This is a genomic window from Streptomyces sp. NPDC110618 (assembly GCF_055657065.1).
In genome coordinates, this window is record NZ_JBVKBN010000001.1 from 180,634 (window position 1) to 409,292 (window position 228,659).

The 228,659-nt window shown below is 72.0% G+C and carries 199 protein-coding genes, 1 tRNA gene and 3 pseudogenes (1 of these 203 running past the window's edge); 118 read left to right on the top strand and 85 right to left on the bottom strand.

What is annotated here, in order from left to right; translation table 11 throughout:
* Together ACZ7L7_RS00725 and fdxA are read right to left on the bottom strand one after the other, a co-directional pair.
* Positions 1–273, bottom strand: a pseudogene (locus tag ACZ7L7_RS00725) (hypothetical protein); the annotation flags it as partial.
* A gap of 125 nt (positions 274–398) precedes the next feature.
* Entirely contained in the window at positions 399–722 is a 324-nt protein-coding gene (fdxA, locus tag ACZ7L7_RS00730) for a ferredoxin (protein WP_285514754.1), read from the bottom strand.
* Between the two features lie 222 nt (positions 723–944).
* On the opposite strand from fdxA, the gene ACZ7L7_RS00735 reads away from it, so the two are divergent.
* The 3 genes from ACZ7L7_RS00735 (at position 945) to ACZ7L7_RS00745 (ending at position 2,528) form a co-directional block, all read left to right on the top strand.
* Complete coding sequence (locus ACZ7L7_RS00735; protein WP_285514753.1) at positions 945–1,892, top strand: DMT family protein; 948 nt, start codon at positions 945–947, stop codon at positions 1,890–1,892.
* A 166-nt stretch (positions 1,893–2,058) separates the two neighbouring features.
* Positions 2,059–2,220, top strand: coding sequence for a hypothetical protein (locus ACZ7L7_RS00740; RefSeq protein WP_285514752.1), 162 nt, complete (start codon positions 2,059–2,061; stop codon positions 2,218–2,220).
* A gap of 149 nt (positions 2,221–2,369) precedes the next feature.
* Entirely contained in the window at positions 2,370–2,528 is a 159-nt protein-coding gene (locus tag ACZ7L7_RS00745; protein ID WP_285514751.1) for a hypothetical protein, read from the top strand.
* A gap of 178 nt (positions 2,529–2,706) precedes the next feature.
* Here ACZ7L7_RS00745 and proB read toward each other — a convergent pair whose 3' ends face one another.
* Genes proB through ACZ7L7_RS00760 form a run of 3 tightly spaced genes read right to left on the bottom strand, consistent with a single transcriptional unit; the run spans position 2,707 to position 6,532 of the window.
* The gene (proB, locus tag ACZ7L7_RS00750) at positions 2,707–3,930 is read right to left on the bottom strand and encodes a glutamate 5-kinase (protein ID WP_285514750.1); all 1,224 of its coding nucleotides are present in this window, start codon (positions 3,928–3,930) and stop codon (positions 2,707–2,709) included.
* Positions 3,927–4,937, bottom strand: coding sequence for an alpha/beta fold hydrolase (locus ACZ7L7_RS00755; RefSeq protein WP_471591559.1), 1,011 nt, complete (start codon positions 4,935–4,937; stop codon positions 3,927–3,929). Before ACZ7L7_RS00755 ends, proB begins: the two co-directional genes overlap by 4 nt.
* Complete coding sequence (locus ACZ7L7_RS00760; RefSeq protein WP_471591560.1) at positions 4,934–6,532, bottom strand: WhiB family transcriptional regulator; 1,599 nt, start codon at positions 6,530–6,532, stop codon at positions 4,934–4,936. Before ACZ7L7_RS00760 ends, ACZ7L7_RS00755 begins: the two co-directional genes overlap by 4 nt.
* Before the next feature lie 413 nt (positions 6,533–6,945).
* Here ACZ7L7_RS00760 and ACZ7L7_RS00765 point away from each other — a divergent pair, with 413 nt between their 5' ends.
* Complete coding sequence (locus tag ACZ7L7_RS00765) at positions 6,946–8,007, top strand: type III polyketide synthase (RefSeq protein WP_472074294.1); 1,062 nt, start codon at positions 6,946–6,948, stop codon at positions 8,005–8,007.
* Between the two features lie 111 nt (positions 8,008–8,118).
* Here ACZ7L7_RS00765 and ACZ7L7_RS00770 read toward each other — a convergent pair whose 3' ends face one another.
* The 10 genes from ACZ7L7_RS00770 to ACZ7L7_RS00815 all read right to left on the bottom strand — a co-directional run bounded on the left by ACZ7L7_RS00770 (position 8,119) and on the right by ACZ7L7_RS00815 (position 18,427).
* Positions 8,119–8,841, bottom strand: a complete 723-nt coding sequence (locus tag ACZ7L7_RS00770) for a TetR/AcrR family transcriptional regulator (RefSeq protein ID WP_285514746.1) — start codon at positions 8,839–8,841, stop codon at positions 8,119–8,121.
* A gap of 136 nt (positions 8,842–8,977) precedes the next feature.
* Entirely contained in the window at positions 8,978–9,547 is a 570-nt protein-coding gene (locus ACZ7L7_RS00775) for a TetR/AcrR family transcriptional regulator (protein WP_285514745.1), read from the bottom strand.
* Positions 9,548–9,665: 118 nt separating this feature from the next.
* The gene (locus ACZ7L7_RS00780) at positions 9,666–11,294 is read right to left on the bottom strand and encodes an FAD-dependent oxidoreductase (protein WP_285514744.1); all 1,629 of its coding nucleotides are present in this window, start codon (positions 11,292–11,294) and stop codon (positions 9,666–9,668) included.
* On the bottom strand, positions 11,278–12,549 hold the full coding sequence (locus tag ACZ7L7_RS00785) for an MFS transporter (RefSeq protein WP_285514743.1): 1,272 nt from the start codon (positions 12,547–12,549) through the stop codon (positions 11,278–11,280). The genes ACZ7L7_RS00780 and ACZ7L7_RS00785 overlap by 17 nt, the downstream gene beginning before the upstream one ends.
* 22 nt (positions 12,550–12,571) lie before the next feature.
* Entirely contained in the window at positions 12,572–13,420 is an 849-nt protein-coding gene (locus ACZ7L7_RS00790) for an SAM-dependent methyltransferase (protein ID WP_472074295.1), read from the bottom strand.
* Between the two features lies 1 nt (position 13,421).
* Positions 13,422–14,219 (bottom strand): methyltransferase domain-containing protein, encoded by a 798-nt coding sequence (locus ACZ7L7_RS00795; protein WP_285514742.1) that lies wholly within the window; start codon positions 14,217–14,219, stop codon positions 13,422–13,424.
* 40 nt (positions 14,220–14,259) lie between these two features.
* Positions 14,260–14,976, bottom strand: a complete 717-nt coding sequence (locus tag ACZ7L7_RS00800; RefSeq protein WP_285514741.1) for an alpha/beta fold hydrolase — start codon at positions 14,974–14,976, stop codon at positions 14,260–14,262.
* Between the two features lie 4 nt (positions 14,977–14,980).
* A complete protein-coding gene (locus tag ACZ7L7_RS00805) occupies positions 14,981–16,453 on the bottom strand; it encodes a coproporphyrinogen-III oxidase family protein (protein WP_471591564.1) in 1,473 nt (490 codons plus the stop codon).
* Between the two features lie 361 nt (positions 16,454–16,814).
* Positions 16,815–16,976 (bottom strand): hypothetical protein, encoded by a 162-nt coding sequence (locus ACZ7L7_RS00810; RefSeq protein WP_176711692.1) that lies wholly within the window; start codon positions 16,974–16,976, stop codon positions 16,815–16,817.
* A 59-nt stretch (positions 16,977–17,035) separates the two neighbouring features.
* Positions 17,036–18,427, bottom strand: coding sequence for a radical SAM protein (locus tag ACZ7L7_RS00815; RefSeq protein WP_472074296.1), 1,392 nt, complete (start codon positions 18,425–18,427; stop codon positions 17,036–17,038).
* A 156-nt stretch (positions 18,428–18,583) separates the two neighbouring features.
* Here ACZ7L7_RS00815 and ACZ7L7_RS00820 point away from each other — a divergent pair, with 156 nt between their 5' ends.
* Together ACZ7L7_RS00820 and ACZ7L7_RS00825 are read left to right on the top strand one after the other, a co-directional pair.
* Positions 18,584–19,024: a DUF6278 family protein gene (locus tag ACZ7L7_RS00820; protein WP_285514738.1), complete on the top strand. Its 441-nt coding sequence runs from the start codon at positions 18,584–18,586 to the stop codon at positions 19,022–19,024.
* 126 nt (positions 19,025–19,150) lie between these two features.
* Entirely contained in the window at positions 19,151–19,894 is a 744-nt protein-coding gene (locus tag ACZ7L7_RS00825; protein ID WP_453607818.1) for an amino acid ABC transporter ATP-binding protein, read from the top strand.
* Between the two features lie 239 nt (positions 19,895–20,133).
* Here ACZ7L7_RS00825 and ACZ7L7_RS00830 read toward each other — a convergent pair whose 3' ends face one another.
* Both ACZ7L7_RS00830 and ACZ7L7_RS00835 read right to left on the bottom strand, forming a co-directional pair.
* Positions 20,134–21,699, bottom strand: a complete 1,566-nt coding sequence (locus ACZ7L7_RS00830; RefSeq protein ID WP_453607821.1) for a CocE/NonD family hydrolase — start codon at positions 21,697–21,699, stop codon at positions 20,134–20,136.
* A gap of 143 nt (positions 21,700–21,842) precedes the next feature.
* On the bottom strand, positions 21,843–22,601 hold the full coding sequence (locus ACZ7L7_RS00835) for a hypothetical protein (protein ID WP_285514735.1): 759 nt from the start codon (positions 22,599–22,601) through the stop codon (positions 21,843–21,845).
* Between the two features lie 82 nt (positions 22,602–22,683).
* On the opposite strand from ACZ7L7_RS00835, the gene ggt reads away from it, so the two are divergent.
* A complete protein-coding gene (ggt, locus tag ACZ7L7_RS00840) occupies positions 22,684–24,483 on the top strand; it encodes a gamma-glutamyltransferase (RefSeq protein WP_285514734.1) in 1,800 nt (599 codons plus the stop codon).
* Here the strand turns inward: ggt and ACZ7L7_RS00845 are convergent, their stop codons facing one another.
* The gene (locus ACZ7L7_RS00845; RefSeq protein WP_285514733.1) at positions 24,484–27,042 is read right to left on the bottom strand and encodes an ATP-dependent Clp protease ATP-binding subunit; all 2,559 of its coding nucleotides are present in this window, start codon (positions 27,040–27,042) and stop codon (positions 24,484–24,486) included.
* Between the two features lie 108 nt (positions 27,043–27,150).
* Positions 27,151–27,921, bottom strand: coding sequence for a type I methionyl aminopeptidase (map, locus tag ACZ7L7_RS00850; protein WP_453607825.1), 771 nt, complete (start codon positions 27,919–27,921; stop codon positions 27,151–27,153).
* 32 nt (positions 27,922–27,953) lie between these two features.
* Here map and ACZ7L7_RS00855 point away from each other — a divergent pair, with 32 nt between their 5' ends.
* The 9 genes from ACZ7L7_RS00855 to ACZ7L7_RS00895 all read left to right on the top strand — a co-directional run bounded on the left by ACZ7L7_RS00855 (position 27,954) and on the right by ACZ7L7_RS00895 (position 39,017).
* Complete coding sequence (locus ACZ7L7_RS00855; protein ID WP_453607828.1) at positions 27,954–28,205, top strand: helix-turn-helix domain-containing protein; 252 nt, start codon at positions 27,954–27,956, stop codon at positions 28,203–28,205.
* Between the two features lie 133 nt (positions 28,206–28,338).
* Positions 28,339–30,054, top strand: coding sequence for a hypothetical protein (locus ACZ7L7_RS00860; RefSeq protein ID WP_472074297.1), 1,716 nt, complete (start codon positions 28,339–28,341; stop codon positions 30,052–30,054).
* A 170-nt stretch (positions 30,055–30,224) separates the two neighbouring features.
* Positions 30,225–31,067 carry a nitrilase-related carbon-nitrogen hydrolase gene (locus ACZ7L7_RS00865; protein ID WP_471430250.1) on the top strand — a complete coding sequence of 281 codons (843 nt, stop codon included), beginning with the start codon at positions 30,225–30,227 and terminating at the stop codon, positions 31,065–31,067.
* Positions 31,064–32,350: an aspartate aminotransferase family protein gene (locus ACZ7L7_RS00870; RefSeq protein WP_285514728.1), complete on the top strand. Its 1,287-nt coding sequence runs from the start codon at positions 31,064–31,066 to the stop codon at positions 32,348–32,350. The genes ACZ7L7_RS00865 and ACZ7L7_RS00870 overlap by 4 nt, the downstream gene beginning before the upstream one ends.
* 13 nt (positions 32,351–32,363) lie before the next feature.
* Complete coding sequence (locus tag ACZ7L7_RS00875; RefSeq protein WP_472074298.1) at positions 32,364–33,905, top strand: PucR family transcriptional regulator; 1,542 nt, start codon at positions 32,364–32,366, stop codon at positions 33,903–33,905.
* A 156-nt stretch (positions 33,906–34,061) separates the two neighbouring features.
* The gene (locus ACZ7L7_RS00880) at positions 34,062–34,904 is read left to right on the top strand and encodes a nitrilase-related carbon-nitrogen hydrolase (protein WP_285514726.1); all 843 of its coding nucleotides are present in this window, start codon (positions 34,062–34,064) and stop codon (positions 34,902–34,904) included.
* Positions 34,905–34,934: 30 nt separating this feature from the next.
* Positions 34,935–36,329: a dihydropyrimidinase gene (hydA, locus tag ACZ7L7_RS00885; protein WP_471430256.1), complete on the top strand. Its 1,395-nt coding sequence runs from the start codon at positions 34,935–34,937 to the stop codon at positions 36,327–36,329.
* Between the two features lie 11 nt (positions 36,330–36,340).
* Positions 36,341–37,360 (top strand): TIGR03842 family LLM class F420-dependent oxidoreductase, encoded by a 1,020-nt coding sequence (locus ACZ7L7_RS00890; RefSeq protein ID WP_285514724.1) that lies wholly within the window; start codon positions 36,341–36,343, stop codon positions 37,358–37,360.
* A 130-nt stretch (positions 37,361–37,490) separates the two neighbouring features.
* Positions 37,491–39,017 carry an NCS1 family nucleobase:cation symporter-1 gene (locus ACZ7L7_RS00895; RefSeq protein ID WP_453606806.1) on the top strand — a complete coding sequence of 509 codons (1,527 nt, stop codon included), beginning with the start codon at positions 37,491–37,493 and terminating at the stop codon, positions 39,015–39,017.
* A gap of 26 nt (positions 39,018–39,043) precedes the next feature.
* Here ACZ7L7_RS00895 and ACZ7L7_RS00900 read toward each other — a convergent pair whose 3' ends face one another.
* A complete protein-coding gene (locus ACZ7L7_RS00900; RefSeq protein ID WP_472074299.1) occupies positions 39,044–39,718 on the bottom strand; it encodes a hypothetical protein in 675 nt (224 codons plus the stop codon).
* Positions 39,719–39,879: 161 nt separating this feature from the next.
* Entirely contained in the window at positions 39,880–40,881 is a 1,002-nt protein-coding gene (locus tag ACZ7L7_RS00905; protein WP_453606800.1) for a carboxymuconolactone decarboxylase family protein, read from the bottom strand.
* 167 nt (positions 40,882–41,048) lie between these two features.
* Between ACZ7L7_RS00905 and ACZ7L7_RS00910 the strand changes: the two genes are divergently transcribed.
* The 6 genes from ACZ7L7_RS00910 (at position 41,049) to ACZ7L7_RS00935 (ending at position 51,129) form a co-directional block, all read left to right on the top strand.
* Positions 41,049–42,152, top strand: a complete 1,104-nt coding sequence (locus ACZ7L7_RS00910; protein WP_472074300.1) for a sensor histidine kinase — start codon at positions 41,049–41,051, stop codon at positions 42,150–42,152.
* 16 nt (positions 42,153–42,168) lie between these two features.
* Positions 42,169–42,831 (top strand): response regulator, encoded by a 663-nt coding sequence (locus ACZ7L7_RS00915; protein WP_285514719.1) that lies wholly within the window; start codon positions 42,169–42,171, stop codon positions 42,829–42,831.
* A gap of 97 nt (positions 42,832–42,928) precedes the next feature.
* Positions 42,929–43,690, top strand: a complete 762-nt coding sequence (locus ACZ7L7_RS00920; RefSeq protein WP_285514718.1) for a hypothetical protein — start codon at positions 42,929–42,931, stop codon at positions 43,688–43,690.
* Between the two features lie 214 nt (positions 43,691–43,904).
* Positions 43,905–44,063 carry a hypothetical protein gene (locus tag ACZ7L7_RS00925; protein ID WP_285514717.1) on the top strand — a complete coding sequence of 53 codons (159 nt, stop codon included), beginning with the start codon at positions 43,905–43,907 and terminating at the stop codon, positions 44,061–44,063.
* 72 nt (positions 44,064–44,135) lie between these two features.
* A complete protein-coding gene (locus tag ACZ7L7_RS00930) occupies positions 44,136–46,169 on the top strand; it encodes a flotillin family protein (RefSeq protein ID WP_285514716.1) in 2,034 nt (677 codons plus the stop codon).
* Positions 46,170–46,248: 79 nt separating this feature from the next.
* Complete coding sequence (locus ACZ7L7_RS00935; RefSeq protein ID WP_472074301.1) at positions 46,249–51,129, top strand: DNA repair ATPase; 4,881 nt, start codon at positions 46,249–46,251, stop codon at positions 51,127–51,129.
* 100 nt (positions 51,130–51,229) lie between these two features.
* On the opposite strand, the gene ACZ7L7_RS00940 is transcribed toward ACZ7L7_RS00935, so the two are convergent.
* A complete protein-coding gene (locus tag ACZ7L7_RS00940) occupies positions 51,230–53,167 on the bottom strand; it encodes an NAD-binding protein (RefSeq protein ID WP_472074302.1) in 1,938 nt (645 codons plus the stop codon).
* Positions 53,168–53,453: 286 nt separating this feature from the next.
* Between ACZ7L7_RS00940 and ACZ7L7_RS00945 the strand changes: the two genes are divergently transcribed.
* Positions 53,454–53,891, top strand: coding sequence for an NfeD family protein (locus ACZ7L7_RS00945; RefSeq protein ID WP_285514713.1), 438 nt, complete (start codon positions 53,454–53,456; stop codon positions 53,889–53,891).
* 29 nt (positions 53,892–53,920) lie between these two features.
* Entirely contained in the window at positions 53,921–55,012 is a 1,092-nt protein-coding gene (locus tag ACZ7L7_RS00950) for an SPFH domain-containing protein (protein ID WP_285514712.1), read from the top strand.
* Positions 55,013–55,080: 68 nt separating this feature from the next.
* Here ACZ7L7_RS00950 and ACZ7L7_RS00955 read toward each other — a convergent pair whose 3' ends face one another.
* Positions 55,081–55,512 carry a hypothetical protein gene (locus ACZ7L7_RS00955; RefSeq protein WP_472074303.1) on the bottom strand — a complete coding sequence of 144 codons (432 nt, stop codon included), beginning with the start codon at positions 55,510–55,512 and terminating at the stop codon, positions 55,081–55,083.
* Between the two features lie 638 nt (positions 55,513–56,150).
* Between ACZ7L7_RS00955 and ACZ7L7_RS00960 the strand changes: the two genes are divergently transcribed.
* From ACZ7L7_RS00960 to ACZ7L7_RS00985, 6 genes are all read left to right on the top strand, one after another.
* Complete coding sequence (locus tag ACZ7L7_RS00960) at positions 56,151–56,999, top strand: inositol monophosphatase family protein (protein WP_472074304.1); 849 nt, start codon at positions 56,151–56,153, stop codon at positions 56,997–56,999.
* Between the two features lie 78 nt (positions 57,000–57,077).
* On the top strand, positions 57,078–58,487 hold the full coding sequence (locus ACZ7L7_RS00965; protein WP_472074555.1) for a phytoene desaturase family protein: 1,410 nt from the start codon (positions 57,078–57,080) through the stop codon (positions 58,485–58,487).
* Positions 58,484–58,993, top strand: coding sequence for an O-acetyl-ADP-ribose deacetylase (locus tag ACZ7L7_RS00970; protein ID WP_285514710.1), 510 nt, complete (start codon positions 58,484–58,486; stop codon positions 58,991–58,993). The genes ACZ7L7_RS00965 and ACZ7L7_RS00970 overlap by 4 nt, the downstream gene beginning before the upstream one ends.
* Positions 58,994–59,131: 138 nt before the next feature.
* Positions 59,132–60,433 (top strand): hypothetical protein, encoded by a 1,302-nt coding sequence (locus ACZ7L7_RS00975; RefSeq protein ID WP_471591580.1) that lies wholly within the window; start codon positions 59,132–59,134, stop codon positions 60,431–60,433.
* 130 nt (positions 60,434–60,563) lie between these two features.
* Positions 60,564–62,042, top strand: a complete 1,479-nt coding sequence (locus tag ACZ7L7_RS00980) for an AlkA N-terminal domain-containing protein (protein ID WP_285514708.1) — start codon at positions 60,564–60,566, stop codon at positions 62,040–62,042.
* Positions 62,043–62,051: 9 nt separating this feature from the next.
* Positions 62,052–62,540 carry a methylated-DNA--[protein]-cysteine S-methyltransferase gene (locus tag ACZ7L7_RS00985; protein WP_472074305.1) on the top strand — a complete coding sequence of 163 codons (489 nt, stop codon included), beginning with the start codon at positions 62,052–62,054 and terminating at the stop codon, positions 62,538–62,540.
* 7 nt (positions 62,541–62,547) lie between these two features.
* Here ACZ7L7_RS00985 and ACZ7L7_RS00990 read toward each other — a convergent pair whose 3' ends face one another.
* From ACZ7L7_RS00990 to ACZ7L7_RS01000, 3 genes are all read right to left on the bottom strand, one after another.
* On the bottom strand, positions 62,548–63,276 hold the full coding sequence (locus ACZ7L7_RS00990; RefSeq protein WP_472074306.1) for an SIR2 family NAD-dependent protein deacylase: 729 nt from the start codon (positions 63,274–63,276) through the stop codon (positions 62,548–62,550).
* A gap of 86 nt (positions 63,277–63,362) precedes the next feature.
* Complete coding sequence (locus tag ACZ7L7_RS00995; RefSeq protein ID WP_471591583.1) at positions 63,363–63,854, bottom strand: NUDIX domain-containing protein; 492 nt, start codon at positions 63,852–63,854, stop codon at positions 63,363–63,365.
* 20 nt (positions 63,855–63,874) lie between these two features.
* Positions 63,875–64,948 (bottom strand): ADP-ribosylglycohydrolase family protein, encoded by a 1,074-nt coding sequence (locus ACZ7L7_RS01000; protein WP_285514704.1) that lies wholly within the window; start codon positions 64,946–64,948, stop codon positions 63,875–63,877.
* Positions 64,949–65,158: 210 nt separating this feature from the next.
* On the opposite strand from ACZ7L7_RS01000, the gene ACZ7L7_RS01005 reads away from it, so the two are divergent.
* A complete protein-coding gene (locus ACZ7L7_RS01005; RefSeq protein WP_285514799.1) occupies positions 65,159–66,277 on the top strand; it encodes a glycerate kinase in 1,119 nt (372 codons plus the stop codon).
* A gap of 228 nt (positions 66,278–66,505) precedes the next feature.
* Here ACZ7L7_RS01005 and pssA read toward each other — a convergent pair whose 3' ends face one another.
* From pssA to ACZ7L7_RS01050, 9 genes are all read right to left on the bottom strand, one after another.
* Positions 66,506–67,324 carry a CDP-diacylglycerol--serine O-phosphatidyltransferase gene (gene pssA / locus ACZ7L7_RS01010; protein WP_285514798.1) on the bottom strand — a complete coding sequence of 273 codons (819 nt, stop codon included), beginning with the start codon at positions 67,322–67,324 and terminating at the stop codon, positions 66,506–66,508.
* Positions 67,325–67,346: 22 nt separating this feature from the next.
* Positions 67,347–68,003 carry a phosphatidylserine decarboxylase gene (locus ACZ7L7_RS01015; RefSeq protein ID WP_472074307.1) on the bottom strand — a complete coding sequence of 219 codons (657 nt, stop codon included), beginning with the start codon at positions 68,001–68,003 and terminating at the stop codon, positions 67,347–67,349.
* Between the two features lie 169 nt (positions 68,004–68,172).
* Positions 68,173–69,378, bottom strand: a complete 1,206-nt coding sequence (locus ACZ7L7_RS01020; RefSeq protein ID WP_472074308.1) for an acyl-CoA dehydrogenase family protein — start codon at positions 69,376–69,378, stop codon at positions 68,173–68,175.
* 3 nt (positions 69,379–69,381) lie between these two features.
* A complete protein-coding gene (locus tag ACZ7L7_RS01025; protein WP_093719644.1) occupies positions 69,382–69,906 on the bottom strand; it encodes a MaoC family dehydratase in 525 nt (174 codons plus the stop codon).
* Between the two features lie 5 nt (positions 69,907–69,911).
* The gene (locus ACZ7L7_RS01030) at positions 69,912–70,874 is read right to left on the bottom strand and encodes an HpcH/HpaI aldolase/citrate lyase family protein (protein ID WP_285514701.1); all 963 of its coding nucleotides are present in this window, start codon (positions 70,872–70,874) and stop codon (positions 69,912–69,914) included.
* On the bottom strand, positions 70,871–72,898 hold the full coding sequence (locus tag ACZ7L7_RS01035) for a protein meaA (RefSeq protein WP_285514700.1): 2,028 nt from the start codon (positions 72,896–72,898) through the stop codon (positions 70,871–70,873). Before ACZ7L7_RS01035 ends, ACZ7L7_RS01030 begins: the two co-directional genes overlap by 4 nt.
* A 13-nt stretch (positions 72,899–72,911) precedes the next feature.
* A complete protein-coding gene (ccrA, locus tag ACZ7L7_RS01040; protein WP_285514797.1) occupies positions 72,912–74,249 on the bottom strand; it encodes a crotonyl-CoA carboxylase/reductase in 1,338 nt (445 codons plus the stop codon).
* Between the two features lie 398 nt (positions 74,250–74,647).
* On the bottom strand, positions 74,648–75,460 hold the full coding sequence (locus ACZ7L7_RS01045; RefSeq protein ID WP_285514699.1) for a TetR family transcriptional regulator: 813 nt from the start codon (positions 75,458–75,460) through the stop codon (positions 74,648–74,650).
* 136 nt (positions 75,461–75,596) lie between these two features.
* The gene (locus ACZ7L7_RS01050; protein WP_471428141.1) at positions 75,597–77,402 is read right to left on the bottom strand and encodes a 3-hydroxyacyl-CoA dehydrogenase family protein; all 1,806 of its coding nucleotides are present in this window, start codon (positions 77,400–77,402) and stop codon (positions 75,597–75,599) included.
* A gap of 380 nt (positions 77,403–77,782) precedes the next feature.
* Here ACZ7L7_RS01050 and ACZ7L7_RS01055 point away from each other — a divergent pair, with 380 nt between their 5' ends.
* On the top strand, positions 77,783–78,358 hold the full coding sequence (locus tag ACZ7L7_RS01055) for an adenylosuccinate lyase (RefSeq protein ID WP_285514697.1): 576 nt from the start codon (positions 77,783–77,785) through the stop codon (positions 78,356–78,358).
* Between the two features lie 583 nt (positions 78,359–78,941).
* Here the strand turns inward: ACZ7L7_RS01055 and ACZ7L7_RS01060 are convergent.
* From ACZ7L7_RS01060 to ACZ7L7_RS01075, 4 genes are all read right to left on the bottom strand, one after another.
* Entirely contained in the window at positions 78,942–79,445 is a 504-nt protein-coding gene (locus tag ACZ7L7_RS01060; protein ID WP_472074558.1) for a GNAT family N-acetyltransferase, read from the bottom strand.
* A 20-nt stretch (positions 79,446–79,465) separates the two neighbouring features.
* Positions 79,466–79,864, bottom strand: coding sequence for a RidA family protein (locus ACZ7L7_RS01065; RefSeq protein WP_285514695.1), 399 nt, complete (start codon positions 79,862–79,864; stop codon positions 79,466–79,468).
* A 51-nt stretch (positions 79,865–79,915) separates the two neighbouring features.
* Positions 79,916–81,469: an alpha/beta hydrolase gene (locus tag ACZ7L7_RS01070; RefSeq protein ID WP_453603243.1), complete on the bottom strand. Its 1,554-nt coding sequence runs from the start codon at positions 81,467–81,469 to the stop codon at positions 79,916–79,918.
* Between the two features lie 134 nt (positions 81,470–81,603).
* Positions 81,604–82,656: an Rv2578c family radical SAM protein gene (locus ACZ7L7_RS01075; RefSeq protein WP_285514693.1), complete on the bottom strand. Its 1,053-nt coding sequence runs from the start codon at positions 82,654–82,656 to the stop codon at positions 81,604–81,606.
* Between the two features lie 135 nt (positions 82,657–82,791).
* On the opposite strand from ACZ7L7_RS01075, the gene ACZ7L7_RS01080 reads away from it, so the two are divergent.
* The 10 genes from ACZ7L7_RS01080 (at position 82,792) to ACZ7L7_RS01125 (ending at position 95,379) form a co-directional block, all read left to right on the top strand.
* Positions 82,792–83,235 carry an SRPBCC family protein gene (locus ACZ7L7_RS01080; protein ID WP_285514692.1) on the top strand — a complete coding sequence of 148 codons (444 nt, stop codon included), beginning with the start codon at positions 82,792–82,794 and terminating at the stop codon, positions 83,233–83,235.
* 166 nt (positions 83,236–83,401) lie between these two features.
* Positions 83,402–85,786, top strand: coding sequence for an MFS transporter (locus ACZ7L7_RS01085; protein ID WP_472074309.1), 2,385 nt, complete (start codon positions 83,402–83,404; stop codon positions 85,784–85,786).
* A 144-nt stretch (positions 85,787–85,930) separates the two neighbouring features.
* A complete protein-coding gene (locus ACZ7L7_RS01090) occupies positions 85,931–88,393 on the top strand; it encodes an ATP-binding SpoIIE family protein phosphatase (protein WP_453603248.1) in 2,463 nt (820 codons plus the stop codon).
* 155 nt (positions 88,394–88,548) lie between these two features.
* Entirely contained in the window at positions 88,549–89,271 is a 723-nt protein-coding gene (locus ACZ7L7_RS01095) for a class I SAM-dependent methyltransferase (protein WP_471428135.1), read from the top strand.
* Positions 89,272–89,441: 170 nt separating this feature from the next.
* Positions 89,442–90,275 (top strand): M55 family metallopeptidase, encoded by an 834-nt coding sequence (locus ACZ7L7_RS01100; RefSeq protein WP_471591586.1) that lies wholly within the window; start codon positions 89,442–89,444, stop codon positions 90,273–90,275.
* A complete protein-coding gene (locus tag ACZ7L7_RS01105) occupies positions 90,268–91,572 on the top strand; it encodes a M20/M25/M40 family metallo-hydrolase (protein WP_285514688.1) in 1,305 nt (434 codons plus the stop codon). The genes ACZ7L7_RS01100 and ACZ7L7_RS01105 overlap by 8 nt, the downstream gene beginning before the upstream one ends.
* 17 nt (positions 91,573–91,589) lie before the next feature.
* Positions 91,590–93,536, top strand: a complete 1,947-nt coding sequence (locus ACZ7L7_RS01110; protein WP_453603253.1) for a prolyl oligopeptidase family serine peptidase — start codon at positions 91,590–91,592, stop codon at positions 93,534–93,536.
* Entirely contained in the window at positions 93,533–94,459 is a 927-nt protein-coding gene (locus ACZ7L7_RS01115) for a S66 peptidase family protein (protein WP_471591587.1), read from the top strand. Before ACZ7L7_RS01110 ends, ACZ7L7_RS01115 begins: the two co-directional genes overlap by 4 nt.
* 67 nt (positions 94,460–94,526) lie before the next feature.
* Positions 94,527–94,781 (top strand): LapA family protein, encoded by a 255-nt coding sequence (locus tag ACZ7L7_RS01120; RefSeq protein ID WP_285514685.1) that lies wholly within the window; start codon positions 94,527–94,529, stop codon positions 94,779–94,781.
* 31 nt (positions 94,782–94,812) lie between these two features.
* On the top strand, positions 94,813–95,379 hold the full coding sequence (locus ACZ7L7_RS01125; RefSeq protein WP_472074310.1) for a GNAT family N-acetyltransferase: 567 nt from the start codon (positions 94,813–94,815) through the stop codon (positions 95,377–95,379).
* Here the strand turns inward: ACZ7L7_RS01125 and ACZ7L7_RS01130 are convergent.
* The gene (locus tag ACZ7L7_RS01130; protein ID WP_472074311.1) at positions 95,370–95,717 is read right to left on the bottom strand and encodes a VOC family protein; all 348 of its coding nucleotides are present in this window, start codon (positions 95,715–95,717) and stop codon (positions 95,370–95,372) included. The two genes, ACZ7L7_RS01125 and ACZ7L7_RS01130, sit on opposite strands and share 10 nt — an antisense overlap.
* Positions 95,718–95,829: 112 nt before the next feature.
* Here ACZ7L7_RS01130 and ACZ7L7_RS01135 point away from each other — a divergent pair, with 112 nt between their 5' ends.
* Positions 95,830–96,285, top strand: coding sequence for a phage holin family protein (locus tag ACZ7L7_RS01135; protein WP_472074312.1), 456 nt, complete (start codon positions 95,830–95,832; stop codon positions 96,283–96,285).
* Positions 96,286–96,307: 22 nt separating this feature from the next.
* Here the strand turns inward: ACZ7L7_RS01135 and ACZ7L7_RS01140 are convergent, their stop codons facing one another.
* Complete coding sequence (locus ACZ7L7_RS01140; protein ID WP_472074313.1) at positions 96,308–97,261, bottom strand: TIGR03557 family F420-dependent LLM class oxidoreductase; 954 nt, start codon at positions 97,259–97,261, stop codon at positions 96,308–96,310.
* A 189-nt stretch (positions 97,262–97,450) separates the two neighbouring features.
* Between ACZ7L7_RS01140 and ACZ7L7_RS01145 the strand changes: the two genes are divergently transcribed.
* The 13 genes from ACZ7L7_RS01145 to ACZ7L7_RS01205 all read left to right on the top strand — a co-directional run bounded on the left by ACZ7L7_RS01145 (position 97,451) and on the right by ACZ7L7_RS01205 (position 107,094).
* Entirely contained in the window at positions 97,451–99,064 is a 1,614-nt protein-coding gene (locus tag ACZ7L7_RS01145) for an NAD(P)/FAD-dependent oxidoreductase (protein ID WP_472074314.1), read from the top strand.
* Positions 99,061–100,908: a transketolase gene (locus tag ACZ7L7_RS01150; protein WP_472074315.1), complete on the top strand. Its 1,848-nt coding sequence runs from the start codon at positions 99,061–99,063 to the stop codon at positions 100,906–100,908. The genes ACZ7L7_RS01145 and ACZ7L7_RS01150 overlap by 4 nt, the downstream gene beginning before the upstream one ends.
* A complete protein-coding gene (ligD, locus tag ACZ7L7_RS01155) occupies positions 100,905–101,819 on the top strand; it encodes a non-homologous end-joining DNA ligase (protein WP_472074316.1) in 915 nt (304 codons plus the stop codon). The genes ACZ7L7_RS01150 and ligD overlap by 4 nt, the downstream gene beginning before the upstream one ends.
* 80 nt (positions 101,820–101,899) lie before the next feature.
* Positions 101,900–102,232 carry a gas vesicle protein GvpO gene (locus ACZ7L7_RS01160; RefSeq protein ID WP_453603265.1) on the top strand — a complete coding sequence of 111 codons (333 nt, stop codon included), beginning with the start codon at positions 101,900–101,902 and terminating at the stop codon, positions 102,230–102,232.
* A 49-nt stretch (positions 102,233–102,281) separates the two neighbouring features.
* Complete coding sequence (locus ACZ7L7_RS01165) at positions 102,282–102,716, top strand: gas vesicle structural protein GvpA (RefSeq protein ID WP_285514676.1); 435 nt, start codon at positions 102,282–102,284, stop codon at positions 102,714–102,716.
* Complete coding sequence (locus tag ACZ7L7_RS01170) at positions 102,713–103,480, top strand: GvpL/GvpF family gas vesicle protein (RefSeq protein WP_472074317.1); 768 nt, start codon at positions 102,713–102,715, stop codon at positions 103,478–103,480. Before ACZ7L7_RS01165 ends, ACZ7L7_RS01170 begins: the two co-directional genes overlap by 4 nt.
* Before the next feature lie 17 nt (positions 103,481–103,497).
* Entirely contained in the window at positions 103,498–103,725 is a 228-nt protein-coding gene (locus ACZ7L7_RS01175; RefSeq protein WP_285514674.1) for a gas vesicle protein GvpG, read from the top strand.
* Positions 103,722–104,363, top strand: a complete 642-nt coding sequence (locus ACZ7L7_RS01180) for a DNA primase (protein WP_472074319.1) — start codon at positions 103,722–103,724, stop codon at positions 104,361–104,363. Before ACZ7L7_RS01175 ends, ACZ7L7_RS01180 begins: the two co-directional genes overlap by 4 nt.
* Complete coding sequence (locus ACZ7L7_RS01185) at positions 104,360–105,517, top strand: SRPBCC family protein (protein WP_472074321.1); 1,158 nt, start codon at positions 104,360–104,362, stop codon at positions 105,515–105,517. Before ACZ7L7_RS01180 ends, ACZ7L7_RS01185 begins: the two co-directional genes overlap by 4 nt.
* Positions 105,514–105,840 (top strand): gas vesicle protein, encoded by a 327-nt coding sequence (locus ACZ7L7_RS01190; protein ID WP_453603272.1) that lies wholly within the window; start codon positions 105,514–105,516, stop codon positions 105,838–105,840. Before ACZ7L7_RS01185 ends, ACZ7L7_RS01190 begins: the two co-directional genes overlap by 4 nt.
* Positions 105,840–106,631, top strand: a complete 792-nt coding sequence (locus tag ACZ7L7_RS01195) for a GvpL/GvpF family gas vesicle protein (protein WP_285514670.1) — start codon at positions 105,840–105,842, stop codon at positions 106,629–106,631. The genes ACZ7L7_RS01190 and ACZ7L7_RS01195 overlap by 1 nt, the downstream gene beginning before the upstream one ends.
* The gene (locus ACZ7L7_RS01200) at positions 106,628–106,816 is read left to right on the top strand and encodes a gas vesicle protein (protein WP_093719683.1); all 189 of its coding nucleotides are present in this window, start codon (positions 106,628–106,630) and stop codon (positions 106,814–106,816) included. Before ACZ7L7_RS01195 ends, ACZ7L7_RS01200 begins: the two co-directional genes overlap by 4 nt.
* A complete protein-coding gene (locus ACZ7L7_RS01205; RefSeq protein WP_472074323.1) occupies positions 106,813–107,094 on the top strand; it encodes a gas vesicle protein K in 282 nt (93 codons plus the stop codon). The genes ACZ7L7_RS01200 and ACZ7L7_RS01205 overlap by 4 nt, the downstream gene beginning before the upstream one ends.
* A gap of 124 nt (positions 107,095–107,218) precedes the next feature.
* Here the strand turns inward: ACZ7L7_RS01205 and ACZ7L7_RS01210 are convergent, their stop codons facing one another.
* The 3 genes from ACZ7L7_RS01210 to ACZ7L7_RS01220 form a co-directional block, all read right to left on the bottom strand.
* On the bottom strand, positions 107,219–107,389 hold the full coding sequence (locus ACZ7L7_RS01210) for a hydrophobic protein (RefSeq protein ID WP_093719685.1): 171 nt from the start codon (positions 107,387–107,389) through the stop codon (positions 107,219–107,221).
* 43 nt (positions 107,390–107,432) lie between these two features.
* On the bottom strand, positions 107,433–108,254 hold the full coding sequence (locus ACZ7L7_RS01215; protein ID WP_453603275.1) for a class I SAM-dependent methyltransferase: 822 nt from the start codon (positions 108,252–108,254) through the stop codon (positions 107,433–107,435).
* Positions 108,255–108,345: 91 nt separating this feature from the next.
* Positions 108,346–109,839 carry a phosphatase PAP2 family protein gene (locus ACZ7L7_RS01220; protein ID WP_471428115.1) on the bottom strand — a complete coding sequence of 498 codons (1,494 nt, stop codon included), beginning with the start codon at positions 109,837–109,839 and terminating at the stop codon, positions 108,346–108,348.
* Positions 109,840–109,899: 60 nt separating this feature from the next.
* On the opposite strand from ACZ7L7_RS01220, the gene ACZ7L7_RS01225 reads away from it, so the two are divergent.
* From ACZ7L7_RS01225 to ACZ7L7_RS01235, 3 genes are all read left to right on the top strand, one after another.
* Positions 109,900–110,556, top strand: coding sequence for a histidine phosphatase family protein (locus ACZ7L7_RS01225; RefSeq protein WP_285514666.1), 657 nt, complete (start codon positions 109,900–109,902; stop codon positions 110,554–110,556).
* 41 nt (positions 110,557–110,597) lie between these two features.
* Entirely contained in the window at positions 110,598–112,217 is a 1,620-nt protein-coding gene (locus ACZ7L7_RS01230) for an ABC-F family ATP-binding cassette domain-containing protein (protein WP_471591595.1), read from the top strand.
* An 88-nt stretch (positions 112,218–112,305) separates the two neighbouring features.
* Positions 112,306–112,554 carry a DUF6158 family protein gene (locus ACZ7L7_RS01235; protein WP_093719690.1) on the top strand — a complete coding sequence of 83 codons (249 nt, stop codon included), beginning with the start codon at positions 112,306–112,308 and terminating at the stop codon, positions 112,552–112,554.
* Positions 112,555–112,581: 27 nt separating this feature from the next.
* Here ACZ7L7_RS01235 and ACZ7L7_RS01240 read toward each other — a convergent pair whose 3' ends face one another.
* The gene (locus ACZ7L7_RS01240; protein ID WP_285514664.1) at positions 112,582–113,124 is read right to left on the bottom strand and encodes a type 1 glutamine amidotransferase domain-containing protein; all 543 of its coding nucleotides are present in this window, start codon (positions 113,122–113,124) and stop codon (positions 112,582–112,584) included.
* A gap of 39 nt (positions 113,125–113,163) precedes the next feature.
* Positions 113,164–113,538 carry a DUF2795 domain-containing protein gene (locus ACZ7L7_RS01245; protein ID WP_285514663.1) on the bottom strand — a complete coding sequence of 125 codons (375 nt, stop codon included), beginning with the start codon at positions 113,536–113,538 and terminating at the stop codon, positions 113,164–113,166.
* A 279-nt stretch (positions 113,539–113,817) separates the two neighbouring features.
* On the opposite strand from ACZ7L7_RS01245, the gene ACZ7L7_RS01250 reads away from it, so the two are divergent.
* The 4 genes from ACZ7L7_RS01250 to ACZ7L7_RS01265 all read left to right on the top strand — a co-directional run bounded on the left by ACZ7L7_RS01250 (position 113,818) and on the right by ACZ7L7_RS01265 (position 117,817).
* Positions 113,818–114,606: an RNA polymerase sigma factor SigF gene (locus ACZ7L7_RS01250; protein WP_285514662.1), complete on the top strand. Its 789-nt coding sequence runs from the start codon at positions 113,818–113,820 to the stop codon at positions 114,604–114,606.
* Between the two features lie 197 nt (positions 114,607–114,803).
* Positions 114,804–115,493, top strand: coding sequence for a hypothetical protein (locus ACZ7L7_RS01255; protein WP_285514661.1), 690 nt, complete (start codon positions 114,804–114,806; stop codon positions 115,491–115,493).
* 48 nt (positions 115,494–115,541) lie between these two features.
* Positions 115,542–116,789 (top strand): aminotransferase class I/II-fold pyridoxal phosphate-dependent enzyme, encoded by a 1,248-nt coding sequence (locus ACZ7L7_RS01260; protein ID WP_471428108.1) that lies wholly within the window; start codon positions 115,542–115,544, stop codon positions 116,787–116,789.
* Complete coding sequence (locus tag ACZ7L7_RS01265) at positions 116,786–117,817, top strand: MBL fold metallo-hydrolase (protein WP_285514659.1); 1,032 nt, start codon at positions 116,786–116,788, stop codon at positions 117,815–117,817. The genes ACZ7L7_RS01260 and ACZ7L7_RS01265 overlap by 4 nt, the downstream gene beginning before the upstream one ends.
* An 80-nt stretch (positions 117,818–117,897) precedes the next feature.
* Here ACZ7L7_RS01265 and ACZ7L7_RS01270 read toward each other — a convergent pair whose 3' ends face one another.
* Genes ACZ7L7_RS01270 through ACZ7L7_RS01280 form a run of 3 tightly spaced genes read right to left on the bottom strand, consistent with a single transcriptional unit; the run spans position 117,898 to position 120,203 of the window.
* On the bottom strand, positions 117,898–118,761 hold the full coding sequence (locus ACZ7L7_RS01270) for a hypothetical protein (RefSeq protein WP_472074326.1): 864 nt from the start codon (positions 118,759–118,761) through the stop codon (positions 117,898–117,900).
* Positions 118,762–118,800: 39 nt separating this feature from the next.
* Complete coding sequence (locus tag ACZ7L7_RS01275; protein WP_472074328.1) at positions 118,801–119,433, bottom strand: DedA family protein; 633 nt, start codon at positions 119,431–119,433, stop codon at positions 118,801–118,803.
* Positions 119,430–120,203 carry an MBL fold metallo-hydrolase gene (locus ACZ7L7_RS01280; protein ID WP_472074330.1) on the bottom strand — a complete coding sequence of 258 codons (774 nt, stop codon included), beginning with the start codon at positions 120,201–120,203 and terminating at the stop codon, positions 119,430–119,432. The genes ACZ7L7_RS01275 and ACZ7L7_RS01280 overlap by 4 nt, the downstream gene beginning before the upstream one ends.
* A gap of 85 nt (positions 120,204–120,288) precedes the next feature.
* Here ACZ7L7_RS01280 and ACZ7L7_RS01285 point away from each other — a divergent pair, with 85 nt between their 5' ends.
* The 8 genes from ACZ7L7_RS01285 (at position 120,289) to dnaK (ending at position 130,505) form a co-directional block, all read left to right on the top strand.
* Positions 120,289–120,690, top strand: coding sequence for a hypothetical protein (locus tag ACZ7L7_RS01285; RefSeq protein ID WP_285514655.1), 402 nt, complete (start codon positions 120,289–120,291; stop codon positions 120,688–120,690).
* Positions 120,691–120,797: 107 nt separating this feature from the next.
* Positions 120,798–122,864 (top strand): alkaline phosphatase family protein, encoded by a 2,067-nt coding sequence (locus ACZ7L7_RS01290; protein ID WP_471591596.1) that lies wholly within the window; start codon positions 120,798–120,800, stop codon positions 122,862–122,864.
* An 86-nt stretch (positions 122,865–122,950) separates the two neighbouring features.
* Positions 122,951–124,012 (top strand): ATP-binding protein, encoded by a 1,062-nt coding sequence (locus tag ACZ7L7_RS01295; protein WP_285514653.1) that lies wholly within the window; start codon positions 122,951–122,953, stop codon positions 124,010–124,012.
* On the top strand, positions 124,009–125,805 hold the full coding sequence (locus ACZ7L7_RS01300; RefSeq protein WP_453603285.1) for a vWA domain-containing protein: 1,797 nt from the start codon (positions 124,009–124,011) through the stop codon (positions 125,803–125,805). Before ACZ7L7_RS01295 ends, ACZ7L7_RS01300 begins: the two co-directional genes overlap by 4 nt.
* Before the next feature lie 63 nt (positions 125,806–125,868).
* A complete protein-coding gene (locus ACZ7L7_RS01305; RefSeq protein ID WP_285514651.1) occupies positions 125,869–126,297 on the top strand; it encodes an OsmC family protein in 429 nt (142 codons plus the stop codon).
* A 99-nt stretch (positions 126,298–126,396) separates the two neighbouring features.
* The gene (locus ACZ7L7_RS01310) at positions 126,397–127,776 is read left to right on the top strand and encodes a CorA family divalent cation transporter (protein ID WP_472074332.1); all 1,380 of its coding nucleotides are present in this window, start codon (positions 126,397–126,399) and stop codon (positions 127,774–127,776) included.
* A 6-nt stretch (positions 127,777–127,782) separates the two neighbouring features.
* The gene (locus tag ACZ7L7_RS01315) at positions 127,783–128,532 is read left to right on the top strand and encodes a glycerophosphodiester phosphodiesterase family protein (protein WP_285514649.1); all 750 of its coding nucleotides are present in this window, start codon (positions 127,783–127,785) and stop codon (positions 128,530–128,532) included.
* Positions 128,533–128,633: 101 nt separating this feature from the next.
* Entirely contained in the window at positions 128,634–130,505 is a 1,872-nt protein-coding gene (gene dnaK / locus ACZ7L7_RS01320; RefSeq protein ID WP_472074334.1) for a molecular chaperone DnaK, read from the top strand.
* A 34-nt stretch (positions 130,506–130,539) separates the two neighbouring features.
* Here the strand turns inward: dnaK and narI are convergent, their stop codons facing one another.
* The 5 genes from narI to ACZ7L7_RS01345 all read right to left on the bottom strand — a co-directional run bounded on the left by narI (position 130,540) and on the right by ACZ7L7_RS01345 (position 137,991).
* Complete coding sequence (gene narI, locus ACZ7L7_RS01325) at positions 130,540–131,265, bottom strand: respiratory nitrate reductase subunit gamma (protein ID WP_285513751.1); 726 nt, start codon at positions 131,263–131,265, stop codon at positions 130,540–130,542.
* Positions 131,262–131,756, bottom strand: coding sequence for a nitrate reductase molybdenum cofactor assembly chaperone (gene narJ / locus ACZ7L7_RS01330; protein ID WP_285513752.1), 495 nt, complete (start codon positions 131,754–131,756; stop codon positions 131,262–131,264). Before narJ ends, narI begins: the two co-directional genes overlap by 4 nt.
* Positions 131,756–133,351: a nitrate reductase subunit beta gene (gene narH / locus ACZ7L7_RS01335; RefSeq protein ID WP_471591598.1), complete on the bottom strand. Its 1,596-nt coding sequence runs from the start codon at positions 133,349–133,351 to the stop codon at positions 131,756–131,758. Before narH ends, narJ begins: the two co-directional genes overlap by 1 nt.
* Positions 133,351–137,019, bottom strand: a complete 3,669-nt coding sequence (locus tag ACZ7L7_RS01340; RefSeq protein WP_472074336.1) for a nitrate reductase subunit alpha — start codon at positions 137,017–137,019, stop codon at positions 133,351–133,353. Before ACZ7L7_RS01340 ends, narH begins: the two co-directional genes overlap by 1 nt.
* A gap of 108 nt (positions 137,020–137,127) precedes the next feature.
* Positions 137,128–137,991, bottom strand: a complete 864-nt coding sequence (locus ACZ7L7_RS01345) for a helix-turn-helix domain-containing protein (protein WP_285513755.1) — start codon at positions 137,989–137,991, stop codon at positions 137,128–137,130.
* Between the two features lie 231 nt (positions 137,992–138,222).
* On the opposite strand from ACZ7L7_RS01345, the gene ACZ7L7_RS01350 reads away from it, so the two are divergent.
* Positions 138,223–138,648 carry a hypothetical protein gene (locus ACZ7L7_RS01350; protein WP_285513756.1) on the top strand — a complete coding sequence of 142 codons (426 nt, stop codon included), beginning with the start codon at positions 138,223–138,225 and terminating at the stop codon, positions 138,646–138,648.
* A 33-nt stretch (positions 138,649–138,681) separates the two neighbouring features.
* On the opposite strand, the gene ACZ7L7_RS01355 is transcribed toward ACZ7L7_RS01350, so the two are convergent.
* Positions 138,682–139,476 carry a helix-turn-helix domain-containing protein gene (locus tag ACZ7L7_RS01355; RefSeq protein ID WP_285513757.1) on the bottom strand — a complete coding sequence of 265 codons (795 nt, stop codon included), beginning with the start codon at positions 139,474–139,476 and terminating at the stop codon, positions 138,682–138,684.
* Positions 139,477–139,596: 120 nt separating this feature from the next.
* Between ACZ7L7_RS01355 and ACZ7L7_RS01360 the strand changes: the two genes are divergently transcribed.
* From ACZ7L7_RS01360 to ACZ7L7_RS01375, 4 genes are all read left to right on the top strand, one after another.
* The gene (locus ACZ7L7_RS01360) at positions 139,597–139,902 is read left to right on the top strand and encodes a 4a-hydroxytetrahydrobiopterin dehydratase (RefSeq protein ID WP_285513758.1); all 306 of its coding nucleotides are present in this window, start codon (positions 139,597–139,599) and stop codon (positions 139,900–139,902) included.
* A 7-nt stretch (positions 139,903–139,909) separates the two neighbouring features.
* A complete protein-coding gene (locus ACZ7L7_RS01365) occupies positions 139,910–140,647 on the top strand; it encodes a class I SAM-dependent methyltransferase (protein ID WP_472074338.1) in 738 nt (245 codons plus the stop codon).
* A 263-nt stretch (positions 140,648–140,910) separates the two neighbouring features.
* Positions 140,911–142,782 (top strand): rhamnogalacturonan lyase, encoded by a 1,872-nt coding sequence (locus tag ACZ7L7_RS01370; RefSeq protein ID WP_472074340.1) that lies wholly within the window; start codon positions 140,911–140,913, stop codon positions 142,780–142,782.
* A gap of 82 nt (positions 142,783–142,864) precedes the next feature.
* On the top strand, positions 142,865–143,536 hold the full coding sequence (locus tag ACZ7L7_RS01375) for a hypothetical protein (RefSeq protein WP_472074342.1): 672 nt from the start codon (positions 142,865–142,867) through the stop codon (positions 143,534–143,536).
* A 43-nt stretch (positions 143,537–143,579) separates the two neighbouring features.
* On the opposite strand, the gene ACZ7L7_RS01380 is transcribed toward ACZ7L7_RS01375, so the two are convergent.
* Together ACZ7L7_RS01380 and ACZ7L7_RS01385 are read right to left on the bottom strand one after the other, a co-directional pair.
* Positions 143,580–146,264 carry a cellulose binding domain-containing protein gene (locus tag ACZ7L7_RS01380; RefSeq protein ID WP_472074344.1) on the bottom strand — a complete coding sequence of 895 codons (2,685 nt, stop codon included), beginning with the start codon at positions 146,262–146,264 and terminating at the stop codon, positions 143,580–143,582.
* Between the two features lie 200 nt (positions 146,265–146,464).
* On the bottom strand, positions 146,465–149,383 hold the full coding sequence (locus tag ACZ7L7_RS01385) for a glycoside hydrolase family 48 protein (RefSeq protein WP_472074346.1): 2,919 nt from the start codon (positions 149,381–149,383) through the stop codon (positions 146,465–146,467).
* A gap of 355 nt (positions 149,384–149,738) precedes the next feature.
* Here ACZ7L7_RS01385 and ACZ7L7_RS01390 point away from each other — a divergent pair, with 355 nt between their 5' ends.
* From ACZ7L7_RS01390 to ACZ7L7_RS01400, 3 genes are all read left to right on the top strand, one after another.
* Positions 149,739–151,454, top strand: coding sequence for a glycoside hydrolase family 6 protein (locus ACZ7L7_RS01390; RefSeq protein WP_453603308.1), 1,716 nt, complete (start codon positions 149,739–149,741; stop codon positions 151,452–151,454).
* 365 nt (positions 151,455–151,819) lie between these two features.
* Positions 151,820–152,707, top strand: a complete 888-nt coding sequence (locus ACZ7L7_RS01395; protein ID WP_285513765.1) for a class I SAM-dependent methyltransferase — start codon at positions 151,820–151,822, stop codon at positions 152,705–152,707.
* Between the two features lie 156 nt (positions 152,708–152,863).
* Positions 152,864–153,565: an SDR family oxidoreductase gene (locus tag ACZ7L7_RS01400; protein WP_453608132.1), complete on the top strand. Its 702-nt coding sequence runs from the start codon at positions 152,864–152,866 to the stop codon at positions 153,563–153,565.
* Between the two features lie 47 nt (positions 153,566–153,612).
* On the opposite strand, the gene ACZ7L7_RS01405 is transcribed toward ACZ7L7_RS01400, so the two are convergent.
* The 3 genes from ACZ7L7_RS01405 to ACZ7L7_RS01415 form a co-directional block, all read right to left on the bottom strand.
* Positions 153,613–154,449, bottom strand: coding sequence for an aldo/keto reductase (locus ACZ7L7_RS01405; RefSeq protein WP_285513767.1), 837 nt, complete (start codon positions 154,447–154,449; stop codon positions 153,613–153,615).
* Positions 154,450–154,580: 131 nt separating this feature from the next.
* A complete protein-coding gene (locus ACZ7L7_RS01410) occupies positions 154,581–156,407 on the bottom strand; it encodes an AMP-dependent synthetase/ligase (protein ID WP_471428088.1) in 1,827 nt (608 codons plus the stop codon).
* 226 nt (positions 156,408–156,633) lie between these two features.
* Positions 156,634–157,497 (bottom strand): LysR substrate-binding domain-containing protein, encoded by an 864-nt coding sequence (locus ACZ7L7_RS01415; protein WP_285513769.1) that lies wholly within the window; start codon positions 157,495–157,497, stop codon positions 156,634–156,636.
* A 159-nt stretch (positions 157,498–157,656) separates the two neighbouring features.
* Here ACZ7L7_RS01415 and ACZ7L7_RS01420 point away from each other — a divergent pair, with 159 nt between their 5' ends.
* Positions 157,657–158,664, top strand: coding sequence for a bile acid:sodium symporter family protein (locus ACZ7L7_RS01420; RefSeq protein WP_285513770.1), 1,008 nt, complete (start codon positions 157,657–157,659; stop codon positions 158,662–158,664).
* Here ACZ7L7_RS01420 and ACZ7L7_RS01425 read toward each other — a convergent pair.
* From ACZ7L7_RS01425 to ACZ7L7_RS01435, 3 genes and pseudogenes are all read right to left on the bottom strand, one after another.
* Positions 158,600–159,814 (bottom strand): hypothetical protein, encoded by a 1,215-nt coding sequence (locus ACZ7L7_RS01425; RefSeq protein WP_471428086.1) that lies wholly within the window; start codon positions 159,812–159,814, stop codon positions 158,600–158,602. The two genes, ACZ7L7_RS01420 and ACZ7L7_RS01425, sit on opposite strands and share 65 nt — an antisense overlap.
* 188 nt (positions 159,815–160,002) lie before the next feature.
* A complete protein-coding gene (gene fdhD, locus ACZ7L7_RS01430) occupies positions 160,003–160,851 on the bottom strand; it encodes a formate dehydrogenase accessory sulfurtransferase FdhD (protein ID WP_285513772.1) in 849 nt (282 codons plus the stop codon).
* Between the two features lie 17 nt (positions 160,852–160,868).
* Positions 160,869–161,069: pseudogene (locus ACZ7L7_RS01435) on the bottom strand (2Fe-2S iron-sulfur cluster-binding protein); the annotation flags it as partial.
* 179 nt (positions 161,070–161,248) lie between these two features.
* Between ACZ7L7_RS01435 and ACZ7L7_RS01440 the strand changes: the two are divergent.
* The 19 genes from ACZ7L7_RS01440 (at position 161,249) to ACZ7L7_RS01530 (ending at position 183,378) form a co-directional block, all read left to right on the top strand.
* Positions 161,249–162,187, top strand: a complete 939-nt coding sequence (locus ACZ7L7_RS01440; protein ID WP_285513773.1) for a beta-ketoacyl-ACP synthase III — start codon at positions 161,249–161,251, stop codon at positions 162,185–162,187.
* Between the two features lie 172 nt (positions 162,188–162,359).
* A complete protein-coding gene (locus ACZ7L7_RS01445; RefSeq protein ID WP_453608123.1) occupies positions 162,360–163,037 on the top strand; it encodes a GntR family transcriptional regulator in 678 nt (225 codons plus the stop codon).
* 239 nt (positions 163,038–163,276) lie between these two features.
* Positions 163,277–164,458, top strand: coding sequence for an ROK family transcriptional regulator (locus ACZ7L7_RS01450; RefSeq protein WP_093721815.1), 1,182 nt, complete (start codon positions 163,277–163,279; stop codon positions 164,456–164,458).
* 112 nt (positions 164,459–164,570) lie between these two features.
* Positions 164,571–166,088 carry a sugar ABC transporter ATP-binding protein gene (locus ACZ7L7_RS01455; RefSeq protein ID WP_285513775.1) on the top strand — a complete coding sequence of 506 codons (1,518 nt, stop codon included), beginning with the start codon at positions 164,571–164,573 and terminating at the stop codon, positions 166,086–166,088.
* The gene (locus ACZ7L7_RS01460) at positions 166,085–167,104 is read left to right on the top strand and encodes an ABC transporter permease (protein ID WP_471591604.1); all 1,020 of its coding nucleotides are present in this window, start codon (positions 166,085–166,087) and stop codon (positions 167,102–167,104) included. The genes ACZ7L7_RS01455 and ACZ7L7_RS01460 overlap by 4 nt, the downstream gene beginning before the upstream one ends.
* A 17-nt stretch (positions 167,105–167,121) precedes the next feature.
* Positions 167,122–168,159 (top strand): substrate-binding domain-containing protein, encoded by a 1,038-nt coding sequence (locus ACZ7L7_RS01465; protein WP_472074350.1) that lies wholly within the window; start codon positions 167,122–167,124, stop codon positions 168,157–168,159.
* 85 nt (positions 168,160–168,244) lie between these two features.
* Positions 168,245–169,456 (top strand): Gfo/Idh/MocA family protein, encoded by a 1,212-nt coding sequence (locus ACZ7L7_RS01470; RefSeq protein ID WP_453608111.1) that lies wholly within the window; start codon positions 168,245–168,247, stop codon positions 169,454–169,456.
* 13 nt (positions 169,457–169,469) lie between these two features.
* Positions 169,470–170,468, top strand: coding sequence for a sugar phosphate isomerase/epimerase family protein (locus tag ACZ7L7_RS01475; protein WP_285513779.1), 999 nt, complete (start codon positions 169,470–169,472; stop codon positions 170,466–170,468).
* Positions 170,469–170,550: 82 nt separating this feature from the next.
* Positions 170,551–173,043, top strand: coding sequence for a PQQ-dependent sugar dehydrogenase (locus ACZ7L7_RS01480; protein WP_472074352.1), 2,493 nt, complete (start codon positions 170,551–170,553; stop codon positions 173,041–173,043).
* Positions 173,044–173,057: 14 nt separating this feature from the next.
* Positions 173,058–174,392 carry a ThuA domain-containing protein gene (locus tag ACZ7L7_RS01485; protein WP_472074354.1) on the top strand — a complete coding sequence of 445 codons (1,335 nt, stop codon included), beginning with the start codon at positions 173,058–173,060 and terminating at the stop codon, positions 174,390–174,392.
* A gap of 98 nt (positions 174,393–174,490) precedes the next feature.
* Positions 174,491–175,642, top strand: coding sequence for an inositol-3-phosphate synthase (locus ACZ7L7_RS01490; RefSeq protein ID WP_453601601.1), 1,152 nt, complete (start codon positions 174,491–174,493; stop codon positions 175,640–175,642).
* Complete coding sequence (locus ACZ7L7_RS01495; protein ID WP_472074356.1) at positions 175,636–176,967, top strand: SCO3242 family prenyltransferase; 1,332 nt, start codon at positions 175,636–175,638, stop codon at positions 176,965–176,967. Before ACZ7L7_RS01490 ends, ACZ7L7_RS01495 begins: the two co-directional genes overlap by 7 nt.
* On the top strand, positions 176,964–177,839 hold the full coding sequence (locus tag ACZ7L7_RS01500) for a sugar phosphate isomerase/epimerase family protein (RefSeq protein ID WP_471428079.1): 876 nt from the start codon (positions 176,964–176,966) through the stop codon (positions 177,837–177,839). The genes ACZ7L7_RS01495 and ACZ7L7_RS01500 overlap by 4 nt, the downstream gene beginning before the upstream one ends.
* Positions 177,836–178,534 (top strand): EboA domain-containing protein, encoded by a 699-nt coding sequence (locus tag ACZ7L7_RS01505; RefSeq protein ID WP_453601610.1) that lies wholly within the window; start codon positions 177,836–177,838, stop codon positions 178,532–178,534. The genes ACZ7L7_RS01500 and ACZ7L7_RS01505 overlap by 4 nt, the downstream gene beginning before the upstream one ends.
* The gene (locus ACZ7L7_RS01510) at positions 178,534–179,382 is read left to right on the top strand and encodes a TatD family hydrolase (protein ID WP_472074358.1); all 849 of its coding nucleotides are present in this window, start codon (positions 178,534–178,536) and stop codon (positions 179,380–179,382) included. Before ACZ7L7_RS01505 ends, ACZ7L7_RS01510 begins: the two co-directional genes overlap by 1 nt.
* Positions 179,383–179,385: 3 nt before the next feature.
* On the top strand, positions 179,386–180,543 hold the full coding sequence (gene eboE / locus ACZ7L7_RS01515; RefSeq protein ID WP_285513786.1) for a metabolite traffic protein EboE: 1,158 nt from the start codon (positions 179,386–179,388) through the stop codon (positions 180,541–180,543).
* Positions 180,540–181,952, top strand: coding sequence for an alkaline phosphatase family protein (locus ACZ7L7_RS01520; protein WP_285513787.1), 1,413 nt, complete (start codon positions 180,540–180,542; stop codon positions 181,950–181,952). Before eboE ends, ACZ7L7_RS01520 begins: the two co-directional genes overlap by 4 nt.
* An 80-nt stretch (positions 181,953–182,032) precedes the next feature.
* Positions 182,033–183,085: a sugar phosphate isomerase/epimerase family protein gene (locus tag ACZ7L7_RS01525; RefSeq protein WP_453601616.1), complete on the top strand. Its 1,053-nt coding sequence runs from the start codon at positions 182,033–182,035 to the stop codon at positions 183,083–183,085.
* 208 nt (positions 183,086–183,293) lie between these two features.
* A tRNA-Leu gene (locus ACZ7L7_RS01530) sits at positions 183,294–183,378 on the top strand.
* 64 nt (positions 183,379–183,442) lie between these two features.
* Here the strand turns inward: ACZ7L7_RS01530 and ACZ7L7_RS01535 are convergent.
* The 4 genes from ACZ7L7_RS01535 to ACZ7L7_RS01550 form a co-directional block, all read right to left on the bottom strand.
* A complete protein-coding gene (locus tag ACZ7L7_RS01535; RefSeq protein ID WP_453601619.1) occupies positions 183,443–184,696 on the bottom strand; it encodes a glycosyltransferase family protein in 1,254 nt (417 codons plus the stop codon).
* Positions 184,693–185,901, bottom strand: a complete 1,209-nt coding sequence (locus ACZ7L7_RS01540) for a bifunctional glycosyltransferase family 2/GtrA family protein (RefSeq protein ID WP_453601622.1) — start codon at positions 185,899–185,901, stop codon at positions 184,693–184,695. Before ACZ7L7_RS01540 ends, ACZ7L7_RS01535 begins: the two co-directional genes overlap by 4 nt.
* Before the next feature lie 80 nt (positions 185,902–185,981).
* A complete protein-coding gene (locus ACZ7L7_RS01545; RefSeq protein ID WP_453601625.1) occupies positions 185,982–186,503 on the bottom strand; it encodes a hypothetical protein in 522 nt (173 codons plus the stop codon).
* Between the two features lie 9 nt (positions 186,504–186,512).
* Entirely contained in the window at positions 186,513–187,019 is a 507-nt protein-coding gene (locus ACZ7L7_RS01550) for a SigE family RNA polymerase sigma factor (RefSeq protein ID WP_453601628.1), read from the bottom strand.
* A 149-nt stretch (positions 187,020–187,168) separates the two neighbouring features.
* On the opposite strand from ACZ7L7_RS01550, the gene ACZ7L7_RS01555 reads away from it, so the two are divergent.
* Genes ACZ7L7_RS01555 through ACZ7L7_RS01570 form a run of 4 tightly spaced genes read left to right on the top strand, consistent with a single transcriptional unit; the run spans position 187,169 to position 192,170 of the window.
* Positions 187,169–187,699, top strand: coding sequence for a GNAT family N-acetyltransferase (locus tag ACZ7L7_RS01555; protein WP_285513792.1), 531 nt, complete (start codon positions 187,169–187,171; stop codon positions 187,697–187,699).
* Between the two features lie 8 nt (positions 187,700–187,707).
* The gene (locus ACZ7L7_RS01560; RefSeq protein WP_471428074.1) at positions 187,708–189,195 is read left to right on the top strand and encodes an ABC transporter substrate-binding protein; all 1,488 of its coding nucleotides are present in this window, start codon (positions 187,708–187,710) and stop codon (positions 189,193–189,195) included.
* 3 nt (positions 189,196–189,198) lie between these two features.
* Positions 189,199–190,908: an ABC transporter permease subunit gene (locus ACZ7L7_RS01565; RefSeq protein WP_472074361.1), complete on the top strand. Its 1,710-nt coding sequence runs from the start codon at positions 189,199–189,201 to the stop codon at positions 190,906–190,908.
* Positions 190,905–192,170 carry an MDR family MFS transporter gene (locus ACZ7L7_RS01570; protein ID WP_472074363.1) on the top strand — a complete coding sequence of 422 codons (1,266 nt, stop codon included), beginning with the start codon at positions 190,905–190,907 and terminating at the stop codon, positions 192,168–192,170. Before ACZ7L7_RS01565 ends, ACZ7L7_RS01570 begins: the two co-directional genes overlap by 4 nt.
* 7 nt (positions 192,171–192,177) lie before the next feature.
* On the opposite strand, the gene ACZ7L7_RS01575 is transcribed toward ACZ7L7_RS01570, so the two are convergent.
* Positions 192,178–192,933, bottom strand: coding sequence for a CDP-alcohol phosphatidyltransferase family protein (locus ACZ7L7_RS01575; RefSeq protein WP_285513795.1), 756 nt, complete (start codon positions 192,931–192,933; stop codon positions 192,178–192,180).
* 107 nt (positions 192,934–193,040) lie between these two features.
* On the opposite strand from ACZ7L7_RS01575, the gene ACZ7L7_RS01580 reads away from it, so the two are divergent.
* The 5 genes and pseudogenes from ACZ7L7_RS01580 to ACZ7L7_RS01600 form a co-directional block, all read left to right on the top strand.
* Positions 193,041–194,027: a zinc-dependent alcohol dehydrogenase gene (locus ACZ7L7_RS01580; protein WP_453601639.1), complete on the top strand. Its 987-nt coding sequence runs from the start codon at positions 193,041–193,043 to the stop codon at positions 194,025–194,027.
* Between the two features lie 109 nt (positions 194,028–194,136).
* Positions 194,137–194,535: a 6-pyruvoyl trahydropterin synthase family protein gene (locus ACZ7L7_RS01585; protein ID WP_285513797.1), complete on the top strand. Its 399-nt coding sequence runs from the start codon at positions 194,137–194,139 to the stop codon at positions 194,533–194,535.
* Positions 194,532–195,713: a glycosyltransferase family 4 protein gene (locus ACZ7L7_RS01590; protein ID WP_453601642.1), complete on the top strand. Its 1,182-nt coding sequence runs from the start codon at positions 194,532–194,534 to the stop codon at positions 195,711–195,713. The genes ACZ7L7_RS01585 and ACZ7L7_RS01590 overlap by 4 nt, the downstream gene beginning before the upstream one ends.
* Positions 195,710–196,768: a class I SAM-dependent methyltransferase gene (locus tag ACZ7L7_RS01595; protein ID WP_453601649.1), complete on the top strand. Its 1,059-nt coding sequence runs from the start codon at positions 195,710–195,712 to the stop codon at positions 196,766–196,768. Before ACZ7L7_RS01590 ends, ACZ7L7_RS01595 begins: the two co-directional genes overlap by 4 nt.
* A gap of 74 nt (positions 196,769–196,842) precedes the next feature.
* A pseudogene (locus tag ACZ7L7_RS01600) lies at positions 196,843–197,799 on the top strand (lysylphosphatidylglycerol synthase transmembrane domain-containing protein); the annotation flags it as partial.
* 65 nt (positions 197,800–197,864) lie between these two features.
* On the opposite strand, the gene ACZ7L7_RS01605 reads toward ACZ7L7_RS01600, so the two are convergent.
* A complete protein-coding gene (locus ACZ7L7_RS01605; protein ID WP_472074366.1) occupies positions 197,865–198,614 on the bottom strand; it encodes a creatininase family protein in 750 nt (249 codons plus the stop codon).
* Between the two features lie 38 nt (positions 198,615–198,652).
* On the opposite strand from ACZ7L7_RS01605, the gene ribA reads away from it, so the two are divergent.
* The 5 genes from ribA to ACZ7L7_RS01630 are packed head-to-tail and all read left to right on the top strand — an operon-like array spanning position 198,653 to position 203,614.
* Entirely contained in the window at positions 198,653–199,312 is a 660-nt protein-coding gene (gene ribA, locus ACZ7L7_RS01610) for a GTP cyclohydrolase II (RefSeq protein WP_285513801.1), read from the top strand.
* Between the two features lie 33 nt (positions 199,313–199,345).
* Complete coding sequence (locus ACZ7L7_RS01615) at positions 199,346–200,305, top strand: ornithine cyclodeaminase family protein (RefSeq protein WP_472074368.1); 960 nt, start codon at positions 199,346–199,348, stop codon at positions 200,303–200,305.
* Positions 200,302–201,441 (top strand): NAD(P)/FAD-dependent oxidoreductase, encoded by a 1,140-nt coding sequence (locus ACZ7L7_RS01620; protein WP_472074370.1) that lies wholly within the window; start codon positions 200,302–200,304, stop codon positions 201,439–201,441. Before ACZ7L7_RS01615 ends, ACZ7L7_RS01620 begins: the two co-directional genes overlap by 4 nt.
* Positions 201,438–202,472, top strand: coding sequence for a saccharopine dehydrogenase (locus ACZ7L7_RS01625; RefSeq protein ID WP_472074372.1), 1,035 nt, complete (start codon positions 201,438–201,440; stop codon positions 202,470–202,472). The genes ACZ7L7_RS01620 and ACZ7L7_RS01625 overlap by 4 nt, the downstream gene beginning before the upstream one ends.
* The gene (locus ACZ7L7_RS01630; RefSeq protein ID WP_472074374.1) at positions 202,469–203,614 is read left to right on the top strand and encodes a saccharopine dehydrogenase family protein; all 1,146 of its coding nucleotides are present in this window, start codon (positions 202,469–202,471) and stop codon (positions 203,612–203,614) included. The genes ACZ7L7_RS01625 and ACZ7L7_RS01630 overlap by 4 nt, the downstream gene beginning before the upstream one ends.
* Here the strand turns inward: ACZ7L7_RS01630 and ACZ7L7_RS01635 are convergent.
* The 3 genes from ACZ7L7_RS01635 to ACZ7L7_RS01645 form a co-directional block, all read right to left on the bottom strand.
* Positions 203,604–204,833, bottom strand: coding sequence for a serine hydrolase domain-containing protein (locus tag ACZ7L7_RS01635; protein ID WP_285513805.1), 1,230 nt, complete (start codon positions 204,831–204,833; stop codon positions 203,604–203,606). The two genes, ACZ7L7_RS01630 and ACZ7L7_RS01635, sit on opposite strands and share 11 nt — an antisense overlap.
* A gap of 63 nt (positions 204,834–204,896) precedes the next feature.
* Positions 204,897–206,249 carry an MFS transporter gene (locus ACZ7L7_RS01640; RefSeq protein ID WP_453601670.1) on the bottom strand — a complete coding sequence of 451 codons (1,353 nt, stop codon included), beginning with the start codon at positions 206,247–206,249 and terminating at the stop codon, positions 204,897–204,899.
* The gene (locus tag ACZ7L7_RS01645) at positions 206,246–206,824 is read right to left on the bottom strand and encodes a TetR/AcrR family transcriptional regulator (protein ID WP_471591623.1); all 579 of its coding nucleotides are present in this window, start codon (positions 206,822–206,824) and stop codon (positions 206,246–206,248) included. The genes ACZ7L7_RS01640 and ACZ7L7_RS01645 overlap by 4 nt, the downstream gene beginning before the upstream one ends.
* A gap of 111 nt (positions 206,825–206,935) precedes the next feature.
* Here ACZ7L7_RS01645 and ACZ7L7_RS01650 point away from each other — a divergent pair, with 111 nt between their 5' ends.
* Positions 206,936–207,373: a PPOX class F420-dependent oxidoreductase gene (locus ACZ7L7_RS01650; RefSeq protein WP_471428063.1), complete on the top strand. Its 438-nt coding sequence runs from the start codon at positions 206,936–206,938 to the stop codon at positions 207,371–207,373.
* On the opposite strand, the gene ACZ7L7_RS01655 is transcribed toward ACZ7L7_RS01650, so the two are convergent.
* Genes ACZ7L7_RS01655 through tkt form a run of 7 tightly spaced genes read right to left on the bottom strand, consistent with a single transcriptional unit; the run spans position 207,374 to position 217,074 of the window.
* A complete protein-coding gene (locus ACZ7L7_RS01655; protein WP_453601679.1) occupies positions 207,374–208,804 on the bottom strand; it encodes a membrane-associated oxidoreductase in 1,431 nt (476 codons plus the stop codon).
* Positions 208,805–208,859: 55 nt separating this feature from the next.
* On the bottom strand, positions 208,860–209,735 hold the full coding sequence (gene gnd / locus ACZ7L7_RS01660) for a phosphogluconate dehydrogenase (NAD(+)-dependent, decarboxylating) (RefSeq protein ID WP_453601682.1): 876 nt from the start codon (positions 209,733–209,735) through the stop codon (positions 208,860–208,862).
* Position 209,736: 1 nt separating this feature from the next.
* Entirely contained in the window at positions 209,737–211,383 is a 1,647-nt protein-coding gene (gene pgi / locus ACZ7L7_RS01665; protein WP_472074377.1) for a glucose-6-phosphate isomerase, read from the bottom strand.
* A complete protein-coding gene (gene opcA, locus ACZ7L7_RS01670; protein WP_285513812.1) occupies positions 211,376–212,311 on the bottom strand; it encodes a glucose-6-phosphate dehydrogenase assembly protein OpcA in 936 nt (311 codons plus the stop codon). The genes pgi and opcA overlap by 8 nt, the downstream gene beginning before the upstream one ends.
* A complete protein-coding gene (gene zwf, locus ACZ7L7_RS01675) occupies positions 212,308–213,837 on the bottom strand; it encodes a glucose-6-phosphate dehydrogenase (protein WP_472074379.1) in 1,530 nt (509 codons plus the stop codon). Before zwf ends, opcA begins: the two co-directional genes overlap by 4 nt.
* Positions 213,834–214,979: a transaldolase gene (tal, locus tag ACZ7L7_RS01680; protein ID WP_285513814.1), complete on the bottom strand. Its 1,146-nt coding sequence runs from the start codon at positions 214,977–214,979 to the stop codon at positions 213,834–213,836. The genes zwf and tal overlap by 4 nt, the downstream gene beginning before the upstream one ends.
* Positions 214,980–214,998: 19 nt before the next feature.
* The gene (tkt, locus tag ACZ7L7_RS01685) at positions 214,999–217,074 is read right to left on the bottom strand and encodes a transketolase (RefSeq protein WP_285513815.1); all 2,076 of its coding nucleotides are present in this window, start codon (positions 217,072–217,074) and stop codon (positions 214,999–215,001) included.
* A 160-nt stretch (positions 217,075–217,234) separates the two neighbouring features.
* Here tkt and ACZ7L7_RS01690 point away from each other — a divergent pair, with 160 nt between their 5' ends.
* Positions 217,235–218,128 carry a helix-turn-helix domain-containing protein gene (locus ACZ7L7_RS01690; RefSeq protein WP_453601693.1) on the top strand — a complete coding sequence of 298 codons (894 nt, stop codon included), beginning with the start codon at positions 217,235–217,237 and terminating at the stop codon, positions 218,126–218,128.
* A gap of 173 nt (positions 218,129–218,301) precedes the next feature.
* On the opposite strand, the gene ACZ7L7_RS01695 is transcribed toward ACZ7L7_RS01690, so the two are convergent.
* Both ACZ7L7_RS01695 and ACZ7L7_RS01700 read right to left on the bottom strand, forming a co-directional pair.
* Positions 218,302–219,690 carry a glycoside hydrolase family 16 protein gene (locus ACZ7L7_RS01695; protein ID WP_285513817.1) on the bottom strand — a complete coding sequence of 463 codons (1,389 nt, stop codon included), beginning with the start codon at positions 219,688–219,690 and terminating at the stop codon, positions 218,302–218,304.
* A gap of 389 nt (positions 219,691–220,079) precedes the next feature.
* Positions 220,080–222,194, bottom strand: coding sequence for an MMPL family transporter (locus tag ACZ7L7_RS01700; protein WP_285513818.1), 2,115 nt, complete (start codon positions 222,192–222,194; stop codon positions 220,080–220,082).
* Between the two features lie 252 nt (positions 222,195–222,446).
* Here ACZ7L7_RS01700 and ACZ7L7_RS01705 point away from each other — a divergent pair, with 252 nt between their 5' ends.
* Positions 222,447–222,914, top strand: a complete 468-nt coding sequence (locus ACZ7L7_RS01705) for a VOC family protein (RefSeq protein WP_285513819.1) — start codon at positions 222,447–222,449, stop codon at positions 222,912–222,914.
* Here ACZ7L7_RS01705 and ACZ7L7_RS01710 read toward each other — a convergent pair.
* The 4 genes from ACZ7L7_RS01710 to ACZ7L7_RS01725 all read right to left on the bottom strand — a co-directional run bounded on the left by ACZ7L7_RS01710 (position 222,905) and on the right by ACZ7L7_RS01725 (position 226,884).
* Positions 222,905–223,579, bottom strand: a complete 675-nt coding sequence (locus ACZ7L7_RS01710; RefSeq protein ID WP_285513820.1) for a response regulator — start codon at positions 223,577–223,579, stop codon at positions 222,905–222,907. The two genes, ACZ7L7_RS01705 and ACZ7L7_RS01710, sit on opposite strands and share 10 nt — an antisense overlap.
* Positions 223,576–224,766, bottom strand: a complete 1,191-nt coding sequence (locus ACZ7L7_RS01715; RefSeq protein ID WP_285513821.1) for a sensor histidine kinase — start codon at positions 224,764–224,766, stop codon at positions 223,576–223,578. Before ACZ7L7_RS01715 ends, ACZ7L7_RS01710 begins: the two co-directional genes overlap by 4 nt.
* 480 nt (positions 224,767–225,246) lie before the next feature.
* Entirely contained in the window at positions 225,247–226,026 is a 780-nt protein-coding gene (locus ACZ7L7_RS01720; protein WP_471591630.1) for an IclR family transcriptional regulator, read from the bottom strand.
* Between the two features lie 9 nt (positions 226,027–226,035).
* The gene (locus tag ACZ7L7_RS01725) at positions 226,036–226,884 is read right to left on the bottom strand and encodes a hypothetical protein (RefSeq protein WP_471591631.1); all 849 of its coding nucleotides are present in this window, start codon (positions 226,882–226,884) and stop codon (positions 226,036–226,038) included.
* 200 nt (positions 226,885–227,084) lie between these two features.
* Between ACZ7L7_RS01725 and ACZ7L7_RS01730 the strand changes: the two genes are divergently transcribed.
* Positions 227,085–228,425: a 6-phospho-beta-glucosidase gene (locus ACZ7L7_RS01730; protein WP_472074382.1), complete on the top strand. Its 1,341-nt coding sequence runs from the start codon at positions 227,085–227,087 to the stop codon at positions 228,423–228,425.
* Positions 228,426–228,489: 64 nt separating this feature from the next.
* A protein-coding gene (locus ACZ7L7_RS01735; protein WP_453601708.1) for an alpha-mannosidase crosses the window boundary here: on the top strand, positions 228,490–228,659 show its start. Its footprint extends 2,872 nt past the window's final position; the window shows 170 of its 3,042 coding nt (coding positions 1–170); it begins with the start codon at positions 228,490–228,492; the stop codon falls past the right edge of the window.

The following is a 228,659-nucleotide window of genomic DNA, read 5'->3' on the forward strand; positions in this document are numbered from 1 at the left end:
GGTGCTGGCCCGTGCCGCTGCGGACATCGGCAGTGGTTCGGGCCGGGTGGTGCTGGCCCGTGCCGCTGCGGACATCGGCAGTGGTTCGGGCCGGGTGGTGCTGGCCCGTGCCGCTGCGGACATCGGCAGTGGTTCGGGCCGGGCGGTGCTGGCCCGCGCTGCCGCGGACATCGGCAGTGGTTCGGACTGGGTGGTGCTCGCCCGCGCCGCCGCGGTCACCGGCAGCAGACCCGCGATCAGCGCGCACACGATTCCCACGCCCCGAAGAGCCATCCGCACGCCCGCCCCTTTCCTCGCCGCGACCCGACCTGACGTGATGTCAGGCGGCACGAAGCTATGGACGGGGCGGGCGCAGGTCAACGAGGGTCGGGGCGGCGGGCGCCGAACTCACCCGTTCGTCACGGGGTGGCCGACACGGGCAGCTCGGCGACGACCGCGTGGTCGCTGTCGACGGGACCGACGTTGGAGGCGCCGCCGGGGGAGCCCAGCTCGGTGAAGAACTCCCGGTCCGCGCGGCGGAAGTCGGCCCACTCGTTGGGCACGTCGTCCTCGAAGAAGATCGCCTCGACCGGGCAGACGGGCTCGCAGGCGCCGCAGTCCACGCATTCGTCGGGGTTGATGTACATCTTCCGCTGGCCTTCGTAGATGCAGTCGACCGGGCACTCGTCGACGCAGGCCCTGTCCTTCAGGTCGACGCAGGGCTGGGCGATGACATACGTCATGAGCGACTCTCCGTGGTCCAGATGTCGTTGCCGGGCGGGTGGTGAGTGCGGCGAGGGTAGGAGCCGGGGCAGGAATCCGCGTGGACGTCGGATGGAGTCCGTCTCGAACTGCTGTGGCCCGGCGGTCCCGGTTGCCGGAAATAATTCAGCACCCGTAGACTTCAACGAGGAATGAAATATGGAGAGAACGCGCACCCGTGCCCGGCGCGGTGAAAGGACCTCGTGAACACCGTGTTGTCGGTTGTGGTGCTCGCAACGGCGTCCGCACTGGCGTACGCCGCGGCGGCGGTGGCGCAACGGGCCGCCGCGCTCCGGGCGGCCGGAGCCCAGGGGACGGGGCTCCGCCGCTCGGTGGCGTGGTGGACGGCCCTGCTGCTCAACCTCCTCGGCGCGGTGCTGCACACGGTCGCGCTCAAGTACGGCTCACTGGTCGCGGTACAGATGCTCGGGGTGCTGACCCTGGTCGCGGCGCCGCTGCTGTCCTCGGTGGTGCTGCGGCAGCGGTTGACGGCGGCGCAGTGGTCGGGGACGGCCCTGACCGTGGCGGGCGTGGCGGCCCTGCTGGCGCTGGTGCCGTCGGCGGGGGAGGGTCGCACGCCGGACTCCGGTGAACTGGTCGGCCTGGCGGTGCTCACCACGGTCGCCATGGGTGTGCCCGTGGCCGCGGCGACGGCCACCCGCGTGGCGGCGGTCGCCGGTCTGCTGTACGCCGCCGCGGCGGGAGTCGCCTTCGCGGCGGCGTCCGCGCTGGCCCAGACCGTGGTGCTCCGCGTGTCCGGCGCCTCGCCCGGACCGCTCGCCTCCACCGCGCTGGCCGTCGCCGGCGTGGCCCTCCTCGCCCCGATCGGCGTCTGGCTCTGCCAACTCGCCTACCGCGACGGCCTGGAGGCCCCGCTCGCCACGGTGACCCTGGTCAACCCGGTGTTCGCGGTGCTCCTCGGGGTGGCGGCGCTCGGCGACCGGTACGCGACGGGACCGCTGACGCTGGCCGGCGGCCTGGCGGCGGCAGTCGCCGCGGGGCGGGGGGTGTTCCTCCTGGCCCGCGCCGAGACCTCCGGCGCCCCGGCGGGCTCCCGCCCCAAAGTCGCGGCGCCCGGGGGCCACTTCTGGGGGATACGGCTCAGGAGGTCGGCGGCTGTGGCGGTGGGGGCGGTGGAGTCGCGGAGGTGAGGGGGCGCGGGCGTGCGTCAGGCCGTGTCCGTCCCGTGGAGCCCCGCTCAAGCCCCGCCCCAGCTCCGCTCGTGGCCCGGGGGTACCCACCTTGTCGGTGTTTGTGAGGCGTGCCACGCTCGACCGAGGCGAGTTCAGCAGTTGTTGAGTTTCCCAGGGGGTTGCTATGAGCGGCACCGGTACGGGTCTCACCGTCCATCCGGACGAGGCCGAGGCGTTGGCCTGGGTGATGCTGGCCGAGTTGTCGGGGACCGAACCCGGGGCGGCCGGCGGGACCGAGGCGGACGCGGTGATGGCGGACGTGGCGGGGGACGCCGGTGAGGGGTGACCGTCGGTGCGCGGGGCGGCGCGCACGCCCGGGTACGGGACGCCGGCGCGCGGGGCGTTGCCCCTGTCTCCCCGGCCGCCCCGCGGCCGCCTGCCGGTACCGGTAGTCGTTCCGGCACTCCTGAACTGTCCCAGACGGGAGGTCCGTTCATGCGGATACGCATTATCACGAAGACCGAGCCGGCGGGCCGGATCGTGTACCGGGACGAGTCACGGCGGGCCCGCCGCCGCGTGCTCGCGCCCCCGCTCGGTCTCGCCGGAGTGGAGAATGACCCCGGCGAGCCGCACATCGTGCGCAGTATCGACTGAAAGAGCGCGGTACTCGGGATCGACTGAAGGAGCTCGGTACTCGGGATCGGCTGGAGGAGCCGGCACTCGGGATCGGAGGAGCGCGGCACTCGGGATCGGCTGGAGGAGCGCGGCACTCGGGGCGGCGCCCGTCGGACACATCGACGGGCGCCGCCCCGTTCTCCGGGTCGGGCACCGCTCAGATCCCGGGCCCGCCCGCGTCCCTCGCGGCGAACTCCCGGGCGGGCAGCACCCGTACGCTCACCTGGCGGCGCAGTTGCGCCGGGAGCCCGGCGGCGCGGGCCGAGGCCGGGAGCAGGACCAGGTCGTCCTGGTGGACCACCTCGCGGCCGGAACGGCCGCGCAACAGCGACAGTTCCTGGAAGGCGAGCGAGGCGAGACCGCGGGCGACCACGCGCCCCTCCTCGTCGAGGAGTTCCACCGGGTCGCCCGCCACGAACTGGCCCGCGACCCGCGTCACCCCCGTCGCGGCCAGCGCGCCCCGCCCCTGCACCAGCTCCCGCACCGCGTCCGCCGTCAACTGCACCGTGCCGCGCGGGCTGCTGGCGTGCTCCAGCCACAGCAGATGGTCGGAGCTGCGGTCCCCGGTGCGGTGGAAGAGCGTGCCGGTCGGCCGCCCGGCCAGCGCGTCGGCGGCGTGCCGGGCGGCGGTGAGCACCACCGGTACGCCCGCGCCGGTCGCGATCCGGGCCGCCTCCACCTTGGTCTTCATCCCTCCGGTACCCACCCCGGAACTCCCGGCGCCGCCCAACTCCACGTTCGCCAGGTCCTGTTGACCGTACACATCGGTCAGCCGCCGCGCCCCCGGACGACGCGGGTCGCCGTCGTACAGGCCGTCGATGTCGGACAGCAGCACCAGCAGATCGGCGCGGACCAGATGGGACACCAGCGCCGCGAGCCGGTCGTTGTCGCCGAACCGGATCTCCGAGGTGGCCACGGTGTCGTTCTCGTTGACGATCGGCACCGCGCCCATGGAGAGCACTTTGGTGAGCGCGCGGTAGGCGTTGCGGTACTGGGCGCGGCGGCCGATGTCGTCGGCGGTGAGCAGGACTTGGCCGACCCGCAGCCCGTAGCGGGCGAAGGAGGCCGTGTACCGGGCGACCAGCAGCCCCTGTCCGACGCAGGCCGCCGCCTGCTGTCCGGCCAGGTCCTGCGGACGCTCGGACAGGCCCAGCGGGGCCAGTCCGGCGGCGATGGCACCGGAGGAGACGAGCACGATCTCGGTGCCGCCGGAGCGGGTGCGGGCGAGCACGTCGACGAGGGCGTCGACGCGGTCGGAGTCCAGTCCGCCGACCGCCGTCGTCAGTGACGACGAGCCCACCTTCACCACGATCCGGCGCGCCCTGAGCACATCGGGGCGCAGTCCGCCGTTGTCGGCGGAGGCTGTCACGGGCGGGGTCATCGTTGCGCTCCCGAGTCGAGGGCGAGCTCCCGGGGTGCGGCCGGGGAGGTTTCGCGCCGTTGTCGTAGGTCGTGCAAGAGCGCGTGCACGGTCTCCACGACCAGCACGGGACGCTCGTAGGGCAGGTCGTGGCCCTGTTTCGGCACGGTGTGCAGGGTCGCCCCCGGAATGTTGTCGGCCAGGCGCAGGGCCTGGGCGGGTGGTGTGTAACTGTCCAGGGCGCCGACCAGGATCCGGGTCGGCACCCGGCCGAGCGCGCCGAGCCGGCCCGCGCAGGCATGGGTGGTGAGCGCGGCGAAGAACTCGGCGACCGTCAACGGCGGGATGGCACGCAGGGCGTGCGCGTCGGCCCGCGCGGTGTCCGTCTGCGGACCGCGCCCGAACAGGGCACGCCACAGCGGGGCGGCCGAGGGGTGCGAGAGCGGTCCGGTGAGCAGCCGGTGCACGGCCTTCGCCCAGCCCGGCGAGCGCAACAGGCCGTCGGCGACCAGCCGTTCGGCGTGCGCCCGCCGCTGCGCGCCCCGGTCCCGGGGTACGAACGGGATGGCTCCCACGTCCTCGACGCAGGTGTTGAAGAGCGCGACGCCGGACACCCACGAACCGAACAACTCCGGCCGGGCAGCGGCGAGTTGCTGGACGGACATGCCGCCCATGGAATGGCCCACGAGCAGCACCGGCCCGTCCTCGGGCGTGGTGGCCCGGCGCAGTACGAGGTCCAGGTCCCGGCCGAGCAGCGCCATGTCCAGCGGCGCCTCACCCCGGGTGGAGCGGCCGTGCCCGCGCTGGTCGTACGTGACCGCGCGCAGCGCCGGGAACCCGGGGCGGGGGCGCGTCAACGCCTCCACGTGCGGCCGCCATTCGAGCGCCGACATGGTCCACCCGTGCGACAGTACGACGGTGGCCTCGGCCCGCGGTGAGCCGTGTGCGTACACGACCAGTTCGGCACCGTCGTCCGTGACCACGGTTCCGGCCAGCCGCCGGTCCTGCAGCCCGGTCACCGCACTCATGCGGCCCCACCGCCCGGCACCGGTCGAATGGTGATCGTCACCCGGGGACTTCCCGGCGCCACGAAGGTACGGGCCGACCCGCTCGTCAGTGTCACCCGCGGCCCCTGCGGCAGCCGCCGCGCCTTCAGTACGACGGGCACGCGCACGCGATCGGCGACGAAGGGGGCGGAGCTGCGGGAGGGGAGGGTGCCGTCGCCCGGCGGGCGCGGGGAGTCGGGGGCGGCGGGCGCCTCGGGCTGCCCGGGAGGCAGGGGCGCCCGAGGCCGTCGGTCACCCGGGAGGCCCTGCGGGTCGGGGTTGAGCGGGACCCGGGCCCGGCCGGACGACGCCCGCGACAAGCCGGGACCGGCCGCCGCCAGGGGATCGCCGGTCGTCCTTCGTCCGGTGCCGGGTCGGGGCGTGGTGCCCGGGCTGGCCGCTGTCTGGGGGCCGCCGCCTGTCCTTCGTCCGGCGCCTGGCCGGGGTGCCGTGCCTGGGGCGGCTGCTGGCTGGGGGCCGCTGATCGTCTCCCGTCGGGTGCCGGGTCGGGGCGTGGTGCCCGGGCTGGCCGCTGTCTGGGGGCCGCCGCCTGTCCTTCGTCCGGTGCCGGGTCGGGGTGGGGTGCCTGGGGCGGCTGCTGGCAGGGGACCGCCGATCGTCTCTCGTCCGGTGCCCGGCCGGGCCACGGGACCGCCGACCGTCCCTCGCACGGCGCCCGGCCGGGACACCGTACCCGGGGTGCGGGTCCCTCCCGGAGGGAGCGGCGCGCGTGCCGGGTTGGGGAGTCCGCGGGCAGCGGGGGAAAGGGGCGCGCGTACGACGGGCGCGCCCGGTGCCCGTCGGCTGTCCGCACCGGCCCCTGCGGTACGTGCCAGTCGGCCGTCCGCACCGGCCCCCGCCGTACGCGTCAGCCGGCTGTCCGCACCGGCCCCCGCCGTACGTGCCCGGTACCCCGGCACCGGCCCCGCCGGATGCCCCGCCGCCGACGGCAGTTGGGGCCCGCGTGCCGGTACACCCCGCCCGCCCGGGCCGTACCCGGGGAGCGGAGGCCACTGCACGGTGCCCTCGGTCGCCGCGCGTTCCGCGCCGCCGGGCCTACGCACCCGCTTCCTCGGCGCACGCGGATTCGGCATGCCGCTCACCGGTCCGTCCGTGCAGGACGAGGCCAACTCGGCGAGCTGCCAGGCCTGTTGGACCTGGCCGAAACTGATGCCGAGGGCGCCCGCGATGCGCCGGGGGGTCCAGCCGTGGCGGCGCAGGTACCACACATAGGCCGGCCGCTCCCGGGGTGTCGCGGTCAGCCGGCGCCCGCCCTCCGCCAGATACGCGGCCAGTTCCGCCCCCGTCGACTCCAACGTGCCCGCGATACGCAGCAGTTCGCGCCGCTCCCGGGAGTTGAATCCGCCCCAGATCCCGGCACTCTCGTCGCGCACGAGCGCCTCACGCAGGCACTCCCGGGCCACCGGGCAGCGTCCGCACAGACGTTTGGCGATGGCCTCGCGGTCGAGGCCGCCCGACGCGCCGGGGAGCGGGAAGAAGGTCTCGGGGTCGGTGTCGCGGCAGGCCGCGCGTTCGGTCCAGGGGTCAGGGTCGGCGTGGTGCGGCGGAGCGTGCATGGCGGTCGGCCCTTTCTCGGTGTGATCCCGGTGGCCGTAACTCTCGGCTGTCCTCTCGGATTGAATTCCATAAGCGTTGAATTTCGCTCTAGTTGTAGTCAACTCCGAGTGCGTACCTTCGAGTTGCGAGGCAGACCCCGGACGGCGCCCCGGTTGGGAAGGCCTCTGCAGCATCGTTTCCGCATGGTCATGTGCCGGCGGGTGCGCGCAGTTCTGTCATGCGCGCGCCCGACCATTCGCGCCCACTGAGGCGCCCGTGAAGGCAGCACCGTCAAACACCGGGGGGAGTGTTCGGCATGCCCGGATTGCCATGGCGAGATCCATCAAGCGGCGACCGTGAGACCGTTCGAGCACCCGACGGCCGTACCGCGGTGCCTTCTTTCCACCCTGGCTTCCCATCGCTTGGAGATGTCGTGCCCGTCCTTACCGCACCCGTTGTCGCCCTGCCCCGCTATCAGGTGAGTACCGACGAACTCATCGATCAGTTGGTCGAGTTGTACGCGGACCAGCCGTGGATCGCAGCGGGGTGCCGGGCCGTTCGCGCGACCACGATCCAGACGCGCTGGTACACCCGGCCGCCGGCGGAGTGGCTGGCCAAGCAGCGTCCCCTCGCAGAGCACGCCCGCGAGCATCTGAACGCCTCGCTGGAGCTGGCGGAGCGCGCCGCCCAGGGCGCGCTGCGGGAGGCGGGACTGCTCCCCGGTGACATCGACGCCGTCGTGGTGACCAGCGCCACCGGCCACACCATGCCCGGACTCGACGTACGGCTGGTGCAGCGACTGGACCTGCGGCCCTCCGTCCGGCGCATACCCGTGACGCAGATGGGCTGTGCGGGTGGGATGTTCGGAATCTCCACGGCCATGGAACTGGTCGCCGCCCGTCCGGACGACAAGGTGCTCGTCGTCTGCGCCGATGTCTTCAGCTACTACCTGAACCACGCCGACGCCGACATGACCGGACTGATCCTGAAGGGGCTCTTCGCCGACGCGGCCGGTGCCTGTGTCGTCAGCGGCAGCGCCGACGGCCCGCACATGGAACTCACCGGCTCCTACCAGTGCCTTCAGTTCGGGACCCAGGACGTGGTGGGGACCCGCACGTCCGACGAGGGGCTGCACGGGTACAACTCGCCGGTACTGGCGAAGGCCATCGGTGCCATGACGCCGAAGCTCAACGAATGGCTGGAGGCCACCGCGCCGCACGGAGGCCGCGGTATGCCGGAGTTCGTCGTCTCGCACACCGGCGGGCCGAAGATCATCGACACGATCGCCGAGGGGCTCGGCGGCCCGCCCGAACTGTTCGGCCTGACCCGGGACTCACTGCGCGACGTGGGCAACGTCGGCTCCGCCTCCGTACTTGAGGTCATGGAGCGCACCTTCGCCAAGCCGCCTGCCGAGGGCGCCAACGGACTTCTGCTCGCGTTCGGACCGGGCATCGTGATGTATGCGGTGCGGGCGGTCTGGCGCGGCGACGTCTGACCCGCCGGCCGGCCGCGGCGCGCGGCGGACCGCACAAGTGACCCGGACGGCCTCGGTGGAGGCCGTCCGGGTCGGTGTTCTGCGGGGCTTCGAGAACGAGCGCGCGGGCCGTCAGTCCTCGGCCCGGCCGCCCATCGGGCGGGGCCCCACGTCGATGGACAGGCGCAGTTCCAGGGCGGGCACCACCCAGGCGAGGAACTCCTCGTAGCTCATGCTCGCCAGCGGTTCGACTCTGAGAACGTAGCGCAGCAGCGCCAGCCCGACGATGTGCCCCGAGGCCAGTGCGGCGCGGGGTTCGGAGCCCACGACGTCCCGGTAACCGCTGGCGCTCGCCCACGACTTGGTGCTCGCCTCGATCCGGGACCTGAGCAACTCCGAGGTGACGCTGTCGGCAAGACCCGCACGGTAGATGGCGGTCATGGCGTAGCGCGTCGTCTCGTTCTCCCAGAACGAGAAGTAGGTGTGGGCCAGCCAGGCCGCCTCCGACGTCGCGTCCTCGGAGATCGGCATGGCGTCGAACGCCGCCGAGACGCTGAACCGGGAGTTGACCGCCGCGTCGAACACGCCTTCCTTGTTGGTGAAGAAGTGGTGCACCAGGGCGGGGTCGACGCCGGCGTTCTCCGCGATGGCCCGGATGGTGGTCCGCACGTATCCGCGGTCGGCGAAGAGATGGAGCGCGGATTCGAGGATCTGCTCGCGGGTGCCGCTCTCGCCGGGCCGACGTCCGCTACGGGCGGGTTTGCGTCTTGTCCGGGCCGGTGGAACGCCCGTCGATTCGTTCGTTTCGGCCCCCCCGGACGTAGAAGCGGAACCGTCTGAGCGCCTGGATTTCATGAGATCACTGCACTTTGGGTGAGGGGCAACGGAACAATAAATTCATTGTACAGTGAAAATACCCTATCAGGTCGGACCCGATCAGGCCATGAACATGAACAGGCCTTGGTCTCTTCCTTACCTTGACCGACCGGGTTCATTCCGCCGCGAGTACGGTCCGCATCGACGGCGCCACCAGATCGGCCAGCGCCGCGACCGGAAGGTCGGCGATCGGCCGCAGCCGCAGCACGTACCGCGTGAACGCCACCCCCAGCAACTGCGCCGCCAGCACCCCGCTGCACGCCGCCGCCCGCTCCGCCCCCAGCGCGCCGCGCAGACTGCTGGTGAACTGCTCGTGCAGCATCTGCCGCAGATGCTCCGCCGCCCGCTCGTTGGTCGCCGCGCAGCGCAGCAGCAGCCGCATCGAGCCCTCGTCCAGGTCGTCCTCCCAGGGCGCCAGGAAGTGCGTGATCAGCGCCTGCGGAAGCAGCTCCGGGGGCGTGCCCGTCAAGTCGGGTAAACCAAGGTCGACATCGAGGGCCGCGTCGAACAGCTGCTCCTTGCTGCCGAAGTACCGCATGACCATGGACGGGTCGATGGACGCCGTGGCCGCGATGGCCCGGATCGTCGACCGCTGGTAGCCGTCGGCGGCGAAGTGCAGCCGGGCCGCCCGCAGTATGGCCTCCCGGGTGCGCTGGGAACGCGCCGACATCAGCTGTTGTGCCATGGCGACGAGCCTTTCTTCCTCTGGTCCCCGCACGCTCCCGCGCGGTGGCGGAGCGCCGCGCGGGAAACGGTTCGTGGTGCACGGCCGGGCCCGTGGGGACCTCCACGACGGCCTCCCGTCACGTGCGGTCGGCGCGGGCGGGTTCGGAGTCGGCGGCTTCCTCGGACTGCTCAGCCCGGCCCGCGCGGGCCGGGGCGGTGGCCCCTCCGGCGGGGGCCGTGTCGCGGTGCGGGGTCGGGCCCTCGGTACCGCACCAGCGGTGCAGCGCCTGCCGTACGCGCTCCTCGCGGCCCTGGGACGAAGTGCCGTCCACCCAGGCCGCGTAGCCGTCGGGGCGGACCAACACCGCGCCGAGACCGTCGAGCCGGGGCACCGGCCCGGCCACCCGGACCGGGCAGACCCGCGAGCCCCAGCCCTCGGCGACCTCGCCCGCCGCGCCGTCCCCGGCGAGGTCCAGCAGCAGGAACCGCCCGTCCCGCATCAGTTCGTACAGCCGCACCGGCGCGCCCTCGGCCCGCTCCACCGCCAGGTCCGGCACCCGCTGCCCGGGGCGCAGCCGGGACCCGCCGAGCGCGGCCGGCCGTCCCCGGCCCGCGTATCCGGCGCGCAGCCCGGAGATCGCCTCGCCCGCGAACCGGTTGATCCGGCGCCGCCCGAGGAGCCCGGAGAGCACCACCCGGCGCAGGCCGCTCACCACCGGGGAGCGGTGGGTGGCCATCCGGGTGGCGTGGTCGGTGGCCTTGAGGATCTTCTGGGCCTGCGGACGGCGCTCGGCCTGGTAGGTGTCCAGCAGCCCGGCCGGCGCCCAGCCCTGGAGCGTGGCGGCCAGCTTCCAGCCGAGGTTGACGGCGTCCTGGATACCGAGGTTGAGGCCCTGCCCGCCCAGCGGCGAGTGCAGATGGGCCGCGTCCCCGGCGAGCAGCACCCGCCCGGCGCGGTACTGGTCGGCAAGCCGCTGGTGGATCTTGAACCGGGCCAGCCAGCGCGCGTCGTACGGCTTGGGGTCGAAGCCGAGGACGTCCGTCAGTCGCTCGGACAGCTCCTCGACCGTCACCTCGTCCCGCGTCCACGGATGGTCCCGGTGCCCCACCGCGATCCGCCAGTACCCGTCCCCGAACGGCACCGACACCATCATCGCGCCGCCCTCGCCCAGGATCGTCACCCCGTCCTGCGGCGGGCTCTGTAGGCGTACGTCCGCGAGGATCGGCGCGATGTCGTAGGTGTGCCCGCGGAAGGCGATCCCGGACAGCTCGCGCACCACGCTGTGCGCGCCGTCGCAGCCCACCACGTAGTCCGCGGTCTCCTCCCACTCCCCGGACTCGGTCCGCACGTTCAGCCGTACGCCCGTGGCGTCCTGCTCCAGGCCGAACACCTCGGCGCCGCGCTGCACGATCACCCCGAGGTCGACCGCCCGCTGCTGCAGCGCCTCCTCGGTGCGGCTCTGCGGGACCACGTACAGCGCGGGGAAGCGGCTGTCGATCCCGGTGAAGTCGATCGACGCGCCCCGCGCGGGCCGCATCCGGCCGACCGGACGCCCCACGGCGGTCAGCACGTCGGCGTGCCCGCGCAGATCGAGCACCTCCAGCGTCCTGCTGTACAGGGCCATGGCACGGGACTGCGCCGACGGCGCGGTACGGCGCTCCAGGACGGTGCAGGAGACTCCGGCCGCGGCCAGTTCACAGGCCAGCGCCAGGCCGGTCGGTCCCGCTCCGACGATGATGACGGACTGCTCAGGGGTGGGTGCCATGGGTCTCTCCTTGGACATCGGTCAGCGATACGGCCGGTGCGGACGGCGCACCGGAAACGGCGGACGGCCGGCCGGACCGCGCCGCCCAGGCGCCGCAGCCGAGCGCCAGGGCCCCGAGCAGCAGCCAGCCGACGGCGCCGCGCTGGACCACCAGGAAGGTGACGACGAGCGGGCCGTAGGTGTTGCGGGCGGCGTTGCCCAGGCTGAAGAAGGCCAGATACACCTGGCGTCGGTCCTCGGGCGCCAGGTCGTAGGAGATCGCCCAGGCGCCCGCCTGCTGGTGCATCTCCGCGAACGCCTGCAGGCCCACCGCGGCGAGGATCACCGCCACCGCCCAGGCGGCGGGCAGTTCACCGGTGACGGCCAGCAGACAGCAGCAGGCGGCCAGCAGCAGCCCGCTCAGTCTCAGCGCCCGCCCGCCGTCCGCGGCGCTCTCCACGTCGCGGGTCGCGTGCACCTGGAACACCACGACGACCACCGTGTTCAGCACCAGCGTCCAGGCGATCACCGACCGGGGCAGGTCGTCGTGGGCCAGCACCCACAGCGGGATGCCGACCGTCAGCACCGTCACATGCAGGCTCACCACGGAGTTGAGCACGGTCAGCCAGGTGAACCGGCGGTCCCGGAAGACCGCCAGCCGCCGCCGCCACGGCAGCGGCCTGCCCCCGCCCGAGTCGCCCGCCCGCAACCGCGTGACCAGCACCGCGGCCAGCACGAACGACAGCGAATTGCCGTACACGACGGCCAGGTACACCCCGTCGCTGTCCCACAGCAGCGCCCCGGCGGCGGCCAGACCACCCAGCGAGAGACCCAGGTTCTGCAGGGACCGCGCCATCCCCATGGCACGCACCCGCTGCCCGGCGTCCACGGCCGCCCCGAACAGCCCCTGCACCAGCGGGGAGGCGGCCCGGTCGGCCACCGCCAGCAGGGACACCACGCACAGGAACGGCACGAAGCCGGAGGCGAACGGGAAGCACGCCAGCAGCGCCGCCCGGGTCACATGGGCGGCGATCAGCATCCGGCGCGGACCGGCCCGGTCCGCGAGAATCCCGGTGGGCACCAGCAGCGCGAAGGACACCGCGCCCGCGACACCCAGACCGAGCCCGACCTCACTGCTGCCCAGGTCCAGGTAGCGGGTGAGAAAGACGACGGAGACCGCCATGTACAGCCCGCTGCCGAGGGCGTCCACGAACACCGCGGCCAGCAGGGCGAGCGCGCTGCGCGGCAGCCGCTCCCGGTCGGCGGACTTCTTCACGTCGGCTCCGTTCGGGGCGAGTTCAGTAGTAGTCCCGCATCAGTTCGTCGACCCAGGAGGGCTGGACGACGTCCTCACGCGGACCGAACTGGGTGAGATACGGCTTCAGATCGAGCACCGGGGTGCCGTCCACGGCGTCCAGGCCGCGTACGTGCACATCGAGCCCGTCCACCTTCAGCAGCTTGCAGCGGGAGACCCCGATCCGGTTGGGGCGGTTCTTCGCGCGCTGGGCGAAGATCCCGGCACGCGGCCAGTCGGGGTTGCCCCGTGGATGCCGCGCCCCGGTGTGGATCTTCTCGGGGGCCACCCGGTGGAAGTGGAAGACCACCTCCAGGTGGGAGAAGGTGTCCAGGCCCAGCAGGGCCTCCGCGTCGAAGCGCGTCCCGTCCAGCCGGATCACCGAGGTGACATCGCCCCAGTAGTCGTCGGACAGGTCATTGCGGTCGGTGTGCACGCGCCCGATCGGCACCAGGTCGGTGACGGCGCCCGGCCGGGGCTCCTCCAGATGCGCGAACCACACCTCGTCTCGGACCAGTAACTCGCCCGACACGGCCCGCTGCACGGTCAGGAAGATCTGGTCGGCGGGCACCTTCAGCATCTGGGACAGGCGGCTCTGCAACAGCCTGAGAAGCGCGCCCACCTGCTCCTTGTCGTAGCTCTCCTTGCACACCACGAACCCGACCGGAGCCGCGGGCGCGTTGGGGGCGTCCCGCCACTCGGGCCGGTGGTAGGTGCCCGGTTCCAGGCGCTGCCACCACACCCAGCAGTGCCCGGCCGGCAGACCGAGCAACTCGGTGACATCGGCAGCCAGTTGCTCCAGAGCGGCGGGGCCGGGACTGGCGTCCGGGGAGAACAGACGGATGACGGGCATGTCACTCCTTCCCGGCCAGCGGCTTGACGCCGATCACCATGCAGGTGCGCACCGGGATGAAGAACTCCTCGCCCTCCTGGCGGATCCCCAGCGCTTCCCGGTGCGCGGCGGGCGCCTCGGCGAGCCTGCGCCGGATCGCCGCCTCGGCCTCGGCGCCGGAGGAGGCGATCTCGCACCAGCGCTTGACGGGCACGCCGGTACGGCTCTCGGCCTGACCGCCGCGCGCCACGGGGACGTTGAGCCCGGCGCCCTGGAAGAAGCCGACCCACTCGTCGAGGGTGTAGCTGCGCACATGGGTGGGGTCGTGGAGGATCTCCAGCTCGTGGTTGAGCGCGTCGATCTCCGGATCGGCGTTGCCCTCCAGGTCGATCACCGCGAGCCGGCCGCCGGGCCGCAGCAGCCGGGTCATCTCCCCGACCGCCTTGCGGATGTCCTGGAAGTGGTGCGGGGCGAGCCGCGAGACCACCAGGTCGAACGAGGCGTCCTCGAAAGGCAGTTCCTCGGCGACCGACTGCACGGTCTCCACCGACACCTGCCGCTCGGCGGCCAGTTTCCGCACCGACTCCAGCATCGACGGCGCCGGGTCCACGCACACCACGCGGGCCGGGTTCTCGTCGGCGAAGGAGAGTGCCAGATGCCCGGCGCCGCAGGCGACATCGCAGATCGCGCCGCCCGTCTGCGGCCCGAGTGTCTCGTGCAGGGCGGTCATCGTCGGGCTGGAGCGGTGCACCTCGCTGGTGGCGAAGTTGTTCGCGATCTTGTCGAACCGGCGGCTGGAGAGAGTCTCACTCGCGGGCATGTCGTTCCCTTTCGATGTGGTGCTGTGAGCTGACGCGACGTCATGAGGCGATGCCCACCAGGGAGGTGAGCGCGGGCAGCGGGTCCCGGGCCGGGCCGGGTCCGCAGGGGTGCAGGGTGTGACCGAGTCCGTCGAGCACATGGACCCGGACCGCGGGTGAGTGGGTGCCGATGAGATGGCGGGCGGACCAGTCGGCGTACATGGCCGGTTCGAACACCGCGGGCGGCAGCTTGTCGTCGGACTCGTCGGCGAGATAGCCGACCAGGTCGAGGCTGCCGTAGACCAGTTCGATCAGTGGGACGCGGGAGGTGAGGAAGGCGTCCGCCTCCACCACCGTGCCGATCAGGACGACGCGGTCGGCGCGCGGCGGCTCCCCGGACTCCAGCAGCCTGAGCAGCGCCTGGCCGCCGAGCGAGAAGCCGATGAGCGACAGCGGGCCGGTCATCACATGCCGGTTGCCCGCCAGCAGCCGCCCCAGCCGCTCGGCCCGCCGTCGCTCGTCGTCCGCAGAGGCAGGCGTGCGGGGATCGCGTACGGGCATGTCGCACCGCAGCACCTGGGCGCCCGAGGCCACCAGCGTCGCCGTCAGCCGGTCCAGCAGGACGTCGTCCCGGCCCTCGCCGTCGAGGGCGGAGACCGTGCCGGGACCGGACAGCAGCACGGTCGCGTTCGCCGGTCCGGCCGGGAACGACCGCCGGGCGCGGTAGGGGGTCCCGTCCGGGTCCCGGCGCCACTGGAGTCGGTGGTGGACGCGCACCGCCTCACCTCCGGCACACGGCTTCGGCGAAGGAGCCGATGCGCTGGTGGAAGTAGACACTGATGATCTCCTCGTGCAGGGCCTCGCCGTCCAGCGTGGGGATGACACTCTCCGCCGCGCCCGGCACCGGCTCGACGAGACCGCGCTCCAGGAGTTCGGCGAAGACCCCCGCGAACGGCTCGTCGTGGAACAGCTCGACGCCGAACCGGCGCCTGAACCGCCCCGCGTCGATGGGCTGGTTGGCCTTGAAGTTGAAGCCGAGGACCAGCCCGGCCGCCTCCAGTCCGGCCAGCCGTCGGCCGAACGCCAGGGGCAGCCCGGGGCCGCTTTGCAGCAGCCGGGCGTGGCCGCCGATGTCGGCGATGTTGTGGGTCTGCACGACCGTGTCGTCGTCGCCGGTCAGCCAGCCGTAGGCGCCGGGACCGTAGGCGATCATCGAGTCGTGGCGCTGCCACTTGTTGCGCGACACACGCGGGATGTTGCCGTCCGGGTAGAGGCCGGGCCGGTTCCACCAGCCGCACGGGCTCGGGTGGTAGCCCGCGTCCAGCAGCAGCTCCACGATGGCCTCGCGCATCTCGTACGTCTCGTCCAGGCCCGGGAAGAGGTGCTCCTCGCGCAGCCGGTCGCGGACGCTCTCCACGTTCCACAGCGCGCGGTTGCCGATCCCCATCTTCGCCCGGTCCGCGTTGCGCAGCCGGTAGATGGTGATGGTCGGCACCTCAAGGCCGGTCAGCGTGCGGATGTCCGCGGCGACCTTCTCCGGGGTCTGATGGGGCAGCCCGAACATCATGTCCACGTTGAACGGCCGCCCCGTCGCCCGGAGTTTGTCGATCGCCGTCAGCGACATCGCGGCGTCGTGGCCGCGCCCGGCGAAGGCGTTGACCTCGCTCTGCAGTGACTGCACACCCACGCTGAACCGGTTGAAACCGAGCGCGCGGGCCTCGGCGAGCTCGTCGTGCTGGAAGTTGTCCGGGTTGCCCTCCAGTGAGATCTCGCAGTCGTCGGTGAGGGCGTAGTTGTCCCTCATGTGCCGTACCAGCCGCGCCAGTTGCTCGGTACCGAGCAGTGACGCGGTGCCGCCGCCCAGATAGACCGACTCGATGCGGGCCTCGGCCAGCCAGGGCGCGTGTGCCAGCCGCCGGGCCGACTCCTCCAGCAGCAGGTCGGTCCACATCCGCGCGGTGCGCTCGCCCTCCGCCCCGCCCGGAGCCTTGCGCTTGACGTAGTTGCAGAAGTGGCAGATGTACGCGCACAGCGGCACATGGAAGTACAGATGCGCGGGCCGTCCGGCGCCCGGGTGGGCGCGCAGCGCGTCGGCGACCTGCGAGGCGTCCAGCCGGTCGCCGTAGTTGGCGGTCACGTTGATGTTGTAGTCGTCCTGGCCGATCCTGAGCGCCGGGTTCTCCTGGAGCAGCCGCGCGAGTCCTGTGCCGGGGCGCACGGCCGTCGTGCCGGCTGAAGCAACCGTCTTGCTCATCGCGACCTCGTCTCCTGTCCGGGGTCGGCCCCCGTATCTCCGGTCACGCCGCGCCTGACGTTCGCGCGGCCCTTCCCGGCCCGTCCCTCACGGGCCGGGAAGGCCGTGCAGCGCTCGCCCCCGTTTCCGATCCCTCGGCGGTCCCGGGAGCCCCATGAGCGCTCTTCCGCGAGCCCGTCCCTCTACGAGCCCGGGGGGTCTGTCACATGTCGTCCGGATCACCTCTCCACACCGGGAGGGAGCCGAAGGGGCGCGCCGGTGGCGAGAGGTCGAACGCGCGCAGGCCCGAAGGGCTGAGCACGATCGACCTCTCGGCGCCGGCACGAGGCGCCCCGTAGGCGACCGACCCAAGAAAGGGGGGTCAGACCTCGACCTCGATAACCGTGGCCTCGGTGATGTTCGTGGCCTCCACCAGGAGGGTCTCGCTGGGCGCGGTGGCCGAGGCGGCGCCGACGGCGCTGAGCGTCACGCCCTCCTGGCCGGGCTCCAGGTGGATACGGATGACCTTCTTCTCTTCGGGCATGTCCGTGTTCCCTTCGATGAGGGGCGGCAGCGGTCGCGCCGCCCGCGGACGGGTCCCGCTCACGCCGTCGGGAGCGGGGTCGGTGGGCCCGGTGTTCCGGGCGTGCGGCTCTCGGGCCGCGCCTGGCGCGGGGTGAGGGTCAGGCGTACGTCACGCTGCTTGCGTTCGCGCCAGTAGCGCCCGGCGCGCAGCATGAACTCCTGGAGGTATTCGGTGGCCCCGCACCCCTTCGGGTCACCGGTGAGATTGCGGGCCAGCGGCGGGCACCGGAACTGGCACCAGATGTCCTCCGCGGCCACCGGGCAGCTCCCGCACACGGTGTGGTCGCTGAACCGGATGTCGCGGAAGGCGTCGAAGCCGCTCTCCCAGATGTCCGCGAAGGACCGCTCGGCGAGGCTCCCGGCCCGGTGCAGCTGTCCCGACATGCAGTTGCTGCACGGGTAGACGTCGCCGCGGGAGTTGACGTAGACGACCGAGCGGCCGCACTTCTCCTGGCCGACGGCGCGCTCCAGGCGCTGGCAGAACTGGATGGTGTCCACCCCGCGGATCTCGTCCGCGGCGCGCCGGACCGGCCGGCCGCCGGGGGCGCCCGCGGGCTCGGCGCCGAAGTCAGTGCCGGTGCCGGTATCGGGGGAGGTCGAGTACCGCTCCATGCACCTGCGGTAGACCTCGAAGACCTCGTCGACGTCCTCGGGGCGCAGCAGCATGTCGGGGTGGAGCAGGGCACGCCCCACCGGGTGGGTCTCCAGCCACTGCGGGCGCGGGTAGCCGCGCTCCGCGCACCACTCGAAGATCTCCTCGGCGTCCTGGATGTTGTTGCGGTGGACGGAGATCGCGGTGCGGAAGACATGGCCGTACTTACGCATCATCTCGAAGGCGTGCTGGAGCTTGGGGAAGTCCATCCGCCCGCGCACGGTGCGCTCGGGGTCGGCCGTGTCGAAGCTGATGAAGAAGGACTGGCCGGGCGGGATCGCCGCCAGCTTCTCCTCGGTGATGAGCAGGCCGTTGGTGAAGATCTGGGTGCTGAAGGGCTTGCTGCGGGCGTGGCGGATGATCTCCACCGCGTCCCGGTGGGAGAAGATCTCGCCGCCGGTGAGGAAGACCTGGAGCACACCCGTCTCGGCGAACTCGTCCAGCAGGGCCTTGATCCGCGGGGTCGACATCTCGTCGGGCCGTTTGAGCGCGGAGTCCGCGTAGCAGTGCTTGCAGCGCAGATTGCACAGGTTCGTGGTCTCCACGAACGCGATCGCCGGGGCGGAGAGATGGAACCGGTCCAGGGTCACCAGCGGATCGCTGAGCGCGTGCTCCATCAACTCCTCGGCGGACACCGGGCGTCCGGCGTTGTGACGGAGGATCAGCGTCCGCGCCGAGTCGGCGAGGAACTCCACATGGCCATTGGGCAGGAGGGCGACCAGTCCGCCCTCGTTCACCTGGAATGGGATCTTCCGCACGGGTCCCCGCCTCCCGGAACGCCAAAGTCAACATTCGTTGAACTCATGACCTGATGAACTCTACGGAGGATGAATAAGCTTTGGCAAGAGGTATCCGGGCGGTCGGTTCCCGCGCGCCGGTGGTGCCGGTGGCATGGTCGATGCGAGGGTGAAGGTATGAACATCCCCTTCCTGGACGCCTGGCGGAAGCGGCGCGGACCCGCGCGCGGAGTGGCCGTCTTCTCGGACGGCGAGGACTCGGGCGAAGGTCTGGCCGAACTGCTCTCCGAGTGCGAGCTGCTCCGGTCCCGGGCCGCCCGGGAAGGGATCGCCCTCGACGACTCGGCGGCCTCCCTGGAGGCGCTCGACCAGCTGGTGCCGCGCTGGCGGGACGACGAGGAGGAGCTGCCCTGGCTCGGCAACGACGCCGGTCTCTACCTCGGCACCGTCATCGTCCGCACCGTCCCCGGCGCCAAGTGGGAGCTGCGGGCCAACAGTCAGCCGGTCGTACGGCTGGCCTCGGGCCGGGAGTTCGACGTCGTGGAGTCCGGGCACGAGTGGGCCGCCAGCGGCGTGCCCGAACTCTCGCAGCTCTACGCCGAGGTCGCCGAGACGTGAACCCCTGGCCCGAGCCGCGGGTTAAATACGGCTAATGCCCGGTGAGTGCGTGTCGCGGCTTAACTCCTGTCGTGTCCCGATAGTTTGCGGCAGCCACGACACAGCTGAGAGTGGGTAGGGCTGCGCATGGTCGTCGATCAGTTGATCGAACTGCGTGACGTCAACAAGTACTTTGGGGAGCTGCACGTCCTCCAGGACGTCAACCTCACCGTCGGCAAGGGGGAGGTGGTCGTCGTCATCGGCCCGTCCGGATCGGGCAAGTCGACCCTGTGCCGGGCGATCAACCGACTGGAGCCGATCCAGTCCGGCACGATCCTCATCGACGGCCAGGCGCTCCCCTCCGAGGGCAAGGCCCTCGCCCGGCTCCGCGCCGATGTGGGCATGGTCTTCCAGTCCTTCAACCTCTTCGCCCACAAGACCGTGCTGCAGAACATCTCACTGGGGCAGATCAAGGTCCGCCGCCGCAACAAGGAGGAGGCGGACCGGCGCTCCCGGGAGCTGCTGGACCGGGTGGGCCTCGCCGACCAGGCCGACAAGTACCCCGCCCAGCTCTCCGGCGGCCAGCAGCAGCGGGTGGCCATCGCCCGCGCCCTCGCCATGGAGCCCAAGGCGCTGCTCTTCGACGAGCCGACCTCGGCGCTCGACCCCGAGATGATCAACGAAGTCCTCGAAGTCATGCGGCAACTGGCCCGGGAGGGCATGACCATGGTCGTCGTCACCCATGAGATGGGCTTCGCCCGGTCGGCCGCCAACCGCGTCGTCTTCATGGCCGACGGCCGGATCGTCGAGGACCGCGCACCCGAGGACTTCTTCACCCGCCCGGAGAGCGAGCGCGCCCGGGACTTCCTGTCCAAGATCCTCAAGCACTGACGAGATCCCGAAGCACCGAACAGGAAGCGCGATTCCACGCCGTGTGCCACACGTGTGCCCTCGACGGCCCGGGCCGTGTCCGCAAAGTCCCGCCTGCGGCGGCCCGACACGACCCGGGACGACGGCTGCTCAAGCCCCGCCCCCCGCCCGGAGGGTGCGGCGCGACGATCCTGCACTACGATGGGCGGTTCGTCCCCTGGGGCCACACAGAGCCATACCCGTCCGGCGGCAGCCGGAGATCACTGCTCGCGCAACGGGACCGACACGAACGACGGGTCGGTCGCCGGCGAGGAGAAGGTCAGCTGCGCGCCGGTCGGGTTGTGCTCGGCGTAGAGCGGGTCGACCGTGTCGACGACCAGGGCGAGCCGATGCCCGGCCGGGACGTCGTACGCCGTGGAGAACAGCTCCAGGTCGACGCCGAACGGCCGTCCGGGCGTGCGGTCGTGGAAGGTGTACGGCGCGTTGCTGATCAGCCTGCCGATGCCGAGCGGGCCCACGTCGTAGAGGTAGGCGATGAAGGTGCCGCTCTCCTCGGTGGGGGTGACCGTGGTGTGCAGCCGGGCGGTGCCGCGCACCCGCTGGGCTGAGGGGTACTTCTCCGACTGCCAGACAGCCGCCCAGCGCCGCGGCAGCAGCGGAATGGACGCCAGCGGCGGCACCTTGGCGAACTGGTCCAGGAGTCCGGAGAGGATCACCAGTCCGCCGTCCGCGCCGGAGTTGACGTTCGCGCGGATCGTCGGCGAACCGCCGAGGGCGATCTTCCGGCCGGTCGCGCCGACCGACTTCCAGTCCGGGTAGGTCTCGTAGGCGCCGCCGGACCGTGACAGCAGCCGGACCGGCTGCTCGCGGTCGACGCCGTTCGCCTCGCCCTTGAGATGGAAGTCGAACCAGCGCACGGCGTCGTTCCAGACGTCATTGGGCAGGCCGAGCAGCCCGGTGACCTCGGGGGTGGCGTGGTCGCCGGGGCGGAACTGCAGCCGCTTGGGCCCGGTCAGCTTCTCGTAGAAGTCCGCGTACTGGTTGGGCGGGAAGACCGAGTCGCCCCAGCCGTTGGCGAGGAACACGGCGGGGGAGTTGGCGTTGAGACGGTCCAGATAGGTCGTGACGGATCGTTTCTTTCCCCAGGCGACCATCTCCTCCTCCCGGCTCAGGTCGCCGGTGCGGAAGGCGTCGAAGATCTCCCTCACTTCGGCGCTCTGCCGCCCCGTGACCGAGCTGGTGGCGTTGAGCAGCGCGGCGGCCTGGGTGTGCTGGGTGTGCTCGGAGTAGATGGAGTCGATGAGGTCCGCCCAGCCGCTGAGCGCGGCGACCGCTCTGATCCGCTTGTCCTGCGCGGCCGCGAGCAGACTGATGCCCGCCGCGTACGACATCCCGCCCATGCCGATCCGCTCCGCGTCGGCCGGGGTGTGGGCGAGCGCCCAGTCGATCACCCGGGAGGCGTCGGCGACGTCCGGCGGACCGGCCACTTCTATCTCGCCGTCGGACTGCCAGAACCCGCGCACGTTGTAACTGACCACGATGTACCCCGCGTTCGCCAGTCGCTGGGCCTGGGCGAAGTACTGGACCTGCGGGGTCGCCCAGGCCGTGGGGAGCACGAGCAGCGGGTAGTGGCGGCCGTCGTCCGCGCCCGCGGGGGTGAAGACGTTCGCCTTGAGCGTCGTGCCGCCGTCGCCGGTGATGTCGACGAAGCGGACGCCGCCCGTCGAGGCCGAGGCCGAGGCCGACGAGACGGGGCCGACGCCGGCGATCAGGGTGGCGGAGGCGATGCCGACGGCGGTGGTACGCAGAGCTCTGCGGTGTCCCACGGGTCACTCCTCAACTCGTTTCGGTGCAAAGTGACCCGACGTTAACCAAGATCCCTTACCGCAAGTAACCCGTGGGTAAGTTACGTGCCAGTAACGATTGTTGAAGGGTATGCGACCTCAGTAGGCGCGGTGGGAGGCCGACCTCAGGAGGCGCGGTGGGAGGTCGCTGTCTTCTCCGGGGCCGGCAGGGGCGCCTGCGCGGCCTTCGTGACATCGCCGACGAGTTCGACCACATCCGGCCCGTACGCCTGGGAGTTGATGACCTTCAGCAGCAGGACGAAGGAGTTGCTGCCGTACTTGCGCGCCAACCGCTCGTGGTTGCGGGCCAGATAGCGGGTCGCGGCCTGGTTGGTGATCGCGCGCTGGCCGCAGAAGAGGAAGACCGGACGGCTCACCTTCGGATCGCCCGCCGTGAGCCGGGCCAGCAGCACGTACTCGGCGACGCCCGCCTCCAGCCGGTAGCGCTCGCCGCCTATCTGGAACGCGCCCCGGTCCGGGCCGGGTTCGGGATCGACGTTGACACGTATCCCGGGCAGCATCGCCGACATATGGGCCAGCATGCGCCGGTTCGAGGCCGGCCCGCCCACGCAGAACTCGGTGCGCTCGCCGAACCCCTGGTGGACCGTGTCCTGGGTGACCACCTGGGTGTGCGCCCCGCAGTCCTTGATCAGCGCCGCCAGCTCCAGCAGCGTGAACACGTCGAAGCGGTGCACGGCCGGTTCGGAGGTGGACGGGTCGCGGTTGACGACGAGCAGGGACTCCGAGTTCTCCGGCAGCCCGAAGAACTTCTGCTTGCGGCGGAGCTTTCGCTTCCACAGATAGGTCCGGGCCAGCCAGCCCAGCGTGGCGCTGATGCCCGCGGCGACCAGGCCGAGGACGATATTGCGTACGTCGTCATTCATGGGCGCGCATGCTAGCGGGTGCTCCTGACGAGGTCATGTCGATCCACTAGGCTGCGCGAACGGTCCCTGACTGGAGGTGCGGATGCGTCGGTTAGTCGCACGCAAGCTGTCGGTCCTGGCGGTCTCGGCCGCCGTGGTGTCGGTGGGGGCCGCGGCGCCGCCCACCGCCGCCGAGAAGGCCACCGGCAAGGTCCCCGTCGCCGTCGGGTACGGCGGTGCCGTCGCCAGTGTCGACGCGGACGCCTCCGCCGCCGGTATCGAGGTGCTCAGGAAGGGCGGCAACGCCGTCGACGCGGCCGTCGCCACCGCCGCCGCGCTCGGCGTCACCGAGCCCTACTCCGCGGGCATCGGGGGCGGCGGGTACTTCGTCTACTACGACGCCGGCTCCCGCACGGTACGCACCATCGACGGCCGCGAGACCGCCCCGCTCAGCGCGGACTCGGGGCTGTTCCTGGAGAACGGCGCGCCGATCCCCTTCGCCGATGCCGTCAGCAGCGGACTGAGCGTCGGTACGCCCGGCACGCCCGCCACCTGGGAGCGGGCGCTGGACCGGTGGGGCAGCCGCAGCCTGAAGTCGGTGCTCAAGCCCGCCGAGCGGCTCGCCCGCGAGGGCTTCACGGTCGACGAGACCTTCCGCTCCCAGACCGCCGCCAACGAGACCCGCTTCCGCTACTTCCCCGACACCGCCGAGCTGTTCCTGCCGGGCGGGCGGCTTCCCGTCGTCGGCTCCACCTTCAAGAACCCCGACCTCGCCCGCACCTACGCCGAGATCGCGCGCAAGGGCGTCGACACCCTCTACCGCGGCAAGCTCGCCAAGGACATCGTCGACACCGTCAACCACCCGCCCGTGGACCCCGCCTCCGGCTGGAACGCCCGCCCCGGCGACCTCACCGCCCGGGACCTGGCGACGTACCGCGCCAAGCTCCAGGCGCCGACCAAGGCCTCGTACCGCGGCTACGGCGTGTACTCCATGGCGCCCTCCTCCTCCGGCGGCACCACCGTCGGCGAGGCGCTGAACATCCTGGAGAACACCGACCTCTCCAAGGCGAGCGAGGTCCGCTACCTCCACCGCTACATCGAGGCCAGCCGGATCGCCTTCGCGGACCGGGGCCGCTGGGTCGGCGACCCGGCCTTCGAGGACGTACCGACGAAGGAACTGCTCTCCCAGCGGTACGCCGACTCGCGGGAGTGCCTGATCAAGGACGACGCGGTCCTCACCAGCCCGGTCGCGCCCGGCGACCCGCGCGACCCGGCCGACTGCGACGCCCGCGGAGTCGCGGCCCCCACCACCTACGAGGGCGACAGCACCACCCACCTCACCGTCGCCGACAAGTGGGGCAACGTCGTCTCCTACACCCTCACCATCGAGCAGACCGGCGGCAGCGGCATCACCGTGCCGGGCCGCGGCTTCCTCCTCAACAACGAACTGACCGACTTCTCCTTCGCCCCGGCGAGCCCGGACGTCCACGACCCCAACCTGCCGGGGCCGGGCAAGCGGCCGCGTTCGTCGATGTCGCCGACCATCGTCCTGGACCGGCACGACAAGCCGGTGGTGGCGCTCGGTTCACCGGGCGGCGCGACCATCATCACCACCGTGCTGCAGACCCTCACCGGCCATCTGGACCGGGGCCTGCCGCTGGTCGACGCCATCGCCGCGCCCCGTGCCAGCCAGCGCAACCAGACCACCACCGAGCTCGAACCGGGCCTGTGGAACAGCGCGCTGAGGACGGAACTGGAGGCCATCGGCCACGGCTTCCGGCTCAACCCCGAGATCGGCGCGGCCACCGGCGTCCAGCGCCTGCCGGGCGGCAAGTGGCTCGCCGCCGCCGAGAAGGAACGCCGCGGCGGCGGCTCGGCGATGGTGGTGCGCCCGGCGCGGTAGTCAGGACTCGGAGGCGGGCGGCGCCTGTGCGGAACCCTCCGTGCGGAACGCCAGCCGTCCGTCCTCCACGTCCACCGTCACCCGGCCGCCCTTGGTGACCTCGCCGTCCAGCAGCAGCCGTGAGAGGCGGTTGTCGACCTCGCGCTGGATGGTGCGGCGCAGCGGCCGGGCGCCGTACTCGGGCTGGTAGCCGCGCTCCGACAGCCAGTCCACCGCCCGGTCGGTGAACTCCACCGACACCTCCTGCGCCTGCGCCATCCGTCGCGTGTGGTCCAGCAGCAGGTTGGTGATCCGCCGCAACTGCTCGGCGTCGAGCTGCTTGAACACCACGATCTCGTCGATCCGGTTCAGGAACTCCGGCCGGAAGTGCTCCCGCAGCGGCCGCAGGATCCGCTCCCGGCGCGCCTCCTCGTCGGCTTCCGCGTCGCCCGCGCCGAACCCGATCCCGCCGGCGCCCCGGGTGATCGCGTCGGAACCGAGGTTGCTGGTCATCACGATCACCGCGTTGGTGAAGTCCACCGTGCGGCCCTGGGAGTCGGTGAGCCGCCCGTCGTCCAGCACCTGGAGCAGCACGTTGAAGACGTCCGGGTGCGCCTTCTCCACCTCGTCGAGCAGCAGCAGCGAGTACGGGTGCCTGCGCACCACCTCGGTGAGCTGGCCCGCCTCCTCGTGGCCGACATAGCCGGGCGGGGCGCCCACCAGCCTGCTGACCGTGTGCCGCTCCTGGTACTCGCTCATGTCCAGCCGGACCATGCGTTCCTCGCTGCCGAACAGCGCCTCCGCCAGCGCGCGGGCCAGCTCGGTCTTGCCGACGCCGGTCGGGCCGAGGAAGAGGAAGCTGCCGATCGGCCGGTCCGGGCTGGCGAGCCCGGCCCGCGAACGCAGCACCGCCTCGGAGACCACCCGGACCGCCTCGTCCTGGCCGACCACCCGCTCGTGCAGATGCTCCTCCAGGTGCAGCAGCCGGTCCTTCTCCTCCTCGGTCAGACTGGCCACCGGGATGCCGGTCAGCCGGGACACCACCTCCGCGATCGCCTCGGCGGTCACCGCCAGGTTGCCCTCGTCGGCCGCGTCACCGCCCTCTGCGTCCGCGATGCGCTGTTTCAACTCCACGATCCGGTCGCGCAGTTGCGTGGCCTGCTCGTAGCTCTCGTCCGCGACGGCCTGGTCCTTGTCCCGGGACAGCCGCTCCACCTCGCGCTCCATGGCCCGTACGTCGGTGCCCTTGGTGCGCGAGCGCAGCCGGACCCGGGCGCCCGCCTGGTCGATCAGGTCGATCGCCTTGTCCGGCAGCCTGCGGTCGGTGAGATAGCGGTCGGACAGCTCCACGGCGGCCACCAGCGCCTCGTCGCTGTAGCGGACCTGGTGGTGGGCCTCGTAGCGGTCCCGGAGGCCGCGCAGGATCTCGATGGCGTCCGCGGGGGTCGGCTCGGGCACCAGGATCGGCTGGAAGCGGCGGGAGAGGGCCGCGTCCTTCTCGATCCGCCGGTACTCCTCCAGCGTGGTGGCGCCCACGATGTGCAGCTCCCCGCGGGCCAGCGCGGGCTTGAGGATGTTGCCCGCGTCCAGCGAGCCCCCCTCGCCGCCGCCCCCGGCGCCCACCACGGTGTGCAGTTCGTCGATGAAGACGATCAGCCGGTCGGAGTGGGCGCGGATCTCGCCCACGATGGAGTTCATGCGCTCCTCGAAGTCGCCCCGGTAGCGGGTGCCCGCCACCACCCCCGTCAGATCCAGGGCGACCACCCGCCGCCCGAGCAGTACGTCCGGGACGTCCCCGTCGGTGATCCGCTGGGCCAGGCCCTCCACCACGGCGGTCTTGCCGACGCCCGCGTCGCCGATCAGCACGGGGTTGTTCTTGCCGCGCCGGGAGAGCACCTCGATGGTCTGCTCGATCTCCTCGTCCCGGCCGATCACCGGGTCGATCCGGCCCTGACGGGCCAGGTCGGTCAGATCGCGGGCGTACTTGTCCAGCGTGGGCGTCTCGCCCGTGTGCTGGTGCTCCGTCCGTTGCGTCGTGTCCGGCGTCTCGGGCGGCGTGGGCGGCGCGAAGCGCGCCGAGTTCAGGATGTGCCCGGCGGCCGAGTCCGGGTTCGCGGCGAGGGCGCTGAGCACGTGCTCCGGTCCGATGTAGCCCGCCCCGCGGGACCGTGCCAGGTCGTGCGCGTCCAGCAGGGCGCGCTTGGCGGCCGGGGTGAGCGAGAGCGAGGTCGGCGGCGGTGCCTCGCCCGGCGGGTGCTGGACGGGGCCCGAGCGCTCGTCGATCTCCGAGGCCAGCGAGTCGGGGTCGGCCCCGGCCCGGCTCAGCAGGCTCCTGGTCGGCTCCGCGGACAGTGCGGCGCGCAGCAGGTGCTGGGTGTCCAGGTCACGGCTGCCGTGCTCGGCGGCGTACTGGGCGGCGCCGCGGACCAGGTCCCTGGCCGGTTGGCTGAGCAGTTGGCCGATGTTGATCTGGCGGGGCCCGGGGCGGGGGCCGCCGAAGAAGCGCGCGAGGAACTCTCCGAAGGGGTCGCCGTAGCCCTCCGAGCCGAAGCCCTCCGGGGGCTTGAAGCCGTTGCTCATCGGTTCGTACCTTCGTTGACGACGTACCGGAGTCGGGTAACCCGGACATGGTGCGTTCATGCAACGATGGCATGTTCTGTACCGCGTGGCATGTTCAGGCGCCTGCGGCTAACCCCGGTCCGTCAGGACCCTCGGTCCGTCCTCCGTGATCGCCACCGTGTGTTCCGCGTGGGCCGCCCTGCTGCCGTCGTTGGTCTTGAGGGTCCAGCCGTCCGGGGCCGCGTGGTAGCCGTCCGTGCCGCCCGCGATGAGCATGGGCTCGATGGCCAGGACCATGCCGTGGCGCAGGCGCATGCCCCGGTGGGGGCGGCCCTCGTTGGGCACCGAGGGGTCCTCGTGCATGTGGCGGCCGATGCCGTGGCCGCCGAAGCCGTCCGGGATGCCGTAGCCGGCGCCGCGGCAGACCGTACCGATGGCGTGCGCGATGTCGCCGATGCGGTTGCCGACCACGGCCGCCTCGATCCCGGCCGCGAGGGCACGCTCGGCGGTCCCGATCAGGCGTACGTCCGCCGGGCGCGGCCGGCCCACCGTGAAGCTGATCGCCGAGTCGCTGGCCCAGCCGTCCAGCCGGGCGCCGCAGTCGATGGAGACGAGGTCGCCGTCGCGCAGGCGGTAGGCGGTCGGGATGCCGTGCACGATGGCGTCGTTCACGGAGGCGCAGATGACCGCCGGGAAGGGGGTCGGCGCGAAGGAGGGCCGGTAGCCGAGGAACGGTGAGTCAGCTCCGGCCCCGCGCAGCACCCCGCGCGCCACCTCGTCCAGCTCCAGCAGGGAAACGCCCACGTCAGCGGCTTGTCGTACGGCCGTCAGGGCGCGGGCGAGCACCTGTCCGGCGGTGTGCATGGCATCGATCGATGTGTTGGTCTTCAGCTCCACCATGCCAATTACTATACCGGTATTAGAATGGGGTCATGGTGCGCACCCCTCTCACCCCGGAAGAACGCGAACGCGGCGAACGGCTCGGCCGCCTGCTGCGCGAGGCCCGCGGCGGCCGGAGCATGACGGAGGTCGCGGCGCTGGCCGGGATCTCCGCCGAGACGCTCCGCAAGATCGAGACCGGCCGGGCGCCCACCCCGGCGTTCTTCACCGTGGCCGCGCTGGCCCGGGTGCTCGGTCTGTCCATGGACGAACTGGCCGGGATGTGCGCGCCGGCCGCGGTGTAGCCGCCCTTTGCGTCACGTTCCGGCAGGGCCGGTGCACTCTGCGTCCCTATGGAAAACTCCCCGTAGCCTCCCCGTAACACGACTGGTGTTGCCTGGCGGACGGTAGTGCTCCGTTCTGGCGGGAGTGTTGGGCATGGTTGTGGAACAACTCCCTGCACGCGTGGGGGAGTTCGCGAACTACCTGAACGGTCTGATGGCGCGCCTCGATCAGGGCGGCGGCTGGTGCGGGGTGTTCTGGCAGCGCGACCCGGACGGTATGCGGGCCTGCCTCGACGGGCGGGAAGTGCCGCCGTGGGACGTGGTGGAGGCGCTGCTCCAGGATCTCGCGGCGCGGTACGGCGCCCCGGCCGTCCAGGCCGAGGCGGAACGGGCCCGCGCCCTGCACACCGCCGCGCTGTTCGCCTACGACGCCCGCCCCGGCGGCCGGGACGCCCTCGGCGACCGGCTCGACGTGATGCTCCGCGAGCAGCGGTACGCGGTGGAACGCCAGGCCCACCTGAACCGTGCCCTGACCAACGCCAGTACCCAGGACGAGGCCGACGCCCTCCGCCTCGACCTGGCCTGGGCCCAGGACGACCACGCCCGGGCGACCGCGCGCTGCGCCGAACTCCGGGCCCGCATGGCCGAGCTGGACCGCCGCGCGATGCCCGGTCAGGCGGCTGTGCCGATGGCGGAGCGGGGCGCGGACCGGACCGGGTACGCCACCGGCGCGTGGGTCCCGGCGCAGGGGGCTCCGTCCGGGGCCGGTCGCCCGTCCGGGCCGGATGTCTCGGCCGGGCCCGGCCACTCCTGGGCCACGGATGCCGAGGCCGAGCCCGGCGGCGCCCCGACCGCAGAGGCGGCCACCAGGCCCTACGCCCCGCAGGCCCGGCAAGCCCCGCACGCCATACCGACCCAGCAAGCCCCGCAGCCCATGCCGACTCGGCAAGCCCCGCAGAACCAGCAAGCCCCGCAGCCCATGCCGACTCGGCAAGCCCCACAGAACCCGCAAGCCCCGCAGCCCATGCCGACCCAACAAGCCCCGCAGGCAACGCACACCTCGAATTCCCCGCAAACCACAGCCCCGGACCCGACCCCCACCACCCCGCCGCGCACCGACCCCCCGCCTCCCCCCGCCCCCAAACCACGCAAGCGCCGCCGGGGCAGCGCCCGCTTCGCCGGGATCGAGGAGGAGGCGCCGCCCGTCGTCGTCCCGCCCACCCCGGCGCCCGTGGTGGCCGAGGCGGCCTCGGCCGGGCGGGCCACGCCCCGGGGTGCCCGGTTCGCCGGGGCCGCGGAGGCCGTGGAGGAAGCGGCGCCGCGGGCCGAGGAGCTGGACGGGGCCGACCGGCGGGAGATCGTGGACGCCGTCGGGCGGCTGATGCGGCTGCGCCGCGAGGGCCGCAGCGGTGAGGCGCACGCGCTGCTCGCCGAGATCACCTACTCCGCCGCCGCCCGCTTCCCGCTGCTCGCCGTGGAGCTCCAGCGGGCCGGGCTCGGCGCCGACTGGGCCACCCTGCTGTGGGAGGCCGCCTCGCTGCCCGCCGACCGGCTGGTGGCCGCCGCGGACGCCCTGGCCGCGGCGGGCCGGGACGCCGACGCGGAGCAGATCCTGCGGCAGGGGGTCGCCCGGCCCGCCGAGGAGATCGGACGGGCCCTGCTGGACCTGGCCGAGCAGGGCCGCAGGCGCGAGATCGCCGCTTTACTGGACGTCTACGTCCGGGTCCGCACCCCGGAGGAGGCGGCCCGAAGCGTGGCCGAGGACCCCCACACCCTCGTACCGTGGCTGCTGGAGGCCGCCCGGGGTGTGTCGGAGGAGCGCCACTGGGACCTCGTCCACGCGCTGAGGGTCGCCGGATTCGCCGCTTGACCGGGGCCCCGGCCGGGGCGGGCACTCACCCACAGGAGTGTGAAACCGCCCCGACTCAGCGGGTTGGCGACGATGGTCTTGGCAAGCCCGTCCGGGAGGCTTACGTTCGTGCCTCTACGACCTGCGTCTACGGGCGTAGAGGCTCTGACGTCCCGTCGAAGGAGCAGCTCATGGCCAACGTCGTTCGCGCCGCTCTGGTCCAGGCCACCTGGACCGGCGACACCGAGTCCATGGTGGCGAAGCACGAGGAGCACGCCCGTGAGGCGGCCCGCCGGGGCGCCAAGGTGATCGGGTTCCAGGAAGTCTTCAACGCCCCCTACTTCTGCCAGGTCCAGGAGCCGGAGCACTACCGCTGGGCGGAGCCCGTGCCGGACGGCCCGACGGTGACCCGGATGCGGGAACTGGCCCGCGAGACCGGCATGGTGATCGTCGTACCGGTCTTCGAGATCGAGCAGTCCGGCTTCTACTACAACACCGCCGCCGTGATCGACGCCGACGGCTCCTACCTCGGCAAGTACCGCAAACACCACATCCCGCAGGTGAAGGGCTTCTGGGAGAAGTACTACTTCAAACCGGGGAACCTGGGCTGGCCGGTCTTCGACACCGCCGTCGGCAAGGTCGGCGTCTACATCTGCTACGACCGGCACTTCCCCGAGGGCTGGCGGCAACTCGGCCTGAACGGCGCCCAGCTCGTCTACAACCCCTCCGCCACCCACCGCGGCCTGTCCTCCTACCTGTGGCGCCTTGAGCAGCCCGCCGCCGCGGTCGCCAACGAGTACTACGTCGCCGCGATCAACCGCGTCGGCGTCGAGGAGTACGGCGACAACGACTTCTACGGCACGAGCTACTTCGTCGACCCGCGCGGACAGTTCGTGGGGGAGGTCGCCAGCGACAGCAAGGAGGAACTGCTCGTCCGCGACCTCGACCTCGACGTCATCGAAGAGGTGCGGCAGCAGTGGGCCTTCTACCGCGACCGCCGTCCCGACGCCTACGAAGGGCTGGTGCAGCCGTGACCGACGACCTGCTGGGCCGCCACCGCCGCGTCCTGCCCGACTGGCTCGCCCTCTACTACGAGGACCCGCTGGAGATCACCCATGGCGAGGGACGCCACGTCTGGGACTCCGACGGCAACCAGTACCTGGACTTCTTCGGCGGCATCCTCACCACCATGACCGCCCACGCCCTGCCCGAGATCACCAAGGCGGTCAGCGAGCAGGCCGGGCGGATCATCCACTCCTCGACCCTGTACCTGAACCGCCCGATGGTCGAACTGGCCGAGCGGATCGCGAAGTTGTCCGGCATCCCGGACGCCCGGGTCTTCTTCACCACCTCCGGCACCGAGGCCAACGACACCGCCCTGCTGCTCGCCACCACCTACCGCCGCAGCAACACGATCCTGGCGATGCGCAACAGCTACCACGGCCGCTCCTTCAGCGCGGTCGGCATCACCGGCAACCGCGGCTGGTCCCCGACCTCCCTGTCCCCGCTGCAGACGCTCTACGTGCACGGCGGCGTCCGCACCCGGGGCCCGTACGCCGACCTCGACGACCGCGCCTTCGTCGCGGCCTGCGTCGACGACCTGAAGGACCTCCTCGGCCACACCCGCCCGCCCGCCGCGCTGATCGCCGAGCCCATCCAGGGCGTCGGCGGCTTCACCTCCGGCCCGGACGGGCTGTACGCGGCCTTCCGCGAGGTCCTCGCCGAGCGCGGCATCCTGTGGATCGCCGACGAGGTGCAGACCGGCTGGGGCCGCACCGGCGACCACTTCTGGGGCTGGCAGGCCCACGGGCAGAACGGCCCGCCGGACATCGTCACCTTCGCCAAGGGCATCGGCAACGGCATGTCCATCGGCGGGGTGATCGCACGCGCCGAGATCATGAACTGCCTGGACGCCAACAGCATTTCGACGTTCGGCGGCACCCAGATCACCATGGCGGCGGGCCTGGCCAACCTCACCTACCTGCTGGAGCACGACCTCCAGGGCAACGCCCGGCGGGTCGGCGGGCTGCTCATCGAGCGGCTGCGCGCGGTCGCCGCGCAGGTGCCGTACGTACGTGAGGTGCGCGGGCGCGGACTGATGATCGGAATCGAGCTGGCCGACCCCACCACCGGCGCGGCGGCGCCCGAGGCGGCCTCCGCCGTCCTGGAGGAGGCACGCGCGGGCGGGCTGCTCATCGGCAAGGGCGGCGGGCACGACACCAGCGCGCTCAGAATCGCCCCGCCGCTGTCGCTGACGGTGGCGGAGGCCGAGGAGGGCGCCGCGATCCTGGAACGTGCTCTCAGGAGCCTTCAGTAAGGACGGCACGACCATGACCAGCACCCTGGAACCCGCCCTGTCGGTCCGTCAGGTCCTCGGCCTGGAACGGGTGCTGGCCGGGGAGCCCGAGGTGGTGGCCGGTGCCGGACAGCTCGACCGTCCGGTGCGCTGGGTGCATGTCGCCGAGGCCGCGGATGTCGGAGTGATGCTCAGCGGCGGCGAGATGGTGCTCACCACCGGGGTGCTGCTGGCCGGGGACGAGGCCGCGCAGGCCGAGTACATCCGCTCCCTGCACCGCGCGGAGGCCGCGGCCGTGGTCCTCGGACTCGGCCGCGCCTTCCCGGCCGCCCCGGAGGTCATGCGCCGGGCCGCCGAGCGGTGCGGGCTGCCCCTGGTCGTGCTGCACCGGCCGTTCCCGTTCGCGGAGCTGACCGAGGAGGTCCAGTCCCGGCTGGTGCGGCGCAAGTTCGCCGCCGTCAGCCTCTCGGAGTCGGTGCGCACCGCGCTGACCGGGCTGATCACCGCGGGCGCCCCGCTGCAACGGCTGCTCGACGAGGTCGCCCAGCACAGCGCCTGCCCGGTCGTCGTCACCAACCTCGCCCACCGGGTGCTGGCCACGGCGGGGGAGCGGTCCGCCGTGGACGACGTGCTGCGTGACTGGGAGCGCATCTCCCGGCAGGCCGGCGGCAGCGAGGGCGACGGCTGGATCCGCGCCGAACTCGGCGGCCGGGGCGAGCGCTGGGGGCGGATCGTGCTGTGCGGGTACCGGGGCGACACCGCCACCGGACGGCTGCTCGCCGACCGGGCCGCCGAGGCGCTGGTGCTGCACCGCATGCTCGGCGGCACCGCCACCGGCAGCTGGGAGGAGCAGTCCGCGCAGAGCCTGCTCACCGACCTGGTCAGCGGCGTCGTACCGGCCCGCCAACTCCTGCCGCGGGCGCGGGCGGCCGGACTGCCCGTCAACCGGCGCACCTTCGTGCCCCTGGTCGTCCGCGACGGTGATCCCGCCCAACTGGACCGCGTGCTGCGGATGCTGGGCCTGCCCTCACTGGTCGCCGAACTCGCCGACTGTGCCACCGCCGTCCTGCTCTCCCTCGCCCGCGACCAGGACGCGGGCGTCCTCACCGCCAACTTCGCCGCCCGGCTGCGCTCGGAGGCGCCCGGCACCGTCGTGGCCGCCGCCGACCCGCGCCCCGCCTGGGACGACGTACCGGCCGGACTGCGCGAGGCCCGGCACGTGGCCGAGGCGGTCGCCGACGCCCTGGACCTGCCCGATGTCGTACGGCTGCGGGACGTCCATCTGCGCGGCCTGATCCGGCTGTTGCGGGACGACCCGCATGTGCAGTCCTTCGCGGAACGGGAGTTGGACGGGCTGCTGTGCGGCCCGGACGAGGATCTGCTGGCCGTCCTGCGCACCTACCTCGCCACCGGCCGCAACAAGTCCCGCACCGCCCAGCTCCACCACGTCTCCCGCCCCGCCCTCTACCGGCGCCTGGAGGCGATACAGGGCCGGCTCGGAGTGGACCTCGACGACTTCGAGCAGGCGGCCTCCGTGCACATCGCCCTGCTCGCACACGACGCGCAACAAGGCTGAAACACCTCACGACCTGGGAAAACGGCGGTGAAACATGCGTCCTGGAAAGGGTGACACGGTGGCACGCCGCAGGGCCGCAGACGTGACACCGTGCCAATCGAAGCCCGCCCCCGCGACTTCCTACGCTCGCTGCACACCGAGCGACCGGAGGTCCCGATGAGCCGAGTGATCCGCGCCGCCCTCTTCCAGACCGCGTGGACGGGCGACAAGGAATCCATGATCCAGGTCCATGAGCAGGCCGCGCGGGATGCCGCCGCGCAAGGCGCTCAAGTCCTGTGCTTCCAGGAGCTGTTCTACGGACCCTACTTCTGCCAGGTCCAGGACAAGGCGTTCTACGAGTACGCCGAGCAGATCCCCGAGGGCCCGACCGTACGCCGCTTCCAGGCCCTCGCGAAGGAACTGGGCCTCGTCCTGGTCCTGCCGATGTATGAGGAGGAGCAGCCCGGCGTCCTCTACAACACCGCCGCCGTCATCGACGCCGACGGCTCCTACCTCGGCAAGTACCGCAAGACCCACATCCCCCAAGTCCAGGGCTTCTGGGAGAAGTTCTACTTCCGCCCCGGGAACAGCGGCTGGCCGGTCTTCGAGACCGCCGTCGGGAAGATCGGCGTGTACATCTGCTACGACCGGCACTTCCCCGAGGGCTGGCGGGCACTCGGCCTGGGCGGCGCCGAGATCGTCTTCAACCCCTCGGCCACCTCGCGCGGCCTGTCCCGCTACCTGTGGCAGCTGGAGCAGCCGGCCGCCGCCGTCGCCAACGAGTACTTCGTGGGCGCGATCAACCGCGTCGGCGTCGAGGACCTCGGCGACAACGACTTCTACGGCACCACCTACTTCGTGGACCCCGAGGCCCAGTTCGTCGGCGAGGTGGCCAGCGACAAGGAGACCGAACTCGTCGTCCGCGACCTGGACCTGGCCAAGCTGCGCGAGGTCCGCGACCGCTGGCAGTTCTACCGCGACCGGGCCCCGGGGGCGTACACGCCGCTGACCGCGCCCTGACCCGTCGCCGACCTAGGGAGGAGAGGGACCATGAGCACTCGTACCGTCATCCGTGGCGGTCTCGTCATCACCGCGTCCGACGAGGTCCACGCCGACGTCCTGATCGAGGACGGCCGGGTCGCCGCCCTCGCCGTGCCCGGCGCCCAGGAGTGGAGCGCCGACCGTGTCATCGACGCGACGGGCAAGTACGTCATCCCGGGCGGCGTCGACGCCCACACCCACATGGAGCTGCCGTTCGGCGGCACCTTCGCCTCCGACACCTTCGAGACGGGCACCAGGGCCGCCGCCTGGGGCGGCACGACGACCATCGTCGACTTCGCCGTGCAAAGTGTCGGGCACTCCCTGCGGGAAGGGCTCGACGCCTGGCACGCCAAGGCCGAGGGCAACTGCGCCATCGACTACGGCTTCCACATGATCGTCTCCGACGTGAACCAGGACACGCTCAAGGAGATGGATCTGCTGGTGGAGGAAGGGGTGACGTCATTCAAGCAATTCATGGCGTACCCGGGTGTCTTTTACTCCGATGACGGACAGATCCTGCGCGCCATGCAGCGCTCCGCCGAGAACGGCGGGCTGATCATGATGCACGCCGAGAACGGCATCGCCATCGACGTACTCGTGGAACAGGCGCTGGCGCGCGGCGAGACCGACCCCCGCTACCACGGCGAGGTCCGCAAGGCCCTGCTGGAGGCCGAGGCCACCCACCGCGCCATCCGCCTCGCGCAGGTCGCCGGGGCGCCGCTGTACGTCGTGCACGTCTCGGCGATGGAGGCGGTCGCGGAACTCGCCAAGGCCCGTGACGAGGGGCTGAACGTCTTCGGTGAGACCTGCCCGCAGTATCTGTTCCTGTCCACCGACAACCTCGCCGAGCCCGACTTCGAGGGCGCCAAGTACGTGTGCAGCACACCCCTTCGGCCGCGCGAGCACCAGGCGCAGCTGTGGAAGGGCCTGCGCACCAACGACCTCCAGGTGGTCTCCACCGACCACTGCCCGTTCTGCTTCGCCGGGCAGAAGGAGCTGGGCCGCGGCGACTTCTCCAAGATCCCCAACGGGCTGCCCGGTGTGGAGAACCGGATGGACCTGCTGCACCAGGCCGTCGTCGAGGGGCACATCTCGCGCCGCCGCTGGATCGAGATCGCCTGCGCCACCCCGGCCCGGATGTTCGGCATGTACCCGAAGAAGGGCACCATCGCGCCGGGCTCCGACGCCGACATCGTCATCTACGACCCCGGCGCCGAGCAGGTCATGTCGGCCGAGACCCACCACATGAACGTCGACTACTCGGCCTACGAGGGCAAGCGCACCACTGGCCGGGTGGAGACGGTCCTCTCGCGCGGCGAAGTCGTCATCAACGAGCGGGAGTACACCGGCCGCGCCGGGCACGGAACCTATACGCCCCGCTCCACCTGTCAGTACCTCAACTAGGAGTGGCGCACATGGACTTCGGACTCGTCCTGCAGACCGACCCGCCCGCCTCGAAGGTCGTCAGCCTGATGAAACGGGCCGAGCGCAACGGCTTCACCCACGGCTGGACCTTCGACTCGGCCGTGCTGTGGCAGGAACCGTTCGTGATCTACAGTCAGATCCTGGCCAATACGGAGAAGTTGAAGGTCGGCCCCATGGTCACCAACCCGGGCACCCGCACCTGGGAGGTCACCGCCTCGACCTTCGCCACCCTCAACGACATGTTCGGCAACCGCACCGTCTGCGGCATCGGCCGCGGCGACTCCGCGATGCGGGTGGCCGGCCGCAAGCCCAACACCCTCGCCCGGATCAGCGAGGCCATGAAGGTCATCCGCGCCCTCGGCCGGGGCGAGGAGGCCGACCTCGGCGGCACCGTGATCAAGTTCCCGTGGATCAAGCCCGGCGCCGAACTCCCCGTCTGGATGGCCGCGTACGGGCCGAAGGCGCTGAAGATGACCGGCGAGGAGGCCGACGGGTTCATCCTCCAGCTCTCCGACCTGTACCTCACCGAGTACATGGTCAAGGCGGTCAAGGACGCGGCGCGTGCCGTCGGACGCGACCCCGACGAGGTGACGATCTGCGTCGCCGCCCCGGCCTACGTCACCGAGGACGACTCGCCCGAGGCGCTCGCCCACGCCCGCCAGCAGTGCCGCTGGTTCGGCGGCATGGTCGGCAACCACGTGGCCGACCTGGTCGCCAAGTACGGAGAGCACACCGGCGCCGTACCGGAGGAGCTGACCGACTACATCAAGGCCCGCGAGGGCTACGACTACTCCCACCACGGGCGTGCCGACAACCCGGACACCGCCTTCGTGCCCGACGAGATCGTCGACCGGTTCTGTGTCATCGGCCCGGTCGAGAAGCACATCGAGAAGATGACCGCCCTGCGCGAACTCGGCGTCGACCAGTTCGCCGTCTACGACATGCACGACGCCCAGGAAGCCGTGATCGACGCGTACGGGGCGCACGTCATCCCCGCGCTCAACGGCTGAACTCCCTCCCCGTTTCTCCCCCTTCCCGCCGTCCCGGGAAGGGGGCCGCAGGACGCCCCCGGCGGCGCACCCCCCAACGGCGACACCCGCACGGCCTCTCCCGTCCCACCGTCCCTTGATTGGCCTGCCCATGACAGACACCGCTCCCACTGCGATACCGCCGTCCTCCCAAGTCACCCTCGCCGACGGGCGGGTGGAGCTCGCCCCGGGGTCCCCGACGCCCAGCGGCCCGTACGCCAACGACGACCTGCTCCCGGTCCCGGTGGAGAAGCGCACCTGGACCACGTACAACTTCTCCGCGCTGTGGGTCGGCATGGCCCACAACACCGCCTCCTGGACCCTCGCCTCCGGGCTCATCGCCGTCGGCATGGACTGGAAACAGGCGGTGTTCACCATCGCGCTGGCCAACGTCATCGTGCTGGTGCCGATGCTGCTCACCGGGCACGCGGGACCCAAGTACGGCATCCCCTTCCCCGTCTTCGCCCGCGCCTCCTTCGGCATCCGCGGCGCCAACCTCCCCGCTGTCGTACGGGCGTTGGTGGCGTGCGGCTGGTTCGGCATCCAGACCTGGATCGGCGGTGAGGCGATCTTCTTCCTCGCCGGGAAGCTGATCGGCGACGGCTGGGCGGACGCCGGGAAGATCGGCGGGTACGCCTGGACGATGTGGCTGTCCTTCGCGATCTTCTGGGCGATCCAGGTCGCGATCATCTACCGGGGCATGGAGACGCTGCGCCGGTTCGAGAACTGGGCCGCGCCGTTCGTGCTGGTCGGCGCGTTCGTGATGCTGTGGTGGATGAGCGACAAGGCCGGCGGCTTCGGCCCGCTGCTCGACCAGCCCTCCAAGCTGGGCTGGGGCAGCGACTTCTGGGCGCTGTTCTGGCCGTCCCTCATGGGCATGATCGGCTTCTGGTCCACGCTGTCGCTGAACATCCCCGACTTCACCCGGTACGGAAAGAGCCAGAAGGCCCAGACCTGGGGCCAGGCCCTCGGCCTGCCGACGACCATGACCCTGTTCGCGTTCCTGTCGGTGATGGTCACCTCCGGCTCCGCCGCCGTCTACGGCGAGCCGATCTGGGACCCGGTGCAGCTCGCCGCCAAGACCGACAACGTGGTCGGACTGCTCTTCGCCCTGGTGACCGTGCTGGTGGCGACCCTGTCCGTGAACATCGCCGCCAACCTGGTCTCCCCGGCCTTCGACTTCTCCAACATCGCGCCCCGGAAGATCAGTTTCCGCACCGGCGCGCTCGCCACCTGTGTGCTCGGCGTACTGATCTTCCCGTGGAAGCTGTACTCCGACCCGCAGGGCTACATCTTCACCTGGCTCGGCCTGGTCGGCGGTCTGCTCGGCACCGTCGCCGGCATCCTCATCGCCGACTACTGGATCCTGCGCCGCTCCCGCCTGGACCTGACCGACCTGTACCGCACGGGCGGCCGGTACTGGTACGAGGGCGGCTGGAACTGGCGGGCCGTGGTGGCCTTCCTCGTCGGCGGCGTCCTTGCCATCGGCGGGGCGGACTTCGACCCGCTGATCGACGGCACGCCCATCCCGGCGCTGTCGTCGCTGGCCGACTACGGCTGGGCGGTCGGGCTCGGCACCTCAATGGTGCTGTACCTCGCCCTGATGGTGCCGCGCCGCCGCGGCGAGAGCACCGTCTGACCCGGTGACCGGGGGAACGGTCGGCCCTACTGGCCGTTCCCCAGCGCCGCCACCGCGTCCTTGGCGGCCTTGATGGCACCCTTGTTGATCTCGTCCGTACTCGGCGCCTTCCTCGTCTCGAAGTCGCTGCCGTTGTAGGTGACGACGACCAGCGCGTTGGAGACCCGGACCAGCACCACGCCCTCGCGGGTCTCCTGCTTGTCCTCGGTGGTCAGGTTCACCACCGAGTAGCCCGCGTCCCCGATCCCCGGAACATCCCCTCCGCCGCTCTTGTCCGCGACCCGGTCCTTGAACGCCTTCTGTGCGGCCTCCTCCGTCTCCTTGATCTCGAAGGAGACGTCGAGCCAGCGGTAGTCGTAGCCCTTGAGGGCGTTCCAGGAGCAGGTGCGGCGCAGCTTGGTGTCCGTGGACGGGATCTCCTTGCCCTCCTTCTTCGCGCCCGGGACCAGCGAGGTCACCGTCTTGGCCGCGACGCTGCCACAGGGGGCGGGCGCGGCCGTGTACGTCTTGGACGCGGCCGAGGTGGAGGGCGCGGAGGCGGACTTGTTCTCCGTCTGTTCCTGGTTCTGCGCACGGGCCTGGGGCTCGGCGTCCGATGCCGGGGCGAACGGACCGGACGTCAGCGCCCAGCCCGCCGCGGCGAGCACCACGACGGGCGACAGGCGGGCGGTCAGGGCGAGCGGCAGGGAAAGATGACGCACGGCGCACTTTTCGTGGGGGACGGTGCGGAGGAGTCCGCACTGCGGACGGGACCGCAGTGTTGCACGTCATTTTGTGGGGCGGAAGTGCCAACTCGCTCCGTGTGTGGGCGGTGACTGAGGCCAACCAAAGGCGGGTTGAATGTCCGTTTATGTCGCTCCGTTCATGTCCGCGCGGTCGACCGGCTCAGCGCCGACTCGATCCGGTCGACGGCGGTGAAGGCGCCGTAGGCCACCAGGTGCAGCAGACAGTGATCGGTGTGCTCCGGGCGCCGCCACGCCGCCACGTCCTCGTCGGTGATCCGGTACGGCGCCAGCGCGGCCAGCAGCGCCAGCCGCGCCCCGGGCCGCTCCCGGCGGTCCGGGATGCCCTGAAGACCGAGCCCCGGGTGCCGCCCGTCCCACTCCCACATCGTCGCCCGTACGAGGTCCTGGTCGTCGGCGTCGAGGAGGGCGGCGCCCGCCGTGGCGGCCTTCAGCAGCGCCGCGTAGGCCGGTCCCACCGCGCTGTCGCCCGCCCACGCGGGGGCCTCGCCGGGGTCGGTGGCCTCCAGCAGGGGCAGCGCCTCTCCGGGCCGGGCAGGCCGGCGCACGGTACGGGACAGGGTGCGGCCCGCGAGGCTGCGGACGCACCGGAAGCGCTGGACGTTGCCCGGCATCAGCTTCTCGGTCAGCAGCGCGGAGACGATCCGGTTGATGAAGTGGAACGCCAGCGCGGTGCCGAGATAGCCCGGGGCGTGCTCGGCGGGGAAGGGGAAGGGCTTGGACTGGGGGCTCGGGATGCGGGTCCTCTTGCCCCACTCCAGCACGCGCGCGTGCTCCTCGTTCTCCGGGCGCTCGCCCCGCGCGAGGCGCTCGGCGAGGGCGTGGTCGCCCGTGGCGTGCAGCAGCACGGTGTGGGCGGAGACGCAGAACGGGCACTCGTTGGCCTTCGACACCCCGAACGCGGCGATCTCCTTGCCGGTCCGGCCGCCGGGGCCGGCGATCAGGGACTCGCGCATCAACGCCCAGGTGGCGGTGAGCAGTTCGGGCGCCGGGGACAGCACCACGAAGGTGGGCGGTTCGGCGATGCCGAAGTCGCGGGAGATCTGCTCGTACACCTCCGCGACGCGTCCGGTGGCCGCCTTGGGCGGCAGGGGCTCGGTGTATCGGAACAGTGAGGTCATGGGCAGCAGCGTGCGCCGGGGGAGGGGGCCCGGTCGTCGTACGGCCGGAGGGAGTTGGGGCTGCGCCGACGGGGCCGGACCGGGGCCGGAACTACTGCGTGGGGAGTAGTCCCGGAGTTGTCCACAGGGCTGACGCCGGTGTCGGTACGAGCGTCTACTGTGCGCTCATGAGCGGTATCCCGGTCACCCGCAGGCACCTCGCCGACGCCGCCCTGGCGGTCGTGGTGGGTGCCCTCGTGCTGACCTCCGCCGCCCTCGACGGGGACGCCACCCCGCTCGACTACGTCCTCATCGCCTTGTCCTGCGCGGCCCTCGGCTTCTACCGGGCCGCGCCCCGGGCCGTCCTCGCCGTGACGGCCCTCACCGGCGCCGCGTACACCCTGCACGCCGAGCCCGGCACCCTGGCCGCCCTGCCCGTCATCGGCGCCGTGCACACCGCGGCCCGGGTCGGCCACCGGGCGGTCGCGGCGGCGGGCGGCGGGGTGTACCTGGCGGCGTACGTGGCCACCGGGCCCGGCAGCCGGGAGGTGCTGGAGAAGGCGGCGCTGCTCGCGGGCTGGTTCCTGTGCGCGGTGATCACCGGCCTCGCCGACCGCAACTGGCAGGCCTACCTGCGCCAGACCGAACAGCGCGCCCTGGAGGCCGAGCGCACCCGCGAGGAGGCCGCCCTGCGCCGCGCGGGCGAGGAACGCCTGCGCATCGCCCGGGAGTTGCACGACTCGCTCACCCACTCCATCTCCATCGTCAAGCTCCAGGCCGGGGTCGCCGTCCACCTCGCCCGCAAGCGCGGGGAGGAGGTGCCGGCCGCTCTGCTGGCCATCCAGGAGGCCAGCGGCGAGGCGATGCGCGAACTGCGCTCCACCCTGGAGGTACTGCGCACCGACGAGCCCACCGGCACCCCGGCGCTGCTGGTGGAGCGGGCGCGGGCGGCCGGTCTCGCGGCGGAGCTGACCGTGACCGGGCACGAGCGGCCCCTGCCCTCGACCGTGGACCGGGCCGTGTACCGCATCGTCCAGGAAGCCCTCACCAACGCCGCCCGGCACGCGGGCCAGGCCAAGGTGTCCGTCGTGCTCGACCACGGCGACGAGGAGCTGGAGATACGCGTGGAGGACGACGGGAACGCCGACCCGGAGCACCCGCCCGTGCCCGGCATCGGCCTCACCGGCATGCGGGAACGCGTCACCGCCCTGGGCGGCACCCTGCACGCGGGCCCGCGCGAGGAGGGCGGATTCGCGGTACGGGCGCGGCTGCCGTTGGGGGTGGGGTCGTGAGGAACGGGGGAACGGGATGATCAGGGTCGCGCTGGTCGACGACCAGGCGCTGATGCGGGCCGGGTTCCGGGCGCTGCTGGACGCCGAGGACGGCATCGAGGTGGTCGGCGAGGCGGCCGACGGGGAGCGCGGAGTGGAACTCGTCCGCACCGAGGTGCCCGACATCGCGCTGATCGACGTCCAGATGCCGGTGATGACGGGCATCGAGGCCACCCGCCTGATCGCCGCCGACCCGGACCTCGCCGACGTCCGCGTGGTCATCCTCACCAACTACGGCCACGACGAGTACGTCTTCGAGGCGCTGCGCGCGGGCGCCAGCGGCTTTCTGCTGAAGGACACCGAACCGGCCGACCTGCTCCAGGCGATCGAGGTCGTGGCCCGCGGCGAGGCCCTGCTCTCCCCGTCGGTGACCCGCACCCTGATCGGCGAGTTCGTCGCCCGGCCCCCGGACCGGGCCACCGCCCCCGGCCTGGAGTGCCTGACGAACCGCGAACGCGAGGTGACCGCGCTGGCCGCCCGCGGCCTGAGCAACGAGGAGATCGCCGAGCACATGGTGATCAGCCCCTACACCGCCAAGACCCACATCAGCCGCGCCATGACCAAGCTCGGCGCCCGGGACCGCGCCCAGTTGGTGGTGTTCGCCTACGAGTCGGGTCTGGTGACCGCACGCGGAGGCTGACCACCGGGTTCCTGCCGGATCCCGGCACCCGGGGGCGGGCGGGAACTGCCGTGGCCGGGCATGCGGTCAGGGCCGTTTCGTCGGTCATCGTGGGGGCATGGTCGCCGTCACCCACACCGTGCTCCTGCGTGCCGTACCGCACTCCTGGTTCGGCGCCCTCGTCGCCGCGCTCGTCGAACTGGCCGAGGAATGCCGGGTCGTGGACGGGCGGGTCGTGCTGCCCGACGGGACGGACGTGGAAGGAACGCGTCTGGTGACGGGGCGTCATCTGCGGCCCGGTGCCGTGTACTCGGTCGACGACGGCGAGGGCGGCGCCTGCCGGATCGCCCTCAAGGAGTGGAACCGCCGCCGGTCCCTGAGGGCCCGCTTCGAGGTCAAGCACCCGGAAGCGTTCATGACGTGGGAAGCGGGGCTGCGGGGCGTCGACCGGCCGCTGCTGGCCGAGGTGAGCGGCGAGGCCCAAGTCGTCGACGCGCCAAAGATGTTCAGCAACTGGGCGGGGTCGGTGCGGCTGCGGTTCGAGGACTGGTGGGCGGCGGCCGACAGCGGGACCGCCGTCCGGACCGCGCCCCTCAGGATCCGGCTGCGCGGCAGACCCTTCCGGGCGGAGGTACGGGCCGCACCCCGCCCCGCCGGCGACGACCGGCACTGGCGGGTCCAGGTCACCGTGACCGCCCGCGGCCGGGGCCTGCTGCGACCGGTGGCCGCCCTGGTGCTCCCGCTGACCAAGCGGCGCGTCCAGCACTCCGTCGCCAAGTCCCTGGACGGCCTGGCCGAGAGCTGGAACGAGGACCTGCCCCCGCTGCTGGAGCTGGACGGCGCCGACCTGCGCGAGGAGATCCTCCGCCAGGACTCCTAGCGCGCCGTCGGCATACAGAGCCCCGACAACATTGCCGGGATCCGGCAATGCGGCAGTGACGGCCAGTCAGGCAGCATGGCTCGCGGGGAGCACGTCGGATGGTTCAGGTGCCGGGTACCGGCAGGTGCCCGGCACGACAGCCGCGTACGGCAGTGCCCCCGGCAGCGCAGACCGACGCGACGGAGAACAGGGGGGATCGACCGTGCGCCTTCTCATGACAGCCGCCGCCGCGGCCCCCGCACCGGACACCTCCGCCCGTGCCCTGCCGGCCCCCGCCGCCGGCCCGTCGTGCCCGTTCGTACGACCGCTGCACCGCCTCTGCCCGGACGAACGCAGTACCGCCCTGCCCGGCGCGCACCCGCACGCCCTCTGACAGGCCCCCGCGCGCACCTCGTCCGCACCCCTTACTTCACTTGCATTCCCTTACGCCACAAGGACCTTCGCCATGATTGCCATGATCGTGGGCGTCGGCGTGCTCGTCGCCGCCCTGCTGCTCGTCCTCCTCGTCGTCGCCCGGCTGTTCCGCAAGGTGGAGCAGGGCAAGGCGCTCATCGTCTCCAAGATGCGCAAGGTCGACGTCACCTTCACCGGCCAGGTCGTGCTGCCCGTGCTGCACAAGGCCGAGGTGATGGACATCTCGGTGAAGACCATCGAGATCACCCGGGCCGGCAAGGAAGGCCTGATCTGCAAGGACAACATCCGCGCCGACATCCGCATCTCGTTCTTCGTCAAGGTCAACAAGACCGTCGAGGACGTCATCAAGGTCGCCCAGTCCGTCGGCACCGCACGCGCCAGCGACCGCAACACCCTTCAGGAACTGTTCCACGCGAAGTTCTCCGAGGCCCTGAAGACCGTCGGCAAGCAGATGGACTTCACCGACCTCTACACCAAGCGCGAGGAACTGCGGTACCGGATCATCGAGGTCATCGGCGTCGACCTCAACGGCTACCACCTGGAGGACGCGGCGATCGACTACCTGGAGCAGACGCCGCTCACCCACCTCGACCCGGCCAACGTCCTCGACGCCCAGGGCATCCGCAAGATCACCGAACTGACCGCGGTGGAGCACGTGCGCACCAACGAGGCCCAGCGCAACGAGGAGAAGGAGATCACCCGGCAGAACGTCGACGCCCGCGAGGCCGTGCTGGAGCTGGAGCGCCGCCAGGCCGACGCCGAGATCAAGCAGAGGAGGGAGATCGAGACCGTACGGGCCCGCGAGGAGGCCGAGACCGCACGCGTGGTGGAGGAGGAGCGGCTGCGCGCACAGTCCGCCTTCCTGCGCACCGAGGAACAGCTCGGCGTCCAGCGGGAGAACCAGGCCCGCGAGGTCGCCGTCGCGCAGAAGAACCGCGAGCGGGTCATCGCGGTCGAGAACGAGCGCATCGAGAAGGACCGGATGCTGGAGGTCATCGCCCGCGAGCGGGAGACGGAACTGACCCGGATCGCCGCGGAGAAGGAGGTCGAGGCGGAGAAGCGCGACATCGCCGAGGTCATCCGTGAGCGGGTCGCCGTGGACCGTACGGTCGCCGAGCAGGAGGAGTCCATCAAGAAGCTGCGCGCGGTCGAGGAGGCCGAGCGGCAGCGGCAGGCCGTCATCATCGCCGCAGAGGCCGAGGCGCAGGAGAAGCTGGTCAAGGACATCAAGGCCGCCGAGGCCGCCGAGCAGGCCGCCGTGCACCGCGCCGCCGAGGAACTCACCCTCGCCGAGGCCCGGTTGAAGAGCGCCGACCTCGACGCGCAGGCCAAGCTGCGGCTCGCCGAGGGCATCCAGGCCGAGTCCGCCGCCGAAGGACTCGCCGCCGTACAGGTCCGCGACAAGGAGGCCGACGTCATCGAGAAGGCGGGCCGCGCGGAGGCCGAGGCCACCCAGGCGCGCATGCTGGCCGAGGCGGAGGGTGCCAAGGCCAAGGCGCTCGCCGAGGCCGACGCCATCGGCGAGAAGCTGAAGGCGGAGGCCGCCGGTCTCACCGAGAAGGCCGCCGCCATGGCCGCCCTCGACGAGGCCTCCCGCGCCCACGAGGAGTACCGGCTGCGCCTGGAGGCCGAGAAGGACATCCGGCTCGCGGGCCTGGACGTGCAGCGGCAGGTCGCCGAGGCACAGGCCACGGTGCTCGCCACCGGCCTGGAGAGCGCCGACATCAACATCGTCGGCGGCGAGTCGGTCTTCTTCGACCGGCTGATGAACTCCATCGCGCTCGGCAAGGGCGTCGACTCCTTCGTCGAGCACTCCGCCACCGCGCAGGCCCTCGCCAAGCCCTGGCTGGACGGCACGTCGAGCTTCACCGACGACCTGACCCGGGTCCTCGGCTCCGTCTCCACCGGCGACGTACGGGACCTGACGGTCTCCGCGCTGCTGATGAAGCTCATGAAGGCGGGCGGCCCGAACGCCGGACAGCTCCAGCAACTCCTCGACCGGGCGGGCGAACTGGGCCTGGCCGACACCCCGCTCGCCGCCGTGAACGGCGCCGCGAAGGGCTGACCAGGCCGGACGCCGACGGAGCTGCCGCGCGGGGGGCGGCAGCTCCGGCCCGCCACGGAACACACTGCGAGGGGACACCATGACCACCGGCCCGGACACCCAGGCGTACGCCGCCGTCGACAACGGCGCCTACGAGGTGCTGCGCGACCGGCTCACCGCCCAGGCCGCCGAACTCGCCGCCCGCGCCGAGGCGCTCAACGCCCGGCGCGTCGACGAGTTCGGCGCCACCCGCCTCGAACTGACCGGCACCGAACGGCTGCGCACCGAGCACGCCGGTCTCGCCCGCGACCTCGTCGCCGTCGGCGACACCCTGCTCTTCGGCGCCGACGACGCCCTCGGCGTACGCACGGAACCCGCCGTGGGCGATGTCTTCGCCCTGTACGACCGGGACTTGAACCGGCTGCCCGAGGACACGGTGCCCGGACTCCTCGACGACCCGGCGTTCCGGCGGGAGTTCGCGGCCCTGTTCCGCTACTTCCGGCAGGCCCGGCTGCTCGGCCTGCGCCGACTGGAGGGCCGGCTGCTCGCCGTCTTCCGGACCGGCGAGAAGGTCGGCGACGTACGGGTGCTGCGGTGGGCGGTCGCCCACGACGGCAGCCTGTCCTTCCTGGACGCGCGCGGCGACCGCGACGACGTGCTGCCGCCCTCCCACGACTTCACCTGGACCGAGGCCACCCGCGAGGACCACGTCCCCGGCGCCGACCGCCCACATGTCCGCGTGGGCGGCGAGGTCCTGGTCTCCACCGTCGGCGGGGTGCTCACCGTCCGCGCCGACGCCGACGACGAGGACCTGTTCACCGAGCCGGTGGACGAGCCGCTGCAGTCCCTCGCCGACGCCGGCATCGCGCACGCGCGCGTGGGCGCCCTGCTCCTGCTGCGCATCCGCCCCTACAAGGAGGACACCGACCGGTACCTGGTCTTCAACACCCTCACCAAGGACGTCGTCCGCCTTGACGCCGTAGGACAGGCGTGCCGCCGCCTCCCCGACGACCAGGGCATCGTCTTCCCCGGCGGCTACTGCCTGGCCACGGGCGCCCACAAGGTCTTCGATCTCGACAGCGCCGGGCTGGAGTTCGCGGCGGAGGTGCGTTCGCCGTACGGCGAGGACGTGCTCTACGCCTTCCACGCGCGGGCGCAGGGGCGTGGCCTGCTGCTGTCGTACAACACCATCCGCAAGGAGATCGCCGCCCCGATCGTGTGCCGGGGCTGGACCCTGTTCGAGGACGGCACCCTGGCCGTGCTGCGGGCCGACGGCGACGAGCCGGGACGCGTGCACCCCGTGCAGCTGTGGAGTTCGCCGTACGTCTCCGACACCTACGCCGCCGCCCGGCCCGTCGGCGAGGGGCCGCTGGCCCGCATCGGCAACGCCGACCTCGTACGCGGCATCGCCGACTGCCTGGCCGTCACCCGGGCGGTCGCCGAGACCACCCCGACCACCGAGGTGTACGCCGCGCTCACCGCCGACTGCGCCCGCACCGCCGACGCCCACCACTGGCTCGGCGAGAGCGAACTCGGGGATCTGCTCGGCCCGTTGCGGCGGATCCAGGACACCGGCGCCCAGGTGCTCGCCGAGTTCGAGACCGTGCAGACGCTGACCCGGCAGGCCGCCGACGCGCTGGCGGAGGGCGCCGACCGGCTCGCCGCCGTCGTACGGCGCCTGCGCGGCGAGGCCCCGCGCGAGGCCACCGCGTGGGTGACTGGACTGACCGAACTGCGGCAAGCCCAAGGGCACTTGCTCACCCTGAAGGACCTCAAGTACGCCGACACCGACCGCATCGACGAACTCGCCGCCGGTGCCGAGGCCGACCTCGCGTCATTCGGGCAGCGGGCCGTGACCCACCTCAGCCGCGAGGACGCCTTCGCCGGACACCTGGAGGAGGTCGAGCAACTCGCCGCCGAGGCCGAGGCATTGACCGGCGTGGCCGCGGCGGCGCCGGTCGAGGAACGGCTCGACGCCCTCGGCGGGGCGCTGCGGACGGTCACCGAGGTCGTCTCCGGCCTCGACATCGCCGACGCCACCGTGCGCACCTCCGTCCTGGAGCGCATCGCCGAAGTCCTCGGCGGCGTCAACCGGGTCCGCGCCCTCCTCGACGCCCGCCGCCGCGAACTGCGCGACCGGGAGGGCCGCGCCGAGTTCGCCGCCGAACTGACCCTGCTCGGCCAGACGGTCACCGGCGCGCTCGCCGAGGCCGACACCCCGGACGCCTGCGACGACCACCTCGCGCGCGTGCTGGCCCGGGTGGAGAACCTGGAGTCCCGCTTCGGCGACTTCGACGACTTCCTCACCCAACTCGCCGACCGGCGCACCGAGATCCACGACGCCTTCGCGGGCCGCAAGCAGGGTCTGGTGGACGCCCGCGCCCGCCGCGCCGAACAGCTCGCGACGGCCGCCGCACGCGTCCTGGAGACGGTCGCCCGGCGCGCGGCCACGTTCGCCGACGCCGACGCGGTCAGCACGTACTTCGCCTCCGACCCGATGGTCGCCCGCGTCCGCCGCACCGCGGAGGAGCTGCGCGAACTCGGCGACGGGGTACGGGCGGAGGAGCTGGACGGCCGGCTCAAGGCCGCCCACCAGGAGGCCCTGCGCGCCCTGCGCGACCGCGCCGACCTGTTCGGCGACGACGGCCGCACCATCCGCCTGGGCGGCCACCGTTTCGCCGTCACCACCGACCCCTTCGACCTCACCCTCGTCCCGCACGGTGACGGCCTCGCCTACGCCGTCACCGGCACCGACTACCGCGCCCCCGTCACCGACCCCGCCTTCGCCGACACCCGCCCCTACTGGGACCGCCACCTGCCCTCGGAGTCGCCCGAGGTCTACCGCGCCGAACACCTCGCCGCCCGCCTCCTGCGCGAGCACGGCGCCGAGGCGCCGACCGCCGCCGACCTGCCCGCCCTGGTGCGCACGGCCGCGCAGGAGGCGTACGACGAGGGCTACGAGCGCGGCGTCCACGACCACGACGCGACCGCCATCCTCACCGCCCTGCTGCCCCTGTACGAGCAGGCGGGCACCCTGCGTCACGAGCCCGCCGCCCGCGCCGCCGCCCAGATGTTCTGGGCCCACCGCACCACCCCCGAGCAGCGGGCGGCCTGGACCCGGCGCGCGGTGTCGATGGCCCGCGCCCGCGACACCTTCGGGCTCGCGCCCGCCATCGCCGACCTCCAGGCCGAACTGGCCGAGGCGGCGGGCGGACCGGAGGCGGCCGCGTACCTCTTCGAGGAGCTGACGACCGGCCCCGAGGGGTTCGTCCTGGCGGCCGGGACTCGCACGCTGCTGGACAAGTTCCGGCGCGCCACGGGCGGTTCGGCCTACGACGAGGACCTGGCGGCGCTGGACGACCTGGCCGCCCGGCACCAGCTCGTCGAGGGATGGCTGTCGGCGTACGTTTCCGCGAGCGGCGAGGAGGTGAGCGCCGGGGACCTGGCCGAGGCGGTCGCCGCCGAGCTGTGCCCGGAGCTGCCCCGGTACGGGTCGGAGGCGGTGCTGGAGACGACCGTGGACGGGCTGCTCGGCAGCCACCCGCGCATCGACGGCCGACGGCTGCGCCTGCGCGTCGACGAATTCCTCGCCCGCACCCGCCGGTTCGCCGAGCACGAGGTGCCCGCCTTCCGCGCCTACCAGCGCCGCCGCACCGAGCTGGTCACCGCAGAGCGCGCACGCCTGCGCCTGGACGACCACCGGCCGCGCTCCATGGCCGCGTTCGTGCGCGGCCGTCTCATCGACGAGGTGTACCTGCCGCTGATCGGCGACAGTCTCGCCAAGCAGCTCGGCACCACGGGGGAGTCCAAGCGCACCGACACGGGCGGACTGCTGCTGCTCGTGTCCCCGCCCGGCTACGGCAAGACGACGCTGATGGAATACGTCGCGGACCGGCTCGGCCTGATGCTCGTGAAGATCAGCGGACCCGCCCTCGGCCACGGCGTGACCTCCCTCGACCCGGCCGAGGCGCCCAACGCCACCGCCCGCCAGGAGATCGAGAAGATCAACTTCGCGCTGGCGGCGGGCAACAACACCCTGCTGTACCTGGACGACATCCAGCACACCTCGCCCGAACTGCTGCAGAAGTTCATCCCGCTGTGCGACGCCACCCGCCGTATCGACGGTGTGTGGGACGGCGAGCCGCGCACCTACGACCTGCGCGGCAAGCGCTTCGCCGTCTGCATGGCAGGCAATCCCTACACCGAGTCCGGCGCCCGCTTCCAGGTGCCCGACATGCTCGCCAACCGCGCCGATGTGTGGAACCTCGGTGACGTCCTCACCGGCAAGGAGGACGCCTTCGCTTACAGCTTCCTGGAGAACGCCCTCACCTCGAACCCGGTGCTCGCCCCGCTCGCCGGGCGAGACCGCCGCGACCTGGAGGTGTTCGTCCGCCTGGCCGCCGACGACCCCACGGCGCTGCCGGACCAGCTCACCCACCCCTACGCGCCCGTCGAGATCGAGCAGATCCGGTCCGTACTGCGGCACCTGCTGCGGGTGCGCGAGACGGTGCTCGCCGTCAACGCGGCCTACATCGCCTCCGCCGCGCAGTCCGACGCGACCCGCACCGAGCCGCCGTTCAAGCTCCAGGGCTCTTACCGCACCATGAACAAGATCGCCCAGCGCATCCGGCCCGTCATGAACGACGCCGAGGTCGCCGCCGTGGTTACCGACCACTTCACGGCCGAGGCCCAGACCCTGGCGGAGGGCGCGGAGGCGAACCTCCTCAAGCTGGCCGAGCTGCGCGGCACCCAGACCCCGGAGCAGGCCGCCCGCTGGGCGGAGCTCAAGTCGGCCTACGTCCGCACCCAGTCCCTGGGCGGCCCCGAGGAGGACCCGTTGGTCCGCGCGGTCGCGGCCCTGGGCCTCCTCGCCGACCGGGTGGCGGCGGTGGAATCCGCCATCACCCGGGCCACCGACCCCCGCAACCTCCTGGCGAACCCCCACGCCCGGCACGCCAACCGACCCCAGGAGCGGCCATGACCCCCTACCTCCTCCCCCTCACCGTCGCACTGCTGATCGTCGCGGCCTCCACGGCACTGCTGATACGACGGGACCGGCGGTACATGACCTCGGCCTCCGCTCAGGAACCCCCGCGCCGCGGCTCGGTGACCGTCCGGCTCGGCCGCCGCCCGAGCAGTTCCGCCAGCCCCTGACGGGTCGCCGCGAGGACCACGCGGTCCTCGCGGCGCAGGACGTACCCGGGGTGGAGGTCCCAGATGAGGCCCGCATTGCGGTTCTCCGGGTGGGGGGTGGCGGAGAGATCGGGGACGCGGTCGGCCGCGTCCGCGGTGTCCAGGGCGATGACCCTCCAGGCGCCGGGGCGGAAGGATTCCGCCACCGTGCGGCCTTCGAGCTGGGGGTGCCCGCCGACCTCCAGCGCGGCGAAGACCAGCACGCGGCGCTCGACCGGGATGGCGCCCAGGATCTGGCGGCCCATCATGGCGCCGGCGAAGGCGGGTGCGGCCAGCGTGGACACGCTGCGGCTGCGGGTCAGCGCCCGGGGGTGCGCCGCGCGCAGGGTGCGGTAGACGGCAGCGGCGAAGTCGTCGTCGTACAGCCGTAGCGCCACCCGCAGCTGCGGCTGCACGGAGCGGGCGTACAGGGCCGCCTCCAGGTTGGTGGTGTCACTGCTGGTCAGGGCCAGCAGGGCGTGCGCACGGCGGACGCCGGCGGCCTCCAGCACGCCCTCCTGGGTGACATCCCCGATGACGGTCGGGATGCGCAGCCTGCGGGCCAGCGGGATGCCGCGCGCCTCCGGGTCCTCCTCCACGCACACCACGGGGATGTCGAGCTCCCGGAGCCGGGCGAGCACGCGCGTGCCGATCTTGCCGAGGCCGAGCAGCACGACATGCCCGGACAGCCCGCGCGGAGGGCGGCGCAGCGCGGCGGCGGTACGGAAGGCGCCGAAGGCCTCCAGCGCGGCGGCGAACAGCACCGGGAGCAGCAGCAGACCCGCGAGCGCGGACAGCAGTTGGAGCACCTGACGGGACGTGGACTCGCCGTGGGCCGGGTCGTTGATCGCGAAGAGGTCGAGCAGGACGACGTACGCCGCGTGCAGCGGATGGTCGCCGGTGGTGATCCGGGTGGCCACGCCCAACCCCAGTACGCAGAGCGCGAGTCCGGCCACCGACCAGCGCAGTCGGCGGGAGAAGAGCGAGCCCAGCGGCGCGACCGGGCCCATGCGCAGCCGGGGCGGGGAAGTGGGCGCGGAGTGCGTCACCGTCTCCAGCACCACCGTGCCGCGTCCCGCCGCCGCGGCCACCGCCTCGTCGTCCGGCAGCAGCGCCGGGGCCTCCCGGCCACTGGCGTCCGAACCCTCCGCCCCCGCCGGGTCGTTGGTGGTCGACGACAGCAGCGCGAGCGTGCACAGTCCGGGGTTCTCGGCGTGCGCCGATCCGGCCGGGTCGCGTTCCACGGCGCGCAGCAGCAGCCCGTCGGCCTGGACGACCTTGCTGGTGCCCGCGATGGCGGTGGCCGCGAGCGCGGGCGCCGCGGTGTCCGCGTCGGACAGGACGGTGGTGGAGGTGTCCAGGGCGTGCGGGTCGAGGCCGGGCACGGCGAGCGCCGCCGCCTGATCGAGGACCTGCTCCAGATGCTGCCCGAGCTTGCGGTTGTACAGCCGGATCACCAGCCGCAGCCGGGGATTGAGGCGGCGGGCGGCCAACGCGGCGTGGATGTTCGTCTCGTCGTCGTCATGCACGAGCGCCAGCGCCGCCGCCTCCCGCACCCCCGCCTCCACGAGCGCGGCCTCGTCCAGCGCGGGCGCCTGCAGCACCCGCGGCCCGTCCGTCTCCCCGTCGCCGCCGCGCCGCATCGCGGACTGCAGCCGGGCGAACAGCGCCGCCGCCGCGGACGAGGTCGCCGAGGCCCTGGGCTCGCCCGGCACGACGAGCGTCACGCGTTCCCGGTAGACCGAGGCGAGTTCGGCGGCCAGCCGCTCGGCGAGTGTGTCGTTCCCGCAGACGATCATGTGGCCGGGCCCGTCGGCGGGCCGGGCGGGCCGATCGAGTAAAGCCATGCTGGACGGCACCTCCGACTGCGAACGATCTTCATGTGTCCGCCCCCACCATGCCCTGTCCGCCCCGACCGCCGACACCGGCATGCCGCTGCCGCCGCCCCTTCCGGGCGAGTTGCGGTGTTCGTGCAGTTCGGGCGGCGTGAAACTGCCGGACCCGGGCAGTGACGACGGGCCGTCGGCGGGGGACACTGAGCGCACAAGGAGCCGAGCGCCGCGGCTGCCGTATCCGCTCGTCCAGGGCCGGGAGGTAGCTTGGTTGACAAGGCCCCTGAAGGAGGGCGATTCGATGCCGTGGTTCGTCTGGCTGCTCGCCGCCGCGGCACTCGGTGCCGCGGAGTTCTTCACCCTGACGCTGGTCCTCGGCCTGCTGGCGGGAGCCGCGCTGGTCGCCGCGGTGGTGGCCGGGGTGGGCGTCGGCCTGCTCGGCCAGCTACTGGCCCTGGGCGCCACGGCCGCGGCGGGCCTGCTCCTCGTCCGTCCGGTCGCGCTGAGGCAGATGGCGCAGCCGTCCCTCACCCATGAGGGCACCGACGCGCTGATCGGCAAGCGCGCGGAGGTCGTGCGGGAGGTCACCGCGACCCACGGCCTGATCAAGCTCTCGGGCGAGGAGTGGACCGCCCGTTCCCTGGACGAGAGCCTGGTCATCCCGGTCGGCGCACTGGTGGACGTCATGGAGATCGACGGCGCCACGGCCATCGTCTACCCCCGCGAGCTCCTTCCGTGATCGGTTGACCGTCCAGCAACGGAGGCACAGTGGATCCCGTCGTCATCCTCGCCCTTGTGGCGGCCCTCGTGGTCGTCTTCCTGGTGGCCGCCACTGTGCGGATCGTCCCGCAGGCGCGCCGCTACAACATCGAGCGGTTCGGCAGATACCACCGGACTCTGCAACCCGGTCTGAACCTGGTGATCCCGGTGGCCGACCGCATCAACACCCGGCTCGACGTGCGCGAGCAGGTCTACTCCTCGGACCCGCGCCCGGTGATCACCGAGGACAACCTCGTGGTCAACATCGACACCGTGCTCTACTACCAGATCACCGACCCGCGGGCGGCGGCCTACGAGGTCGCCGACTACCTCCAGGCCATCGACCAGCTCACCGTGACCACCCTGCGCAACGTCATCGGCTCCATGGACCTGGAGGAGACCCTCACCTCCCGCGAGGAGATCAACTCCCGGCTGCGCGCGGTCCTCGACGACGCGACCGGCAAGTGGGGCATCCGGGTCAACCGCGTGGAGATCAAGGCCATCGACCCGCCGGCCACCATCAAGGAGGCGATGGAGAAGCAGATGCGCGCCGAACGGGACAAGCGCGCGGCCATCCTGCACGCCGAGGGCGACCGGCAGGCCAAGATCCTCACCGCGGAGGGCACCCGGCAGAAGGACATCCTGGAGGCGCAGGGCGCGCAGCAGGCGATGATCCTGCGCGCGGACGGCGAGGCGAAGGCCGTGGAGCTGGTCTTCCAGGCCGTGCACCGCAACAACGCCGACGCGAAGGTCCTCGCCTACAAGTACCTGGAGACCCTCCCGCACCTCGCGGGCAGCGACAACAACACCTTCTGGGTGATCCCCGGTGAGCTGACCGAGGCGATCCGCACCGTCAGCCGCGCCTTCGGCGAACAGGCCGCAGAGGCGTCGGCGCCGGCCGCGCAGGCCGAGGAGCCGGGTCCGGCGGAGGAGGAGCGCCGTACCCCCGAACTCGACACCGGCTGGTCGGCCACGCTCAACGCCGCCGAGGCCGCCGACGAGGCGGGCAAGCAGGCCGCGGCCGCGGTGAGCGACGCGAAGGCGGAGGCGGAGGCCGCGCAGTCGACGGCGCCGCGGGGGAGGCAGACGCCCGGCGGGTGAGCTCCACGAGCCCGTCCGCCGCCCCCGCCGCACGCCGACCCCGAGGCAGGTATGAACAGCTGATGGAGCTAGCTGTGCGGAGTAAGCACCATATACGTCACTGCTGTTCCATCGTCCATGGTGCCTCTGAACAGTTGTTCGTTCAGCAAGGGTGAGGTTGTGAGCACCGAGGCCAAAACGCCAGCGGCAGAACTGACGTACCGCAGGATCGCTGGCGCTGCACCGAAGCCGAGCGCGTCTTCGATTTCCTTCATGCCTGCCTCGGTGAGGAGTTCACTGATTACGTCGTCGACCTCGCTCGGCCGGTCAGGCGGACCGTTGTAGATTGTCACGTAGTAGCCGTTTCCCTGACGCGCACTGACGGTGATCTGGGCGTCGTCTCGAATTGCTTTTCCCTGTGGCGCTTCTGAGGGTATCGGGATCAGAATGCCATCGTTTTCGGGCGCCGCTTCGAATCGGGTCGTATTGTCGCTTGCCGGGTTGGGAAGTGTGTCCGTCACGTCAAACCTTCCTGGGGGCCGCCTGGCGTGAATCTTCACAGGATTGCGTCAGTCGGGCTGGGTGGCCCGGATATCCCGGACGTCCTGCCTTGTGCGAGATTGCCGGCAGATGCCTGATTTAGGGATATCCCGAGTATGCCTACTTCGGTTGCTCACTAGCCGGGCGTCCAAATTGTGGTTCACTCCCGCCAGGGATAACCGGCCTATTGCGTCGGGGTCCTTATGGGCCCGATGGGAGAGTAAACTCCGGTTCCCAAGCCGGCGTTCCTGCCGCTGATCGCCTCTAAGGAACGCGCCACCTCGGATTTCAGGTTAACTCCGATCTAGTTGCGGCGCATTTTGGTGCGGGTATTGGCCGCCGATGGCTTTTGTGAGGGTGAGAAGAATACGGTGATTGCGAAGGAACTGCGGGTCAGCGTCCGAGCGGTTGCCATCGGACAGCGCAGGCACCACGCGCGCAGTGAACCCGTGCAGGGCGGCGAAGCAGGGCGCAACTCCCCTCGCGAGCCATTGCGCCAGGTCACGGTGAGCCGACGGTCACGGACCGCACCCGACGCGAATCCGCCTGTTCACGTCGATTCCACCCAGTCGTCACCGCCCCGGCGGGGATTGTCAGTGGGGCGTGCTCTCATGGACGCATGATCGTGAACACGGAAACCATCGAAGAGTTTCTCGCCCGGCACTCCGGCGACGTGGAGGAAGCCGTACGCAAGGCCGCCGCCCAGGAGATCATGCCGCGCTGGCGCAGCCTCGCCGCGCACGAGATCGACCAGAAGAGCGGACCGCACGACCTGGTGACGGACGCGGACCGCAAGGCCGAGCTGTATCTCACCGAGGCGCTCGGCGCGCTGCTGCCCGGCTCCGTGGTGGTCGGCGAGGAGGCGGTGCACGCCGACCCCACCACCTACGACGCGATACAGCAGGCCGCGCCGATCTGGATCGTCGACCCCGTCGACGGCACCCGCCAGTTCGTGCGCGGCGAGACCGGGTTCTGCACCCTGGTCGCCCTGGTGAGCGACGGCACCGTACTCGCCTCCTGGACCTACGCCCCCGCCCTGGACCGGCTGGCCGTGGCGATACGCGGCCGGGGCGCCCGCCTCGACGGCGAACTCCTGCGCGCCGGAGCGCCGGAGCCCGGCCGGGACCTGCGCGTGGCCACCTCCCACCCCGACTACACCACCGACGAGCAGAAGCGCGCCCTGCTCGGCCTGTGGACGGACGGCGTCGCCCCGCGCGCCTGCGGCTCGGCGGGCCTGGAGTACCTGGCGGTGGCCCGGGGCGAGTCCGACGCGGTCGCCTTCAGCTGGGAGGCGGCCTGGGACCACGCGGCGGGACTGCTCCTGGTGGAGGAGGCGGGCGGCGCCCACCTGACCCTCACCGGTGAACCCTTCCGGGTGACCGGCGGAAACGCCCTGCCGTTCACGGCCGCGCGGGACGCGAAGACGGCGGGCAGGATCAGGGAGCTTCTGGTGCGCGGGGCGGTCTGACCCGCCAAAGGGCGCGCGAGGCAGGCATATGCTGACCGTGAGTGGCCACCGGACGAAGGGGACCGAGACGTGCCGTCGATGCTCGATGCGGTCGTGGTGGGGGCGGGGCCGAACGGGCTGACGGCCGCCGTGGAGCTGGCCCGCCGCAACTTCTCCGTGGCCCTGTTCGAGGCCAAGGACACCGTCGGCGGGGGAGCCCGCACCGAGGAACTGACCCTCCCGGGGTTCCGGCACGACCCCTGCTCGGCGGCCCACCCGCTCGGCGTCAACTCCCCGGCGTTCCGCGCCCTGCCGCTGGCGGACTACGGCCTTCAGTGGCTGCACGCCGACCTGCCGATGGCGCACCCCTTCCCCGACGGCACCGCCGCGGTGCTGGCCCGCTCGGTCGCCGAGACCGCCGCCTCCTTCGGTGCCCGGGACGCGGGCGCCTACCGCAGACTGGTCGAGCCGTTCCTGCGTCAGTGGGACACCCTGGCCCGCGACTTCATGTCCCTGCCGCTGACCGCGCTGCCCCGCGATCCGGTCACCCTCGCCCGCTTCGGCCTCGTCGGCCTGCCCCCGTCGACCTGGCTGACGCGCCGCTTCCAGGGCGAGCGCGCCAAGACCCTGTTCGCCGGTCTGGTCGCCCATGTCATGGCCCCGCTGAACGGATTCGCCACCGGCGCCGTCGGACTGGTCTTCGCCCTCGCCGCGCACGCCCGGGGCTGGCCGGTCGCCAAGGGCGGCTCCCAGTCGATCTCCGACGCGCTCGCCGCGTACCTGAAGGACCTCGGCGGCGCGGTCCACACCGACTACGAGGTCAAACGGCTCGACGACCTGCCGCCCGCCCGCGCGTACATCTTCGACACCTCGCCCACCGCGCTGGCCCGGATCGCCGGCTTCGGCCGCTACTACGAGCGCTACCGCTACGGCGCGGGCGTCTTCAAGATCGACTACGCGCTGGACGGGCCGGTCCCGTGGACCGCGCCGGAGGCCCGGCGCGCCACCACCGTGCAGATCGGCGCCGACAGCACGGAGATCGACCGGGCCCTGCGGGCCGCGTCCCGGGAGGGCCGGGCATCCGAACGGCCGTTCCTGATCACCGTCCAGCCCAGCGTCGTCGACCCGGGCCGGGCGCCCGAGGGCAAGCATGTCTTCTGGGCGTACGCCCATGTGCCCAACGGCTGGACCGGCGACCTCACCGACACCGTCGAACGCCAACTGGAGCGCTTCGCACCCGGGTTCCGCGACCGGGTCCTCGCCCGCGCCACCGCGGGCCCGCCCGAACTCGCCGCGCGCAACGCCAACTACGTCGGCGGCGACATCGGCACCGGCGCCGCGTCCGGCCTCCAGCTGATGCTGCGCCCCAAGCTGTCGCTGTCCCCGTACCGCACCCCGCATCCCGCGGTCTTCCTCTGCTCCTCGGCGACCCCGCCCGGACCCGGAGTGCACGGGATGTCGGGGCACAACGCGGCGAAGGCCGTCTGGAGGAGGCTGAGGCAGTCATGACCACCCTCACGCTCGTCCAGGGCGACATCACCCGCCAGAGCGCCGACGCCATCGTCAACGCGGCCAACTCCTCCCTGCTCGGCGGGGGCGGGGTGGACGGCGCGATCCACCGCCGCGGCGGCCCCGCCATCCTGGCGGAGTGCCGCGAGCTGCGCGCCTCGCGGTACGGCAAGGGCCTGCCCACCGGTCAGGCCGTCGCCACGACCGCGGGGAACCTGGACGCCCGCTGGGTGATCCACACCGTGGGCCCCGTCTTCAGCGACAGCGAGGACCGCTCGCACCTCCTCGCCTCCTGCTACCGCGAGTCCCTGGGCGTCGCCGACGAACTGGGCGCCCGCACGGTCGCCTTCCCGGCCATCTCCACCGGCGTCTACCGCTGGCCGATGGCGGACGCCGCCCGCATCGCGCTGGAGACGGTACGGGCCGTGCGGACGCGGGTGGAGGAGGTGACGTTCGTCCTCTTCGACGAGCGCGCCTATACGGCCTTCACGGACCGCCTGGCGTAGGCCGTCGCAGAGTCCCGCCCGCCGCCCGACGCGACCTGGCCCGCGCCCCCGTCGCCTTTCACCCGGACGGCCCGCCAAGGTCGCCGCCCTCCCGCCCCCGGGATCTCCTGAGCCCAGGGGTGCAGGAGGGAGTACGGCATGGCGGGCGAGGGCGAGATTCCGGACGGCTCCCCGTCGGAGCTGGAGCAATTGCGGGCACGCATCGCCGCGCTGGAGGCGGAGCGGGCGGAGCAGCGGGCCGAGCGGCCCAAGCGGCACCGGGCCCGGTCCACGCTGGCCGCCGTGCTGATCGTCCTCGGCTGCATCCTCGCCCCGCTGGGCGCGGTCGCCGCCTGGACGGCCAGCATCGCGGGGGACACCGGTCGCTATGTCGACACGGTCGAACCGCTCGCCCGGGACAAGGACATCCAGAACGCGGTGGCCAACCGGGTCACCGACGCCGTGATGGACCACCTCGACGTACCCGCGCTGCTCGCCGAGACCCCGGTCGCCGACCGGCCGCTGGCGGAGAAGGCCCTCGGCAGGCTGGGCCCCTCCCTGCAGAGCGCGGTGCGCAGCTTCGTCCACGACAAGGCGCAGGCGGTCGTCGCCTCCGACGCCTTCGACCGGATCTGGACCGACGCCAACCGCCGGATCCACGCCGCCGTCGTCAAGGCGCTGACCGGCGAGGGCGGTGGCACCGTGAAGATCGAGGGCGACAAGGTGACCATCGACCTCGGGCCGGTGGTCGATGAGGTCAAGAACCGCCTCGTCGACTCGGGCCTGACCGTCGCCAAGAACATCCCCGAGGTCCACACCGACTTCACCGTCGTCCAGTCGGAGGACATCGGCCGCGCCCGCACCGGATTCCGGCTGCTGGAACTCGCCGGATTCTGGCTCCCCGTGATCTCGGTGCTGCTGATCGCGGGCGGGGTGGCACTGTCCGCGCACCGCCGCAAGGCGCTGGTCGCCGGCGCGCTCGGGTTCGCCTTCGCCGTCGGCCTGCTCGGCATCGCCCTGGCCGTCTTCCGCGTGGTGTACCTGGACGCCCTGCCCTCCGGGGTCTCGCAGCCCGCCGCCGAGTCGGTCTACGACACTCTGGTCCGCTTCCTGCGCACCTCCGTCCGCGTGGCCATCGCCCTCGGCGTGGTGGTCGCCCTCGCCGCCTGGCTCACCGGCCCCGGCCGCCGGGCCGGCTTCGTCCGCCAGATGTGGCACTCGGGCATCGGTGCCGTCCGCTCCACCGCCGCACGAGCGGGCCTGCGCACCGGCCCCGTGGGCCGTTTCGTGCACCGCTACCGCACCTGGATCTCCTGGATCCTGGTCGCCGCGGCGGTCCTGACCTTCATCCTGTGGCCGTACCCGACGGGCTGGGTCGTGGTGGGCCTGGCCCTGGCGCTGCTCTTCGCGCTGGCGGTCGTGGAGTTCGTGGCGGAGGACGAGACGACGGCCGTGACCTAGCCAGGCCGGGTCCGCGAGGTCTCGCCTGCCGCCCGGTGCGGGCCCAGGCGAATCGGTGCCGCCCAGCACAGTCGAGGTTGATGTCGGAAACTCGCCAGCCATCCCGGGGCGGCTGGTCGATGCTGGACGCATGCAGAAGGGGATGCACACCGACACGGGGGCCTGTGTCCGGGCCGTTCGGGCCAAGGACGCGCGGTTCGACGGGTGGTTCTACACCGCCGTACTGACCACCGGGATCTACTGCCGGCCGAGCTGTCCGGTGGTCGCGCCGAAGCCGCAGAACATGGTGTTCCACCCGAGCGCCGCCGCCTGCCAGCAGGCAGGGTTCCGCGCCTGCAAGCGGTGCCGGCCGGACGCCAGTCCCGGCTCGCCGGAGTGGAACCAGCGGGCCGATCTGGTCGCCCGCGCCATGCGGCTGATCGGCGACGGGGTGGTGGACCGCGAGGGCGTGCCCGGACTGGCCGCCCGGCTCGGCTACAGCACCCGGCAGATCGAACGCCAGCTCCAGGCCGAACTGGGCGCGGGCCCGCTCGCCCTGGCCCGCGCCCAGCGCGCCCAGACCGCGCGCCTGCTGATCGAGACGACCGCGCTGCCGATGGCCGAGATCGCCTTCGCCGCCGGTTTCTCCTCCATCCGCACCTTCAACGACACCGTCCGCGAGGTCTACGCCCTCGCCCCGAGCGACCTGCGCGCCCGCGTGCCCCGTCCCGGCCACGGGACCCCCGGAGCACTGACCCTGCGCCTGCCGTTCCGGCTCCCGCTCAACCCCGACAACCTCTTCGGCCACCTTGCCGCGACCGCCGTCCCCGGCGTCGAGGAGTGGCGCGACGGCGCCTACCGCCGCACCCTGCGCCTGCCCCACGGCCACGGCATCGTCTCCCTGACCCCGAAGCCCGACCACATCGCCTGCCGTCTGATCCTCGGCGACCTGCGCGACCTCACCGTCGCCATCAGCCGCTGCCGCCGCCTGCTCGACCTGGACGCTGACCCGGTCACCGTCGACGAACAGCTCAGCACGGACCCCGTGCTCGCCCCGCTGGTCGCCAAGGCCCCCGGCCGCCGCGTCCCGCGTACGGTCGACGAGGCCGAGTTCGCCGTGCGGGCCGTACTCGGCCAGCAGGTCTCCACCGCCGCCGCCCGCACCCACGCCGCCCGCCTGGTCACCGCCCACGGCGAACCCGTGCACGACCCCGAGGGCGGCCTCAGCCACCTCTTCCCGGCCCCCGAGGCACTCGCCGCGCTGGACCCCGAGTCCTTGGCGATGCCGCGCACCCGCCGCACCACCTTCACCACCCTCGTGAACCAACTCGCCGACGGCAGCCTCCACCTGGGCGTGGACAGCGACTGGTCCGAGACCCGCGCCCGGCTGCTCGACCTGCCCGGCTTCGGCCCCTGGACGGTCGACGTCATCGCGATGCGCGCGCTCGGCGACCCCGACGCCTTCCTCCCCACGGACCTCGGAATCCGGCGCGCGGCAGGGGAGTTGGACCTGCCCTCGACCCCCGCCGCCCTCACCGCCCGCGCCGCGGCCTGGCGGCCCTGGCGGGCGTACGCCGTCCAGTACCTGTGGGCGACCGACAGCCACCCGATCAACTTCCTCCCGGTCTAAGGACGTTCCATGCGCACCCACACCGTGATCGACAGCCCCTACGGGCCCCTCACCCTCGTCGCCGACGACGGTGTCCTGTCCGGCCTCTACATGACCGAGCAACGCCACCGGCCACCGGAGGAGTCCTTCGGCCCCCGCGACGACCACCCCGCCTTCGCGGCGGCCGAGGAACAGCTGACGGCCTACTTCGCGGGCGAGTTGAAGGAGTTCACCCTCGAACTCCGCCTGAAGGGAACCCCGTTCCAGCGCCGGGTGTGGGACCGCCTGCGCACGATCCCGTACGGCGAGACCCGCACCTACGGCCAACTCGCCGACGAACTCGGCAGCCCCGCAGCCTCCCGCGCCGTCGGCCTCGCCAACGGCCGCAACCCGGTCGGCATCATCGTCCCCTGCCACCGCGTCGTCGGCGCGAGCGGCAGCCTCACCGGCTACGGCGGCGGCCTCGACCGCAAGCGCCGCCTGCTGGACTTCGAGAGCGGCCGGGCGCTGTTCCAGTAACCCGGGGCTACTGGGCGGCCAGCTCCCGCAGCAGCTTCGGCAGCGCGGTGCCGATCGGCTCCCGGATCACCTCGTCGGCACGGTCGTCGTACGGCGTCGGCTCGGCGTTGACGATGACGAGCCGGGCGCCGTGGTCGGCGGCCACGCCCGCGAGCCCGGCGGCGGGCTGCACCTGGAGGCTGCTGCCGACCGCGATGAACACCTGGCACGCCTTGCTGATCGCGACCGCCTCGCCCAGCACCACCGGGTCCAGGCGCTCGCCGAACATCACCGTCGCCGACTTCAGGATCCCGCCGCACTCCAGGCACGACGGGTCGTCCTCACCGGCGTCGACCCGGGCCAGCGCGTCCTCCATCGGGCCGCGCGCATGACACTTGGTGCACACCACGCCGCGGGCGCTGCCGTGCAGCTCCAGCACCTTGCGGGCGGGCATTCCGGCGAGCTGGTGCAGCCCGTCCACGTTCTGCGTGATCACCCGGACCGGCACCCCGGACCGCTCCAGCTCGGCGACCGCGCGGTGCGCGGCGTTCGGCTCGGCCTTCAGCGTGCGGTTCTTGCGGCGCATCTGCCAGGAGCGCCGCCGGATCTCCGGATCGCCCATGTAGTACTCGTACGTCACCAGCTTCTCGGCCTCCGGGTCGCGCCGCCACAGGCCGTTGGGCCCGCGGTAGTCGGGGATTCCGGAGTCCGTGCTGATACCGGCGCCGCTGAGCAGGGCGACGAGGGGTTTGGCCATGGGACCGAGGGTAAGCGGGGGCCGGGGACGGGGCGAACGGATATTCGTGCCGCCCCACCGTGAGCCACCGACGGTGTGCGCCCGTGTCAGCCGACCCGGTGGCCGTTCTCCAGTTCCGCCGTGCCGCCGCCGCTCTCCAGCACATCGAGCGCCACCAGGACCCGTCGGCCCAGGGGGCCCGGCAGGTAGTCGGTCAGGTCCTCGCGCGGCACCAGCCGCCAGGACAGCAGCTCCTCCTCCCGCAGGCGGATCGACTTGAGCCGGTCCTCGTCGAGGACCCCTCCGTCGTAGAGGTAGGCGACCAGCGGCGGGCGGCCCGGCCACTGGACCCAGTCCACCGTGAGCAGCCGGCCGAGTTCCACGTCGAGGCCGATCTCCTCCGCCGTCTCGCGGCGGGCGCCCTGGCGCGGGGTCTCGCCGTCGTCGGACTCGACGGTGCCGCCCGGAAGGGCCCAGCCCTCACGGTAGTTGGGCTCGACGAGCAGCACCCGCCCGGTCGCGTCCCGGAACAGGGCGGCGGCACCGGCGAGGACGCGGGGGAGACTGGCGAGGTACGCGGCGAAGTCCTGAGTGGTCACCCCGGAAGGGTAACCGTGCGTCACGCGCCGTCAGCCAACCGCACGGTCCGTTCAGCCAGTTCGGTGATCCTCACTCCGTCGAAACCGAACACCGCGCTGCGCACCGTGTCCTCCAGCGGATCCCGCCACTGCGCGGGGATCGCCTCCGCCCCGGTCAGTACCCCCGCCACGGAACCGGCGGTCGCCCCGTTGGAGTCCGTGTCCAGTCCGCCACGGACGGTCAGCGTGACGGTGCGGGTGAAGTCGCCGTCGCCGTACAGCAGCCCCGCGGTCAGCACGGCCGCGTTCGGGACGGTGTGGATCCAGCCCAGGCCCGCGGTCTCCTCGGAGAGGGTGGCGAGGGTCTCCTCCCAGGGCAGCCGGGCGTCGTGCAGGGACATCACCCGGCGCACGGTACGGGAGAGCCTGCTGGAGGCCGGGATCACGGCCAGCGCCTCGGTGAGCGCGTGCCGCACCGTGGGCGCGGTGAACGCCTCCGCGATCAGCGCCGCCGCCCACATCGCGCCGTAGACGCCGTTCCCGGTGTGCGACAGCACCGCGTCCCGGCGGGCCAGCGCGGCGGCACGGCGCGGCTCGCCCGGGCAGGTCCAGCCGAAGATGTCGGCGCGGATCAGGGCGCCGATCCACTCCTGGTAGGGGTTCTCGAAGGTCGCCGTCAGCGGCGGCTTGAGCCCGTTGGCGAGATTGCGGTACGCCGCGCGCTCGGCCGTGAAGGTCTGGAAGTACGGCAGTCTCAGCAGCCACAGGTCCCCGACCTGCTCGGTGCTGAAGTCGAAGCCGTGGGTCTCCAGCAGGTCCAGGCCCAGGATGGCGTAGTCGACGTCGTCGTCCCGGCAGCTGCCGTGGATCCGCCCGCGCACGCAGTGGCGCCACTCGGGGCGCAGCTCGAAGGCGTCGTCGCTGTTGGTGGGCGGCTCGGGCAGATAGTCCGTGAGCGGCAGGGCGTCGGCGCGCCGCAGATAGCGGTCGATCCGGTCCCGCGTCCACAGGTCGCCCTGCTCGACCGGCTTGCCGAGCATGTTCCCGGCAACCCGGCCCAGCCAGCCCCCGAGAACACGGTCCTCGATCTCGGTCACGGTACCCACAGGGGTCATAGGTCCGGTGTACCCGATTCCGGGGGGTGGGGACAGCGGGGGAACGGCCCGGTTCCGACGCCGGGTGCGGGGCGTGTGCGGGGCCGTCCACGGGGCGGGCGGGGCATGACGGCGGGGGTGTCCTCCGGTTAAGGTCACAGCGGCGCGACTGGCCTTGACGTGCGTGAGCGCGGGGCCCGGAGAGCAAGGGGATCACAGGTGACACAGCGCGTGCTCATCGCCGCGGACAAGTTCAAGGGCTCGCTGACGGCCGTGCAGGTCGCCGAGCGGGTCACGGCCGGACTGCGTCAGGTCGTGCCGGACGTCGAGGTCGAGGCACTGCCGGTGGCCGACGGCGGGGACGGCACCGTGGACGCGGCGGTCGCGGCCGGTTTCGAGCGGCGCGAGGTCCGGGTCGCCGGGCCCCTCGGTGACGAGGTGACGGCGGCGTTCGCGCTGCGCGGCGACACCGCGGTCGTGGAGATGGCGGAGGCCAGCGGGCTCCAGCGGCTCCCGGCGGGCGTCTTCGCGCCGCTCACGGCCTCTACGTACGGCTCCGGGGAGCTGTTGCGGGCCGCGCTCGACGCGGGTGCCGGGACGATCGTGTTCGGGGTCGGGGGCAGCGCCACGACCGACGGCGGGGCCGGGATGCTGGCCGCGCTCGGGGCGCGGTTCCTGGACGCGGACGGGGAGCCGGTGGGGCCCGGTGGGGGCGGGCTGGCCGATGTGGCCTCCGCCGACCTGTCCGGGCTGGATCCGCGGCTGGCGTCCGTGGACCTGGTGCTCGCCAGTGACGTCGACAATCCGTTGACCGGGCCGAAGGGGGCTCCTGCGGTGTACGGGCCGCAGAAGGGGGCGTCTCCGGATGACGTGGTTGCCCTGGACGCGGCGCTCGTGCGTTTCGTCAAGGTGCTGGAGTCGGCCGTGGGGGCGTCCGCTGCCTCGCATGCCGTGGCGCCGGGGGCGGGGGCCGCGGGCGGTATCGGTTACGGTGCGTTGTTGATCGGGGCGCGGTTCCGGGCCGGTATCGAGGTCATGCTCGATGTTCTCGGGTTCGCTCCCGCGCTGGAGCGGGCCGAGCTGGTGATCACCGGTGAGGGGTCGCTGGATGAGCAGACGCTGCACGGGAAGGCGCCGGCGGGGGTTGCCGCGGCGGCTCGGGCGGCGGGTAAGGAGGTCGTCGCGGTGTGCGGTCGGCTGACGTTGCCGCCCCAGGCGCTGGGGCGGGCGGGGATTCGGCGGGCGTATCCGCTGACCGAGGTCGAGCCGGATGTCGCCAAGTGCATCGCGGACGCGGGGCCGATTCTGGAGCGGGTCGCTGCGCGGATCGCGGGGGACTTTCTGCACTGACGGTGGGGCTGGGGTGGGCTCTTCTCGCCCCCGCCGCCCCTTCCCATTCCCGTCCCCAGGGGCTTCGCCCCTTCGACCCCAGCAGGGGGCCTCCGCCCCCTGGACCCCCATCGGCCCTGAACGGGCCTCGTCCTCAAACGCCGGACGGGCTGAAGTACCCCGGACGGGCTGGACAAACACGAAGCGCCCGGGACCGTCAGGTCCCGGGCGCTTCGTGTTTGCCTCTTGCTACGGCAGCTGCGCTGCCCTCGCCTCGCGGCGGTTGTCGCGGAAGTTGTTCACTCGGCGGGCCGTGGCGAACAGGGGGATCACCGCGCCCATGACCAGTTGCAGGGCGCAGCCGGTCTGGAGGAGGAGCTGGCCGCTGGGGGCTTCGAAGGCCCAGGCGGCGAGCAGGCCCATGGAGACCACGATCCAGGAGAGCATGGCCACCGCGAGCCGGCCCCGCGGCTTCGGGTACTCGACGCGGCTCACCATCAGCCAGGCCGTGCCCAGGATCGCCAGGAGCGTCGCCACGAAGGGCAGCTCCAGCAACACGATCGAGACGACCGTCAGCGCGCCGAAGGGGGAGGGCATGCCCTGGAACATGCCGTCCTTCATCGTCACGCAGGAGAAGCGGGCCAGACGCAGCACCACCGCCAGCAGCACCACGATCGCCCCGACCGCCGCCACCCGCTGGTGGGCGTCGTCGGCGACCATGCCGTACACCAGGACGAAGTACGCCGGTGCCAGGCCGAAGCTGATCAGGTCGGAGAGGTTGTCCAGCTCGGCGCCCATCGGGGACGAGCGGAGCTTCCTCGCGACCAGGCCGTCGAACAGGTCGAAGACCGCCGCGCAGAGCATCAGGATGACCGCCGTGGCCGCGCTGTGGCGGGCCATGCCGGACTCCTGGCTGCCCGTGAGGTGCGGGATCAGGATGCCGGTGGTGGTGAAGTACACCGCCATGAAGCCGCACGTGGCGTTACCGAGGGTGAGCGTGTCCGCTATTGAGAGGCGGAGCGAGAGGGGCATCTCCTCGTCGTCGTCCACCTCGTCGGCCTCGGGCACCCAGCCGGACTGGGTCTCTGGATCAATCACGGTCAATGCGAGTCACCCCAGCCACGGTCTTCTGACCGACCTCGACCGCGACCTCCACGCCCTCGGGCAGGTAGATGTCGACCCGGGAGCCGAAGCGGATCAGCCCGATGCGGTCGCCCTGCTCCACCTTCGTGCCCTGAGGGATGTAGGGCACGATCCGGCGGGCCACCGCGCCGGCGATCTGGATCATCTCGATGTCACCGAGCTCGGTGTCGAAATGCCAGACCACGCGTTCGTTGTTCTCGCTCTCCTTGTTGAACGCCGGAACGAACCCGCCGGGGATGTGCTCGACCGACGTCACCGTGCCGGAGAGCGGCGCACGGTTGACGTGGACGTTGAGCGGGCTCATGAAGATGGCGACGCGGGTGCGGCCGTCCTTCCACGGCATGATGCTCTGCACCACGCCGTCGGCGGGCGAGATGACCCTGCCCTGGGCGATCTCACGCTCGGGGTCGCGGAAGAACCAGAGCATGCCCGCCGTGAGGGCGGTGGCGGGCACGGCGACGGCCTTGGCTACTCCCGAGCGGCGGGCCTTGGCCAGGCTGAGGGCGGCGGTGGCGACGGTCGGAAGGAGCCACGGCGATGCTCCGCGTGCCAGGCGTACGCCGGCCAGGCTTTCGCGAGGTGCAGAGGTTTGGCTGTGGGGCATGGATGACCTTCGTAGCGGATGATGCCGCGCGGCGAGGGGGACGGCGGCTTTCCCGGGATCGTACCGGTCGCGGACCGCAACTGGGCAAGCCAGGAAGCCGAGTCGGCGGCTGAAGAGTGTTGACGGGGTGTGATCTTCTTCTCCAAGAAAACACCCCGTATCCGGACAATCAGCCCTGGAATCGATACTCTTCGAGCAGCCTGCGACCGATGATCATTTTCTGGATCTCGGCGGTACCTTCGCCGATCAGCAGCATCGGAGCCTCCCGGTAGAGGCGCTCGATCTCGTACTCCTTGGAGAAGCCGTAGCCGCCGTGGATCCGGAAGGCGTCTTCGACGACCTCCTTGCAGTACTCGGAGGCGAGGTACTTCGCCATCCCTGCTTCGAGGTCGTTTCGCTCCCCGGAGTCCTTTTTGCGTGCCGCGTTCACCATCATCGCATGCGCGGCCTCGACCTTGGTAGCCATCTCGGCCAGCTTGAACTGGATCGCCTGGTGCTGGGCGATCGGCTTGCCGAAAGTGTGACGCTGCTGGGCGTACTGGACACCGAGCTCGAAGGCGCGCTGAGCGACACCGCAGCCACGCGCCGCGACGTTGACGCGGCCGACTTCGACGCCGTCCATCATTTGGTAAAAACCTCGGCCGGTGACCCCGCCGAGCACCCGGTCGGCCGGAACTCGCAGGCCATCCATGATGAGTTCGGTGGTGTCGACCCCCTTGTACCCCATCTTGTCGATCTTGCCCGGAATGGTCAGGCCGGGGCGGACCTCACCGAAACCGGGCTCCTTCTCGATCAGGAAGGTCGTCATCGACTTGTGGGGCGCCGTGCCCTCGGGGTGTCCTTCGTCACTTCGCACCAGAACGGCCACGAGGGACGACGTTCCGCCGTTCGTCAGCCACATCTTCTGGCCGTTGAGGACGTACTCGTCGCCGTCCTTGACCGCCTTCGATGTGATCGCCGACACATCGGAACCCAGGCCCGGCTCCGACATGGAGAAGGCGCCGCGGATGTCGCCGGCCGCCATCCTCGGCAGGAAGTAGTCCTTCTGCTCCTGCGTGCCGTGCTGCTTGAGCATGTACGCCACGATGAAGTGCGTGTTGATGATGCCGGACACCGACATCCAGCCGCGCGCGATCTCCTCGACGCACAGGGCGTACGTCAGAAGGGACTCGCCCAGGCCGCCGTACTCCTCGGGGATCATCAGGCCGAACAGGCCCAACTCCTTGAGACCGTCGACGATCTGCTGCGGATACTCGTCGCGGTGCTCCAGCTCGGTGGCGACCGGGATGATCTCCTTGTCCACGAAGTCGCGGACGGTGGAGAGGATCTCCTGCTGGATGTCGGTCAGACCGGCGGTCTGGGCGAGACGGGCCATGGCCTACTTCTCCGTCTTTTCCGAAGGGGCGTTCAGTTCCGGGCGGCCCGGCTGCTCGCCGCCGCGCTCCTTGATGTACGTCTCGGTGGGCACCATCACCTTGCGGCGGAACACGCAGACCAGCGTGCCGTCCTGCTTGTAGCCCTTGGTCTCGACGTAGACGATGCCGCGGTCGTTCTTCGACTTCGACGGCCACTTGTCGAGGACGGTGGTCTCGCCGTAGATCGTGTCGCCGTGGAAGGTCGGCGCCACGTGCTTGAGCGACTCGATCTCCAGGTTGGCGATCGCCTTGCCGGAGATGTCCGGCACGCTCATGCCGAGCAGCAGCGAGTAGATGTAGTTCCCGACGACGACGTTCTTGCCGAAGTCCGTCGTCTTCTCCGCATAGTTGGTGTCCATGTGGAGCGGGTGGTGGTTCATGGTGAGGAGACAGAACAGGTGGTCGTCGTACTCGGTGACCGTCTTGCCCGGCCAGTGCTTGTACGTCGCCCCGACCTCGAACTCCTCGTAGGTGCGTCCGAACTGCATCGCGCTCAGGCCTCCGGGATCTCGAACTTGCTGGTGCGCCGCATACCGGCGGCGCGTCCCTTGCCCGCGATGACCAGGGCCATCTTGCGGCTGGCCTCGTCGATCATCTCGTCGCCGAGCATCGCCGAGCCCTTCTTCCCGCCCGCCTCGGACGTGTAGTACTCGTACGCGTCCAGGATCAGTTCGGCGTGGTCGTAGTCCTCCTGCGAGGGCGAGAAGATCTCGTTGGACGCCTCGACCTGGCCCGGGTGCAGCACCCACTTGCCGTCGAAGCCGAGCGCGGCGGCGCGCTGGGCGACCGCGCGGTAGCCCTCGACGTTGCGGATCTGCAGGTAGGGACCGTCGATCGCCTGGAGGTCGTTGGCGCGGGCGGCCATCAGGATCTTCATCAGGATGTAGTGGTAGGCGTCCGCCGGGTAGCCGGGCGGCTGCTCGCCCACGACCAGGGACTTCATGTTGATGGACGCCATGAAGTCGGCCGGGCCGAAGATGATCGTCTCCAGGCGGGGGGAGGCCTGGGCGATCTCGTTGACGTTGTTCAGGCCCTGCGCGTTCTCGATCTGCGCCTCGATGCCGATCCTGCCGACCTCGAAGCCCATCGTCTTCTCGATCTGGGTCAGCAGAAGGTCCAGCGCGACGACCTGCTGGGCCGTCTGCACCTTCGGCAGCATGATGCAGTCGAGGTTCTGGCCGGCGCCCTCGACGACGGTCACGACATCGCGGTACGTCCACTCCGTCGTCCAGTCGTTGACCCGGACCACGCGCGTCTTGCCCGTCCAGTCGCCCTCGTTGAGGAACTTGACGATGGTGTGCCGCGCCTCGGGCTTGGCGAGCGGCGCGCAGGCGTCCTCCAGGTCCAGGAAGACCTGGTCGGCGGGGAGGCCCTGGGCCTTCTCCAGGAAGCGCGGGTTCGAGCCCGGTACCGCCAGGCAGGAACGCCGGGGGCGAAGGCGGTTGACCGTGGTCATGCGGGGACCTCCAGGGGGTCGAGCTTGTTCGCTTTGCGGATCTCGTCGACGATGCGGCCGATGATCCCGGTGATGTCGAAGTCCTTCGGGGTGAAGACGGCGGCCACTCCCGCGGCCTTGAGCTGCTCGGCGTCGCCACTCGGGATGATGCCACCGGCGATCACCGGGATATCTGTGGCACCGGCCACACGCAGCCGCTCCAGCACGTCCGGGACCAGCTGGGCGTGCGAGCCGGAGAGGATGGACAGGCCGACCGCGTGCACGTCCTCGGCGAGGGCCGCGTCCACGATCTGCTCCGGGGTGAGCCGGATGCCCTGGTAGACCACCTCGAACCCGGCGTCACGGGCGCGCACCGCGATCTGCTCGGCGCCGTTGGAGTGGCCGTCCAGGCCCGGCTTGCCGACCAGGAAGCGCAGCTTGCCGGCGTTCATGTCCTTCGCCGTCAGCTCCACCTTGCGGCGCACCTCCGCCAGCGCGGTGCCCTCGGCGGCGGTCACCGCGACCGGCGCGGAGGAGACCCCGGTGGGCGCCCGGAACTCGCCGAACACCTCGCGCAGGGCGCCGGCCCACTCGCCGGTGGTGACACCCGCGCGGGCGCACTCCAGCGTGGCCTCCATGAGGTTCTCGGTGCCCTTGGCGGCCTCCTTCAGCCTCTCCAGCGCCTTGCAGGGGCGCGGGTGGTTGAAGGGCGGCTGGTAGCGCGTGTCACGCCAGTGCCGCAGGGCCGCGATCACCTGCTCCTCGACGGCGGGGTCGACCGTCTGGATGGCGGTGTCCAGGTCGGCGGTGAGCGGGTTGGGCTCGGTCGTCTCGAAGATGTTGACGCCGACGATCTTCTCCTCGCCGGACTCGATCCGGGCCCGGCGCTCGGCGTGCGAGGCGACCAGCTGCGACTTGAGGTAGCCGGACTCGACGGCCGCCATCGCGCCGCCCATCTCCTGGATCCGCTCGATCTCCGCGAGCGACTCCTCCACCAGCGCCTCGACCTTGGCCTCGATCACCTTCGAGCCCTCGAAGATGTCGTCGTACTCCAGCAGGTCGCTCTCGTGGGCGAGGACCTGCTGGATGCGCAGCGACCACTGCTGGTCCCAGGGCCTGGGCAGACCCAGGGCCTCGTTCCAGGCGGGGAGCTGCACAGCACGCGCGCGGGCGTCCTTGGAGAGGGTGACCGCCAGCATCTCCAGCACGATCCGCTGGACGTTGTTCTCCGGCTGTGCCTCCGTCAGGCCCAGGGAGTTGACCTGGACGCCGTAGCGGAAGCGGCGCTGCTTGGGGTCCTGGATGCCGTAGCGCTCACGCGTGATCCTGTCCCAGATGCGGCCGAAGGCGCGCATCTTGCACATCTCCTCGACGAAGCGGACGCCCGCGTTCACGAAGAAGGAGATCCGGGCGACGACGTCGCCCATGCGCTCCTCGGGCACCTGGCCGCCGGCCTTCACGGCGTCGAGCACCGCGATGGCCGTGGACATCGCGTACGCGATCTCCTGGACCGGCGTGGCGCCCGCCTCCTGCAGGTGGTAGCTGCAGATGTTGATCGGGTTCCACTTGGGGATGTGGGACACCGTGTACGCGATCATGTCCGTCGTCAGGCGCAGGCTCGGCCCGGGCGGGAAGACGTGCGTGCCGCGGGAGAGGTACTCCTTGACGATGTCGTTCTGGGTCGTGCCCTGGAGCTTGGTGATGTCGGCACCCTGCTCCTCGGCGACGACCTGGTAGAGCGCCAGCAGCCACATGGCGGTGGCGTTGATCGTCATCGAGGTGTTCATCTGCTCCAGGGGGATGTCCTGGAACAGCCGGCGCATGTCACCGACGTGCGAGACCGGCACACCGACCCGGCCGACCTCGCCGCGGGCGAGGATGTGGTCGGGGTCGTAGCCGGTCTGCGTCGGCAGGTCGAAGGCGACGGACAGACCGGTCTGACCCTTGGCGAGATTGCGCCGGTACAGCTCGTTGGACGCTTCCGCCGTGGAGTGACCGGCATAGGTCCGCATCAACCACGGCCGGTCTTTCTGACGCTCGCTCATGTTCCTGGTGCCCTCAGATGTTGCGGAAGCGGTTGATGGCGTCGATGTGCTTGGCGCGCATCTCCTCGTCGCGCACACCCAGGCCCTCCTCGGGGGCGAGGCAGAGCACGCCGACCTTGCCCTGGTGGAGGTTGCGGTGCACGTCGAACGCGGCCTGGCCGGTCTCCTCCAGGGAGTAGGTCTTCGACAGCGTCGGGTGGATCTTGCCCTTCGCGATCAGGCGGTTGGCCTCCCACGCCTCGCGGTAGTTGGCGAAGTGCGAACCGATGATCCGCTTCAGCGACATCCACAGGTAGCGGTTGTCGTACTCGTGCATGTAGCCCGAGGTCGAGGCGCAGGTGGTGATCGTGCCGCCCTTGCGGGTGACGAAGACGCTCGCGCCGAAGGTCTCGCGGCCCGGGTGCTCGAAGACGATGTCGATGTCCTCGCCGCCGGTCAGCTCACGGATGCGCTTGCCGAAGCGCTTCCACTCCTTCGGGTCCTGGGTGTGCTCGTCCTTCCAGAACTTGTAGCCCTCGGCGTTGCGGTCGATGATCGCCTCGGCGCCCATCGCCCGGCAGATCTCGGCCTTCTGAGGGCTGCTCACCACACAGATCGGGTTGGCGCCGCCGGCCAGTGCGAACTGGGTGGCGTAGGAGCCGAGTCCGCCGCTCGCGCCCCAGATCAGGACGTTGTCGCCCTGCTTCATGCCGGCGCCGTTGCGGGAGACCAGCTGGCGGTAGGCGGTGGAGTTGACCAGGCCCGGCGCCGCGGCCTCCTCCCAGCTGAGGTGGCCCGGCTTGGGCATCAGCTGGTTGGACTTGACCAGGGCGATCTCGGCGAGGCCGCCGAAGTTGGTCTCGAAGCCCCAGATCCGCTGCTCGGGGTCGAGCATCGTGTCGTTGTGGCCGTCGGAGGACTCCAGCTCCACGCTCAGGCAGTGCGCGACGACCTCGTCACCGGGCTTCCAGGCGTTGACGCCGGGGCCGGTGCGCAGGACGACGCCCGCGAGGTCGGAGCCGATGATGTGGTACGGCAGGTCGTGGCGCTTGGTCAGCTCGGAGAGGCGGCCGTAGCGCTCCAGGAAGCCGAAGGTCGGCAGCGGCTCGAAGATCGAGGTCCACACCGAGTTGTAGTTGACGGAGGAGGCCATGACGGCCACCAGGGCCTCGCCGGGGCCCAGCTCCGGCAGCGGCACGTCGTCGAGGTGGAGCGACTTGCGCGGGTCCTTGTCGCGGGTGCTGATGCCCGCGAACATCTCCTGCTCGTCCTTGTGCACGGTGATCGCGCGGTACGACTCGGGGAGCGGCAGATTCGCGAAGTCGGCCGAGGTGGAGTCGGGCGACTGGATCGCGTCCAGGATGTCCTTCACGGTCACGGTGATGCCTCCGGCGATGAGCGCCCTGAGGGAGGGGCGCTGAGGGTTACGTCGGTGCTGCTGAGGGTGGGTTGGGTGCCGTCGGTTCGGCGGGGTGGTGCGGGTTCGGCAGCGCTTTGTGGCGCGGGAGGTGCCTGTGACGCAGGCGTCCGGCGCGCGAGCCGTTGGGCTCGTCGGGACAGGCCGGACACCATGAACGTATGACACCGCGTGTCAGGCCGCAAGGCACTGAGTGCCAGAAGTTGCTCTCAGGTGAAATCTTTACGTAACAAATGAGCGATGATCGATCGAACGCGTCCTGAAAAGCGCCGGAAAACCTGCTCTGACATGCCAAAACGGCCACCCGGTGGGGTGGCCGTCATCACATTGGCGAACTGCCCTCGTAGGGGCCTTCAGCGCTCCTTGAGCGCCTCCTCGATGGTCCGCATGACCTGGTCCAGGGGGGCGTCCGTGCGGGCCACCGTCACCAGCACCTCGCCGTGGGTGGAGGCGGTCGCCGCGACCGGCGCCGGCTGCGGGGTCGTGCGGCCGGCCCCGATTCCGGTGCCGAAGGTCTTGCGGACGATCGCGAAGGCGTGGTCCAGCTGCGCCTCCACATCGCCCTGTCCGCCCGCCCGCAGCCAGCGCCGCAGCACATGGTTGTGCGCGGTGACCACGGCGGAGGCGGCCACCTCCGCCAGCAGCGGGTCGTCGTTGGCGTCGTCGTCGTGGGCGTGCTCGTCGAAGTGGCCGAGCAGGTACCGGGTGAAGAGGCGTTCGTAGCGGGCCACCGAGGCGATCTCGGCCTCGCGCAGGGTGGGCACCTCGCGCGTGAGCTTGTAGCGGGCGACCGAGATCTCCGGGCGGGCCGCGTACATCCGCATCACTTCCTTGATCCCGCGGCACACCGTGTCGAGCGGATGCTCGTGCGCGGGGGCGGCGTTGAGCACCGCCTCGGCGCGGATCAGGGTGTCGTCGTGATCGGGGAAGATCGCCTCTTCCTTGGAGCGGAAGTGCCGGAAGAAGGTGCGGCGGGCGACACCGGCCGCGGCCGCGATCTCGTCGACGGTGGTCGCCTCGTACCCCTTGGTGGCGAACAGCTCCATCGCCGCGGCCGCCAGCTCCCGGCGCATCTTGAGCCGCTGGGCGGCCGCGCGCGTGCCCGCGGCGCTTTCGGGCGCGTCGGGCGTGGCTGGTGTACGTGAGGACTTGGCGGGCTGGGACATGACCCGAACGTACTGCATCTGCGCAGGATGGTGCGCATGTCCCGGGGTTCCCCCGCCCTGGGCGGGCGGGGGAGTGGCCGCGGGGTCGAGCAGTCCGCCCCAGTCCTCGCCTACGCGGAACCAGTCGCCGGGGCGGTCACCGGCGGGCATATTCGCGGAAGCCGCGGCCCGTCTTGCGGCCGAGGCAGCCCGCGGCCACCAGGTGCTCCAGCAGCGGCGCCGGGGCCAGGCCCGGGTCGCGGAACTCGCGGTGCAGCACCTTCTCGATGGCCAGCGAGACATCGAGCCCGACCACGTCCAGCAGCTCGAACGGGCCCATGGGGTAGCCGCCGCCGAGCTTCATCGCGGCGTCGATGTCGTCGAGCGAGGCGTAGTGCTCCTGGACCATCTTGATCGCGTTGTTCAGGTACGGGAACAGCAGCGCGTTCACGATGAATCCGGCCCGGTCGCCGCAGTCCACGGCGTGCTTCCTGATCCGGCCGCAGACCTCGCGGACCGTGGCGTGCACGTCGTCGGCGGTCAGAACCGTGCGGACCACCTCGACCAGCTTCATCGCCGGGGCCGGGTTGAAGAAGTGCATGCCGATCACGTCCTGCGGACGCGAGGTGGCCCGGGCGCAGGCGACGACCGGCAGCGAGGAGGTCGTGGTGGCGAGCACCGCGCCCGGCTTGCAGACCTTGTCCAGCGTGGCGAACAGCTGCTGCTTGATCTCCAGGTCCTCGGCGACGGCCTCGACGGCGAGGTCGACCTCGGCGAAGGAGTCGTAGCTGCCGGCCGGGGTGATCCGGTCCAGGGTCTGCGCGGCGGCCTCGGCGGTCATCCGGCCCTTGTCCACGGAACGGGACAGGGACTTGCCGATCCTGGCCTTCGCGGCCTCGGCCTTCTCCTGGCTGCGGGCGGCGAGGACGACGTCGTAGCCGGCCTTGGCGAAGACCTCGGCGATACCGGAGGCCATGGTGCCGGAACCGGCCACACCGACGGAGCGCACCTCGCGGCCGGGGGCCTGCACGGAGCCCTCCAGCGGCGTCAGCGCGTCCCGCACGACGACCGGGCTGCCCGGGGCCTCGTAGGTGTAGAAGCCGCGGCCCGACTTACGGCCCGTCAGCCCCGCCTCGCTGAGCTGCTTCAGGATCGGCGCCGGGGCGTGCAGCCGGTCGTGGGACTCGGCGTACATGGCCTCCAGGACGGTGCGCGCGGTGTCGATGCCGATGAGGTCCAGCAGGGCCAGCGGGCCCATGGGCAGACCGCAGCCAAGCCGCATCGCGGCGTCGATGTCCTCGCGGGAGGCGTACTTGGCCTCGTACATCGCGGCGGCCTGGTTCAGGTAGCCGAACAGCAGTCCGTCGGCGACGAATCCGGGCCGGTCGCCGACCGCGACGGGCTCCTTGCCGAGGTCCACGGCGAGTTCGGTGACGGCGCTGACGGCGGTGGGCGCGGTCAGCACCGAGGAGACCACCTCGACCAGCTTCATCGCCGGCGCCGGGTTGAAGAAGTGCAGCCCCAGCACCCGCTCCGGACGCGCCGAGTCGGCGGCGAGCCGGGTGACGGACAGGGCGTTGGTGCCGGTGGCCAGGATCGTCTCGGGGCGCACGATGCCGTCCAGTGCCCGGAAGATCTGGTGCTTGATCTCGTACGACTCCGGCGCGACCTCGATGACCAGGTCGGCGTCGGCCGCCTCGGTGAGGTCGGTGGTGGTGCGGATACGGGCGAGGGCGTCGGTGCGCTCGGCCTCGGTGAGCTTGCCGCGCTCCACGGCGCGGGCGGTGGAGGACTCCACGGCGGCGAGCGACTGGGCGGCGGCGGCCTCGCTGATGTCGATGCCGATGACAGCGCGGCCGGCCTTGGCGAGGACCTCGGTGATACCGGTGCCCATGGTGCCGAGGCCGACGACGGCGACGGTCCGGATCGAGGACTGAGGGGTGTCGGACAGGGGAGTGGCCATCGCGGGACTCCAGAAAAGAGGGTGACGACTGGGAACGCGCCCGGGTGCGCCGAGGGGCGCACCGGGTGCGGATAGAGATGCGGGTGTAGGTCCGGGCTGCTAGCGCACACGCCCGGTGCCGTCGACGCGGACGCGCACACGTCCGGTGAACGGCGATGGCCGACCGGCCCTGTCCCGTGGCCGAGTCGTACTGGCGGTACCTGAGGCACCGAACCGACTTGTCCCGCAGCGGCTGCGTCACCAGGCCACCGCGGGTGGTTGCGAGGGGGTATCTCGCTCGTCTGAGCTTAACCGGCGGGTAACGAGCACGCCAGTCCCCGTTCCTCCTCGTCTTTGTGATGTAGGTCCCGTCCCGTCGCGGGCGCCCATACGCTCGGTACATGGACGAAGAGTTGCGATCACTCACGGAGCGCTTACGGCGGGAGTCGGGCGGCGGTGCCGGGTTCGAGCGGCTCCTCGCGACCGAGGACACCGATGAGCTGGCCGAGGTGCTGACCGCGCCGGGGCAGTCGCTGTGGGCGCGGGAGCTGGCCGCTTTCCGGCTCGGACTCGCGGGTGACCGGAGGGCGTTCGAGTCCCTGGTCCTGCTGCTGAACCACCGGGACCCCGAGCGCTGCGTCTGTGCGGCGCACGCCCTGGCCCGACTCGGCGACCCGCGCACGGCCCGCGCGGCGGCGGCCCTCGCCACCAACGAACTCCGCGTCGCCTACGCCCTGCACCCGGTCCGCCTCCTGGTCCGCCTGCGGGCCCCGGAAGCCGTCCCCGCCCTCATCACCACCCTCGAACGCCGACTGCACCCCCACGACCCCTACCGCCGAGTCGCCCTGGCCTGCGTGGAGGGCCTCGGCACCCTGGGCGACCCCCGGGCCCGGACCGTCCTGAACGAGGCCCTGGCCCACCCGGCCCTGGCGGAGGCGGCGGTACACGCGCTGGCGCGGATCCCGAAGCAGCGGTGAGCCTCCGGCGGGGCTGGGCGGCGAGGGGCCGCGGGCGCAGGTGCGGCACTTTGGGCACGCCCCAGAGGCGCGGGTCGTGCCGTTCCGGACGCGCGCGCCCAGCGCTGCGGGCACGTCCCGGGGCGGGGCGACGCGGCCGACCGCCCCGGGTGCCCCCGGCCAGGGTTCCCGTGGCGGGCGGGGGCCGCATCCGCAGGGGTGTGACGCCAGCGGCGCGACCGTGGTGTGGCCGTCAGTTCGTGGTTGGCCGACGGGTGCTGCGCGTCGGCCGGGCGTGGGCCCAGCACGGAGGCGCGTCCCGGGCTGGGTGGTGCGGGCGATGGCTCAAGGTGTTGGCTGCCCGTGGCCAGGGTTCCCGTGGCAGGGCGGGGGCTGTATCCGAGGGGTGTGACGCCAGTTCGTAAGTGGTCGGCGGGTGTTGCGCGTTGGGTCCGGGCGTGCGCCCAGCACGAGGGGCGTGCCCCGGGCTGGGGCGTGTGGCCGATGGCCTCGGGTGTTGGCTGCCCGCGCTTGGGTTCCCGTGGCGTCCCCGCCGGGGCCGCATCTGTGCGGGTGTGACGCCGGCAGGGGCCGTGGTGGGCCGTCAGCCCGGAGTCAGGCGGCGGGCGTAGCGCACCTCGGGGACCTGGACGCCGTCCACTTCGAAGGGCTCCTCCGTGCCGTCCGGGCGGAAGCCGGAGCGTTCGTAGAAGCGGCGGGCCGGGGTGTTGTGCTGGAGGACCCAGAGGAGCATGCGGGGGTGGCTGGCGGCCGTGCAGCGGTGCAGGGACTCCGCCAGGAGGGCCTGGCCCGCGCCCCTGCCCCAGTGGGCCGGGTCGACGTAGATCGCGTACAGCTCGGCGTCGGCCGTGCGGGTGTCGCCGTCGCGGTACGGGCCGTGGCAGGACCAGCCCACCGGCTTGCCGTCGTGCTCGGCGATCAGGTTCACCGCGCTGCCGTCGGCCGACGTGAAGCGGGCGCGGTGCCGGGCGGCGTCCTCCTCGATGTCCAGGGAGTCGAGGTAGGACCGCGGCACCAGGCCCGCGTACGCGGTGCGCCAGCCGGTCACGCGGATCTCCGCCACGCGGTCGCAGTCGTCGTACACCATCTCCCGCACCCGGACGCCGGTCACTCCGGCACCACCGCGAACGCCTCGATCTCCATCCGGCAGTCCGGGCGGACCAGGCCCGCCACCTGGACCGCCGAGGCGGCGGGCAGCCGGTCGTCGGGTATGTGCTCGGCGCGGGCCGCGCGGATCGCGGGCAGGTCCGCCGGGTCCGTGACGTAGTAGGTGAGTTTGACGACGTGCTCGAAGGTCGCCCCGGCGGCGGCCAGACAGCGCCGGAGGTTCTCGAAGACCTGCCGGGCCTGGGCGGCGGGGTCCTCCGCGCCGACCAACTCGCCCTTCTCGTCCAGCGGGAGCTGTCCGGCGACGGCCACGAAGCGGCCGCTGCCCATGACGACATGGCTGTACTGGGGTGCGGCGGCCACCCCTTCGGGGGCGGGAATCCTCGTCAGCTCACTCATGTGTCCATGGTGAACCATGGGTCTGACAACGCCCGCCCCCGGAGGGTGCGCTCAGCCGCGGAAGCCCAGCAGCCCGTGCAGCGTCGCGCCCCGCGAGGAGGACGACGCGGTCAGCGGCTCCGGGTCGGGCAGCGCCTCGCACACCGCGTCGGCCGCACCGCCGCCGCGCGGCACCGTGCCGTCCGTCAGGTACTTCGCGAGGTGCTCGTCCAGACACGTGTTCCCGCTCAGCGAGATGCCGTGGTTCTGGCCGCCGTCCTCCACCACCAGGCTGGAGCCCTTCAGCAGCCGGTGCATGGTCACTCCGCCCTGGTACGGCGTGGCCGCGTCCTCGGTCGCCTGGAACAGCAGGACCGGCGGCAGCTTGCGGTTGGCGACGTTCACCGGCTCCAGGGTCTGAGTGGGCCAGAAGGCGCACGGCGCGTTGTACCAGGCGTTGTTCCAGGTCATGAACGGTGCCTTCTCGTGCACCGCCCAGTTGTCCTGGCGCCACTGCCACCAGCTGCGCGGCCAGTCCGCGTCCCGGCACTGCACGGCGGCGTAGACGCTGTAGCCGTTGTCCCCGGCCGCGTCGATGGCGGCGAAGTTGTCGTACGCCTCGACCAGCGGGTCGGTGTTCCTGTCACCCACGTACGCCGCGAACGCCTCGGCCAGGTACGGCCAGTAGCCGTTGTAGTAGCCGCCCGGCAGGAACGTGTCCTCCAGCTCGGCCGCGCCCACCTTGCCGCCGGCCGGCTTCTTCGCCAGGTCGGCCCGCATCGCGTACCACTTCTTCTCGATCTTCGCCGGGTCGGTGCCCAGCTTGTAGGTCGCGTTGTGCTTGGCGACCCACGCCATGAAGGCGCGGTGGCGGTCGTTGAAGGCGTAGTCCTGGCCGAGGTTGTCCTCGTACCAGACGCCGGTGGGGTCGACGATCGAGTCCAGGACCAGGCGCCGCACCCGCTCCGGGTAGAGCTTGGCGTAGACGGCGCCGAGATAAGTGCCGTACGAGTAACCGAAGTAATTGATCTGCTTGGCGCCCACGGCCTTTCGGATCGCGTCCATGTCGCGCACGGCGCTGACCGTATTGATGTACGGGAGCAGATCGCGGTGCTTGTCGCGGCACGCCTCGGCGAAGGACTTCACCCGCAGCAGGTTGGCCCGCTCGATCGCCCCGCTGCTGGGCACCGAGTCCGGGCGCACCGGGTCGAAGTGGCCGGGCTTGCAGTCGAGGGCGGGCGTGCTCTTGCCGACCCCGCGCGGGTCGAAGCCGATGACGTCGTACTGCGCCGCCACCTTCTCGGGCAGTGACTTGGCGACGAACCCGGCGAGGTTCAGGCCGCTTCCTCCGGGGCCGCCGGGGTTCACCAGCAGCGGGCCCTGGTACTTCTTCGCGGTGTGCGGCACCCGCGACAGCGCGAGCGTGATCTGCCGCCCGTGCGGATTCCGGTGGTCCAGCGGCACCTTCAGGGAGGCGCACTGGAGTGTCGGATAGTTCGTCGTCCCGCAGCTCTTCCAGTCGAGCTTCGGGGCCTTCTGCGGCGCGCTCGCCTCGGCGGGCACGGCGGTCAGCGACCCGGCCAGTACGACGGCGGCACCGCACAGCAGGGCTGCGCGTCTTCTCATCGAGTCCTCCCAGGACGGAGGGTGTTCGGACCGAGGTCACGGTCCACCGCCGCATCGTCCCGGAAAGCCCGGCCGGAAGAACGCGTTCTGCCAAGACTTGACCCAATCGGGTCGCGAGATGCGCTCGGATGCTCTCAGATAAGCGAGAGTTGTACAGGTTCGGTCGTGTCTGCTGGGGCGTGCGGGGACTCGACGGGCTCCGGTTCACGGATGCGGCGCGGCATCCCCGCGTCGGCCGGTCCGATGCCGTACTCCCGCGCCAGGTCGTGCACCTGACGGGTGATCCGGCGCTGGTACCACTTGGGCGCGTACGCCCCGTCCGCGTACAGCCGCTCGTAGCGCCGCACCAGATACGGATGGTGCCGGGCCAGCCATGCCATGAACCACTCGCGGGCGCCGGGCCGCAGATGCAGCACCAGCGGGGTCACCGAGGTCGCGCCCGCCGCCGCTATCGCCCTTACCGTGTCCCGCAGTTGGGCCGGGCTGTCGCTCAGGAAGGGGATCACCGGCGCCATCAGCACCCCGCACCCGATGCCGTGCTCGCCGAACGTCCGGACCACCTCCAGACGCCGCTCCGGGGCGGGCGTGCCCGGCTCGACCGTCCGCCACAGCTCGCCGTCCACGAATCCGACGGAGACGGAGATGCCGACGTCGGTCACCGCGGCCGCCTGCTTCAGCAGCTCCAGGTCGCGCAGCACGAGCGTGCCCTTGGTCAGGATCGAGAAGGGGTTGGCGTGGTCGCGCAGGGCGCCGATGATGCCCGGCATCAGCCGGTAGCGTCCCTCGGCGCGCTGGTAGCAGTCGACGTTCGTGCCCATGGCGATGTGGTCGCCGAGCCAGCGCCGGGAGCCGAGCTGGCGGCGCAGCACCTCCGGGGCGTTCACCTTCACCACGATCTGGGAGTCGAAGCCGATCCCCGTGTCGAGGTCCAGATAGCTGTGGGTCTTGCGCGCGAAGCAGTAGACGCACGCGTGCGAACACCCCCGGTAGGGGTTCACCGTCCACTCGAAGGGCATGCGGGAGGCCCCCGGCACCCGGTTGAGGATCGAGCGGGCCCGGATCTCGTGGAAGGTGATGCCACGGAACTCGGGCGTGTCGAAGGTGCGGGTGACCACCGCGTCGGCGCCGAACAGCGCGGCGTCGGCCCGGCTGTGGTCGGACTCCAGGGCGAGGTTCTCCCAGCGCATGCGGCCTCCTCGGTAGCACTGGCCACAGAATAGAACACATGTTCCCTTGATCGTGCGACCTCGATTTGGGCGGCCGGGCCGCCGAGTGGTTGGCTTGCCTCCATTCCCGAGCAATTCACCTCCTGGAGGAAGTCAATGGCGCAGGTCGAGGCCACTACGGAGCGGATCGTCGCGGCGGACGCGGAGACGGTGTTCGACGCGCTCGCCGACTACAGCGGCACCCGGCAGAAGGTGCTGCCCGAGCACTTCAGCGAGTACGAGGTGCGCGAGGGCGGCGACGGCGAGGGCACCCTCGTCCACTGGAAGCTCCAGGCGACCAGCAAGCGGGTGCGCGACTGCCTCCTGGAGGTCACCGAGCCCACCGACGGCGAGCTGGTCGAGAAGGACCGCAACTCCTCCATGGTCACCACCTGGCGGGTCACCCCGGCCGGCGAGGGCAAGTCGCGGGTCGTCGTGCACACCACCTGGCAGGGTGCCGGCGGTATCGGCGGCTTCTTCGAGAAGACCTTTGCCCCCAAGGGCCTCGGCCGGATCTACGACGCCCTGCTCGCGAAGTTCGCCGCCGAGGTGGAGAAGTAGGCCCAGGCGGAGAAGTAAGTCTCCGGTGCCCTGCGGGTGTTGAGTCCGCTCACCGGATCGGGTGGATCTGCCCGTGCCGCACCAGAAGGGCGTAACTCGTCGCGCTTGCTCGTAGTTGCCGCATTACGCGGGAATTGCGTGGCAGGCGCGACGAGGGGAGCGGTACGTGGGCGGGACGACACAGGTGCGGGACCTTCCGGTCGAGGCACCCCCGGAGCCGCCCGCCGGCACACCCGCCGCCGACACCGAACTCGGCACCCGCCGGGTGCGGTTGGTCTTCTTCGCCCTGATGCTCGCGCTGCTGCTGGCCGCGCTGGAGCAGATGATCGTCGCCACCGCGCTGCCGAAGATCGTCGGCGAGCTGCACGGTCTGGACCGGATGTCCTGGGCGATCACCGCCTATCTGCTCACCTCCACCATCGGCCTGCCGGTCTACGGCAAGCTCGGCGACCTGCTCGGCCGCAAGGGCGTCTTCCAGTTCGCGATCGTCGTGTTTGTGATCGGCTCCGCGCTCGCCGGGCGCGCCGAGTCCATGGACCAGCTCATCGCCTACCGCGCCGTCCAGGGCGTCGGCGCGGGCGGGCTGCTGATCGGCGTCCAGGCGATCATCGCCGACATCGTCCCGGCCCGGCAGCGCGGCCGGTACATGGGCCTGATCGGCGCCGCCTTCGGCCTCGCCTCCGTCGCGGGCCCGCTGCTCGGCGGCTACTTCACCGACCACCTCTCCTGGCGCTGGTGCTTCTACATCAACGTCCCCTTCGGCCTGGTCACCCTCGCCGTCGTCGCCGTCGTGCTGAAGCTGCCGAGCCCCACCGCCAGGCCCCGCCTGGACATCCTCGGCTCGCTGCTGCTCGCCGCCGCCTCCACCTGCCTGGTCCTGCTGGCCAGTTGGGGCGGCACCGAGCACGCCTGGGGCTCACGGGTCGTCCTCGGGCTCGGCGCGGGCGCCGCCGTCGCCACCGCGCTGTTCCTGCTGGCCGAGCGCTCCGCCGCCGAACCCCTCATCCCGCTCCGGCTGTTCAAGGACTCCGTCTTCAACATCACCGCTCTGGTGGGGCTGGTGATCGGCATCGCCCTGTTCGGCGCCGCCAGCTACCTGCCGACCTTCCTGCAGATGGTCGACGGGGCGAGCGCCACCGAGTCCGGGCTGCTCATGCTGCCCATGATGGGCGGCATCGTCGGCGCGTCCGTGATCGCCGGACAGCTCATCAGCCACACCGGGCGGTACCGGATCTACCCCGTCCTCGGCGGCGCCCTCTCGGTCCTCGGCATGTGGCTGCTGGCCCGCCTCGACGCCGACACGCCCCGGCTGCACTACAGCCTCTGGATGGCCGTCCTCGGCGCCGGGATCGGCATGGTGATGCCGGTGCTGATCCTCGCCGTGCAGAACTCCGTGCGCCCCGCCGACCTCGGCACCGCCACCAGCGCCAACAACTACTTCCGGCAGATCGGCGGATCCGTCGGCGCCGCCGTCTTCGGCACCCTCTTCGCCGACCGGCTCACCGACGCCCTCGCCGACCGGCTGCCCACCGGCGCGGGCGCGGAGCTGCCCGACCCCGAGTCCATCACCCCGCAGGCCGTCCACGCCCTGCCCCCGGGCCTGCGCGACGCCTACGTCCAGGCGTACGCCGACGCCATGCCGAGGATCTTCCTCTACCTCGTCCCGGTGCTCGTCCTCGGTCTGCTCATCGCCTGCTTCCTCAAGGAGAAACCCCTGGTGTCCCACCCCGCCGCCGAAACCGAGGCCGCCCCCGCCAACGCACCCGTCCCGCAGGCCCGTTCGCCGCACCCCGCCGGGCTCCCCGTCCGCGGCACGGTCCTGCGCCCGGACGGCACCGCCGTCCCGCGCGCCGCGCTCACCCTCATCGACGTCGCCGGGGCACAGATCGGACGCGGTACCAGCGGCGAGGACGGACGGTACGCGCTGGACACCCCGGGAGCGGGGGCGTACGTGCTGATCGCGGCGGCGGGCGGACACCAGCCGCAGGCCGTCTCGGTGACCGTGGGCGACTGCCCGGTCGAACTGGACGTGGTGCTCGGCGGCGCCGGACGCCTCGCGGGCGCGGTGGTCACCGCCGACGGAACTCCCGTACGGGAGGCGACCGTCACGCTCACCAACGTCCACGGCCAGGTCGTCGCCACCACCCGCAGCGGAGACGAGGGCGGCTATGTCATCACCGAACTGGTGGCCGGGGAGTACACCCTCGCGGCCAGTACCCCCGCCTACCGCCCGGCCGCCCTCCCGGTCACCGTGCAGGCCGGCCGGGAGACCCGCCAGGACATCGAACTCGCCGGGGGAGCCGTCCTGCGCGGCACGGTCCGGACGGGCGGCGGACGGCCGGTGCAGGACGCCCGGGTGACCCTGCTGGACATGACGGGCAACGTCGTCGACACGCTCACCACGGGCCCGGACGGCACCTTCCGCTTCGTCGACCTCTCCTCCGGTGAGTACACCGTGATCGCCGCGGGCTATCCGCCGGTCGCCACCGTGCTCCAGGTGGCGGGCGGCGGCCGGACGGAACGCGATCTCCAGCTGGGACACGAGGACTGAGCCGCGGACGCGGCGCGCGGGGGTGCGCGCCGGGGCACGGACCCCGGCCAATTCCCGTGTTGCCGCACATCATCCCCGGCTCTCGCCGTACCGTGGGGTAGGCGGCGCAGATCTTGCCAAGCCGTGGGGAGTGAGGTCTTGGCCATGGACCGTGGCACCGAGCGGGACACACCTCCCAGCCTCGGAGCTGGGTACGGCGTGACGGAACACGCCGCGAGCGGTCGCGTCCCGCTCGCCGTCGTGGTCGTGGACCGCGAGGGCCTGGTGTCCCACTGGAGCGCCGGCGCACGGCGGTTGTTCGGCGTCGCCAAGGAGGAGGCGATCGGCCGCCCCGCCGCCGATCTGCTGCCCGTCAGCGGAGCCCTGCCCGAACCGGTCGACGCCCTGTCGTACGGCTCGTACGCGGACTACGACGGCCTCGGCCCCGACCTGGAGTCCTCCCTCGACGGTCGGCTCACCTACCCCGCGGCGGGCCGCGCCCGCCTCACCGTCCCCGACGACAACCGCTCCGACGTCCTGTGGTGGGCCTACCCGCTCGTCGGCCCCGGCCCCGAGCGGCTGCTGGTCCTCGCCGCCGACGCCCACGGACTGCAGCACCAGGACGACGACGAGGACGGCACCGGATACGAGCGCATCGCGCCCGGGTTCGCCCTGCACACCGACTTCCCCGGCGCCGAGGAACTGGCCGCCCGGCTGCCCGAGATCCTGCCCAGCATGAGCGTGGGCGAGAGCAGCCGGATCGTCGCCCAGATCCTCGAACTGGGCTATCCCATCCTGGAGTTCAGTCAGAACGACCGGGTGCCCGTCACCCCCGACTGGGGCGTGCCGCGCCGGGCCGAGCGCAGGGCCCGCCGGGAGCGCGCCGCGCGCGCCGCCGCCCTCGGCCTGCCCCTGCCCGAGGAGACGGCCGGGGAGAGCGAGGACCTGGAGTACGCGGCGGTCCGCGAGCGCCTGGAGTTCCTCAACGAGGTCAGCGGCCGCATCGGCACCTCCCTGGACCTCGCGCAGACCATCGTCGAGGTCAGCAAGGCCGTCGTACCCCGCTTCACCGACGTCGCCGGGACCTACCTGCGCGAACAGGTCGTCGCGGGCGAGGGATTCCCCGACGGCGTGCCCGACACCACCACCATGTGGCACCGGGTCGCCGTCGAGCACACCGACGAGCCCGGCCGCTGGGACGATGTCGTCCCCGTCGGCGAGGCCATGCCGTTCCCCGCGCACACCCCGTTCTTCCAGTGCATGACCACCGGCGAGCCGGTGCTGGTGCCGCGGATCAGCGAGGAGATGGGCCACGCCATCGCCTCGCAGTTCGAGAAGCGCGACATCCGGCCGTTGATCACCAACCGCTCCATGCTGGTGGTGCCGCTCAAGGCCCGCAATGTGGTGCTCGGATTCATGATCCTGCTGCGCCACCCCGAGCGGCCCGTCTTCAACGACATGGACCGGGTCACCGGCGCCGAACTCGCCGCCCGCGCGGGCCTCGTGCTCGACAACGCCCGTATGTACACCTACCAGGAGTCCGTCGCCGAGACCCTCCAGGACAGCATGCTGCCGCACATCCCGGCACGCATGCCCGGCTGCGACATCGCCACCCGGTATCTCCCCGGCACCCTGCTGGGCCGGGTCGGCGGCGACTGGTTCGACTCGGTGAAACTCCCCGGCGCCCGAACCGCCCTCGTCGTCGGCGACGTCATGGGCCACGGCCTGAACTCCGCCGCGATGATGGGCCAGTTGCGCACCGCCGTGCAGACCATGGCCGCCCTCGACCTGCCGCCCGCCCAGCTCCTGCGCAACCTCGACGACCTCGCCCAGCGCCTCGGCGAGACCTACCTCGCCACCTGCCTCTACGCCGTCTACGACCCGATCGCCGGTGAACTCCACCTCGCCAACGCGGGCCACATCCCGCCCGTGCTGGTACGCGCCGAGGACGGCCGCAGCGAACTGCTCGACCTGCCGACGGGCGCGCCCATAGGAGTAGGCGGGGTGCCCTTCGAGTCGGTGCGTGTCCGGGTGGAGCCGGGCGACCGGCTGGTGATGTGCACCGACGGCCTGGTCGAGGTGCGCGGCGAGGACATCGGCGTGGGTCTGGCGACCCTGTGCGAGTCCGCCGCCCACCCGGCCGCCTCCATGGACGACGCCTGCGACACCATCATCCGCGCCCTCAACACCCGCGGCGGCCGCAAGGACGACGTGGCGCTGCTGATGGCCCGGCTCAACGGCATCGACGCGGAGGACGTCGCCGAGTGGCGGATCGCCCGCGACCCCGTCCAGGTCGGCCGGGCCCGCGCGGTGGTCCGTGAACAGCTGCACGACTGGGGCCTCACCCGGCTTGTGGACGTGGCCGAACTGCTGGTCAGCGAGCTGGTCACCAACGCCTTGCGGCACTCCGAGGGGCGCCCCGTCGAACTGCGCCTGGTGCGCGGCGACACCCTGCTGTGCGAGGTGGAGGACGACGACCACGAGCTGCCGACCCTGCTGAACGCCGGTCCGCACGACGAGTTCGGGCGCGGCCTGCGGCTGGTGAGCACACTCGCCCGGGAGTGGGGCACGAGCCGTACGAGTGTCGGCAAGACCGTCTGGTTCGAACTGACACTCCCGCGACGGTGAACGGCCGCCGCCGGCCGGGTGAGTCGCAGGCGCGCGGATCGAAAGCGGCGTGAAGGATCGCGACATGTTCTTGTAGCGGTGCCCGGGGCGCGATAGACCGTACTGGCCCGTCACTTCGTGGCGGGAACTGTCCGTCGCACCCTGGGGAGTTGGGCATGAGCGTGACGAGTCGGTACCGGGAGGCCTGGGAGGGCTTCTGGCGGGAGGCGCCCGAGGAACAGGGGGAGGTGTTCTGGGACGCGGAGCCGGCCGTCACCGTCGCCCCCCATCTGGCCCTGTTCGAACCGCACTTGACGGTGCCGACGCTGCCCCTGGTCGACCTGGGCTGCGGCAACGGCACCCAGACCCGCTTCCTGGCCGGGCGGTTCCCGCACGTCGTGGGCGCCGATCTGTCCGTCGCCGCGATCGAGCACGCCCGCCGCTTTGACCCCGCGGGGCTCGCCACGTACCGGGTGCTGGACGCGGGCGACAAGGACGAGGCGCAGACCCTGCACGCCGAGCTCGGCGACTGCAACGTCTACATGCGCGGCGTCCTGCACCAGGCGGAGCCCGACGCCCGGCAGGCGCTGGTGGACGGCATCGCCGTGCTCCTCGGCACGCAGGGGCGGGCCTTCCTGGTCGAGCTGGCCGAGGCGGCCAAGCCCGTCCTGATGGGCCTCGCCCAGAGCCCGTCGGGCCCGCCGCCGAAGCTCGCCCCCGTCTTCCGGCACGGCATCGCCCCGGGCGAGGTCGCCGACGACGCGGTGCTGGGATACGTACGCGCGGCCGGGCTCTCCGTGCTGGCCATGGGCGAGCAGAAACTCATCACCACGGAGCACAAACCGGACGGCAGCCGCGTCGAGCTGCCGTCCAGATGGCTCGTGCTGAGCCGCGCCTGACCGCGCTACCGCCGAGGCGGTAAGGCCGGCCGACCAGTCGCCGTCACCGCCGCCGCACCCGCGGCGGCGGTGCCAACGGCGACGCCGGTCGGCATCCTGGTGGACCGGCCGCACACGAGCTGACCCGACTTCCTGGCCGGGCCCGCCCGACGCGCGTAACGTGGCGGGTCATGAAGATCCTCATCAGCGCCGACATGGAGGGCGCCACCGGCGTGACCTGGCCGGCCGACGTGCTGCCGGGCACCCCGCAGTGGGAGCGCTGCCGCTCGATGTTCACCTCGGACGTCAACGCCGCCGTCCTGGGGTTCTTCGACGGAGGCGCCGACGAGGTCCTGATCAACGAGGCGCACTGGACCATGCGCAACCTGCTGCTGGAGAAGCTCGACGAGCGCGCCGAGATGCTCACCGGCCGGCACAAGGCGCTGTCCATGGTCGAGGGCGTCCAGCACGGCGACGTCGACGGCATCGCCTTCGTCGGCTACCACGCGGGCGCCGGCATGGAAGGCGTCCTCGCCCACACCTACCTCGCCAACTCCATCACCGGCGTCTGGGTCAACGACGTACGCGCCAGCGAGGGCCTGCTCAACGCGCATGTCGTGGCGGAGTACGGGGTCCCGGTCGTCCTGGTCACCGGGGACGACGTGGCCTGCGAGGACGCGCTCGGCTTCGCGCCCGAGGCACCCAAGGTCGCCGTGAAGGACCATGTCTCGCGGTACGCCGCCGTCTGCCGCACCCCGAACCGGACCTTCGCCGACATCCGCGCCGCCGCCAAGGAAGGCGCGGCCCTGGCCGTACGGCACGAGCCCGTGCGGGGCGGTCCCTTCACCGTCGCCGTGGAGTTCGACGCCGAGCACCTGTCGATGGCCGCCACCGTCGTCCCCGGCGTGGAGCGGATCGGGGAGCGCAAGGTGGCGTACACCAGCCCGACCATGTACGAGGGGATCCGGACCTTCAAGGCGGTCACCACGATCGTCTCGGCCGCGGTGGAGGAGCAGTATGGCTGACCGGCAGGCACTGGAGGAGGTCGTGACGTTCACGTCCGACCTCATCCGCATCGACACCACCAACCGGGGCGGGGGCGACTGCCAGGAGCGGCCCGCCGCCGAGTACGCGGCCGCCCGGCTCGCCGAGGCCGGGATCGAGCCGACCCTGCTGGAGCGCACCCGGGGCCGTACCAATGTCGTCGCCCGCATCGAGGGCAGCGACCCCGGCGCGGACGCGCTGCTGCTGCACGGTCACCTGGACGTGGTGCCCGCCGAGGCCGGCGACTGGAGCGTGCACCCCTTCTCCGGGGAGATCCGGGACGGGGTGGTGTGGGGGCGCGGCGCCGTCGACATGAAGAACATGGACGCGATGATCCTCGCCGTCGCCCGCTGCTGGGCCCGCGAGGGCGTGCGGCCCCGGCGCGACATCGTGATCGCGTTCACCGCCGACGAGGAGGCCAGCGCCGAGGACGGGTCGGGCTTCCTCGCCGACCGGCACCCGGAGCTGTTCGAGGGCTGCACCGAGGGCGTCAGCGAATCCGGAGCGTTCACCTTCCACGACGGCAGCGGACGCGAGCTGTACCCCATCGCCGCGGGCGAGCGGGGTACCGGCTGGCTCAGGCTCACCGCGCGCGGCCGGGCCGGGCACGGCTCCAAGGTGAACCGGGACAACGCGGTCACCCGCCTCGCCGCCGCCGTCGCCCGCATCGGCGAGCACCAGTGGCCGCTCAGGCTCACCCCGACCGTGCGCGCCGCCCTCACCGAACTCGCCGCCGTCTACGGCATCGCACCCGACCTGGACGACGTGGACGGGCTGCTGAAGAAGCTCGGACCGGCCGCCTCCCTGGTCGAGGCGACGATCCGCAACAGCTCCAACCCGACCATGCTGGACGCCGGTTACAAGGTGAACGTCATCCCCGGCACGGCCGTCGCCCACATCGACGGACGCTACCTGCCGGGCGGCGAGGAGGAGTTCCGCGCCACCCTCGACGAACTCACCGGCGACGACGTGGACTGGGAGTACTTCCACCGCGAAGTGGCCCTCCAGGCTCCCGTGGACGCGCCGACGTTCGCGAAGATGCGGGCGGCCGTGCAGGAGTTCGCGCCCGAGGGGCATGTCGTGCCGTACTGCATGTCCGGCGGCACCGACGCCAAGCAGTTCTCCCGGCTCGGCATCACCGGGTACGGGTTCGCGCCGCTGAAGCTCCCCGAGGGCTTCGACTACCAGGCCCTCTTCCACGGAGTCGACGAACGCGTCCCCGTCGAGGCCCTGCACTTCGGCGTCCGCGTGCTGGACCGCTTCCTGCGGACGGCGTAGGGGAGTTGGGGGAGAACGTGCACACCTTGCCCTACGGTTCCTGGCCCTCGCCCATCGGCGCGTCCCTGGCCGCCGCGCACGACGGGCACCCCGAGTACGCCGGCTTCGTCGGCGACGAGGTGTGGTGGACCGAGCCGCGCCCCGCCGAGAGTGGCCGCCGCGCCCTCGTCCGCCGCCGCGCCGACGGCACCCAGGAGTCCGTGCTGCCGCCGCCGTGGAACGTGCGCAGCCGGGTCATCGAGTACGGCGGGCAGCCCTGGGCCGGGGCCGTCGTGGACGGCGAACCGCTGGTGGTGTTCGTGGACTTCGCCGACCAGCGGCTCCACCGGTACGTGCCCGGCGGCGAACCGGTCCCGCTCACCCCCCTCTCCGAGGTCGGCGGCGGACTGCGCTGGGCCGAACCGCAGATCCTGCTCGACCGGGGCGAAGTGTGGTGCGTGCTGGAGGAGTTCACCGGGGAGGGGCCGACCGATGTGCGGCGCGTCCTGGCCGCCGTACCGCTGGACGGGTCGGCCGCCGAGGACCGGGCGGCCGTGCGCGAACTCAGCGACGGCGCGCACCGGTTCGTCACCGGGCCGAAGCTGTCGCCGGACGGGCGGCGGGCGGCCTGGCTGGCCTGGGACCATCCGCGGATGCCGTGGGACGGCACGGAGTTGGTCGTCGCCGACGTGGGCGAGCGGCTGACCGGCGCGCGGACCGTGGCGGGCGGGCCCGAGGAGTCGATCGCGCAGGCCGACTGGGCCCCGGACGGCGCCCTGCTGTACACCAGCGACCGCACCGGCTGGTGGAACCTCTACCGCGACGGGCGGCCCCTGTGCCCGCGCGAGGAGGAGTTCGGCGGGCCGCTGTGGAAGCTCGGCCACCGCTGGTTCGCCCCGCTGGAGAGCGGACTGATCGCCGTCGTGCACGGCCGCGGCGCCACCGCGCTCGGCATCCTGGACCCCGAGACCGGCGAGGTCGTCGACGCGGCCGGGCCCTGGACCGAGTTCTCGCCCACCCTCGCCGTGCTCGGCGAGCGCGTCGTCTCCGTCGGGGCCAGCCCGCGCAGCGCATACGAGGTCGTCGAACTGGACACCCGCACCGGGCGGGCCCGGGTGATCGGCGCCGAGCACCAGGACCCCGTGGACCCCTCCTACTACCCCGAGCCGCAGATCCGCACCTTCACCGGGCCGGCCGGACGCGAGATCCACGCGCACGTCTACCCGCCGCACAACCCCGGCTGCGTCGACCCGAGCGGACGGCCCGCCCCGTACGTCGTCTGGGCGCACGGCGGCCCCACCGGGCGGGCACCGCTCGTCCTGGACCTGGAGATCGCCTACTTCACCTCGCGCGGCATCGGCGTCGCCGAGGTCAACTACGGCGGCTCCACCGGATACGGCCGCGCCTACCGCGAGCGGCTGCGCGAGCAGTGGGGCGTCGTCGACGTCGAGGACTGCGCCGCCGTCGCGCTGGCCCTCGCCGACGAGGGCACCGCAGACCGGGACCGGCTCGCCGTGCGCGGCGGCAGCGCGGGCGGCTGGACCGCGGCGGCCTCCCTGGCGAGCACCGACGTGTACGCCTGCGGCACGATCATCTACCCCATCCTCGACCTCGCCGCCTGGGCCGACGGGGAGACCCACGACTTCGAGTCCCAGTACCTGGAGAGCCTGGTCGGGCCGCGCGCCGAGGTGCCCGGACGGTACGCCGAACGCTCGCCCAGCGAGCAAGCCGAGCGGATCACCGCGCCGCTCCTGCTGCTCCAGGGCCTGGACGACGTGATCTGCCCGCCCGCCCAGTGCGAGCGGTTCCTGGCCCGGATGGCGGGCCGCCGGGTGCCGCACGCCTATATCGCCTTCGAGGGCGAGGGCCACGGCTTCCGGCGGGCCGAGACCATGGTGCGTGCCCTGGAGGCCGAGCTGTCCCTCTACGCTCAGGTCTTCGGCATCGACCCGCCCGGCATCCCGACCCTGGAGCTCGCCAAGTGAACCAGCCCCTCCTGCGCCCGCGCCGACTCGCCCCCGGCGCCCGGGTCGCCGTCGTCGCGACCAGCGGACCCGTGCCCGAGGAACGGCTCCAGGCCGGCCTCGACATCCTGCGCGGCTGGGACCTGGACCCGGTCGTGGCACCCCACGTGCTCGGCCGCCACCCCGACTTCGGATACCTCGCCGGGACCGATGCCGACCGGGCGGCCGACCTGCAGAACGCCTGGTGCGACCCGTCCGTCGACGCCGTGCTGTGCGCCCGCGGCGGCTACGGCGCCCAGCGCATGGTCGAACTGCTCGACTGGGAGGCGATGCGCGCGGCCGGACCCAAGGTGTTCGTCGGCTTCTCCGACCTCACCGTGCTGCACGAGGCGTTCGCCCGGCGCCTGGGCCTCGCCACCCTGCACGGGCCGATGGCGGCGGGCGCCGACTTCGTCAAGAGCACGGTCGCCCAGGAGCACCTGAGGGCCACCCTGTTCGCCCCGGAGACGGTCGTCGAGATCGCCTCCCGCGGCCGCACGGTCGTCCCCGGCCGGGCCCGCGGCGTCACCCTCGGCGGCTGCCTGGCCCTGCTGGCCGCCGAGGTCGGCACCCCGCACGCCCGCCCGTCAGCGCGGGGCGGGCTGCTGTGCCTGGAGGACGTGGGGGAGGACACCTACCGCATCGACCGGTACCTCACCCAACTCCTGCGCGCGGGCTGGTTCGACGGCGTGCGGGGGCTGCTGCTCGGCTCCTGGGCCGACTGCGAGCCCTACGAGGTGCTGCGCCCCCTGCTCCTCGACCGGCTCGGCGGGCTCGAGGTGCCGGTGGTGGAGGAGTTCGGGTTCGGGCACTGCGCGGACGCCCTGACGATCCCCTTCGGCGTGGCCGCCGAGCTGGACGCCGACGCGGGCACCCTGACCCTGGACGAACCCGCCCTGCGCTGACCCCTCCACCCCCCCGCCGGACCGGCCTCACCGTGCGTCACGGGGGCATCGGGCGCACCCTGGGGGTATGAGTCCGAAGACCACCGAGACAGGCACCGGGACCGGTCGGAAGGGCGGTCACCGCAACCCTGCCCTCACCCCCGGGCGCATCGCCGTGCTCGTGCTGGCCGTCCTGGCCCTGATCTTCATCTTCCAGAACACCCAGGAGACCGAGATCCGCCTGCTGATCCCCGTGGTGACGATGCCGCTGTGGACGGCGCTCCTGGGCATGGCCGTCATCGGCGCGCTGTGCGGGGCGTACTTCATGAGGCGGCGCAGGTAGCGCGGCCGAGGGGCAGCCGTACCCTGGCGGGATGCCGCACACCGCATCCCGCTTTCTCGCCGAGGGCCCACGCGTGGGCATACGGCCCTTCCGGCTCGACGACGCCGCCGAGTTCACCGCCCGGGCCCGGGAGAGCAAGGACCTGCACCGGCCCTGGCTGTTCCCGCCCGACAACGAGGCGGACTACGCCGCCTACGCACGGCCGCTGATCGAGGACCCGGCCAGGGCGGGGTTCCTGGTCTGCGAGAAGGCCGCCGAGGACGCCATCGCCGGCTTCGTCAACATCAACAACATCGTCCGGGGCGCCTTCCAGTCCGGTGCCCTCGGCTACGGCGCCTTCGCGCACGCCGCCGGACGCGGACTGATGAAAGAGGCGCTGGGGCTCGTCGTCCGGCATGCCTTCGGCGCGCTGGGGCTGCACCGGCTGGAGATCAACGTCCAGCCCGGCAACACCGCCTCCATCGCCCTGGCCCGCGCCTGCGGGTTCCGGCTGGAGGGCTTCTCCCCGGCCATGCTCCACATCGACGGGGCCTGGCGGGACCACCAACGCTGGGCGCTCACCGCGGGGACGGCGCCGCGCGGGGCGGCTCAGGTCTGACGGTCCACGTACTCGTAGACCGCGCCGTCCGGGTGCATCGCGATCAGGTTCCGGCCCGCCGGGGTCGGCACCGGGCCCGCGATCACCCGGGCACCCAGCTCCACGAGGACGTCGCGGGCCTCCTCGACGTTCTTCACGGCGACCGTGGCGGCGACCTTGCGCAGCACCTCCAGCTCCTCCGGAGGGCCGCTCATCAGCAGGAAGCAGCCGACCGCGGCCACCTGCACGCCGCCGCGCTCGAAGCGCAGGGCACGGCCGCCCGCCAGGCGCTCGTAGAAGGGGACCGCGGCCTCCAGGTCGTCGACGCAGACACGCAGCGTGGCTCCCAGAATCTCCATGGGAGGGAGCCTAGTTGGGGTGCGGCGGGGGCGGAGATCGATTCGCGTGATCTCGTGATCTCCACGGGGTGGCTCCGTGTTAGGGGTCCGGTGCGGTGGGTACCCGGCGGCCATGGAACGCTTGGATCACCTCGAACACATCGACAGGCATCTGGCCGACGAACTCGCGCAGGTGGCGCGCGAGACGATCCGCGAGGAACTGCGCGAGCAGACCCGCAGGCAGCGCCGCAGGGCGATGCTCTACGCCGCCTCCGGCACCGTCGCCCTCTACGCGGGCGCGGCCCTCGCCCTCGCCGTGGGCCTGGCCCTGGCCGTCGCCCTGCCCGACTGGGCGGCGGCGCTGATCACCGCGGCGATCCTGGGAGTCGTGGCGTACCTGCTGCGCGGCGCCGCCAGGCCCACCCACCCCGGCGAACCCGCCACGCCCGCATCTTCCAGCGGCCTCGGCACGCCCGCACCCCCGAGCGGCCTCGGCACGCCGTACCTGCCGATGCCGGAGGAGGACCCGGAGGTCCCGCCGACCCCGGCGAACGAGATCGACCCCGAGCAGCCGCACCACCGGGCGTAGTGCCCGGCGGCCCGGCCCGCCCCTACTGGACCCGCGGCAGCACCTTCGTGCGGTAGAAGTCGAAGAAGCCCCGCTGGTCCGGGCCGATCTGACCGACATAGACATGGTCGAAGCCGGCCTCGGTGAAGGACTCCAGCGCCGCCACGTGCTCGTCCGGATCGTCCCCGCACACCGCGTTCTCGCTCACCGTCTCCTCGGTGACCAGCGGTTCCAGCTGCTCGAAGTGGCGCGGGGAGGGCAGGACCTGGGCCATCTCGCCGGGCAGGAACTGATTTGACCACAAGCGGCGCACCGTACGTACCGACTCGTCGCGGTCGGCGCCGTAACAGACCTTCAGGCCGCCGCTCACCGGCTTCGCGCCGCCGCCGCCCTTGCGGAAGCGGGCCACCATGTCCGCGTCCGGCCCCATGGTGATGTAGCCGTCGCCCACCCGTGCCGCCAGCGCCGTCGCCGCCGGGCCGAAGCCGGATATGTCGATCGGGACGGGCTGGTCGGGGACCGTGTAGAGGCGGGCGTTCTCGACCCGGTAGTGGGGGCCGTAGTGCGTGACCTCCTCGCCGGTGAACAGACGGCGCATGATCTGGACCGCCTCCTCCAGCATCTCCAGACGCTGCTGCGCGGGCGGCCACACATGGCCGAGGATATGTTCGTTGAGCGCCTCACCGGTGCCCACGCCGAGCCGGAACCGCCCGTCCGTCATCACCGCCGTCGTGGCCGCCGCCTGCGCGACCACCGCCGGGTGGATCCGTACCGTCGGGCAGGTCACGGCCGTCTCCACGGGCAGTGACACCGCCTCCGACAGCGCGCCGATCACCGACCACACGAAGGGGCTCTCCCCCTGGGCGTCGTTCCACGGGTGGTAGTGGTCCGAGATCCACAGCGACTGGAAACCGGCCTGTTCCGCCATCCTCGCCTGCTCGACGAGTTCGGCGGGCCGGAACTCCTCGCACGACAGGAAGTAGCCGTACTGGGGCATGGGGGACTCCTCCGGGACTGCCGCCTGGGGCGACGGGACGGGGCAGCCGTCCGGGTACCCCGTGGCGGCGGGGGAAACCGGGCCGCCCCCGGCCATGCCCGGCCACGTTTGGCCGCCCCGGCGAGGGGGACGCGGAAGGCTCCCAGGTACGCGACGGACGAGCTGTCGAGAAGGCCGGAGGCCCCCACTGTGAGTCGACCCCGCATCGTGATCGTCGGAGCCGGGTTCGCCGGGTACCGGACGGCCCGCGCGCTGTCCCGGCTCACCCGCGGCCGCGCCGAGATCACCCTGCTCAACCCGACCGACTACTTCCTGTACCTGCCCCTGCTGCCCCAGGTGGCCGCGGGCATCCTGGAACCGCGCCGGGTGACCGTCTCCCTCTCCGGCACCCTGCCGCGCGTACGGCTGGTGCTCGGCGAGGCGGACGCCATCGACCTCGACGCCCGCACCGTGCACTACGAGGGCCCCGAGGGCGACCCCGGCACCCTGGCCTACGACCGGCTGGTGCTGGCCGCGGGCAGCGTCAACAAGCTGCTGCCGGTCCCCGGCGTCGCCGAGCACGCGCACGGCTTCCGCGGCCTGCCCGAGGCCCTGTACCTGCGCGACCACGTGACCCGGCAGGTGGAGCTGGCGGCGATTGAGGACGATCCGAAGAGCTGCGCGGCGCGCTGCACGTTCGTGGTCGTCGGCGCCGGATACACCGGCACCGAGGTCGCCGCGCAGGGGCAGCTCTTCACCGACGCCCAGGTGCGCAAGCGCCCCCTGCGGTCCGGTGTGCGGCCGCGCTGGCTGCTGCTGGACATCGCCGACCGGGTGCTGCCCGAACTGGACCGGCGGCTCTCCCGCACCGCCGACAAGGTGCTGCGCGCACGCGGCGTCGACGTCCGCACCGGCACCTCCGTGAAGGAGGCCACGTCGGGCGGAGTACTGATGAGCGACGGCGAGTTCGTCGACACCCGCACGCTCGTGTGGTGTGTGGGCGTACGGCCCGACCCGCTCGCCGAGTCGCTCGGGCTGCCGCTGGAACGCGGACGGCTCCTGGTCGATCCGTACCTGAGCGTGCCGGGCCGTCCCGAGCTGTTCGCCTGCGGTGACGCCGCGGCCGTACCGGATCTGGAGAACCCGGGCGGGTACACCCCGATGACCGCGCAGCACGCCTGGCGGCAGGGCAGCACCGCCGCGCGCAACGTGGCGGCCTCGCTCGGCATCGGGGAGAGCCGCCCGTACCGCCACCGCGACCTCGGCTTCGTCGTCGACCTCGGCGGAGTGAAGGCCGCCGCCAACCCGCTCGGCATCCCGCTGTCCGGGGTCGCCGCGGGCGCGGTCACCCGCGGCTACCACCTCGCCGCCATGCCGGGCAACCGCGTCCGGGTCGCCGCCGACTGGCTCCTGGACGCCGTACTGCCGCGCCAGGCGGTCCAGTTGGGCCTCGTGCGGTCCTGGTCGGTGCCGCTGGACACGGCGTCACCGGAGCTGGCGCGGGTGCCGGGCCGACCGGACAAGCACGTGGAGGAACCCATGCACGAGCCTGCGAAGAGCCAGCCCGGCGGGGAGCCTGCGAGGAATCAGGCGGGCGGCGAGCCTGCGAGGAACCAGCCCGGTGGCGAGCCTGCGAGGAACCAGCCGGGTGGTGAGCCCGCGAAGAACCAGCCCGGTGGCGAGCCCGCGAAGAACCAGCCCGGCGGTGAGCCCGCCAAGAACCAGCCCGTTGGCCCCGGCCGCACCGAACCGCCCGGACCCGTCCGGCAGCAGGATCTGCCGTCCGCGGCGGACTCCGGCACGTCCGCGGAAGGAGACTCATGAACACCGCCGAACTCGTCGACCTGGGACAGCAGTTGCGGGTGGACAGCGTGCGCGCCTCCGCCGCCGCCGGATCCGGGCACCCCACCTCCTCCATGTCCGCAGCCGACCTGATGGCCGTCCTGCTCGCCCACCACTTCCACTACGACCCTGACCGCCCCGCCCACCCCGGCAACGACCGCTTCGTGCTGTCCAAGGGACACGCCTCGCCGCTGATGTACGCCGCCTTCAAGGCGGCCGGACTGATCGACGACGCCGAACTGCTCACCTTCCGCGCCCTGGGCAGCGCCCTCGAAGGGCACCCCACACCCCGGCGGCTGCCCTGGGTCGAGACGGCCACCGGATCGCTCGGGCAGGGACTGCCGGTCGGCGTTGGCATCGCGCTCGCCGGCGCGCGTCTGGACCGCACCGGCTACCGGGTGTGGGTGCTGTGCGGGGACAGCGAGCTGGCCGAGGGCTCGGTGTGGGAGGCGGCCGAGCAGGCGGCGTACGAGCATCTGGACAACCTCACCGCGATCGTCGACGTCAACCGGCTCGGCCAGCGCGGACCCACCCGGCACGGCCACGACCTGGACGCCTACGCCCGGCGTTTCGCCGCCTTCGGCTGGCACACCGTCGAGGTCGACGGGCACGACGTCGACGCGATCGACCGCGCCTGCGCCGAGGCCCGCTCCACCAAGGGACAGCCCACCGTGATCCTGGCCCGCACCCTCAAGGGCAAGGGCGTCGCGTCCGTCGAGGACCGCGAGGGACTGCACGGCAAGCCGCTGAAGGACGCCGACGAAGCCGTCGCCGAACTCGGCGGGCGCCGCGACCACCGGATCCGGCTCCAGGAACCGCCCGACGTCCGCATGCTGCACGCCGTGCGCACCGGCGACTACGAACTGCCCGCCTGGGACCTCGGCGAGGAGGTACCCACCCGGGACGCCTACGGCAAGGCGCTCACCGCGCTCGGCACCGGACGCGGCGACGTGGTCGCCCTGGACGGCGAGGTCGGCGACTCCACCCGCGCGGAACTCTTCGCCAAGGAACACCCCGACCGCTACTTCGAGTGCTACATCGCCGAGCAGCAGATGGTCGCCGCCGCGGTGGGTCTCGCCAGCCGCGGCTGGGTGCCGTACGCCGCCACCTTCGCGGCCTTCCTCACCCGCGCCCACGACTTCGTGCGGATGGCCTCGATCAGCGGCTCCGGGATCAACCTCGTCGGCTCGCACGCGGGCGTCGCCATCGGCCAGGACGGGCCCTCGCAGATGGGCCTGGAGGACCTGGCGATGATGCGCGCGGTGCACGGCTCGACCGTGCTCTACCCGTGCGACGCCAACCAGACCGCCCGGCTCGTCGCCACCATGGCCGGCCTGGACGGCGTCCGCTATCTGCGTACCTCGCGCGGCAAGACCCCGGTGATCTACCCGCCCGACGAGGAGTTCCCGGTCGGTGGCAGCAAGGTGCTGCGCTCCTCGCCCACGGACCGGCTGACGCTGGTCGCGGCGGGCGTCACCGTGCACGAGGCCCTGGACGCCGCCGCGCTGCTGGAGCGCGAGGGCATCGCGGCCCGGGTGATCGACCTGTACTCGGTCAAGCCCGTCGACCGGACCGCCCTGCGCCGGGCCGCCGAGGAGACCGGCTGTCTGATCACCATGGAGGACCACCGCGAGGAGGGCGGCCTCGGCGACGCCGTCCTGGACGCCTTCACCGACGGGCGACCGGTGCCCCGGCTGGTACGGCTCGCGGTGCGCACCATGCCCGGCTCCGCCTCGCCCGACGAACAGCTCCACGCCGCCGGCATCGACGCGGAGTCGATCGCGGTGGCCGCCCGGCTGCTGGTGGCGGAGGCGATCGTGCCGTGAGCGACGCCGGCGTGCGCCGCGTGCGTGCCGGGCGGCGCACGGTCGAGGTCCACCGGCCGGACAAGGTGCTCTTTCCGGGAGCGGAGGCGTACACCAAGGGCGACCTGGCCGACTACTACCGGTCCGTGGCCCGGTTCATGCTGCCGCACCTGCGCGGCCGTCCGCTGATGCTGGAACGGCACCCGGACGGGCTCGACGGGCCCCGGTTCATGCAGAAGAACACACCGGAGAGCTACCCGGACTGGGTCCACCGGGTCGAGGTGCCCAAGGCGGGCGGCACGGTGTGCCACACCGTCTGCGAGGACACCGCCACCCTCGTCCTCCTCGCGGACCAGGCCGCCGTCACCCCGCACCGCTGGCTGTCCAGGACCGGGAGCCTGGACCGGCCCGACCGGATGGTCTTCGACCTCGACCCGGCCGGGGACGACTTCGAGCCCGTCCGCGAGGCGGCCCGGCTGCTCGGCGAACTCCTCGACGAACTCCGCCTGCCCTCCGCCCTGATGACGACCGGTTCGCGCGGACTGCACGTCGTGGTGCCGCTGAACGGCCGTCACGACTTCGACGAGGTACGGCAGTTCGCCCGCGACACCGCCGACACCCTCGCCGCCGCCCACCCCGACCGGCTCACCACCGCCCCTCGCAAGAAGGAGCGCGGCGACCGGCTCTACCTCGACGTCCAGCGAAACGCCTACGCGCAGACGGCGGTTGCCCCCTTCGCCGTACGCGCCGAGCCCGGCGCCCCCGTCGCCGTGCCCGTCGAGTGGAGCGCGCTGGACGACCCCGGCCTGCACGCCCGCCGGTGGACCATCGCCGACGCCGCCGACCAGGCCCGTACCGACCCGTGGGCCGGAGTACTGGACCGCGGCCGTGCCCTCGGACCCGCCCGGCGCAGGCTCGACGCGCTGCGGTGACCGGACGTGACCGAGCAACCCCAACCACCCCGAGGGGTTTGGTCAACGCTCCTCGGGCCACTCGGCGGAACGAGGCGCCCATGAATGATTCACAGAACACACCCAAGTCAGCCAAGAAGGGCACGGACGGGACGGAAGACCGGCCGACCCCGATGGAGGTACTGCGTCAGGCGCGCGCCCAGCTCACCGAGCTGACCGGCAAGTCCGCCGAGACGGTGTCGTCCTTCGAGCGAACGGAGGACGGCTGGACCGTGGAGATCGAGGTCCTGGAGCTGGAGCGTGTCCCCGACACCATGAGCCTGCTGGCCGGATACCAGGTCGACCTCGACCCCGAGGGCCGGCTCACCGGCTACCGCCGCGTCCGCCGCTACGAACGAGGGCGGTCCGACGCACATCGGCCCGGCGGTCACTAGACCGCCCTCCCGCGACCGCCCGAGCAACCGGCAAGGAGGAAGGCCCGACATGACCGTTGTCCCCGCACAGAACACGGGCGGAGGCGGAGGTGGCTCCAGCGGCCTCTACGACGTCCTGGAACTCATCCTGGACAGGGGGCTCGTGATCGACGCGTTCATCCGGGTGTCCCTGGTGGGCATCGAGATCCTGAAGATCGACGTGAGGGTCGTCGTCGCCAGCGTCGACACGTACCTGCGCTTCGCCGAGGCCTGCAACCGGCTCGACCTGGAGGCCGGCCCGCGCAAGCCGCCCGGCCTGACCGAGGTGGTCGGCGAGATCACCGAGTCCGGCGCCCGCGGCAAGTCCAAGGGCGCGCTCTCCGGAGCCGCGGAGACCGTCTCCGACGCCTTCCGGCAGGCCCGTGACGAGAGCAAGGAGAAGTCCGAGTCCCGGCCGCGCACCCGCAAGGCCACCTCGGCGCGCCGGAAGGAGGAGCAGGAGTGAGCACGTACGTGTACGGCATCACCACGAGCTCCCATCCCGCCCTGCCGAAGGACATCTCCGGGGTCGGCGACCCGCCGCTCCCGGTCCGGGTCCTCGTCACGGACGGGCTGGCCGCCCTGGTCAGCGACGCGCCCGAGAACCTGCGCCCCAAGCGCCGGGACCTGCTCGCCCACCAGAGCGTTCTGGCCGAGGTCGGGGCGGACGGCTGTGTGCTGCCCATGCGGTTCGGCAGCCTCGCCCCCGACGACGACACGGTCACCTCCGTGCTCGGCGAGCGGGCCGAGCACTACCAGGAGCGGCTGCGCACGCTCGACGGCAAGGTCGAGTACAACATCAAGGCCACCCACGACGAGGAGGCCGTACTCCACCGGGTGATGTCGCAGAACGCCGACCTCCGCGCCATGACCGAGGCCAACCGGCAGGCGGGCGGCGGCAGTTACGAACAGAAGCTGCGGCTCGGCGAGATGGTCGTGGCCGCCGTCAAGGCACAGGAGGCGGAGGACGCCGACGAGGTCCTGCGCGCCCTGGAGGGCGAGGCGGAGGCGGTGAGCACCGGCCCGGAGTCCTCCGGCTGGCTCGCCAACATCTCCTTCCTGGTGCCCCGGGACGCCGCCGGATCGTTCCTGTCGGCCGTCGAGGACCTGCGCGAGCGCCTGCCGCACCTCCAGGTGCGGGTGAACGGGCCGCTGCCGCCGTACAGCTTCGTCGAACCCGGTCCGGCCCAGCACACGGGCGAGAGCCGGGCGGACTTCGCGCAGGAGTGAGCAGGAAGGACCACGCCGTGGGACTGATCACAGAGGTGCTGCTGTTGCCGCTGGCCCCCGTGCGCGGCACCGGCTGGGTGATCGGCCAGGTGCTGCGGGAGGCGGAACGGATCTACTACGACCCGGCCACGGTCCGGGCCGAACTCGCCCAGCTTGAGGAGCAGTTGGAGGCGGGCGAGATCAGTGAGGAGGAGTTCGACCGGCGGGAGGACGAGCTTCTGGACAGACTGGAGAGGACACCATGAACAGGGCAGCGCTCGGCCTCGCGGTCGGTGCCGGATACGTCCTCGGACGTACCAAGAAGATGAAGCTCGCGTTCGCGCTGGGCACGCTGGTGGCGGGCAAACGCCTGCACCTCAGCCCCCGGGCACTGGCCGACCTGGCCTCGCAGCAACTGCGGGACAACCCGCAGTTCAAGGAGATCGGGGACCAGCTGCGCCAGGACCTGCGCGGGGTCGGCAAGGCCGCCTCCGGCGCCATGGTCGAACGGCAGCTGGATTCGATCGCCGACCGCCTGCACAACCGCACCTCCCAGGTGCGCGACGAGCTGTCGGGCGCGGTGCCCGACGTGCGGGACGAGGAGGAGCCGGAGGAGCTGGAGGAGTCGGAAGAGGACTCCGGCGGCGAGGAGAAGGGCGAGGAGAAGGGCGAGGAGAAGGGCGAGGAGAAGGCGGAGGCGAAGGCGGAGGCGAAGCCGCGCAAGAAGCCCACGAAGAAGACGGCCGCCGCCAAGAAGACCACCGCCCAGAAGACCACCGCGAAGAAGGCGCCGGGCGGCTCGTCCGCACCGCGCCGTACGGCGGCCAGGAAGAAGTCCGCCCCGGCCCGCGGCGGCTCGCGCGCCGCGCAGGCACGGCAGGAGAAGGGTGGTGACGAGCGATGACCGAGACCGTCGACAGGGCCACGGACACGGCACGTGACGCCACCGGCAAGGGACCGCTCGGCGGGCTGGCCGACAGCGAGGCCGCCGACCGGCTGAAGGAGGAGCTGCGCGAGTACGTCGCGGCGCAGGCCGAGCGCCTGCTGGTCGGGGCCGGCCGCAAGCTCGGGGAGACCACGGTCAAGCTGAACGACATCGCCGAGGGCAACAGCCCGGGCTTCGCCAAGCTCGCCCTCGACGGCGGCCGCAAGATCGCCGAGGGCAAGGGGCCGGTCCGCAGCGCGCTGGAGCTCGGCGCCTCCCACGCCAAGGAGAGCGTGACCGGCGCGCTGAAGAGCCTCGGCGGCAAGGGCAAGGGCGGCGGCAAGCGCGGCGCGGGCAACAAACCGACCGTCATCATCGAGTACGTCGACGTCGGCGTGCCGCTGCGCACCGCCTACGACCAGTGGACGCAGTTCCAGGACTTCAGCACCTTCGCCAAGGGCGTCAAGAGCGCGAACCGCACGGACGACACCACCTCCGACTGGCAGATGAAGATCTTCTGGTCCACCCGGGGCTGGAAGGCGACCACCACCGAGCAGGTGCCGGACGAGCGGATCGCCTGGACCTCGGAGGGTGGCAAGGGCACTACGAAGGGTGTCGTCTCCTTCCACGAGCTCGCCGAGAACCTCACCCGCGTGCTGCTGGTGATCGAGTACTACCCGAAGGGGTTCTTCGAGAAGACCGCCAACATCTGGCGCGCCCAGGGCCGCCGGGCCCGGCTCGACCTGAAGAACTACGTCCGCTTCATCACTCTCAAGGGAGAGGCGGAGGAGGGCTGGCGCGGCGAGATCCGCGACGCCGAGGTCGTCCGCAGCCACGAGGACGCGGTGGCCGAGGAGGAGCGGGAGCAGGAGGACGAGCAGGACGAGAACGCCGAGGACGAAGGCCCTGAGGGCGCGGAGGACGAGTACGAGGACTCCGGCGACGCGGACGAGGAGTACGACGACACCGACGAGGCCGAGGACGAGTACGACGACGAGACCGAGCCCGAGGACGGAGCCGAGGACGAGTACGACGAGGCGGACGACGAGTACGAGGACGACAATGAGCGGGAGGACGAAGAAGCCGAGCTGGAGGACGAGACCGAGTACGAAGAGGCCGGGAGCCGTCGATGACCACCGCAAGCCGACTTCCCGAGCCGTACGGCCAGGGCGGCGGCGCCAACCTCGCCGACATCCTGGAACGCGTCCTCGACAAGGGCATCGTCATCGCGGGAGACATCCGGATCAATCTGCTCGACATCGAACTGCTCACCGTCAAGCTGCGTCTGATCGTCGCCTCGGTGGACAAGGCCAAGGAGATGGGCATCGACTGGTGGGAGGAGGACCCGGCCCTCTCCTCGCGGGCCCGCCGCGGTGAGCTCGCCCGGGAGAACGCGGAACTGCGCAGAAGGCTGGAGGAGCTGGAGCCCGCCGGCGACGCGCGGAAGGAGCGCTGATGTCAGGACTGCGGTACGTGTACGCCGTCTGCCGGCCCTTCCGGTCGGCCCTCCAGGCCCAGCTCACGGGGGTCGCCGCACAGCCGCCCAGACAGCTGACCCACCACGGTCTGATCGCCGTCTACAGCGCGGTGCCCGAGGCGGACTTCGCCGAGGAGCCGCTGCGCGCCCATCTGGAGGACCTGGACTGGCTCGGCGAGACGGCCAGGGCCCACCAGGGCGTCATCGACGCGCTCACCGCCGTCACCACCCCGCTCCCGCTGCGGATGGCCACCGTCTTCCGGGACGACAGCGCCCTGCGCACGATGATGGAGGCCCGCGAGGACTACTTCCGGCGCACCCTGGACCGCCTCGCGGGCCGGGTGGAATGGGGCGTCAAGGTCTACGTCGACCCCCAGCCGCAGGCGGCCGAGGCGCCCGCCGGGAAACCCGCGTCGGGCCGGGACTACCTCCGGCAGCGGCGTATGCGGACGCGCGGCCAGGAGCGTACCTGGCAGGCGGCCGCGGAATTCGCCGAGAATTTGCACGTGACGCTCTCCTCCTTCGCCGAGGACTCCCGGCTGCACCCTCCACAGACCTCGGCGCTTGCCGCCGGGCCCGGCCAGAACGTGCTCAATGCCGCTTATCTCGTGCCGCGCGGGGATTCCGAGGAATTCGTGGAACTCGTGGACCGTACGAAGGACGAGACCCCGGGAATGCGGGTGGAACTCACCGGCCCCTGGGCGGCCTATTCCTTCACCGGCGAAGAGAGCGAAGAGAGCGAAGAGGGGACGGAGGGCGAGGCCCGGTGACCGTCGTCGAACGCCGTGAGGTCGCCCTGGTGGACCTCCTGGACCGGCTGCTGGCCGGCGGGGTCGTCATCACCGGGGACATCACCCTGCGCATCGCCGATGTCGACCTCGTCCGCATCGACCTCAACGCCCTGATCAGCTCGGTCAACGAGAACGTGCCCTCACCGTTCCAGGAGTTGCTGTGACCACCCGCAACCGGCTCGCCCTCGAACCCGACACCGTCGAGCGGGACCTCGTCAAACTCGTCCTCACCGTGGTGGAGCTGCTGCGCCAGCTGATGGAGCGGCAGGCCCTGCGCCGCTGCGACGAAGGCATCCTCAGCGAGGAGCAGGAGGAGCGGATCGGACTGACGCTGATGCTGCTGGACGAGCGGATGACCGAGCTGCGCGAGCGCTACGGACTGCGGCCCGAGGACCTCAATCTGGACCTCGGGCCGCTGGGGCCGCTCCTGCCGCGCGAATGAATCGCGGCTGCCGTGGAATGAATTGCCGCCGCCGTACGAACACTGCGTTCGAGCATGCCGCTGCGTACGAACATGCCGCTGCCCCGGGAGTGACCTCCCGGGGCAGTCGCCTACCCGCCTCGCGTCACCACCTGTACCAGCGGCCCCTGCCTCCGGAAGCAGTCGTGCTCCGCATCACGAAGCCCAGCAACCACACCACCAGTACGGCGATGGCGATCCACCACAGCACCTTCACCGCGAAACCGGCGCCGAACAGAATCAGCGCCAAAAGCAGAACCAGCAGAACAGGGATCATAGTGTGAAACCTCCTGCCGACCGAGTAACCGGAAATCGCGGTTTCAGCCCTCCTTGCGGCACACAATTTCTCCGTGCAGAACGGAGAACCAGCCGTCCTCCCGGCGCCCCCACTCCCGCCAGGCGTCCGCGACCGCGGTCAGTTGCTCCACCGTGGCGTGGCCGCCCTCGACAGCCCGGTCGGCGTAGGCGGAGGCCAGGGTGCGGTCCGCCCACAGCCCGCTCCACCAGGCCCGCTCCTCCGGCTCGGCGAAGGTCCAGGTGGCCGACGTGGCGGTGACGTCGGTCAGACCGGCCCGCAGCGCCCAGGACTTCAGCCGCCGTCCGGCGTCCGGCTCACCGCCGTTGGCGCGGGCCACCCGGCGGTACAGATCCAGCCAGTCGTCCAGCCCGGGTGACTCCGGGTACCAGGTCATGGCCGCGTAGTCCGAGTCCCGGGCCGCGACGATCCCGCCCGGCCTGGTCACCCGCTTCATCTCGCGCAGCGCCCCCACTGGGTCGCCGACGTGCTGGAGCACCTGATGCGCGTGGACCACGTCGAAGCAGTCGTCCTCGAAGTCCAGCGCGTGGACGTCGGCGACCGCGAAGTCGACGTTGTCCAGGCCCCGTTCGGCGGCCGTGGCGCGGGCCTGCTCCAGGACGGCCGGGGCCCGGTCGACCCCCGTCACATGACCGTCCGGCACCAGCGCCGCCAGGTCCGCGGTGATGGTGCCGGGCCCGCAGCCGATATCCAGGATCCGCAGGTGCGGCTTGAGCGAACCCAGCAGGTACGCCGCGGAGTTGGCGGCGGTGCGCCAGGTGTGCGAGCGCAGCACCGACTCGTGGTGCCCATGGGTGTACACGGCGGTCTCACGCGGCTTCGACATGGCGTTCCCCTCGTCTCGTCGTCGTACCGCCACCGTATGCCGCCATGCCGAATAATGAGACCCGCGTTTTGCATATTGGACTGATGGATCGTCAGTGATGGGGCAGCGGCCGGTACACGGTCAGCGCCTCCGGCAGCTTCTCCAGCGTCAGTTCGCCCTCCACCTCGATGACTTCACCGTCGAAGGCCAGCAGTGATCCCGGCGCCGCATCGCCCAGCCGCAGCCGGCCGACCTGGACCGCCGCGTGGACGGGGGAGCGGGTCAGCGGGCCCGCGACGGCCGCCGCGAGCAGCCGCAGCGCCGGGCGGCGGCCGCCGTGCACGACCCGTACGTCCAGCACACCGTCCGCGAGGTCGACGCGGCGGCCGGGGGCGAGGCCCAACCGGTGGTAGGTGCCGTTCCCGGCGAACAGCAGCCACAACGGGCGGGTGGCGGAACCGACTTCGACCTCCAGCGGGTGCCGGTCGGCGCGCAGCACCCGCAGCGCGGCCAGCACCCCGGCGGGCCATTCGCCGATCCGGTGCGACCAGCGGTCCCGTACGCGCACCAGCTCCGGATACACGCCCAGACTGCAGGTGTTGAGGAAGACGCCCTGTCCGCCGCCCCAGCGGAACCGGCCCACGTCCACCCGCACCGCCTGGCCGGCGACCAGCGCCCGGGACAGGTCGTGCACATCCTCCACGCCCAGGTCGTAGGCGAAGTGGTTGAGGGTGCCGCCGGGCAGCACCGCGAGCGGCAGCCCGTACTTGAGGGCGACCTCGGCGGCCGCGTTCACCGTGCCGTCGCCGCCGCACACCCCGAGCACCCGGGCCGTGGCCGCCGCCTTCTCCAGCTCCGCGCGCACCCGCTCCGGCGCGCAGCTCACCACCTCCGCGCCCGGCAGCACACTCCGCAGGGCGTCCACCCGGTCCGCGGTCCCCGAGGCGTTGTTCGCGACCATCACCAGGCCCTCGCCCTCGACGAGCGCGGGGACCTCGGCGCGCGGCCGGGGCGGCGGCAGGAGCTGGGCGCGGGTGGGCACCATGCCCCGTACCGCGTACGCGGCGCACGCGCCGAGCGCAGCGCCCGCCAGGACGTCGCTCGGGAAGTGCACCCCGGTGTAGATCCTGGACATCGCCACCGACCAGGCGACGGGTGCCACCGCCGCGCCCCAGGCCGGGGACTCCAGGGCGACGCCGGTCGCGAAGGCCGCCGCCGACGCGGAGTGACCGGACGGGAAGGAGGTGGTGATCGGCTGCCGCTTCAGGTGCCGCACCTGCGGCACCGCGTCCAGGACCGGGCGCGGGCGCTTCACCGAGCGCTTGCCGAGCGTGTTGATGGTCAGCGAGGCCAGGCCCAGCGAGGCCAGACCGCGCACGGCGGCCCGGCGGGCGCGCGGGGTGCGGCTCGCGGCCATCACGGCGCCGGCGGCGAACCACAGCAGCCCGTGGTTGGCGCTCCGGCTCAGCCGCGGCAGCACCGGGGTCGCGCCGGGCCAGTGCTGTTCGGCGGCGAACTCGAACAGGCGGGAGTCGAGGGCGAGGAGCCGGTCGCGCAGCACATGGCGGCCCGGGCGGAGGTGGGTGAGGTCGACATCTGGGCTCATGGGGTCACGGGTACCCTGAAGTGGCGATTTCCTTGCCGGTCCGTCTCCGGAGAGCCCTGAATGCGTCTGCTCCTCGTCCGTCACGGCCAGACCCCGACGAATGTCGACTACCTGCTCGACACCGCCGTCCCGGGCCCGGGCCTGACCGAGCTGGGCCTGGCCCAGGCCGCCGCGCTGCCCGAGGCCCTCGCGGACGAGGACATCGAGGCCCTGTACGTCTCCACCCTGCTCCGCACCCAGCTCACGGCCGCCCCGCTGGCCGCCGCGCGCGGACTGGAGCCGCTGGTGCGGGACGGCATCCGGGAGATCGCCGCGGGTGACCTGGAGATGCTGCCCGGCGACTCCGCGGAGGGCGAGCTGTACATGCGTACCGCCTTCTCCTGGGCGTCCGGCGACACGGCGCTGCGGATGCCCGGCGGGGAGGACGGCGAGGAGGTGCTCGGCCGGTTCGACGGCGTCGTCGCGGAGGCGGCGGCGAGCGGGGCCCGCACGGTCGTCATGGTCAGCCACGGCGCGATCATCCGGACCTGGACCGCGGCCCGCGCGGACAACGTGGACATCCAGTACGCCGCCACGCACCGGCTCGCCAACACCGGGGTGGTGGTCCTGGAGGGCAGCCTGTCCGACGGTTTCAAGGCGCTGTCGTGGGCCGGGGCGAGCGTGGCTCCGGCCGGTGGGGCGGGCCCGGCGGGCGAGCCGCTGGACGACGCCGGATAACCGTTTGCCGGACCGCCGGGCGCCCCGGAGAATGCCTGCTCATGGGACATCTGGAAGCCGCGCACCTGGAGTATTACCTGCCCGACGGGAGGCCGCTCCTGGGCGATGTGTCCTTCCGGGTGGCCGAGGGGTCGGTGATGGCCCTGGTCGGACCGAACGGCGCGGGCAAGACGACCCTGCTGCGGCTGATCTCCGGCGAGCTGAAACCGCACGGCGGCACGGTCACGGTCAGTGGCGGCCTGGGTGTGATGCGCCAGTTCGTGGGCTCCGTACGGGACGAGACGACCGTACGCGACCTGCTGGTCTCCGTCGCTCCGCCGCGCATCCAGGAGGCGGCGCGGGCGGTGGACGCCGCCGAGCACGCGATCATGACCGTCGACGACGAGGCGGCCCAGCTGACGTACGCGCAGGCGCTCGCCGACTGGGCCGAGGTGCGCGGGTACGAGGCGGAGACGCTGTGGGACATGTGCACCGTGGCCGCGCTGGGCGTGCCGTACGAGAAGGCGCAGTGGCGGCAGGTGCGCACCCTCTCCGGCGGTGAGCAGAAGCGGCTGGTGCTGGAGGCGCTGCTGCGCGGCACGGACGAGGTGCTGCTGCTCGACGAGCCGGACAACTACCTGGACGTGCCCGGCAAGCGCTGGCTTGAGGAGCGGCTGAAGGAGACCCGCAAGACGGTCCTGTTCGTCTCCCACGACCGTGAACTGCTCAACCGCGCCGCCGAGAAGATCGTCTCCGTGGAGCCGTCCCCGACCGGCGCCGACACCTGGGTGCACGGCGGCGGCTTCGCCACGTACCACGAGGCGCGGCGCGAACGCTTCGCCCGCTTCGAGGAGTTGCGGCGCCGCTGGGACGAGAAGCACGCCCAGCTGAAGAAGCTCGTCGTGACGCTCCGTCAGGCCGCCGCCGTCAGCCATGAGATGGCCTCCCGCTACGCCGCCGCCCAGACCCGGCTGCGCAAGTTCGAGGAGGCGGGCCCGCCTCCGGAGCCGCCGCGCGAGCAGGACATCCGGATGCGCCTGAAGGGCGGCCGCACCGGCGTACGCGCGGTCACCTGCGAGAACCTGGAACTGACCGGCCTGATGAAGCCGTTCTCGCTGGAGGTCTTCTACGGCGAACGCGTCGCCGTCCTGGGCTCCAACGGCTCCGGCAAGTCGCACTTCCTGCGCCTGCTGGCGGGGGAGGAGGTCGCGCACACCGGCAACTGGAAGCTGGGCGCGCGGGTGGTGCCCGGGCACTTCGCGCAGACCCACGCCCACCCCGAGCTGGCGGGCCGCACCCTGCTGGACATCCTGTGGACGGAGCACGCCCAGGACCGGGGCGCGGCCATGTCCCGGCTGCGCCGCTACGAGCTGACCCAGCAGGCCGAGCAGGCCTTCGACCGGCTCTCCGGCGGCCAGCAGGCCCGCTTCCAGATCCTCCTGCTGGAACTTCAGGGGGCCACGGCGCTGCTCCTGGACGAGCCCACGGACAACCTGGACCTGGAGTCGGCGGAGGCGCTCCAGGAGGGCCTGGAGGCCTTCGAGGGCACGGTGCTGGCCGTGACCCACGACCGGTGGTTCGCCCGTTCGTTCGATCGCTATCTGGTCTTCGGCTCGGACGGCCGGGTCCGGGAGACGGCGGAGCCGGTCTGGGACGAGCGGCGGGTGGAGCGGGTTCGCTGAACGGGTCCGGGCGGGTGCCGGATGCCCGGAAGTTCGTACAGTGGAGGCAGGACGGCGTAAGCCACGGACTCGACGAGCGGGGTGCACCATGACCGGAGTCGACCCCAGCCGGCTGGACGACCAGCAGCTCATGAAAGAGCTGGAGACCATCCACCGCACGCGCCACGACACCCTGCTGTACGGCTCGAACGACGCGCTGCGCGCCCACAACCTCCGCATGGCCCAGCTGGAGGGCGAGTACCTCCGCCGCAACCCGCGCCGCCCCGTCGCCGCCGGCCGCACCCGCGAGGGCGCCCGGGACCGCGGCCGGGGTCAGGCGGCGGTCCCGGGCGCCTGAGCGCGCTCAGCGGGACTGCTGGTCCGCTCAGCGGGACTGCTCAGCGAACACCTCCAGGAAGGCCGCGCAGAACGCCTTCAGATCGTCCGGCTTGCGACTGGTGACCAGCTGGTTCGGCCCGTGGTCGCACACCTTGACCTGCTCGTCGACCCAGGTGCCGCCCGCGTTGACGATGTCGGTGCGCAGACTCGGCCAGGAGGTCAGCACCCGCCCGCGCACCACGTCCGCCTCGACCAGCGTCCACGGTGCGTGACAGATCGCGGCCACCGGGCGCCCCTGCTCGAAGAACGCGTTGACGAAGGCGACCGCCTTGTCGTCCATCCGCAGGAAGTCCGGGTTGGCCACCCCGCCGGGCAGCACGAGCCCGCCGAAGGAGTCGGCGGACGTGTCCCCGACCACCTCCTGCACGGGGAAGGTGTCCGCCTTGTCCAGATGCTCGAACGCCTGTACCTCCCCGGGCTCCGTCGACACCAGCACCGGCTCGTGCCCGGCGTCCAGCACGGCCTGCCACGGCTCGGTGAGCTCGACCTGCTCGACGCCCTCGGGCGCGGTCAGAAAAGCTATGCGCATGATCGTCTGGCTTCCTTCCGATATGGCTGCGGCTTGGCCCTAGTGGCGGTGCGTCAGGGCCTCGGCCAGTTCCTGGAGCGTGGCGTAGCGGGCCGAGCGCGGTAGGTGTTCCACGGGCTCCACCAGGCCGTCGGGGGCGTAGGCGCGGCGCAGGGTGCCTGCCAGCTCGCGCGGGCCCGCCGGGAACTGGCGGCGGCTGAGGTAATGGGTCAGCACCTGGCGCACCGCCTCCAGGGAGGCCGTGTCACCGGGCGCCACCGGGCCGCCCGCGACCCGCGGGTCGTCGTCGGCGGTCGGCTCTGGGTCGTGCCACTCCTCGGTCCGGGTGGGGTGACCCGACCTGAGCAGGCCCTGGAGCTCGTGCTTCATCTCGTCGTCGCGGTGGACGTTCAGGCGGTCACTGCCTCGCTGCATGACTCCCTCCAGATCCTCGGGTCCGCACCGCGTACCCGAAGACCGGACACCGACACGGAGGGATTCCCGGGCGTACGGGCAGCCCCTCCCGTCCGACGAAATCCCGGAGCGGAGGTTTGCCGTCCGCGGGCAGGGGCAGGCGAAGGACCAGTGCTTCGGACAGGAGGCACGTCCGTGGGAGCGGCGAACGGCCGACCCAGACTGTTTCCGTCCGGTGCCGTGCGCGCTCCCTCGGTTGACCGTCCAACCAGAGCACAGACCAAGGGAGTTGCGGCGCACATGCCCACTCGACTGAGCACAAGGCACCCGCACGACGACGCCCCCGACACCGCGGACGCGTTCCGCGAGCTCGCCACGCTGCCTCCCGGTCCGCAGCGTGACACCCTCCGCGAGCGGATCGTCGAGGCATGGCTTCCCATGGCCGACCGGATAGCGAGCCGGTTCCGCAGCCGCGGCGAGAGCATGGAGGACCTCCGGCAGGTCGCCGCCCTGGGCCTGGTCAAGGCCGTCGACCGGTACGACCCCGAACTCGGCAACGCCTTCGAGAGCTACGCCGTACCCACCATCACCGGCGAGATCAAGCGCCACTTCCGGGACCACATGTGGACCCTGCACGTGCCCCGACGGGTGCAGGACCTGCGCAATCGTGTGCGGATCGCTCTGCAGGAGCTCCAGACCGTCTCCGGGCAGCGCCCCACGGTCGCGGAGATCGCCAAGCACGCGGACATGACCGAGGCCGATGTGAAGACCGGCCTGGAGGCACTGGAGAGCTTCACGGCACTCTCCCTGGACGCGGAACTGCCCGGCAGCGAGGACGGCTACTCGCTCAGCGACGCGCTCGGTTCCGTCGACCCGGCCCTGGACACGGTGGTGGACCGGGAGGCCGTGAAGCCCCGGCTGGCGGCGCTGCCGGAGCGGGAGCGGGCCATCCTGTACATGCGGTTCTTCGGGGACATGACCCAGAGCCGGATCGCCGAGCAGCTGGGGATCTCGCAGATGCATGTGTCCCGGCTGATCAGCCGGTGCTGCGGGCGGGTCCGGGAGCAGGTGCTCCGGGACGCTGCGTAGGTCTTGAGCGGGGGCGCCGTCGGGGTGCTGGTGATCCTCGGGTGCCGGTCGGGTGCGGCCGGTCGCGCGGTTCCCCCCGCCCCGGCGGCGCCTTCCGGTCCCGTTTCACTCACTTGGTGTCCGGCCGCGCGCGCCGGATCGCCCGGCGGGCTGTGATGGGTGGGTGTCCTGGAGTCGTCGACCGAGGAGCCCGCGCCATGCGCCGCACCGTTCGTCTGCTGTCCGCTCTCGCGCTGGGCGGTGTGATCCTGGGGTTCTGTGCCTCGGCGGCCTGGTCGGAACCGGTCGCCGAGGTCAGCCCCAGCACCGCGCAGCCCGGTGGGAGCGTCACCGTGTCGGTGCGCTGCGACCCCATCGGCGGGCCCGCGCCCGCCACCCTGGACGCCACCTCGATGGCGTTCGAGGAGGGCACCGTCACCCTGCACAAGGTCGGTGAGGGCGACACCCTGCACAAGGCCGGCGAGAGCGACGCCCTGTACAAGGCCGGTGAGGACGACGGCAAGGGCGGCGGCCCCGCCTACCGGGGCACCGCGCGGATCTCCTCCGCCGCCGAGCTGGAGGGCGAGGGCGACTCCCTGGGCCCGGACACCGCGTGGACCGTCGACGGCACCTGCCCGGCAGCCCCCGGCGGCCAGGGCAAGCAGTGGAGCGCCACGTTCACCGTCGCCAAGGGGGGCCACACCAGCCACCCCCCGCGGCCCTGCGCGACCGAGCCGCACCGGGAGAGCTGCCCGCCCGCCGTCATCCAGCGGGGCGTGCACGCCGGTCAGGGCGGCGCCTTCACCGACTCCGTGCCCGCGCTGATCGCCGGCGGGACGCTGATCGCGGCCGCGGCGGGCGGTGCCGGGTACCGGCTGTGGCGCAGGAAGCCCGCCGAGCACATCTGACCGCCGCTCATGGGGTAATCGGTACGTAGGCACCAGGAGGGAGTCAGGGTGGCGCGGAGGGTTCCCGAGAGCCACGGCCCTGTCCGCTACGGGCCGCCGCTGCCCGGGGACGGGCTCCCGGTCCTGCCCGAACTGTCCGCCGTGCTCGCCGCTGCCGCCTCCCGTGCCGACAGCGAACCCGTCGGCGGGGGCGCCGCCCTGCTGGAGGCCGCCTGCGGCCACTGGGACCGGCGCGGACTGCCCGGCACGCCCGACAGGGTGGTCGCCGCGCCCGGCGCCCCCGCCCTGCTGCTCGCGCTCACCGCCGCCCTCGGCGGCGACGTCCTGGTGCCCCGGCCCTGCGCGGCCTGGTGGGCGCCGTACGCACGCCTGTTGGGAAGACCCGTCTTCCATGTCGCCACCCCGGCCGAGTGCGGCGGGGTGCCGGACCCGTACGCGCTGCTGGAGACCGTGCGCCGGGTCCGGGCCGAGGGCGGTGACCCGCGGCTGCTGGTGCTGTCCGTCGCCGACGACCCCACCGCCACCGTGGCGCCCCCCGAGGTGATGCACGAGACCGTGGAGGCCGCCGCCGCTGAGGGCCTGCACCTGGTCAGCGACGAGACCTGGCGGGACACCCGGCACGATCCGCACGGCTCGGTGCTGCTCAGCCCCGCCGAGATGCTCCCCGAACGGGTCACCGTCGTCACCGACCTGGCCGGCGCACTGCTGCCCACCGGCTGGCCGGCCGCGATCGCGCGCTTCCCGCCCGGCGCCGACGGAGACGGCCTCCACGCGCGCGTGCTCGACGTGCTCACCGCGCTCGGCGCCCGCGTGGCGGGCCCGGTCGCCGCCGCCGCCCACTACGCCCTGACCGAGCCCGAACCCGTCCGCGCCCGGCAGGCGGCCACCGTACGCCTGCACGCGCGCGTGGCCGCCGCCCTGCACGCGGAGGTCGTCGCCGCGGGAGTCCTGGCCCGCCCCCCGCAGGCGGGCCGCCACCTGTACCTCGACCTCGGGCCCCTGCGCAGCGCCCTCGGCGGGCACGGCGTCAGTGACGCCCAGGACCTGGAGGACCTGCTCACCGCCCGGCTCGGCATGCCCGCGCCCGGCGGCCACCGCTTCGGCGACGACCTCGCCGAGCCGCGCGTGCGGCTGTCCACCGGTGACCTTCTGGGCGGTACGGACCAGGAGCGCGCGGAATGCCTCGAATCACCCGAGCCACTGGAACTGCCGCATGTGCGAGACGCGTTGATCCACGTGAAGTCGGTCTTCGACGATCTCCGCGACGACGCTCAGCGATGGGAGCCTCCTCGATGACGCAGCAGTCCGAGTCGACCACCCACCACCTCCGCGCCCCCGCGCCCACCGCCCCCTTCCCGCCGCTCGCCGAACCCCGTCCGCTCGGCGAGCGGCGGGTGTGGCCGCGCACCTTCCACGACCGGCTCACCGCCCCCCTGCCCGGCCTGAAGGCGATCGCCCGCTTCGCCCGCGAGGGTTCGGTGCGTCCCGGCCGCGAGGGCCTCGCCGAGATTCCCCTGCTGCCGTTCTCCCCGGCCCCGCTGCCCCGGGTCGGCTCCCGTACGATCGCCGTCTCCTGGGCCGGACACGCCAGTTGGGTGGTGCGGATCGGCGGACTCACGGTCCTCACCGACCCCGTGTGGTCCCGCCGCATCATCGGCACCCCGGCCCGCATCACCCCGGTCGGCATCGACTGGGAGTCCCTCCCGCGCGTGGACGCGGTCGTGATCAGCCACAACCACTACGACCACCTCGACGCCCCGACGCTGCGCCGGCTCCCGCGCGACACCCCGGTCTTCGTCCCGGCCGGGCTCGCCCCCTGGTTCCGCCGTCGCCGCTTCACCACCGTCACCGAACTGGACTGGTGGGAGGCGGCCGAACTCAAGGGCGTGCGCTTCGACTTCGTCCCGGCCCACCACTGGTCCAAGCGCACCCTCACCGACACCTGCCGCAGCCTGTGGGGCGGCTGGGTCCTCACCGACCGGGACGGGCAGCGCCTCTACTTCGCGGGCGACACCGGCTACGGCCACTGGTTCACCCGCATCGGCCGCCGCTACCCCGGAATCGACCTGGCCCTCCTGCCCATCGGCGCCTACGACCCCCGCTGGTGGCTCTCCGACGTCCACTGCGATCCGGAGGAGGCGGTCAGGGCCGCCCAGGACCTGGGCGCCCGCAGGATGGCCCCCATGCACTGGGGCACGTTCATCCTCTCCGCCGAGCCGGTCCTGGAGCCGCTCAGGCGCGTACGCGCGGCCTGGGAGAAGGCGGGTCTTGCCCGCGAGCGGCTGCTGGACCTCGCCATCGGCGGATCCCGCGTCCTGGAGTGACCGCCGGGCCCGGCCGGGGCGTACGGACGTGACAGCGGGAGGTGGTTCCCCGCGCACACTCGGCGCGCGGGGAACACGGCTCAGACGCGGGGCGGTTCGGGCTCGCTGCCCTTGCAGGGGGCGCCGAGCAGTGCGGCGGCCTCGCGGACGGCGGCCTCGGTGCGGCCCGCCAGCAGCAGGACGTCCTCGGGGTCGGCGCGGTCGTGGCGGACGATCAGGTCCGGGCCGCCGCGCAGCACGATGTCGCCGCCCAGCTCGCGCCACGGCAGCAGGCCCATGTCGGGGTAGGCGGCGGTCAGTCGGCCGAGGGCGGCGGGGTCGCGGTCGAGCTCCTCCTGGCTGACCCGCAGCGTCCAGCCGAGCCGGAACGGCAGCCGTATCAGCGCCAGATGAAGGAAGTACTCGGAGACCGACCGGTCCTGCACCACCCAGTCGTCCCCGGTGCTCACCAGGACCCGCGGATCGTCCTGGCCGGCCTCGGCGGCCGCGTAGCCCCACTCGTTGCAGTACTGGTACTCCGCCATGAACACACAGACCCGCCGGTCACCGCCGGGCGGCAGCAGCGGGCTGTCGTCCGGCACGGCGTCCGAGACACCCCAGCCGCCGGGGTCGGGGCGCAGCGTCGGCGGCATCTCCGGATGGGTCCAGTACCAGCGGGCGTTCTCCATGAAGGTGTTCTCGGGCCACGTCCACCACTCCCGCAGGGCGAGCGGCACGGGCAGACTCCGGTCGACGCGGAGCTTCTCGTCCTCGTCGTCCTCGTCCTCTTCGTCGTCCTCGTCCTCCCAGAGGTCCGGGTCCCAGTCGTCGGGCTCCCACTCCTCGGGTTCGTAGCCCCACTCGCGCTGCACCTCGGACAGCAGCTCCCACCGCGTCGCCCGGGGCGCCGCGAGCCGTGCGGCGAACTGCCCGTAGTCGACCGCGTGTTCGATACTCGGTGTCATGCCGGGAGCCTAGAGCATCCGCACGACAACGCGCCCCGCTCAGTGCGGCTGGGGACGCCGCAACCGCCGCCACACACCCGGCGCCACGCTGATCAGCACGGTCAGCACCACCGCCGCGAGCACGCCCTCCCACGGCTCGGGGAACAGGGACCCGCCGAGCACCCCGATCAGCTGGTACGTCACCGCCCAGGCCAGACAGGCCGGGAAGTTGCCGCGCGCGAAGCGGCGCACCGGCCAGTCGGCCACCAGACAGGCCAGCATCACCGGCAGGCGGCCCGCAGGCACCAGCCGCGACAGCACCAGCACCGTCACCCCGTGCTCGGCCAGCTTCACCTGCGCCTGCTCCAGCCGCTCCTCCGGCGCCCGCGCCCGGATCGCCTCCAGCCACCGCGACCCGTTCCGCGACCGCATCCCGCGCCGCCCGAGCCAGTACAGGGTGCCGTCGCCCATGAAAGCCGCCAGCGACGCCGTCATGAAGACCATCGCCAGCGCGAACGGCGCCGTTGTCTGGTGGAAGGCCACCACCGCCGCCGTACTGACCAGCGCCCCCGTCGGAATGACCGGCACCAGCGCCCCGAGCAGCACCAGCACGAACAGTGTCGGATACCCGATCGCCTGCTGGGTGGACTCCGTCGGCACGGTCGTCGAGGCGGCGGTGACCAGCCAGCTCACGCGGTCACCCCCAGCCGTACGCTCTCGCCGTGCCCCAGCCGGTGCACGGCGGCACGGGGCGCACGCATCCCGGCCAGGCGCACGAACTCATCGCCCGGCGCATGGAACTCATGGGGGCGCACGGCGTCCATGCCGATGGGCCAGTACGTGCCGTAGTGCACCGGCACCGCGCTGGGTGCCCCCAGCCGGGCCAGGGCCTCCGCCGCGCGCCCCGCGTCCAGGTGCCCCTCACCGAGGTACGGCCCCCAGCCGCCCACCGGCAGCAGCGCCACGTCGACCCGGCCGACCTCGTCGGCCATCTCGTCGAACAGGCCGGTGTCCCCGGCGAAATACGTGCGGGCCTCGCCCTCGACGACATAGCCCAGCGCGGGGGAGTGGTGGCGTCCCACCGGCAGCCGCCGCCCGTCGTGCCGGGCGGGCACAGCGCGTATCCGCAGGCCACCCACCTCGGTCACATCGCCGGGCACCACCTCGGTGACCTGGAGCCCGGTGAGCCGGCGCAGCCCCGGCACCGCCCGGCGTGCGCCCCGGGGCACGAGCAGGCGCGTGCCCTCGCCGAGCCGGGCGAGGGAGGGGAGGTGCAGGTGGTCGGCGTGCAGATGGGAGACCAGCGCGACATCCGCACGCCAGGCGCTCGGCGGGGGGAGCGCGCCCCGGCGACGGCGCAGATGCGCGAGCCGGCGTGCGAACAGAGGGTCGGTGAGCACACGTACGTCCGAGTCGGCGACCGTGCAGGTGGCGTGCCCCCACCAAGTGATCTCCACGGGCACCTCTTTGCCTCCTTCGCGCGACTCCCCCTGAGCCTACGGGCAGGAGTAGTGTCGGCGCCTGAATCCCGGAGGTGAGGGGGACGCCATGGGACCGGTGCGGGTCACGGCGATCGCGAGTCTGACGCCGCTGGAGGAGCTGGACGCCGATCCCTTCCTGGTGGACTCCCGCAGTCAGCACGCCATCTGCGCGCGCTGGGCGGCGGAGCGGGGCTACACGGTGACCCGCGAGCTGCTGGTGCGGGGCCTCAGAGCGGATCACTGCGCGCTGTGGGACGGGGTGCGGGCCGGGGTCGACCTGTTCGTCGTGCCCAGCCGGCGGGTCCTGGAGAGCGCGCTGTCGTCGCCGGAGGAGTTCACCGCGGAGTGCGCGCGGCGCGGGGTCCGGGTGGAGACGGTGGGCTGCGAGGAGCCCCGCTACGACTCCCAGATGAAGGCCAGGGTGCACCGGCGGCTGACCCTGCCGACGGCCGGGTACGACGGGCGGTAACCGGACCCTCGCCTCGGGCAACGCCGCCCTGCGCCCCTGCGTCCATATGACAAGGTGGAAGACAGGCCCCGCCGGACGGCCGGGCCGGGACGTGAGGTGTACGGGGCGTGCTAGGGCGGCGTTGGCGGCGGGTGGCCAGCCAGGTCGGGCGCAGCGTCGCGGTGTGGGCGGTGTCGACGCTGACCATGCTGGTGCTCGCCGGGATCCTGCCGGACTTCCAGCTCCAGTCCCCCGACGGCGACAGCGCCACCCGGATCGCGGTCACCGCCGCCTTCGGAGCCGGTGCCTTCGGCGTCCTGTCCGCGCTGGTCTGGCCGCTGCTGGTGCGGCTGCTCCTGCTGGTCCCGGCGCTCGTCCTGGGCCTGCTGGTCTTCTTCCTCAACGGCGCCCTACTCCTGGTCGCGCTGCGGCTGAACCCCGCCGAGCGCGGCGGCGCAGCCTGGGAGACGGCCGTGGTGGTCGCCGCCGTGATGTCCGCGGTCGCCTCCGCCACCGGCGCCGCCCTCGCCGTACGCGACGACGACGCCTACCGGCGCCGCCTGTACCGGCTCGCCGACCGCCGGCGCGGCTCCGGGCCGCCGATCCCGTCCACCCCGGGCACCGTCTTCATCCAGCTCGACGGAGTGGGCCACGACGTGCTGCGGCGCGCCCTCGACAAGGGGCTGATGCCGACCCTCGCACGCTGGACCGACGGTGACCGCCCCACGCACCGGCTGACCCGCTGGCGCACCGACTGGTCCAGCCAGACCGGCGCCAGCCAGCTCGGCATCCTGCACGGCAGCAACCACGACGTCCCCGCCTTCCGCTGGTACGAGAAGGACAGCCGCGAGGTGATGGTCTGCAACCGCCCGACCAGCGCCGCCGAACTCCAGCGCCGCGCCGTGGCCGCCACCGGCGACCGGGGGCTCCTGGCCCACGACGGCGCCAGCCGCGGCAACCTCTTCAGCGGCGGCGCCGGGGAACAGGCCCTGGTGCTGTCCATCGCGACCCGGCGCCGCAGCCGCGAGAACCGCTCCCGGGCCGGGTACTTCGCCTACTTCTCCGACCCGGCCAACGCGGTGCGCACCGCCCTGTCCTTCGTCGCCGAGGTGGGCCGGGAGATCGGCCAGTCCACCCGGGCCCGGCTGCGCAAGACCCGGCCCAGGGTCTCGCGTGGCGGCCTCTACCCGTTCGTACGGGCCTTCGCGACCGTCGTCGAACGGGACGTCGTCGTCGCCGCGGTCATGGGCGACATGCTCGCCGGGCGCACCGCCGTCTACGCCGACCTCGTCGCCTACGACGAGGTCGCCCACCACTCCGGGCCGACGAGCCGGGACGCCGAGAAGGTTCTCGCGCGCCTCGACCGCTCCCTCGGCCTGATCGGGAAGGTCGCCGAGCACGCCCCCCGGCCCTACCGGATCGTGGTCCTCTCCGACCACGGGCAGAGCCCCGGCGAGACCTTCCGCTCCCGCTACGGGCTCACCCTCGCCGACCTGGTGCGGGCGGGCTGCGGGCTGCCCGTGCCGCGCCGGGCCCGGCGCACCCGCAGCGGCGCCGAGGCCCGTACGGCGGTCCGGGCCGCGCTGCGGATACCGGTCGAGGAGCGCGAGGAACGGCAGCGCACCGACCGCCGCTCCGAGCCGATCGTGCTGGCCTCCGGCAACCTGGGCCTGGTCTCCTTCCCGGACGTTGCGCACCGGATGACCAAGGAGGAGATCGACGCCCGCCACCCCGCGCTGCTGACCACCCTGGCCAACCACCCCGGCATCGGCTTCCTGCTGGTGCGCAGCGAACGGCACGGCGGGGTCGTGCTCGGCCCGTTCGGCACCGAGATCCCGCTCGACCGGCTCGACGAGGAGCCGGGACCGCTCGCCGCCTTCGGCCCCGGCGCCGCGGACGCCGTGCGGCGCACCCACTCCTTCCCGCACACCGCCGACATCATGGTCAACTCCATGCACGACCCGGCCGACGGCGAAGTCCTCGCCTTCGAGGAGCAGATCGGCTCGCACGGCGGACTCGGCGGCGACCAGGGCCGCCCCTTCCTGCTGTCCCCGCTCGCCCTGTCCGCGCCCGCCGACGACGGCACGGAACTCGTCGGTGCCGAGCAGGTCCACCGCGTCCTGCGACGCTGGCTGAGCGAATCCGACGGACCCCGGCTGCCGGTGGACACGGAGACCGAGGAGCGGGCGGCCTGAAAACCGGGTGCGCCGCCCGACCCGTACGCCCACACTGTTCGCAGTCGAACCCCTGTCCCATGCAACCCCCTTGAGGAGCCCCAGGCTTGCAGGCCGCCGTCACCGTCACCCCCGCCCGACTTCCGGAACTCCTCCTCGGCCTCGCCACCGTGCGGCCGGTGTTCATCTGGGGCGCGCCCGGCATCGGAAAGTCCTCCCTGGTGCGGGCCTTCGCCGAGTCACTGGGCCTGGAGTGCGTCAGCCTGCTCGGCACCCAGCTCGCCCCCGAGGACCTGATCGGCGTGCCGCAGATCCGTGACGGACGCTCGGTGTTCTGCCCGCCGGAGGTCATCGCCCGCGACGAGCCGTACTGCCTGTTCCTGGACGAGCTGAACGCGGCCACCCCGGATGTGCAGAAGGCCTTCTACTCGCTGATCCTGGACCGCCGCATCGGCAACTACGAGCTGCCCGCGGGCTCCATCGTGATCGGCGCCGGGAACCGCGCCACCGACAACGCCCTCGCCCGCCCGATCGCCTCCGCGCTGGTCAACCGGCTCACCCACGTCCACCTGGAGGCGTCCCCGAAGGACTGGCTGGTGTGGGCCGGGGAGAACGGCATCCACCCGTGGATCGTGGACCACCTCACCGACCGGCCCGACCACCTGTGGTCCAAGCCGCCCAAGACCGAGGAGCCGTTCTCCACGCCCCGCTCCTGGCACATGCTCTCCGACGCCCTGCACTCCTTCGGACCGGGCCTGGACGAGGAGACCCTCAGGATCCTCGCCCACGGCACCCTGACCCCCGCGCACGCCACCGCCTTCTGCGGCTACGTCAAGATCGTGCGCAGCCAGTTCGGCATCGAGGCGATCATCAAGGGCGACGCCCGCTGGCCCAGCCGCCTGGAGGACCGGGACCTGCTCTACTACCTCGCCGACTCCTTCCGCGGCCGGCTGATCAAGGAACTGCCCGCGGGCAAGGAGCACATGTCGGCGGCCGGCCGGCAGACCGCCTACCGCGCCAAGGCGCTGCTGGTGCAGCTCGCCGAGATCTCCGTCGAGGTCGCCCAGACCGTCATCGCCTCCGACGCCGACGGCAACCCCGTGCTGCCCTCCTGGTTCCTCGTCGAGGCGGCCCGCGACATGCCCCGTCTGGTGGAGGCGCGCCAGTGAGCCGCGGCAGGGGGCGGCCCAGGAAGCGGGACATCGCCGCGGAGCACTTCGCCGCCGGGCTGGCCGTGGTGCGGGCCAACCCGGCCCTGAGCGCCGTGGAGTTCGACGTCTGCCGCCTGGAGAACTGCGCGCTCTCCCCGCGCGACGGCCTCGTCCGGGTCACCTCCGACGCCACCCTGCACGTCCACCCCGACCGCATCGCCGACCGGGACGCCTGGGCCTGGGCCATCGCCCACGCCGTCCTCCACCTCGGCTTCGGGCACGTCCCGGCCGCCCGCGGCGAGCGCGTCCAGCCCGACCGCTGCGAACTCACCGCCCGCTGCGTCGTCGTCAACCGCTTCCTGCTCGGCTTCACCATCGGCCGCACCCCCGAGGGCCTGCCCGCCTCCTACCCCGACGGCGACGAGGAGCAGCTCGCCGCCCGCTGGCGCCGCGACGGCATCCCGGCCGTGTACGAGCGCTCCGGCACCGCGGGCGACCAGCCGGACCTGCAGCTCGTGGAGTGGCACGGCTGGTACGGGCAGCCCCCGGACCACCAGCTGGCCTTCGCCACCGCCCTGACCCGCACCGTCTCCGCCGCGATGGACCTGGCGGGCGGCCGCCGCGACAGCCTCACCGGTGACATCGTGGCCCAGCGGCCCTGGCAGCGCGCGCTCGCCTGGTTCGTCGCCTCCTACCCGCTGCTCGCCGGTATCGCCGCCGGCATCAAGCTGGTCGCCGACGCCGAACTCGCCCGCGCCCACGGCATCTCCGTCGCCGCCGTCAACGCCGAGGCGGGCGAGATCTACATCAACCCGCTGCGCACCTTCGAGGACGAGGAATGGCGGTTCATCCTCGCCCACGAGATGCTGCACGCCGCCCTGCGGCACGGCGACCGCTGCGGCGGCCGCGACCCCTACCTGTTCAACATCGCCTGCGACTACGTCATCAACGGCTGGCTCAAGGAGATGGACGTCGGCACCATGCCCGAGGGCCTGCTGTACGACGCCCAGCTCGCCGGGCTGTCCGCCGAGGAGGTCTACGACCGCATCGCCGGCGACCTGCGCCGGATGCGGCGCCTGTCCACCCTGCGCGGCAAGGGCGCCGGGGACATCCTGGGCGCCCCGCTGGCCCCGCCCCGCGACTACGTCGACCTCGACGAGTTCTACCGCCGCGGCCTGTGCCAGGGCCTGGACCTGCACCAGCGGCAGGAGCGCGGCTTCCTGCCCGGCGGCCTCGTCGAGGAGATCCGCGCGCTCAGTCACCCGCCGCTGCCCTGGGACGCCCGACTGGCCCGCTGGTTCGACGAGTTCGTGCCCCGTCCGGAACCCCTGCGCACCTACTCCCGCCCGGCCCGCCGGCAGGCGTCCACCCCGGACATCCCGCGCGCCGGACGCTGGTACCCGCCCGAGGAGATCGCCCGCTGCACCTTCGGCGTCGTCCTGGACACCTCCGGCTCCATGGACCGGGTGCTGCTCGGCAAGGCGCTCGGCGCGATCGCCTCCTACGCCGAGGCCCGGGACGTACCGGCCGCGCGCGTGGTGTTCTGCGACGCGGCACCGCACGACGCCGGATATGTGCAGGTCACCGAGATCGCCGGACGGGTCCGGGTGCACGGCCGGGGCGGCACCGTGCTCCAGCCGGGCATCGACCTCCTGCAGCGCGCCGACGACTTCCCGCCCGGGGCGCCCATCCTGGTCATCACCGACGGCTGGTGCGACACCCTCCGGGTGCGGCGCGAGCACGCCTACCTCATTCCGCGGGGCGCCCGGCTGCCGTTCAGCGCGCAGGGGCCGGTCTTCCGGGTGAGCTGAGCCGGAATGTGATCGGATGGGGCCACGGACCCCGAACACGGGACCTCACTGAAGGGATTCATCGTGGCAACCACGCGCTCCGCACACACCGTGTGGGAAGGCAACCTGTTCCAGGGCAACGGCGTCGTCACCTTCGACTCCTCCGGCGCCATCGCCGCGCAGCCGGTGTCGTGGCCCTCGCGCGCCGAGGCCGCCAACGGCAAGACCAGCCCGGAGGAGCTGATCGCGGCCGCGCACTCCAGCTGCTACTGCATGGCCTTCTCCAACGGCCTGGACAAGGCCGGCACGCCGCCCACCAAGCTGGTCACCTCCGCCGACGTGACCTTCCAGCCGGGCGAGGGCATCACCGGTATCCACCTCACCGTCGAGGGCACGGTGCCCGGCATCAGCGAGGCCGACTTCCAGGCCGCCGCCGAGGACGCCAAGGCCAACTGCCCCGTCAGCCAGGCTCTCAAGGCCGTTCCGATCACCCTGACGGCGAAGCTCGCCTGAGCATCAGCGATCATGGTCGCGCAGGCCGCCCTGTCCGGGCTGCCTGCGCGCTGTCCGTTCGGCGTATGACACGGACGCCGACCAGGGGGAAGGGGCACGATGGCGACGGGAACAGCGGGCGGCGGGACGGCACTTGACGCGGGAACCCGGGAAGTCACCCGGATACTGCTGCTGTTCAGCCTGGGGTGCCGGATCCATCCACCGGACTCGCCCCAAAGGCTCGTCGACCGGCTCCACTTCGGGCGCTTCAGGCCCCATCTGGAGTCCGGCGGGGCGGTGTTGCCGGTACCGGTCCTGGCCGAGCGGCTGGCCCCGGACGACCTGGGTCTGCCCGGCGGCGACCACGGCCTGCCCCTCGCCGGCGCCGACCTCCTCGTCGTCACCACCCCGCGCGGGGACGCCACCCTGCTCCTGGACTGCGAGTTCACGGGGGAGACCGACGGCGGCGCCGTCGCCTCCTGGCTCGCCACCACCTGCTTCGACCGGACCGACTTAACCTGGGGGGACCAGCCGCTCCTGGACGCCCTGCGCGCCCGCCTCGGGCTGCCGCAGCCGCTCACCTTCGGCCTCAACGTGCACCAGCTCGTCTTCCCCGGCGGCCGACTGCGCGAGGAACTCCTCGCCCACACCGACCAGTCCCACCGCTCCGCCCTGCTCAACGGCATCGTCTACCGCGGCATGATGCCCGCCGAGGGCGCCGACCGGCTCACCGTGAGCATCCCGCCCAACCTCAGGAACCACGGCGTCACCCTCTCCGCCCACGGCCGCGGCGTCTCCGTACAGGCGGGCTGGGCCCCGCACGTGGAGAACGGCCTTGCCGTGGTCGCGCTCGGCATGATCTCCGCGCTGGCCGTCCTGCAGCGCACCCGGCTCGCCGCGTTCGCGATGATGAAGGAGAACGAACAGGCGCTCACCGACTCGCCCTCCGAGGTCCGCGCCCTGATCTCCCGGCTCTCCGACGGCGTCAACGAACTCCAGCTGGACCTCGCCTTCGGCGTCGAGGCCTACGTGGACAGCCTGCTGATCCCGGAAATGCTCACGGAGAGCTTCCAGTCGTCGCTGCGCGACGCCCTCGGTATCCGCGACAGCCTCGACAACTCCGCCCGCATGGTCGAGCGGCTCACCTCCGTCATCAACGCCCGCTCCGCCGCCCTGGACGCCGCCCTCGCCGAACGCGACGAGCGGCAGAACCGCGTCATCTCCGTGCTGGTCGCCGCGGCCACTCTGATCGCCCTGCCGCCGACCCTGCTGCTCGCCTTCTTCGGCGTCAACGCCACCGATGTCGACGACAGCCACTCCATCCTCGACCTCGGCCGCTATGGCACCGCGTACGCTCTGGCCTGGCTGCCGTTCATGATCCTCGCCGTGATCGGCTACCTGTCGCTGCGCAGGGCGGGCCGGGGGCCGCGCAGCCTGCTGCCCCGCTCCGGCGACCCGACCGCGCCGGTGCCCGCGCCTCGTACCTCGTCCGGGAGTTGACCGACCATGCCGCGACAGCCCGCCGTCTCCGCCCACCGGGGCGGCTCCGAACGCGCCGGTGCCGCCACCTGGGAGGCCTACGAGGACGCGCTGCTCAGCGGCGCGGAGTACGTCGAGTTCGACATCCGGCGCACCGCCGACGGCGTCCTCGTCGTCTACCACGACGCCCGCGTCGACCACACCGGGCCGCTGCTGTCGGCGATCGGCCACGCCGAGTTGAGCGAGCGCGCCGGGTACCCGGTGCCGGTGGTCGACGACGTCATGGCACTGATCGCCGGGAAGCTGATCGGCCACCTGGACCTGAAGGAGACCGGCTACGAGCGCGAGGTGATCGACCGGGCGAACGCCCTGCTCGGCCCGGACGCCTTCGTCGCCACCACTCTGGAGGACCGTTCCGTCGCCGCGATCACCCAGGCCTTCCCGGGCGCCCGAACCGCCCTGTCGCTGGGCCGCGACCGGGACGAGATCGGCTGGCTGCGGCTGCCCGGCACCCGGATCAGCGAGCTCTGGCCGATGCGCCGGGTGCGCGCCTGCGGCGCGGCCGGGGTCGCCGTCCACCAGCGGCTCGCCCGCGCGAACGTGCTGCGGGAGGCCACCCGGCACGGCCTGTTCACCATGGTCTGGACCGTCAACGACGACGCCTCCATGCGGGCCTTCCTGAACCATCCGCGGGTGGACGTGCTGATCACGGACCGTCCGCGGCGCGCGGTGGCCCTGCGCGACGAGCCCCGCGAGCCGGAGCGCGTCACCGGCTGAGCGCCCCGCCCGCGCCCCGCACGGTCCCGAGGCACCATTGACAACAGCCCACTCAAGTTTTGTGCTGGAGTTCGGGACGTGCCTGGCGGAAGGGGACTGCGATGGGACGTGCGGTCGGTATCGATCTGGGAACCACCAACTCCGTGGTGGCCGTGCTGGAGGGCGGCGAACCCACCGTTGTCGCCAACGCGGAAGGGGCCAGGACCACCCCCTCGGTCGTGGCCTTCGCCAAGAACGGCGAGGTCCTCGTCGGCGAGGTGGCCAAACGGCAGGCGGTGACCAACATCGAGCGCACCGCCCGCTCGGTCAAGCGGCACATGGGCGACAGCGGCTGGCGCTTCCCGCAGGAGGGCTCCGTCGACGGCACCCGCTACCGGGCCCAGGAGCTGTCCGCGCGGGTGCTGCAGAAGCTGAAGCGGGACGCCGAGTCCTACCTCGGCGAGGACGTCACCGACGCCGTGATCACCGTCCCCGCCTACTTCGACGACACCCAGCGGCAGGCCACCAAGGAGGCCGGGGAGATCGCGGGCCTGAAGGTGCTGCGGATCATCAACGAGCCCACCGCCGCCGCCCTCGCCTACGGCCTGGACCGGGGCGAGGAGCAGACCGTCCTGGTCTTCGACCTCGGCGGCGGCACCTTCGACGTCTCCCTGCTGGAGATCGGTGACGGGGTCATCGAGGTGAAGGCCACCAACGGCGACACCCACCTCGGCGGCGACGACTGGGACCAGCGGCTCGTCGAGCACCTGGTGAAGAAGTTCAAGGGCCAGTACGGCATCGACCTCGGCAACGACAAGATGGCGCTGCAGCGGCTGCGCGAGGGCGCCGAGAAGGCCAAGATCGAGCTGTCCAGCTCCTCCGAGACCACCATCAACCTGCCCTACATCACCGCCTCCACAGAGGGGCCGCTGCACCTGGACGAGAGGCTGACCCGCGCCCAGTTCCAGGAGCTGACCGCCGACCTCCTCGACCGCTGCAAGACCCCCTTCCACCAGGCGGTCAAGGACGCCGGCATCAAGCTCTCCGCGGTCGACCACGTCATCCTCGTCGGCGGCTCCACCCGCATGCCGGCCGTCACCGACCTGGTCAAGGAGCTGACCGGCAAGGACCCGCACAAGGGCGTCAACCCTGACGAGGTGGTCGCCGTCGGCGCCGCCCTCCAGGCGGGTGTGATCCGCGGCGACGTCAAGGACGTGCTGCTCCTCGACGTCACCCCGCTGTCCCTCGGCATCGAGACCAAGGGCGGCATCATGACCAAGCTGATCGAGCGCAACACCACGATCCCGACCCGGCGTTCGGAGATCTTCACCACCGCCACCGACAACCAGCCCTCCGTCGGCATCCAGGTCTACCAGGGCGAACGCGAGATCGCCGCCTACAACAAGAAGCTCGGCGTCTTCGACCTGACCGGGCTGCCGCCCGCGCCGCGCGGGGTGCCGCAGATCGAGGTCGCCTTCGACATCGACGCCAACGGGATCATGCACGTCTCCGCCAAGGACCTCGGCACGGGCAAGGAACAGAAGATGACCGTCACCGGCGGCTCGGCCCTGCCCAAGGAGGACATCGACCGCATGATGCGGGAGGCCGAGCAGTACGCGGAGGAGGACCGCAGGCGCCGCGAGGCCGCCGAGACCCGCAACCAGGCCGAACAGCTCGTCTACCAGACCGAGAAGTTCCTGCGCGAGAACCCCGAGAACGAGGCCAAGGTGCCCTCCGAGACCCGCTCCGAGGTGGAGTCCGCGATCACCGAGCTGAAGGGCCTCCTCGAACGGGAGGCGGGCACCGCCGAGTTGCGCGCCGGGATCGAGAAACTCGCCGCCGTCAGCCAGAAGATGGGCCAGGCGATCTACGCGCAGGCGCAGACCCCGTCCGGGTCCACCGGCCCGCAGGACGACACGCCCGCCGACGAGGAGGGCGTCGTCGACGCGGAGATCGTCGACGACGACAAGGACGCCAAAGGCGGCGCCGCCTGACGGCTCGGGGCAGGCGGGAGTTTGAAGACAGGACCTAGCGGCGCATCGTCTCCTCCCAGCCCCGCCGCTCCGGCCGCGGCCCGAGCTGCTTCGGGTCGCGGCTGCGGTAGACGATGTACGGCCGGAACAGGTACTGCACCGGCGCGCTGAACATATGCACCAGCCGGGTGTAGGGCACCAGCGCGATCAGCGCCATGCCGATCACCGCGTGCACCTGGTAGGACACCGGCACGCCCTCCATCCGCTCGATGTCGGGGCTGAGCGTGAACAGGCTGCGGGCCCACGGGGCGATGGTGTGCCGGTAGTTGTAGCCGTCGCCGGAGGCGTGCGCCAGCTTGGCGATCATGCCCATCACGATCGCCGCGGCCAGCACCAGATACATCAGCTTGTCGTTGACGGTCGTCGCCCGGAACACCGGCGCCCGGGTGCGGCGCCGGTAGATCAGCAGCGCGATCCCCACCACGGTGAGAATCCCGGCGGCGGTACCGCCGTACAGGGACAGCAGGTGGTAGGTGTGCTCGCTCACCCCGACGGCGTCCGTCCACGACTCCGGGACGAACAGCCCGACCAGATGGCCCACCAGCACGAACAGGATGCCGTAGTGGAAGGCGGGCGAGGCGATGTTGAGCAGCTTGGACTCGTAGACCTGGGAGGAGCGGGTGGTCCAGCCGTACTTGTCGTAGCGGTAGCGCCAGATCAGCCCGGCGATGAGCAGGGTGAGGGCGACGTACGGCAGGACGCCCCAGAGGAGTGTGGTCATCGGCGTACTCCCGCGCGTGCGGTCGGCAGCGCCGCGCACACCGCGTCCAGGACGCAGGCGTACGGTGTGCCGAAGTCGGTGAGCCGGGTGCGCAGTTGCTCCAGGCCGTCACGGTGCTCGGTGAGCAGGTCGGTGTTGCCGGTGCGGGCGGCGAACTCCAGGACGGCGGGCAGGAAGTCGGGCAGCTCCTCGCCGCTGAACTCCAGCCCGTGCTCGCGGTAGACGTCCTTGAAGCGCACCAGCGACATCCCGCGCCGTCGGGTGTCCCCGTCCCGCCACCAGCTCAGGTACAGGCTGTGCCGGTTCTTGAAGTCGAAGACCTGCACATAGTGCGCGGCCAGCTCCTGGGGAGGGGTGACGGCCGCGTGGTCGGTGAACTCCCGCAGTTGCGGGGCGGCTTCGCGCAGCAGCGGCAGCCGGGCCCGGAAGTCGTCGTCCGGGTAGGTCAGGCAGAGCGCCGCCGCCTGGTACAGCACCGCGTCCGAGGGCATCAGGTCTCCTCCGCGTCGTCCGAGGTCTGCCGTCTGCGCAGCAGGTGGAAGTTCTCCACCGACACCAGCGGCAGCAGCTTGCGCCCCGAGTCCTGGCCGAACGGCCCGTCCCCGCCCATGCCGGGACCGCCCTCGTAGTCCAGCGAGCAGTCCGCCGGGAGCGCCGACTCCTCCAGCCGGCGGGCGTCGCCGACGGCGGCGGTCGGGATCACGTACCGGTCCTCGTACTTGGCGATCGCCAGCAGCCGGTACATCGCTTCGATCTCCCCGGGCGCCATGCCCACGGCCGCCGGGACCGACGGGTCCGGTTCCTCACCGAGGTTCAGCGCCCGCATGTGGGAGCGCATGGCGGCCAGCTTCTCCAGCGAGGCCCGCACCGGCGCCACGTCCCCGGCGGTGAAGACCTCCGCCAGGTATTCCAGCGGGATGCGCAGGGTGTCGATCGCGCCGAACAGGTTCGCGGCGTCCTCCCCGTCGTGCCCGGTCTCCGACAGCGCGTCCACGACCGGCGACAGCGGCGGGATGTACCAGACCATCGGCATGGTGCGGTACTCCGGGTGCAGCGGGAGTGCCACCCGGTACTTGCTGATCAGGGCGTGCACGGGGGAGCGCCGGGCTGCCTCCAGCCAGTCGTGCGCGATGCCCGCTCTCTCCGCCGCCCGCCGTACTTCGGGGTCCTCCGGATCGAGGAAGACGCCCAACTGGGCCTCGTACAGCGCCTTGTCGTCCTTCACGGAGGCCGCCGCCGTCACCTTGTCGGCGTCGTAGAGGATCACCCCGAGATAGCGCAGACGTCCCACGCAGGTCTCCGAGCACACCGTCGGCAGGCCGACCTCGATGCGCGGGTAGCACATCGTGCACTTCTCGGCCTTGCCGGTGCGGTGGTTGAAGTACACCTTCTTGTACGGGCAGCCCGTCACGCACATCCGCCAACCCCGGCAGCCGTCCTGGTCGACCAGGACGATGCCGTCCTCCGCCCGCTTGTACATCGCGCCCGACGGACAGGACGCCACGCACGACGGGTTCAGGCAGTGCTCGCAGATCCGCGGCAGATAGAACATGAAGGTCTGCTCGAACTCGAACCGCACCTTGTCCGCCGCCTGTTGCCGGGTGCGCTCCACCATCGGGTCGAGGTCGCCGTAGGCCGGGGCGCCCGCGAGGTTGTCGTCCCAGTTCGAGGACCACTCGATCTTCATGGGCTTGCCGTCGAGCTGCGAGACCGGCCGGGCGACGGGGTAGTCGTCACCGAGCGGGGCGTCGGTGAGGTTCTTGTAGTCGTACGTCCAGGGCTCGTAGTAGTCCTTGATCTCCGGCAGCTTGGGGTTGGAGAAGATCCCGGCGAGCTTGCGCAGCCGTCCGCCCGCCTTGAGCTTCAGCGCCCCGCGCCGGTTCAGCTCCCAGCCGCCGCGCCAGCGTTCCTGGTCCTCGTAGCGGCGCGGATACCCCTGCCCTGGGCGGGTCTCGACGTTGTTGAACCATACGTACTCCATGCCCCGCCGGTTGGTCCACGCCTGCTTGCAGGTCACCGAGCAGGTGTGGCAGCCGATGCACTTGTCGAGGTTCATCACCATGGCGATCTGGGCCATCGGACGCATCAGTACCGCACCTCCTGGCCGCGGCGGCGGATGACCGTGACCTCGTCGCGCTGGTTGCCGGTCGGCCCCAGGTAGTTGAACGCCCAGGACAACTGGGCGTAGCCGCCGATCAGATGGGACGGCTTGAGCAGCAGCCGGGTGAGCGAGTTGTGGATGCCGCCGCGCATCCCGGTCGACTCCGCCTTCGGCACGGCGACTGTGCGCTCCTGCGCGTGGTGCATGTAGACCGTGCCGGCGGGCATCCGGTGCGAGACGATCGCGCGGGCCACGACCACGCCGTTGCGGTTGACCGCCTCGATCCAGTCGTTGTCCGCGACCCCGATGGCCTCCGCGTCCTGCGGGGACATCCAGATGGACTGTCCGCCGCGGGAGAGCGCCAGCATGAACAGGTTGTCCTGGTACTCGGAGTGGATGGACCACTTGTTGTGCGGGGTGAGGTAACGGACCGTCACCTCCTTGCTCCCGTCCGGGCCCAGGCGCGGCTCACCGAACAGCTTGCCCATGTCCAGCGGCGGCCGGTACACCGGCAGCGCCTCGCCCAGCTCGTGGATCCAGTCGTGGTCCAGGAAGAAGTGCTGGCGCCCGGTGAGGGTGTGCCAGGGCTTGAGATGCTCGGTGTTGAGCGTGAACGCGGTGTAGCGCCGACCGCCCGACTCGGAGCCCGACCACTCCGGCGAGGTGATGACCGGCACGGGCGCCGCCTGGGTGTCGGCGTAGGTGACCCGCTTGCCTTCGTGCTCGGCCGCCAGATGCGCCATCTCCTGGCCCGTACGCGCCTCCAGGGTATGGAACCCCTGGGTGGCCAGACGGCCGTTGGTGGTGCCGGACAGGGCGAGGATGGTGTTCGCGGCCTTCACCGCCGTGTCCAGGGCGGGCCGCCCGTCGAAACCGACGCCGTTGAGGTGCCGCAGATGCTCGACCTCCTCGTCCGGCCGCAGCGCGATTCCCTTGGCGGGCAGGCCCAGTTGCTCCACGAGCGGCCCGAGCGCGGCGAACTTGGCGCCGATCTTCGTGTAGTCCCGCTCCACCACGACCAAATTCGGCATGGTCTTGCCGGGCACGGGATCGCACTCGCCGCGCTTCCAGTCCCGCACGACCCCGCCCGGCTGGGCGGTCTCGCCCGGGGTGTCGTGCTGGAGCGGCGCCGCCACCAGGTCCTTGCGCACCCCGAGATGCCCTTCGGCCAGCTCGCTCAGCCGATCCGCGAGTGCCTTGAAGGTCTCGAAGTCGGTGCGCGCCTGCCACGGCGGGTCCACGGCCGGGGTGAAGGAGTGCACGTAGGGGTGCATGTCCGTGCTGGACAGGTCGTGCTTCTCGTACCAGGTCGCGGCGGGCAGCACGACGTCGGAGAGCAGGGTGGAGGAGGTCTGCCGGAAGTCCAGTGACAGCAGCAGGTCGAGCTTGCCCTCGGGCGCCTCCTCCCGCCACGTCACATCACGGGGCCGCTCTCCGGGCCGGGCCTCCTCGGCGCTCAGCGAGGAGTGGGTGCCCAGCAGATGCCGGGTGAAGTACTCGGCGCCCTTCGCCGACGAGCCCAGCAGGTTGGCCCGCCACAGGGTGAGCACGCGCGGCCAGTTCTCCGGCGCGTCCGGGTCCTCGCAGGCGAACTTCAAGGTTCCCGCGCGCAGTTCGGCCACCGCCTTGGCCACCGGGTCCCCGAACGCCTCGCCCAGCTCCAGCGGATTGCGGTCGAAGGTCGGGTACGACGGCATCCACCCCGCGCGCGCCGACAGCGCCAGACAGTCCGCGCCCGTCATTCCCGCGAACCGGCCCTCGCCGAGCGGGGAGGCGAGCACATCGGCCGTGAACCGGTCGTAGCGCCACTGGTCGGTGTTGAGGTACCAGTACGCGGTGCCGATCATCTGCCTCGGCGGGCGGGACCAGTCGGAGGCCGCCGCCAGGGTGGCCCAGCCCGTCACCGGGCGGCACTTCTCCTGGCCGACGTAGTGCGCCCAGCCGCCGCCGTTGCGGCCCTGGCAGCCGGTGAGCTGGAGCAGGGCGAGGAAGGCGCGGTAGATGGTCTCGGAGTGGAACCAGTGATTCGTGCCGGCGCCCATCAGGATCATGCAGCGGCCCTTGGAGCGCTCCGCGGTCCGCGCGAACTCCCGGGCGATCTTCACGCACTTGGCGGCCGGGACCGAGGTGTGCGCCTCCTGCCAGGCCGGAGTACCCGGCGCGTCCGCGTCTTCGTAGGAGTCGGGCCAGGTGCCCGGCAGGCCGTCCCGGGCCACGCCGTACTGGGCGAGGAGCAGGTCGTACACCGTCGTGACCAGGGGCCCGTCGGTACCGCCGAGCCGGGTCGCCGGGACACCGCGGCGCACCACGTCGCCCCGCCCGTCGGGGTCGTCGAAGCGGGGGAGCAGCACCTCGACCCCGGTCGCCGCGCCCTCGTCGTGCAGGCTCAACCGGGGCTTGATGTCACCGAGTTCGAGGTTCCAGTCGCCCTTGCCGGACTCCGTCCAGCGGAAGCCCAGCGAGCCCTTCGGGACGACGGCGCGGCCGGTCGCCTCGTCCAGCACGACCGTCTTCCACTCGGCGCCCTCACCGTGCTGCCCGAGGTCGGTGGCGCGCAGGAACTTGCCGGGTACGAAGCCGCCGTCGCGCTCGGTGAGCGTCACCAGGAACGGCAGGTCGGTGAACTTCCGTACGTAGTCCGTGAAGAACGGTGTCTCGCGGTCGACGAAGAACTCCTTCAGCACCACATGGCCCATCGCCAGCGCCAGCGCGCCGTCGGTGCCGGGGTGCGGGTGCAGCCACTCGTCGGCGAACTTGGCGTTGTCGGCGTAGTCCGGCGCGACCACCACGACCTTCTGGCCCCGGTAGCGGGCCTCCGCCATCCAGTGCGCGTCCGGCGTACGGGTGACGGGCACGTTCGAGCCCCACATCATCAGATACGCCGCGTCCCACCAGTCACCCGACTCGGGCACGTCGGTCTGGTCGCCGAAGACCTGCGGGGAGGCGACGGGCAGGTCCGCGTACCAGTCGTAGAAGGAGAGCATCGGGGCGCCGATGAGGGAGTGGAAGCGGGCGCCCGCCGCGTGCGACACCATCGACATCGCGGGGATCGGGGAGAACCCGGCGATCCGGTCCGGGCCGTACGTCTTGATCGTGTGCACGTGGGCCGCGGCGACCATCTCGACCGCCTCGTCCCAGTTGGCGCGCACCATGCCGCCCTTGCCGCGGGCCCGCTGGTAGCGGCGCCGCCGCTCGGGGTCGCCCTGGATGTCGGCCCAGGCCAGGACCGGGTCCTTCAGCCGGGCCTTCGCCTCCCGGTACAGCTCCAGCAGCACACCCCGGACGTACGGGTAGCGCACCCGGGTGGGGGAGTAGGTGTACCAGGAGAACGCCGCCCCGCGCGGGCAGCCGCGGGGCTCGTACTCGGGGCTGTCGGGGCCGACGCTCGGATAGTCCGTCTGCTGGGTCTCCCACGTGATGATGCCGTCCTTGACGTACACCTTCCAGCGGCAGGAGCCGGTGCAGTTCACGCCGTGCGTGGAGTTGACGACCTTGTCGTGGCTCCAGCGGTCCCGGTAGAAGGCGTCTGCCTCCCGGCCGCCGACCAGGCCGATGCTGTGCAGGTCGGGCGCGGGCTCGCCGGGCCGGAAGAACCGACCCGCCTTCAGCAGGGCCGCGCCGGGCTCGGTGGGCGGTATCCGGGTGTCGGTCACATGCGCTCCCTCAGTTGCCCGTCGCCTCAATCTAGGGCGGGGCTGGGGAGCGCACCACCCGGCTGCACCAGGCGGGTCAGGGGCGCGCGCGGGGTGCGTGCGGGGGTCTCAGAAGTCGGCGCGGCGATCCCGCAGGAGCTTGCGGGTGCGGTCGGCGGAGGCGGCGCCGGTGGACATGTGGTCCAGAACCTCCAGGTGGGCGGCGACCTCCGTGCGCGAGTCCAGGTACAGCGCGCCGGTCAGATACTCGGTGAAGACCATGTCCGGAAGCTCCGGCTCGGCGAACCGGAAGAGAGTGAAGGGGGCGTACGTGCCCGGGTGCGGGCCGCGGGCGAACTCGGCGATCTGCAGGGTGACCCGGTCCCGCTCGCTGAACTCCAGCAGCCGGTCGAGCTGCTCGCGCATCACCGAGGTGTGATCGCTCACCGGTCTGCGCAGCACCGTCTCGTCCATGATCACCCACAGGTGGGGCCGGTCCGGCTTGTCCAGCAGCCGCTGCCGCTCCATCCGCAGCGCCACATGCCGCTCGATGCTCTCCGGGCCCATCTGGCCTATCGTCCCGGCCTGGAGCACGGCCCGCGCGTAGTCCTCCGTCTGGAGCAGTCCCGGCACGAAGTGCGGCTCGTAGGAGCGGATCATCCGCGCCGCGCCCTCCAGGCTGACGTACAGGCTGAACCAGTCCGGCAGCACATCGTGGTACCGCTGCCACCAGCCCGGCTGGTTCGCCTCCTCGGCCAGCGAGACGAACGCGGCGGCCTCCTCGGCGGGCACCCCGTAGGTGTCCAGCAGCACCTGCACATACGGGATCTTCAGCGCGACCTCGGCCATCTCCATGCGCCGTACCGTCGCCGACGCCACGCGCAGGACCTTCGCGGCCTCCTCGCGCTTGAGCCCGGCCGCCTCACGCAGCTCCTGCAACCGCTTGCCGAGCACCACTTGTCCCACGGTCGGCGCAGGCCGCCGCTCACTCACGCCACGCCCTCCCCTACGCGCCGAAGTTCCCGTGCAGTCTGCCATGTTCCGCTTCCGCTCTCACCGGTTCGGCGGTGAGGCGCTCGCCACTGCCGCGCCCGGCATTACCCGGGAGGTAATCGACCGCGTACGGCCCCGGGCGCGATGGTGGTGCCCACGGGTTCCGGGCCGGCGCACTCCGGTCCGGAACCCGCCGTCCGCCACCCCCCTTCCCACGGAGGATGATTCGCCATGTCCGCGACCCAGCTCGCCGCACTCGCCCGCACCTTGGACCCGGCGACGGTGCTGCGCCGCTTCCTCGCCGTCGACGCGGTGGTGACGGGCGCCAACGCCCTTGCGTATCTGGCGGTTTCGGGCCCGCTGAGCGACCTGCTGGGGGTGAACCGGGGCCTGCTGCTGGCACTCGGCGCACTCCTGGCCGCTTACGCGGCGGGCGTCGGTGTCCTCGCCGCGCGCCGGATGCCCGGAGCCGTCCCCGTCCGCCTGGTCATCGAGACCAACTTCGCCTGGGCGGCGCTCAGCCTGATCGCCCTCGCGCTGTGGCTGTCGCCGACGACGACGGGCGCGGTGTGGACGGTGCTCCAGGCACTCACGGTCGCCGGGTTCGGGGCGCTCCAGCACAGGGCGCTGAAGGTCCGTCAGGGCAGCGGCGTCTGAGGATGTGTCAGTACGGCAACTCCTGAGATCCCGTCAAGGCATCAGCGACTGGAGGTACTTGACCGTCGCCGGGTCGGCCGGGAGCAGTGTCTCGATGGCCAGCTCGGCGACGGTGACGTCCATGGGGGTGTTGAAGGTGGAGATGGAGGACACGAAGGACAGCGTGCGGCCCTCGTGCTCGATGACGAGGGGGAGCGCGAAGGAGGGGACGGCCTCCTCGTGACCGAGGTCCTGGCCCTCGGGCACCGGGTAGGCTGCGACCTCCTCGTACAGCTCGCGGAGCGGCTCCGAGCGGCGCAGCGCGATCTGCCGTTCCATCTGGGCCAGCAGGTGCCCGCGCCACTCGCGCAGGTTGCGGATGCGCGGGGCGAGGCCCTCCGGGTGGAGGGTGAGGCGCATGGCGTTCAGCGGCGGTTCGAGCAGGTGCTCGGGGATGCCGTCGAGCAGCATCAGGATGCCCTGGTTGGCCGCCAGCACGGTGTAGGTCGCGTCCACCACGATCGCCGGGTACGGCTCGTAGCCCTGGATCAGCCGCTCCATGCCCGTGCGCACGGCGTCCAGGGCCGGGTCGTCGAGCGGGGTCTCCGGGAAGCGCGGGGCGTAACCGGCGGCCAGCAGAAGGGCGTTGCGTTCGCGGACGGGCACGTCCAGGTGCTCGGCGAGCCGCAGCACCATCTCCTCGCTGGGCCGGGAACGGCCCGTCTCGATGAAGCTGATGTGCCGGGCGGAGGACCCGGCCCGCAGCGCCAGCTCCAGCTGACTGACCCGGCGCTGCTCCCGCCAGGCCCGCAGCAGCGGTCCGACGCCCCGGTCGGTGGCAGTGGTCATGCCCCCGACGGTAGTCGATGACGCCTTCTGCGCCCCAGCGCGCCCCTTCTGACCAGGGCTTCCACGAGCGCTCTGTGGCAGTCTGGGGAGACACCCCACAGCCCGGGAAGGAGCGGTCCCATGGCCGTCGAACCGCTGTCGCAGAAGGAGATCGAGGACCGGCTCGCGGAACTGCCGGGCTGGTCGCTCGACGGGGACAGACTCGCCCGCGTCTACCGCCTGTCCTCGCACTTCGCGGCCACCGCGATGGTCGTGCACATCGCGCAGGTGCAGGAGGAACTGGACCACCACTCCGACCTGACGCTCGGCTACAACACGATCTCCCTGACCGTGCACACGCACAGCGCGGGCGGCGCGGTCACCGCGAAGGACTTCGAGCTGGCCCGCCGCGTGCAGGACCTGGCTCCGGGACACGGGGCCGAGTGAGGGGCGCGTGCTCGACTACAACAAGGAAGCCGACGTCTACGACTCCTCCCGGGGCGGCGAACCCCGGGCCGCCGCGGCGGCCGAGGCGGTCCTCGGCCTGATACCGGAGGGTGCCCGCACCCTCCTCGACGTGGCCTGCGGCACCGGGATCGTCACCCGCCGCCTCGCCGCGGCCCGTCCCGCGCTGCGCGTGGTCGGCGCGGACCTGACGTACGGCATGGCCCGGATGGCGGCGGCTCGGTTGCCCGGGTCGGTGGTCCTGGCGGACAGCCGCCGCCTGCCCTTCCCGGACGCAGCCTTCGACGCGGTGACCAGCGTCTGGCTCCTGCACCTGCTGGACGACGACGTGGCACGGGTGATCGCCGAGTGCGCGCGGGTGCTGCGCCCGGGCGGCGTCTACATCACGACGGTCGACAAGGCCGCCTCCCACGACGTCGGCAGCGACATCGACGAGGTCCTGGCCCCGCGCCCCCGCCGCGCCGCCCCGGACGAGGAGACGCTGGTCACGGCCCACGCGACCGCCCATGGCCTGCGCCTGACGGGCTCGGCCACCTTCACCGGGATCGGCCAGGGCCGCAGCCCCCGCAGCACGGCGGCCGACCTCCGCCGCGGATGGTTCACCCGCCTGCCCCCGGGCGACCCCCTGACGGAACACTTCGCCACGGCCCTCGGGGTCCTGCCGGACCAGGACCGGCGGCGAACGGATCCGGTGTACAAGGTGCGGGCCTATCGGAAGGCGGGGTAAAGGGGCGCTGCGGGCGCCGCTGAATGGTGCGTTCGGCAGTTTCGGGCCGAGTCGGACCGCCGGTGCGGCCTTGGTCGTATGGGGTTGGCTTCGGGTGCCGGCCCAAAACCGCCAAAAGGCCGGCGGGCGGGCGCTCGGTCGGGGCCGTCCGACCCGGCGCGCTCCTTGGCTCCCTTCACGAACTGCCGCAAGAACACGGCAACTTCACCGCTCCCCGGCGGCGACTTCAGGGAAACCGACCCGCCCCCAGGGAGGTACACCCCATGACGCACCCGCACCGCAGACCCCGCAGGACCGTGATGGCCGGCCTGGCTGCCACCGCCGTGCTCGTCGGCGCCGGGATCGCGGCGCTGCCTGGCGCCGAGGCCGCCGAGGCCGCTGCCGCGAGGCAGGTCGAGGCGCTGGACCGAGGGGTCGTCAGCGTCCATACCGGCACCGGGAATCTGGTCAGTTGGCGGTGGCTCGGAACCGATCCCGATGACGTGGCGTTCAATCTGTACCGCGCCGGTACGAAGGTCAACTCCGCCCCGATCACCGGGTCCACCAACTACTTCCACTCCGGCGCCCCCTCCCACGCCGATTACACGGTCCGGGCGATGGTGAACGGCGTGGAGCAACCGGACTCCGTGCACGCCATCCAGTTCCGGTCCGGGTACAAGGACGTGCCCATCACCCCGCCCGCCGGGGGCACCACCCCGGACGGCGTCGCCTACACCTACGAGGCCAACGACGCCTCCGTCGGCGACCTGGACGGCGACGGTGCCCTGGACCTCGTACTGAAGTGGCAGCCCAGCAACGCCAAGGACAACTCCCAGTCCGGGTACACCGGGAACACCGTCGTCGACGGCATCAGGCTCGACGGCACCCGGCTCTGGCGGATCGACCTCGGCCGCAACATCCGCTCCGGCGCCCACTACACCCAGTTCCAGGTGTACGACTACGACGGCGACGGCAGGGCCGAGGTCGCCATGAAGACCGCCGACGGCACCGTCGACGGCGGCGGCACGGTCATCGGCAGCGCGTCCGCGGACTACCGCAACTCCAGCGGGTACGTGCTGTCCGGGCCCGAGTACCTGACCATGTTCAACGGGCAGACCGGACGCGCGATGCAGACCGTCGACTACGTCCCGGCCCGCGGCACCGTCTCCTCCTGGGGCGACTCCTACGGCAACCGCGTGGACCGGTTCCTGGCCGGTACCGCCTACCTCGACGGCAGCCGACCCTCGCTGATCATGGCGCGCGGCTACTACACCCGTACCGTCATCGCCGCCTGGGACTGGCGGAACGGCTCCTTCACCCGCCGCTGGACCTTCGACACCAACTCCTCCACCAACGCGGGCAAGGGCTACGACGGCCAGGGCTCGCACAGCCTGTCCGTCGGTGACGTCGACAACGACGGCAAGGACGAGATCGTGTACGGCTCGATGGCCGTGGATGACAACGGCAGTGGGCTGTGGACCGCCAAGACCGGGCATGGGGACGCCCAGCATCTCGGGGATCTGGATCCGGCGAGCCCGGGCCTGGAGTACTACAAGGTGTCCGAGTCGAGCTCCCAGCCCGCCGCGCTGTACCTCAACCCCGCGAACGGGTCTGTCCGCTGGAAGCTGGCCGCCTGCTGCGACAACGGGCGCGGGGTCGCCGGGGACATCTACGCGGGCAACGACGGCGCCGAGGTCTGGTCCGCCTCGGACACCAGCATCCGCGACGAGGCCGGTGCCACCAAGGGCCGCGAGCCGTCCTCCGTCAACTTCCTGTCCTGGTGGGACGGGGACACGGTCCGGGAACTCCTCGACGGGACCCACATCGACAAGTACGGCACCTCCTCCGACACCCGCCTGCTGACCGGCGCCTCGGTGCACTCCAACAACGGCACCAAGGCGACCCCGTCGCTCTCCGGCGACATCCTCGGCGACTGGCGCGAGGAGGTCATCTGGCCGACCAGTAACAACACGGCGCTGCGGATCTACTCCACGCCGTACGAGACCAGCACCAGGATCACGACCCTGCTGCACGACACGATGTACCGCACCGGCCTGGCCTGGCAGAACACGGCCTACAACCAGCCGCCGCACCCCAGCTTCTTCCTCGGCAACGGCATGGCCACCGCCCCGCGACCCGCGGTATACGTGCCCTGAGCACATTTCGATCACAAGGTCTACACATGTCATGACTCCCCGGGGAAGATTCACTTCTCCGCACCATTTCCCTGGGGGGATCATGAGTCAGCAGTTCACGCCGCCGCCCATGCCCGGATACGGGCCGCCGGTACCGCCTCCGCCGCCGAAGGGGCCCCGTACGGCCCTGATCGCCACGGCCGCCGCCGTGGCCGGCGCGGTGGTCGCCGCCGCGGTCACCTACGGGGTCACCGGCGGCGGCGACAGTGATGAGGCCAAGCCCGCGCCCACGGTCACCGTCACCAAGACGGCACCTGCCGCCGAGACCGACGCGGCGGAGGAGGACACGAGCGGCGAGGACACGGGCGGAGAGGAGGCGGGCAGCAGCGACTCCTACGCCCTCGACGACACCGTCGTCTACGACCACGACGTCGAGGTCAGCCTCTCCGGCTTCAGCCGCGGGGTGTCCAGCGACTACGCGGCCCCGGAGAACACGCCGTACGTGAAGTTCACCATCAAGGTGGTCAACAACTCCGACTCCACCGTCGACGCCAACGAGATGACCGCCAGCTGCGCCTACGGCGACGAGGGCCGGGAGGGCGAGGCCATCTACGACGACGGACTCGACGGCCTGCCCGACACCCGCATCCTCGCGGGCCGCTCCCTGTCCTTCGCCTGGGCCTGCGAGCTGCCCAAGAAGGAAACATTCCTTCAGGTGGAGGTCGCTCCCGACTACGACTCGGAGGAAGTCGTCTTCGCGGGCGACGTGAAGTGAGCGACAGGGGCGCGGGCCGGCACCGGCCCGCGCCCCCGACACCTCAGCTCACCGAGCAGGACGCGTCGCCCACCTTGAAGGCGGTCGGCTCGCCGTTCGTGCCCGACCAGCTGCCGGTGAACCCGAAGCTCACCGAGGAACCGGCGGCCACGTTCGCGTTCCAGCCCACGTTCTTCGCCGTCACCGAGGAACCCGACTGGGTGTGCTCGGCGTTCCACATCTGCGACACCGTCTGACCGTTCGGGAAGGACCAGGTCAGCGCCCACCCGGACCATGCGCTCGTCCCGGTGTTGCTCAGCTGCACATCCGCCTGGAACCCGCCCTGCCACTGGTTGGTGACCTTGTACGTCACCGCGCAGGCGCCGGTCGGCTCGGGATCAGGATCGGGGTCCGGGTCGGTACCGCCGCTGTCGGACGTGTCGCCGTAGATGACACCCCGCCCGTTCGTGGCGATGTACACCCGGCCGTACACCCGCGGGTCACCCGTGATCGCCGCGCCCGTCCAGCCCCACTGGTGGGCGTCGTCGTTGATGCGCGTCCAGCTCTCCCCCTCGTCCGTGGAGCGGAAGATGCCGCGCACCCCGCCGATCTTCGCGCTGGTGTACAGCGTCTGGTACGACGCCCCCGGCGCCGCCTTGCCGAAGCCGATGGTGTCGGCCTGCTCCACGTTGGACAGCTTGCCGAAGCTCGCGCCGCTGTCGGTGGAGTGCCACAGCCCGTACGCGCCGTCACTCGCGCCGCCCGCCAGCCACACCTCGCCCTTCGCCCCGGGCAGCGCCTTGAAGCGGACGCTGTCGCCGCTCGGCAGCCCGGTCGCGGCGGACGCGGTGAAGCTGGCGCCGCCGTCCGTACTGACGTAGAACTTCCCGGACTTGAAGCCGTAGAACAGCTTCGGGTCGACCCGGTCGGACTCCACGGTCGCGCCCGCCGGGATGCCGGACGACGCCGACCAGGAGGTGCCGAAGCCGGTCGCGTAATGCACGCCGGCGCCTTCCGGGCTCCACACGAACCGGCTGCCGTCCGCCGCCGCGGCGACCGTCCCGCCGCCCGACACCCCCGAGGGATCGGTGCCGCCGAACCAGTTGGCGCCGTTGTCCGTGGAGAACGCGATGTGCGGCCCCGAGTCCAGATTGCCCACCCGGACCACGGTATTGGGGTTGGACTCCGCGAAGTCCAGGCTGGTCGTCGTGGTGAAGTTCGGCTGCGTGTACATCATCGGCGGGACCTGGGTCAGGTCCGTGTGCCGGAAGCCGCCGATGTCACCGAGCGCGCTGAGCAGCGGGGCGCCCGACGGGGGAGAGGCGAGGTCGTTGACCGCCGTCTCCTCCAGCCCCCTGACCATCGGCTTGATGGTGAACTGCGTTCCCTCGTCCCAGTTCCCGAGGTTCTCGGTGCCGTAGATCGTCGCGCCCGTGCCGTACATCATCCGGTCCGAGTCGAACGGGTCGATCTCCAGCGCCTCGGTCATCCACCCGAGTTTCGGGATCTGTTCCGGCGGGGCCGGGTTCGCGTTCCAGGTCAGCCAGGGGGAGGAGGAGACATCCATGGTGTAGCGGTTGGCGCGGTTCGGGTACGACGTGTAGTCCCACGCCTTCGTCCAGGTGGCGCCGCTGTCGGTGGACCGGAAGATCTGCGTGTCCGGCCACCAGGAGCTGTACGCCGTCGCCATCACCGTGCCCGGGTGCTGCCGGTCGACGGTCAGACCGCTGAAGCCGTAGTAGGTGTCGGCCTCCGCCACCGGGCTGATGTCCGTCCAGGTGCCGGTCGCCGTCGCGTACCGCCACAACTGCCCCTTGCCGCCGTCGTAGGGGCCGCCCTTGTCGCTGTAGGCCAGATACAGATAGCCGTTCTCCGCGTCGAGGACGCCCTTGTGGGCCAGATATCCGGTGGGCTGACCGGCGAGACGGCTCCAGGTCGCGCCCGCGTCCGTCGAGCGGTACACCGCGTTGTCCTGGTCGGCGACGCCGACGTAGATCGTCCGGGTGGCGCTGCCCGCGCTGCCCGAGGACTCGTCGAAGGTGACCCAGACGATGCCCTGGTTGTCGGAGGCGTAGCCGCTGGAGTCGCTCGGATCCTGCACGTAGGTGCCGACGTTGGGGAAGTTCGTCACCTGTGACCAGCTCGCCCCGGAGTCCGTCGACCGCCACAGGCCCTTGCCGCTCGGCGCGCCCAGGTACAGCACGCTGTTGCGGTTCGGGTCGATCGCCAGGCGCTCGCCCATGCCCCGGCCGGGCATGTTGCCGCCCAGCTTGAACGGCAGGTCCGCCTTCCGCCAGCTCGCGCCCCGGTCGGCGGAGCGCAGCACCGCGCCGTTGCCCGGGTCCCAGCTGTTGGTGTAGGTGCCGACCGCCGCGTACACCCGGTCCGGGTCGACCGGGTCGGAGGCGAGGCTGACGACCCCGGTGTGCCCCCAGTCGTTCCAGCCCACCGAGTCCAGCAGTGGCGTCCAGGACTTCGAGGACTCCACCCAGCGGTAGGCGCCGCCGATGTCGGTGCGGGCGTAGGCGAGGTTCTTCTCGGTGCGGTTGAAGACGATGCCGGGGACGAAGCCGCCGCCGTCGATGCGGGCGTTCTTCCAGGTGTAGGTGTCGGCGGCGATGGACACCGGCGGGGTGTCGGGCTCGGCGGCCAGCGCGGGCGGGGTGCCCGCGAGCAGACCGGCCGCCAGCGCCAGGACGACCGTGAGGACGCGGGTTCTGCGGACGGTTCGTGGCACGGTTCTTCGCACGGGGTGTCCTTTCCGAAGGGGTGGGGGAACTCCGAAGGGGGAACAGCCGATTGCTGATGGCAAGCGCTTTCTCGACGGTGCGAGATATGCCGGGCGGCCCCCTGTGCGGGAGGGGACCGCCCGGCTGCCCGGTCCCGCCGTCAGGAGGCGGGACCGCGTACGCGGAGCCCTTCGGGCGCCGTGGGGCGCTCAGCGGGGGGTTATTCGAGGAGCTCCGCGTACGAACCCATGGCCAGGGCGATGTCCGCCTGGGCCCAGAACCGGTGGTACGTGAACGTCGGCACCGCACCGCCTCGCAGGTACGACTCGATCTTCGACCAGGCAGGGTCGTCCTGGTAGAAGGAGCGGATCGACTCGAACGTGGACGAGGAGTTGATCGCGTCGCCGTTCGGCATGGTCCCGGTCCAGCCGCTCGGGACGTAGACCGGGTCGTCGAAGCGGTTGTAGTCGGCGCGGTTCTCCGGGACGGCGATGCCCAGGTCGTCCTGGTAGTTGTCCCACATGCCGTCCAGCAGCGTCTTCGCCGTCGTCGCCGCCTCGGTGTCGCCGGAGCGGTCGGCGTAGTACGTCAGGGTCTTGGCGTACGCGGCCGCCACACCGACGTCATTGGTGTAGTCGGCGACGGTGACGTGCAGACCGGCGTTGGAGCCGGGGCTGCTCGCGTTCCAGGTGTCGGGCTGGCCCGACCACTGGAGCGTCGACGGGAACCGGAAGGTGCCGTCCGGGTTGATCGTGGTGTGCTCCAGCGCCCAGTCGACCCACTTGTCCAGGACCGTCTTGGCGGCGGCGTTCCCGGTCTGCTGGTAGTACTCGGCCACCCGCTCCATCGACCACGCCTGGAAGCCGAACCACTGGTTGGACGGCGGGTCGTGGTAGACGGGCTGCTGGTCGTAGTACATGCCGTAGAAGGTCGACTTGCCGCTCGGCGGGGTCGCGTACCGGCCCGCCCAGCTGTTGGTCGCACCGCCCGCGATCGCGCCCTCGCTGGACTGCAGCCAGCGGTAGAACTCGATCTGCCGGTCCAGGGACTTGGCCCAGTCCGCCTGGCCGGTCGCCGACTTGGGCTTCAGGTCGGCGTAGTTGGCCAGGGCGTACGCGGCCATCGGGTTCTGGTAGCCGCCGTGCGCGTGGCTGGAGCCGATGCGCCAGGCCCAGCCCGCCGAGGTGTCGGTGGCACCGCCCCAGGCGTAGTACCAGGAGAGCAGGTAGTGCGAGGCGTCCTTGCCGGTGCCCGCCGGGCAGGCGGACGGTCCGACGCAGTTGCCCACCTTCTTGAAGTACTTGTCGTACATGGCGTAGCGCAGGTAGTCGCCCATCTTCGCGGCCTTGGCTACGGTCGCGGAGATCTCGCTGCCCTTGCCCTGCGCGTCGGCCCACTTGTCGGCCCAGTACGCGGCCTGCACGGCACGCGCGTCGGCGTCCGGGGCGTTGGTGAACTTCCACTGCTTCGCGTAGGAGGAGTCACCGGTGAACAGGTCCAAGTACCCGTTCTTCCCGCCGTACTTGAAGGCGTCGCAGGTCGGCTGCGGCACCGTCTCCCACACCGACTCCTGCGCGCCGCGCTGGAAGGTGTTGATGTACGACGGACCCGTGTCCGACGGTCCCGCCTCGCACTTGCCGGGCGAGTTGCCGTAGCCGTAGGTGTTGTCCACGTCCTGCAGCCAGTGCATGCCGTAGACGTCGTCCGTGCCGTACGCGCTCTTCAGCTCCGCCGCGATCGGGTCCGGGCCGACCGAGACACCGGAGTCCAGCGGGGCCGGGTACTCGTTCGGGGTGTCCAGCTCGGGCGCGTAGGTGGCCGGCTTGGAGGCGTTGTAGAAGGAGTTGGTCGGCTGGTCGGCGTGGGTCGGGATCATGTACTTCTCCATGATCTCCCAGGCGCCGTTGAACTTGCTCCAGTCGCCCGTGACCTTGCCGTACATGGCCTGCAGCCACAGCAGATAGCTGTACGCCTCCGAGGTGGTCTCGTGGCCGTGGTCCGGGGCCTCCACGATCAGCGTCTCCACCGAGTGGTAGGGGATGCCCTCGGGTGAGAAGTAGCCGTTCGCGGGGTTGGTGATCTTCCCGTACAGCTCCAGGAAGCGGGCGTCGTACTCACCCGACTCCTCGACCTGGGTGACGGTCACCGTCGCCTTGGCGTGCCCGTTCGCGGTCGACTCGAAGGTCGCCGCGCCGGTGCCGGAGGAGTCGGCGGAGATGGTCACGCGCTGGGCGGTGTTCCAGTTCGACGGTGTGAAGGTGAGCGTGGCGCCGCCGGTCACCGTCAGCCCCGAATTCCCGCTCGCGCGGCTGGTGGTGACGGTCACGTTGGACGAGGGCTGCGTGGACAGCTTGATGTCGTACGTGCCCGTCTTGCCCTGCTGTACGGCGAGTTGGTTGGTCGAGGCCACCACGGCGGGACCCGAGGCGACCGTGATGCCGACCGGCGTGGACTCCGCGGACGCGCCGAGGCTGTCGTACGCCTTCGCCACCAGGGAATGACTGCCCACGGTCAAGCTGGAGACCGAGAGCGAGTAGGGCGCGCTCGTGTCGGTGCCCAGCAGCGTGGTGTCGTCGTAGAACTCGACCTTGGTGATCGTGGCGTCATCGGCCGCGGCGGCGGTCGCCGCGAGCGGCACCGGGTCGCCCTGCGAGTACACGGCACCCGCCGCCGGGCTGGTCAGCACCGTGATCGGGGGCTGATGGGCGCCGACACAGGTGGTGCCGTTCACCTTGAAGGAGGTGGGGGCGGTGTTGGTGCCGCTGTACGTGAACTGCGCACCGGTGCTGACCGCGGCGCCGGCCGCGATCCGCCCGTTGTAACTCGCGTTGGTGACGGTGATGTTCTGCCCGGACTGCGACCAGGTGCCGTTCCAGCCGTTGCTGAGGCGCTGGTTGCCCGAGTAGGCGTACGTCAGGGTCCAGCCGTCGATCACGTCCGTCCCGCGGTTGGTGATCGTCAGGTCGGCGGTGAAGCCGGAACCCCAGTCGTTCGTCTTGTAGTCGACGCTGCACTGCAACGGTGCCGCCTGCGCCGGCGTCGTGCCCGTCGCGAGCAGGGTGAACGGAAGCGCCAGAGCGGCGACGACGGCTGTCCAGGCGCGCCGCACCACTGCCCGTCTCCGGGGTGGGGGATGCATGTGCTGGTTCCTCCTTGCGGCTCGGAGATGTCAAGGCTTGAACCAGTGGGAGCGCTCCCATAGTGGGGAAGGGGGTGCTGGGGGTCAAGGTGCTTGAAGAGTCGAAAAGATTCGATGCGTTCGTTTAACAAAACTTGGCAACTCCCCTGTTGCTCAACGTCACTTGGCGCTAACTTCAATGACACCAGTGGGAGCGGTTCCACCAGTCGACGCGTCCGTCACGGCCGCGCTGATCTGCACAGGAGTCGCTCATGCGCCACCCCCCGCGTTCAGTACTTTTAGCCCACGCCGGGCGGCCTCGGGCCACTCCTTCCCGTATCGAAACCCCCGCATCGACACGAAGGAACCCGCACTCATGAGCCGTACCAGAATCGCGATGCTCGCTGCCCTGGCGCTGGTCGCCGGGGCGTCCGGGACGTCGCTGGCCGCGGTGCCGGACGACCTCGGCGCCGCCGCCGTGCCCTGCACCGTCGACTACAAGGTGCAGAACGAGTGGAGCACCGGCTTCACCGCCTCCGTCACCGTCACCAACAACGGTGCCGCCAAGAGCAGTTGGGCGGTGAAGTGGGCCTACGCCGGCAACCAGCAGATCACCAACGGCTGGAACGCCAGGATCAACCAGAGCGGCACGTCGGTCACCGCCACCAACGAGAGCTACAACGGCACCCTGGGCACCGGCGGTTCGGTCAGCTTCGGCTTCAACGCCAGCTACAGCGGCAGCAACGCGATCCCGGCGACCTTCACCCTCGACGGCGTCACCTGCAACGTCGACGACGGCGGCACCGACCCCGGCGGCCCGGGCGAACCCGGTGAGGGCGACCGCGTGGACAACCCGTACTCCGGCGCCAAGGTCTACGTGAACCCCGAGTGGTCCGAGAAGGCCGCCGCCGAGCCCGGCGGCAGCCGCATCGCCGACCAGCCCACCGGTGTCTGGCTGGACCGGATCGCCGCCATCAACGGCGTCAACGGCGGCATGGGCCTGCGCGACCACCTCGACGAGGCCCTCTCCCAGAAGGGCAGCGACGAGCTGGTCATCCAGCTGGTCATCTACAACCTGCCCGGCCGTGACTGCGCCGCCCTCGCCTCCAACGGCGAGCTGGGCCCGACCGAGATCGACCGGTACAAGAACGAGTACATCGACCCGATCGCCGAGATCCTCTCCGACCCGAAGTACGCCTCCCTGCGCATCGTCACCACCGTCGAGATCGACTCCCTGCCCAACCTCGTCACCAACACCGGCAGCCGCCCCACGGCCACCCCGGAGTGCGACGTGATGAAGGCCAACGGCAACTACGTCAAGGGCGTCGGCTACGCGCTCGCCCAGCTCGGCGCCATCCCCAACGTCTACAACTACGTCGACGCCGGCCACCACGGCTGGATCGGCTGGGACGACAACTTCAACGCCTCCGCGCAGATCTTCAAGGAGGCCGCCACCGCCGAGGGCGCCACGGTCAACGACGTCCACGGCTTCATCACCAACACCGCCAACTACAGCGCCCTGAAGGAGGAGAACTTCACCATCAACTCCACGGTCAACGGCACCTCCGTCCGCGAGTCGGACTGGGTGGACTGGAACCGCTACGTCGACGAGCTGTCCTTCGCCCAGGCCTTCCGCAACCAGCTGGTGTCGGTCGGCTTCAATTCCAGCATCGGCATGCTGATCGACACCTCCCGCAACGGCTGGGGCGGCAGCCAGCGGCCCACCGGTCCCGGCGCCACGACCAACGTCAACACCTACGTCGACGGCGGCCGCTACGACCGCCGCATCCACATCGGCAACTGGTGCAACCAGTCCGGAGCCGGTCTCGGCGAACGCCCGCAGACCGCCCCGGCCGCCGGGATCGACGCCTACGTCTGGATGAAGCCCCCGGGGGAGTCCGACGGCTCCAGCACCGCGATCCCGAACGACGAGGGCAAGGGCTTCGACCGGATGTGCGACCCGACCTACACGGGCAACGCGCGCAACGGCAACAACCTGTCCGGCGCCCTGCCGAACGCGCCGGTCTCCGGGCACTGGTTCTCCGCCCAGTTCCAGGAGCTGATGAGGAACGCCTACCCGCCGCTGTCGTAAGCGGCTGACCCGCCGGGGCGCCCTGCGACGCCGGGCGCCCCGGCACCTGCCGCGCCGGCGCGGAGGGTGGCTTCGGCACGTGCCGTGCCGCAGTACCGGGTGCCCCGGCACCTGCGGCGCGGCAGTGGCGACCGGCCCCGGCATCTGCCGAGCCCCGGCGTCGGCCGGCCTTGGCACCTGGCGCGCCTCGGCCTCTGCCGGCCTCGGCACTTGCCGCGCCTCAGCGCCGGGCGACCCTCGACGCCAGCCGCCGCACCAGGGCGCGCCCCGGCACCCCACCGCCTTTTGCGGATACGGCAACGACGTTTGCGTCCCGCCGGTGAGTCGACGCACCCTGTCGGCACCCGGAGGAGAGGCTGAGCACCATGGCGCACGGACCCGCACACCAGCACGCGCACGACCACAACGACACGGACATCGACTGGGCCGACATGGCCGAGCACCTCCAGACCCAGGCCGAGCTGTACACGCCGCTCCACGAGCACGCGCTGGCCTGGCTGGGCGGCAAGCAGACCGAACCCGGTCTGATCGTCGACGCGGGCAGCGGTCCCGGCGTCGTCTCCTGCCAGCTCGCCGAAGCCTTCCCTGGGGCCCGGGTCGTCGCCGTGGACGGCTCCGAGCCGCTGCTCGAACTCGCCCGCGCCAGGGCGGAGCGGCTCGGGGTCGCGGACCGTTTCGCCACGCTCGCCGGGGAACTCCCCGAGGCCATGGCCGACCTGGACTACCCCGCCGACCTGATCTGGGCGAGCCACAGCCTCCACCACCTCGGCGACCAGCAGGCGGCGATCGCCGCCTACGCCGAGCGTCTGAACGTCGGCGGCACCCTCGCCCTGGTCGAGGGCGGCCTGTCCGCCCGTTTCCTGCCCCGCGACATCGGTATCGGCCGCCCGGGTCTGGAGGCCCGGATCGACGCCGTCCAGGCCGACTGGTTCACCGAGATGCGCGCCTCCCTGCCCGACAGCGTGCCGGTCACCGAGGACTGGCGCGCCCTGATGACCCACGCCGGCCTCAAGCCCTCCGGCACCCGCACCTTCCTCCTGGACCTCCCCGCCCCGGCCCCCGACCGGGCCCGCGCGGTAGCCGCCGACACCTTCGAACGCGTCCGCGAGAAGCTGGCCGACCAACTCGACGCCGAGGACCGCGCCACCCTGGACCGCCTCCTCGACCCGAACGACGAGGCGAGCGTCCACCAGCGCCCCGACCTGTACGTCCTGGCGGCCCGGACAGTGCACACCGGCGTCCGCACCGGCTGATCGGGCCCGCGCTCGGCCGGCTCCCCGGCCGGGCGTGAACCGCCCGAGTACCGCACGACCTGCGCGACCGTCCCCCTGACCCGTCACCCTTGACTTCGAGAGCACTCCAATTGATGGACTCTCCCTCCCGCTCACCGAACACCTCAGGGGGTCACCATGACGGCATCACCGGTCGCGCTCATCACCGGCGGCGGCAGCGGTATCGGCGCCGCGGTCGCACGCCAACTGCTGGACGCCGGACACAGGGTGGCCGTCACCGGCCGCGGCGAGGCCAGGCTGAAGGGCTTCGCCGAGGAACTCGGGGAACCCGAGGGGCTGTTGACGATCGTCGGGGACGCCGCCGACCACAGGCAGATCCAGGCCGCCGTGGACACCACCCTGAAGGAGTTCGGGCGGATCGACACGGTCGTCGCCAACGCGGGCTTCGCCACCCACGATTCGGTCGCCGAGGGAGACCCGTCCGGCTGGCCGGAGATGGTCCTCACCAATGTCCTCGGACCGGCGCTGCTGATCCGCGCCTCCATCGACGCCCTGAAGGAGAGCCGGGGCCGGATCGTGCTGATCGGCAGTGTCGCCGGTTTCGTGCACACGCCGGGCAACATCTACGGCGCCACCAAGTGGGCGGTGACCGGGCTCGCCGAGAACACCCGCCGTCAGGTCACCGAGTGGGGCGTCGGCGTCACCCTCGTCGCGCCGGGCCGGGCGGAGACGCCGTTCTGGGACAGCTCCGGCAGCCTGCCCCCGGGCCACCTGCTCACCGCCGACCAGGTCGCCGACTCGATCGTCTGGGCGATCCGGCAGCCGGCCGGCGTCGACGTGAACACCGTCGTCGTACGGCCCATCGGGCAGCCCGTGTGACCCGTGTGGGCGGCCCCGTCGCGACGGAGCCGCCCACACGTCACAGGTCAGACCACGTCGAACGTGGCCGGGTTCGGGCCGATCCGCCGGTCCTCGTTCAGCGCGCTGATCGCCGCCAGGTCCTCGGCGTCGAGGCTGAAGTCGAAGACGTCGATGTTCTCGCGGATGCGGGACGGGGTGACGGACTTCGGGATGACCACATTGCCCGTCTGCAGGTGCCAGCGCAGCACGATCTGGGCCGGGGTGCGGTTGTGCTTCTGCGCGATCGCCACGATCGCCGGGACCTCCAGCAGGCCCTTGCCCTGGCCGAGCGGCGACCACGCCTCGGTGGCGATGCCGTGCCGGGCGTGGAACTCGCGGGCGGCGTGCTGCTGCAGATGCGGGTGGAGCTCGATCTGGTTGACCGCCGGGACGACCGACGTCTCGCCGATCAGCCGCTCCAGGTACTCCGGCAGGAAGTTGGACACACCGATCGCCTTGACCCGGCCGTCGGAGAGCAGCTTCTCGAACGCCTTGTAGCTGTCGACGTACTTGTCCCTGGCCGGCAGCGGCCAGTGGATGAGATAGAGGTCGACGTACTCCAGGCCCAGCTTGGCCAGCGAGGTGTCGAAGGCGCGCAGGGTGGAGTCGTACCCCTGGTCCGCGTTCCAGAGCTTGGTGGTGACGAAGATGTCCTCACGGGGGATGCCCGAGGCGGCGATGGCCTTGCCGGTGCCCTCCTCGTTTCCGTAGATCGCCGCTGTGTCGATGCTGCGGTACCCGGACTCCAGCGCGGTGCCGACCGCCCGCTCCGCCTCGTCGTCCGGCACCTGCCAGACGCCGAAGCCCAGCTGGGGCATCTCGACGCCGTTGTTGAGCTTGATCAGGGGGACCTTGCTGCTCACGAGCTCTTGATCCTTACGGTTGTCGTCAGGTGATAAGCCCCATCGTCAACGATCACGGCCCGTGATGCATTCCTGATCGCAGAATCAGTCCGGAAGGCAGCCGGGAGGCAGCCGGGAGGCGTCCGGGCGGCTCACGCCTGATACAGCGCCTCGACCTCATTGGCGTACGCCTTCTCGATCGCCCTGCGCTTCAGCTTCAGCGACGGTGTGAGCAGCCCGTGCTCCTCGGTGAACGGCTGGGCGAGGATGCGGAAGGTGCGGATCGACTCGGCCTGCGAGACCAGTGTGTTGGCGGCGACCACCGCCCGCCGCACCTCGGCCTCCAGATCGGGGTCCCGCACCAGCTCCGCCGGGCTCATCACCGGCTTGCCCCGCATGCTCAGCCAGTGCTCCACGGCCTCCTGCTCCAGCGTCACCAGGGCGGCGACGTACGGGCGGTCGTTGCCGACCACGATGCACTGCGCGACCAGCGGATGGTCCCGCACCCGCTCCTCCAGCAGCCCCGGCGAGACACTCTTGCCGCCCGAGGTCACCAGGATCTCCTTCTTGCGCCCGGTGATGGTGAGATAGCCGTCCTCGTCCAGCGCCCCGATGTCACCCGTGGCCAGCCACCCGTCGTGCAGGGTCTCGTCGGTGGCCTTGGGGTTGTTGAGATAGCCCTGGAAGACATTGCCGCCGCTCAGCCAGATCTCCCCGTCGTCAGCGATATGGACCGTGACCCCCGGAATCGGCTGCCCGACCGTGCCGTAGCGGGTGCGCTCGGGCGGGTTGGCGGTGGCGGCGGCCGTGGACTCGGTCAGCCCGTACCCCTCGTAGATGTGCACACCCGCGCCCGCGAAGAACAGCCCGAGCCGCCGGTCCATCGCCGAGCCGCCGGACATGGCGTGCCGGATCCTGCCGCCCATCGCGGCGCGCATCTTGCCGTAGACGAGCTTGTCGAAGAACTGGTGCTGCATCCGCAGCCCCGCCGACGGCCCCGGCCCGATGCCCCAGGCCTTCGCCTCCATCGCGTCCGCGTAGTTCACGGCCACCTCGACGGCCTTCTCGAAGGCGCCGCCCTTGCCCTCCCTCTCGGCCTTGCGCCGGGCGGCGTTGAACACCTTCTCGAAGATGTACGGCACCGCGAGGAAGAAGGTGGGCCGGAAAGCGGCGAGATCCGGAAGAAGCGCGGCGGCGTTCATCTGCGGCTGATGCCCGAACCGCACCCGCCCCCGGATCGCCGCGACCTGCACCATCCGCCCGAAGACATGCGCCAGCGGCAGGAACAGCAGCGTCGCCGCCTCGTCGCCCTTCTTGGAGTGGAACACCGGCTCCCAGCGCTCGATGACCGTGTCCGCCTCGTACATCAGATTGCCGTGCGAGATCACACAGCCCTTGGGCCGGCCGGTAGTACCGGACGTATAGATGACCGTGGCGACGGAGTCCGGGGTGACGGCCTGCCGGTGCCGGTGCACCACCTCGTCGTCGAGATGCGCGCCCGCGTCGTACAGCTCCCGCACACAGCCCGCGTCGAGCTGCCACAGCTCCCGCAGGTTCGGCAGCCGGTCGATGACGGTGGCGATCGTCATCGCGTGGTCCTCGTGCTCCACGATCGCCGCGGTGACCTCGGCGTCGTACAGCATCCAGAAGCACTGCTCGGCCGACGAGGTCGGATAGATCGGCACCACCTGGGCGCCGACGGTCCACAGCGCGAAGTCGAACAGCGTCCACTCGTACCGCGTGCGCGACATGACCGCGACCCGGTCGCCGAACCGCACACCCCGTGCGAGCAGCCCCTTGGCCAGGGCCAGCACCTCGTCACGGAACTCCGCGGAGGTCACGTCCCGCCACTGCCCGGCTTCGTCCTTGCGGCCCAGCGCCACATGCGCCGGGTCCTCCTCGGCATACCGGAACACCACGTCGGCCAGTCCGCCCACCGGCGGTGCCAACGCCAACGGAGGGTTGGTGAACTCGCGCAAACTCGCTCCCGCTCCCCGTTGTGTGTACGACCTTGTACGACGCCAGCGCTGGCCGTGAAAGCTACCCCACGGTCAGACGGGGCGGGAGGGGGTGGAAAACCGGCCAAAGCCGCGACACGGCCCCGCCTGCCAGGGAAAATGCACGCACAAGGGGAAGGGTCGGACAGAAACCTGACGGTTGAGTAAGGTTCGGTGCCTTGATCTCCACCAAATCTGTACGACCCGTTCAGCGCCGGTGCAGCCGCTCCCCGCCCGCCAGAATCGCCGCTGCCAGCGCGTCCGCGGCTCCCTTCGCCGCCGTCCGCCGCGCGCCGTGGACCAGTACGAAGTCCACCTGCCCCAGTTCCGGCAGCCCCGCCCGCTCGGGCATCCGCACCAGCCCCGGCGGGATCAGCCCCCGCGAATGCGCCATCACACCCAGCCCGGCCCGAGCCGCCGCGATCAAGCCATTGAGACTGCCGCTGGTGCACACGATCCGCCACTCCCGCCCCTGCCGCTCCAGCGCCTCCAGCGCCCGGGCCCGGGTGATCCCCGGCGGCGGATACACGATGAGCGGCACCGGCCGGTCCGGCTCCAGCCGCAGCCGCTCCGCCCCGATCCACACCAGCCGGTCGCTCCACACCGGCTCACCCCGCGGATCCTCGGGCCGCCGCTTGGCGAGCACGAGATCGAGCTTCCCGGCGGCCAACTGCTCGTGCAGCGTCCCCGACAGCTCCACGGTCAGCTCCAGATCGACCTCCGGATGCTCGTACCGAAAGCCCTCCAGGATCTCCGGCAGTCGGGTCAGTACGAAGTCCTCCGACGCCCCGAACCGCAGCCGCCCCCGCAGCCGGGTCCCGGTGAAGAACGCCGCCGCCTGCTCGTGCACCTCCAGGATCCGCCGCGCGAACCCCAGCATGGCCTCGCCGTCCTCGGTCAGCTCCACGGAGTGGGTGTCCCGCGCGAACAGCTGCCGCCCCGTCGCGTCCTCCAGCCTCCGCACATGCTGGCTGACCGTCGACTGCCGCAGCCCCAGCCGCCGCGCCGCCTGCGTGAAGCTCAGCGTCTGGGCCACGGCCAGAAAGGTCCGCAGATGAGAGGGCTCGTACACACCCCCAGGCTATCGCCGTACGCGATAGCAGTCAGAGCGGTATACGGGATTCCCGATCAGCACTCGTCGGAGCACGATGGAGAGGGCACGCCCGTGCCCGGGAACCACCCGCGAGTGAAGTAGTGGAGCACAGTGAAACGCCTGCGCTGGCCGCGTCGCATGCCGATCGACCCGTACCTCCTGCTCCTGCTCGGGACGGTGGGCCTCGCGGCACTGCTCCCGGCCCGCGGCACGGGCGCCGACGTGGCCTCCGGCGCCTCCACAGCGGCGATCGCCCTGCTGTTCTTCCTCTACGGAGCCCGCCTCTCCACCCGCGAGGCCCTGGACGGCCTGCGCCACTGGCGCCTGCACATCACCATCCTGGCCAGCACCTTCATCGCCTTCCCCCTCCTCGGCCTGGCGGCCCGCGTCACGGTCCCCACCCTCCTCACGGACCCCCTCTACCAGGGCCTGCTCTTCCTCACCCTGGTCCCTTCGACCGTCCAGTCCTCCATCGCCTTCACCTCCATAGCGCGCGGCAACGTCCCCGCGGCCATCTGCGCGGGCTCGTTCTCCTCCCTGGTCGGCATCGTCGCCACCCCGCTCCTCGCGGCAAGCCTGCTGGGGAGCACGGGCGGCGGCTTCTCCGGCGACACCCTGCTGAAGATCGTGCTGCAACTCCTGGTCCCGTTCCTGGCCGGCCAACTCCTGCGCCCCTGGATCGGCACCTTCGTCCACCGCCACAAGAAGATCCTCGGGCTGGTCGACCGCGGCTCGATCCTCCTGGTCGTCTACACCGCCTTCAGCGAGGGCATGGTCGCGGGCGTCTGGAGCCGGGTGAGCCCGGCACGCCTCGCCGCCCTGCTGGGAGTGGAAGCCGTCCTCCTGGCGGCGATGCTCGCCCTGACCTGGTACGGAGCCAAAGCCCTGCGCTTCAACCGCGAGGACCGGATCGCCATCCAGTTCGCCGGCTCCAAGAAGTCCCTGGCCGCAGGCCTGCCCATGGCAGGCGTCCTCTTCGGCGCCCAGGCCTCCCTCGCCGTCCTCCCACTCATGCTCTTCCACCAGATGCAGCTCATGGTCTGCGCGGTCATCGCCAAGCGCCGCGCCCGCGACCCCGAGATCACCGCGCAGGACCCAGCCGCAGCGTCACGAACCGCGGTCGGTACAGGGCCACGTTCCGGCTGAGCTGCGCCGCGGCGCCGTTCGTCTCCAGCCAGTTCACGTCGTAGCTGAGCACCAGCCGCCCGTCCCCGCTCAGCTCCGGATGGACCTGCGGGTTGTACGCGGCCACGTCCCCGTCGGGCAGGTCCGCCCGGAAGCCCTTGCCGGGCCCATGCCAGGGCCCAGTGGGCGAACAGGCCCAATAGGAGGTCACGGTCGTCAGCCCGTCCCCACCCCCGGCCATGGTGAACAGCACATACGTGGACCCGTCCCGCACGACGGAGAAAGCACTGCCCACCCCCTTCCGCTGCCCGTCCCCCAGCACGGCCCGGGGCCGCACCCCGGCGGCCCATTCCTCCCCGTCCCAGTACTCCCAGGCGGCGGGATCGCCCAGCCCGCCCTCCGGCACCCGGGCGGCATAGGCGCGCGACACCGGCCGCGACACCGCCTGCCGGTCGTCGCCGCCGAACACGTACGTCCAGCCGCCTTCCTCCACCAGCGTCGTCCCGAACAGCACCCGCTGCGACGGATCGGCGACGAGTGGCTGATCGAACACCTTCACGGTCGACTCAACCCTCAGATCGGGCAGTGACAAGGTGGCGACCTCGGTGGCGATGGGCACCCCGTAGATCCAGGGCGCCGGCCCGGCCGCCCGCACCCACAACACCACCCGCAGTACCTTCTCCTCCGTCCCCGGCCGCCGGGGCTCCACCCGAGCGGCGACGGGCCAGCGCCACTGCCCCGGCGCCGGATCGGCGAACAGCGGAGCGGGCAGGGTGCTCTCCAGCCGCCCGTCCCGCATCACCACCGCCGAGTTGCGCACCATCGGCGCCGAGGTGTCACGCCAGGCGTACGACTCACCGAACGGATTGGGCGGCCCGTACACCTGCCCCAAGTACGTGTCCGAGAACAACCACAGCACCCGCCCGTCCGGCAGCCGCACCGAGTGGGTGCCGTCACCGCCGGTCCAGTCGTCGGCGCGGGAGGCGTCGTCGCCGTAACGGGAGAACTCGGAGTTCAACCGGGAGTCGGCGCCCCAGGCCCGAACGGTACGGGCGGAACAGCCATCGTCTCCGCGGTCCTCGGGCAGCGTGGTGAGCAGGACAGCCCCGAGCACCAGAACCAGCAGCAAACTGATCCAGGTCCACCGTCCGGCAACCGCGCTACGGGGCATGCCGCTGCACGCTATCGAACGCCAGCCTGCCAACCAAGGGCGCCTGAACCCCGGCCACCGGCCCAACATCACTGAGGGCGCGTGTAAAAGGCGCAGGCCCGCTCAAGACAAAAAACAGCGTGACCCCGGTGACGCAGGGGGCGCTCCCCGCCACCCGGGGCCCAGCCGTCGTGCAGCGAGGAGAGCGTTCAGCCCCGTCCCGCCGCAGCCGGAAGGGCAACCCGGTCCTCACCCGCGTACACGTTCATGGAGCTGCCCCGCAGGAACCCCACCAGGGTCAGCCCGGCCTCCGCGGCCAGGTCCACGGCCAGCGAGGACGGCGCCGACACGGCCGCCAGTACCGGAATCCCCGCCATCACCGCCTTCTGCGCGAGCTCGAAGGACGCCCGCCCGGAGACCAGCAGCACCGTCCGTGACAGGGGCAGCTCCCCGTTCTGCAGCGCCCGCCCGACCAGCTTGTCGACCGCGTTGTGCCGCCCCACGTCCTCCCGTATGTCGAGCAGTTCCCCGTCCTCGGTGAACAGGGCGGCCGCGTGCAGCCCGCCTGTCCGGTCGAAGACCCGCTGTGCGGCCCGCAGCCGGTCCGGCAGGCTCGCCAGCACCTCGGCGTCCACACGCACCGGGGGAGTGTCGGCGATGGGCCACCGCGCGGTGGTCCGCACCGCATCAAGACTGGCTTTGCCGCACAACCCGCACGAGGACGTCGTATAGACGTTCCGCTCAAGAGTGATGTCCGGAATGGTGACGCCACCCGAGGTCTGCACATCGACCACGTTGTACGTATTGGAGCCGTCCACCGTGGCCCCCGCGCAGTAGACGATGTTCCGTAGATCCCCCTTCTCGGCCAGCACGCCCTCGCTCACGAGGAACCCGGCCGCCAGCGCGAAGTCGTCGCCCGGCGTCCGCATGGTGATCGCGAGGGGTTTGCCGTTCAGCCGGATCTCCAGGGGCTCCTCGGCGACGAGGGTGTCCGGCCGACTGGCGATCACCCCGTCCCGGATGCGCAGCACCCTGCGTCGTTCGGTGACTCGTCCCATGTCCCGATCAGCCCCGATCAGTTCCGGTTCTGGACGTGCTGGTAGCCGAAGCGGCCCTTGATGCACAGATTGCCGTGGGTCACCGGGTTGTCGTGCGGCGAGGTGACCTTCACGATCTCATTGTCCTGCACGTGGAGAGTGAGGTTGCAGCCCACTGCGCAGTGCGCGCACACCGTGGTCGTCCCGGTCTGCCGGTCCTCGTCCCAGGTGCCGGGTGCCAGGTGCCGGGTAGCGGGGGGCGGCAAGCTGTTCGACGCGTGTTCGGATGTCCGGGTGTCTGACAGAAGCCGACAACCCGGGCGCCGGTTTCCTGTGGCATCACCTGCCGCCGTACCCGTGAGTCACTGATCAGACTGGTGGATCCCGCTACCCAAGGCAACGAGGGGGAACCACCCGAATGAACGGCTCGCGCATCGCCGCGGTCGGCCACTACCAGCCGGCCAAGGTACTCGCCAACGAGGACCTGGCCCGCATGGTCGACACCAGTGACGAGTGGATCAGGTCCCGGGTGGGCATCCGCACACGCCACATCGCCGGGCCCGACGAGCCCGTGGACGAGTTGGCCGGCCACGCGGCGGCCAAGGCGCTCGCGGCGGCGGGGTACGCGCCCGGCGACATCGACCTGGTACTGGTGGCCACCTCCACCGCCGTCGACCGGTCCCCGAACATGGCCGCCCGGGTGGCCGCCCGGCTCGGCATCCCCTCGCCCGCCGCGATGGACGTCAACGTGGTGTGCGCCGGTTTCACCCACGCGCTGGCCACGGCCGACCACGCCGTGCGCGCCGGGGCCGCCACCCGCGCCCTGGTGATCGGCGCCGACAAGATGTCCGACGTGACGGACTGGACCGACCGGACGACCTGTGTGCTCGTCGGCGACGGAGCGGGGGCCGCCGTGGTCGAGGCCGCCGAGACGCCCGGGATCGGTCCGGTGCTCTGGGGGTCGGTGCCGGAGATGGGGAACGCCGTGCGGATCGAGGGTGTGCCGTCGCGGTTCGCGCAGGAGGGGCAGAGCGTGTACCGCTGGGCCACCACACGGCTGCCCGCCATCGCGCGCAGCGCCTGCGAGCGGTCGGGGCTCACGCCCGCCGACCTCGCCGCGGTCGTGCTGCACCAGGCGAACCTGCGGATCATCGAACCCCTCGCGGAGAAGATCGGCGCGGTCAACGCCGTGGTGGCGCGGGACGTCACCGACTCCGGGAACACCTCGGCGGCGAGCATTCCGCTGGCGTTCTCCAAGCTCGTGGAGCGGGGCGAGGTCTCCAGCGGGGACCCGGTGCTGCTGTTCGGGTTCGGCGGGAACCTCTCGTACGCCGGGCAGGTCGTGCGCTGCCCGTGAACCGGCGCTGAGCGGACGGTGCCGGGTCCCGGTGTGACGCCGCCAACTCCCCCTTTCACTGGCCCCGGTGTGACGCGGCCAGCTCCCCCTTTCACCGGCCCCGGTGGACCGTAGACTGTAGACGAAAGACAATCCCTGGATTGTGGTCGGACGGCTCCGGAGGGGGACCGCGATGTTGTCGGCAGGACTTCCGCAGGGGACGGTGCCGAAGCTGGAGCGGCCGGGGCCGCTCAGGGACCGTGTCTACGAGGCGCTCCTGGAACTCATCACGACCCGTGTCCTGCGCCCCGGCCAGCACCTGGTCGAGAGTGAACTCGCCGGGCACCTCGGGGTGTCGCGGCAGCCGGTGCGCGAGGCGCTGCAGCGGCTGAACACCGAGGGGTGGGTCGATCTGCGGCCCGCCCAGGGGGCGTTCGTCCACGAGCCGACGGAGGAGGAGGCCGACCAACTCCTCACCGTGCGGACCCTGCTGGAGGCCGAGGCCGCCCGGCTCGCCGCAGCCAACGCCGGGGCCGACGGGATCGCGGCGCTTGAGGAGCTGTGCGCGGAGGGTGAGCGCGCGGTGGAGGCGGACGACGTGGACGGAGCGGTGGCCATGAACGCCCGCTTCCACGCCAAGATCATGGAACTGGCCGGCAACACGGTCCTCTCCGAACTCGCCGCCCAGGTCGACCGCCGGGTCCGCTGGTACTACACCCCCATCGCCCGCGTACGGGGCAAGCAGTCCTGGATCGAGCACCGCCGGCTCATCGCGGCGATCGCCGACCGCGACGAGCGGCGGGCGACGGAACTGATGCGCGAGCACACGGAGCAGACGCGGACCTCGTACCACGCGAGCCAGCAGGGCTGAGCGGGCCCCGGGGGCGTTGGTGTGCCCGTGCGGGCGCGCCAACACCCCCGAGGTGCGGCGCATCGTGTGGGTGCAAGCCTCGCATTGACCACAAAACCCCTCGCCTTTGTCCTGTCAGTGGAAAAAGTCGAAGGGAATTCGTGCACAGATTCTTCCCAGCCACCGCGCCCGCTGCTACGTTCCCCTCGAAAGCCAGGCGACCGGTGGCCGATTGGGGCGGGGAGGGGCTCGTGAGACGGATGACGGCGCGACCCGCGAACGCCCATCAGGCCCGGCTGCTCAAGCTGTTGCGCGACGGGGGGCCCAACTCCCGGGCGCAACTGGGCGATCAGGTCGATCTGTCACGGTCCAAGCTGGCCGTGGAGGTGGACCGGCTGCTGGAGACGGGTCTGGTCGTGGCCGACGGACTCGCCGCCTCGCGCGGTGGCCGCCGTTCCCACAACATCAGGCTCAACCCGGGGCTCCGCTTCCTCGGTGTGGACATCGGCGCGACCTCGGTCGACGTCGCCGTCACCAACGCGGAACTGGAGATCCTCGGACACCTCAACCACCCCATGGACGTGCGCGAGGGCCCGGTCGCGGTCTTCGAGCAGGTCCTCGCCATGGCCGCCAAACTGCGCGCGACCGGGCTCGCGGAGGGGTACGACGGCGCCGGTATCGGCGTCCCCGGACCCGTCCGCTTCCCCGAGGGCGTCCCGGTGGCGCCGCCGATCATGCCCGGCTGGGACGGCTTCCCCGTGCGGGAGGCGCTCAGCCAGGAACTCGGCTGCCCGGTCATGGTCGACAACGACGTGAACCTGATGGCGATGGGGGAGCAGCACGCGGGCGTGGCACGCTCCGTGGGCGACTTCCTCTGCGTCAAGATCGGCACCGGTATCGGCTGCGGCATCGTGGTCGACGGCCATGTCCACCGCGGTACGACGGGCAGCGCCGGAGACATCGGGCACATCCAGGCGGTCCCCGACGGCAGGCCCTGTGCCTGCGGCAACCGGGGCTGTCTGGAGGCCCACTTCAGCGGCGCGGCGCTCGCCCGGGACGCCGAGGAGGCGGCCCAGCAGGGGCGTTCGGCCGAACTCGCCGCGCGGCTGGAGGCGAACGGCTCGCTCAGCGCCGTCGACGTCGCCGCCGCGGCAGCCGCGGGCGATGCCACCAGCCTCGACCTGATCCGGGAGGGCGGCACCCGCACCGGCCAGGTCATCGCCGGTCTCGTCAGCTTCTTCAACCCCGGCCTGGTGGTGATCGGCGGCGGGGTGACCGGCCTCGGCCACACCCTGCTCGCCGCGATCCGTACCCAGGTCTACCGCCAGTCGCTGCCGCTGGCGACCGGCAACCTGCCCATCGTGCTGGGCGAGCTGGGCCCCACCGCCGGAGTCATCGGCGCGGCCCGGCTGATCAGCGACCACCTGTTCTCACCCGCGTAACCGCACCGCATCAGGAGCCGGCGCGACCGGCTCCTGACACGAGTCACCCGAGCACATCCCGCTGCTTCGCCCTGCCCTGACACCGGTCCCGCACGTCCGCCAAGGGGAGCTCATGGCACCAGAACCACCGCTGCTCAGCATGTCCGGCATCACCAAGTCCTTCCCCGGTGTCCGGGCCCTCGACGGAGTCGACCTCGATGTCCAGGCCGGGGAAGTCCACTGCCTGCTCGGCCAGAACGGCGCCGGGAAGTCCACCCTGATCAAGGTCCTGGCGGGCGCCCACCAGCCCGACACCGGCACCATCCGCTGGCGCGGCGAGGACGTCACCCTGCGCTCCCCGATCGCCGCCATGCGTCTGGGCATCGCCACCATCTACCAGGAACTCGACCTCGTGGAGCACCTGTCGGTGGCCGAGAACGTCCACCTCGGCCATGAGCCCACGGCCGCCGGATTCGTCGTAAGGCGCAGGACGGCCCGCGAGTCAACTGCCAAACTGCTCAAGCGACTTGGTCATCCCGAGATCGATCCAGGCCGGTTGGTCGGTCAGTTGTCGGCGGCGCAGCAGCAGATCGTCTCCATGGCGCGGGCGCTCTCCCACGACGTACGGCTGATCGTGATGGACGAGCCGTCGGCGGCCCTCGACCCGGACGAGGTCGACAACCTGTTCCGGATCGTCGGTGACCTGACCGCCGACGGGGTCGCCGTCGTCTACATCTCGCACCGCCTGGAGGAAATCCGGCGCATCGGCGACCGGGTGACCGTGCTCAAGGACGGCCGGGCGGTCGCGGGGGGACTGCCCGCGAAGTCCACGCCCACCCGCGACGTCGTCGCCCTGATGACGGGCCGCAACGTCGAGTACGTCTTCCCCGAGCGGCCCGTCGGGGACGCGGCCGGCGCACCGGTCCTCCAGGTCAAGGGGCTCTCCCGGCAAGGGGAGTTCGAGCCGCTGGACCTGGAGGTGCGGGCCGGGGAGATCGTCGGGCTGGCCGGACTGGTCGGCTCGGGGCGCTCCGAGATCCTGGAGACGATCTACGGCGCCCGGAAACCGGCGACCGGCCAAGTCCTCGTCGACGGCAAGGAGTTGCGGCCGGGCAGCGTACGCGCCGCCGTCCGCGCCGGACTCGGGCTCGCGCCCGAGGAACGCAAGGCGCAGGCCCTGCTCATGCTGGAGTCCGTCACCCGCAATGTGTCGGTCTCCTCCATGTCCCGCTTCGCCCGCGCCGGCTGGATCGACCGCGGCGCCGAGCTGGGCGCCGCCCGCGCCGCCACCCGCGAGCTGTCGCTGCGGCCCGACAACCCCGCCGTGCCGGTGCGCACCCTGTCCGGCGGCAACCAGCAGAAGGCCGTCCTCGCCCGCTGGCTGCTGCGCGGCTGCCGGGTGCTGCTGCTGGACGAACCCACCCGCGGCGTCGACGTGGGCGCCCGCGCCGAGCTGTACGCGGTGGTGCGGCGCCTGGCCGACGAGGGCCTGGCCGTGCTGCTCGTCTCCAGCGAGGTGCCCGAGGTGCTGGGCCTCGCCGACCGCGTCCTGGTGCTGCGCGAGGGGCGCGTCGTGCACACCGCGCCCGCCCGCGCCCTCGACGAACACCGTGTCCTCGACCTCGTCATGGAAGGAAGCCCGGCGTCATGACGCAGCACGCGTCCCCACCGAGGGACGGCACCGGCAAGACCGCACCCGTGGCCGCACTCCCCGCCTGGCGGGGCATGATGGCCCGCGCCGACGTCCGCACCCTGTCCTTGCTCGGCGTGCTCGCCGCGCTGATCGTCATCGGCGGCATCACCAAGCCGGACGAGTTCCTGGACACCCGCAACCTCCAGCTCGTCCTCACCCAGGCGTCCGTCATCGGCGTCGTCACCGTCGGCATGACCTTCGTCATCACCTCCGGCGGCATCGACCTGTCCGTCGGCGCGATCGTCGCCCTGTCCTCGGTGTGGGCGACGACGGTCGCCACCCAGGAGTACGGCTTCGGCGGCGTGCTGTTCACGGCGGTCCTCGTGGGCGTCGGCTGCGGACTGGTCAACGGGCTGCTGATCGCGTACGGCGGGATGGTGCCGTTCATCGCCACCCTCGCCATGCTCGCCTCGGCGCGCGGACTGGCCCTGCAGATCACCGACGGCAAGACGCAGATCGTCACCATCCCCGGCATCCTCGACCTCGGGGAACGCGACGCCTATGTGCTGGGCATCCCGCCGCTGGTGATGGTCTTCGCCGTCGTCACCGTCATCGGCTGGCTGCTGCTGAACCGCACCACCTTCGGCCGCCGCACCGTCGCCGTCGGCGGCAACGCGGAGGCCGCCCGGCTGGCCGGCATCGATGTCCGCCGCCAGCGCCTGTACCTGTACCTGCTGTCCGGGCTGTGCTGCGGCATCGCCGCCTTCCTGCTGATCATCCTGTCCGGCTCGGGCCAGAACACCAACGGCAACCTCTACGAACTCGACGCCATCGCCGCCGCGATCATCGGCGGCACCCTGCTCAGCGGCGGCCGGGGCACCATCACCGGCTCCGTGCTCGGCGTCCTGATCTTCACCACGATCACCAACATCTTCGCCCTGAACAACCTGCAGAGCGACGTCCAGCAGATCGCCAAGGGCGCGATCATCGTCGCCGCCGTGCTGGTCCAGCGCCGTACCGCGAGCACGACCTGAGGAAAGGGTTCACCGCCATGCCAGAGTTCACCAGTCGCAGAGGGCTGCTGTTCGGTTCCGCCGCCATCGGGGCGGGGGCCCTTGTCACGGGCTGCACGAGCAACGAGTCCAAGGACGAACCGGCCGCCAACGACCAGCCGACCGCCGACGACAAGCCCGGCAAGCCCGTCACCATCGGCTTCGCCGGCCCCCAGGCCGACCACGGCTGGCTCAACGCCATCAACGACAACGCCAAGAACCGGGCGAAGAAATACTCCGACGTCACCCTGGAGATCACCGAGGGCTCCAACGACACCGCCGCCCAGATCGGCCAGATCGAGACCCTGATCAACAAGAAGGTCGACGTCCTGGTGATCCTGCCCGCCGACGGCAAGGCGCTCACCCAGGTCGGCCTGAAGGCGATGCGCGCGGGCATCCCGGTCGTCAACCTCGACCGCATCTTCAACTCACCCCAGGCGTACCGCTGCTGGATCGGCGGCGACAACTACGGCATGGGCCTGAACGCCGGTCACTACATCGGCGAGAAGCTCAAGGACAAGTCCGACGCCCGCGTCATCGAACTGGCGGGCCTGGACAACCTGGAGCTCACCCAGCAGCGCACCAAGGGCTTCGACGACGCCCTGAAGAACTACCCCAACATCAAGAAGGTCGCCCGCCAGGCCGCCGAGTTCACCGTCGAGTCCGGGCAGGCCAAGATGGCCCAACTGCTGCAGGCGCAGTCGAAGTTCGACGCGGTGTGGAACCACGACGACGACCAGGGCGTGGGCGCGCTGCGCGCCATCGAGCAGGCCGGACGCGACGACTTCCTGATGGTCGGCGGCGCGGGCGCCCTGTCCGCCTTCCAGGCCATCAAGCAGGACAACGGCGTGCTCAAGGCGACCGTCCTGTACCCGCCGACCATGGCCGCCTCCGCGATCGACCTCGCCCGCGCGCTCGGCCAGGGCAAGGGCGTCGGCGGACTCGCCGAGTTCGAGATCCCCGCCTCGCTGACCCTGTACTCCGCCGTCGTCGACAAGGAGAACGTCGACCAGTACATGCCAACCGGCTTCAAGTGAGCCGTGCCGACCCCAGGGCCCCGGCACGACCGGCCCCGGCCCTGGGGGAGCCACCCCCCGACGACCGCACGAGGAGGACATCCGCATGGCACAGCCGCAGCAGTCAGAAGGTGCCGAGCCCGAGAAGCCGCCGCTGCGGGTCGGCATGGTGGGCTACGCCTTCATGGGCGCCGCCCACTCCCAGGGCTGGCGCACCGTGGGGCGCGTCTTCGACCTGCCCCGGCGCCCGGTGCTGGCCGCGATCTGCGGACGGGACGAGGCCGCGGTGCGCGCGGCGGCCGACCGGCACGGCTGGGCGGCGGCCGAGACCGACTGGCGTGAGCTGATCGCCCGGGACGACATCGACCTCGTCGACATCTGCACCCCCGGCGACAGCCACGCCGAGATCGCCGTCGCCGCGCTCGCCGCCGGGAAGCACGTCCTGTGCGAGAAGCCCCTCGCCAACTCCGTCGAGGAGGCCGAGGACATGGTGCGCGCGGCGCGAACCGCCCAGGAGCGCGGCCAGTTGGCGATGGTCGGCTTCAACTACCGCCGGGTGCCCGCGACCGCGCTGGCCCGGCGGATGGTCGCCGAGGGCCGCATCGGCAAGCTGCGGCACGTGCGTGTCACCTACCTCCAGGACTGGCTGGTCGACCCGCAGTTCCCGCTCACCTGGCGGCTGCGCCGGGAACACGCGGGCTCCGGCTCGCTCGGCGACCTCGGCGCGCACATCGTGGACCTCGCCCAGTACGTGGCCGGAGAACAGCTCGCCGGGGTCTCCGCCCTCACCGAGACCTTCGTCCGCGAACGGCCACTGCCCGGCGGCGCCGTCCAGGGACTGTCCGCCGTGTCCGCCGACGGCGCCACCGGGCGGGTCACCGTGGACGACGCGGCCCTGTTCACCGCCCGCTTCCCCTCCGGCGCCATCGCCTCCTTCGAGGCCACCCGCTACGCCACCGGCCGCAAGAACGCCCTGCGCCTCGAACTCAACGGCGAGCACGGCTCGTTGGCCTTCGACCTGGAACGGCTCAACGAACTCTCCTACCACGACGGCACCGAGCCCGGCGCGCACGCCGGCTTCCGCCGCATCCTCGTCACCGAACCCGACCACCCCTACCTGGAGGCGTGGTGGCCGCCGGGCCACGGCCTCGGCTACGAGCACACCTTCGTCCACCAGGCCCGCGACCTCGTGCACGCCATCCACGAGGGACGGCAGCCCGAACCGTCCTTCGCCGACGGACTCCAGGTCCAGCGCGTCCTCGCCGCGGTGGAGGAGAGCGCCGAGAAGAACTCCGTCTACACCCCCATAGCGGTCTGAGGAGGCCCCGGTCATGCCGCGCACGTTCACGCTCTTCACCGGACAGTGGGCCGACCTCCCGCTCGAAGAGGTCTGCCGCCTCGCCCGGGACTTCGGCTACGACGGACTCGAACTCGCCTGCTGGGGCGACCACTTCGAGGTGGACAAAGCCCTCGTCGACCCCTCCTACCTGCCCTCTCGGCACGCCCTGCTCGACAAGTACGGGCTGAAGTGCTGGGCGATCTCCAACCACCTGGTCGGCCAGGCCGTCTGCGACGCCATCATCGACGAACGCCATCAGGCGATCCTGCCCGCCGACATCTGGGGCGACGGCGACCCCGAGGGCGTACGGCAGCGTGCCGCCCAGCGCATCAAGGACACCGCCCGTGCCGCCGCCGCCTTCGGCGTCGACACCGTCATCGGGTTCACCGGCTCCGCCATCTGGCACCTGGTCGCGATGTTCCCGCCCGCCCCCGAGTCGATGATCGAACGCGGCTACGAGGACTTCGCCGAGCGCTGGAACCCCATCCTCGATGTCTTCGACGCCGAGGGCGTCCGCTTCGCCCACGAGGTCCACCCCAGCGAGATCGCCTACGACTACTGGACCACCCGGCGCGCCCTGGACGCGGTCGGCAACCGGCCCGCGTTCGGCCTGAACTTCGACCCGTCCCACTTCGTCTGGCAGGACCTCGACCCGGTCGGATTCCTGTGGGACTTCCAGGACCGCATCTACCACGTCGACTGCAAGGAGGCCCGCAAGCGCCTCGACGGCCGCAACGGACGCCTCGGCTCCCACCTCCCCTGGGGCGACCCGCGGCGCGGCTGGGACTTCGTCTCCGCGGGCCACGGCGACGTGCCCTGGGAGGACGTCTTCCGGATGCTGCGCTCCATCGGCTACCGGGGACCGATCTCCGTGGAGTGGGAGGACGCCGGCATGGACCGGCTCCAGGGCGCCCCCGAGGCGCTGGCCCGCCTCAAGGCGTACGACTTCGACCCCCCGTCGGCCTCCTTCGACGCGGCCTTCGGCAACTGAACCCCCCACAGCAGTCTCCGGGGTGACGGCGCACCCCGGCGCAAGGCACCGCATGCAACCAGCCCCACTCTGGAGGCACTTCGTGCACGCGAAAGACCGCACCACCGACTCTGCCGACATCCACAGACGACACCCCGCCCTCCGCAAGGCGGTCGCCCTGATCAGCGGCGCGCTACTGGCGGGCGCGTCGCTCACCCTGGCCGCCCCGCAGGCTGTCGCCGAGGCCCCGGCGGCCGGGGCCGCCGTCGCGGCTGAGGACTTCCAGCAGGTCACCCTCGCCAAGGGGGAGCCGGAGGTCGGCGAGCCGATGTCGCTCGCCGTCCTCCCGGACCGCTCCGTGCTGCACACCTCCCGCGACGGCGAACTGCGTCTGACCGACCCCGCGGGCAACACCACGCTCGCGGGCAAGCTCGACGTCTACGCCCATGACGAGGAGGGGCTGCAAGGCATCGGCGTGGACCCCGGCTTCGCCGAGAACCGCTTCATCTACCTCTACTACGCACCCCCGTTGGACACCCCAGCCGGTGATGCCCCCGAGACCGGCACGGCGGCCGACTTCGCTCCCTTCGACGGCGTCAACCGGCTCTCCCGGTTCGTGCTGAAGGAGGACGGCACCCTCGACACCGCCAGCGAGAAGAAGATCCTCGACGTGCCCGCCTCGCGCGGAATCTGCTGCCATGTCGGCGGAGACATCGACTTCGACGCGGACGGCAACCTGTACCTGTCGACCGGCGACGACACCAACCCCTTCCAGTCCGACGGCTTCACCCCCATCGACGAACGCGCCGACCGCAACCCGGCCTTCGACGCCCAGCGCAGCTCCGGCAACACCAACGACCTGCGCGGCAAGATCCTGCGCATCAAGGTCAACGCGGACGGCTCGTACTCCGTCCCCGAGGGCAACCTCTTCGCCCCCGGCACGGACAAGACACGGCCCGAGATCTACGCGATGGGCTTCCGCAACCCCTTCCGGTTCAGCGTCGACAAGGAGACCGGCATCCTCTACGTCGGCGACTACGGCCCCGACGCCGGCGCCGCCAACCCCTCCCGCGGACCGGCGGGCCAGGTCGAGTTCGCCCGCGTGACCGGCCCCGGCAACTACGGCTGGCCGTACTGCACCGGCGACAACGACGCCTACGTCGACTACGACTTCGCCACCAAGCAGTCCGGCGCCGCCTTCGACTGCGCCGCCCCGAAGAACACCTCGCCCCACAACACCGGGCTCACCGACCTGCCCCCGGCGCAGGCCGCCTGGATCCCGTACGACGGCGGGTCCGTGCCCGAGTTCGGCACCGGCTCCGAATCCCCGATGGGCGGCCCCGTCTACCACTACGACCCCGCCCTCGACTCGCCGGTGAAGTTCCCCGAGGCCTACGACGGCGACTTCTTCGCCGGTGAGTTCGGCCGCCGCTGGATCAAGCGGATCACCAGCGACGCCGACGGCACCGTGCGGTCCATCAACGACGTGCCCTGGACCGGCACCCAGGTGATGGACATGGCCTTCGGCCCCGACGGCGCCCTCTACGTCCTGGACTACGGCCTGTCCTGGTTCGGCGGCGACGAGAACTCCGCGCTGTACCGCATCGAGTACGCCGCCGACGGGCACTCCCCGGTCGCCCAGGCCTCCGCCGACCACACCTCCGGACAGGCCCCGCTGCGAGTGCGGTTCTCCTCCGAGGGCAGCACCGACCAGGACGGCGACACCCTCACGTACCACTGGGACTTCGGCGACGGCGCCACCTCCACCAGCGCCGCCCCCGCCCACCGCTACCGCGCCAACGGCACCTACACCGCGACCCTGACGGTCAAGGACCCCTCCGGGCGCACCGGCAGCGCGAGCGTGCAGGTCGTGGTCGGCAACACCGCGCCGAAGGTGACGCTGGAACTCCCGCAGGACGGGCAGCTGTTCAGCTTCGGTGACGCCATCCCGTTCACGGTGCGGGTCAGCGACCCCGAGGACCGCAGGATCGACTGCGCCAAGGTGAAGGTCACCTTCGTCCTCGGCCACGACAGCCACGGCCACCCGGTCACCTCGGCCAACGGCTGCACCGGCACCATCCAGACCAGCGCCGACGGCGGCCACGACGAGGACGCCAACATCTTCGGCGTGATGGACGCCGAGTACACCGACGGCGGAGGCGGCGGCCAGGCCCCGCTGACCACCCACGACCAGGCCCTGCTGCAGCCCAAGCACCGGCAGGCCGAGCACTTCGGCAACGGCTCGGGCGTCTCCCTCATCACCAAGACCGGCGCCCACGGCGGCCGCACCGTCGGCGACATCCACAACGGCGACTGGATCTCCTTCACGCCGTACGCCCTCGGGAACGCCAAGTCGCTGACGGCACGCGTCTCCTCCGGCGGCGCGGGCGGCACGCTGGAGATCCGTGCGGGCAGTTCCTCCGGCACCCTGCTCGGCTCGGTGGCCGTGCCCGTGACCGGCGGCTGGGAGAACTTCCAGGACGTCACCGCCCAGTTGAGCCGGGCGCCGCGCGGCACGACCACGCTCTACCTGGACTTCAAGGGCGGCTCGGGCGCGCTGTTCGACGTCGACGACTTCACGTTCACCACCGGCTGAGGAGGCGGTACATCATGCGACGGACCGGCCAACTGGCCACTGTGATCACCGGCGTGGCCCTGCTCCTCGGCTGTATGTCGGGACCGGCCGCCTCCGAACCCGACGCCGGGGAACGGGTGCTGGTCTTCTCCAGGACGGCGGGCTTCCGCCACGACTCCATCCCCGACGGCGTACAGGCGCTGAAGGACCTCGGCGCCTCGGCCGGCATCACGGTCGACGCCACCGAGGACGCCCGCGCCTTCAGCAATGCCAACCTGCGCCGCTACGACGCCGTGGTGTTCCTCTCCACCACCGGCGATGTGCTCGACACCGCCCAACAGCGGGCGTTCGAACGGTATGTGCGCCAGGGCGGCGGCTTCATGGGCGTCCACGCCGCCGCCGACACCGAGTACGACTGGGCGTTCTACGGGCAGACCGTCGGCGCCTACTTCCAGTCGCACCCGGCGATCCAGCAGGCCACGGTGGAGGTCGAGGACCACTCCCACGCGGCGACCTCGCACCTGCCGACGGCCTGGAACCGGACGGACGAGTGGTACAACTACCGCTCCAACCCCCGCGACCGGGTCCGCGTGCTCGCCTCCCTCGACGAGTTCTCGTACTCCGGCGGCACCATGAACGGCGACCATCCCATCGCCTGGTGCCACACCAGTCAGGGCGGACGGGCCTTCTACACCGGCGGCGGCCACACCAAGGAGTCCTACGCCGACCCCGCCTTCCGGCAGCACCTGCTGGGCGGGCTGCGCTGGACGACGGGCGCCGTGCAGGCCGACTGCCGCCCGGAGAACGGCTACCGGTCGCTCTTCGACGGCACCGCCGAGTCGCTGTCCGGCTGGCGGCAGGCGGGCCCCGGCTCCTTCGAGCTGGAGGCGGACGGCAGCCTCACCACCACGGGTGGCATGGGCATGCTCTGGTACGCCGACCAGGGCCTCGGCTCCTACTCCCTGAAGCTCGACTGGAGGATGGCCGGGGACGACAACTCCGGTGTGTTCGTGGGCTTCCCGCCCTCCGACGACCCGTGGTCGGCGGTGAACAACGGCTACGAGGTCCAGATCGACGCCACGGACGCCCCCGACCGGACCACCGGCGCCGTCTATGGCTTCCAGTCCGCCGACCTGGCCCGGCGGGACGCCGCGCTGAACCCGCCGGGGGAGTGGAACACCTACGAGATCCGGGTGGAGGGCGAGCGGCTGCGCGTCTGGCTCAACGGCGTGCAGATCAACGACTTCACCAACACCGATCCGGTCCGGAGCCTGCGCGACGGGCACCTCGGCATCCAGAACCACGGAGCCGACGACCAGGTGTCCTTCCGGAACATCCGGATCAAGGAACTGCCCGCGAGGGGCAACTGAGCGGCGGCGGGCGGGAGACGCCGGACTCCCGCCCGCCGTCTTCCACCCCCCCTTTCCGGGGGAGTACCGGGGTTTCCCGCACGACAAGGAGGCTGTCCGTGTCTGTGTCCTCTTCGTCCCCTTCGTTTCCGTCCGGGGTCCGCACCGGAGTGTGGCTGGTCGGGGCCCGGGGCTCCGTCGCCACGACGGTGGTCGCGGGCTGCGCCGCGATCTCCGCGGGCCTGCACCCACCCACGGGCATGGTCACCGAAACCCCGGCCTTCACCGACTGCGGACTGCCGCCCCTGCCGTCCCTGGTCTTCGGCGGCCACGACACCCTCGACTGCCCGCTGCCCAAACGCGCCGAACAGCTCGCCGCGGGCGGCGTCCTGCCGCACGGGCTGCCCGCCGCCGTGCAGTCCGAACTGGCCGCGGCCGAACGGGAGATCAGGCCCGGCGGCCCCCTCCCCGGCGACACCCGCGACGAATCCGCACTGATCGGCGCCTTCGCCGACGACATCCAGGACTTCGTACGACGCCGGGGCCTGGCCCGAGCGGTCGTGGTGAACGTGGCCTCCACCGAACCCGCCGCCACCGGCCCGGCCCTCCCGCCCAGCAGCCTGTACGCGGCAGCCGCCCTGCGCGCGGGCTGCCCCTACGTCAACTTCACCCCCTCCACCGGCCTGCACCACCCCGAACTCGCCACCCTCGCCGCCGACTCCGGCCTGCCCTACGCGGGCCGCGACGGCAAGACCGGGCAGACCCTGCTCCGGGCCGCCCTGGCGCCGATGCTCACCCAGCGCGCCCTCGCCGTGCGGGCCTGGTCCGGCACCAACCTCCTCGGCGGCGGCGACGGCGCCGCCCTCGCCGACCCGGCGGCCGCCGCCGCGAAGAACGCGGGCAAGGAACGCGTCCTCGCCGAGACCCTGGCCACCCCACCCGAGGGTGAGGTCCACATCGACGACGTGCCCGCCCTCGGCGACTGGAAGACCGCCTGGGACCACATCGCCTTCGACGGCTTCCTGGGCACCCGCATGGTCCTCCAGACCATCTGGCAGGGCTGCGACTCCGCCCTCGCCGCACCCCTGGTCCTCGACCTGGCCCGGTTCGCGGCCCGGGCCCACGAACGGGGCCTCGCGGGGCCGCTCGGCGAACTCGGCTTCTACTTCAAGGACCCGGTGGGGGACGGGCCGGCCGCACTGTCGGAGCAGTACGCCGAACTGCTGCGGTTCGCCGACGTACTCCGCGACGGCGAGGGGGCGGGATGGTGAGCGTGCGCGCCTGGGCGGAACTGCTGCGCCTGCCCGCCCTGTTCACCGTCCCCGGCGACGCCCTGGCGGGCGCCGCCGCCACCGCCGTCCCCCACAACTCCCGCACCCTGCTCGCCATCGGCTCCTCCCTGTGCCTGTACGAGGCCGGCATGGCCCTCAACGACTGGGCCGACCGCGAGGAGGACGCCGCCGAACGCCCCCACCGCCCCCTGCCCTCCGGCCGCGTCCGCCCCGCCGCCGCCCTCACCGCGGCCTGCGCCCTCACCGCGGGCGGCCTCGCGCTGGCCGCGCGCGCCGGACGCCCCGCCCTCGCGGTCGCGGCTCCGTTGGCCGCCACGGTCTGGGCCTACGACCTGCGCCTCAAGCACACCCCGGCCGGTCCCGCGGCCATGGGTGCGGCCCGCGCCCTCGACCTCCTCCTCGGCGCCGCGGCCACCTCCGGCCGTATCCGCCCGGCCCTCCCGTCCGCCGCCCTCCTGGCCACCCACACCCTCACGGTCACCTCGGTCTCCCGCCACGAGACGACGGGCGGTTCGACCAAGGCCCCGCTCGCGGCCCTGGCCGTCACCGCCGCGCTGAGCGCCCTCATCTCGCGGGGCGGCGCGGGGGCGCGGGGAGCCCGTGCCGCGTGGGCGATTCCCGGCGACGCGGGCGGCCCGGGCAGTGCGGACCGGGGTGGCCGCACGGGAGGCGCCCATGCCGGGGGTGCCGTCGGCGTCGAGGCGGGCCCCGGTGGACGGGGCGGTGCGGGCGGTGCGGACCGGGGTGGCCGCATGGGTGGCGTCTATGCCGGGGGTGCCGTCGGCGTTGAGACGGGCCCTGGCGGACGGGGCGGTGCGGGCGGTGCGGACCGGGGTGGCCGCATGGGTGGCGTCTATGCCGGGGGTGCCGTCGGCGTCGAGGCGGGCCCCGGCGGACGGGGCGGCCCAGGCGGACGGACCGGCTCGGGCGGACGGGGCCCGGAACCCGCTGGCCCCGGCTCGCCGGGCACGGCCCATGCGCGGGGGACCGCCGCCCGGGGGACCACCGCCCAGGGGACCGCCGCCCGGGGGACCGCCGCCCGGGGTACCGCCGTCGGGCCGAGTGCTCCCCTGGGCCGAGCCCTCGCCCTCGCCTACGCCGCCACCACCGCCCGCCCCCACCTCCACGCCGCCCTGAACCCCTCACCCCCGCTCACCCAGCGCGCCGTCGGTGCCGGTATCCGCGCCACCGTGCCGCTCCAGGCCGCGCTCGCCGCCCGCTCCGGCGCCGCGGCCACCGCACTGTTCGTCGCGGCTCTCGCCCCGCTGGGCCGCCGGTTCGCGAGAAAGGTGAGCATCACATGACCACCGCACCGGGCACCCTCCGCTTCGGCTACGGCACGAACGGCCTCGCCGACCTGCGCCTGGACGACGCCCTCGGCCTGCTCGCCGACCTCGGCTACGACGGCGTCGGACTGACCCTCGACCACATGCACCTCGACCCCATGGCCCCGGCCCCCGACCTCGCCGCCCGGGTCCGTCACGTCGCCCGCCGCCTGGACGCGCTCGGACTCCGCGTCACCGTCGAAACCGGCGCCCGCTATGTCCTCGACCCGCGCCGCAAGCACGGCCCCTCCCTCCTCGACCCCGACCCCGAGGACCGCGGCCGCCGGGTCGACCTGCTGCTGCGGGCCGTACGCATCGCCGCCGACCTCGGCGCCCACGCCGTGCACTGCTTCAGCGGCATCACCCCCGACGGCACCGACCCGGACACCGCCTGGAAGCGCCTGGCCGAAGCCCTCGCCCCCGTCCTCGACGCGGCCTCCGCCGCCCGCGTCCCGCTCGCCGTCGAACCCGAACCCGGCCATCTGCTCGCCACCCTCGCCGACTTCCACCACCTCCGTCACACCCTCGGCGACCACCCGCACCTCGGACTCACCCTCGACATCGGCCACTGCCAGTGCCTCGAACCCCTCCCTCCCGCCGACTGCGTGCGCGCCGCCGCGCCCTGGCTGCGCCACGTCCAGATCGAGGACATGCGCCGCCGCGTCCACGAACACCTCCCCTTCGGCGAGGGCGAGATCGACTTCCCGCCCGTCCTCGCGGCCCTCGCCGACACCGGCTACCAGGGCCTGACCGTCGTCGAACTGCCCCGCCACTCCCACGCCGGCCCCGACCACGCCGCCCGCTCCCTGCCCTTCCTCCGCTCCGCCGCCCCCGAAGGGAGCACCCGATGACCCCGCTCCACCCCGACACGGACTCCCCGACGGCCGACCCCCGGCTCACCGCCCCCGGCGAACTCCGCACCCGCCTGGCGGCCCGCCTCACCGACGCCGCCCGCAGCTGGCTCGACCGGGCCCTGGACGAGGCCGCCGCCCACCCCGGCAGCCACGGCCCCATCTCCACCTGGGAGCTGCGCCTGGCCGAAGCGGGACGCAGATGCGGCCCCGAACACGCCGACGCCGCGCGCGTCCTCATCCTGCACGCCGCCCGCGCCGACACCGAGGCCGTCACCCGCGTCTACCGCCAGGGCACCGGCCCCGAACGCCGCGCCGTCCTGCACGCCCTGCCCCACCTCGTGCCCGGCCCGGACGCCCTCCCGCTCGTCGAGGACGCCCTGCGCGCCAACGACACCAGCCTCGTCGCCGCCGCCGTCGGCCCCTACGCCGCCCGCCACCTCGACGCCCACCAGTGGCGCCACGCCGTACTGAAGTGCCTGTTCACCGGCGTGCCCGTGACCGCCGTCGCCGACCTGGCCCGCCGGGCCCGAGGCGACGCCGAACTCGCCCGCATGCTCGGCGACTACGCCGCCGAACGCACCGCCGCGGGCCGTCCCGTGCCCGAGGACCTGAACCGCGTCCTCGCCCTGACCGAAGCCGGCTCCCCACCTCCGCCGCCCGGTGCGGCCGACCCCCACGGCAAGGAGTCCTGATGCGCATCTTCGACCCCCACATCCACATGACGTCCAGGACCACCGACGACTACGAGGCCATGTACGCGGCAGGTGTCCGCGCCGTCGTCGAACCCTCCTTCTGGCTCGGCCAGCCGCGCACCTCGCCGGCCACCTTCCTCGACCACTTCGACTCCCTCCTCGGCTGGGAACCCTTCCGCGCCGCCCAGTACGGCATCGCCCACCACTGCACCCTCGCCCTCAACCCCAAGGAGGCCAACGATCCGCGCTGCCTGCCCGTCCTCGACGAACTGCCCCGCTATCTCGTCAAGGACCAGGTCGTGGCCGTCGGCGAGATCGGCTACGACTCGATAACCCCGGCCGAGGACACCGCGCTCGCCGCCCAGCTCCAGCTCGCCGCCGACCACGGCCTGCCCGCCCTGGTGCACACCCCGCACCGCGACAAGGCCGCCGGACTGCGCCGCACCCTCGACGTGGTCAAGGAGTCCGCGCTGCCCCCGGAACGCGTCCTGGTCGACCACCTCAACGAGACCACCGTCAAGGAGGCCAAGGACAGCGGCTGCTGGCTCGGCTTCTCCGTCTATCCCGACACCAAGATGGACGAGGAGCGGATGGTCGCGATCCTGCGCGCCTACGGCCCCGAGCAGGTGCTGGTGAACTCCGCCGCCGACTGGGGACGCAGCGATCCCCTGAAGACCCGCAAGGTCGGTGACCTGATGCTGGCCGAAGGGTTCACCGCGGACGAGGTCGAGCGGGTGCTGTGGCACAACCCCGTCGCCTTCTACGGGCTCAGCGGCCGGCTCAGCCTCGACGTCACGGCCACCGACGCCACCCACGAGGGCAACTCGATCCTGCGCGGCGGGGCGTGAGCCATGCGCTTCCGCCACCCCGACGGCACCACCGTCCACCTCGCCTACTGCACCAATGTCCACCCCGCAGAGACCCTCGACGGCGTCCTCGCCCAGCTCCGCGAGCACTGCGAACCCGTCCGCCGCCGGCTCGGCCGGGACCGCCTCGGCATCGGCCTGTGGCTCGCCAAGGACGCCGCGCGCGCCCTCGGCAGCGACCCGGCCGCGCTGCGCGGACTGCGCTGCGAACTCGACCGCCGCGGACTCGAAGTCGTCACCCTCAACGGCTTCCCCTATGAGGGCTTCGGCTCCGAGGAGGTCAAGTACCGCGTCTACCGGCCGGACTGGACCGACCCCGAGCGCCTCGACCACACCACCGCCCTCGCCCGGCTGCTCGCCGGACTCCTCCCCGACGACATCGACGAGGGCAGCGTCTCCACCCTCCCGCTCGCCTGGCGCACCCGGCCCACCCAGGCCGCCCACACCGCGCTGCGCACCCTCGGTGAACGCCTCGACGCGCTGCACGAACTCACCGGCCGCTCCATCCGCGTCGGCCTGGAACCCGAACCCGGCTGCGTCGTCGAGACCACCGCCGACGCCATCGCCCCGCTCACCGCGATCGGCCACCCGCGCATCGGCATCTGCGTCGACACCTGCCACCTCGCCACCTCCTTCGAAGATCCGCACACCGCCCTGGACGCTCTCGGCGCCGCCGGTGTCCCCGTCGTCAAGTCCCAGCTCTCCGCGGCTCTGCACGCCGAGCAGCCGCACCTGCCCGCCGTCCGCACCGCACTCGCCGCCTTCGACGAGCCCCGCTTCCTGCACCAGACCCGTACCCGCACCCCGGCCGGCCTGCGCGGCACCGACGACCTCGGCGAGGCCCTGGGCGGCCGGGCCCTGCCCGACACCGCGCCCTGGCGCGCCCACTTCCACGTCCCCCTGCACGCGGCCCCCGCCGCGCCCCTCACCTCCACACTCCCGGTCCTGAAGACCGCCCTGACCCGCCTCGTCGGCGGCCCGCACCCGCTCACCCGCCACCTGGAGGTCGAGACCTACACCTGGCAGGCCCTCCCACCCGAACTGCGGCCCACCACCCGAGGCCAGCTCGCCGACGGCATCGCCGCCGAACTCGCCCTCGCCCGCGACCTGCTGACCGACCTCGGTCTGAAGGAGCTCCCATGACCCCGAGCACCCCACGGACCGGCCCCGGCACCGACGGCCCGACCCCGCTCCTCGTCCTCGACGTCGTCGGCCTCACCCCCCGTCTCCTCGACCACATGCCCCACCTCAAGGCGCTCGGCCGATCCGGCTCCCGCGCCGTCCTCGGCACCGTGCTGCCCGCCGTCACCTGCGCCGCCCAGTCCACCTTCCTCACCGGCACCCACCCCGCCGAGCACGGCATCGTCGGCAACGGCTGGTACTTCCGCGAACTCGGCGACGTCCTGCTGTGGCGCCAGCACAACGGCCTCGTTTCCGGCGACAAGCTGTGGGACGCCGCCCGCCGCGCCCACCCCGGCTACACCGTCGCCAACATCTGCTGGTGGTACGCCATGGGCGCCGACACCGACGTCACCGTCACCCCCCGCCCGATCTACTACGCCGACGGCCGCAAAGAACCCGACTGCTACACCCGCCCCGCCGCCCTGCACGACGAACTCACCGACAAACTGGGCACCTTCCCGCTCTTCCACTTCTGGGGACCCGGCGCCGACCTGGTCTCCAGCCAGTGGATCATCGACGCCACCCGCCACATCAACCGCACCCGCCACCCCGACCTGACCCTGTGCTACCTCCCTCATCTCGACTACGACCTGCAGCGCTTCGGCCCCGACGACCCGCGCTCCCTCCAGGCGGCCACCGACCTCGACACGGCCCTCGCCCCGCTCCTCGACGAGGCCCGCGCCGAGGGCCGCACCGTCGTCGCGCTGTCCGAGTACGGCATCACCCGCGTGACCCGCCCCGTGGACATCAACCGCGCCCTGCGCCGGGCCGGCCTGCTGGAAGTGCACACCCAGGACGGCATGGAGTACCTCGACGCGATGGCCTCCCGTGCCTTCGCCGTCGCCGACCACCAGATCGCCCATGTGTATGTGCGCCGCCCCGAAGACCTGGACGCGACCCGCGCCGCGCTGGACGGACTGCCGGGGCTCGGCCAACTCCTCGACGACGAGGGCAAGAAGGCGCACCACCTTGACCATCCGCGCTCCGGCGAACTCGTCGCCGTCGCGGAGCCGGACGCCTGGTTCACGTACTACTACTGGCTCGACGACGCCCGCGCGCCCGACTTCGCGCGCCTGGTCGAGATCCACCGCAAACCCGGCTACGACCCGGTCGAGCTGTTCATGGACCCGCTCGACCCCTACGTCAAGGTCAAGGCCGCGACCGCCCTGGCGCGCAAGAAACTCGGCATGCGCTACCGCATGGCGGTGGTGCCCCTGGACCCCTCACCTATTCGCGGCAGCCACGGCCGCCTTCCGGAGAGCGACGACGACGGTCCGCTCCTCATCTGCTCCACCCCCCGCGCTGTCGGTGACCGCCTGGCGGCCACCGATGTGAAGTCACTTCTGCTCCAACTGGCCGGTCTCGGCTGAGGGATGCCCCCTCACGTCCGACCGGTCCCCAGTGAAGCACTCACCACTGACAACGCCCCGTGATCAGGAGGAGTTCCCGCATGAGCCGCACCCATCGCACCGACCCCGAACTCACCCACCGCCTCAGCAGACGCGGCATGCTCGGCGTGGCCGCCGGAGCCACCGCAGCCGCCCTGCTGGGCGCCGCGGCCACCCCGGCGACGGCCGCACCCGCCGCCGCGCCCGGCACCGGAAAGGCCCCTGCGGGCCGCGGCCGTCCCGTCCTGCCGCCCGGCCGGCTCGGCATCCAGCTCTACAGCCTGCGCGACAAGGTCTCCACCCTCGGATTCGCCGCCGTCTTCGCCGAACTGGAGAAGTACGGCTACGACGAGGTCGAGTTCGCCGGCTACACCCAGGGCTCGGCGGGCCCCATCACCCTCGCCCAGCTCAAGCGGCTGGCCCGCAACCACGGCCTGAACCCGATCGGCAGCCACGTCGGCTACTACTCCGACGACCCAGGCGCCTACACCTTCGCCCAGAACCTCACCAAGGTCCTCGACGACGCCCAGGCCCTGGGCCTGAAGCACATCGGCACCGCCTCCGGGCCGTTCCGCTACGGCTCGACCGTCGACGCCTGGAAGCGGGCCGCCGAGGACTTCAACACCTACGGCGCGGCGGCGAAGGCGCGCGGCATGAAGTTCTACCAGCACAACCACTCCGAGGAGTTCTCCTTCGCCACCGACAACCCCAAGGTCCGTCTCTACGACGTGCTGCTCGCCGAGACCGACCCCGACCTCGTCTACCTGGAGATGGACATCTTCTGGGCGTACTCGGGCCAGTTCCGCTTCTCCAAGCGGCCCGACGGCACGCCCGCGCCCTTCGACCCCCTCGACTACGTACTCAGGCAGCCCCACCGCTACCCGCTCTTCCACGTCAAGGACGGTGTCAGCGACCCCTCGAACACCTACGGCTACCGCATGGTCGACGTCGGCGACGGGGACATCGACTACCAGAAGTTCATCTCCGGGGTGACCCGGCTGCGCGGCCACCGGCTCGCCCACCACTGGCAGGCCGAGCACGACAACCCGACCGAGTCCTTCACCTTCGCCCGCCGCTCCAGCGAGCACCTGCACTCCCTGCGGGAGAAGTGCTGACAGCCGCAGTCCGTACATGAGGAGACCCTCCCTGACCAGCCCACGGCCACGACCGAAGGTGACTGTCCGGTCACCTTCGGTCGTGGCCAACGGTGGCCGCTCCCGACCCCTCGGATCGGACAGATATGCAGGTGAAAGGCGCTCCGAAACCTTGGTATTGTTGTCCATGTCGCCGCGGGGAACACCCCGCCCAGGCGACAGACACCTAGTCCGGGTGGCGGAATGGCAGACGCGCTAGCTTGAGGTGCTAGTGCCCTTTATCGGGCGTGGGGGTTCAAGTCCCCCCTCGGACACCGGCTGAGACCCCTGTTGATCAGGGGTCTTTCGCATGTCCGGGGCCCAGACGGGCCCCCTCTCCTACGGCACCCCCAGCTCGAACAGCGCATACCCCGCATACGACCCCGAAGCCACCGCCGCGATCCCCAGTGGCCAGCACATCATCGCCGGGCTCAGTCGGCGCAGCGCGAAGGCCAGGGGGAGGTACAGCGGGAACGCCGGGAGCAGATAGCGCGAGACGTTGGCGAAGATCTGCTGGCTGCCCAGGATCAGCGCCATGGTCAGGACCGTGTAGACCACCAGTACCGCCGGTGGGCGCTCGCGCACCAGCAGGCCCAGCATCGTGAAGCCCAGCAGCACCGTGCCGACCGCGATGACGTCCGCGAACGGGAAGGCGAAGAGATAGTCGAAGTGGCCGACCGGGACCGAGGTGAGCACGTCGACGGTCTGCTTGCCGTAGTCGAAGGTGTGCGCCCAGGCGCCGTCCTGGAGTTTGAAGTAGCCGCCGTAGTCGCCCATCTCGTGTCCGACCCAGAGCAGGTAGCCGAGCAGGCCGAGCGGGGCGACGGCCAGGGCGAGCAAGGGGCGCAGGACGCCCTCGTGCTCCCGGTGGTCGCGCAGGGCGAACAGGACGGCGACGGCCAGGGCCACGATCAGCGCGCCCGCGGTGGGACGGTTGAGACCGGCGAGGAAGGTGAGCAGTCCGGCCGTGATCCAGGCGCGGCGCATCATCGCGTGGCAGGCCCAGGCGGCCAGCGCGACGTAGAGGGAGTCGGAGTACACCGCCCACTCCACGCCCGAGCCCGGCCAGACGGCCCACAGTCCGGCCGCGGCGAGACCGGCCCGGCGCCCGCCCAGCCACTCGCCGATCAGGTAGATGCCGAGGGCCGCGGCGAAGGAGGCGACGACGGAGACCAGCAGGCCGGCGCCGTACGAGCCCAGGCCGGTGGTCTCCGAGACCAGGCGCATCAGCGCCGGGTAGAGGGGGAAGAAGGCGGCCGAGTTGCCTTCGAGCGTGATCAGCCCGGTGGCGTCGGGGACCGGGACCAGCGCGGGGTCGTAGCCGTGCTCGGCGACCTGCCGGTACCACCAGCCGTCCCAGGTGGCGAGCACGTCCCAGGGGTGGGCGCCGCCGCCGAAGCGGTGGTGCTTCTCCCGGAAGTCGCCCGCCGAGTGCAGCAGGAGCAGGAAGACGGAGAAGCCGATCAGCTTCAGGGTGCCGTACAGGGCCAGTACGGGTCCGTAGTACGCGGCGGCCCGGCGCAGCCGGCCGGGTTCGGGGCCCGCTTGGTCCTCGTCGAGGCGGGCGTCGACGTCGGTGACGGTGGCGTTCATCGGGCGGCTCCGGCGGCTCCCGTGCGGAACACCCAGGCGCGCAGGAGCAGGAACCGCAGCAGGGTGGCGGTGAGGTTGGCGGCGACGAGGACGGCGAGTTCCGTCCGCGCGCCGGCGCCGGGGTCGGCGAGGTGCAGCGCGGCCAGCGCCCCGGAGGTGAGGCCGAGCCCCAGGGCGAAGACCAGCAGGCCGCGTGCCTGGTGGCGCAGGGCCCCGGACCGGCCGCGCACCCCGAAGGAGAACCGCCGGTTCGCGGCCGTGTTGGCGACGGCGCACACCAGCAGCGCCAGCGCGTTGGCGGCCTGCGCCCCGGTCACCGGCCGCAGCGCGGCGTACAGCAGCAGATGGGCGAGGGTGCTGACGGCGCCGACCAGTGCGAACCGCAGGAGCTGGGGGAGCAGCCCCGGTCGGGCGCCGTCGGCGGGCAGGGTGCCGCGGGCCAGGGCGGTGCCGATGCGGGCGATGCCGCGCAGGTCGGCGAGGACGGTGGCCAGGATGTCGACCCGGCTGTCCGGGTCGTCCACCCAGTCGACCGGCACCTCGTGGATGCGCAGCCCGGCGCGCTCGGCGATCACCAGCAGCTCGGTGTCGAAGAACCACTCCTCGTCCCGCACCAGCGGCACCAGCCGCTCCGCCACCTCGCGCCGCACCGCCTTGAACCCGCACTGCGCGTCCGAGAATCCCACGGCGAGCGTGGAGCGGAGCAGGGTGTTGTAGCCGCGGGACAGCAGCTCCCGCTTCGGCCCGCGCACCACGCGCGCGCCGGGCGCCAGCCGGGTGCCGATGGCGAGGTCGGAGTGGCCCGAGATCAGCGGTGCGACCAGCGGCAGCAGCGCGCTCAGTCCGGTCGACAGATCGACATCGACGTAGGCCAGGACCGGCGCCTGCGAGCGGGACCAGGCCGCGCGCAGGGCGCGTCCGCGGCCCTTCTCCTCCAGCCGCAGACACCGCACCTCGGACAGCTCACGGGCGAGGGCGGCGGCGATGCGGGGGGTGGCGTCCGTGCTGGCGTTGTCGGCGACGGTGATGCGGAAGGGGTACGGGAAACCGCCGCGCAGATGGGCGTGGAGCCGGCGGACGCTGCGTTCGAGGTCGGCCTCCTCGTTGAAGACGGGGACGACCAGGTCGAGAACGGGGTCGCCGGCGTCGACGGATATCGGTTGCCGGGTCGCGCCGCACTCCCGCCGGGTCCACTGTTTTGTCACGGTTCGTCCTTGGGTGTTCTGTGCCGCAGGGCAGGCTGGGGTAAGCCCCGGGCGGGTGTCGGGAAGGCGCGCTTGTGGGGTCAGGGGGTGAGGAGGGACTCGGGCGGGGTCTCCGGCTCCGACTCCACCTGCGTGTACGAGGGCGGGGGCGGCGTGGTGGGCGTGGCCGTGTTCGAGGGCTCGTCGATGCGGGCGGGCTCGGTGGTCGTACGGGTCGACGTGGGCTCGTTCGACGTCGTCACCGTGGAGGGGGGCTCGGTGGACGTGTCGGTCGAGGTGTCGGACGTGGCGGGCGCGGAGGTGTCCGTCGACGTGGGCGGTTCCGAGGTGGGCAGCGGGCCGGACACGGAGACCGACGGGCTCGTGGTCGGGGTGGGGCCGGGCGAGCTGGGCTCCACGTGCTCGCTGCCGTCGGGCCGCAGCATCAGGGCGAGTGTCACCGCGCCCACCGCGAGCACCGATCCGGCGGCGTTCCGGGCGGCACGCAGTCGGCGCCGCAGCCGTACCGCCTCGTGGAGGCGTTCCCGGTGCTCGGGCTCGAAGGGGGTGTATTCGTGGGAGGAACGCATCATGTGGGCGAGTTGCTCTTCGAAGTGGTCCACTTTTCCTCCTCACCCCACCGGTTCGATGACATCGGACAGAAGCTGACGCAGCCGGGCGACCCCGCGCGAGGCGTGCGAGCGGGCGGTGCCCACCGGGCAGCCCAGTACGTCGGCGACCTGCCGGTCGGGCAGGTCCTGGTAGTAGCGCAGGACGACCGCCGCGCGCTGTTTGGGCGGCAGTTGGGCGAGCGCGGCCTCCAGCCGGGAGCGTTCGGCGACGCGGGCGGAGACATCGCCCGGCATCGCCTGTTCCGGCAGCTGTTCGACGGGCCGCTCGCCCCACCAGCGCCGCCGGGCCGACTTCGCCGCGGCGCGGGCCATGATCCGGCGGACGTACGCCTCCGGCGCCTCCTCGCCGACCTTCGCCCACACCGACCACAGCTTGACCAGGGAGTCCTGCACCAGGTCCTCGGCCCGGTGCCGGTCCCCTCCGGTGAGCAGCCGGGCGAGATGGAGCAGTCCTGACCACCGGGCCGCCACGAATTCGTCGAACTCACCACCTGGAGTCCGCTTCATCCACCCATCCCCCGCTGTCGCCGATCGCCTACATCTGGGAGAAGACCCTGGCACCTCCGAAACGCTGCACTCGAATGAAGTGATGTAGGCCACAGTGCATCCGGAGGCTCCGTGATCATGGCGTTCCGCTTATTGCATATGATGTGCAAGTGCATGACTACGACATCAGGGCGGCCGGTCCGGAGGACGTCGCGGGCGCCCGGGCCGTGATGCTCGACACCGTCTACCGAGACTTCGGTACCGGATACGTGCCGCGGTGGCACGAGGACATCGTGGACCCGGCGACCGCCTACCTGGTGCCGGTCCGGCACACCCTGCTGGTCGCCACGCGCGGCGGTGAGGTCGTCGCCACCGGCGCCCTCGACGCCCGCGGCCCGCTCTCGCCGCCCAACCCGGCCCACCTCGCCGAGCGGTATCCCTCCGGTACGACCGCCCAGTTGCGGCGGATCTACGTACGGCCCGATCACCGGCGCCGCGGACTCGCCCGCCGACTGGTCCACCGGTTGCTGGAGTTCGCCGCCGCCGACGGCGGCTACCGGGCCGTCTACCTGCACACCGACCCCGCCGTCGAGGGCGCCGAGGCGTTCTGGCGGTCCCTGGGCAAGGTCGTGCACGACGAGCGCGAGGGCCCGGGCGGCGGGCAGGGCATTGTTCACTTCGAGATACCGATGGGGCGGTAGAGCACACCGTGCGCCGAGTCCGTTTTTCCGTTGCCCTACTGCTCACGCCCTTGCTGGCGGGGTGCTTCGCCTCCTCGGGCGGCGCGTCCGGCGACGCCGGAGCCGAGGGCTCCCGGCTCCGGGTCGCGCTCGCGTTCCCGCCCGCCGAGAACCTCTCGCCCTACGGCGCCGACGCGACGATCCTCAGCCGGCTCGGCGTCACCGAGGGGCTGACCGCCCTCGACGCCAACGGCGCCGCCGCCCCCGCGCTCGCCCAGTCCTGGCGGCGGGAGGGGAAGCGGACCTGGGTGTTCAGTCTGCGCGAGGCCACCTTCCAGGACGGGAGCGCGGTCACCCCCGCCGCCGTCGCCGCCTCGCTCACCCGGGCCACCGAGGCCCGCCCCGCGCCCGCCGCCCTAGCCGGGGTCGGCCTCACCGCGAAGCCCGCCGGGAAGAACGGCGTACGCGTCACCACCGACGAACCCGACCCCGTACTGCCGCTGCGGCTGTCCAGCCCCTCGCTGGCCGTGCTCTCCGCGAAGGCGTACGCCGCCGACGACCGCGTCGACCTCGTCGGCACCGGGACCGGACCGTTCGAGCTGACCAAGGTCATGGGCAGCACCGCCGCCACGCTCGACCGGTACGACGACTACTGGGGCGGCCGGGCCCAGGCGCCCGGCATCGACGTGAAGTTCATCCCCGACGGCAGCGCCCGCACCAACGCCCTGCGCACCGGGCAGATCGACCTCGCCGAGGCCGTCCCCGTCTCCCAGGCCGCCTCCCTCGACAAGGACGTCCGCGCGGCGACCGCCACCACCCGCACCACCAGCCTGCTGCTCAACTCGCGGTCCGGGCCGTTCAAGGACGCAGGCCTGCGGGCCGCCGCACGCGGCGCCGTCGACACCGCCGTGCTCGCCGAGGACGTGTACGAGGGGTACGCGGACGCGGGCGCCGGTATCTACGGTCCCGCCGTCACCTGGGCCGAGAGCAAGCGGGTCCGTCCCGTGGGACGGGCGAAGGCCGCCGACCCGGACGGCGCGCGGATCACCCTCGCCACCTACGACAACCGGCCCGAACTCCCCGAGGTCGCCCAGGTGCTCAAGCAGCAGCTGGAGAAGGCCGGGTTCGAGGTCACCCTGGAGGTGCGCGAGTACTCACGGCTGGAGAGCGACGCCCTCGACGGCGAGTTCGACGCCTTCGTCCTCGCCCGCAACACCCTCGTCGACACCGGCGACCCCGTCTCCGTCCTCGCCAGCGACTACACCTGTGACGGCGGATACAACCTCGCCCAGCTCTGCGACAAGGACGTCGACCGGGCCGTGGCCCGCGCCGAGGACGCCGACGACACCGCCGGCCGGCAGGACGCGGCGATGGCCGCCGAGGCGGAGATCCTCGGCACCGACACCGTCGTCCCGCTCGTCCACCAGCGGATCATCACCGGCGTCGCCCCGTCGGTGCGCGGCGCGCTCCTCGACCCGTACGAGCGCGTCCTCGTCGGCACCGGCACCCGGCGCTGACCGATGCGCGGCACGGCAACCGCCTTGCTGTGGCGGGTGATTCTGGCGGTCGCCCTGGTGTGCGCGATCGGTGTGCTGCCCTGGGCCTCGCACACCGACCCCGCCCTCACCGTCCTCAAGGCACGCTCCGCCGACCGCGACCCCACCCCCGAGGTACTGGCGGACATCAGGGACCGACTCGGGCTCGACGCGGGCCCGTCGCACCTGCTCGGCGACTGGGCGGCCGGGCTGTGGCGAGGTGACCTCGGCCGGTCCTGGCTCAACGGCGCGGAGGTCGCCCCCACGGTCCTCCACGCCCTCGGCGTCTCCCTGCTGCTGATGGCCGTCGCACTGGTGGCCGCCGGAGTCACCGCCGCGCTGATCTGTGCCCGCACCCTGTGCCGGGGCGGCCGTGACCGCAAGGCGAGCGGCACCGGCTCCGCCGTGCTCGCCGCGCTGCCCGAGTTCCTCACCGCCACCGTGCTCGCCACGGTCGTCGGCGTCCAGCTGGGCTGGCTGCCCGCCCTCGGCTGGTACGGACCCCGGTGGACGATCCTGCCCGCGCTCGCCCTCGGCCTGCCCGCGGGCGCCGTCCTCGGACGGCTCCTCGACGACCTGCTGCCCGGCGCCTTCGCCGAACCCTGGGCGCAGGCCGCCGCCGCGCGCGGACTGCCACGCCGTACCATCGCCCGCCAGGCGCTGCGCCGCAGCCTGCCCGGACTGCTGCCCAACACCGGCCTGTTCGTGGTCGGCCTGACCGGGGGAGCGGTCGCGGTCGAGCAGATCTTCGACATCCCGGGCCTCGGCCGCACGACCCTCCAGGCGGCGCTGGCCCAGGACCTGCCGGTCCTCCAGGCGGGCGCGCTGCTTCTGACGCTGCTCGCCGCCACGGCGGCGGCACTGGCCCATGTCGGCACCCGCCTGCTCATCGGCCCGGCCCTCCGCGACGGCGCCCTGCCGTCACCGCACCGCCCGGCACCTGAGGCACGAGGGTTCCTGCCCCTCGCGCTCGCCCTGGCGCTCCTGGCGGTCATCGCCGCCGGCCTGCACCGCGACCCGCTCGCCCTGGACACCGGCGCACGCCTGCAACCCCCGTCCTGGAGCCACCCGTTCGGTACGGACGCACTTGGCCGGGACATGCTGGCCCGGGTGGCGCACGGCGCGCTGGATACCCTGCTCCTCGCGACGACGATCAGCGCGGCCACCCTGGTGCTGGGCGTCCTGCTGGGCCTGGCCCCCCGGCTGTCCGGCCCGCTCGTGGACACGATCTCCGCCCTGCCCCCGGTCCTCCTCGCCCTCCTCGTCACCGCGGTCGCGGGCACCGGAACCGCCACCCCGGCCCTCGCGGTCACGGCCGTGGCCTGGGCGCCGCTGGCCGCGCACACCTCGGCCCTCCTGCGCCAGGAACGCGCCGCCCTCCACATCACCGCCGCCAAGGCGCTCGGCGCGGGCCCCGCCCAACTGCTGCGGCACGACATCCTCCCCGCGATCCTGCCCCCGGTCACCCGGCACGCCCTGCTCCGCCTGCCCGGCATCGCGCTGTCCCTGGCATCCCTTGCCTTCCTCGGCCTCGGCGCCCAACCGCCGTCCCCCGAATGGGGCTTGCTGCTGGCGGAGAACCAGCCGTACGCGGAACGCGCCCCGTGGGCGGTGCTGGCGCCGGCGGTACTGCTCGCCCTGCTCGGGGCGCTGGCGGTCACTGCGGCCGGGGGTGTGCGGCGGGGGCGGCCGTGACCACGGGGCCGAACCTTTCGGAAAGGGGTCGTTGTTGGAACGGGCAGGCATCCCCCAAGACCCGACTCCCCGCCCTCCTGCGGCTTCTGATCCTCACTCAGCTCGCCTTCAACATCGGCTTCTTCGCCGTCCTGCCCTTCCTCTCCGCGCACCTGGGACAGGGCATCGGCATGGCGGGCTGGCTCGTGGGCTTCGTACTGGGACTGCGGACCTTCAGCCAGCAAGGGCTGTTCGTGGTCGGGGGCGCGCTCGCCGACCGGTACGGGGTGCGGCCCGTCGTTCTCGCCGGATGCGCGTTGCGGATCGCCGGGTTCGTCTGGCTCGGGTTCGCCGAAGAGGCATGGGCCGTGGTCGCGGCGGTGCTGCTCATCGGGTTCGCCGCCGCGCTGTTCTCACCCGCGGTGGAGTCCGAGGTCGCGCGGCAGGCCGTGGTGCACGAGAGCGAGGGCGGCTCGCGGGCCCGCGTGCTCGCGTTGTTCACGGTGGCCGGGCAGGCCGGGGCGTTCGTCGGGCCGTTGCTGGGCGCCCTGCTGCTGCGCGTCGACTTCCGCGCGGTGTGTCTGTGCGGCGCCGGGGTCTTCGTGCTGGTCCTCGCCGCGCATGCCGTGCTGTTGCCGCAGCACATCCCGGGACGCGGACGCGTCCAGCTCCGCGGCGGCCTCGGGCCGTTGCTGCGCAACCCCCGCTTCCTGGCGCTGTGCTGCGCCTACGGGGCCTGTCTGCTCGCCTACAACCAGCTCTATCTCGCGCTGCCCGCCGAAGTCGAGCGGGTGACCGGGTCACAGGCGGCGCTGGCCTGGCTGTTCGCGCTGTCCTCGTTGCTCGTCGTGGCCGCTCAACTGCCGGTAACGCGCTGGGCGGACGAGCGGCTCGGGCCCCGCCGGTCCATGGCCGCCGGGCTGTTGGCCGTCGCGGGTGGGTTCGTCGTCGTGGCGGCGGTGCGTACCGCCGGGCTGTGGCCCGCGGCCGGGTTCGTCGTCCTGCTCACGCTCGGCCAGATGCTCGTGGCGCCGGCCGCGCGGGCGTGGGTGCCGGATCTCGCCGAGGAGGGGCGGCTCGGGCTCTACACCGGGGCCATGTCGTCGGTGTCGGGGCTCGTCGTGCTGGTCGGCAGTTCGGCGAGCGGGGCCCTGCTGAGCAGCGGGCTGCCTCCGGCCGTGCCGTGGCTGGTCCTCGCGCTCGTGCCCGTGGTGGCGGTGGGGGTGCTGCCGCGGCGTTCGCACGAACCGTCCCGCGAGCGGCCCGCCTCCGGGCACCGCTGACCGCCTCTCAGGCGGCCACCAGCTCCTCCGTCGCCACGACCTCCTCGACCCGCCGCGAGGTGCGGTACAGCCACAGCACATCCCGGCCGAAGGACCACACCAGCGCGGCCAGCGCGGTCGCCACGACGGCGGTCGCCGCCAGGTGCGGGAGCAGCCCCGAGGCGGCCAGCAGCAGGAACACGCCCTGCGTCGCGGCCACCGTCTTGCGGGCCGTGCTCGGGGGCAGCGCGGCGTTCAGCCACGGCCAGAAGCGGGCGGCGGCGACGAAGGCGTAGCGCATGCCGCCGATCAGCAGCACCCACGGGCCGTGCGCCATGGACACGTAGACGCTGAGCACCAGGATCAGGAAGGCGTCGACCTCCATGTCGAAGCGGGCGCCGAGCGCGGTGGAGGTGCCGGTCCTGCGGGCGACCTTGCCGTCGACGCCGTCCAGGATCAGGGCGACCGCGGTCAGACCGACCAGCAGGGACAGCGGGGGCGGGCTCTGGAAGGAGTCCGCGACCAGCGCGGTCACGCCGCCGACGAGGATGGAGCGGCCCAGGGTGACCCGGTTGGCGGGACCGAAGGAACGCAGTCGGGAGCGGTGCAGTGCGCGTGAGAGCACCGCCCAGGTGGCGACGGCGAAGGCCAGCCCGGTGAGCCAGCCCGCGGGGCCCATGCCGATCGCAGTGCCGAGCAGCGTCAGCACCAGGATCTGGACGCCCGCACCGAGGGCGGTCTCCTGCTGGACCAGCCTCGCGTCGTAAGTGTTGTTCAGGGCCACCGAACATCCTCCGGCCGTGTGACAGAGTCGATCAACGCCGCGTACTGTGCGCGGCCTGTGCACACCTCGGTACGTGCAGCACTTCCCGATCGTTCAGGAGGATTTGGATGAAGCCACCCGCTCGGGCGTTCTGGCTCAGCAGTCCGGGTGAAGGCGAGATCAGGGAGGTTTACCTTCCGGATCCCGCCGAGGGCGAGGTGCTGGTCCGCGCCCTGTACTCCGGCGTCAGCCGCGGCACCGAGACCCTCGTCTTCCGCGGCGGCGTCCCCGAGAGCCAGCACGCGGCGATGCGGGCCCCCTTCCAGGAGGGCGACTTCCCGGCCCCGGTGAAGTACGGCTACCTCAGCGTCGGCGTCGTCGAGCAGGGCCCCGCCGACCTCGTCGGCAGCACCGTCTTCTGCCTGTACCCGCATCAGACCCACTACGTCGTCCCGGTCTCCGCCGTGACCCGGGTACCCGACCACGTGCCCGCCGAACGCGCCGTCCTCGCCGGCACCGTCGAGACCGCCGTCAACGCCCTGTGGGACGCGGCACCCCTGGTCGGCGACCGGATCGCGGTGGTCGGCGGCGGCATGGTCGGCAGCTCGGTCGCCGCGCTGCTCGCCCGCTTCCCCGGCGTACGGCTGCAACTCGTGGACGCCGACCCGGCGCGCGCCGAGACCGCGAAGGCGCTCGGCGTCGACTTCGCGCTGCCCGACCAGGCGCGCGGGGAGTGCGACCTGGTGGTGCACGCCAGCGCCACCGAACAGGGCCTGGCCCACTCGCTCGAACTGCTGCGCGCCGAAGGCACGGTCGTCGAACTGAGCTGGTACGGCGACCGCAGGGTCGGCCTCCCGCTCGGCGAGGCCTTCCACTCCCGGCGCCTGACCGTGCGCAGCAGCCAGGTCGGCACCGTCTCCCCGGCCCGCGCAAGCCGCACGTACGCCGATCGGCTGGCCCTCGCCCTGGACCTGCTGGCCGACCCGCGCCTGGACGCCCTGGTCACCGGAGAAAGCGCGTTCGAGGAGTTGCCGGAGGTGATGCCGCGACTGGCGTCCGGCGCCATTCCGGCCCTGTGCCACCGGGTGCGGTACACCGACGAGCGCCTGACCTGAGAAAAGAGTGAGAGACGGCTGAACAAGGGGAAGCGAAGAGCCGTACTAGTGCACATCCGCGGCAAGGACCGGCCGGGGATCAGACGCGCCGCACCTGGAGGGTCGTCCGTTGTTCAGCATCACCGTCCGCGATCACATCATGATCGCCCACAGCTTCCGCGGCGAGGTCTTCGGACCCGCACAGCGCCTGCACGGAGCGACGTTCCTCGTGGACGCCACGTTCCGGCGCGAACAGCTGGACGAGGACAACATCGTCGTCGACATCGGGCTCGCCACCCAGGAACTGGGCGCCGTCGTCGCCGAACTGAACTACCGCAATCTCGACAACGAACCGGACTTCGCCGGGATCAACACCTCCACCGAGTTCCTCGCCAAGGTCATCGCCGACCGGCTCGCCGAGCGCGTCCACAGGGGGGCGCTGGGGGAGAACGCCAAGGGTCTGGCCGGGATCACCGTCACGCTCCACGAGTCGCACGTCGCCTGGGCGAGTTACGAGCGTGCCCTGTGACCGACACGACCGTGGAACGGGCCCGGCTGACGTACGTGCCCGTACAGAACTCCGCCCTGAAGAACGCCGAGATCGTGCCCATGTCCCTGCGCTCCGTGCACTTCGTGATGCCGGGCGGCGTCGACGACCCGGCGAACCCGAGCGGCGGCAACGCCTATGACCGGCGGGTGAGTCTGGATCTGCCCGGCTTCGGCTGGCAGGTGCACAAGCACACTGTCGCGGGCGAGTGGCCCCGGCCCGGTGAGACGGCGCGCGCGGAACTGGTTCGGACGCTGCGGGAGTTCCCGGACGGCACGGTCGTCCTGCTCGACGGGCTTGTCGCCTGCGGGGTGCCGGAGATCGTCGTACCCGAGGCGCAGCGGCTGAGGCTCGCGGTGCTGGTGCACCTGCCGCTCGGCGACGAGACGGGGCTGTCGCCCGAGGCGGCGGCCGAGCTGGACGCGCTGGAGCGGGAGGTGCTGCGGGCGGTGCCCGCAGTCATCGCGACCTCCGACTGGGCGGTCCGCCGGCTCGTCTCCCACCACGGCCTCGCCCCGGACCGGGTGCACTGCGCCGCCCCCGGCGCCGACATCGCCCCGCTCGCCTCCGGCACCGACGGCGTCTCCCGGCTGCTGTGCGTGGCCGCCGTGACCCCGCGCAAGGGCCAGCACCGGCTGATCGAGGCGCTGGCCGCGGTCACCGACCTGCCCTGGAGCTGCACCTGCGTGGGCAGCCTCACCCAGGACCCCGAGTACGTGGCCGGGCTGCGCGAACTGATCGCGAAGCACGGCCTGGAGGACCGGCTGGTGCTGGCCGGACCGCAGGCCGGCGCCGAACTGGACGCCAGCTACGCCGCCGCCGACCTCATGGTCCTCACCTCCTACGCCGAGACCTACGGCATGGCGGTGACCGAGGCGCTGGCCCGGGGCATCCCGGTGCTGGCCACCGATGTCGGCGGACTGCCCGAGGCGGTCGGCCGCGCCCCCGACGGCGGCGTGCCCGGCATCCTCGTGCCGCCGGAGGACCCCGCCGCGCTCGCCGCCGAACTGCGCGGCTGGTTCGGCGAGGCGGATGTACGACGCCGGCTGAAGGCGGCCGCCCGAGGGCGGCGGGCCGCCCTCGACGGCTGGGCCACCACGGCGCGCAGCCTGGCCGGAGTACTGGGCCGACTGCCGGACGAACCCAGGAGGGCGGCATGAGGAAGACGGCTGCGACACAGGACGCGGGACTGATCCCGGGACAGCCCGGACCGAGGGAGACGGAGACCATGAGCGACTCCGTGATCCCCGGCGCGGGCCCCACACAGGCCCTCCCCGCCACGGACCACGATCCCGTCCCCACGGCTCACCGGGGCGCGGGCCCCACCCCCCGCCCCGGTGAGCGCCCCACGGTCAAGCTGCGCGAGGACGGCCCCGACGACCCGCCGCGGTACGCCCCCGAGTGGCTGGAGCTGCGCGAGGGGCCCGACGGGGCGGCGCGCGCCAACGACCTGATCGACCCGCTGCGGGTGCGGCTGGCCAACCTGCCCGGCCGCGCCGGCGGACTGGTCATCCACGACCTGGGCTGCGGCACCGGTTCCATGGGCCGCTGGCTGGCGCCCCGGCTGGACGGCGCCCAGCACTGGATCCTGCACGACCGCGACCCCTACCTGCTGCACTTCGCGGCCGTCGCCTCGCCGCGCGCCGCCGCCGACGGCAGCCGGGTCACCGTGGAGACCCGGCGCGGCGACGTCGCCCGGCTCACCCCGGACGCCCTGGCCGGCGCCTCCCTGGTGACCGCGTCCGCGCTGCTCGACGTGCTCAACCGGGAGGAGATCGACACCCTCGTCGACGCCTGCGCCGGTGCGGGCTGCCCGGCGCTGCTGACGCTGTCCGTCGTGGGCCGGGTGGAACTCACCCCCGCCGACCCGCTGGACGAGGAGATCGCCGAGGCGTTCAACGACCACCAGCGGCGCGGCGACATGCTCGGCCCGGACGCCCTCAACGTCGCCTGCGAGGCGTTCGCCGCGCGCGGCGCGACGGTACGCGTCCACCCCAGCCCGTGGCGGCTCGGCCCCGAGGACGCCGCGCTCACCGCGCAGTGGCTGCGCGGCTGGGTCGGCGCCGCCGTGGAACAGCGCCCCGAACTGCGCGAACCGGCCGAGCGCTACCTGCGCGAGCGGCTGGCGGCCTGCGAGGCGGGCGAGTTGCGGGTCGTCGTCCACCACAGCGACCTGCTCGCCCTCTCCCGCCCGACGGACGGGACCACGTCATGACCACGGAGACGGCGGCGCCACCCGCGCCGCTGACGGGCCGCGCCCGCGGCCCCGTACGCGCCTCGGTGGCGAGGATGGCCCGGCGGCGAACCCTCACGCCCAGGGCCGCGCGCTCCTGCGCGCACCTGCGAGAGGGCCGGCCGGCCGAGCCGCCGGCCGCTCCGGAGGTCCCCGCCGTCTCCGCACCCACCGACACCCCGGCCCCCCGCCGCCGCAACCTCCGCGCCCACCTGGGCACCCTCGCCGGAGTCGCCATCCTCGGCATCCTGCTGTGGCGGCTGGGCACCGGTGCCTTCGTGGACGGGCTGCGGCGGATCGACGCCCCGGGCGTCCTCGCGGCGGTCGGGATCGGGGTCGTCACCACCGTGTTCAGCGCGTGGCGCTGGCAGTTGACGGCGAAGTGGCTCGGCCTCCGGCTGCCGCTCGGCGCGGCCGTCGCCGACTACTACCGTGCCCTGTTCCTGAACGCGGCCCTGCCCGGCGGCGTCCTCGGTGATGTGCACCGGGCGGTCAGCCACGGCCGCAGCGCCGGTGACCTGAGCCGCGGCGTGCGCTCCGTGGTCCTCGAACGGGTCGCCGGACAGGTCGCGTTGGCGCTGGTCGGCGGGGTCGTCCTGCTGACCATGGAGTCGCCGGTGCGCGACGAGGCACGCCACTTCGTGCCGCTCGTCGCACTCGCCGCTCTCGGCGCGCTCGCCGTGGTGCTCGCCGTACGGCTCAGCCGGCCGGCCTCCCGGCGGCGTCTCCTGCCGTCGTTCCACAAGGCGTCGTGGCTGCGGTACGGGCCCGGCGTCGCCGTGTCCTCGATCGTCGTCCTGGCCGGACACATCGCCACGTTCGTGCTCGCCGCCCGCGTCGCGGGCAGCGACGCCTCCGTCGCCGTACTCCTGCCGCTGGCCGTGCTCGCGCTGCTGGCGATGAGCCTGCCGCTCAACGTCGGCGGCTGGGGACCCCGCGAAGGCGTCACCGCCTGGGCGTTCGGCGCCGCCGGACTCGGCGCGGGCAGCGGGCTCGCGGTGGCCGTCGTGTACGGCGTGCTGTGCCTGGCCGCGAGCCTGCCCGGTGTCCTGGTGCTGGTGGGACGCCGCCGGACGCCCTACTCTGCGCCCAGCACGGCGAAATACGCCGCGAAGGAATCCGAAAGGCTCGCCAACAACTCCTTCCCCTTTTCCGCCGAACCCAAGGAGGGACGGCCGATGACACCCGAATCGGTATAGGCGGACATACCGAGGGAGAGCAGATGACGCCGGTCGTCAGCGACGAAATCGGAGGTCTCGTATCCGGGCCGCAGTATTTCCGGATGCGTATGGAGAAGGATGGAGGTCTCAATTTCCCCGGCGTGCATGTCGGTGAGCAGCGAGGTGGCCACTCCGGCCCGTTCCCGAGCCGCTTCCCAGTCCTCCACCGCAGGGAACAGCGCCATCCGCTCACCGCGCGCGGAGGACTCCTGAACGACATTGCCCAGTACGTAATTTCCGCCGTGCCCGTTGACCACCACCAGGGCGTCCACGCCGGAACGGCGGAGCGAATCCGCTATGTCCCGAATCACCGCATGAAGGGTCACCGAGGAGATGCTGACGGTCCCCGGCCACGCCGCGTGCTCGTGCGAGCAGGAGATCGTCACCGGGGGAAGGAGGTGCACCGGATACGCCTCGGCGATCTCCCGGGCGATCGCGCACGCCACCAGCGTGTCCGTGGCCAGCGGCAGGAAGGGGCCGTGCTGTTCGAAGCTGCCCACGGGAAGGACGGCGACCTGCCGTGAGACGCCCGCCCCGCGCGTCCGTACGTCCTCCGTGGTGTCCGCCGGCACCAGCCCGGATGCCGACCGAGTCCCCGAACCACTCATCTTTTCACGGCCTTTCGTCTCTGCTTAGGAACCAGATCATGACAGAAAAAGTTGGCGTACTCGGAACGAAGACCCCCAAGCGCACCGGCGTGGAACGCGTAGTGAATGCGCCCTTGCCCACGGTGTACGGGGAATTCCGCGCGGTCGGCTACCTCGACCACGACCGCGGGGACGAGCAAGTGGCTCTGGTCTACGGTGAGATCGGCTCCGAGAACGTCCTCACGCGGCTGCATTCGGAGTGCCTGACCGGTGACGCGTTCGGCTCGCAGCACTGCGAGTGCGGCGACCAGCTGGCCTCCGCGCTGCGCGCGGTCGTCGCCGAGGGCAGCGGTGTGGTCGTGTACCTGCGCGGGCACGAGGGCCGCGGCATCGGCCTGCTCGCCAAGCTGCGGGCCATGGCCCTGCAGGCCGAGGGCCTGGACACGGTGGAGGCCAACCTCGCCCTGGGCCTGCCCGTCGACGCCCGCGACTACGGCGTCGCCGCCGGGATGCTCGCCGACCTCGGGGTGCGCTCGGTGCGGCTGATGTCGAACAACCCGCGCAAGCGGGAGGCGCTGGTGGAGCACGGCATCACGGTCGCCGAGACGGTCCCGCTGCTCATCCCGCCGTGCGAGAGCAACATCACCTACCTGCGCACCAAGCGGGAGCGCCTGGACCACCACCTGCCCCATCTGGACGCCGTGGCCCACTGGTCCTGATTCCGGACCCGGTCGCCCGGACAGGAAGAGGGCATGAGTGACGACATCCTCTTCCTCTCCGGCGACCGGGTGACCCGGCTGCTGTCCTGGGACGCGGCCATCACCTCGCAGCGCGCCGCGTTCGAAGCCCTCGGTACCTCGGGAGCCGACGCGCCCGGGAAGATCATGCACCCGAGCCGCTTCGACGACAGCGTCATGTTCGCCTACCTGTCCCGGCTGTCGGCGGACACCGGGGCGGTGGCGAAGATCGGCAGCGTCAACCCGGCCAACGCGGCGGCTGGAATCCCCACGGTGCACGCCCTGGTCACCGCCCTGGACCCGGTGACGGGCCGGCCGGTCGCCGTCCTGGACGGCACCGCGCTGACCACCCTGCGCACGGCCGCGGGCAGCGCCGTCGCCGTCGACCTGCTCGCCCCGCCCGGCGGCGCCGAGCTCGCGATCCTCGGCTCCGGCACCCAGGCCCTCGCCCACGTCCGGGCCCTGGCGCGGGTGCGGGACCTGAAGTCGGTACGGCTGTGGAGCCCGACCGCGCGCAACCGGGAGCGCGCCGCCGACACCCTCACGGCCGAACTGGGGCTCACCGTCGAGCCGGTCGGCAGCGCCGAGGAGGCCGTGCGCGAGGCCACGCTGGTCGTCGCCTGCACCCTCAGCACCACGCCGGTCGTCCACGGGGCGTGGCTCCCGCCCGGCTGCACGGTGGTGAGCGTCGGCTCGTTCGAACCGACCAGGTGCGAGGTCGACGCGGAGGTGCTGCGGCGGGCGGCGGCCGTGGTCGTCGACGACCCGGAGACCGCCGCGCACCACGCCGGGCCGATCGTCGCCGCGGGGCTGGCGGCGGACGACCTGATCCCCCTCGGCGGCGTCGTCACCGGCGCCCGCACCGCCCGCACCGGGCCGGGGGACATCGTCTACTACAACAGCGTCGGCCTGGGCATTCAGGACGCCGCCGCGGCCTGGGCTGTCATCCGTGCGGCACGGGAGACGGACCGGTGAGGGCCGAGGTCGTGATCGTCGGCGGCGGGGTGATGGGCACCAGCATCGCCTGCCACCTCGCCCGCGCGGGCGTCCGGGACGTCGTCCTCGTCGAGCGGGACGAACTGGCATCCGGTTCCACCTCCAAGGCGGCGGGCGGAGTGCGGGCGCAGTTCTCCGACGAGCTGAACATCCGGCTCGGCGCGCGCAGCCTGGCCGCCTTCGACCGGTTCGAGGCGGACACCGGGCAGGACATCGGCCTGCACAAGGTCGGCTACCTGTTCCTGCTCTCCACCCCCGGGGAAGTCACCGCCTTCGAGGCGGGCGTACGGCTCCAGAACTCCCTCGGCGTGCCCAGCCGCATGCTCGAACCGGCCGAGGCCCAGTCCCTCTCCCCGCTCATCCGGACCGACGGACTGCTCGCCGCCGCCTATTCGCCCGACGACGGCCACTGCACCCCCGAATCGGTCGTCCAGGGCTACGCGGCCACCGCCCGCCGCCACGGCGCGACGATCCTGCGGCACACCGAGGTCACCGGCATCGACGTCAGTGGCACCGCCGTCACCGCAGTACGGACCACCCAGGGCCCCATCGCCACCGGCACCGTCATCTGCGCGGCCGGAGCCTGGTCACGGGCCGTCGGCGCGATGGCCGGGGTCGACCTGCCCGTGGAACCGCTGCGCCGCCAGATCGCGGTCACCGAACCGGTCCCGGACCTGCCGCCGAACCTCCCCATGACCATCGACTTCACCACCAGCCTCTACTTCCACGCCGAGGGCCCCGGCCTGCTGCTCGGCATGTCCGACCCCGACGAACGCCCCGGCTTCGACACCCGCACCCACGACCGCTGGATCCCCCGCCTGTACGAGGCCATGGAGCACCGCGCCCCCGCCCTGCTCGACCTGCGCCGCACCGGCGGCTGGGCCGGTCTGTACGAGGTCACCCCGGACCACAACGCCCTGATCGGCGAGGCCGCCTCCGTCTCCCGCTTCCTGTACGCGACCGGGTTCAGCGGTCACGGCTTCCTGCAGGGGCCCGCCGTCGGCGAGGTCGTCCGCGACCTGTACCTGGGCCGCGTACCCTTCGTGGACGTCAGCCCCTTGAGCGCCGACCGGTTCGCGGCCGACGCCCTGCGCCCGGAGGTCAACTGCGTATGACCGAACTCCATCTGTGGCTGCGGCACGAGGTCCGCACCACCGAGCGCCGCACCCCCGTCGTCCCGTCCGACGCCCGCCGACTCGTCGACAACGGCGTGACGGTGACCGTCGAGGAGTCCCCGCAGCGGATCTTCCCGATCGAGGAGTACGAGAAGGCCGGCTGCCGGACCGCCGAGGCGGGCTCGTGGGTGTCGGCGCCGGACGACGCCGTGATCGTAGGCCTGAAGGAACTGCCCGGCGAACCGGCCGGGTTGCGGCACCGGCATGTCTTCTTCGGGCACGCCTACAAGGGGCAGCCCGGCGCCCGCGCGCTGCTGGAGCGGTTCGCCGCCGGGGGAGGGGCGCTCTACGACGTCGAGTACCTGGTGGACGACAGCGGGCGGCGCCTGGCCGCCTTCGGGTTCTGGGCCGGATACCTCGGCGCCGCCCTCGCCGTCCTCCAGCACCGGAGGCGGCTCACCGCGCCCCTGGAGCCGACGACCAGGCCGGAGCTGGACGAGCTGTTGCGCGGCGACGGGGACTTCACCGCGCTGGTGATCGGCGCCCTCGGGCGCAGTGGCCGGGGCGCCTGCGAGGCGTTCCGGGCGGCCGGGGTCGAGCCGACCCGCTGGGACCTCGCCGAGACCCGCGAACTGGACCGCCCCGCCCTGCTGGCGCACGACGTCATGGTCAACGCCGTCCTCGCCACCACCCCGATCCCGCCGTTCCTGCGCGAGGAGGACCTGGACACCCCCGGCCGCAGGCTGCGCACCCTGTGCGACGTCACCTGCGACGCCGGGTCGCCGCTGAACGTGCTGCCGATCTACGACCGCACCACCGACTGGACGGACCCGGCCCGTCGGCTGCGCGAGGAGCCGCCGCTGGAGCTCATCGCCATCGACAACCTGCCCTCCCTGCTCCCGGCCGAGTCCAGCACCGACTTCTCGGCGGCGCTGATGCCGCAGCTGCTGGAGTTCGGGACCGGGGCGGCGTGGGCGCGGTGCCGGGAGCGGTTCGAGCAGGCGTGCGCGGAGACCGGGGTCGCGTCGTGACCGGGGCGAGCGGCACCGTCCACTGGGTCGGTGCCGGACTGTCCACCGGCAGTGGTCTGGCCCGGCTGTGCGAGACGGCAGCACGGGTGCGCTTGTGGCATCGCACCGAGGACCGTGCGGCGTTGGCGCTCGCCGCCCGGGGCCTGACCGGACGGGCCGAGCCCCGCGCGTACACCCCGGACGCGCTGGGCGCCGAACTCGCCCCTGGCGATGTCGTCGTGTCGATGCTGCCCGCGCCCGAGCACGCCGGGCTGCTGGCCGCCTGTGTGGCGCGGCGGGCCCACTTCGCCTGCTCCAGCTATGTGTCGGACGCGGTGCTGGAACAGGTCCCGGCGGCGCGCGCGGCCGGTCTGGTCGTGCTCACCGAGGCGGGCCTCGATCCGGGCATCGACCACCTCTTCGCCCACAGCCTGGTCGCCCGCGCCCGCGAGGCCGTCGGCGACGGTACGGCCGCCTCGTACCGGCTGACCTCGTACTGCGGCGGAGTCCCCGCCGAGCCGAACGACTTCCGCTACCGCTTCAGCTGGGCGCCCCTCGGCGTGCTCAACGCCCTGCGCTCGCCCGCCCGTTACATCGACAACGGCGCCGAGAACACCGCGGACCGCCCCTGGGAGGCGACCCGGCGGCACACCATCGAGGGGGAGGCCTTCGAGGCGTACCCCAACCGGGACAGCCTGCCTTTCGTCGAGCAGTACGAGCTGCCCGCCGAGTGGAAGCCGAGCACCTTCGTGCGCGGAACCCTGCGGCTGGACGGCTGGCTGCGCGCCTGGGACGGCGTGTTCGCCGAACTGCGGCGCGGCGACGACGAGCGGATCGCCGCGCTGGCCCAGGAGTTGGCGGCCCGGTACCCGACGACGGAGAAGGACCGGGACCGGGTGGTCCTGGAGGTCTCGCTCGATGTGCGCGGCGCCAACGGCGCGTCCTGGTCGGGCGGTTACCTGCTCGACATGGCCGGCGACGAGGAGGAGAGCGCGATGGCCCGCTGTGTCTCCCGCCCCCTCGCGCTCGGCGTCCGGCACATCCTGGACGGCTCCCTGCCGCCGGGCCTGAGCCGGGCCGCCGAGACGGCGGCCCGATCCGAGCAGTGGCTGCGCGAACTCGTCCCCGAAGGAGTGGAGTTCACCCTGCGCGTCAGCCGGTGACGGCCTCGTGCACCAGCCTCTTGAGGTCCGGGAACACGGTGTGCGAGGTCTTCGGCCGCAGCTGCGTCATGAACTGCACCGTCAGATCGCGCGACGGGTCGACCCAGAAGGTCGTGGTCGCCGCGCCGCTCCAGCCGTAGGTGCCGGTGCGGGAGGGGGCGCGGGTGCGTGACGGGTCGACCACCACGGAGACGCCGAGGCCGAAGCCGAGGCCGTCGTTGCAGGGTTCGTCATGGGCCGGGCGGCTGCCGAAGGAGCGCAGATCGACGCCGCCCGGCAGATGGTTGGAGGTCATCAGGTCGACCGTGCTCGCGTCGAGCAGCCGGGTGCCGTCGAGTTCGCCGCGGCGGCGCAGCAGCTCCATGAACCGGTGGATGTCGTACGCGGAGGCCGCCATGCCGCCGCTGCCCGACAGGAAGCGGGGACGGCCGTGCAGCGGCAGTCCCGGGATCGGGGTGATACCGCCGTCGTCGGTGCCCCCGTACAACTCGGCGAGCCGGTCCGTCTGTTCGCCGCTCACCTCGAAGCCGGCGTCGGTCATGCCGAGCGGGCGGAAGACCCGTTCGGCCATGAAGACGTCCAGCGGCTGCCCGGAGACCACCTCGATGACCCGGCCGAGGACATTCGTGGCCACCGAGTAGTTCCACTGCGTGCCGGGGTCGAACTGGAGCGGCAGGCTCGCGTACACGTCGACGGTCTCGGCCAGGTTCGAGCCGGGCAGCACCGCCGAGTCCAGCTTGGCGTCCCGGTAGAGGGCGTCCACGGGATGGCAGTGGTAGAAGGCGAAGGTCAGTCCGGCCGTGTGGGTCATCAGATGCCGGATCAGCAGGGGACCGGCGGGCGGGCGGGTGCGGACCTCGGCACCCGAGCCGGAGACGTAGACGCGCGGTTCGGCGAAGGCGGGCAGATGACGGCCGACCGGGTCGTCGAGGTCCAGCCTGCCCTCCTCCACCAGCAGCAACGCGGCGACGGAGGTGACCGGTTTGGTCATGGAGTAGATCCGCCAGAGCGTGTCGGCCTCCACCGGCAGCCCGGCGGCGATGTCCCGCTGCCCGTAGGTGGTCAGGTGGGCGACGCGTCCGCCCCGGGCCACGGCGACCAGGAAGCCGGGCAGGCGGCCCTCGTCGACGTGGTGGGCGAAGTGCCGGTCGAGACGCCCCAGTGCCTCGGGGTCCAGGCCGACCTCGTCCGGTTCGACCTGTTGTCGCAGCAGTGCCATCGCTCTCCTTACCTGTGCGGCCCGTCGGATGGCCGGTTTACCCAGTCGGTACGGCCGGCGATCTCAACGTCGTTCAGGAACACGTGTACGGTTCCGTGGATCGGTGCCGGTCTCGCCGGTCGTGGCCGGGTCCCGTCCCGGCAGCGCGGCGCCCGCCGTCATTCCGGCCACGGCGAGCACGGGGAGGACCGCGAGCGGCAGCCGGGCGTCCCCGTCGGCGCCCATGAGGGCGGTCGCCAGGGCCACGCCCAGCACCGGGCCGAGGTTCATCGCGGTCTGCTGGAGCCCGCCCGCCACACCCGCCGAGGCGACCGGAGCCTCCCGCACGACGACATGCGTGGCGGCCACCATCACCGTGCCGAACCCGACCCCGAGCAGCCCGAACCCGGCACCCAGGCCCAGGGGCCCGGAAGCGCGGGAGAGCAGCCAGACCCCGGCGGCGAGGACGGCGAGCGCGGTCACGGTGGTGCGGCGCGCCCCGGCCCGGCGCAGCAGGACCGCGCAGCAGGGCGCGGCGGCCACCATCAGCACCGCGAGCGGCAGACAGCACAGCGCGGTGCGCCACGGGCCGAGGCCGAGGGTGTCCTGGAGCAGGAAGGTGGCGGCGAACAGGGTGCCGGACAGTGCGGCCGAGGCGGCGGTGAGGGTGCCGAGCCCGGCCCGGACCGGGGGTGCGCCGATGACGGCGGGGGGCAGCAAGGGGTTCGGTGTGCGGCGTTCGTGGCGCAGGAACAGGGCGCCGGTGACCGCCGTCAGCAGCAGAACGGGGGCCCGGTCGGGCAGGGCGACCAGGGCGTGCACCAGGGTGGCCAGGGCCGCCGCGAGCAGGAGGGCACCGGGCAGGTCGAGGGGGACCGGGGCGGTGGGGCGCGGGGCGCGTGCGGTGAGCGCCCACAGGCCGCACACCAGCGCGGGCAGGACGTTCAGCAGGAACACCGACCGCCAGCCGGGCCCGGCGACCAGCGCGCCGCCCACCAGCGGACCGGCGGCGGCAGCCACCCCGATGGCCGCGGTCCGCACGGCGATCGGGGTGCGCAGCCGGTCGGGCGGGTACGCGGCGCGCAGCATGCCCAGGGTGGCCGGTTGCAGGAGGGCGCCGCACACGCCCTGCGCGACCCTGAGTCCGATCACCGTGCCGATCCCGGAGGACAGGGCGATGCCCGCCGAGGTGAGGCCGAAGCCGAGCATGCCGAGCGCGAAGAGGCGGTGGTGGCCGTAGCGGTCGCCCAGGCGTCCGCCGAACACCAGCAGGCTCGCGACGGCCACCAGATAGCCGGTGCTGGTCCACTGGACCTGGGCGTGGGACGCGCCGAGTTCGCGTTGGAGGGCGGGCTGGGCGAGGGTGAGGACGGTGCCGTCCAGCGCGACGACCACGGCTCCCGCCACGCTCGCGACGAGGGTGGGGCGCGGGTTCACTCGCTGTCCGTCCCGACGTACACGGACAGTACCGTCCGTACCATGCGGTCGAAGTCCTCGCTGCCGACGGCGAGTTGCAGACTGCCCCAGCCCCACAGTTGGCCCACGCCGTGCAGATTCGCCCACAGGGCGCCGCCGACGAGCCGGGCGTCGGCGTCGGGGCGGATCCGTCCCACCAGCTCCACCAGCCTTCCGAACAGCGGCAGGCTGTGCTCGCGCAGGCCCAGGTGGCCGCTCTCCAGCAAGTCGTGACGGAACATCAGCTCGTACATGCCGCGCCGCTCCACCGCGAACCGCAGATAGGCGTGGGCCAGCGCGGTGAGCCCGGCCCGCGGGTCGGTGCCGGCCTGTGCCAGGGCCCGGTCGGCGCGCTCCGCCAGCTCGACGAAGCCGCGCCGGGCGATGGCCGACAGCAGCTCCAGATGGGTGGGGAAGTAGCGGCGCGGCGCCCCGTGCGAGACCCCCGCCCGGCGGGCGATCTCCCGCAGTGTGAGCGCCTGCACGCCCTCGCTGAGGACCAGTTCCACCCCGGCATCGACCAGCCGTTCGCGCAGCCCCGCCTCGGAATCACCCATAGACACTGTCTACCAGGTGGGCGTAGACACTGTCTACGGTCAGGATGCGGAGAACGGCGGAAATGATCGGCCCGCGGGAATCAACCGCGCCGCCCGGCCCGTTACCTGGACATGACTCAGGACCGCACTGAAGAGGCACTGCTCCACCTGCTCTCCGAGGGCCACGGGGGTGTACTGGTCACCCTCAAGCGCGACGGCCGCCCCCAGTTGTCGAACGTCACCCACGCCTACTACCCGGCCGAACGGATCATCCGGGTCTCCCTCACCGACGACCGCGCCAAGACCCGCAACCTGCGCCGGGACCCGCGCGCCTCCTACCACGTGACGACCGCCGACCGCTGGGCGTACACGGTGGCCGAGGGCACCGCCGAGCTGACGCCCGTCGCCGAGGACCCGCACGACGACACCGTCGAGGAGTTGATCAGGCTCTACCGGGACGTGCAGGGCGAGCACCCGGACTGGGACGACTACCGCGCCGCGATGGTCCGCGACCGGCGGCTCGTGCTGCGCCTGAAGGTGGACCGGGCGTACGGCATCCCCAAGAAGTGATCACTGGCGGCTGACGGTGCGGGTGACGCCGGCCAGGACGGTCGTGGCGAGGATCCAGCCCGCCAGCACCAGCACGTAGGCGAGCCACTGCGCCCAGCCCTCCGGGGCGTAGGCGGACTCCTGGCCGAAGGAGATCACCGGGACGAGCAGGTCCAGGGCGAAGAACACCGGGTTGAAGTCCGGGGCCTCGTCGGGCTTGAGCGCGGGCGGCGGCTCCAGCGCGAAGGCGACGGAGCCGACCGCGAGCAGCGACAGCAGCCAGCCGAAGGCGCGCAGCGGGCGGAAGCCGTAGCCGACGGTGGCGTCCTGGACATGCCCCCACAGCCGGCCGTACCAGGAGAGCGTGGTGCGGTGGCGGCGCTGCTTGGCGAGCTGCACCAGCCGGGCGGCGTGGTCGTCGCCGGTGTGCCGGTATGCGGCGGTCAACTGCTCGTAGCCGTGCGGGTCGTAGCCGTTGCCGTCGCGTTCCAGCATCGGCAGGCGGCGCTCGACGGGCTCGTGCGGGGTGAGGAAGGTGTAGGTGAGGTCCAGGATCCGCACCTCCTCGGGCAGCATCTCAGGTTCCAGATCGAGCTGTTCGATCTGGGTGCGGCGCAGATTGAGCCGCCCGGTCATCCGGGGCCCCTCGCGCAGCCAGAGTTCGCCGATGACGGCGCTGCTGGCACGCAGCGCGGTGTTGCCGGGGTTCGACAGCGTCGCCCGCAACAGGTCCAGGCGGCCGGGTACACGGATGCCGCGCAGATCCAGCCGTCCCTCGGCGCGCAGCCGCCGCCCGAGCAGATTGGCGCCGACCTCCAGGGAGTCGGCCTCCAGGACGGTGCCGCCGGGACAGCTCAGTTCGGCGTCCTCCAGGTCGATCGAACCGGCCACCCGGGCGCCGTCGAGCCGTATCTCGCCCTCGACGCGCAGCCCCGGCGCGCACAGGTCGTCCTCCACGGTGATCTGGTTGAGCCGCAGGGCGGGCAGGCCCGAGTCGGCGGCGGTCAGCCGGGCCCGCTCCAGGAACAGCGCCCCGGCGATCTGGGCGCCGCCGAGATGGATCGGCCCGCCGAACCGGCAGCCGGTGAGCCGGAGACTGCCGTCCACCCGGATCCGCGCCGCCGAAAGCCCCGGCAGTTCGGAGCCGCTGAGGTTGAGGTAGCTCAACTGGGCGCCGGATATGGAGGGTACGGCGTCGAAGTGGCAGTCGCTGAACCGTACGACGCAGTCGACGGTCGCGTACCGCAGGTCCAGTACCCCGGTGATACGGGCGCCCTGGAGTTTGACGGCGGCGATCTCACCCGGCTCGCGCGGCCCGTTCAGCAGCAGGGCCCGCAACACCCGGGCACGGACGGCGAGTTCGGTGCCGCCGTCGCGGAGGTCCACCACCGCGCCTGTGGCGAAGGCCCGCCAGACGCGTTGTTCGGCCGGTGTCAGATCGTTGATCTCCATCAGCCGCGACTCTGGCGGGCCCCTCGGCAGGTGTCAAACTCCTGTGCGCACGGCCTTACTTCGACTCGACGGCGTGGCCGCCGAACTGGTTGCGCAGCGCCGCGATCATCTTCATCTGCGGGGAGTCGTCCTGGCGGGACGCGAACCGCGCGAAGAGGGAGGCGGTGATCGCCGGGAGCGGTACCGCGTTGTCGATGGCTGCCTCGACCGTCCAGCGGCCCTCGCCGGAGTCCTCGGCGTAGCCGCGCAGCTTGTCCAGGTGCTCGTCCTCGTCGAGGGCGTTGACGGCGAGGTCCAGCAGCCAGGAGCGGATGACGGTGCCCTCCTGCCAGGAGCGGAAGACCTCGCGCACGTCGGTGACGGAGTCGACCTTCTCCAGCAGCTCCCAGCCCTCGGCGTAGGCCTGCATCATGGCGTACTCGATGCCGTTGTGGACCATCTTGGCGAAGTGCCCCGCGCCCACCTTGCCGGCGTGGACCGAGCCGAAGTCGCCCTCGGGCTTGAGCGCGTCGAAGATCGGCTGGACCCTGGCGACGTGCTCGGCGTCGCCGCCGTACATCAGCGCGTAGCCGTTCTCCAGGCCCCACACGCCGCCGGAGACACCGCAGTCCACGAAGCCGATGCCTTTCTCGGCCAGCTCGCGGGCGTGCTTCTCGTCGTCCGTCCAGCGCGAGTTCCCGCCGTCGACCACGGTGTCGCCCGGGGACAGCAGCTCTCCGAGCTCGTCGATGACGGACTGCGTGGCGGCACCGGCCGGGACCATCACCCACACCACGCGCGGGCCGTCGAGCCGCTCGACCAGTTCGGAGAGGGAGGCGACATCGGCGAGGTCCGGGTTGCGGTCGTAGCCCACGACGGTGTGGCCCGCGCGGCGGATCCGCTCGCGCATGTTGCCGCCCATCTTGCCGAGGCCGATGAGTCCGAGCTGCATTTCAGTGCACTTCCTTCAGTTCACGGTAGGCGGCCACGAGGGCAGCGGTGGAGGCGTCGAGGCCGGGGACCTCGGCGCCCTCGGTGAGAGCGGGTTCGACGCGCTTGGCAAGGACCTTGCCGAGCTCCACGCCCCACTGGTCAAAGGAGTCGATGTTCCAGACGGCGCCCTGCACGAACACCTTGTGCTCGTAGAGCGCGATGAGCTGACCGAGCACCGACGGCGTCAGCTCGCGGGCGAGGATCGTGGTGGTGGGGTGGTTGCCGCGGAAGGTGCGGTGCGGCACCTGCTCCTCGGCCACGCCCTCCGCGCGCGCCTCCTCGGCGGTCTTGCCGAAGGCGAGCGCCTGACCCTGCGCGAACAGGTTCGCCATCAACAGGTCGTGCTGCGCCTTGAGTTCGTCGCTCAGCTCGGCCACCGGCCGGGCGAAGCCGATCAGGTCGGCCGGGATCAGCTTGGTGCCCTGGTGGATCAACTGGTAGTAGGCGTGCTGCCCGTTGGTGCCGGGCGTGCCCCACACCACCGGTCCTGTCTCCCAGTCCACCGGGTCGCCGTCACGGTCCACCGACTTGCCGTTGGACTCCATGTCGAGCTGCTGGAGGTAGGCGGTGAACTTCGACAGGTAGTGGCTGTAGGGCAGCACGGCGTGCGACTGGGCGTCGAAGAAGTTGCCGTACCAGATGCCCAGCAGACCCAGCAGCAGCGGGGCGTTGGCCTCCGCGGGCGCGGTGCGGAAGTGGTCGTCGACGATGCGGAAGCCGTCCAGCAGTTCCCGGAACCGGTCCGGCCCGATGGCGATCATCAGGGACAGGCCGATGGCGGAGTCGAAGGAGTAGCGGCCGCCGACCCAGTCCCAGAACTCGAACATGTTGTCCGCGTCGATACCGAAGCCGGTGACCTTCTCCGCGTTCGTCGACAGGGCGACGAAGTGCTTGGCGACCGCCTTCTCCTCCCCGCCGAGCCCGGCCAGCAGCCAGGACCGCGCCGAGGTGGCGTTGGTGATCGTCTCGATCGTGGTGAAGGTCTTCGAGGCGACGATGAACAGCGTCTCGGCGGGGTCGAGGTCGCGCACGGCCTCGTGCAGGTCGGCGCCGTCCACGTTGGAGACGAAGCGGAAGGTCAGCTCGCGCGCGGTGTACGGGCGCAGCACCTCGTAGGCCATGGCCGGGCCGAGGTCGGAGCCGCCGATGCCGATGTTCACGACGTTCCTGATCCGCCTGCCGGTGTGGCCGGTCCACTCACCGGAGCGGACCCGGTTCGCGAAGTCGCCCATCCGGTCGAGGACGGCGTGCACACCGGGCACCACGTTCTCGCCGTCCACCTCGATCACCGCGTCGCGCGGGGCGCGCAGCGCCGTGTGCAGGACCGCCCGGTCCTCGGTGGTGTTGATCTTCTCGCCACGGAACATGGCGTCCCGCAGCCCGAACACATCGGTGGCCGCCGCCAGTTCCTGGAGCAGGGAGAGCGTCTCGTCGGTGACGAGGTGCTTGGAGTAGTCGATGCGCAGGTCACCCACACGGACCACATACCGCTCGGCACGGCCGGGGTCGGCGGCGAACAGGTCGCGCAGGTGGTCGCGCCAGGCGGCGCGGTGGTCCTCCAGGGCGGTCCACTGGGGCCGCCGGGTGAGCTTCGGGGCGTCAGACATGAGTGGGCGTCTCCTTGGCGGCCTCGCCCCGCAGGGCGACGGCGTACATCTCGTCCGCGTCGAGGCGCCGGAGCTCCTCGGCGATGAGTTCGGAGGTGGTGCGCACCTTCAGCGCGAGGGTGCGCGAGGGCTGGCCCGGCAGGGACAGCGTGGCCAGCGGGCCCTCGGGGCGGTCGATGACGACCTCGCCGTTCGCGGTGCCCAGCCGTACCGCGGTGACCACCGGACCGGCCGTGACGATCCGTTCGATCTTCACCCGCAGCCGCGCCTCCAGCCACCGGGCGAGCAGCTCGGCGGCCGGGTTCTCGGCCTCGGCCTCCACCGCGCCGGACACGATCTTCTCGCGGGCCTGGTCCAGGGCGGCGGCCAGCATCGAGCGCCACGGGGTGAGCCGGGTCCAGGCGAGGTCGGTGTCGCCGGGCGCGTAGGAGCGCACCCGGGTCTGAAGCACCTGCAGGGGATTCTCCACCGCGTACAGGTCGGTGATCCGGCGCTGGGCGAGCGCGCCGAGCGGGTCCTGCGAGGGGTTGTCCGGCGCGTCCACCGGCCACCACACGACCACCGGCGCGTCCGGCAGCAGCAGCGGCAGCACGACCGAGTCGGCGTGGTCGGAGACCTCGCCGTAGGTGCGCAGCACCACGGTCTCGCCGGTGCCCGCGTCGGCGCCCACCCGTACCTCCGCGTCCAGGCGGGAGGCGGTGCGGTCGCGCGGGGTGCGGGCATGCCGCTTGATGACGACCAGGGTGCGCGAGGGGTGCTCGTGCGAAGCCTCCTCGGCGGCCTTGATGGCGTCGTAGGCGTTCTCCTCGTCCGTGACGATCACCATCGTCAGGACCATGCCCACCGCGGGGGTGCCGAGGGCGCGGCGGCCCTGGACCAGTGCCTTGTTGATCTTGCTTGCCGTGGTGTCGGTCAGGTCGATCTTCATGGCCTGCGCCAGCTCCGTCCGTCTAGTGCGAGCATCTCGTCGGCTTCCACGGGTCCCCAGCTGCCCGAGGGGTACTGCGCCGGCTTTCCGCTCCGCGCCCAGTACTCCTCGATCGGGTCGAGGATCCTCCAGGACTCTTCCACTTCCTGGTGACGGGGGAACAAATTGGCGTCGCCGAGCAGAACGTCCAGGATGAGCCGTTCGTACGCCTCCGGGCTGGACTCCGTGAACGACTCGCCGTAGGCGAAGTCCATCGTCACGTCCCGGATCTCCATGGAGGTGCCGGGCACCTTGGAGCCGAAGCGGACGGTGACGCCCTCGTCGGGCTGGACGCGGATGACGATGGCGTTCTTGCCCAGCTCCTCCGTGGCGGTGCGGTCGAAGGGGGAGTGCGGGGCCTGCTGGAAGACCACCGCGATCTCGGTGACCCGGCGGCCCAGCCGCTTTCCGGTGCGCAGGTAGAACGGCACCCCGGCCCAGCGGCGGTTGTCCACGCCCAGCTTGATGGCGGCGTACGTGTCCGTCACCGAGGAGCGGTCGATACCGTCCTCCTCCAGGTAACCGCGCACCTTCTCGCCGCCCTGCCAGCCCCCCGCGTACTGACCGCGCACGGTGTGCCTGCCCAGGTCCTCCGGCAGCCGCACGGACCGCAGCACCTTCAGCTTCTCCGTCAGCAGTGCATGGGCGTCGAACGCGGCCGGTTCCTCCATCGCGGTGAGCGCCATCAGCTGGAGGAGGTGGTTCTGGATGACGTCACGGGCCGAGCCGATGCCGTCGTAGTAGCCCGCCCGGCCGCCGATGCCGATGTCCTCGGCCATCGTGATCTGCACGTGGTCGACGTACGACCGGTTCCAGATCGGCTCGAACATCTGGTTGGCGAAACGCAGTGCCAGGATGTTCTGGACGGTCTCCTTGCCCAGGTAGTGGTCGATCCGGAAGACCTGCTCCGGGTCGAACACGTCGTGCACGATCGCGTTCAGCTCCTCGGCCGACTTCAGATCGTGCCCGAACGGCTTCTCGATGACCGCCCGGCGCCACGCCCCCTTCGGCGCGTCCGCCAGCCCGTGCTTCTTCAGCTGCTGGACGACCTTCGGGAAGAACTTCGGCGGTACGGACAGATAGAAGGCGTAGTTGCCGCTGGTGCCCCGGGAGGCGTCCAACTCCTCGACCGCCGCGCGCAGTTGCTTGAAGGCGTTGTCGTCGTCGAAGTCGCCCGGGATGAACCGCATGCCCTCGGAGAGCTGCTGCCAGACCTCCTCGCGGAAGGGGGTGCGGGCATGCTCCCTGACCGCGTCGTGCACGACCTGCGCGAAGTCCTGGTCCGCCCAGTCCCGGCGGGCGAACCCGACCAGCGAGAAGCCCGGCGGCAGCAGACCGCGGTTGGCCAGGTCGTAGACCGCCGGCATCAGCTTCTTGCGGGACAGGTCGCCGGTGACGCCGAAGATGACGAGCCCGGACGGCCCGGCGATGCGCGGCAGCCGCCGGTCGCGCGGGTCACGCAGCGGGTTGGCCCATTCGGAGGTCATGACGCGTCCGCCCCCTTGCTGTCCAGGGACTTGGCGACCGCCGCGAGGAGCTCCTCCCAGGCCGTCTCGAACTTCGCGACGCCCTCGTCCTCCAGCCGGGTGACGACCTCGTCGTAGGAGATGCCGAGCCGCTCCACCGCGGCGAGGTCGGCGCGGGCCTGGGCGTAGCCGCCGGTGACGGTGTCGCCGGTGATCACACCGTGGTCGGCGGTGGCGTCGAGGGTGGCCTCCGGCATGGTGTTGACGGTGCCCGGGGCGACCAGCTCGTCGACGTAGAGGGTCGGCTTGTAGGCCGGGTCCTTCACGCCCGTGGACGCCCACAGCGGGCGCTGCTTGTGGGCGCCGGCCGGGACCAGCTTCAGCCAGCGGTCGGAGGCGAAGACCTCTTCGTAGGCCGCATAGGCCAGGCGGGCGTTGGCGAGGGCGGCGCGGCCCTTGAGCGCGAGCGCCTCCTCATTGCCGAGCGCGGTCAGCCGCTTGTCGATCTCGCTGTCCACGCGGGAGACGAAGAAGGAGGCGACGGAGTGGATCGTCGACAGGTCGTGGCCCCGCTCGGCGGCCTGCTCCAGACCCGCCAGGTAGGCGTCCATGACCTGCCCGTAGCGCTCCAGCGAGAAGATCAGCGTGACGTTGACGCTGATGCCCTCGGCCAGCACCTCGGTGATGGCGGGCAGACCGGCCTTGGTCGCCGGAATCTTGATCATGACGTTGGGCCGGTCGACCAGCCAGGCGAGCTGCTTGGCCTCGGCGATCGTGGCCTTGGTGTGGTGGGCGAGGCGCGGGTCGACCTCGATGGAGACCCGGCCGTCCCGGCCCCCGGTCGCCTCGTACACCGGGCGCAGCACATCGGCGGCGGCGCGCACATCGGCCGTCGTCATCATCCGTACGGCTTCCTCGACCGTCACCCCGCGCAGGGCGAGGTCGGCGAGCTGGTCCTCGTAGCCGTCGCCGGAGCCGATGGCGGCCTGGAAGATCGACGGGTTGGTGGTCACGCCCACCACGTTCTTCGTGGCGAGGAGTTCGGCCAGGTTGCCGGAGGCGATCCGGGTGCGGGACAGGTCGTCCAGCCAGATGGAGACGCCCTCGTCGGACAGGCGCTGGAGTGCTCCCGCGGCGGCGGTTGCTTCGGTCACTGCGATCAACTTCTTTCTGGCGTTCGGATCAACCACGCGCGGCGGCCAGGGACTCCCGGGCCGCTGCCGCGACGTTCTCGGCGGTGAAGCCGTACTGGGCGAACAGGGTCTTGGCATCGGCGGAGGCGCCGAAGTGTTCGAGGGAGACGATGCGTCCCGCGTCCCCAACGAAGCGGTACCACGTCAGACCGATCCCGGCTTCGACCGCGACGCGGGCTCGCACGGACGGGGGAACGACGGAGTCCCGGTACGCGCGCGGCTGCTCCTCGAACCACTCCACCGACGGCATGGACACCACACGGGTGCCGACGCCCTCGGCTTCGAGCAGGTCGCGGGCGGCGACGGCGAGCTGGACCTCGGAGCCGGTGGCGATCAGCACCACGTCCGGGACCTCGGTGGAGGCCTCGCGCAGGACATAGCCGCCCTTGGCGGCGTCCTCGTTGCGCTCGTAGGTCGGTACGCCCTGACGGGTGAGGGCCAGGCCGTGCGGGGCGGGCGCGGTGGCGTGGCGGCGCAGGATCTCCGCCCAGGCGACGGCGGTCTCGTTGGCGTCGGCCGGACGGACGACGTTCAGGCCGGGGATGGCGCGCAGCGAGGCCAGGTGCTCGACCGGCTGGTGGGTGGGGCCGTCCTCGCCCAGACCGATGGAGTCGTGGGTCCACACATAGGTGACCGGGAGCTGCATCAGCGCGGACATCCGGACGGCGTTGCGCATGTAGTCGGAGAACACCAGGAAGGTGCCGCCGTAGACGCGGGTGTTGCCGTGCAGGGCGATGCCGTTCATCTCCGCGGCCATGGAGAACTCACGGATGCCGAAGTGGATGGTGCGGCCGTACGGGTCGGCCTCCGGGAGCGGGTTGCCCTGGGGCAGGAAGGAGCTGGCCTTGTCGATGGTCGTGTTGTTCGACCCGGCGAGGTCGGCGGAGCCGCCCCACAGCTCGGGGATGACCGGGCCGAGCGCCTGGAGCACCTTGCCGGAGGCGGCACGGGTCGCGACGGACGTACCGGGCTCGAACACCGGCACGGCGGCCTCCCAGCCCTCGGGGAGCTGCCCGGCGACGATGCGGTCGAATAGTTCGGCGCGCCCGGGGTTGGCGGTACGCCACTCCGCGAGCTGCTTGTCCCAGGCGGCGTGCGCCTCGGCGCCCCGGTCCAGGGCGCGGCGACTGTGGGCGAGGACTTCCTCGGCGACCTCGAAGGTCTGCTCCGGGTCGAAGCCGAGCAGGCGCTTGGTGGCGGCGATCTCCTCGTCGCCGAGCGCCGAGCCGTGGGAGGCCTCGGTGTTGCGGGCGTTCGGGGCGGGCCAGGCGATGATCGTGCGCATCGCGATGATCGAGGGGCGCCCGGTCTCCGCCTGTGCCGCCTTCAGCGCCGTGTGGAGGGCGCGTACGTCGACGTCGCCGTCCTCGGTGGGCTCGATGCGCTGGGTGTGCCAGCCGTAGGCCTCGTAGCGCTTCAGCACGTCCTCGGAGAACGCGGTCGCGGTGTCGCCCTCGATGGAGATGTGGTTGTCGTCGTAGAGGAAGACCAGGTTGCCGAGCTTCTGGTGGCCCGCGAGGGAGGAGGCCTCGGCGGCGACGCCCTCCTCCAGGTCGCCGTCGGAGACGATCGCCCAGACGGTGTGGTCGAACGGGGAGGCGCCCTCGGGGGCCTCGGGGTCGAACAGGCCGCGCTCGTAGCGGGCGGCCATCGCCATGCCGACGGCGTTGGCGACGCCCTGGCCGAGCGGTCCGGTGGTGGTCTCCACGCCCGCGGTGTGGCCGTACTCGGGGTGACCGGGGGTCTTCGAGCCCTGGGTGCGGAACGCCTTCAGGTCGTCCAGCTCCAGCTCGTACCCGGCGAGGAAGAGCTGGGTGTAGAGCGTCAGCGAGGTGTGACCGGGGGAGAGGACGAAGCGGTCGCGGCCGGTCCACTCGGGGTCAGCGGGGTCGTGGCGCATCACCTTCTGGAAGAGCGTGTACGCGGCCGGCGCGAGGCTCATCGCGGTGCCGGGGTGGCCGTTTCCGACCTTCTGCACGGCGTCCGCGGCCAGCAGGCGCGCGGTGTCGACGGCACGCCGGTCGAGGTCGGTCCAGTCCAGGGGGTCCGGGTACTGCGTGCTCATCTGAAGCCAGTCCTCTTCAAGAGTTCATCGAATACGGCGTCTTTGCTGGTGAGGCGCGTTCGACTGTAAAAGTCTGACTTTTTCGAGGGAAGGTCCAGGTGTGTCAGCCTGTGGTGAAAGTGGGACACGCAGTGCGGGGCCGAGGCGGTACGAGGGCGACATGGCGGACAGAACAGTGCAAGGCGACGGCGAGGACGGCATCAGAACCTTCCCCTTCCCGGTCGACCTGAGCGTGCTCGGCGTCGGTATGCGCGTCGGACCGATGGAACCGGAGCGCACCTGGCACGCCGAGGCGCCGCCCGGGCGGGTGCACCGCATCGACTTCCACGTCGTGATGCTGTTCGACGACGGCCCCGTCCGTCACATGATCGACTTCACCGAGTACGAGGCGGGCGCGGGCGACCTGCTCTGGATCCGCCCCGGCCAGATCCACCGCTTCAGCGACACGAGCGCCTACCGGGGCACCGTCCTGACCATGCAGCCGGGTTTCCTGCCCCGCGCGACGGTCGAGGCGACCGGCCTGTACCGCTACGACCTGCCCCCACTGCTCCATCCGGACGAAGCCCAGCTCGCGGCCCTGCGCTCCTCACTGCGCCAGCTCCGCCGCGAGTACAAGGACTCGACCACGCTTCCCCTCAGCCTGCACACGGCCGTGCTGCGCCACTCCCTGTCGGCGTTCCTGCTGCGCCTCGCCCATCTCGCGGCCAGCGCGCACGACACGGCCCACCGGGAGGCGGACTCCGCCTTCACCCAGTTCCGGGACGCGGTGGAGCGCGGCTTCGCCACCAACCACAGCGTCAGCGCCTACGCCGACCAACTCGGCTGCTCCCGCCGCACCCTGGTGCGCGCGGTCCGGGCGGCGACCGGGGAGACACCGAAGGCGTTCATCGACAAGCGGGTCGTCCTGGAGGCCAAGCGCCTCCTCGCCCACACCGACCTCCCGGTCGGCCGGGTCGGCGCGGCCATTGGGTTCCCCGATCCGGCGAACTTCTCCAAGTTCTTCCACCAGCACACGGAGATGACGCCAGCGGCGTTCCGGGCGGAGATGCGGTAGGGAGGGGAGGGGGGTTGGGTTCGTCGGTGAGATTGGGTTTCGGCGGATTCGGGCGCCCGATGTGGCGACGGTACGGCGTGTCGGTGGCCCGAATCCGACAGTCACCGTAGGCGCGACGGCGGTCCGGAACTCCCGGTCGGGAATCCGGACCGCCGCAGTGCTGGCCGCCGGTGTCAGCGGCCGAAATGGAACCAGTTGACGTTCACGAAGTCGGCCGGCTGGCCGCTGGTGAAGGTCAAGTACACGTCGTGCGTGCCTGTTACCGCGCTGATGTTCGCCGGGACGGTCCGCCAGCTCTGCCAGCCGCCGGTGTTGGCGAGGGCGAAACTCCCGATGGGCGCGTTGCTACGGCTGTCCAGGCGCACCTCGACCAGGCCGCTCACCCCGCCCCCGGCCCCGCTCGCGACCCGCGCCACGAACTGAGTGGCCGCCGAGGAGCCGAAGTTGACGCCCTTGTACAGCGCCCAGTCGCCGTTGGCGATGCCGGCGATGTTCTGGCCGCCGCCCGAGTCGGAGGTGGACTCCAGGAACGTGCCGGACTGGCTGTCGTGGGACTCGGCCTGGATGGCACTGTAGGCGTCCCGGTTGCCGGTCGGCGGAGGCGTCGTGGGGCCGCCGCCGCTGGACAGCACCTGGACGTAGTCCACGACCATGGAGTGACCCGGCACGGTCGCGCCGTCCGGACCGCCGCCGAACGCGTCCACGAACCCGCCGCCCATCGCCACGTTCAGGATGATGAAGTACCCGTGGTTGGTGGCGTTGTTCCAGGTCGTCGCGTCGACCTGGTTGGAGCGCACGGTGTGGTAGTTGATGTCGTCGACGTAGAAGCGGATCTGCTCCGGGCTGGTCGAGCGGTCCCACTCCACCGCGTAGGTGTGGAAGCCCGCCTGGCAGGTGGCGCCGGGACAGGCGCGCGAACCGCCGATGCCGGACGTCTCGTTGCAGGGGCCGCCCGGGGACGTACCGCAGTGCATCGTCGACCAGACGGTGTTGAGGCCCTGGACGTTCTCCATGATGTCCAGCTCGCCGACGCTCGGCCAGTTCCACCAGTTGCCGCGGTAGGGCGTGCCCAGCATCCAGAACGCGGGCCAGTAGCCGCGGGCGGCGGCGCCGGTGACGTTGGGCATCTGGATACGGGCCTGCACCCGCAGCTTGCCGCCCGCCGGCGGCTGGAAGTCACCGCGCACCGTCTCGATCCGGCCGGACGTCCAGTTGCCGGAGGCGTCCCGGCGCGGGGTGATGCGCAGATTGCCGTTGCCGTCCAGGGACACGTTGTTGGTGCTGGACGTCATGCTCTCGATCTCGCCGGTGCCCCAGTTGGCGGGCCCGCCCGGGTAGCCGTGGCCGGTCGCGTACTGCCAGTTGGCGGTGTTGACGCCGGTGTTCGCGGGGCCGTTGAAGTCGTCCACGAAGACCTGCGTCCAGCCCGACGGGGGCGGAGGCGCGGCGGCGTCGGCGGACGCGACGGCCGCCGCCGCGAGGCCGAGCGCGCTGAACGCCGCGACGAGCGCGCGCCGCACCGGGCGCCGTCGTCTGTGGGGGGTGCCGGAGGATTCACTCATCGGGTGCTGCCTCTCGGGTACGGGTGTGGGGTGCGGGGAGTCTTTGAGAGCGGACTGAGAGCGCTCTCAAAGTGACGTCAATGTGCCCCCGGGCACCCCGGTCGTCAAGAGGTGAAGCAGAGAAAACCCGGTCGGGGTTGGTGAGTTCACGCAGTGAAGGGGCCATGCATGGATCAGCACGGTCGGGGGCGGCCGTGCTGATCCGGGAGTCGCGGGTGAGGGTGGCCCTGGGGCCGTGTGGCCGTGCTGGTCGGGGAGTCGCGGGTGGCGGTGGCCTGTGGCCGTGCTGGTCGGGGAGTCGCCGGTGCCTACGGCCTCGCGCCCATATCCATCCGGGAGTCGCCGGTGCCTACGCCCCCGCGCCCGTACCGATCCGCAAGCCGCCGTGCCTACGGCCTCGCGCCCGTGCTCACCGCCCTTTCGTGTTCCGGGAGTTCGGGTGCCTCGGTGATCCCGATCCGGTCGTGCAGCCGGCGCAGCGGCCGCGGTGCCCACCAGGCGTGCCGCCCGAGCAGGGCCATGGTCGCCGGGACGAGCAGCATCCGTACGACGGTGGCGTCGATGAGCACCGCCAGCGTGAGCCCCAGCCCGATCTGCAGGATGGGGGAGAAGCCGCCCGTCATGAAGGCGCCGAAGACCACCGCCAGCAGCAGCGCGGCGCAGGTGACGACGCGTCCGGAGCGACGCAGGCCGGTCACGACGGCCTCGCGGTCGTCCTCGCCGCGCTCCCGGGCCTCCCGCATCCGGGCGAGGATGAACAGCTCGTAGTCCATGGCGAGTCCGAAGGCGATGGCCACGATCAGCGGCGGGGCGGTCAGGCTCAGCGCGCCCAAGCCCTCGGCGCCCAGCAGCCCGGCCAGATGGCCGTCCTGGAACACCCACACCACCGCACCGAGCGCCGCGCCAAGACTGAGCAGCGTGGTCGCGATGGTGCGCAGCGGGATGAGCACCGAGCCGGTGAAGGCGAACAGCAGTGCGAAGATACCGGCGAGCACGGTCACCGCGGCCCAGGGCGCCCGCTCGGCGAGCATCTCCCGGAAGTCCACCAGCCGCGCCGCGACCCCGGTCACCTCCACCGGTTCGTCGCCGCGCAGGTCACGGATGTGCTCCACCAGGTCCGTGGCGGCCTCGCCGTCCGCGCTCCCCGGCGGCTGGATCTCCACCACCGTGGTCCCGCCCGGCAGTTCACGCGACTCGGCACCCGACAGCGAGCCGATCCGCTCGGCCGTCGCCGGGTCGGTGCCGGGACGGACGACCACGGTGATCGGCTCGACCCCGGTACCGGCCGGGAAGTGCGCGTCGACCGTGTCGTAGAGCTGTCGTGCCTCGGTGTTCGTGGGCAGTTGCTTGGCGTCGCCGATGCCGATGGTCAGCTGGGCGACGGGCAGGGCCAGTACCAGCAGCGCCGGTACGACGGTGGCGACCACGGCGATCCGGCGGCGCGCCGCGAACCGGCCCAGCCGCGCGAACAGCCGGCCCTCCTCGCGGTCCGGGCGGACCTTCGCGGCCGGGATCCGCCCGCCGAACCTGGCCAGCAGCGCGGGCAGCAGGGTGAGCGCCGCCAGCATGTCGACGACCACCACGGCGGCCACGGCCAGGCCCATGCTGCGCAGGAACACGCTCGGGAAGACCAGCAGCCCGGTCAGGCTGACGGCGACCGTGAGCCCGGAGAACAGCACGGTACGCCCGGCCGCGGCGACCGTACGGTGCACGGCCTCCACCACGTCCTCGGTGTGCCGGCGCTCCTCCCGGAACCGCACCAGCATCAACAGGGCGTAGTCCACGGCGAGTCCGAGCCCCAGCATGGTGGTCACCTGGATCGCGTACACGGAGATGTCCGTGACCTCACTGAACGCGAACAGCGCCAGGAACGCGCCCGCGATCCCGCTGACCGCGATCACCAGCGGCAGCGCCGCGGCGCGCAGCCCGCCGAACACCACCAGAAGCAGGGCGAGTACGACCGGAAGGGAGATCAACTCGGCGTTCTTGACGTCCGCCTGGGCCCGCTCGCCGATCTGCATGCCGAGCAGTTCACCGCCGCTGACATGGACGTCGGGCGCGTCGATCTCCCGGATGCGGTCCGCGGCGGCGTTGACCGCGTCCTCCTCGGCCTCGCCGTCCAGACCGCCCTCGAACGTGACCGGGATGATCAACGCCCGGCCGTCCTCGGCGGTGAGACCGGGCGTGGTGTACGGATCGGGCACGGCCGCGACCCCGGCGATCTCGCGCACCTCGGCGACGGCCCGTTCCACCTGGGCGCGCAGCGCGGCGTCGGAGACCGACTCGCCCGCGACGACCGCGGTGACGGACTCGCCGGTCGGGTCGACCGAGGAGAGGTACTCCTCGGCCAGCTCCGACTCGGTACCGGGTACGTTCGGTACCTCGTCGGAGAGCCGTCCGAAGACGCCTGTGCCGAGCCCGAAGCCGAGCAGCAGGAAGAGCAACCAGAGAAGCATGACGGTGAGTGGGCGGCGGGTGGCCGCCCGGGCGAACGTGGAGAGCACGGGAGCCTCCGGCGAATCGGGACAGTGGTCAAGTGCCCCCAGACTCGTCCCGGACCGGGGTGCGCCGGATCGCCGGAGGGAGCGGTTTGCGGGGCTCCGTCGTACGGGGGAGGGACGGGGCGGACTCACTCGTACGAGGGATGGGGCGGCGGGAATCCTCGGGACGGGCCGGGAGTTGTCCGGTCAGGAAAGCTTGATCGCCGGGTCGAGGACGGCCAGGGGGTCGGGAACGTCGTTCACGGGGGAGCGCGCATGTCCGAGGAGCAGAGGCAGGAACAGACGCGGGAGCAGGAGCCGACGGGGGAGCAGCCGGAGTCCGGGGTCCGCGAACTGCGGCTCGTGGTCACCGCCGAGGACTACGACGCCGCGCTGCACTTCTACCGGGATGTCCTCGGACTGCCCGAGCGGGCCGCGTTCTCCTCGCCGGGCGGGCGGGTGAGCATCCTGGAGGCGGGCCGGGCCACACTGGAGCTGACCGACCCGAACCACGCGGAGTTCATCGACGAGGTCGAGGTCGGACGGCGGGTCGCCGGGCACATACGGGTGGCGTTCGAGGTGGCCGACTCACCGGCGGTGACGCGCCGCCTGGCGGACGCCGGCGCCCAGGTCGTCGCCGATCCGACGCGCACGCCCTGGAACTCGCTCAACTCCCGTCTGGAGGCGCCGGGTGCCCTGCAGTTGACACTGTTCACCGAACTGGGGGACGACCGTCAGGACTGATGCTCCCCGGGCGTCACCAGCCCGGTCTCGTAGGCGCAGATCACCGCCTGCACCCGGTCCCTGAGCCCCAGCTTGCTCAGCACATTGCTGACGTGGGTCTTCACGGTGTGCTCGCTGACGAACAGGGCCGAGGCGATCTCCGCGTTGGACAGGCCGCGGGCCAGCATCCGCAGGGTCTCCACCTCCCGCGCGGTGAGCACCTCCAGACGCTCTGGGGTGACCTCCGCCGCCGTCTCCTGACGGCGCCGCCGCACCAGGTCCGCGACCAGGCGCCGGGTCACGGTCGGGGCGAGCAGGGAGTCCCCGGCGGCGACCACCCGGACCGCGTGCACCAGGTCGTCCCGGCGCACGTCCTTCAACAGAAAGCCGCTGGCCCCCGCGCACAGCGCCTCGTACACGTACTCGTCCAGATCGAAGGTGGTGAGCATGACGACCTTGCAGGCGGACTGCCCGCACACCCGGCGGGCCGCCTCCAGACCGTCCATGACGGGCATCCGGATGTCGAGCAGCAGCACGTCCGGCGCGTGCCGCTCCACGGCGGCCACCGCCTCCGCGCCGTCCCCGGCCTCGGCAACCACCTCGATGTCCGGCTGCGCCTCCAGGATCATGCTGAAGCCGCTGCGGACCAGTTCCTGGTCGTCGGCGACCACCACGCGGATGCTCACCCGAGCGCCACCTGCCGGTCACCGGCCGGAAGGCGTACGACGACCCGGAACCCGCCCTCGGGACCGCGCCCGGTCCGTGCGCTGCCTCCGCAGGCCGCGGCCCGTTCCCGGATGCCGATCAGCCCATGGCCTCCGCCCGGCCCCGACGGGCCCTGTCCGTCGTCCGTCACCGACAGCGTCAACTCGTCCTCCCCCCACTCCAGAGCGACCGTAGCGGACGAGGCGCAGGCGTGCTTCACGGTGTTGGTGAGCGCCTCCTGCACGATGCGGAAGGCGGCGACCTCGGTGTCCGGCGGCAGCGGGCGCGGATCGCCGTCGGTGCGCAGGCCGACGCGGAGTCCGGTGGTCTCGGTGACCTGGCGGACCAGTCCGGACAGCGCCGCCACGCCCGGTTGCGGCACGCGCCGCGCGCCGCCCTCGCGCTCCTCCTCCTTCAGCACCCCGAGGATGCGCCGCAACTGGGCCATCGCGTCCCGGCCGGTCGCCGCGATGGCGTCGAACGCGGCCTCCGCGCGCTCCGGATCGCTGCGCACCACCACCGGACCCGCCTCGGCCTGCACCACCATCAGGCTGACGGCGTGGGCGAGGATGTCGTGCATGTCCCGGGCGATCCGCGCCCGTTCCTGCGCGATGGCCCGCGCGGTGTCGGCGGCCCGCTCCTGCTCCAGTCGCCGGGCCCGGTCCACCAGGGCCGCGGTGTAGGCGCGCTGCACCCGGGCGAGCATGCCGAAGCCGTACCCGAAGACCAGGCTGAGCAGTTGGAAGGCGTACTCGAAGGGGAGGGGATCCTCCTTGTGCTGCATGGTGAGGACCACGCCGAGGATCCAGCCCGTCAGCATGAACCGGCGCTGCCAGACCTTGCCCTGGGCGGCCATCGTGTACAGGACGACCAGGCCGCCGTAGACGACGTCCGGGGGCGGGGCGTGGTACCAGGCCATGGAGGCCGTGGCCGCGGAGACGGCGGCCGCGGTGACGAAGGGCGCGCGGCGACGCCACACCAGGGGCAGCGCGGTGGCCAGGGCGAGCAGCCAGCCCTGCGTCGTGAGCCGGTCGTCGCCCTCGTCCGGGAACATCCACTGGAGGGAGGCGGCGAACAGCACCAGCGCGGCGAGCGCGGCGTCGACGACGTACGGGTTCGCCGTGCGCAGCCGGGTGACGGCGGGCGCGAGCCAGGACGGCGGGGGCATGGGCGGCTCCCTGGGCTCTCGGGGGAGGAGGCCCGTCCAGTATCGGAGCCGGACGCGCCACGGTCCTCACCGGTGAGAGGGATATCGGACCCGCTCGGGCCGGGTCCGCGAGACCTCTCGACCGGCCCATGGGGGCGAGTGCGAGGTCTAGCGCTCGGCCGCGGGGGTAAGAGTGATGTCCCTGGGCCGGCCTCCCGGGGCGGTGCGGGGTTGTTCGGTCCGCTGGCCGGGGTAGTGCGGGGTCCTTCGATCCGCTGGCCGGGCGAGTGCGAGGTCTCTCGGTTGGCGTGCGGGGGCAAGTGCGAGGTCTGGCGGTCGGACTCGGGGGTCAGAGTGTTGTCCCTGGGCCCGCTTCCCGGGGCGGTGCGAGTTCTACGGTCGGCTGGCCGGGGTAGTGCGGGGCTTTTCGGTCCGCCCGCCGGGGTAGTGCGAGGTCCCTCGGTCCGCCCGTCGGGGTAGGAGCGGCAGCGTGGGTCCCACCTACCCCGTCGCTCCCCCATCCGGTAGCCACCCCAGGCCCCGTGAGATCCCCCGTGCCGCGAGCCGCACCGCCGGGGCCAGTACCGGGACCTGGGCGCCCGCCTCGGGTACCACCACCGACACGGCGGCGACGACCGTGCCGTCGGCGCCGCGTACCGGGGCGGCCACCGACAGGGCGTCGTCGGTGACCTGGCGGCTGCTCACCGCGACACCCGTGCGCCGCACCTCGGCCAGCGCACGGCGCAGCCGGGCGGGATCGGTGAGGGTGTACGGGGTGAAGGCGGCCAGCGGGCCCGCGCAGTACTCCTCCTGCCGGGCCGGGTCGTCGTGGGCCAGCAGGACCAGGCCCACTCCGGTGGCGTGCAGCGGCCAGCGGGCGCCGACCCGGATGTGGACGCCGACGGCGGAACGGCCCGAGAGCCACTCGATGTAGACGACGTCGTCGCCGTCGCGCACCGCCAGCTGCACGTTCTCGTGGGTGGCCTCGTACAGGTCCTCCAGGTACGGCAGCGCCACCTGGCGCAGGCCGAGTCCGCGCGGTGCCAGCGCCGCCAGTTCCCACAGCCTGAGCCCCACGTGGTACCGGCCCTCCGGGTCCCGCTCCAGCGCGCCCCACTGACTGAGCACCCGCACCAGCCGGTGCGCGGTGCTCAGACTCAGCCCGGCCCGCCGGCTGATGTCCGTCAGGCGCAGCGCCGGATGCTCGTGGTCGAAGGCGGCGAGCACGGCCAGCAGCCGGTCGGGCGCGGAAAGAGGGGAACGGGGGGAACGAGGGGGCATGACCCGGCGTCAGCCGGCGGCCTGCCGGTAGGAGTACACGGTGGTCGACACCGCGCACACGCCCGGCTGGATCACCTGGGCGCGCAGGGTGCCGGTCCGGGCGTCGTAGTCCACGCCCTCCGTTTCGAAGGTGCCCGAGCACCAGCTGCGCTGCGGCAGGGCGAACAGGGACTTCACCGTGCCGGTGATGGGCTGGCCGTCCAGCTTGCGGGGGAGGTCGACCTGGAGGAGCGGGCGGATCTCCGGGAAGTGGGAGCCGGTCGCGTCGTTGGAGGCGCACACCAGGCGGGTGTCGGTGACGAAGTCGCAGCCCTGGATGTCCCGTACCGGCTTGTCCAGGGTGATCTGCCAGGCCTCCTTCAGGTCGCCGCCGGTCGGCGGGGTGGACTTGTTGAGTACCGGCGTCGGGAAGACCTGGAGGCGGTGCTGCTCGCCCCACTCGCCCGCCACCATCCACTGACCGTCCGGGGAGACGGCGGCGAAGGAGTTGTTCAGCTTCTCGCCCGGGTTGAGCTGATGCACGTACTCGTAGCGTTTGCCGGACGGGGTGGTTACCGCGAACATCTTCGAGGTCGCGTTGTCCGGGCCCTGGTAGGCGTCGAAGACATGGCCCTCGGCGATGTCGGGGTCGCCGATGTGGTTCCAGCCCTTGATCCGCAGCGACAGCGGTATGTCGAGCAGCCCCCGGTACAGCAGTGAGCCGTCGGCCCGGCTCGCCAGCCCCTGCCCGCCGCCCAGGGTGTCGGTGTACGCCGTACCGGCCTCCGCCCACTGCGGGTCACCGGCCGCCGTGGCCGTGCTCGCACCGAGCGCCAGCGCACCGAACAGAGCGGCCGCGCAGGTGAGTTGACGTTTCATCAGGCTCCCTTCCCATCGACGAGGACAGGGGGAATCGAACCATGGATCGCCGCGCGGGTCACCGTGTCGGGGAGCGGCGGTCAAAGGCCGATGCCGTCCGCGCGTTGGACAATTCGACCGGGCCGGAATCCCCCTCCCCGGGGAGGGAGAGGATGGCCGTGGCTCATCGACGCGGTGATCGGGCGAGGAAAGGTGCGGGCGTGAGGCTGACGATTCTGGGCGGCGGCGGATTCAGGGTGCCGCTCGTGTACGGGGCGTTGCTGGCCGACCGGGGCGAGGGCCGGGTGACCGAGGTCGTACTGCACGACCTGGACGCCGGGCGGCTCTCGGCGATCACCCGGGTGCTGGCCGAGCAGGCGGCGCCGGTTACCGACGCGCCCGCGGTCACCGCCACCACCGACCTCGACGAGGCGTTGCGCGGCGCCGACTTCGTCTTCTCCGCCATCCGGGTCGGCGGCCTGGAGGGCAGGGCGAACGACGAGCGGGTGGCGCTCGCCGAGGGCGTCCTCGGCCAGGAGACGGTCGGCGCCGGGGGCATCGCCTACGGGCTGCGGACCGTGCCGGTGGCCGTGGACATCGCCCGCCGCGCGGCCCGGCTCGCCCCGGACGCCTGGGTCATCAACTTCACCAACCCCGCGGGCCTGGTCACCGAGGCCATGTCCCGCCACCTGGGCGACCGGGTCATCGGCATCTGCGACTCGCCGGTCGGCCTCGGCCGCCGTATCGCCCGTGTACTCGGCGTGCAGAACCCCGCCGAGGCCTGGATCGACTACGTCGGCCTCAACCACCTCGGCTGGGTCCGCGGCCTGCGCGTCGCCGGACGGGACGAACTCCCGCGGCTGCTCGCCGACCCGGCGCTGCTCTCCTCCTTCGAGGAGGGCAAGCTCTTCGGCGCCGACTGGCTGCGCGCACTCGGCGCGATCCCCAACGAGTACTTGCACTACTACTACTTCAACCGCGAGACCGTCCTCGCCTACCAGCGCGCCGAGCGCACCCGCGGTGCCTTCCTGCGCGACCAGCAGGCCCAGTTCTACGACGGGGTGGCCGACCCGCAGGCCGGGGCGCTGGCCGCCTGGGAGCGTACCCGGGCCGAGCGCGAGGCCACCTACATGTCCGAGAACCGGGAGACCGCGGGCGCCGGCGAGCGCGAGGCCGACGACCTGTCCGGCGGCTACGAGAAGGTCGCCCTCGCCCTGATGCGGGCCATCGCCCGCGACGAGCGCACCACCCTGATCCTCAACGTCCGCAACCGGCACACCCTGTCCGTGCTCGACGCCGACTCGGTCATCGAAGTGCCCTGCCTGGTCGACGCCAACGGCGCCCACCCGGTCGCCGTCGACCCGCTCCCCGGCCATGCCACCGGACTCGTGTGCTCGGTGAAGGCGGTCGAGCGGGAGGTGCTGGCGGCCGCCGAGTCCGGGTCACGGGCGACGGCGGTGAAGGCGTTCGCGCTGCATCCGCTGGTCGACTCGGTGAACGTCGCGCGCAGGCTGGTGGAGGGGTACACCGCGGTCCATCCGGGCCTGGCGTACCTTGTGTAAGCGACCTTGTGCAAGCGCTTTCCCCGGCTTACCGTCAGCCTTCCGCCCGCCCTTTGGAGACCCCATGCACGACGAACGCCGGAGGATCGAGCAGCGTGTCGAGCGTCTGCACCACCAGCGCATCCGCCCCGCGCTGTACGCGGCCACCGTGCCGCTGACGGTGGAGGCATGGCCGGCGCCGGGCGAACCGGTGCCGTTCGAGGAGGCCGCCTCCGCCCCGTACGCCCCCTTCGC

Coding starts and splice junctions, on each gene's coding strand:
- fdxA (WP_285514754.1), bottom strand. CDS start 722: ATGACGTATGTCATCGCCCAGCCCTGCGTCGACCTGAAGGACAGGGCC.
- ACZ7L7_RS00740 (WP_285514752.1), top strand. CDS start 2,059: ATGAGCGGCACCGGTACGGGTCTCACCGTCCATCCGGACGAGGCCGAG.
- ACZ7L7_RS00745 (WP_285514751.1), top strand. CDS start 2,370: ATGCGGATACGCATTATCACGAAGACCGAGCCGGCGGGCCGGATCGTG.
- proB (WP_285514750.1), bottom strand. CDS start 3,930: ATGACCCCGCCCGTGACAGCCTCCGCCGACAACGGCGGACTGCGCCCC.
- ACZ7L7_RS00755 (WP_471591559.1), bottom strand. CDS start 4,937: ATGAGTGCGGTGACCGGGCTGCAGGACCGGCGGCTGGCCGGAACCGTG.
- ACZ7L7_RS00760 (WP_471591560.1), bottom strand. CDS start 6,532: ATGCACGCTCCGCCGCACCACGCCGACCCTGACCCCTGGACCGAACGC.
- ACZ7L7_RS00770 (WP_285514746.1), bottom strand. CDS start 8,841: ATGAAATCCAGGCGCTCAGACGGTTCCGCTTCTACGTCCGGGGGGGCC.
- ACZ7L7_RS00775 (WP_285514745.1), bottom strand. CDS start 9,547: ATGGCACAACAGCTGATGTCGGCGCGTTCCCAGCGCACCCGGGAGGCC.
- ACZ7L7_RS00780 (WP_285514744.1), bottom strand. CDS start 11,294: ATGGCACCCACCCCTGAGCAGTCCGTCATCATCGTCGGAGCGGGACCG.
- ACZ7L7_RS00790 (WP_472074295.1), bottom strand. CDS start 13,420: ATGCCCGTCATCCGTCTGTTCTCCCCGGACGCCAGTCCCGGCCCCGCC.
- ACZ7L7_RS00795 (WP_285514742.1), bottom strand. CDS start 14,219: ATGCCCGCGAGTGAGACTCTCTCCAGCCGCCGGTTCGACAAGATCGCG.
- ACZ7L7_RS00805 (WP_471591564.1), bottom strand. CDS start 16,453: ATGAGCAAGACGGTTGCTTCAGCCGGCACGACGGCCGTGCGCCCCGGC.
- ACZ7L7_RS00810 (WP_176711692.1), bottom strand. CDS start 16,976: ATGCCCGAAGAGAAGAAGGTCATCCGTATCCACCTGGAGCCCGGCCAG.
- ACZ7L7_RS00820 (WP_285514738.1), top strand. CDS start 18,584: ATGAACATCCCCTTCCTGGACGCCTGGCGGAAGCGGCGCGGACCCGCG.
- ACZ7L7_RS00825 (WP_453607818.1), top strand. CDS start 19,151: ATGGTCGTCGATCAGTTGATCGAACTGCGTGACGTCAACAAGTACTTT.
- ACZ7L7_RS00835 (WP_285514735.1), bottom strand. CDS start 22,601: ATGAATGACGACGTACGCAATATCGTCCTCGGCCTGGTCGCCGCGGGC.
- ggt (WP_285514734.1), top strand. CDS start 22,684: ATGCGTCGGTTAGTCGCACGCAAGCTGTCGGTCCTGGCGGTCTCGGCC.
- ACZ7L7_RS00845 (WP_285514733.1), bottom strand. CDS start 27,042: ATGAGCAACGGCTTCAAGCCCCCGGAGGGCTTCGGCTCGGAGGGCTAC.
- map (WP_453607825.1), bottom strand. CDS start 27,921: ATGGTGGAGCTGAAGACCAACACATCGATCGATGCCATGCACACCGCC.
- ACZ7L7_RS00855 (WP_453607828.1), top strand. CDS start 27,954: ATGGTGCGCACCCCTCTCACCCCGGAAGAACGCGAACGCGGCGAACGG.
- ACZ7L7_RS00860 (WP_472074297.1), top strand. CDS start 28,339: ATGGTTGTGGAACAACTCCCTGCACGCGTGGGGGAGTTCGCGAACTAC.
- ACZ7L7_RS00865 (WP_471430250.1), top strand. CDS start 30,225: ATGGCCAACGTCGTTCGCGCCGCTCTGGTCCAGGCCACCTGGACCGGC.
- ACZ7L7_RS00875 (WP_472074298.1), top strand. CDS start 32,364: ATGACCAGCACCCTGGAACCCGCCCTGTCGGTCCGTCAGGTCCTCGGC.
- ACZ7L7_RS00880 (WP_285514726.1), top strand. CDS start 34,062: ATGAGCCGAGTGATCCGCGCCGCCCTCTTCCAGACCGCGTGGACGGGC.
- hydA (WP_471430256.1), top strand. CDS start 34,935: ATGAGCACTCGTACCGTCATCCGTGGCGGTCTCGTCATCACCGCGTCC.
- ACZ7L7_RS00890 (WP_285514724.1), top strand. CDS start 36,341: ATGGACTTCGGACTCGTCCTGCAGACCGACCCGCCCGCCTCGAAGGTC.
- ACZ7L7_RS00895 (WP_453606806.1), top strand. CDS start 37,491: ATGACAGACACCGCTCCCACTGCGATACCGCCGTCCTCCCAAGTCACC.
- ACZ7L7_RS00905 (WP_453606800.1), bottom strand. CDS start 40,881: ATGACCTCACTGTTCCGATACACCGAGCCCCTGCCGCCCAAGGCGGCC.
- ACZ7L7_RS00910 (WP_472074300.1), top strand. CDS start 41,049: ATGAGCGGTATCCCGGTCACCCGCAGGCACCTCGCCGACGCCGCCCTG.
- ACZ7L7_RS00915 (WP_285514719.1), top strand. CDS start 42,169: ATGATCAGGGTCGCGCTGGTCGACGACCAGGCGCTGATGCGGGCCGGG.
- ACZ7L7_RS00920 (WP_285514718.1), top strand. CDS start 42,929: ATGGTCGCCGTCACCCACACCGTGCTCCTGCGTGCCGTACCGCACTCC.
- ACZ7L7_RS00925 (WP_285514717.1), top strand. CDS start 43,905: ATGACAGCCGCCGCCGCGGCCCCCGCACCGGACACCTCCGCCCGTGCC.
- ACZ7L7_RS00930 (WP_285514716.1), top strand. CDS start 44,136: ATGATTGCCATGATCGTGGGCGTCGGCGTGCTCGTCGCCGCCCTGCTG.
- ACZ7L7_RS00935 (WP_472074301.1), top strand. CDS start 46,249: ATGACCACCGGCCCGGACACCCAGGCGTACGCCGCCGTCGACAACGGC.
- ACZ7L7_RS00940 (WP_472074302.1), bottom strand. CDS start 53,167: ATGGCTTTACTCGATCGGCCCGCCCGGCCCGCCGACGGGCCCGGCCAC.
- ACZ7L7_RS00945 (WP_285514713.1), top strand. CDS start 53,454: ATGCCGTGGTTCGTCTGGCTGCTCGCCGCCGCGGCACTCGGTGCCGCG.
- ACZ7L7_RS00960 (WP_472074304.1), top strand. CDS start 56,151: ATGATCGTGAACACGGAAACCATCGAAGAGTTTCTCGCCCGGCACTCC.
- ACZ7L7_RS00965 (WP_472074555.1), top strand. CDS start 57,078: ATGCTCGATGCGGTCGTGGTGGGGGCGGGGCCGAACGGGCTGACGGCC.
- ACZ7L7_RS00970 (WP_285514710.1), top strand. CDS start 58,484: ATGACCACCCTCACGCTCGTCCAGGGCGACATCACCCGCCAGAGCGCC.
- ACZ7L7_RS00975 (WP_471591580.1), top strand. CDS start 59,132: ATGGCGGGCGAGGGCGAGATTCCGGACGGCTCCCCGTCGGAGCTGGAG.
- ACZ7L7_RS00980 (WP_285514708.1), top strand. CDS start 60,564: ATGCAGAAGGGGATGCACACCGACACGGGGGCCTGTGTCCGGGCCGTT.
- ACZ7L7_RS00985 (WP_472074305.1), top strand. CDS start 62,052: ATGCGCACCCACACCGTGATCGACAGCCCCTACGGGCCCCTCACCCTC.
- ACZ7L7_RS00990 (WP_472074306.1), bottom strand. CDS start 63,276: ATGGCCAAACCCCTCGTCGCCCTGCTCAGCGGCGCCGGTATCAGCACG.
- ACZ7L7_RS01000 (WP_285514704.1), bottom strand. CDS start 64,948: ATGACCCCTGTGGGTACCGTGACCGAGATCGAGGACCGTGTTCTCGGG.
- ACZ7L7_RS01015 (WP_472074307.1), bottom strand. CDS start 68,003: ATGCCCCACAGCCAAACCTCTGCACCTCGCGAAAGCCTGGCCGGCGTA.
- ACZ7L7_RS01020 (WP_472074308.1), bottom strand. CDS start 69,378: ATGGCCCGTCTCGCCCAGACCGCCGGTCTGACCGACATCCAGCAGGAG.
- ACZ7L7_RS01025 (WP_093719644.1), bottom strand. CDS start 69,906: ATGCAGTTCGGACGCACCTACGAGGAGTTCGAGGTCGGGGCGACGTAC.
- ACZ7L7_RS01030 (WP_285514701.1), bottom strand. CDS start 70,874: ATGACCACGGTCAACCGCCTTCGCCCCCGGCGTTCCTGCCTGGCGGTA.
- ACZ7L7_RS01035 (WP_285514700.1), bottom strand. CDS start 72,898: ATGAGCGAGCGTCAGAAAGACCGGCCGTGGTTGATGCGGACCTATGCC.
- ACZ7L7_RS01045 (WP_285514699.1), bottom strand. CDS start 75,460: ATGTCCCAGCCCGCCAAGTCCTCACGTACACCAGCCACGCCCGACGCG.
- ACZ7L7_RS01050 (WP_471428141.1), bottom strand. CDS start 77,402: ATGGCCACTCCCCTGTCCGACACCCCTCAGTCCTCGATCCGGACCGTC.
- ACZ7L7_RS01055 (WP_285514697.1), top strand. CDS start 77,783: ATGGACGAAGAGTTGCGATCACTCACGGAGCGCTTACGGCGGGAGTCG.
- ACZ7L7_RS01060 (WP_472074558.1), bottom strand. CDS start 79,445: ATGGTGTACGACGACTGCGACCGCGTGGCGGAGATCCGCGTGACCGGC.
- ACZ7L7_RS01065 (WP_285514695.1), bottom strand. CDS start 79,864: ATGAGTGAGCTGACGAGGATTCCCGCCCCCGAAGGGGTGGCCGCCGCA.
- ACZ7L7_RS01070 (WP_453603243.1), bottom strand. CDS start 81,469: ATGAGAAGACGCGCAGCCCTGCTGTGCGGTGCCGCCGTCGTACTGGCC.
- ACZ7L7_RS01075 (WP_285514693.1), bottom strand. CDS start 82,656: ATGCGCTGGGAGAACCTCGCCCTGGAGTCCGACCACAGCCGGGCCGAC.
- ACZ7L7_RS01080 (WP_285514692.1), top strand. CDS start 82,792: ATGGCGCAGGTCGAGGCCACTACGGAGCGGATCGTCGCGGCGGACGCG.
- ACZ7L7_RS01090 (WP_453603248.1), top strand. CDS start 85,931: ATGGACCGTGGCACCGAGCGGGACACACCTCCCAGCCTCGGAGCTGGG.
- ACZ7L7_RS01095 (WP_471428135.1), top strand. CDS start 88,549: ATGAGCGTGACGAGTCGGTACCGGGAGGCCTGGGAGGGCTTCTGGCGG.
- ACZ7L7_RS01100 (WP_471591586.1), top strand. CDS start 89,442: ATGAAGATCCTCATCAGCGCCGACATGGAGGGCGCCACCGGCGTGACC.
- ACZ7L7_RS01105 (WP_285514688.1), top strand. CDS start 90,268: ATGGCTGACCGGCAGGCACTGGAGGAGGTCGTGACGTTCACGTCCGAC.
- ACZ7L7_RS01120 (WP_285514685.1), top strand. CDS start 94,527: ATGAGTCCGAAGACCACCGAGACAGGCACCGGGACCGGTCGGAAGGGC.
- ACZ7L7_RS01125 (WP_472074310.1), top strand. CDS start 94,813: ATGCCGCACACCGCATCCCGCTTTCTCGCCGAGGGCCCACGCGTGGGC.
- ACZ7L7_RS01130 (WP_472074311.1), bottom strand. CDS start 95,717: ATGGAGATTCTGGGAGCCACGCTGCGTGTCTGCGTCGACGACCTGGAG.
- ACZ7L7_RS01135 (WP_472074312.1), top strand. CDS start 95,830: ATGGAACGCTTGGATCACCTCGAACACATCGACAGGCATCTGGCCGAC.
- ACZ7L7_RS01140 (WP_472074313.1), bottom strand. CDS start 97,261: ATGCCCCAGTACGGCTACTTCCTGTCGTGCGAGGAGTTCCGGCCCGCC.
- ACZ7L7_RS01150 (WP_472074315.1), top strand. CDS start 99,061: ATGAACACCGCCGAACTCGTCGACCTGGGACAGCAGTTGCGGGTGGAC.
- ACZ7L7_RS01160 (WP_453603265.1), top strand. CDS start 101,900: ATGAATGATTCACAGAACACACCCAAGTCAGCCAAGAAGGGCACGGAC.
- ACZ7L7_RS01165 (WP_285514676.1), top strand. CDS start 102,282: ATGACCGTTGTCCCCGCACAGAACACGGGCGGAGGCGGAGGTGGCTCC.
- ACZ7L7_RS01180 (WP_472074319.1), top strand. CDS start 103,722: ATGAACAGGGCAGCGCTCGGCCTCGCGGTCGGTGCCGGATACGTCCTC.
- ACZ7L7_RS01185 (WP_472074321.1), top strand. CDS start 104,360: ATGACCGAGACCGTCGACAGGGCCACGGACACGGCACGTGACGCCACC.
- ACZ7L7_RS01190 (WP_453603272.1), top strand. CDS start 105,514: ATGACCACCGCAAGCCGACTTCCCGAGCCGTACGGCCAGGGCGGCGGC.
- ACZ7L7_RS01195 (WP_285514670.1), top strand. CDS start 105,840: ATGTCAGGACTGCGGTACGTGTACGCCGTCTGCCGGCCCTTCCGGTCG.
- ACZ7L7_RS01210 (WP_093719685.1), bottom strand. CDS start 107,389: ATGATCCCTGTTCTGCTGGTTCTGCTTTTGGCGCTGATTCTGTTCGGC.
- ACZ7L7_RS01215 (WP_453603275.1), bottom strand. CDS start 108,254: ATGTCGAAGCCGCGTGAGACCGCCGTGTACACCCATGGGCACCACGAG.
- ACZ7L7_RS01220 (WP_471428115.1), bottom strand. CDS start 109,839: ATGAGCCCAGATGTCGACCTCACCCACCTCCGCCCGGGCCGCCATGTG.
- ACZ7L7_RS01225 (WP_285514666.1), top strand. CDS start 109,900: ATGCGTCTGCTCCTCGTCCGTCACGGCCAGACCCCGACGAATGTCGAC.
- ACZ7L7_RS01230 (WP_471591595.1), top strand. CDS start 110,598: ATGGGACATCTGGAAGCCGCGCACCTGGAGTATTACCTGCCCGACGGG.
- ACZ7L7_RS01235 (WP_093719690.1), top strand. CDS start 112,306: ATGACCGGAGTCGACCCCAGCCGGCTGGACGACCAGCAGCTCATGAAA.
- ACZ7L7_RS01240 (WP_285514664.1), bottom strand. CDS start 113,124: ATGCGCATAGCTTTTCTGACCGCGCCCGAGGGCGTCGAGCAGGTCGAG.
- ACZ7L7_RS01245 (WP_285514663.1), bottom strand. CDS start 113,538: ATGCAGCGAGGCAGTGACCGCCTGAACGTCCACCGCGACGACGAGATG.
- ACZ7L7_RS01250 (WP_285514662.1), top strand. CDS start 113,818: ATGCCCACTCGACTGAGCACAAGGCACCCGCACGACGACGCCCCCGAC.
- ACZ7L7_RS01255 (WP_285514661.1), top strand. CDS start 114,804: ATGCGCCGCACCGTTCGTCTGCTGTCCGCTCTCGCGCTGGGCGGTGTG.
- ACZ7L7_RS01265 (WP_285514659.1), top strand. CDS start 116,786: ATGACGCAGCAGTCCGAGTCGACCACCCACCACCTCCGCGCCCCCGCG.
- ACZ7L7_RS01270 (WP_472074326.1), bottom strand. CDS start 118,761: ATGACACCGAGTATCGAACACGCGGTCGACTACGGGCAGTTCGCCGCA.
- ACZ7L7_RS01285 (WP_285514655.1), top strand. CDS start 120,289: ATGGGACCGGTGCGGGTCACGGCGATCGCGAGTCTGACGCCGCTGGAG.
- ACZ7L7_RS01310 (WP_472074332.1), top strand. CDS start 126,397: ATGGCGACGGGAACAGCGGGCGGCGGGACGGCACTTGACGCGGGAACC.
- ACZ7L7_RS01315 (WP_285514649.1), top strand. CDS start 127,783: ATGCCGCGACAGCCCGCCGTCTCCGCCCACCGGGGCGGCTCCGAACGC.
- dnaK (WP_472074334.1), top strand. CDS start 128,634: ATGGGACGTGCGGTCGGTATCGATCTGGGAACCACCAACTCCGTGGTG.
- narI (WP_285513751.1), bottom strand. CDS start 131,265: ATGACCACACTCCTCTGGGGCGTCCTGCCGTACGTCGCCCTCACCCTG.
- narJ (WP_285513752.1), bottom strand. CDS start 131,756: ATGCCCTCGGACGCGGTGCTGTACCAGGCGGCGGCGCTCTGCCTGACC.
- narH (WP_471591598.1), bottom strand. CDS start 133,351: ATGCGTCCGATGGCCCAGATCGCCATGGTGATGAACCTCGACAAGTGC.
- ACZ7L7_RS01350 (WP_285513756.1), top strand. CDS start 138,223: ATGTCCGCGACCCAGCTCGCCGCACTCGCCCGCACCTTGGACCCGGCG.
- ACZ7L7_RS01355 (WP_285513757.1), bottom strand. CDS start 139,476: ATGACCACTGCCACCGACCGGGGCGTCGGACCGCTGCTGCGGGCCTGG.
- ACZ7L7_RS01360 (WP_285513758.1), top strand. CDS start 139,597: ATGGCCGTCGAACCGCTGTCGCAGAAGGAGATCGAGGACCGGCTCGCG.
- ACZ7L7_RS01370 (WP_472074340.1), top strand. CDS start 140,911: ATGACGCACCCGCACCGCAGACCCCGCAGGACCGTGATGGCCGGCCTG.
- ACZ7L7_RS01375 (WP_472074342.1), top strand. CDS start 142,865: ATGAGTCAGCAGTTCACGCCGCCGCCCATGCCCGGATACGGGCCGCCG.
- ACZ7L7_RS01385 (WP_472074346.1), bottom strand. CDS start 149,383: ATGCATCCCCCACCCCGGAGACGGGCAGTGGTGCGGCGCGCCTGGACA.
- ACZ7L7_RS01390 (WP_453603308.1), top strand. CDS start 149,739: ATGAGCCGTACCAGAATCGCGATGCTCGCTGCCCTGGCGCTGGTCGCC.
- ACZ7L7_RS01395 (WP_285513765.1), top strand. CDS start 151,820: ATGGCGCACGGACCCGCACACCAGCACGCGCACGACCACAACGACACG.
- ACZ7L7_RS01400 (WP_453608132.1), top strand. CDS start 152,864: ATGACGGCATCACCGGTCGCGCTCATCACCGGCGGCGGCAGCGGTATC.
- ACZ7L7_RS01420 (WP_285513770.1), top strand. CDS start 157,657: ATGCCGATCGACCCGTACCTCCTGCTCCTGCTCGGGACGGTGGGCCTC.
- ACZ7L7_RS01425 (WP_471428086.1), bottom strand. CDS start 159,814: ATGCCCCGTAGCGCGGTTGCCGGACGGTGGACCTGGATCAGTTTGCTG.
- fdhD (WP_285513772.1), bottom strand. CDS start 160,851: ATGGGACGAGTCACCGAACGACGCAGGGTGCTGCGCATCCGGGACGGG.
- ACZ7L7_RS01440 (WP_285513773.1), top strand. CDS start 161,249: ATGAACGGCTCGCGCATCGCCGCGGTCGGCCACTACCAGCCGGCCAAG.
- ACZ7L7_RS01445 (WP_453608123.1), top strand. CDS start 162,360: ATGTTGTCGGCAGGACTTCCGCAGGGGACGGTGCCGAAGCTGGAGCGG.
- ACZ7L7_RS01450 (WP_093721815.1), top strand. CDS start 163,277: ATGACGGCGCGACCCGCGAACGCCCATCAGGCCCGGCTGCTCAAGCTG.
- ACZ7L7_RS01455 (WP_285513775.1), top strand. CDS start 164,571: ATGGCACCAGAACCACCGCTGCTCAGCATGTCCGGCATCACCAAGTCC.
- ACZ7L7_RS01460 (WP_471591604.1), top strand. CDS start 166,085: ATGACGCAGCACGCGTCCCCACCGAGGGACGGCACCGGCAAGACCGCA.
- ACZ7L7_RS01465 (WP_472074350.1), top strand. CDS start 167,122: ATGCCAGAGTTCACCAGTCGCAGAGGGCTGCTGTTCGGTTCCGCCGCC.
- ACZ7L7_RS01470 (WP_453608111.1), top strand. CDS start 168,245: ATGGCACAGCCGCAGCAGTCAGAAGGTGCCGAGCCCGAGAAGCCGCCG.
- ACZ7L7_RS01475 (WP_285513779.1), top strand. CDS start 169,470: ATGCCGCGCACGTTCACGCTCTTCACCGGACAGTGGGCCGACCTCCCG.
- ACZ7L7_RS01485 (WP_472074354.1), top strand. CDS start 173,058: ATGCGACGGACCGGCCAACTGGCCACTGTGATCACCGGCGTGGCCCTG.
- ACZ7L7_RS01495 (WP_472074356.1), top strand. CDS start 175,636: ATGGTGAGCGTGCGCGCCTGGGCGGAACTGCTGCGCCTGCCCGCCCTG.
- ACZ7L7_RS01500 (WP_471428079.1), top strand. CDS start 176,964: ATGACCACCGCACCGGGCACCCTCCGCTTCGGCTACGGCACGAACGGC.
- ACZ7L7_RS01505 (WP_453601610.1), top strand. CDS start 177,836: ATGACCCCGCTCCACCCCGACACGGACTCCCCGACGGCCGACCCCCGG.
- ACZ7L7_RS01510 (WP_472074358.1), top strand. CDS start 178,534: ATGCGCATCTTCGACCCCCACATCCACATGACGTCCAGGACCACCGAC.
- eboE (WP_285513786.1), top strand. CDS start 179,386: ATGCGCTTCCGCCACCCCGACGGCACCACCGTCCACCTCGCCTACTGC.
- ACZ7L7_RS01520 (WP_285513787.1), top strand. CDS start 180,540: ATGACCCCGAGCACCCCACGGACCGGCCCCGGCACCGACGGCCCGACC.
- ACZ7L7_RS01525 (WP_453601616.1), top strand. CDS start 182,033: ATGAGCCGCACCCATCGCACCGACCCCGAACTCACCCACCGCCTCAGC.
- ACZ7L7_RS01535 (WP_453601619.1), bottom strand. CDS start 184,696: ATGAACGCCACCGTCACCGACGTCGACGCCCGCCTCGACGAGGACCAA.
- ACZ7L7_RS01550 (WP_453601628.1), bottom strand. CDS start 187,019: ATGAAGCGGACTCCAGGTGGTGAGTTCGACGAATTCGTGGCGGCCCGG.
- ACZ7L7_RS01565 (WP_472074361.1), top strand. CDS start 189,199: ATGCGCGGCACGGCAACCGCCTTGCTGTGGCGGGTGATTCTGGCGGTC.
- ACZ7L7_RS01580 (WP_453601639.1), top strand. CDS start 193,041: ATGAAGCCACCCGCTCGGGCGTTCTGGCTCAGCAGTCCGGGTGAAGGC.
- ACZ7L7_RS01595 (WP_453601649.1), top strand. CDS start 195,710: ATGAGGAAGACGGCTGCGACACAGGACGCGGGACTGATCCCGGGACAG.
- ACZ7L7_RS01605 (WP_472074366.1), bottom strand. CDS start 198,614: ATGAGTGGTTCGGGGACTCGGTCGGCATCCGGGCTGGTGCCGGCGGAC.
- ribA (WP_285513801.1), top strand. CDS start 198,653: ATGACAGAAAAAGTTGGCGTACTCGGAACGAAGACCCCCAAGCGCACC.
- ACZ7L7_RS01615 (WP_472074368.1), top strand. CDS start 199,346: ATGAGTGACGACATCCTCTTCCTCTCCGGCGACCGGGTGACCCGGCTG.
- ACZ7L7_RS01625 (WP_472074372.1), top strand. CDS start 201,438: ATGACCGAACTCCATCTGTGGCTGCGGCACGAGGTCCGCACCACCGAG.
- ACZ7L7_RS01635 (WP_285513805.1), bottom strand. CDS start 204,833: ATGGCACTGCTGCGACAACAGGTCGAACCGGACGAGGTCGGCCTGGAC.
- ACZ7L7_RS01645 (WP_471591623.1), bottom strand. CDS start 206,824: ATGGGTGATTCCGAGGCGGGGCTGCGCGAACGGCTGGTCGATGCCGGG.
- ACZ7L7_RS01650 (WP_471428063.1), top strand. CDS start 206,936: ATGACTCAGGACCGCACTGAAGAGGCACTGCTCCACCTGCTCTCCGAG.
- ACZ7L7_RS01655 (WP_453601679.1), bottom strand. CDS start 208,804: ATGGAGATCAACGATCTGACACCGGCCGAACAACGCGTCTGGCGGGCC.
- gnd (WP_453601682.1), bottom strand. CDS start 209,735: ATGCAGCTCGGACTCATCGGCCTCGGCAAGATGGGCGGCAACATGCGC.
- pgi (WP_472074377.1), bottom strand. CDS start 211,383: ATGTCTGACGCCCCGAAGCTCACCCGGCGGCCCCAGTGGACCGCCCTG.
- opcA (WP_285513812.1), bottom strand. CDS start 212,311: ATGAAGATCGACCTGACCGACACCACGGCAAGCAAGATCAACAAGGCA.
- zwf (WP_472074379.1), bottom strand. CDS start 213,837: ATGACCTCCGAATGGGCCAACCCGCTGCGTGACCCGCGCGACCGGCGG.
- tkt (WP_285513815.1), bottom strand. CDS start 217,074: ATGAGCACGCAGTACCCGGACCCCCTGGACTGGACCGACCTCGACCGG.
- ACZ7L7_RS01690 (WP_453601693.1), top strand. CDS start 217,235: ATGGCGGACAGAACAGTGCAAGGCGACGGCGAGGACGGCATCAGAACC.
- ACZ7L7_RS01695 (WP_285513817.1), bottom strand. CDS start 219,690: ATGAGTGAATCCTCCGGCACCCCCCACAGACGACGGCGCCCGGTGCGG.
- ACZ7L7_RS01705 (WP_285513819.1), top strand. CDS start 222,447: ATGTCCGAGGAGCAGAGGCAGGAACAGACGCGGGAGCAGGAGCCGACG.
- ACZ7L7_RS01715 (WP_285513821.1), bottom strand. CDS start 224,766: ATGCCCCCGCCGTCCTGGCTCGCGCCCGCCGTCACCCGGCTGCGCACG.
- ACZ7L7_RS01720 (WP_471591630.1), bottom strand. CDS start 226,026: ATGCCCCCTCGTTCCCCCCGTTCCCCTCTTTCCGCGCCCGACCGGCTG.
- ACZ7L7_RS01725 (WP_471591631.1), bottom strand. CDS start 226,884: ATGAAACGTCAACTCACCTGCGCGGCCGCTCTGTTCGGTGCGCTGGCG.